This is a genomic window from Arthrobacter sp. UYEF21 (assembly GCF_040546085.1).
GTDB lineage: Bacteria > Actinomycetota > Actinomycetes > Actinomycetales > Micrococcaceae > Arthrobacter.
The window spans coordinates 1-225,103 of the sequence record NZ_JBEPNF010000004.1 but is presented as its reverse complement, the minus strand read 5'-3'; the positions used below and the strand labels follow the sequence as shown (position 1 = coordinate 225,103).

The window sequence follows — 225,103 nt, the reverse complement described above, 5'->3', positions numbered from 1 at the left end:
GGCGTATCACCGCTGTCACCGCGGCCTCGGCGGTCTACGCCAATGACACTAAAGTCCGTGGCGAGGAACGGCACATATTGCTGCACGGCCGCCCGGGTACTCAGCGCACCGCCGAGTACGATCAGCGGCTCGCCGTCCCCGAAGGATTCGACGGCGAGCAAGGTTCCATCGGCCGATTTCACGTGCTGGATCATGGCATCCTCTGTTCCGGGTTCGGGCGGTTGGCTTATGTCTACGCCAGCAGGCCGTTACCGGCAAGGGTGGCGGTCCAGGATCGTCTTCCCGGCTCAGGCGAGCGGCACGTCCAGTACGCCGAGCACGACGGCGAGCAACGGCGTCGTTCCTTGCAGAACCGCGCCCCCACTCCCCCCGCCCCCGGCCGCCCCCGGCCGCCCCCGGCCGCCCCCGGAGTTTTTGTCCAGATAACCGCCGTTTTCAGGCCTTGAAGTCGCTTTATCTGGACAAAAACTCTCAGCGGGTGAGCATCCCCAACGCTGCCCCGGCAAATTCCCTGGCCGAGGTGTTCCAGTGGCCCAGCAGCCCCTGGATGTTCTCGCCCTCAGCCCGGTGCTTCGGCAGCTGGTCCTGCAGTGTCGCCAGGACGCCGGTCCGGAGCTCGGTGTTGAAGTTGACCTTGCCCACGTTCATGGCGGCCACCTTCACCAATTCCTCGGCCGGGATGCCGGACGCACCATGCAGCACCAGGGGGATCCGCGTCCGCACCGCTATGTCCTGGAGGACGTCCCAGCGCAGCTGTGGCTCGCCCTTGTAGCGGCCGTGCACGTTGCCCACGGCCACGGCCAGGAGTTCCGCGCCGGTCCGCGACACGAAGTCCTCCACCTGGGCGGAGTCCGTCAGGCCGGCCACTGCCACGCCCGCCCGGTCCGCGCCGAAGGCCTTATCCTCGTCACCGGCCAGTCCGCCGAGTTCGGCTTCAAGCACGACGCCAGCACCCAGCACCGTGCGCGCCGCACGGACCAGCGCAATGTTGTCCTCATACGGCAGGGACGAGCCGTCGGCGAGGACCGAATCCGCCCCCGCGGCGACGGCGTCGGCCATCACTTTCAGGTCCGAGGCGTGGTCCAGCTGGACGGCCGCCGGAACGGATGCGGAGTCTGCCAGGCCGCGGAGCGCGGCGATCAGCCGCAGGCCGTTGGCCGTGGCGGCGGTCTTGGGGGCCACCAGCAGGATGACGCCCCGGCCCGCGTCCTCGGCAGCACCCACCACGGCCAGGGCGGTGGTGAAGTCGTAGCAGGTGAACGCCGGCACGGCCGAGCCCTGCTGCAGGGCTGTGGTGACCAGGTGGTCGAGTCGGGTGCGCATCAGATGCCCAGGCCTCCCACCAGGATCCAGGCCACGTAGGTCAGGAGGAAGCCCGCCAGGCCCAGGACGGTGGTGAGGACGGTCCAGGTCTTGAGGCCGTCCGAGACGGTGAGGCCGTAGTAGCGCACCACGGTCCAGAAACCGGCGTCGGTTACATGGGACAGGCCCAGGGCGCCGAAGCCGATGGCGATCACAATGATGGCGATCTGCGCCGGCGAGTAGCCGCCTTCCATGACGGCGGAGGTCAGCAGGCCGGTGGTGGTCACGATTGCCACGGTGGCGGAACCCTGGGCTGCACGCAGGGCCAGCGAAATCACGAAGCCGAGGACAATGACCGGCAGGCCCAGGTGGTCCAGGGTCTGGGACAGCGCGGCGCCGATGCCGGAGGTCCGCAGGACCTCACCGAACACACCGCCGGCCGCGACAACCATCAGGATGGAAGCGATCGGAGGCAATGCGCCTTCGAAGATTTCACCGGTTTCCTTGAGCGACCAGTTGCGGCGGACGGCCAGCAGGAAGAAGGACAGTGCCACAGCCACGAGAAGGGCGAAGAACGGGTTGCCGATGAAAGCCGCGAGGCCGTACCAGGAGTTGTCCTTGGGGATGGTGAGGGTGCCCAGGGTACCGATGAGGATCTGCACGATGGGCGCGGCGATCAGGAAAATGATCAGGGCGGGCCGCGGCGGTGCGAGGCCGGCGGCGCCGGGGCCTACGTGGCCAACCTTGACCAGGGAATCGGAACCGTACTCGTCCACCTGGGCCTTGACGCCGGGCAGGAGTTCGTACTCCGTGCGGTTCATGATGCTGGCAACCCAGTAGGACAGGAAACCGAGGGGGATGCAGATCAGCAGGGAGATCATGGTGATGAGGCCGATGTCGGCGCCGAACACGCCTGCGCCGGCAACAATGCCCGGGTGGGGCGGTACGGCGACGTGGATGGAGAGCATAATGCCGGCCATGGGCAGGCCGAACTTGACCGGGTGCACGTTGGCGATTTTCGCGAAGGCGTAGACGATCGGGACGAGCACAATAATGCCCACCTCGAAGAACACGGGAATGGCCACCAGGAAGCCAACGGCGGTGAGCGCCACCGCGACGCGCTTGGCGCCGAGTTTCTCGGTGAAGTGCGCCGCGAGTGACTGGACGCCGCCGGAGACCTCGATCATCCGGCCCAGGACGGCACCGAGCGCGATCAGCAGCGCCACCTTGCCCATGGTTCCGCCCACGCCGGTGGCCACCACGGTGAAGACGTCCTTCAGCGGGATCTGCGACGCCACGGCCACGGCGATGCTCACCGTCAGCAGGGCCACAAAGGCCTGGATCTTGAAGCGGATGATCATCACCAGCAGAACGGCGATGCCGAGGGCCGCAATGGTGAGAAGCAGCGGAGTACCCAACTCCACTGCGGGTTTGATCGTTGGGGCGTCAGCCGCCCGCGCGATCAGCGGGTTCATGAGGTGGTTCATGACGGGTGTCTCCTTTGACGAGCCAGTCTTCCAGAGACGGGCAATCAGGCGCTAATTATTTGTTTTGTAACGCTGGGAGGTACGACGACGGCGGACGGGGACCGCCGTCGTCGTCCGTTCCTGCCTCAGAGTTTTCGTCCACTTATCGCGAGTTATTGGGGTCAAAAGGGGCAATAAGTGGACAAAAACTCGGGATGGGAGGGAGATGGTGGGTGGCTAGGCGGTGCGCTTCGTGGGGGCAACCACCTTGATGACGGCGGAGTCGTCGGCTGCGGCGAGGCCCTGGGCCTGGCCGAGCAGGTAGAGCTGCTCGGCGGCGGCGGCAACGGGCGCTGCGAGACCGGCTGCGCGGGTGGCCTTGCCCACGATGCCCATGTCCTTGACGAAGATGTCCAGGCGGGACAGGACTTCGGCGCCTTCCTCGGTGTACGCCTCAAGGATGCGCGGGCCGCGGTTGGAGAGCATGAAGGAGCCTGCCGCGCCGGCTTCGAGGGCGGCGAGGGTCTTGGCCTGGTCCAGCCCGAGGGCGTCGGCCAGGGCCATGGCCTCGGCGGCGGCGGCGATGTGGACGCCGCAGAGGAGCTGGTTGACGGTCTTGAGGGCCTGGCCGTCGCCGGGCTTGTTGCCCACCACGGTGAGGGTGGAGGCCAGCAGTTCCAGTGCGGGGCGGGCCTTTTCCTGGGCTTCGGGGGAAGCGCCCACCACGATCAGCAAGTCGCCTTCGCCGGCGCGCTTGGGGCCGCCGGACAGCGGGGCGTCCACGAGCTCAACGCCGTATTCTGCGAGACGTTCCACCGTTGCGGGGATCGCTTCGGTGCCCACGGTGCTGCCGAGGATGACGACGGCACCCGGCTCAAGCACGGAGGCCACGCCGTTCTCGCCGAAGAGGACGTCATTGAGCTGTTCGCCGTTGCGGACCGCCAGAAGGAGGGCGTCGGCGCCCTTCGAGGCTTCACGGGCGGTGGCGAAGGTGCGAATGCCGGCCTCTTCGGCGAGCTTCAGGCGCGGCTCGGCGATGTCGAAGCCGTGGACGGTCAGCTCGCTGGCGAGGCGGGTGGCCATGGGCAGGCCCATGGCACCGAGGCCCAGGACCGTGACGGTGTAGTTGCTGGTCATGAGGTTCTCCTTTGGATTTTGGCTGGCAGGTGGAACTAGAAGGTGTTGCTGAGCTTTCGCGTGACGTCGGCGAGGGACTGGTCGCCGCCCACGTTGCCCGCGAAAACGATGTACGGGATGCCCTTGGCGGGGCCATCCACCGGTTCCCAGAGGCTGACGATGCCCGGCAGCATGGCGCCGCGGACAATGGCGTGGCGGATTTCGAGGCCGTGCGCGGCAACGTCGGAGGACGTGATGCCGCCCTTGGCGATGACGAACCGTGGCGGGAAGGTCTTGAGTGTCCGGTTCACTACGGCGACGACGGCGGCGGACACCGTGCGTGCGATCCGCAGGCTTTCGGCGGCGTCATCAGTCTTGATGAGCAGGCGGCTGGTGTGCATGATGACGTCGCCGCCGCCAAGGGCTTCCACCACCGCGTCCACCGTCTGGTTCAAGTAAGCGTCCGCGGCTGTTTCGGTTGCGGCGGCAAGTAGTTTATCGACGTCGATTTCCACGATGCGTGCCGCGCTGTGCTGCTCTGTGAGGGCCTTGAGCTGGCGGGTGGTGACGCCCACGTGGGAACCGACCACAATGAGGCCGCCTGCCTCGGAAGGCGTGTTGCCCGCATAGGCCTCGGCGCCGCTGAGCTCGGTGCGGATTTCCTGGCCGATCCGGGCACGTACAAACGGCGGTCCCACGCGGTAGAGGAGCTTCTTGCCGCGGCGTTCGGCTTCTTCCAGGCCCAGGGACAGGGCGCGGAGGTCGTTTTCGGTGACGATGTCGGCCACGATCGGGGTGGAGTCCGTGGCGGGCGTGATGGCATTGGCGATGGCGTTGGCGCTGATGGCCGCACCCACAGCGGGGTCGCCGTCGGGGTTCTGTGCCGTGCCTGCGCTGGCAGCCCCGGCGCGGATGATGTTCAGGTCCAGCACGATCACGGATTCCGCGGCGAAGCGGCCCTTGGACTTCTCTTCCACGTACTTGGCCAGCTCGGAGTTGACGTAACCGAAGCTTGCGTCTTTGGCGAACTCAGTCTCGGCCACGGGGGTGAGCTTGCCTGCGTCCTCGCCGGTGCCGCGGGTGTAGTGAACGCCGCCGATGGTCACGCGGCCGGCATCGGGGAACGCCGGAACCAGGACAACGCCGTCGGTTTTTTCTCCGCTGACGTCGGCCACCGTGGCGGCGATGACGTCAGGTTCCAGCGGGTAGTGGCCGCGGAGGGTGGAATCGCTGCGGCTCACAAAACCGAGGCGGAGGCTGGAGCCGGGCGTGGTGTCACCGTAGCCGGCGGCGGCCAAGGCGTTGCGGACTACCTCTTCGTTCCGGGCGGCAGCTTCTGCAGGGTCCAGGCTCCGGGTGTTGGTCAGTACATACACGGCCGGCTTCGACTGGCCAAAGGCCCAAACGAAATCCTCAACGTCCCAGCGGGTGAGCACTGGCAGATCAGCAACTGACTGCGTTCCGGTGGGGTCGTCGTCGAGCACTACCAGCATGCGGGGGCTCTCCGCGCTGGCAGCGGCGACTGCGTTGGCCACGAGCCCGGCGGGAATCCGGACTTCGGCCGGAAAGTTGGCCAGGAGATTTGCTTCAAGCGTCACTGTGCACTCCATTGTGAGGAAATCTGTTGTCTTGAGAGTGTCTGTAAGATGTCTGACATATTACAATTGAAACAGTGTGGCACAGGACATACAAACGCGCAAGTAGACTTGTCAGACATCTGGCGACGGCGGCAAGGGGGAAAGATGGCACGGAAATCACTGGTGGGCGTTGTGGCAGACGCACTCCTGGACCGGATCATTGCCGGCGACTTCCCGCCGGGCTCCAGCGTCCCGGGAGAGCTTGAGCTGAGCGCCAAGCACGAAGTGAGCCGGATGACCGTCCGTGAGGCCATGAAAACCTTGGAGGCGCAACGTATCCTCAGCGTCGAACGTGGACGCGGGACGTTCGTTAACCCACTCAACCGCTGGTCTTCATTGGAAGCTGTGCTCCGTGCCGCGTCGGAAGGCCAGAACGAAGCCGCAGCCTCCGTTCAGCTCATCGAACTCCGCAGGATGTTGGAGACCGGGGCATGTGAACTCGCCGCCACCCGGATCAGCGACACGGATATCCAAGCACTGTTCGCCCACGTCGCTGCGATGCGGAAGGCCCATGAAATCAACGATGTGGCAGCGTTCGTGGCGTCCGACCTCGCGTTCCACTACCTGATCCTGCGGGCTTCAGAAAACGTTTTTGTGGCCGTCCTCTTCGAACCGCTGCACCGCTTGCTGGAAAAACGCCGCGCGGAAACGTCGGCCGTGCCCACCATCCAGGAACACGCAATCGGCCACCACCAGAACATCGCCGAGGCGCTGGAATCACGCGACTCCGCACGGGCGCGGGGCGCCATGGACGCCCACATGCAGCAGACCCTGGACGACCTCAAGGCCCTGGTCCTCGACGCACCCTGATCCCTCGCGGCACGATGTCCCCTTCGCAGCTCCGTGCCATCCTCTGGCCACACTCCCCGAGATGCCACTAGTGTTCAAGGACGGCCCGCAACCGGGAATCGAAGGCGATCACTAGGAGCGAAGTTGTCCAATCACACCTACAGCATTACTGAAATTGTTGGCACGTCCGAAGAAGGCGTCGACGCGGCAGTCCGCAACGGCATCGCCGAAGCCAGCAAGACCCTACGCAACCTTGACTGGTTCGAGGTGAAGGAAATCCGCGGCCACCTCGAGGACGGCAAAGTCGCAGACTGGCAGGTCCGCGTCAAGCTGGGTTTCCGGCACGAAGGCTGAGCCTCACTGCATTAACTGACGGGCATCATTGATGGCCGCGCCCCCGGGCGCGGCCATCAGCGTTTGTTCAGCCACCGGCATGGTTGCTGACGGTGGACGCGAAAATGCATAGGCTCGTCCCAGCACCATTTCCGAAAACGGTTTCCGCGGCAAGCCGAGCGCGCCGGAAACCAACCTTTCAGCAACAAAGGAGTCTCCCTTATGACTGACATCTCGCTGAACAACGGCGTCACCGTCCCACAGCTTGGGTTCGGTGTCTTCCAGGTGCCGCCGGAAGACACACAGCGGATCGTTGAGGATGCCCTTGCAGCCGGCTACCGCCATATCGACACCGCGGCCGCGTACCGCAACGAGGCCGGCGTGGGTGCGGCGCTCGCAGCCTCGGGCATTCCGCGCGAAGACCTCTTCATCACCACCAAGCTCCGCAATGGTGACCAGGGCCGCGCCAAGGATGCCTACCGGGACAGCCTCCAGGCGCTGGGCCTTGATTTTGTGGACCTCTACCTCATCCACTGGCCCGTTCCGTCCCAGGAGCTCTACGTGCAGGCATGGAAGGAGATGGAGCGCCTCTACGCCGGCAAGGAGATCCGGGCTATCGGCGTCTCCAACTTCCTCGCTGACCACCTGGACACGCTGCTGGCATCCAGTGACGTTGTTCCCGCCGTGAACCAGATCGAGCTGCACCCCAGCTACCAGCAGGCCGAGCTGGCCTCGAAAGGCCGTGCCCTCGGCATCGCTGTGGAAGCCTACAGCCCGCTGGGCCAGGGTGGCGACCTGAAGGGAAACGCAGTCACCGCCGTCGCCCAGGCCCACGACGCCACCGCCGCCCAGGTGGTCCTCGCCTGGCACCTCGCCGCCGGGACCATCGCCATTCCCAAGTCAGCTGACTCGGCGCGCATGCGTGAGAACTTCGCCGCTTCGTCCCTGACGCTGACCGACAACGAATTCTCCTCGATCACCGCCCTCGAGCGAGGTGCGCGCATCGGTTCGGACCCCGCCGTCGCAGCTTTCTCGCAGCTGTAGATACCCCTGGTTGAGCCTGTCGGAGACCCACGGGCAGGCTCAACCCCTAGTTTGAGGATCCCCCGTGGAGTACACCCATCTTGGCCGTTCCGGATTGAAGGTGTCTCGACTGTGCCTGGGCACCATGAATTTCGGCCCACATACCGACGAAGCCGACGCGCACGCCATTATGGATTCCGCGCTGGACGCCGGCATCAACTTTGTCGACACCGCCAACGTCTATGGCGGATCTGGGCACCGCGGCTGGACTGAGGAGATCATCGGCCGCTGGTTCGCCCGGGGCGGCGAGCGCCGCGAACGGACTGTCCTGGCCACGAAGCTGTACGGCACCATGACGGACCGCCCCAACGAGTCCAGGCTCTCCGCCCTGAATATCCGCCGTGCCCTGGACGCCAGCCTGAAGCGCCTGCAGACGGACTACATCGATGTCTACCAGTTCCACCACATCGACAGGGACTCCCCCTGGGACGAGATCTGGCAGGCCATTCAAGTGGCCGTCCAGCAGGGCAAAATCCTCTATTCGGCCAGCAGCAACTTCGCGGGCTGGCACATCGCGCAGGCACAGGAGGCCGCCCTGCGCCGGAACTACACCGGGCTGGTCAGCGAGCAGTCCATCTACAACCTGTTCCGCCGCGAGGTGGAACGTGAGGTCATTCCCGCCGCACAGCAGTACGGCCTCGGGCTGATCCCGTGGTCGCCGCTGCAGGGCGGGCTTTTGGGCGGCGTGCTGAAGAAGGAACGCGCAGGCGTGCGTCGCGCCGAGGGCCGGGCAGCGGAGACGCTCAAGAACCACCGGGACCAGATCCAGCAATTCGAGGACTTTGCAGACGAACTCGGCCAGGAGCCAGGCGATATCGCCCTGGCCTGGCTGTTGCACCAGCCCGCCGTCACCGCACCGATCGTGGGGCCGCGCACGCAGGAACAGCTCGACGCCGCCGTCCGGGCTTTGGACGTCAGCCTCGACGGGGCAGCGCTGGAGAACCTTGATGGCATCTTCCCGGGGCACCGTCCGGCGCCGGAGGACTACGCGTGGTGAACGTGTTGGGTGCCGAAGCAGGCACCGTGCCACCACGGGACATCCTATTCCTCGGCGGCACCGGAGTGATCAGTGCCGCAACGGCGCAACACGCCGTCGCCCTCGGTCACCGTCCTTAACCGCGGGCAGTCGGGCAAGTCGGCGCCGGACGGTGCGCAGGTACTGACGGCGGACATCCGTGACGCGGTGGGTGTGCGGAGCATGCTGGCGGGACGGACGTTCGACGCCTACCGGCAGGACGATTTCCCGGTCACGGTGGTGCGCCCGTCGCACACTTATGACCGCACACGGGTGGGCTTGGTGGGTGGCTGGACAGACATACACCGCATGCGCACCGGGCAGCCGGTTATGGTGCACGGTGACGGCACGTCGCTTTGGACCGTGACGCACGCCCGGGACTTCGCCAAGGCGTTCGTGGGGCTGCTTGGCAGGCCGCAGGCAGTGGGCGAGAGCTACACCATCACCTCAGACGAGTACCTGCCCTGGGACCAGATCTACCGCCTGTTTGCGCGGGCGGCGGGGGTCTCAGAACCAGAGTTGGTCCACGTGGCCTCGGAAACCATCGCCGCACACAGCGTCCGGTATAGCCCCCACCTCGGGCCCAGCCTCCTCGGCGACCGGGCGCACTCCGTGGTGTTCGACAACTCCAAAATCAAGTCCCTGGTACCCGGTTACACAGCGTCCATCCCGTTCGCGGACGGCGCCCGGGAGATCGTTGACTGGTACGACAGCCATCCCGAACTCCAGGTGGTGGACCAGGAGTTCATGAACCTCAGCGACCGGCTGATCAGCTGGGCGCGCCGCGCGGGCTAGTCTTTATCAACCCACTGCGCCCGCCATTCGGGTGCGTCGAAGGCTTCGCTCCAGTAGGCCGTTTCCTTGGCAATCCTGCCGTCCCGGAATTCGAAGATGAACACTGTCTCGTACTGCGGCCCCTTGTAGTCCAGCAGGGCTTCGGCCACCACGAGGTTCCCGCCGCTTAGCATACGGCGCGGCGTGATGGTGGGAAGTTGCGGGAAGGCGTTGTAGACACCCCGCCGGTTTTCCGCGCCGCGCACCACTTCCCCGGATTGGGGCCAGTGCATCACCGCGTCGTCGTGGAACAGCTCGTCCATCACCTCAATGCGGCGGTCGTTGATGCACGCAATTAGCCGGTTGATCACGTTCTCATTCGCGTTGGACTCAACCACGATGTTGACCTGATTTCTTGACGATTTGACGGACCGCTGGTTCTCGAATTGTCCTCCTGAAGATGGTCCTGCACCACGGGAAACCAAGGCACTTAGAGCGCCGCCCCGCAAGCCTGTGCGGTGCAGCCCCGCTACTCCCGGCCTGGCTGTCCGCTCCCGCCCACGCCATCGGCATCGGCATCGGCATCGGCATCGGCATCGGCATGCAGTCGGCCGACGGTGACAAACTTTCCACCACGTCCCCGGGCACCAATATGATCATCAAGTGGGCCACCCACAGGCCTACTACTCGCCTCGGACATGGACTTCGTAGACGCTCCCCTGCGCGCAGCCTGGCTCCCGGGGAATGTGAAGACGCTCCACCAGGCCCTTGAGGATCTGGTCGAGTCCGGCGCCGTGGCGGGACGTGTAGCCAAGCAGTTGGCAGCTAGCGTGCAGCAGGGGGCCAAGGCAGTGGACGACGGCGATGCCTCCAAAGCGGGACAGGCCATAGCACTCTTCGCGGAGTTCCTCGCCCAGCGAAAGAAACCCGACCAGGTATCCGGCCTGGCCCGGACCGTGCTGGATCATCAGGCCGGAATTATTCTCCGGGCGTTCAAATGCCAGGGAGATGAAATCACGGCAGACTGGTGCCATGACACTCTCACCGCTCATCAAGCTCAATGACGGCAACAGCATCCCGCAGCTAGGGCTCGGCACCTGGCCGCTGGACGACGATCAGGTGGCCACCGCCGTCGTACATGCCGTGGAAGCCGGGTACCGCCACATCGACACCGCGGTGAAGTACGGCAACGAAGAAGGAGTGGGCAACGGCATCAAGGCGAGCGGCGTGGACCGTGGCGAACTGTTTGTCACCACCAAACTCGACGGCCAGTTCCAAGGCCAGGACCGCGCGGCGGCGGGGCTGGAGGGGTCGCTGACACGCATGGGACTGGACTATGTGGACCTCCTGCTGATCCACTGGCCGCTCCCCGCGCGTGATGAGTTCGTCTCGACGTGGAAGACGTTCGAGCGGCTGCAGGCCGAGGGAAAAGTCCGGTCCATCGGCGTCTCCAACTTCAAGCCGGCTCATCTTGAGCGGCTTCTGGCCGAAACTGACGTGGTGCCTGCGGTGAACCAGATCCAGCTGAGTCCGGCGATCAGCCGGGTGGCTGACCGTGAGTTCAATGCCGGACACGGAATCGTCACGGAGTCGTACAGCCCTCTGGGCGGCTCCGGTGCCAGCCTGCTGCGTGCCCCCCTCCTTGCCAAGCTTGGTCAAAAATACGATAAATCGCCGGCTCAGATGGCGTTGCGGTGGCATATTGAGCAGGAACTTGTGGTCATTCCAAAGTCGGGTGACCCAGAGCGGATGCGGGAGAACCTGGACATCTTTGATTTCTCTCTGGATCCGCAGGATCTGGCGGAACTTGCCACCCTGGACGAGGGTCCCACCTCAGGTAACGACTCGGACACGACGGGCCATTGACGGGCCCTGAACTCGCGTTTTACAAGGTTGCGGACTGGCTTAACGAAACTAAGCATGATTAGTATTGGGGCAGAAGGATGAAGCGTCCCGGGATCCGGGTACCTCCTTTATGTAGGAAGTAGGACGACAAAATGGGCTTCTTTGCTTTTCTGATTCTTGGCCTGATTGCCGGCGCGATCGCAAAGGCGATTCTTCCGGGTACGCAGGGTGGCGGATGGATCATCACCCTCATCCTGGGCGTTGTCGGGGCATTCCTCGGCGGCTGGCTCGGCGGACTGCTCTTCAACGCGCCGCTGCAGGATTTCTTTTCGCTGCAGACTTGGCTGCTCGCGATCGGTGGCTCGATTATCGTGCTGCTGGTTTACGGCATGGTCACGAAGCGCAGCGCCCGCGGCTAATGTCATCACCGGTATGAAAACCGGCCCTGGGACAACATCCCTGGGCCGGTTTTCTTTCCTCCGGCCAAGCGGCTGGGGACTGACACCCTTCTCAACGAGCAGGAGTTCATCATGAAATCTAAACTTCTTTTGGGTATCGGAATCGCGGCAGGCTACGTCCTGGGATCCCGGTCCGGCCGGGCAGCATACGACAAACTCAAGACCCGGGCGGCCGGCATCTGGGACAGCAAGCCTGTCCAGGACAAGGTCAACGCCGCCACCCAGGCCATCAAGGAAAAGGCTCCTGACGTGGCGGACCAGCTAGGTGAAACCGCCCGCCGGGCAAGCACCGTAATCGGGTCGGCCATGCACCGTGACAGCGCGGCCAATAACGGCAACGCAAAAACGTCCGACGTCGGCGCCTCCACTGGTGCGCCCGGAACCGCCGGCAACCACGCCCCGGCGCACAGCACCCACCCCGAAACGGTGAATCTGGGGACCTCGGATGTTGAATCCGACCCTGCGCTGAACGACGCTCATGGCCAGGACTGGTCCGATGAGGGGGGCGCCACTCCAGCCGGTGCAGCCACGAACGTCGACCCCCGGCGGGAATGACCGCTCGCGTTCCTGCCGGAACGTGACGGCTCGGCCGCGGTGTGACACCGGGCCCCGCGGGAACTGTGCTAAAACTGATTGACCTTGCTGGCCGTCGCGATCCTTGGGGGACGCGGCGGCCAGCGGCGTCTTAGGTGATGGCAACCAACCGTGGCTGGCGTGGCCAGCGGGCTATTCGGGAGTACAGATGAGCACTTCAGGCAGCATCCCCGCCGCACCTGCGGGCTGGTACCCCGATCCGGCCGGGACGGGCCGGCTCCGCTGGTGGGACGGCTATGCGTGGACGGATCAGTTCAGCACGCCTTACCAGCAGGGCGCGTATGCCGGGCAGTATACGGCGAGCCCGTATGCAGCAGGCCCGTATGCGAATGCCCCGGCAGCAGTTCAGCGTCCGTTCATCAGCCGGGACGCTCCGGTCTACAACGCACTGATCTGGGCCATCACGCTACTCCCGCTGATCTCCACGCTGCTTTTGCTGCTCTGGACCCCGGAGCTTCGGTTTATTACCTTCGGACGGCAGCAGACGCCCACCTTGGACCCTATGTCGATCTTCACTCCCGGCTATTTCATGCTCGTTTTCTCGGGCTTCGTGGCGTATGCGGCGTCCGTGTTGCTTGCCTACTTTGACTCCGAAGGGCTTAAACGCATTGGTGTCGTCAGGCCGTTCCATTGGGCCTGGAGCTTCCTCAGCAGCGCGGTGTACGTCATTGGCCGCTCAGTGATCACGTCCAAGGTCGCTCGGGGGCGCGGGCTGGTCCCCATCTGGGTACTGATCGGCGTCGTTGTCCTCAACATCGTGGTGACGAACATCAAAATGACGGCACTGATGTCGTCGCTGATGGGCACCATTCCGGCCTGACCAGCCCCGTCTCTTCAGCGTGCCCTGCGATTCACGCTGGTCACGGCGACCGACGGTCAGGAGATCTTGCCCCCGGAGACCAGCCGCTTGACCCCGGAGCCAATCAATGTTTTCTGAGCGCCCACCGCCTCAGGCGGCCTCGGAATGTTCGACGGCGGCCGTAATGTCGTACCCTCGCGGCAGAGTATTCCTCTGGAGGCTTTGACGGATCAGCTTGCTGGGCATGGCGGTATTTCCACCGTGCCCATGCCCGCCGGGCTCGTTGCCGTGATCGCTGCGGTCAATGCCGCGGCCGCCGCCGCTCCTGACCAGCTGGCCAAGGCCTGCTACGTCGAGGCCGCCGATTTCGCCGGGCTCGTCGAAGATCTCTCCCGGTCCGTGGACTATCTCCAGATCCTGTCCGCCGGGGCCGTGGACCGCACCCGGACCCAGGCCATCACCAACGCCGCAACCACACGGGCCACCAAATCGTGGACCACCGGCTGGGACAACGGCACCGAAACCCTCAACGAAACCGACACCGGCTGGCCGGCCGGCACCACCACCGACTCCGCCGGCGCCGAAGCCGGCGTCGAAGACGTGCGTTCCGCCGCATGCCCGCAGCACATGCCAGGCTCACCGGCAGATGACGGCTGCAAGACCACCGCCGAGTTCCTCCGCCTCAGGCTCCGGATCGGGCTCAGCGAAGCCCGCCGCCGACTCCACCTCGCAGAGGCCATCCTTCCCGACACCACCCTCACCGGAGACCCGGTCCCACCGGCCCGCGAACACCTCGCCGCAGCCTTCTCCCCTGCCACCACCACAGACCCCGGCGCCGACCCCAGTACCGACGCCAGCAACCCATACGAGTGCCCGGCAGGTTCCGGACCGGCGCTCGCGTCCCGGACCGGGACCATCATCAGCGCCACCCTGGACCGCCTCAAACACCACACCACCGCCGAAAACATGGACCGGATCGAACACGACCTCACCCGCACCGCCGCCACCGCGGACCCCGACTTCGTCGCCCGCGTCGGCCGCCGCTGGGCCGACACCATCAACGCCGACGGCACCGAACCCACCGAAGAAGCCCTCCGCCACACCCAAGGCGCGTTCATCCGCAAACCCCGCCACGGCCTGCACCACCTCGAAATCTTCGCCACCACCGACCAATACGAACACTTCGCCACCATCATGAACGCCGCCACCAACCCCCGCACACACCAACCCACAGGCGAACCCCGCAACCAGGCAGGGCACCACGACGTATGGCAGGAGAACAACCTCGACCTGGACCGGCGGACCCGTTCCCAAAAACAGCTCGACGGCATCATCACCGCCTTCAAAGCAGCCCTGTCCACCAACAAACTGCCCACCGCCGGCGCAAACCGCCCCCAAATCCTCGCCACCATCAACTACCAGGACCTCCTTCCCCACCTGCCAGCCCCGCGAACGAGCACAAGCACAGCCACCGGCCCAGAAAGGGACACGGGCACGGGCACGGGGAACTACATCTTCACCGGGCCCGTCGCCGCCGCCACCATCCGCAAACTCGCATGCGACGCCGACATCATCCCCGCCCTCCTGGGCACCCACGGCGAAATCCTCGACCTCGGCCGCAAAACCCGGCTCTTCACCCCCGCCCAACGCCTCGCCCTCACCGCCCGCGACCAAGGCTGCACGTTCCCCAACTGCACCATCCCCGCCCCCTGGTGCGAAGCCCACCACATCACTCACTGGTCACAAAACGGCCCCACCAACACCGACAACGGCGCCCTCCTCTGCTCCCACCACCACCACCTCATCCACAAAGAAAAATGGACCATCCACACCCGCAACAACACCCCCTGGTTCACACCCCCACGCCACATCGACCCCACCCAAAAACCCCAACAAAACCACTACTTCAAACCACCCCCACCACCCCAACGCGAATAAACTTCGGATGAACGCGGATGCTGATCGCAGGACAGTCCGCCCATTACACGACGGGACCGCCGGTCACATGGACAGCGCGGTCGGACCGGGAAAGCCCCTAATAGGCGAGGATTGCGTGCTCTAGTCTGCCCGGCCGACTACAACGGTGCCGTCGAGATAGTCCGACCGGACGGTGCGGACCACCAGCCCTGCCGATGCCATAAGCGATGCCGTGCGGCCGGCCTGGCGCTCGCTCGTTTCAATAATGAGATGCCCACCGGCCTGCAGCCAGGCCCCCGCCCCTGCGGCAATACGGCGATGGAGCTCGAGGCCGTCCGCGCCGCCGTCGAGCGACAACATTGGCTCATAGTCCCGTGCTTCCCGCGGCATGGTGGCAATCTCGGGTGTAGGAACATAGGGGGCGTTCGCGGTCAGTATTGAGATCTTCCCTCTGAGGACGGGCGGAAGCGCGTCGTAAAGATCGCCCAGGTAAACCTCCCCACCCACCTTGGCAACGTTCCGGCGTGCACACGCCACAGCGGCCGGATCAATATCCGCGGCATAGAGTTCAAGCCCGGGGATCCGGGATGCGATGACAGCACCTGCTGCACCGGATCCGCAACAAAGATCAACCACGACGGCGGGGCGGGCACCATCACGCCTCGCCCGCGGCAGGGGTGTCGACAGCAGTGAAACGGCCTCGTTGACGAGTAGTTCGGTCCGGCGGCGCGGAACAAAGACCCCGGCGTCGAGCTCAATCCTCAGACCACCGAACCCGGCCCAGCCGAGGATGTGCTCAAGCGGATAGCCGGCGATGCGACGCTCCACCGTGGCTGCGACTTCTGCCGGGGAGCACCCGTTAGCCGCGAGCAGCCGGGCCTCCTCCTCCGCAAAAACACACCCTGCGGAACGAAGGCGCGCTGCGATCCCGGCAATGGATTCAAAGCACGTGCCGGAGCCTGACAAAGGAGCCTCTTTTCATTGCACCGACCGAAGTAAAACGTAGGGCGCGGGAACATGGTGAACTGCCCAATAAAGCTCCCGCCACGAACCTCATAGTATGCGCACATTAGCTGCTTGAAATTGGTCTCAAAAGACTGGATTTACTCGGTGCATGCGCTTAGTTTGGGCGTGGTGCGCTCGGCGATCGCTGGGATCGCCGGGACCAACCGCAATTGCCGATCGGCAAGTCGTCCACCGAATCGCAGTCCCGCAACACCCTGTAAAGCATCGCCGCAACCAGGAAGGACTCCTGACGTAAATTCACGCATCCCAAGGGGCACCACCCCATACCTCGACAGTCCTTTAGATACCCGAACGACGCCGAATCCTCCCGCGCTGCTTCGCACCGCACTGTCCCGCGGCACACAGTCAGGCAGTGCCCCGCAAGCGAACCGCGCACGGTGACGGTGGGCCAGGCGCCACAGCCCGACTGTGTGACTGTGGCGGGGTCGTTCAACAGCGAACTGGGATGCCCGGCAGACTGGGACCCCGCCTGCCCAACCGCGTCACTCACACTCGACCCGGCCGATAACGTCTGGCGCCTCACCGCCGAAAATCTGCCTCCCGGGCAGTACGAATACAAGGTCGCCCTCAACGGCACCTGGGGTGTGAACTACGGCGCGGACGGGGCCCTCAACGGCAACAACATCGTCCTGGACCACCCGGGCGGGCCCGCGACCTTCCGCTACGACCACCGGACGCGTATGATCACTGCCGGCTAGGGCTCCTTCCTCCCCCAAACAACAACGCGGGGTCACTTTCCGCCCAATCCGGAGTCTCGGAAGGGCTAAAAGTGACCCCTCGTTGTTTGTGCTCAACCGCGCAGCGACTCCGAAACCGCGGCCAGGAGGGAGTTGAACCTGGCGTTGCGGGGAAGGTCGTCAAGGTATACCGGATTGCCGTCCGGGTCCCCCAGCGGGACCTGCCAGTTCGGATAGAGCGACTCCGTGGTGCCGGGCTGGTTCTGCACGCGCCGCTCCCCCACCGCGTCGACGAGTGCGACGCCGAGCAGCACCGACGGCGTCTGGGCCAGCAGGCGGTGCAGCGCCTCGATGGTGCGCTCCTCGCTGTCGTGGCGGCCAGTCCCACTCTCGGGCAGCAGCCCGCGTTCCCGCACCAGCCCCATCATCTTCTCCAGCGTGGCCACATGTTCGGCCCGCTCTTCAGCCTCGGTGCGTTCCAGCAGCCCCAGCCTGCTGCGGAGTGCCACGTGGTCGCCCGCAAGGTAACCGGCAGTGGGCGGCAGGTCGTGGGTGTTGACGCTGGCGAGCGCCTGCGTGCGGTAACGCTCGGGCGGCAGCGGGGAGTCGCCATCGTTCTCGAACCAAAGGATGGATGTGCCCAGGACGCCGCGGGCAGCAAGGTAGTCACGCACCCACGGCTCGAAGGTTCCCAGATCCTCGCCGATCACCACGGCGCCGGCACGCTGGGCCTCCAGCGCCAGGATGCCGATCAGTGCGTCGTGGTCGTACGTGACGTAGGCGCCGTCGCGCGGCGAGTTGCCCGCCGGCACCCACCAGAGGCGGAACAAGCCCAGCACGTGGTCCACGCGGATGCCGCCCGCGTGCCGGAGTACGGTGGCGAGCATGTTGCGGAATGGCGCGTACCCGGCCTCGGCCAGGCGGGAGGGGTGCCACGGCGGCTGGTTCCAGTCCTGGCCCAGCTGGTTGTACATGTCCGGCGGCGCCCCCACACTGATCCCGGGCGCCAGCACGTGGCGGAGGGTCCAGGCGTCGGCGCTGCTCAAGTCGACGCCGACAGCGAGGTCGTGCACCACGCCGAGCCGCATCCCGGCCCGTCGGGCGGCCAGCTGCGCGTTCTCGAGCTGCTCGTCGCAGATCCACTGCAGCCAGCGATGGAAATCGATCCGGTCCGCAAGCTTGCCGCGCAGGGCTTCCGCCTCATCGGACCCAAGCGCACAGTCCGGGTCCGTCCACAGCGGATCCTCCGGCGCGAGGTCCTCCCGGATGGCGGACCAGAGCGCAAAGTCGTCCAGCCCGCGGCCTGAGATCCGGCAGAATGCGTCGAAGGCCGCCTGCCGCGCCGGCGAGCGCCGTGCGTGATACAGCAGTTCCAGAGCCTGGAGTTTGGCCGCGAAAACGGCGTTCCGGTCCAACCGCGCACCGTCCGCATTCAGGCCCTGGACCTGTTCCTGGAGCCGGTCAATCGTGGCACGCTTCCGCGGCTTCAGGTACGGGAGTTCCGGGATGGCTTCCACCCGAATGTACAGCGGGTTGAAGAAGCGGCGCGTGGACGGCGAATACGGCGACGGCTGGACAGGAGGGACCGGCTCCGCGGCGTGCAGGGGGTTGACCAGGACATAGTCCGCACCCCGCTCACCACTAAGGGCCGCCAGGTCCGCGAGGTCGGCGAAGTCACCGATCCCCCACGAACGCTTCGACCGCACTGAGTACAGTTGCGTGGCCAGTCCCCACCCACGGCGATCCACGAGGGAATCGGCGGTAGTAAGCCGCGCCGGGACCACCACCAGCGCACATTCGGCTGTGACGCCGTCGGACTCGGCATGCAGGGTGTGCCAGCCCAGCGGCAGCCCCGCCGGCACCTCGAAGGTGGCCCGCCCGGTGGGCACGCCTTCCACATCCTGCGGCGGGACCCAGACGTCCTGCTGGACCGCGTCCACCGGCTCACCCGCCCCGGATTCCAGTTCAACGGTCAGGCGAGCGGTGGAACCGTCCCGGACATGGACCGAAACCAGTGTGGTTTCACCCTGTTGAATCACGACGGCGGGCGGCAGCATCCGCCGCCACGGCGCCAGCTCCGCCTCGGCCTGGGCAGCTTCGATCAGTTCGTTCGTGTGGGCCTGAACGCCCAGGGCCGCCAGGACCTTGACCAGGGTGTCGGGTGCGACGCTGTACTGCAGTCCGTCAAAGCCCCAGAACGTTGTGCCCACGCCGTGCGCGTCAGCCAGGCGGTGGAGGAGTTCCTGGTCCACATGCCCATGACGGGCTGCATCGCTGTCGCCTGGCGGAAACGGCGTTCCGGAGAATCGAGCGTGCTGCTGGTCTGGAGCCTTCATGGATGTCCGCCTCGTCTGGTGTGATGGGCCTGAACTTACATTGCGTCCTGTTCGACCGGGGGCTTCCTCGCTCCCGGACAACTGTCGGTTCCGATTATTGCAGGAGGACACTGTTTGCCCGGCCAGCGCCCATGCCGGGTCCGTAACCTGCCGGCAGGCAGCACCAGGCTGGGCAGGTGACCTAAACGCAGGCAGGAAGCCCCGGGCGGCGGCGATTCTGCCGGCCGCCCGGGAAAGCGTCAGCGCGCCGCGAGGGAATTCAGGGTGTCCCGGATGCCGTTCAGCGCAGGATCCCGGAGGGACATAAATACCGGTTTCAGCAATGGCTGGAGAATCTTCGCTGGTCCCTTGACGCTGAATTCAGCTGTGTACTTGATCAGCGAACCCTCAGGGGCCGGGCTGACATCGATGGAATCGAACGCGGTGACCGTTTTGTTCTCGCCGCGGAGCTTGATGTGGCGGTCGGTCAGCTCAATGACCTCGTATTCCAGGGACTGGCGCTTCCCCCGGAATTCGGATTCGGCGTGGTACCGGTGGCCCACGGCCACGGGTCCGGCTGTCAGCTTGTCCATTACGGGAGTGCTGGGATCCCACTCGCTTGCATTCTCGAACTCGGAGAGGAACGCAAATGCCTTGGCGGGAGAGAGTTTTGATTCCACGGTGCCGCTGACTGTGATCATCCATCCAGTGTAGGCACCGGTAGGATTCTTGCGGCGTGTCCCTCGGCCCGCCAACGAACCCGGCAACTGGTGGCAAGGACTGATAGTGAAGAAAAAAAGCACCCAGATCAAGCCCCACAGCACGCCTGCGAACAGCACAGCGCAGCAGGACCGGGGACCTTGGCGTGACCGACCGTGGACCAGTTCCTATGGACCGGGTGTCCCAGCGCAGCTGAAGCTCCCCAAGGGTTCGCTCGTGGACTTGATGGACAAGTCAGTGCGCCGCTATGGGTCGAAGACCGCGCTGGAGTTCTTCGGTGCGCGCACCAGCTACCGTGAGCTCGGCAGACAGATCAGCCATGCCGCCGCCGGTCTGAAAAAGCTAGGTGTCACGGCGGGCGACAGGGTTGCCCTGGTCATGCCGAATTGCCCCCAGCACATCGTCGCCTTCCACGCGGTGCTGCGCCTCGGCGCCGTTGTGGTCGAACATAACCCCCTCTATACGGACCGTGAACTGCGCCATCAGTTCGAGGACCACGGAGCGGCCGTCGCGATTGTCTGGGACAAATCAGTGGAGCGCGTCCGCCAACTACCGGCCGACGTCGGGCTGCGCAGCATTGTCTCAGTGGATCTGATCCCGGCGATGCCGTTGCTCCAGCGGCTGGCGCTCCGCCTGCCGGTGCCCGCTGCCCGCAAGGCCCGCGCTGCACTCACCGTCGGCAAGAACCAAGCCAAGGGACCGACTGCTCCCGCCGCACGGCCCGTGGTTCAGTGGCGGGAACTCCTTGAGGCCGGCGAGCTCGGGAAGAAACACCCTCGCCCGTCGGCCCAGGACATCGCCGTCCTGCAGTACACGTCCGGCACCACGGGCATGCCGAAGGGCGCCATGCTCAGCCACGCCAATCTGCAGGCGAACGCCGCGCAGGGCCGGGCCTGGGTACCGGGGCTGAAGGATGGCCGGGAAACTGTTTATGCAGTGCTGCCGATGTTCCACGCCTATGGCCTGACGCTCTGCATGACTTTCGCCTTCAGCATCGGCGCGAAGCTGGTCCTGTTCCCCAAGTTCGACGTCGACCTCGTACTCAAGGCGCATAAGGAGTCCCCCGCGACGTTCCTGCCCGCAGTACCTCCGATCTATGACCGGCTCGCCGCCGCGGCGGCGCAACGCGGCATCGGACTGGAAAGCATCCGCTTCTCCATTTCCGGCGCCATGAACCTGCCAACGTCCACAGTGGAGACCTGGGAGAAAGCGACCGGCGGTTACCTGATTGAGGGCTACGGCCTGACCGAAACCTCCCCGATCGCAATCGGCAACCCGTTCGGCCCGAGCCGGAAGCCCGGCACCGTCGGCGTGCCGTTCCCGCTGACCGACATCCGCGTGGTGGACCCCAAAAACGTGGCGCTGGACCGTGCCCCGGGTGAGGAAGGGGAGCTTCTGATCCGCGGCCCCCAGGTATTCCGCGGCTACTGGAACCGGCCGGAGGAGACCGAGGATGCCCTGCTCGACGGCGGCTGGTTCCGCACCGGCGACATCGTCTCAGTGGACGACGACTATTTCGTCACGATCCGGGACCGGATCAAGGAACTGATCATCACGGGTGGCTTCAACGTCTCACCCAGTGAGGTGGAGGACGTGATAGCCGCTTTCGACGGCGTTGCGGAAGTCTCTGTCGTCGGCTTGCCCCGCCCCGGCGGGGGCGAGGACGTGGTGGCCGCTGTGGTGCCGGTTCCGGGCACCACGATCGATCCTGCCGCCCTCCTGGCCTATGCCCGCGGCCACCTGACCGCATACAAGGTGCCACGCAGGGTGGTGGTGCTCGATTCTCTCCCCCGCTCCCTCATCGGCAAAGTCCTCCGGCGGAAAATCCGCGACAATCTGGTGGCCCGGCCGTGACCCGGCACGCTACTGGTAGCGGCCGTCCTCAGGGCGCCGCTTCGCGGATTTTCAAGACATAGCCCGCCTCCACGCGCTTTTACCCCGCGGAGAATCCGTTCGTGCATGGCACCCAGGGCAAGGGCGTCGTTCAGTCCGAACACGGCGTAGAACGGTACGCGGCGGTATCCCCTGCCGTTCTGCCGCAGACAGCAACCGGGCGGATGAACTCGCAGTCGTTCAGCACGTTCGAAGGCGCATTGAAGGACACCTCGCCACGCGGGCAACATCGTTCATGGTCACTGCCATCGGAGGTCAGCCCTGGGCAGCCTTGGCCGCCGCCTTTGCTGCCTGCTTGCTGGCCCGCACCTTGACGAGAGAGCCAGGATCGACGATATCGGCAACCGACAGGAAAGCGCCCTCCTCGCCGTAGTGGCCTGTGGCCTCGCGCCAGCCGGGCGCCTGCAGCCCGCACTGCTTGCCCAGGAGAGCGAGGAAAATCTTTGCCTTCTGCTCCCCGAAGCCGGGCAGCGCCTGCAGCCGCCGCAGCACCTCCTTGCCGTCGGGGCCGCCCTTGGTCCAGATCAGGGTGGTATCGCCGTCCCAGTCCTGCTCCACCGTCTCGGCAAGTGCCTGGACCCTTGCCGCCATGGAGCCAGGATAGCGGTGGACCGCGGGACGTTCCTTGAACACCTCGACGAATGCCTCCGGTTTGTACGCAGCCACAGCTGCCGGCTCGATCGAGCCGATCCGTGCCCGAATTTTCTCCGGCCCGGCAAAGGCGGATTCCATGGTTACCTGCTGATCCAGCAGCATGCCGGTCAGCAGCGCAAACGCGTCATCAGTGAGCAGTTGGTCGGCGGCCGGGTCACCGGTGATATGCAGTTCCATGGCCCTTATCTTTCCACCTCTGGGTGTTTGCGTCATGGGAGGCTCAGGACTCCGCCGACCGGATCATGAACCAGGGCACTGCTCAGGCCCTCGACCACGGCGTCCGGGGTCAGGGCATCCGCGGCCGAGCGGTTCACGGCGAAGATGATCGCCTCGCCCGTTCGGCGTCGAGCGTTGCCAGGTTTGGGGGTGGTTGTCCGCAAAACCAAGTACTACCTAATCTCAAATACGAGTACCGAATACGCGTTCGCCCGGGACCACGCCCCAACTACCTTCGACTTAGAGCCAAGACCCGCTATGGCACCGGGTCGGATGTCTCACTAGGGGGCGTGAGAAGGAATGAACACTGGACTTACCAGCCACGTTTTCCCGGGTCTTCGGATCCGGGAGTTGAGCGGGGCCGGCGACGAGGAGGTCTTCGAGACCAAGGCCTCTCCCCCAGCCGTCGCCGGCCCTCTGACCGATGGGTTTAGCCCGGCAGCATTCTGGTTCCAGGCAGCTCCTGCAATGCATCCGCGGGCCGCGCCGGCCTGCGAGATCCGGCCATGAAGTACTCCCCTTCGCAGGTTTCCCCGACGCACACGGCTGCGGGCCGGAGGACTATGCGGTCGCACCAAACCCAGCACACGGCCGGTCATCCAACCACGCTTGCAGACCAGGGTGCCGCCCAAATGCAGGCATCGGCCGGAACAGGGAACGGCATGACAGGCACCGCCGGGTTCATCCCCGATTTGGCCACCGGTGCGACAAGCGTTGCGGACTCCCTCGAGATCCTGACCCGGACGGCGGCGGCCACCCTGAACAGGCTTATGGACTCACCGGTCGAATGCTGCCTGTTGCTGAGAAGGGTCAAGAGCGTCCCAGCCACCGCCGGCACAAGCACGCAGGCTGCCGGGCTGGCCCGGTTGGAAGGGGAGGTAGGCGAAGGCCCCCTGACGGAAGCCATTGCCGGCAACGGCACCGTGGCCATGAACCACGTGTCTTCTGACTTCCGGTGGTCACGTTACCGGCCATACCTGCAGGACGCCGGGTTCGGAAGCGTCCTTGGCCTGCGGCTCCGCCTCGATGATGGCGCTGAGGCCGCCCTCGCCTTCTTCGCCCCGGGCGTCCAGGCGTTCCCGCTTCAGGTCATCGCCGAGGCCCGCAATTTCACGGACCTCGCAGCTCGCGGCCTCGGGCTTGTCCTCGAGTTGCAGGCCACCAGCACCCGGGCCTCGGACCTGCAGTCCGCACTTGAAAGCCGGACCTCCATCAACATTGCCTGTGGAGTGATCATGGCGCAGAACAGGTGCTCCTACAACGACGCTATCGCCATCATCGCCAAAGCCTCCAGCCACCGGAACCTCAAGCTGCGCAAGGTGGCCGAGGGCATCTTGGAGAAGCTGCCCGGCGGCGCACCCGGGACCCACTTCGATCACTAGGCCTGGCGGGCGTCGGGCGCGGCCAGCCGCGGGCGTCGTCGCTGGTCAGGGCCATTGCCTCGGCGTTAGTCCTGATACCAACCTGCGTTTACCTGCAGGCCGGAACCCCTGAGCTAAGTTAGCGGTATGTGCGTTCCGAACTGACGGAACGGTAAACGATCGGGTAAAAAATGGTTCAAGTTTATGCGCTAGTTGCCACCGCGGTCCTGGCCGGTTTGGCCGGTTTCCAAGCAGCGCTGATCGCGGGTGCTCCCTTTGGCCATCTGGCCTGGGGCGGCCAGCACAGGGTCTTGCCGCGTAAGCTGCGGATCGGCAGCGTGGTCTCCATAGCCCTGTACGCCGTTTTCGCATACATTGCGCTGGCGAGGGCGGAGGTGGCCGAGCCCCTGGTCGGCCAAACGTTCACGGAAGTGGCCGCCTGGGTGCTCACGGCCTACTTTGCCGTGGGCGTTGTTATGAACGGGATATCGCGCAGCCGGCAGGAGCGGCTGGTCATGACGCCCACGGTGCTGGCCTTGGCGCTGCTCTACCTGGGCCTGTCGCTGAGCTGAACCGGCCGCGCAGCTCTAGCTCCGCCGGTATGTACAGTCCCAGGGCGTCACGGTTCCTTGAAACAAAAAGCAGGCCAGGGGCAATATGCCTCTGGCCTGCTTCGTGGGTGGGCCCTGTGGGGATCGAACCCACGACCCACGGATTAAAAGTCCGATGCTCTACCAACTGAGCTAAAGGCCCCAACTGACGGTCAAAAGACCGATCAGCCCAGTCCATTTCTGGACGATAGATACTCTACCCCACGCATGGGACCGCTTTGGCACGCAGGCATGCGCCGCCGTCCTACGTTCCTGATTCCGCCAGGATCTATGGGCCCCGGCGCCGGCCGCCCTGCCTACGCGGAGTACTCGATTTCCCCCACGGCACAGGAGTAGCGTGGGGGCATGAGCCAGCAAGCAGGACACAGTCATTACGGCGGAGCCAACCGGCATCACAAGCCCAAGCCGTTCGCCCCTATCGACTTTGAGCCGTTCGCCGGCGGCCCGGACCCTGCGCGCGTCTCTGAGGCAGCACACCTTGCTGCCCAGGCTCTGGTTCGCCACGGCCGCGACAGCGACGATCCCGTCATCACCGAACGGCTGGTCAAGCTGACGGATGAACAGGGCCTGGACGCCATCGCGGAGATGTGGGCGGAAAGCCCTGCACGTTCCCTGCCCGGCGCACTCTGGCGGCTGTACGCGCTCCGCGCGGCCACTGTCCAGGATCCGGAGCGGATCTCGGTCTACTTCCGCGCAGGCAAGGACACCGCGCAGGTCTCCCATGTGGTGGCCGGCGCTGCCGAACCGCCGGGCGCCGAGGAAATGCGGACGCTGGCTGACGCCATTCTCTCGGGCGCGTTCGACGGCGAGTTCGACGTCGCGCTGGAACGTTCCGCTGCTTTCTGCCGCGTTGTGGCGCTCGGCCAGGCGACCCTCGCCGATGGTGCTGAGCACACCAATGAGGCCCACGCGAGCAAGCTCACACGCAACTCCCACCAGCTCGTAAAAACAGCTGAGGACCTCGAACACGCCGCGAATGCCTGGCGGCTGGGCGAGCTGGACTGACCCCACCGGCCCGATCTGTCAATGTTGACTTGGGCCAGCCAACGTAGAACACTGAAACTGGTGTCGAACCGCGAAACCCCCGGGCTTCAACATTTAGCCGCCTAGAGCGGCCTACCGCCGAGAGGCGTATCCGGTTCGGCACCATTTTTATGCCTGTTTGGCGGGCGTGGACAGGGGCCGGGTAGAATCAAAACCAGTTGCTGGCCTGCGTCAAGTCACAGTGGGCGGCCCCCGACCCAGTACATCACCCGGAGACCGGTAACCCAACGTGAAGCTGCGCCTTTTCCCCCAGGAACCTGCAGGGCTGACCCTGCTGTCCCAGATGGCCCAGCAAATTGTGCGCGCCAGCGGCACCATGGCCGAGATCCTCGGCGTTCCCGCCAGCGAGCACGCCAAGCTGGTGGACGACATGCATAGCCACGAAGCCAAATCCGCCGAGCTGCACTTCGCCCTGCTGACCCATATGCGCACGAGCTTCGTAAACCCCCTCCCCCGCGAAGACATGTACGCCCTTTCCCGCTACCTCAACGAGGCGCTCGAGAAGCTGGACGGCGCCGCGGAACTCGTTTTCCTGTACAGGCTGGACCGGTTGCCCCGGCGGGCCGCGGACCAGCTGGAGATCATCAGCCGGCAGGCCGAACTCACCGTGGACGCCATGAGGCGGCTCAACAACCTCGATGACCTCGAGGATTACTGGATCGAAATCCTCAGGCTGGCCAAGCGTGCAGAACGGACGCACCGGATCTGGGTGGCGGACATGATCCGGGACATGAAGTGGGCGCAGTACTCGCGTAACCGTGACGTCGCCAACCAGCTCGTAGAAGTCACCAAGGACATGCGCCGGATTGCCACCCAGGTAGGCAGCATCATCGTCAAGGAATCCTGAGGTGACAGCAGTCCTCTTCGGCGCCGTGGTCCTGCTGACCGGGGTGTTTGCTTTCCTCAATGGCTTCAGGGACGTCTCCACCTCCGTGGCACTTGCCGTCCGGACCCGGGCACTCACGCCCACGGTGGGTGTGCTGCTGGCCGCCTTCTTCAACCTTGTGGGCGCCTTGCTTAGCGCCTCCATAGTGGTGTCCGTCAGCCACACGTGGATCCACCTGCCGGAGGGGGTAAGCGGCCTGAGCATCCTGCTGGCCGGCGTGGGCAGCGCCTGCGCGTGGGGCCTGCTGATGTGGTGGCGGGGCATCCCCGCATCCTCCACGCACGCCTTGGTGGGCGGACTTGCCGGCGCCGGACTCGCCAGCCTCGCGGTGGGCGGGATGGGAGTGGGTGGCGTTGACCGGTCCCTAGTGGTCCAGGTGATCCTGCCGCTCCTACTCTCCCCCATCGTCGCCTACATCGGCGCGTACTTGGCGGTCTTCCCTGTCAGCTGGGCGGCCCGTTATGCCCAGCCCAATGTCATCAACCAGCGCTTCCGCCGTGCCCAGGCCATTGCGGCCGGTGCTGTGGCGTTCGGCCACGGCATGCAGGATGGCCAGCGAGTGGGTGCAGTCCTGCTGCTGGCTGTGGTGGGGGCCGGTTATACTGACGGCGACAGTATCCCTGTGTGGGTGGCGCTGGCGTCCGCCATCTTGCTCACTGCCGGAACGCTTTGCGGCGGCTGGCGGATCTCCCACACCATCGGCTACAAGATCACGCGGGTTGATCCGCTGCGCGGTTCCGTAGCCCAGACCTTCAGCGCGATGATGCTGTTCTTTGGTGCCATCGCGCTGCAGGCGCCGCTCTCGACCACCCACACCGTGACATCCGCCGTGCTGGGCGCGGGCGAGAACCAGCACTTCGCGGTGACCAACCGGAAACTTGTCCTGCAGATTCTGGGGCTGTGGGTGCTCACGCCCTTGACGGCCGCAGCCGTCGCCTTCGTGTTCGCGCTGGCGCTCTCACCCCTGGCGGGCGCCTAAGCCCAGCCCTGCAGGTAACCCCTTAAACACAGGATGTTGGTGGGCTATCCGAAGCGGCCGGAAACGTAGTCTTCGGTGGCCTTCTGGGTGGGGTTACTGAAGATGTTCTGGGTGTTCCCGTATTCGATCAGCTTGCCTGGCTTGCCGGTACCGGCGATGTTGAAGAACGCCGTCTTTTCCGAGACGCGGGCCGCCTGCTGCATGTTGTGGGTCACGATCACCACGGTGTACTGGTCCTTGAGCTCATTGATGAGGTCCTCGATGGCCAGAGTGGAGATCGGGTCCAGGGCCGAGCACGGCTCGTCCATGAGGATCACCTGCGGCTGCACGGCGATGGCGCGGGCGATGCAGAGGCGCTGCTGCTGGCCGCCTGACAGGCCCGAGCCCGGCTTCTCCAGCCGGTCCTTGACCTCGTTCCAGAGGTTGGCGCCCAGCAGGGAGCTTTCCACCAGCGCGTCAGCCTCGCCCTTGGAGATCTTTTTGTTGTTCAGCTTCACACCGGCCAGCACGTTGTCGCGGATGGACATGGTGGGGAACGGGTTGGGCCGCTGGAAAACCATGCCGATCTGGGATCGAACGGTCACGGGATCAACACCGGGTCCGTAGAGGTTGTCGCCGTCCAGCAGGACTTCGCCTTCAACGCGGGCGCCGGGCAGCACTTCGTGCATGCGGTTCAGCGTGCGCAGGAAAGTTGACTTGCCACAGCCTGAGGGACCAATGAAGGCCGTCACGGACTTTGCCTCGATGTTGATGCTGACATCCTCCACGGCCAGAAAATCGCCGTAGTACACGTTCAGGTCTTTGACGTCGATGCGCTTAGACATGATGTTCCTTCACTTACTGGGGGTACGGATTGAAGTCTAGGGTTTGGTCGCGAGGACCAAAATGGCCTGCCGAAACTTTTTCAGCGGCCCGTCTTGGGGGCAAAAATCCTGGCGATCAGGCGGGCCCCGAGGTTCAGGACCATCACCAGGATGATCAGCACCAAGGCTGCGCCCCAAGCACGCTGCGACGACGGATCAGGGTTGGCCGGCGAGGTGGGGTTCAGGATCTGGGTATAGATGAACGTTGGCAGGGAAGCCATCCAGCCGCCGAAAACGTTGTTGTTGATGCTGGTGGCGAACCCGGCGGTGACCAGAATGGGGGCGGTCTCACCGATTACGCGGGCGATCGCGAGGGTGACGCCGGACGCAATGCCGGAGATCGCCGTCGGGATAACCACTTTGATGATGGTGCGCCATTTCCGGACACCCAGCGCGTAAGCCGCTTCGCGCAGCTCGTTGGGAACGATCTTCAGCATTTCCTCGCTGGAGCGCACCACCACGGGGATCATCAGCACGGAAAGGGCGACGGCGGCGACGGCGCCGGTTTTGGTGCCGGGCCCCACTACCGCGAAGAAGAACGCGGCGGCGAACAGGCCGGCCACGATGGACGGGATGCCCGTCATTACATCCACGAAGAACGTGATGGCGCGTGCCAGCCTGCCGTCATTGCCGTACTCCACCAGGTAAATGGCGGTCAGCAGTCCGACCGGAACGGAGATGATGGTGGCTACCAACGTGATCTGGACGGTGCCGATCAATGCGTGGTAGATGCCGCCGATCACGGGGGCACCCGCTTCCACGGCCTTGTTGTCATAGGCGCCCGTGACGCCGTTCATGGAGCTGGTGAGGAAGCCCGGGGCGATGAGCCCGGGGATGCCGTTGACCAGCACGGTCCAGATCACCGAGATCAGCGGGAGCAGTGCGATCAGGAACGAACCCACCACCAGGCAGGTGGCCAGCTTGTCCTTGGCCTTGCGGCTGCCCTCCACAATGGCGCTCCAGCTCACCAGGCCGATGGCGAAGAGCAGGGCCGAGACGATCCCCCAGCCAAAGGCGTTGAAACCGATCAGTGCCAGGATCGCGGCGCCGACAATAAGCGCAGCCGCCAGGACCACGTACGGTGCATAGGACGGAAGCTGGCCCTTTGTGAGGGCTGAGCGCTTATTGCGCACCGGAGTAATAGTGGAGGACATTTAGTTGGCTCCCGAGAATTCTTTGTGCCGGCTGATGATCCAGCGGGCGATCATGTTCACGGCAAGCGTGATGAGGAACAGGACCAGGCCGGCGGCGATCAGTGTGCTGACCTTGAGGCCGCTGGCTTCGGGGAAGTTCAGGGCGATTTCCGCGGCAATAGTCTGGTTGCCGGACGTGATCAGGCTGGCGGTCAGGGCACCCGAGGAGAGCACCAGTGCCACGGCCATGGTTTCGCCGAGCGCGCGGCCCAGGCCAAGCATGACGGCGCTGATGATGCCCGGCCGGGCGAACGGCAGCACTGACATCTTGATCATTTCCCAGCGGGTGGCGCCGAGGGCCAGTGCGGCTTCCTCGTGCAGTTTGGGGGTCTGCAGGAAGATTTCGCGGGTCAGGGAGGTGATGATGGGCAGCACCATGACCGAAAGCACGATCCCGGCGGTAAGGATGGTCTTGCCGGTGGCGGAGGCCGGGCCCTGGAAAATGGGCAGCCAGCCCATGTTTTCGGCCAGCCAGTTGTAGGCCGGGGAGATTTCCTTGGCGAGGAACGCTGCACCCCAGGCGCCGTAGATCACCGAGGGGATCGCGGCCAGGAGGTCAACCACGTAGCCCAGGCCGGAGGCGAGCCCGCGCGGGGCATAGTGCGAAATGAACAGCGCCACCCCAATGGCGACCGGCGTGGCTATTACCAGGGCGATGACAGCGGCGATGAGCGTGCCAATGACGATCGGCCAGATGTAAACGAAGAAGCCTGCTCCGCCCTGGATTTCGGCGGCCGGGGCGGTCAGCGCCGGAATGGCCTGGACAACAAGGAACAAAGCAACGCCGAAGAGGATGGCGAGGATGAGGCACCCGGCGGCCAGTGCGGCGCCGGAAAAGATCTTATCCCCGGCGCGGCCTGCGCCCTGGGAACTGCTCAGGGAGGTGGCGGTCATTCCAGACCCTTCGGTTGTTTGGCGGTGCGCAAGAACTAGCTTACAAAGCCAAGTTCCCCACCCCGCCTTTCGGCGTGGCGGGGAACTTGGATCAGGGCTAAGTACTAGGACTTGACCTTGATGGATTCGATGGCCTTGGTGGCCTTCTCGGCGAGGGAGGCCGAGAGCGGTGCAGACTTCGCGGCGTCAGCTGCTGCCTTCTGGCCGGCGTCCGAAACTACGTAGCTTTCGAAAGCCTTGACCAGGTCAACGGTCTCCTGCTTGTCGTAGGTGGAGCAGACGACGTGGTAGGAAACCAGGACGATCGGGTAGGCGCCTGAAGCAGTGGTCTTGCGGTCCAGCTTGATGGCAACGTCGTTGGCGGAGCGGCCTTCGACCGGCTTGCCGGCTTCAACGGCCTTGGCAGCGGCGTCAGCGGAGATCTTGACGAACCCTTCGCCGACCTTGATGGAGGCGGTGCCCAGCTTGCCGCCCACGGCGGAATCATCAGCGTAGGTCACGGCGCCCGGGGTGTCGGTGACGGTCTTGACAACGCCGGAGGTGCCCTTGGCGTTTTCGCCCTGCAGGGTTGCGGGCCAGACGCCGGAAGCCTTGTCGGTCCAGACGTCGGCTGCAGCAGCGGAGAGGTAGTCGGTGAAGTTAGTGGTGGTGCCGGAGTCGTCAGAGCGGTTCACCGGGGTGACCTTCGTGTCCGGGAGGGTGACGCCCGCGTTCAGGGCGGCAATTGCCGGATCGTTCCAGGTGGCGATCTCGCCGCGGAAGATCTTGGCCACGGTGGTGGCGTCAAGCTTCAGCTCGGTGATGCCGGGCAGGTTGAAGGCCACGGCGATCGGGGAGATGTACACCGGGAGGTTGAGGGCGCCGTCGGGGCCGCACTTGGCCTTGGAGCTGGCCAGCTCTTCATCCTTGAGATACGCGTCGGAACCGGCAAACTGGGCCGAACCGTCGATGATGGCCTTGCGGCCTGCGCCCGAGCCGTCCGGGGAGTACTGCACAGTGGCACCGGAGTTGGCGGCTGCGAAGCCTGCCTTCCAGGCGTCCATGGCTGGGCCGGTGGAGGAGGCGCCGATTCCGGTCAGGGTGCCGGTCACTTTGGTGCCGGAAGTCTGGGTGCCGGCAGGCGTGTTGCCCGTGGCGTTGTCTGAACCGCAGGCGGTGAGCGCGAGTGCGCCGGCCGCGATTACAGCGATAGCCGCGTGGCGGCCGAAACGGAATGCCTTCACTAGATGTACCCCTTCCAGGGTTATTCAGTTGCGGGCAGGGCCGGAGGCGGCCTGCAGCGCGATGCGTACGTTTTGTACCTTCATCGAATTTAGGCGCCGCAGGTAACGGGATTGGCGGCCGAGAGTGAACGGAAGGTTAACGAACGTTGGCCATTAGCCAACAAGTGCGACGTCACCATTGCGAAGGTCACACTTTTGGCCGTAGGGGGCCGGGCGGCAAATAGACTGGAGGGCATGGCCGCAGCAGCAGGACTCTCAGCAAGCAGGCGCTTCCTGCGCGGACGGATCCGCACGGGCCTGATCCGGAGCCGGAACTCACTGCTCCCTGCCGTCCAGATGACTGGCTGCGCGGTGGGCGCGTACGCCTTCGCCGAGTACGTCCTGGGCCATTCCGGTCCGCTGTTCGCGGCCACGTCGTCACTGATAGCACTGGGCTTTTCGCGTGACCCACGCCTGCGGCGCGTCATGGAGGTGGGCCTGGGCTGCACCATCGGCATCGCCGTCGGTGATTTGCTCCTGCACTGGCTGGGCAGCGGCATCTGGCAGGCCGCCGTCGTACTTCTGTTCTCCATCCTGTTGGCCCGGTTCCTGGACAGCGGCACCATCTTCGCCACGCAGCTGGGGCTGCAATCGCTGCTGGTGGTCCTGCTGCCGGCGCCGGCCGGCGGGCCGTTCACGCGCAGCCTGGACGCCGTGGTGGGGGGCCTCTTCGCCCTGCTGGTTACGGTCCTGATCCCGAAAGATCCGCGCCGGGAGCCCCGCAGCGACGTTCGGAAAATCCTGCACGAACTCTCCGAGGTGCTGCGCGAATGTGCCGTGGCCCTGACGGAAAGTGATTCCACCCGCGCCTGGCATGCCCTAGTCCGCGGCCGCAATGGCCAGCCCCTGGTGGACCGCATGAGGCAGTCGCTGCGCTCATCGAACGAAGTGGCCACCCTGTCGCCCGCCCACCGACGGCACCGCGATGAGCTGGACCGGCTGGAACAGTCCCTGGACTTCATCGACCTGGCGCTCCGCAACAGCCGTGTCTTCGCACGGCGGCTGACCAGCGCCATCAACCACACGGCGCTGTCCGACGAAGCTACCGAGAACATCTCCGACGTCCTGATAGAAACCGCCGCAGCGATTGATGAGCTGTCGTTGGGCCTGGCAGAAACGCACGACGGCGTGCGCCGCGCCCATCTCCGCACCGCCAGGCACGAACTAAGCGAGATTGCGTTGCGGCTGCATCCCAAACTGCTGGAGGTCCAGCTTTTGGAGGGTGAGACAGTAGTGATGCTGTTCCGTCCGCTCATGGTGGACCTGCTGGAGGCCGCCGGCATGGATTCGCGCGAGGCCCGGGACGTGCTGCCCGGCCTGTAGCCTGCCCCGGTGGGGACTTGCGAGTATAGGGCGCCGACGGGGAATGTCCGCCCCCACGGTTAAGGTGGAACGCATGGCAACAAAGACTTCCCGCGCCGCCAAGGCGCCCGCATACAAGTGCGCCGAATGCGGCTGGACCACAGTTAAGTGGGTGGGGCGCTGCGGTGAGTGCCAGGCGTGGGGCACCGTTGAAGAAACGGGCGCCGCGGTTGCGCGTACGACGGCGGCCACAACGGTTGTGGAGCCGGCGCGCCGGATTGCCGAGGTGGACGCCACGACCGCGGCTTTCCTGCCCACCGGCGTGGACGAACTGGACCGCGTCCTGGGCGGCGGACTGGTCCCCGGCGCAGTCATCCTGCTGGCCGGCGAGCCGGGCGTGGGCAAGTCCACGCTGCTGCTGGATGTCGCCGCGAAGTTCGCCCGGACCGCGCAGGACGTCCTGTACGTGACCGGCGAGGAGTCCGCCGCGCAGGTGAAGCTGCGCGCCGAGCGGATCGACGCCGTCGCCGATTCCCTGTACCTGTCAGCGGAAACGGACCTGGGGCAGGCTCTGGGACAGGTCGAAAAGATCGAGCCGCGGCTGCTCATTGTGGATTCGGTCCAGACCCTCAGCAGCGCGGACGTGGACGGCAGTGCCGGCGGCGTGTCCCAGGTGCGTGAGGTGGCAGCGTCCATCATCGCGGCGGCCAAACGGCGCAACATGACCACGCTGCTGGTGGGGCATGTGACCAAAGATGGGTCCATTGCAGGGCCACGGCTGCTGGAACATCTCGTGGACGTGGTGTGCCAGTTCGAAGGTGAACGCCATTCCCGGCTCCGGATGCTGCGCGCGGTGAAGAACCGGTACGGGCCCACGGACGACGTCGGCTGTTTTGACCTGAACGAGAACGGAATTGAAGGGCTCACGGACCCCAGCGGGCTGTTCGTCAGCCGCACCAAGGAGCCTGTGTCCGGCACCTGCATCACCGTGACCATGGAAGGCCGGCGGCCCTTGCTGGCCGAAGTGCAGTCGCTGCTGGCCGAGAGCCCCAACTCGCAGCCCCGCCGCGCCACCAGCGGGCTGGACAGTTCCCGGGTGTCCATGCTGTTGGCCGTCCTGCAGCAGCGTGCCGGTTGCCTGCTGCACAAGGACGACTCCTACGTGGCCACGGTGGGCGGCGTGAAGCTCAGCGAACCCGCCACGGACCTCGCTATTGCATTGGCAGTGGCTTCGGCCAAGGCCCGCAAGCCCCTGCCCATCCGGCTGATCGCGTTCGGTGAAGTGGGCCTGGCCGGTGAGGTGCGTCCTGTGCCAGGCATCAACCAGCGCATCCAGGAGGCCCACCGCTTGGGCTTCACGCACGCCGTGGTGCCGGCCAGCCATAACGGGCCTGGCCCCGTCCCGGCGGGCTTCTCCGTGCGGGAAGTGGAGCACCTGACGGAGGCGCTGAGCCTGCTGATCGGCTAGGCCGTCGGACGGTCGGGCCTATGCGGCAGGCAGGCCGGCGACGAGGGCGCATTGTTCCTAGTACCACCCTGCCCATGGCGTGTGGACGAACTCTTCCGGCTGGTTGCGTTCGTGGGCAGGCGTGACGGCGTGGTTGTGGTTTTCGTGTTTGGCTGCCGTCATGGTGCCTCCTTGAATGGGCACAGGCCGATTACGGCGTCGTCCGCTCCCCCATCGACGGCGCCCGGGACAGGAGCTGTTGAATGGTGGTTCCGATTAAAACTTGTTGCGGGGCTTGAAGCTCTTGGCGCCGGCGAACCAGCCAGATTCGGGGGAATCGCCCGAGTTGTCCCAGGGCGCACCTTCACCGAGCGGCTGCGACGGTCAGCTCCCCGTAATCACCAGCGCAACGCTGTGTCCGCCGAAGCCGAAGGCGTTTACGAGTCCGGCGGGGGCTGAACCGGACGGCAGCGTGCGGGAGTTTTCGGTGACGACGTTCAGGTTCACTTCGGGATCCAGCGCCTCGATGTTCACCGTGCCCGGCAGCTGGGCGGCCTGCAGGGCCTGGACCACCACCACGGCGGCGAGTGCACCGGCACCGCCCAGCAGGTGGCCGGTGTGGCCCTTGGTAGAGGTCACCGGCACGTCAGCGCCGAAGATGGCGTTGATGGCCTGCGCTTCCAGCCGGTCCCCTACCGGCGTGGAGGTGGCGTGGGCGTGGATGAATCCGATGTCCGAAGCCTGCAATCCAGCCGAGGCCAGGGCCTTTTGCATGACGCGCTGCTGCATGGCCGGATCCGCCGCCACGATGTCGTTGGCATCGGAGGTGACCGCTCCGCCTGCTACTGCGCCGAGGACGGCGGCGCCGCGTGCCCGGGCATGCGCCTCACTCTCAAGCACCACAATCCCGGCGCCTTCAGCGAGGACAAAACCGTCGCGGCCGGCGTCGAACGGGCGGGATGCCCGCTGGGGCTCATCGTTGCGCGTGGACAAGGCGCGGATCTGGGAAAACCCGGTGATCACCAGGTCGTTCACGGAGGCGTCCACACCGCCGGCAATGACGACGTCGGCCGCTCCCGAACGGATCATTTCGGCGCCTTGGACAATGGCTTCGGCGCCGGACGCGCACGCGCTGACCGGTGTGCGGGCTCCGCCGCGGGCGCCAAGGTCAATGGACACCCAGGCTGCCGGGCCGTTGACCATCAGGCGGGTAAGGGTGTGCGGCGAAACGCGGCGGGGGCCGCCGCTCGCGAGTGCCCGGTCCTGCTCCAAAGTGGAGCCCAGGCCGCCGTAGGCAGAGCCGATCACCACGGCAAACCGCTCAGGGTCCACGTCCGGCGCGCCGGCCTGGTGCCAGGCTTCGCGGGCAGCCACCAGCGCCAGCTGGCCACACCGGTCCATCCGCTTGAGCTCGCGGGTGGTGAGGTGCTCGGACATGTCGGCAGCGACCTGCCCGGCCATCCGCACGGGCAGCTGCGCCGCCCAGTCAGCATCCAGCGCGGCGATCCCGGATTTCCCGGTCACGAGGCCGGACCAGGTCTCGGCCGCGGTGGAGCCGAGCGGATTGATGGTGCCGACGCCGGTGATCAGCGCGCGTGGGTGGACTGCAGTCATTGGACTCTACTTCGCGGGATTGTGGGTGCCGATGGGCATGAGGGTCAGATCGGGGTGGTTCTTCTCGATCCGGCGGAGGGCCCAGACGTCGTTGAACAAGGCGAGGTATTCGCCGTCGGACCTCAACAGCACCTCGGCGCCCGGCACGTTGGCGAGCGCGGGCATGGCTTCCGCCGTCGAAATCCTGGCGATGGAGTACGGCAGCCGTTCCAGCCGCATGGGCGCGCTGAAATCATGCGCCATCCTGTCCTCCACCACTTCGAACTGCATGGGTCCGACGGCGGCAAGCACCGGCGCCTGGTCGCCGCGGACGTCGGAGCGGAGCACCTGGATGACGCCCTCGTGCTCGAGCTGCTCGATGCCGCGGCGGAACTGCTTGAACTTGCTGGGGTCCTTGGACCGGGCCACCTGAAAGTGTTCCGGGGCGAACAGCGGGATGGCCGGGTACTCCACCGCGCCTTCGAGGAACAGGCTGTCGCCTACGCGCAGCGTGGAGGCGTTCACCAGGCCCACCACGTCGCCGGGGTAGGCCTCGTCAATGACCTCGCGTTCGCGGCCGAACACCTGCTGGGCGTATTTGGTGGCGAACGACTTCCCGGTGCGGGTCTGGGTGACCACCATGCCGCGTTCAAAGACACCCGAACAGACGCGGATGAAGGCCACATGGTCGCGGTGGGCCTTGTTCATGCCGGCCTGGACCTTGAAGACAAAGCCGGAGAAGGACGATTCAACCGGGCGCGGGCTGCCCTCGATGTCCGGGCGGGGTGCGGCGGGCGGTGCGAAATCCACCAGTGCGTCCAGCAGTTCCTTCACGCCGAAGTTCAGGGCGGCGGAACTGAACAGGATGGGGGTGGCGGTGCCTGCATGGAAGGCTTCGACGTCGAATTCAAGATTGGACTCGATGACCAGGCCGGCCTCGTCTACTGCGTCGGTCCAGTTGTTGCCCTGGCTCTCGGCGGCCTCTTCCGGCGTGAAGTACTCCGTCAGCGCGATGTTGGCGCCGGAATTGTTGCGCTGGAAGCGGGCGAAGCGGTCCTGGCGGAGGTCCCAGACGCCGCGGAAGTCACCGGAGATGCCCACGGCCCAGGTCAGCGGCATCGGCTGCAGGCCGGTCCGCTCGGTTAGCTCGTCCATGAGCGCCAGCGCGTCCAGGCCGGGCCGGTCCCACTTGTTGATCACGGTGATAATGGGCAGGTTCCGCGCCTTACAGACCTCAAACAGCTTCATTGTCTGGGTTTCCAGGCCTTTTGCCGCGTCAACCAGCATCACTGCGCAGTCGACGGCGGCGAGGACCCGGTAGGTGTCCTCGGAGAAGTCGGCGTGGCCGGGGGTGTCCAGCAGGTTGATGACGGTGTCCCGGTAGGAGAACTGCAGGGCGGCGGAGCTGATGGAGATGCCGCGGTCCTTCTCCATCTGCATCCAGTCCGAGACCGTTTCCTTGCGGTTGGCCTTGCCGCTTGAGGCACCGGCGGTACCTATCACTTTCGCGTGCAGCGCCAATGCTTCGGTAAGCGTGGACTTGCCGGCGTCAGGGTGCGAAATAACAGCAAAGGTCCGACGCCGGGCCGCCTGTTTGTGAATCTCGTGGACCCGGGCGGGGCTAAGGACATCTTGGGACACGGTGCTACTTTCGCTGCGATGGGGATACCCCAGGGCACTCGTCAGGCCTTAAGGTAAAGCGTGGCTCTCTGTCAGCCAAGTTCCAAGTTTATCGCAGCGCCGGTTGCTTCCTCACTTCAGCCGGCGGGCAGGAAATCTCCTCACTGCACGCTTCCTCGCCACTATGCACGCCGCCGAATGAATAGTCACAATGTTGTCCATTCGCTTTTCGGATGTCATACGCTCTGAGTCCCGCGTGCCCACCGAGGAGCGGCGGCGGCCAAGACGGACTGCTGGAGGTTGCGTTGGTTAACGAATCAGGATTGAGCTGGGCCGTCAAAGGCAGTGGCGCCCGCAGTCCGGACCGGGGCGGAATTTGCCTTTCCCTGGGACGGCGCCGCACCTGCTGCTTTGGCAAATCTATCCACGGGCACACTGCAGTTCCAGGGTGCGGTCCGGCTGACGGGCCACTGGGAATGCTCGACGTCTGACTCCGGGATCCGCGGATTGAACTCACCGAAGGGGGCTGCACGCTGCACCTCAGGCAGCGCGGCGGCCGGGACACTGACAAGTTCCTCCCGTTTGCCACGCTGAATGTGCGTGGCAAACGCGGGGTCCGACGGCGGCTCCCGGGATGGTTCCGCGTCCGGGGACAGCGCTGCGTCCGGGTCAGTCGTTTTCTTGGCGTCGCTGACCGGCCAGGGGCGCCTGCTGCTGGGCGGTCAATACAACGTCGGGGAGGCGCTGAGCCCAGTCCGCCTGACTTTCCCGCCCCACACCCGCTGACCTACAAAGTGCCCGCCCGGCCACCCGCTGTCGAACGTGTTCCGCGCCTTTGGACGGCACCCCCGCATGGGGCACTTTGGGGCTTGCCCGTGCGGTTGTTCGGATTTTTTACCCCTATCATTGACCTAGCAGAAAAATGAGTACTTTTGGTCCTGCCGGCTCAGCGTGACTTCCGGCATTCTGCGGGCGCTGGTCCGCACCTTTGAAGGGAACACCTATGGCGCGGAGCCCTGAAGAATCGCTCAAGGCGACTCTCGGCAGAGTGGCTCCGGGAACGCCGCTGCGGGACGGACTCGAGCGCATTCTCCGCGGACGGACCGGCGCACTGATCGTGCTGGGGATCGACCGGACCATCGAATCCATCTGTTCCGGCGGCTTCGACATCGGGATCGACTTTTCCCCCACACGGCTCCGCGAGCTGGCCAAAATGGACGGTGCCATCATCTGCGACAAGGACGCCGGCAACATCCTGCGCGCCGCCGTCCAGCTGGTCCCTGATTCAAGCATCGAGACCCAGGAATCCGGCACCCGGCACCGCACCGCCGAGCGAGTAGCCATCCAGACCGGCGTCCCGGTGATCTCCGTCAGCCAGTCCATGCAGATCATTGCGCTCTACGTCAACGGCCTCCGGCACGTTCTGGAGGGATCCGAAAAGGTCCTGGCCCGTGCCAACCAGGCCCTGGCCACGCTGGAGCGGTACCGCTCGCGCCTGGACCAGGTCACCAGTTCGCTGTCCGCCCTGGAGATCGAGGCCATGGTGACCGTCCGCGACGTCGCCGTCACCCTGCAGCGGCAGGAAATGGTCCGCCGCATCTCCGAGGAAATCTCGCAGTACGTCCTGGAACTCGGCGAGGACGGCCGGCTGCTGTCGCTCCAGCTGGATGAGTTGACCGTGGGCCGTGGCCCGGGCAGCGATGTCATTATCCGCGACTACGCCGGCCCGGACGCTTCCGCCGACGACATCGAAAAGGCTGTGAGCGCCTTGGTGCACTTGGGCCCCACAGAGCTGATCGACCTCGGCAAGATCTCCGGGATCATCGGTTTCGCCGGCGGTGTGGACACGCTCGACGCCGTGGTGCAGCCCCGCGGTTACCGGCTCCTCTCCGGCCTCAAGGCAGTTCCCAAAGCCGTGGCCGACCGCCTGGTGGACCACTTCGGCGGCCTGCAGTTCCTGATGGCTGCCTCCATTGATGACCTGATGACCGTTGACGGCATCGGCGACCAGCGCGCCCGCACCGTCCGCGAGGGCCTGAGCCGGATGGCCGAAGCAAGCCTGCTGGACCGCTTCCTCTGATCCCCACCGGCTAGTCCCCACCGGCACCCCCGGCCCCGCAAGTCCCTACCGGCTCCCTGCCGGCGTGGGCTCAGGGGAACGGCATGGTCAGTTGAGCTGGAACACTGCTTTGGGGCTGGCTTTCGAGCCAAGCTTGGCCGTGTAGATGTAGTAGGCCCCGCCGCCGCCGGGCTTCGCCTCGATGGGCTTGCATCCTTCGAGTGTACGGTTCATGGCCCACGGGAAGTTGGCCGTCTCGCTGGCGCCCGGCGCAATGGTCTTCACGAGGTCTTCGCTCTTTGCCTGGCAGTCCTTGGACGAGAAAATCCTGTCCGCTCCGCTGGTCACCAGGAACTCCATCTGGGACGTCCCCATGTTCACTTCGCAGGGCGTGGTGCCCCCGTTGGTCACCTTCAGGCTGAGCAGCGGCTTTTGATCCGGGCCGTACGCGGCCTTGTCAGTGGACGCCGAAACGGTGACGAGGTTCTGGTTGCAGGTGGGCGTCGGTGTGGGCGTGGGAGTCGGGGTGTTACTGGGCAAGGCCGACGGCGACCCGCTGGGAACGGGGGCCTCTCCGGTGGCGTCCGGGCTGGCGGCGGTGGACGACGCCTTCTCTGTGCCGTTGAAAGCGCCGGCCGCGGCAAAGACGCTAAACGCCAAGCCCACCACAATCAGGAGGGCTATGCCCACAAACAGTCGACGGCGGCGGTAGACGGCAGGGCTCGGCGTGCGCGGCGCACCGGAACCAGTCCGGGAACCGGAAGCGGATGCCGTGCTGCGCTGTGATGAATTGTCTTGCCTGCCCATCCTTCTAGGCTAAAGAACCGGCCGGATTCTGCCTGCCCACCACGCCGTCGCCCAGCCAACGCTAAGGTCACAGTTTGCCGGCGGCGGTCATGCGGGCGGTCATGCGGCCGCCTTGCCGGCACTTTGGCATCGCCCGCGAGGCATCAACTACAGTGTGGGGATCGACGCTACAACCCTTTCCCCAGCACTGCCCGCGGGCGCCGCTCCCTTTGATGCCCCTGACGCCGCGCACGTTCCGATCCAGCCCGCCATGGATGGGCCCGGTGCCGGCCAACTCAGCGGACTGCACCGCCGGATCACGGGCTGGTTCGCGGAGACGGCGCGGGAGCTTCCCTGGCGCGAACCGGACTGCTCACCGTGGGGCATCCTGGTCAGTGAGGTCATGCTGCAGCAGACCCCCGTGGTGCGGGTGCTGCCGGTTTGGCACGAATGGCTGGAGCGCTGGCCCACCCCCGCCGGCCTTGCGGGAGAACCCGCGGGCGAAGCAGTCCGATCTTGGGGCCGGCTCGGCTACCCCCGCCGCGCGCTCCGCCTGCACGCAGCCGCCGCAGCCATCGTCCGCGACCACGGCAGTGAAGTCCCCGGTAATTACGCTGAGCTCCTTGCGCTGCCCGGCGTGGGGAGCTACACGGCCGCGGCTGTGGCTGCCTTCGCCTTTGGACGCCGTGAGACTGTGGTGGACACCAACATCCGGCGGGTGCACGCCCGCCTCATTTCCGGCGTCGCGCTCCCTTCCCCGTCCCTGAGCGCCGCGGAGATGCGGCTCGCCGCGGAACTGCTGCCCGACGACGACGGCACTTCTGTGCGCTGGAACGCCGCGGTCATGGAGCTGGGGGCACTGGTGTGCACGGCGCGGGCGCCGAAGTGTGCGGCCTGCCCGGTGCGCGACTCCTGCGCCTGGCTGGCAGCCGGCGAGCCGCCGCCGTCGTACATCCCCAAAGGCCAGGCGTGGCACGGTACGGACCGTCAGGTCCGGGGCGCCGTGATGGCTGTGCTGCGGCTGGCGGACACCCCGGTTCCGGCGGAAATGTTCCAGCAGGAGCCCGCGGACCTGGGCTTCGCACCGGAGGGCATCGGCGTGCCGTTGGCCGCGCTGCACCGGCTGAAATCCGCCCCCGAACAGCTGGAGCGTGCGCTGGCCGGGCTGCTGGGCGACGGGCTGGTCGAGCTGCACCAGGGCGGTTACCGGCTGCCTGCCTAAGGCATTTTTAGGGCCGTCCGTGGCCCGGGTGGCATACTTTCTGGTGACTCGTATCGGGGGACATCTATGAGAATCGTGCTGTACATCATCTGGGCCCTGTTCGTGGCCGGCGTCATTTTCGCGCTGATCCATTCGCTGCGGAAAACCAGGCGCCAGGAAAAACTGATCGCCAGCTGGCCAAAAGTCCAGGCCACCGTCACCGGCAACGTGGGCGGCTGGAGCGGTGGCAGCGGCGGCTCATCACAGAGCCGGCGATATTACCCCACGTTCCGGTTCGCCGACCCGAACGGGACCCTGTATGCCGGCGAATCCGAGGTTTCGTACCGCAACCAGCAGGTACCGGGATCGCTGGTGGAGGTGGCGTATAACCCGGCCAATCCCAACCAGTCGTTCCAGGTAGCTTCTGAATCCAAAATGGTGCTCGGGTGCCTGGTGCCGTTCTTCGCGCTGTTTTGCCTGCTGCTGTTCTGGGTTGTCGGCGCCTTCCCGCTGGACTGAACCGTGGATTTCCTGAAACTGCTTTTTATGGTGCTGCCCGGACTTTTCCTCATTCTGGGCCTGATCCTGGCAGGGCTGCCCCTCGCCGCGTCATTCCGCCGGAAACGTTCCATGGCCGGGTGGTCGCACGCCTCCGCCACTGTCACCGGCAACCTGCACGGCAAGGACGGACCGGGGAGCAACGGCCGGGACCGTTTTGCGCCGTCTTACGAATTCGAGGACGCCAACGGCAAACGCCGGCTGGGCCAGTCCGACATCTACAGCCAGGACCAGGCGATCATCGGTGAGCGCATCGCCGTGGTGTACAACCCGGCCTGGCCGGCCGAATCCACGCTGCGGGGTTTCGTTATTGCTAAGGGCCGCCTGGCGACGGGTCTCATTCTGGTGCTCTTTGGCGCGGCGGCCATAACAATGTTTGGGTCACTTTCCCGGTAGCCGTGCCGCCCCGCGGGTGCCCGTCCTACGCTGAAGTATGCGCAAGTCCGGACTGCTTCTGGCACTGCTGACAACGACGGTTCTCGCCTCCAGCTGCTACTACTATCCGGGCCCGCGGCGCTGCCCGGCGATCGCCCAGGCGACAGTGGTCTCGGTGACCATTCCGGTTTCCTACGTGCCTGAGGTGGCCACCCTCCGCCTTAAGGCGTGCCAGGACGGCGTGTGCAAGGAAGACGCCGTGGAACTCCGCCCGGGATCTGTCTCCGTGGACCAGGGCTGCACCCCCGACGGCAGCTGCTCGGCCACCGCCTCGCCGGACGGGACGCTGACGGGCATGCTGTTCCTGGACTCCCTCACGGAGGCCACGATGGCGGTGACCGCCACCGGGAACGCCCCCGACGGGAGGGCCCTGCCGGTCCGTACGCTCGAATTCCGGCCGCACGGCAACTTCCCCTTTGGCGAAAACTGCGGAAGGTTCGTCAGCGCGTCTGTAGTGCTCGACGCCGAGGGGTTGCGGGCGAGCTCCTGACCTTCAGTTCCGTGCGGCCCCGGCCAGCGGGCCTGGCAGAAAAATACCCGCCAATCCGGGCCAGCGGCGCCCGCCCCCAGCGGGTATTGACTTCCGTCGACAACACTCTTAGCGTCAGGTTTACTAACACTGCGAATGTTAGATTTAGAGAGTTACTGGACGCCAGACGGGGGTTCCGATGCCGCTATCAGATCGGGAGCGCAAGCAGCTGGAAGAGCTGGAGGCGGATCTGGCGGCGGTCGATCCGCAGCTCGCGCAAAGACTTTCGTCAGGTTCCATCAGGTCCAGGCTCCGTGCCAGGACCTTTCTCGGGCTGGCCTTATGCCTGCTCGGGCTGGTTTTGCTGATCACCGGCGTCAGCACGCAAATCATCGTGGTCGGCGTCGGCGGCTTCCTTCTCATGGGGGCCGGCACATACTTGCTTCTGGGCTCGCACCCCCGGCGGCTTCGCAAGAGCCTCAAGCAACCCTGACCAGCCCAGAACTGCGGACGCTTACGGCTCGCCGAAGCCTGCCTGGACCAGGCCGCCCACGTAGTTCATGGCGCGTTCCGCGTCCGGTCCCCAGGCCTCAACGTGCAGCATGGACCCCTTACCCGCGGCCAGGGTCATGAGTGACGTCATGGAGGCGCCATCCACCCCGTTGACTGTAACTTCCGCGTTCAGGGCCGCCAGGCCGCCCGCGAGCTTGGCCGCCGGGCGGGCATGCATGCCGGCCTGGTTGATGAGCTCGAAGTCACCGGTGAATTCCGGTCCGGTACCTGTCACCGAACCTTCCGCGACGGAGCTGACGGGGGACGCCGGACCGCAGGCATACACGGCCTCGGCGGCCCGCTTGACGGCCTGCATGTCCGCGCCGCCCTGGGCGGCCACTGCGGCAGCTACCAAGCCTTCCACCAAGGGTGCGTCCGCGAGGAGCACCCCGGACGGGTCCCCCGCGAGTTCCTGCGCCGATTCCGCCGTCATCACGGCGGAGCCAAGGTCGGTCAAAACCACCACACCGTCGCCGCCTGCAGTCTGATCCAGCGCCGACATGACCTTCTCCAGGCTCGTCCCGATCCTGCCGTCCGCGGTGCCCCCGGCGGCTACCATCAGGACGTCGGGCGCCATCTGGGCGGCAAGCTCCACGGCACCGTCGGCGATTTTTTCGCTATGCGAGACCACCACCAGGCGTACTGTCATGCTGCGGCCCCGACGGCGGCCCGGAGAATCAACGCGCTGGAGGCGGCGCCGGGGTCGCGGTGGCCGGCGCTCCGCTCCCCCAGATAACTGGCCCTGCCCTTGCGGGCCACCAGCGGGTCCGTTGCCACCGCGCCCGCTTCGGCGGCCTCGGCGGCAGCCACCAGCACAGCCAGGGCATTGCCAGTGCCGTCGGCAGCGGCGGCCTGGGCAGCTTCGGCCGCGGGCGTCCACGCATCCACCATGGTCTTGTCGCCGGACTTCGCCTTGCCCCTGGCCACGATCCCGTCACGGGCAGCAACCAGTGCAGTGGCCAGGGCTGCCGGGTCAACCTCGAGTGCATCACCGAGGGCAGTGGAGGCACGCAGGAAGGCCGTGCCGTACAACGGTCCGGCGGCACCGCCCACCTTGGACATCAAGGTCATGGCCGTAAGTTTGAGTGCCGCGCCAGGCGTCTCCGGCGGGGCTTCAGCCAGCTTCGCCAGGACGGCCTGGAAGCCACGGTCCATGTTCTCGCCGTGGTCCGAGTCGCCGATGGCGCGGTCCAGCTCTATGAGCCACACCCGGTTCTCGGCCATCGCCTCGGCGCACATCGTCAGCCATTTCACGGCCCACTTGACGTCGAGCAGCATCGCTATACTCCCCAACGCAGCGCAGCCGTGTGCACCGGGGCGTCCCACAGTTGCGTCAGTTCATCGTCGAGCCGGAGCACCGAGATGGAACAACCCTGCATCTCCAGTGCGGTGATGTAGTTACCTACCAGTGAGCGCTCCACAGTGGCTCCCCGATCCGCGATCACCTGCACCGCACGGCGGTATACGATGTACAGCTCACTCAACGGAGTGCCGCCCATTCCATTGACAAACAGCAGGACCTTCTCGCCAGCGGCAATGCCCAGATCGCTGAGGACAGGCTCCAGCAGCCGGTCGGTGATGCCGTCCGCATTCTCCATCGGGATCTTGTGCCGGCCGGGTTCGCCGTGGATCCCGATGCCGATCTCGATCTCGTCGTCCGCCAGGTCGAAGCTCGGCACCCCGGCGTGCGGCACCGTGCACGCCGACAGCGCGACGCCCATGGTGCGGACGTTGCTGTTGACACGGTCGCCGATTGCGGCCACTGCATCGAGGTTGTCGCCCCGTTCAGCCGCGGCGCCGGCGATCTTCTCCACGAGGACCGTTCCGCCTACTCCGCGGCGTCCGGCCGTGTACAGCGAATCCTCCACCGCCACGTCGTCGTTGACGAGGACCGTGCGGACCTCCACGCCCTCGGCCTGAGCCAGTTCGCCGGCGGTCTCAAAGTTCAGGACGTCGCCGGTGTAGTTCTTCACTATGTGCACGACGCCGGCACCCGAGTTAACGGCAAGCGTCGCCGGAAGGATCTGGTCAGGCGTGGGTGAGGTGAACACCGCCCCCGGCACGGCGGCGTCGAGCATTCCCTTCCCGACGTAACCGGCATGCAGCGGCTCGTGGCCGCTTCCCCCGCCGGAAACGAGTCCGACCTTCCCGGCCACGGGAGCGTCTTTGCGCGTGACGTACTTGGGGTCCGCGCTGACGGTGACGAGGTGGGCATGGGCAAGGCCAAAGCCCTCCACCGACTCGTCAACTACGGAACGGGGGTCATTGATGAGCTTTTTCATGGCAGAACTCCTGGGTATGGGCTCGTCCTACACGATGCACTTTGACCCTACTACCGCAGCATGTACTCCGGTAGCCTCCCGTCTCCCGCCGCCAGGGCTGAGGTAAGGGACAGCCCCCAATGACCGTCCCTTACCGGCGGGCCCCAAACTGCAGCCCGCTCAGTTTATCCATCAATTCGACTAAAACAAACGGAAAGTGAAGTCCGTTTACGGCGGGCAGGGTTAGAGGGCCTTGATCATTCGGGTATTGCCCAGGGTGTTGGGCTTGACCCGGGCCAGGTCCAGGAATTCAGCCACGCCTTCGTCATGGGAGCGGAGCAGCTCCGAGTAGACCACCGGGTCCACCGCAGACTGGTCCGCCATCACCTCGAAGCCGTGGCGCTTGAAGAAATCCACCTCGAAGGTGAGACAGAAGACGCGGTCCACGCCGAGCGCCCGCGCCTCCTCGAGCAGGCTTTCCACGAGCACGTGGCCCACTCCCTTGCCGCGCCATGCATCCGAGGCGGCCAAGGTGCGTACTTCGGCAAGGTCCTCCCACATCACGTGCAGGGCGCCGCAGCCAATGACTACACCGTCGGCCGACTCGGCGATCCGGAATTCCTGCAGGCTCTCGTAGTAGGCCACCGTTTCCTTTGCCATCAGGATCCGTCGGTCGGCCAACGGCGCCACGAGGGCTTTGATGGCGTGTACGTCGCCGGTACGGGCAGGGCGGATACGGAAGGAGTCAGTCACACCCACAATCCTACGGCGGCCGTCTGCGGGGTCAGGGTCGGAATCGACCGCCGGGTCCGGCCCCGGCTCCCAGACATTTGTGTAGCTTGCGTCAGAGCGACAAAGGAGCAGCAAGCGGCAAATGGCGCCGGTACCTTCGCGGACGCCGCCCAACACACGGCACACGAAAGCCCCGCCTGCTCTTGTGGAACGGGCGGGGCTTCGGTTTGGTGCTTAGACGCTTGGGGCGATCTCCGGGATGCGCGGCTTGGCGTTGCCGGCGAAGGTGAACTTGGCGTCGTCTCCTTCGCCGTCCACACCCACTACCACGATGTCGCCGGCGTGGAGCTCGCCGAACAGGATCTTCTCGGAGAGCTGGTCCTCGATCTCGCGCTGGATGGTGCGGCGCAGCGGCCGGGCACCCATGGCAGGATCGTAGCCGCGGGTTGCCAGGAGCACCTTGGCCGCGGGTGTGAGCTCGATGCCCATGTCCTTGTCCTGGAGGCGCTTCTCCAGCCGGCCAACGAACATGTCCACGATCTCGATGATCTCGTCCTGGGTGAGCTGCGGGAACACCACAACGTCATCCACACGGTTCAGGAACTCCGGGCGGAAGTGCTGCTTGAGCTCCTCCGTCACGCGGGCACGCATCCGGTTGTACCCGGTCTGGGTGTCCGTGCCGGACTGGAAGCCGGTGGCAACGCTCTTGGAGATGTCCCGGGTGCCCAGGTTGGTGGTCATGATGATGACGGTGTTCTTGAAGTCCACCACGCGACCCTGGGAGTCGGTCAGGCGGCCGTCTTCGAGGATCTGCAGGAGTGAGTTGAAGAGGTCGGCGTGTGCCTTCTCCACTTCGTCGAACAGGACCACGGAGAACGGGCGACGGCGGACCTTCTCGGTGAGCTGGCCACCCTCTTCGTAGCCGACGTAGCCCGGAGGGGCACCGAAGAGCCGCGAAACCGTGTGCTTTTCGGAGTACTCGGACATGTCCAGCGTGATGAGGGCATCCTCTTCACCGAACAGGAACTCGGCCAGGGCCTTGGCCAGTTCGGTCTTGCCGACGCCGGTGGGGCCGGCGAAGATGAACGAACCACCGGGACGCTTGGGGTCCTTCAGGCCTGCACGGGTGCGACGGATCGCCTGGGACAGCGCCTTGATGGCCTCGTTCTGGCCCACCACTCGCTTGTGCAGTTCGTCTTCCATCTTCAGCAGGCGCGAGGACTCTTCCTCGGTCAGCTTGAACACCGGGATGCCTGTGGAGTTGGCCAAAACCTCGGCGATGAGATCCTCATCCACCTCGGAGATGTCGTCCATGCCGCCGGACTTCCACTGGCGTTCCTTCTCGGCGCGCTCGGTAATTAGCTTCTGCTCTTTGTCCCGGAGCGACGCAGCGCCTTCGAAGTCCTGCGCGTCGATGGCTGATTCCTTCTCCATCTTCAGCTGGGCGATCCGCTCGTCCATGGCCTTAAGCTCCGGCGGGGCCGTCATCCGGCGGATGCGCAACCGGGCGCCAGCCTCATCGATCAGGTCGATGGCCTTGTCCGGCAGGAAGCGGTCCGAGATGTAGCGTTCGGCGAGGCTGGCGGCCGAGGCGAGGGCGCCGTCGGTGATGGTCACGCGGTGGTGCGCCTCGTAGCGGTCACGCAGGCCCTTAAGGATCTCGATCGCGTGTGCGACAGAAGGCTCCTTGACCTGGATCGGCTGGAAGCGGCGCTCCAGCGCAGCGTCCTTCTCGATGTGCTTACGGTACTCATCCAGCGTGGTGGCGCCGATGGTCTGCAGTTCACCGCGGGCCAGCATGGGCTTGAGTATCGATGCAGCATCAATGGCACCTTCGGCGGCACCTGCACCAACAAGGGTGTGGATCTCGTCAATGAAGAGGATGATGTCGCCACGGGTGCGGATTTCTTTGAGGACCTTCTTCAGGCGCTCTTCGAAGTCACCGCGGTACCGGGAACCGGCCACCAGGGACCCAAGGTCCAAGGTGTAGAGCTGCTTGTCCTTGATGGTTTCCGGGACGTCGCCGCGGACGATCGCCTGCGCGAGGCCCTCAACGACGGCGGTCTTGCCAACGCCGGGCTCACCGATCAGGACGGGGTTGTTCTTGGTCCGGCGCGACAGGACCTGCATCACGCGTTCCATTTCGGACTCGCGGCCGATCACCGGGTCCAGCTTGTTCTCGCGCGCAGCCTGTGTCAGGTTGCGGCCGAACTGGTCCAGGACCACGGAACCGGCAGGGGTGCCTTCGGGCTGGCCCGGGCCGACGCCTGCGCCGGTGGTTTCCTTGCCCTGGTAGCCGGAGAGCAGCTGGATGACCTGCTGGCGGACCCGGTTCAGGTCAGCACCGAGCTTGACGAGCACCTGTGCAGCAACGCCCTCACCCTCGCGGATGAGTCCCAGCAGGATGTGCTCCGTGCCGATGTAGTTGTGGCCCAGCTGCAGCGCTTCGCGCAGGGAGAGTTCCAGCACCTTCTTGGCGCGGGGCGTGAAGGGGATGTGGCCGGACGGGGCCTGCTGGCCCTGGCCGATGATCTCCTGTACCTGCTCGCGGACGCCATCGAGCGAAATGCTCAAGGACTCAAGCGCCTTGGCGGCCACACCCTCACCCTCATGGATCAGCCCCAAGAGGATGTGTTCGGTACCAATGTAATTGTGGTTCAGCATGCGTGCCTCTTCTTGGGCAAGCACAACGACGCGACGGGCACGGTCCGTAAATCGCTCAAACATTTCGCCACACTCCTAGCTACAACGTACTTTGATGCTACGTGCCCGATCCCGAGTTGTGGAGCGTGTTCGCCACAGGGGAAACATGGCGCGTTCACTACTCCTGCGCCCGTTCAGTGATGCCGGGACTGCGCGCCACTGATGATGCAACTTTTGTCAGCGCCATGTCCCGGATTAACACTGCAATCCAGAACCCGGTGTTTGCGCCGAGCTTCGTGGGGACTTTAGTGGCCTTGGCGGGCACGGCAGCCTCGTCGTGGGCCAATGGGCTGACAGTGCGCTGCCTGCGTTGGTGTCCTTGGCCTGCTACACGGCCACACTGGGCATTACCAGCGGCGTGAACATCCCCCTCAATAACAAACTCCACGACAGGCCAGCGTCCGGAAATGCCGCCACCGGCAGGAAATCCTTCGAACGCCGGTGGACCCTCTGGAACATCCACCGCACCTGGCTGTCGCTGGCTGCCCTGGTGGCGCTCAGTATTGCGTGGGCTTCGCTGTAACGGCCCATTATTCATGGCATTGCCATATCCGCAGGTGAACAGCCCGGCCTTCCATTCAATTGGCATCAAAAAACCCTGTCCCGCCAAACGGCGGGACAGGGTCTTTAGAACTCAAAGAGACACTGCCCCTAGGAATTAGCCTTTTGGTAGGCTTCCTGGATTTCAGCCTGAATTCTGCCGCGGCTGTTAACCGTGTAGCCGTTATCCCGGGCCCATTGGCGAATCTGGGCCGAATCGTTGCCACGGGCCTGCACGGCCGGTTTGGTGCGGGTAGTGCGCCCCGCAGTCGTTTTACGTGCGGCCGCAACGAAACGTTCAAGGGTTGACCGCAGTTCCGCAGCATTTGCCGATGAGAGGTCGATTTCGTAACCGGCCCCGTCAAGGCCAAACCGGACATTCTCGTCAGCGGATCCCCCGTCCAGATCATCGACGAGGACGATGTTTACTTTCTGAGCCATTAAATAGTCTTCCTGTTGGAAAGGAGCGGGTTGTCAAAAAAGCAGGATGTCCCTACAAAAGTATGACCCTCTTAATGGCAACGCGTCAAAGTTCCATTTGGTTCCTGCGGAAATCCACAGTAAAAACTTTCGATCTATTTACTGGATTCCGGGTCTTGGCCGTTCAATGGCCTGGCGGCACTTGCTTCAGCGTCGGCCTGGGCGCGCGCCTCCGCCTGCCGCTCGGACTTATCGGCATTGAAGATTGATTTCATGGCAAACCAGAAAATCAGGCCCACCACCAATGACGGCAGCAGTACGGCTACATATTCCATAATTAGTTTCCTTCGGGCTTCAGGAGCGGGAAGAGGATAGTTTCGCGAATGCCTGCGCCCGTGAACAGCATCACCAGGCGGTCGATGCCCAGGCCGATTCCACCCATGGGCGGGGCGCCGTATTCGAGGGCGCGGAGGAAGTCTTCGTCCAGCTGCATGGCCTCGACATCACCGGCGGCCGCGTGCCGGGACTGTTCGGTGAGCCGCTCGCGCTGGATCACCGGGTCAATCAGTTCGGAGAAAGCCGTGCCGCGTTCCATGCCGCCGATGATGAGGTCCCAGGCTTCGATCAGCCGCCCGTCCTCGCGGTGCGGCCGGGCGAGCGGCTGGGCGGACGGCGGGTAATCGTAAACGAACGTGGGGTTCAGGAGCGTGGGTTCCACAATTTCGCCGAACAGTTCCACCGCCAGTTTCTCGGCATCCCATTTCGGGTCCGCCTTGACCTCATGCTTCGCGGCGATCTCGCGCAGCACCTCCAGCGAAGTGTCCGGCGTGACTTCCTGGCCAACGGCGTCGGACAGTCCCGGGTAAACCGAAACCCAGGCCCAGTCGCCGTCGAGGTTGATCTCCCCGGCTTCCGTCTGGAGGGTGCGGCCGGCACCCACCGCGTCCGCGGCGTCAAGGATGATCTCCTTGATGCGTTCGGCCATCACGAACTGGTCCGCCCAGGCCTCGTAGCACTCAAGGGTGGTGAATTCGGGGCTGTGGGTGGAGTCCACGCCCTCGTTGCGGAAAACCCGGCCCATGTCGTAGACCCGGTCGATCCCGCCCACCACGGCGCGCTTGAGGTAAAGCTCGGTGGCGATGCGCAGGGTCATCTTCTGGTCGAACGCGTTCATGTGCGTCTCGAACGGGCGCGCCAGGGCGCCGCCGTGAACCAGCTGCAGGATGGGGGTCTCCACCTCAACATAGTTGTGGCGGTACAGGCTCTCGCGGATGGAGCGCGTGATCGCGGCGCGAGTGTAGACCATTTCGCGGGCTTCGTCGCGCACCATCAGGTCCACGTAGCGCTGCCGGACCCGGGTTTCCTCGTTCAGTTCCGCGTGCAGCACAGGCAGCGGGCGCAGCGCCTTGGACGCCATGGACCATGACTCGGCCATCACGGACAGCTCGCCGCGGCGGGAGGAAATGACCTCGCCCTTGATGAAGACGTGGTCGCCCAGGTCCACCAGCGCCTTCCAGTCGGCCAGCGCTTCCTCACCTATATTGGCGAGACTCAGCATGGCCTGGAGCCGGGTGCCCTTGCCGTCTACGCCGCCTTCCTGCAGGGTGGCGAAGCATAGCTTGCCGGTATTGCGCACAAAAACGATGCGGCCGGTGACGCCCACAACGTCGCCGGTGGTCTCGTCGGCTTCGAGGTGCGCGTACTTTTCGCGGATCTCTGTCAGGGAGTGTGTGCGTTCCACACCCACCGGATACGCCTCGGTGCCGCGCTCGATCAGCCTGGCGCGCTTCTCCATGCGGATGCGCATCTGCTCGCTGGCGTCGAGGGGCTCTGGGGCATTTTGGGGGGCGGGGGTGTTTTGGGAAGTCACAATCCCTAAGTTTACCGGGAGTTCCGCTGACCGGCTTCCGGCGCCCAGTCCACCCTTCCACCCGAGTTTTTGTCCAGATAATGCCCCCAGATGGCCCCCGGACGTGGATTATCTGGACAAAAACTCCGAGGGGAGGTGGGCATAGACTCGGGCTGTGGAGTCCTGGAAACTTGAAACGTCGGACGGCGGCCACATCGAGGGGCACTCGTTCCTCACCCCTGCGGAACAGGAGCCGACGACGGCGGGTCATCCCGGCGTCGTACTTGTCCACGGCACTTTGGTCACCGACGCCCTCTACCGCCCTTTTGCGCGGAAGCTCAGCGTCCTGCTGGGGCGCCCGGTGCACTGCTACAACCGGCGTGGCCGGGCCGGGTCCTCGCCGCAGCCAGCCGGCTACTCGGCGGAAACTGAGGTCAGCGACCTCGGTGCGGTCATGCACGAAACGGGCTCTAGGGATGTTGTTGCGCACAGCTACGGCGGCTTCGTGGCGCTGCAGGCCGCCCGGACCCTGCCGATCGGCCGGCTGGTGACTTACGACGCCGCGGTGTCACTGTCCGGAAACCTCAGTCACCGCTGGCGGCCCGAGCTTGAGGACGCCGTCACGGCGGGCCAGCTCAATCATGCCTGGGCACACCTGGTCCAGGGCCTGGGCACAGCCGGCCCGCTGTCCTACCTGCCGTTGGGCGCGCTGCGCATGCTGAGCATCCTGTCCGCCAGGACCAATCTGGGGACAGAGATGCGGCAACTTTTGCCCACCGCCGTCAAGGAAATGCGCGCCGTGATCGACGCCGGTGCCGAACTAAGTGATTTCACCGCCCTCACCTCACCCATCCTGATGCTCAGCGGCGGCTGGAGCCCGGCGTACTTCGCCGAAACGGGCCGGCAACTCGCCGCTGCGGTCCCGTCCATCGACTTCCGGGTGGTCCCGGGACAGCTGCATGAGGGACCCATCCGGCCCGGCAAAGGGCTGGCTGTGCGGATTGCCCGGTTCATCAACGCCAGCGACGGCCAGGCCCGGTCGCTGGGGCGGCGGCGGTAACGCGCATCGCCGGCGGGGCGCAGCGGCACCCACCTAGGATGGGAACCGTGAAAGAACAGGAAGTCCCCACGCACGACGGCGGCAGGCTGGCCCTATACAGCTACGGCACCGAGGATGCCCCGGGAGAGCGCCGGGTGGTGGTGATTGGCGGAGCTTTCCTCACGGCGCTGATCTACCGGCCGTTCTCGATGGCATTGGCCAAGGGCCTGGGCGAGGGGTGGGCCGTGGACGTCTATGACCGGCGCGGACGCGGCAAGTCCACGGAACAGCCTGCCGGCTACTCGATGGCTACGGAGATCGCCGATGTCCGTACGATCATGGATGCCACTGGCGCGCGCAACCTCCTGGGCCACAGCCTCGGGGGTTCGGTGGCCCTGAATGCCGTCCAGGAATCCGTGGGAACGCCGCACGAGCCGGACAAACTGGCGGTTTACGACGCGGCTGTGAACATCGACGGCAGCATCGATACGTCGTGGTTGGAGGCCTTTGAGGCCGCGGTCAATGCCGGCAACTTGGGCCACGCCATGGCGCGGTTAAAGAAGGGCATGCAGCCGGCCACCGCGTTGTCGAAAGTCCCCGAACCGGTCCTCGCAGGGCTGATGGCGGTGGTCTCCCGGACCAAGGTTAACAGGCTGGCACGGGAGCTGATGCCCACGGGGGTGGGCGAGCTGAGAGCCGCCTACGACGAAGCCGAGCACGCTCGGGACTTCACCGTCCTGCCCGCCAACACGCACTTCATGGCGGGCGGTAAAAGCCCGCGCTACTACAGGGTCACTGCCCAGCGCCTGCATGCGGCCGTCCCCGGCAGCACGTTCGAGCTCTCGCCGAAGGGATTTCACGGCTCCGTTCCGGCCGCAGTGAAGGAACTGGTCACGGACATCGCCGAGTACTTCACCGGCTGAGACATTCCGCAGGTTGCTCGACTAGGCTCGGATGATGACGCGCGAGACAATCACGACCCCCGACGGCGGCACTCTGGAGCTCTTCACCACGGGTTCGGAACTGGCGTCTGCCGGCTCCGGCGTGGTGGTGGTGCCCGCCTCCATGGTGACGGCGGCCGATTACACCCGGTTTGCGCAGAAACTCAGCGCCGCTCTGGGCCGGCCGGTGCACACGTTCAACCGCCGCGGCCGGGGTACATCCTCGCCGCAGGCTGGGGATTACACCCTCGATGCGGACATCCGGGACTTGGACGCCGTCATGAAGCACACGTCCAGCACTGACGTGTTTGGCCACAGCTTCGGCGGCGCGGTGGCCCTGCACGCGGCGCGCACACTCCCCGTGGAGCGGTTGGCCGTTTACGACCCCGCCGTGTCCGTAAACCACAGCGTCAAGGCCGACTGGACTACGGAATATGAGCGCGCCACTGCCGCCGGAGACGATGACCGAGCTTTGGCCGTCCTGACCAAGGGCCTGGAAACGGGCGCCTTCTCCCGGATGCCGCTGTCCATGCTGACCATCGCCAACAAGCTCACCGCCGGCACCCACCTGGGCAAGCAGATGCGGGACATGATGCGCACCGGTGTCCGGGAGATCAAGGCGATCATCGCCGCGGACATGCCTGCCGAACCGTTCCTGGAGTTGCCGCTGGAAACCCTGATCGTGGTGGGTGAGAAGAGCCCGGCCTACTTTGGTGTGGCGTGCGGCCAGATCCACGACGTCCTCTCCGGCTCCAGCTACACCATCCTGCAGGGCTCCGGGCACGACGGCGTCCTCCGCGCCCCGGACAAGCTCATCACCGAGCTGAGCGAGTTCTTCGCCGGCTGACCTCCACCAAAGCAACGCGGGGTCACTAAACGCCCAATGCGGTGGTCCGGACGGGCTCTCAGTGACCCCGCGTTGCGTCGGAGCGAAATCCCGATACCGTGGCAATTGTGAACATCCGGATCCTCCTCGGCGCAGCAGCTGCTGCTGCGGCATCCCTGGCGGGCTGGGTGAGCCTTCACATAGCAAAGACTCTGGTCACCCCGCCGGGCCGGCATCGCGAACGAATCAGGATTGTGGATTCCGGCGACGGCACTGTCACGCTTCGTGCCGACCGCGACACCTTGGCTGCCGGCGTCTTCAGCCTCTTCTGGGGCCAACACTCTGGCCATGCCCGCATCGGCCAGGTGTTATTCAGCGACACGAAGACCGGCACAGTCACCCGCCGGGTGGAGGCGATCTTCGCAGGCCAGCTTGCGCCGGATACTTCGGGGTACGTGTCCGGATACGTCTACCCGGGCCCTGCAGCAGCTGGTCTGCCTTTCGACGACATCACCCTCCCAGGGCCTGCGCCGGCCTGGTTCGTTCCCGGCGCCGACCCCGGTTCCTGGGTTATCCACATCCATGGCCTCGGCGGACGCCGGGCCACCGGACTTCGCACGGCGCCGTTCTTCCACCGGCACGGGTTCACCCACCTGCAGACGCCCGCCTGCGAGAGCCACCAGAGTTGCTTCGCCGCCGGCATCCTTGACCGCCTGCCACGGGCTGGCGAGTTCAATCTGCTCCACGCCGTCCGTCAACAGGAAAGCGACCTTCTTGCCTGCGATGTTGTGTTCTGACATTCTAAGCAAGCAGACTAACTGGCAATGCCTCGAGACGGCACCGAGGGACGCATGAAGCGCGCCGCCGCTCAGCCGCTGTGGTGCTCGATCAGCCAGCCGGCCATCTGCTGGGCGCGTTTCGCCGCAAGCGTGTCACCTTCGGAGGCGGAGACGATGGACCCCTTCATGAGGATGTGCCAGGATCTGGCGAAATCCTCCGGGCGGTCCAGACCGGCCTGCTCGGCGAGGGCCTGCACGTGCCCCCGGATCCTTGACAGGTAATCAATGCTGGCGAGGCCCAGCGGGTGCGCCGGACCCATTTCAAGCAGGATGTTAATGAAGGAGCAGGCTTCAAAGTCGTCCTGGCGGAACCATTCACCAAAAACGTCGAAGATGGCCAGCAACTGATCCTTGGGCGTGGTGCCACGGAGCTTCGCCTGGGCAACAATGGCATTCACGGTCCACAGTTGGTCGCGCTGCTCGAGGAACGCCAGGACGAGCGAATCCTTGGACGGGAAGTGCCGGTAGAACGTTGCCTTGGCCACGCCCGAGCGTTCAATGAGTTCATTAACGCCAACGTCGCGGACCCCACGGCGAGAAAAAAGATCGTAGGCCACGGCCAGGATCCGCTCGTGGGAATCGGCACGACGGCCCGCCAGCGCTGCGTGGTCATCCGCAGGCGGCAGTGTGGTTTCTCCATCGCGATTCATCGTGATATTAGTTTACCTCGGGTACAGACAGACCGGTCTTACTCACTGTATTGTCTTTACAAACGAAAGTGCTTTTGACGCCGACAGGCCCCTTCCAGGACCTTTCGGTCTGGTGCAAGGAGGCCCCAATGTCAGCAGAGCGAACGTTCGAGTTTATCCCATGCAACGACCCCGACCCGTGGATTGAGACCACCGCGGCGTCAGCCGAGGTACGGCAGTTCGCCCGCGAGTCCCTTCGCTGGCAGGCACAGGAAATCATCGATGAAGTGCTCAACGGAACGGAACCCGGCGAAGAGCTGGCCAGGGCCAGGCTCCGCCGTTGCGTGGCCCAGAACCCCGGCCGTCCCGAACGTGCACTCCTCCAGCAGTTGATGCTCAACCGGGCACCAATGGGCGAATCAACGTTATAGGATGCCCGCACTGGCCACGATGACTCAGCGCCGCGCGCAATCAAGCCGGGGACCCGCCCAAATGTACCCGCATGGGAATCAGGCACTGAGCGGCGCATTGTCGATCAGGCGGACCGGTCCCACCCTGGCCGCGATGAGCGCCAGGCCCTCGCCTCGGAAGGGCACTTTCCGGCAGTTTTCGGCGAGCGGTTCGAGGGTCATTGGATCCACCACGTCGAAGTAATCCAGTTCCACCAGCGGCTGTGAGGCGACCAGGGCCTGGGCCGCGTCGAGGTCGAGGGGTTCATGGGCATTGGCATGCGCCTCAAGAAGCCGCAGCGCCCGCGACAGCACCAAGGCTGCTTCTCGCTCGCCGTCGGACAGAAAGCGGTTGCGGCTGGACAACGCGAGCCCTTCCGCGGACCGCTTCGTAGGCACGGCAACAATCTCGACCGGGAAGTTCAGGTCCGACACCATACGGCGAACCAGCGCCAACTGCTGGGCATCCTTTTGGCCAAAGTACGCACGGTAGGCGGGCAGTCCGGCGCCGCCGCCCGTGACGAACGCGCCGGCGGGCGGGAGGCCTGCACCGGGCAGCCCGTAATGCAGCAACTTGGCAACCACGGTGAGGGCGCCGTCGAAATGCCCGGGGCGGGACGCGCCTTCCCATTTCTCCCCCAAGGAGCCGGCGGTCACGCGCACCAAAGGCTCGCCGCCGGGGTAGACCTCGTCCACCGACGGCGCGAAAACCAGGTCCACACCTTGTTCTTCGAGCAGGCCGACATCGGCTTCGAGCGTCCGGGGATAGCGGTCCAGGTCCACCGCGTCGCCAAATTGCAACGGGTTCACAAAGATGGAGGCCACCACAACGTCGTTCTGTTCAACGGCGGTCCGCGCCAGCGCGGCATGCCCGTCATGGAGGGCTCCCATGGTGGGCACGAGGCCCTGGGACCTGCCCCCTCGTTCGGCCAGCAGCACGGCACTCGCCGCCCGCAGTTCCGCCGCTGTTCGCACCACTTGCGCAACCATGTCAGTCTCCTTCTTCCAAGGCCGCACGGATGGCGCCCAGTTTGTCGGTTTTAAGTAGCCCCCGGCTCTCCGCCCGCCGGGCAGTGGCACGGGCCATGGCCAGGTACGCCTCAAGCACATCCCCGTGCGCCCCGGCGTCGTACTCCCGCAACGCCTCGGCGTGGGCTGCCACGGTTCCCACGTCGCCGCGGGCCACCGGCCCGGTCAGCGCCGCTTCACCGGAGGCCAGTGCGTTCTCCAGCGTGGCCCGCAGCAGCGGCCCCAACATGCGGCCCGGCTCGTCCACGCCCACGTCCCGCAGCAGTTGCGAAGCCTGCGCCACGAGTGTGACCAGGTGGTTCGAGCCATGGGCCAGGGCCGTGTGGTACAGCGTCCGGTCCGCCTCGGCGATGGCCACGGGCTCGGCCCCCATCTCCACCACCAGGGCCTGGGCGATGGGGAGCATCGCGGCGTCCGCGGTCACCCCGAACGTGCAGTCAAGCAGTCTGGTCAGGTCCAGGCTCATGCCTGTGAAGGTCATGGCCGGATGCAGGGCCAGGGGGATCGCTCCGGCGGCCCGCACCGGGCGAAGCACACCCACCCCGAACCGGCCTGAAGTATGGGCCACCAGCTGTCCGGGCTGCCACGCTCCGAGCTTGGCCAGGCCGTCCACCAGGGTGGCCAGGGCGTCGTCCGGCACGGCCAGGAGCACCAATTCGGCGCGCTCCACAATGTCCTGGATCTCCAGCACGGGCACGCCGGGCAGCAGTGCTTCTGCGCGTTCGCGGCTGGTTTCGGACACTGCGGAAACCCCGACGACGGCGTGCTCGGCCGCGCGGAGAGCGGCACCGAGGACCGCGCCCACCTTTCCGGCACTGATGATTCCGACGCCGAGGCGTCCGGGCTTAGCCATGGTTCGGGCCTTCCTGTTGAAGAGCGGTTTCGACGGGCTCACCCGCCGGGGCTTGAGTGGGCTCGACCACCGGGGATGGAGCAGGTTCACCCACCGGGGATGGAGCAGGTTCACCCACCGGATCCTGGACGGGCTCACCCGACAGCGTGGGGGCCACCTGCACCAGCCACTGTTCGCTGGCCTGCCGCTTGCGGGCCAGCCGCGCCCGGGCGGACTGTTCGTCAAAGAGAGCCCGGGCCTGGTCCACCCCAGCCTGGGTCAGCCGCGGAGAAACCGGCCCCGCTGTGGTGTGGAGGACCAGGTCCGCCAAGCCGAACCGCCGGGCGAGCGGGCCCTGGTGCAGGGCCATGGACTGGGTGCGCTGATGCGGAACCATCACCAGCTGGCGCCACCACCGGCCCGAGCGGATCAGCAAGGCCGTATCAGTGCTGGCGAAACCGTTGCGCCGCCAGCCGAACGGCGCCAGGGGGCGGCCGCGGCGCGGCGTGGTGACAAAACCGCCGTCGGAATCCACCCCGCTGAGCCCCGCCGCGAAGGTGCGCCCGGACTCCGAGGTACCGGGTTCCGGGAGCACCAGCGCGATCATGCTCATCACGTCGGGGAGTTTGCCCACGGGCAGCAGCGTGGTCCGTGGCGCCGCCTCACCGTTACTGCCCACGGCACCGTACCCGGCCACGTTGACCTGGATCCGGTACCAGCCGAAGACCCGCCACAGCGGCGACTGGGTCACTTTCAGCGCCTGGATCCTGCCGGGCGGGAGCGTCTGCGCCTGGGTGTCCAGGAGCCCGTAGCGAAGCCGGATCCCTTCCGGCGAAATGGCCGCGGTGAAATTGTAGCCCTTGTTGAAGGATCCCCAGTAGCTCGCAGCCAGGCCCAGCGCCGCGGGAATCAGGTAGAAATAGAACCCGCGGTTCTCGGTTACCGCGGACAGGATCACGGAGACCACGCCGCCGAGCACCACAAAGAAGCTCTGCTCGCTGAGCAGCAGCGAACCGACCAGCCGCGACGGAGGCACGGACAGCACCAGATGTTGGGGCGCCTCGGGCGGGGCCTCCTGGGGCCGGGCCGGGTCCGGGACCACACCGGCAGCACGCGCCAGGATGGTGGCCCGGAGCTGCTTGGCATCGTCCATCCGCAGGAAGGCGAGCGTGACGGCCGACTCGCCGGCGTCGGCCACCTCAAACTTGAGTTCTGCCAGGCCGAAGATCCTGGCCAGCAGGGGCTGGACAATGTCGATGGCCTGCACGCGGTCCAGCCGGGCCTGCCGCTGCTGCCGGAAGATGAAGCCCGAGTTCACCCTGACGTACCCCCCGGACACCTGGTACTTGGTGAAATACCACGTCAGAATAAAGCCCAGCACAGTAATCACCAGCACTATGCCACCGCCGGCCACCAGCCACGGCGCCCGGCCCGCGAAATCCTCTTCGACCAGGGGCCTTCCCTGCAGCATCCGTTCGAAGATGTCCCGCCCGAAGAAGACGCCGATGGCGGCCAGCGCCACCCAGCCCCGCACAAAAGGCGACGCCGGGTGCACACGCAGCCACTGGCCGTCGGGCGCTGCGATTGGCGCACCGGGCGCACCTCGCTCCGGAACGTCAGCAGTCACAGCCCTGCCAGCCTGGCTTCGCCCCGGGCGGCGAGCTGTTCGCGCAGGCGCGCCCCCTCCTCTGCGGCCAGGCCGGGAATGGTGGCATTTGTCCCGGGTGCGGCGGTGTGGAGTTTGAGCGTGCACAGGCCCAGCCCGCGTTCCACCGGACCAACACCAATGTCAACGTACTGCATCCGGCCGTAAGGCACGGCCATGGTCCGCTGGAAGAAGATGCCGCCACGGATCAACAGGTCATCGTCCCGTTCCGCGTAGCCGATGGCACGGACCTGGCGCGGGATGAGCAGCAGCCGCCACACAGCAAGCACCAGCAGAGCGGCCGGCACCACGATGGCCAGCCACAGCGGCGGCCACTTCCACCAGCCCAGAAGGACAAAAACCAAGGGCAGGCACAGGACCAGCACGGCCAGGACATTTCCGATTGCCCACTCCACCAACCGCACCGTGACGTACTTCGGCGACACCCGCTGCCACGTGATACCCGCTGGATCAATCGCCCCGGTAGGCATACTCGCCTTCCCCTGCGACTTCCCCGTGTACCCCGTGGCCGGGTTTCCCGTCGCCGGGCGCCGCATCGCTGTCTTCGGGTGGGATCCTGCAGAACCTCTCCACCAGCAGGCCCACCACAATCATCACCAGCCCGCCGGCGGCTACCGCGATTGCCACCCACGTGAGGCCCTGGTCGCTGCGGAGGTTCCAGATCCGCAACTGGTCCAGGAAAATCCCAACGTGCCAGCCGAGCAGGACAGTGCCCGCGTACGCGCATGCCTGTGCGAGGACCAAGGTCCTGGCTGCCAGGATCGGGTCAAGCGCTTTCTTGCGCTTGGTGCTGTTGCGCCACTGCAGGACGCGGATGCCAAGAACCAGGGTGATCACAACGATGACAGCCATGGTGGCCAAAGCCGTAGCAGGCAGAACAGGCGTAGCCATACTGTAACGGGTTGTCACTACAGTGGCTGACCAGCCGGCCACTGTAGTGACCAGGCCGATCAGCAGGAGGCGGACAGGGTTGATGGGCTTCATTGCTATTCAACCGTCCCGGCGGTGGGGAGGCCGTCGTAGTCCCCGAAGCCGTCGAAGGGGACGATGTCCGCAAAGTCCGCGGCGCGGGCGGCCAGCTCAGCGATCCGTTCGCCGCCCAGCGTGGCCGCCGGCTCGATCAGGGACCACGGATACAGGACAAAGGCGCGCTCCGCGGCCAGCGGGTGCGGCAGGGTCAGGTCCGGATCCCCGCTTGTAACGTCGCCGTAGGTGATGATGTCGACGTCGAGCGTTCGCGGACCCCAGTGCACCTCCCGTACGCGGAGGTGCTTGTTCTCTACCGCCTGGCAGTGCTTCAGGAGCCCTGCCGGGGACAGGATGGTGTCCACTGTCAGGACCATATTCAGGAAGTCGGGCTGGCCGTCCGGGCCGCCGACGGCTTTGGTCTGCACCACTGGGGAGACTGCCAGCAGGCGAACCTCCGGCGGGTCCACGAGGTCTGCGACCGCCTCGGCCAGGGTGTCGTTCCGTTCGCCCAGGTTGCTGCCAAGTGCAAGGACCGCTTTAGTGTAGCCGGTCATGGCCGGCGCTCCTCTTGCCACGCCTCGTGTCGGGCGCTGTTTGCCCGGTCCCGGTGCACACTGACGGCCACATCCCCGAAGGGCACCTCGATGGGCGCCTTGGGTTTGTGGACAGTGATGTCCACGGCGTGGACAGCGAATTCGGCGAGGAGGCCATCGGCGATCCGGACGGCCAGGGCCTCGATCAGGTTCAGGGGCTCCCCCGTGATCCAGTCCTTGATCCGTTCAGCCACTTCACCGTAATGCGCCGTGTCCCGGACGTCGTCGGATTCCGCGGCTTTGGCAAAGTCCAGGTGCAGGACAGCATCCACCACGAATGGCTGGCCCTCACGGCGCTCAAATTCGAACACGCCGTGATGGCCGACGGCGGTGACGCCGCTCAGCGTAATCCTGTCCATGGGTCTCCCGGCCCTAGTGTTCGGTGCGGGTGGCCGCCACACGCGAGGCGACCTTAACAGCGTCAAGGCTCGGACCGACGTCGTGCACGCGGACAGCCCAGGCGCCGCGGAAGGCGCTGATGGCGGTGATGGCCGCGGTGGCGGCGTCCCTTTCCTCCGGGGCGGCGGACTTGCCGGCCACGGTCAGCAGGGTACCCAGAAAGCGCTTGCGTGATGCTGCCACCAGGACCCTGTGCCCTAGGCTGTCCAGCTGGCCCAGGTTCTGCAGGAGCTCCCAGTTCTGGGCGTCGTTCTTGGCGAAGCCCAGGCCCGGGTCAACGATGATCTGCTCCGGGCTCACACCGGCGGCGTAGAGTTTGTCCCGCACGCCCGCCAGCTCGGCAACCACTTCGCCGGCAACGTCCTGGTATTCGGCCAGGGCATTCATGGTACGGGCGTCGCCGCGGCGGTGGGTGAGAACGTAGGGCGCCTTGGATGTGGCCACCAGCTCTGCCATCTCGGGTTCCATGGTGAGTCCGGAGACGTCGTTGATGATGGCGGCGCCGGCCTTCAGCGCGGCCGCAGCCGTAGACGCGTGGGTGGTGTCGATGGAAACCAGGGCACCGGCCTTAACCAGGCCCTCGATGACGGGAACTACCCGGCGCTGTTCCTCCTCGGGGCTGACATCCTCAGCGCCGGGGCGCGTCGACTCGCCGCCGACGTCGATGATGTCCGCCCCCGCATAGAACATCCGCAAGCCGGCTGCAATGGCGGTGTCCGCCGTTGCGTGCTTGCCGCCGTCGCTGAAGGAGTCCGGGGTGACATTCAAGATGCCCATGACCAGGGTGCGGCCGGTGGGCAGGTCTGCGAACTTCGCGGCCGTGCGCGCTTTACGCAGGATGGGCAGCGGAGATGTTGCGGGCCCGGTTCCCGGGGCTGCAGCTAGTGAGTCCATGGTCTGATAATTACCTTCCGAGGATGAGGCTCATGGCCTCGGCGCGGGTGGCCGGGTCATGGAGCTGCCCGCGTACCGCACTGGTGACGGTCTTCGCTCCGGGCTTGCGGACACCGCGCATGGACATGCACATGTGTTCGCATTCAACAACAACGATCGCGCCACGCGGCTTAAGGTGGCTGACCATTGCTTCAACGATCTGGGTGGTGAGCCGCTCCTGCACCTGGGGGCGCCGGGCGTAGATGTCCACGAGCCGTGCCAGCTTGCTGAGGCCGGTCACTTTGCCTTCGTGCGAGGGTATGTAGCCCACGTGCGCCACTCCATGGAACGGCACCAGGTGGTGCTCGCATGTGGAGTAGAACGGGATGTCCTTGACCAGGACCAGTTCTTCGTGGTCCAGGTCGAAGGTGGTGGACAGGACGTCGGCGGGGTCGTGGTGCAGCCCGGCGAACACCTCGGCGTACGCCTTGGCCACCCGCCTGGGGGTGTCCACCAGCCCGCCGCGGTCCGGGTCTTCACCGATGGCCAGCAGGATCTCGCGGACGGCAGCTTCAATCCGCGGCCGGTCCACTTTCTCGTGCTTTTTGTGGTGGGATCCGTCCTCCGCCGGGTGAGCGGCGGAGGCGGGGGCGTCATCGTCGTCGAAGTGATTCACAGTAGAAAGCTTAGCCGCGCAGGGCGTCAGGCCCCGAGTCGGGAATGCCGCCCTGGAACGGAGCATCCTCCGGGACACCCTGCGGGTGCGGGGGCTGTGCGTCCAACGGCTCCTCCAGGCGGGCCCGCTTGGCTTCCTCCTGGGCTTCGCGCTCGGCCTTCTCCTGACGGGATTCCACCGGGCCGGCCTGCTGGACCGGGCGGGTCTCCTTGGACAGCCACACCTCGCGGAAGTCACGCTTGCGGATGTCGCTGAAAATCTCTGCGATCTCGGCCTGGTTCAGGGTTTCCCGTTCCAGGAGTTCTAGGGCCAGCTGGTCCAGGACGTCGCGGTTTTCGATGAGGATGGCGTACGCCTCGTCGTGCGCCTGGTCGATCAGACGGCGCACTTCCTCATCCACTACGAAGGCGATCTGGTCGGAGAAGTTGCGCTCGTGGCCGGCGTCGCGGCCCAGGAAGGGTTCGCCGCCGCCCTGGCCGAGCCGTACTGCACCGACACGCTCGCTCATGCCGTATTCGGTAACCATCTTGCGGGCCGTGGAGGTGGCCTTTTCGATGTCGTTGGAGGCACCGGTGGAGGGATCGTGGAAGACTATTTCCTCCGCCACGCGGCCGCCCATAGCGTAGGCCATCTGGTCCAGGAGCTCGTTGCGCGTCACGGAGTACTTGTCGTTCTCCGGCACCACCATGGTGTAACCCAGGGCTCGGCCGCGGGGCAGGATGGTGATCTTGGTGACCGGCGCAGAGTTCCGCAGCGCCGCGGCCACGAGGGCGTGGCCACCTTCGTGGTACGCAGTGATCTTGCGCTCGTGTTCCTTCATAACGCGGCTGCGCTTCTGCGGGCCCGCCATTACGCGGTCGATCGCCTCGTCCAGGGCGCGGTCATCAATGAGGTTGGCGTTGGAACGGGCCGTCAGCAGCGCGGCTTCGTTGAGGACGTTGGCGAGGTCGGCACCCGTGTAGCCGGGGGTCTTCTTGGCCACGCTCTTGAGGTCAACGCCGGGCGCCATAGGCTTGCCCTTGGCGTGGACCTGCAGGATCTGGTCGCGGCCGATCAGGTCCGGCGCGTCTACGGTAATCTGGCGGTCGAACCGGCCCGGGCGCAACAGCGCCGGGTCCAGGACGTCCGGACGGTTGGTGGCCGCGATCAGGATGACGTTGGTCTTGACGTCGAAGCCGTCCATTTCCACCAGCAGCTGGTTGAGGGTCTGCTCGCGTTCGTCGTTGCCGCCGCCGATGCCTGCGCCGCGGTGGCGGCCGACGGCATCGATCTCATCAACGAAGATGATGGCGGGCGAGTTGGCTTTCGCCTGCTCAAAGAGGTCGCGGACACGGGATGCGCCCACGCCCACAAACATCTCGACGAAGTCCGAGCCGGAGATGGAGAAGAACGGCACCCCGGCCTCGCCGGCGACTGCGCGGGCCAGGAGGGTCTTGCCGGTACCGGGAGGGCCGTACAGCAGCACACCCTTGGGGATCTTGGCGCCCACGGCCTGGAATTTGGCCGGTTCCTGCAGGAACTCCTTGATTTCCTGGAGTTCCTCCACGGCTTCATCCGCGCCGGCAACGTCAGCGAACGTCACCTGCGGCATGTCCTTGTTGACCATCTTGGCCTTGGACTTGCCGAACTGCATGATCTTCGAGCCGCCGCCCTGCATGCGGGTCATCAGGAACCAGAACAGTGCGCCGAGCAGGATGACGGGGATCAGCAGCGAGAGCAGCCCGGAGAACCAATTGCTTTCGATCGGCTGGTCCGTGTAGCCGTTGGCCGGCTTGGCATCGGTCACGGCCTTGACCACGTTCGCGGCGCGGGCGTCGACGTAGAAGAACTGGACGCTCTTTCCCTTGTCCTGTCCGTCGACGTTGAGGCTGTCCTTCAGGACCAGGTCAACACGGTTTTCGCCGTCGAAGATCTTTGCCTGTTCAACCTTGCCGCCGTCGGCGAGGAGCCCAAGGCCCTTGTCGGTGTCGATCCGTGCCGCACCACCGGGAGCCAATGTTGCAAAGGCCACGAGGAGCATGGCGATCACAACAACGATCCAGATGCCCGGGCCCTTGAAGAAACTCTTAGCTTTCATCTGTTCGGGGGCTGGCCCCGTCCCTCCTGGTAGTGCTGCACGGCGAGTAGTCCACGCGCGTGTGGTGCTGCATCAGCTACTAGCTATACACCGTCCGGAGTAATTCACGCACGGTGCCGCTCAAAAGTTCCCTCTGGGCGTAGCGGTTCCGCGGGGCGGTGCCACCGATCCGCGTTTCACCAGCAGGCATGCGGTGACTTCTTTCGCGTTGGCACGGCGGGCCGTGTCCGAGGTGTCCTCGATGGCGTCCATCAGGATTTCGGCGGCCCTGGCCGCCAGTTCGGCAAGGGGCAGCGCCACCGTGGTGAGTGCCGGGTACAGGCTCGCGCCGATCCCTTCACGGTCGGCGAGGGCCACCACGGAGAGGTTTGCGGGGATGGCGAGTCCCAGTTCGGCGGCGGCGCGGTAGGCGCCCATGGCCACCCGGTCATCGTGACACACCAGCCCGGTTGGCCTGTTCGCGCGCGCCAGCATCCGGCGGGCGGCCTCGTAGCCGCCCTGCTCCAGGGGTTGGGCGGACTCAGCGGGCGGGGCGGACACAACGGGCACAGAATCAACCGGCGCCGCACCGCCGTCGAGCCCTGCAGCGGACAAGGCGCCCCGGAAGCCGCTGAGGCGGTCCTGGGCGGCCGGCGTGCCGTCGGCGTTGTTGATGAATCCAATACGGGTGTGCCCTGCTGCAAGGAGGCATCCGACGGCGTCCCGGGCGCCGCCGTCGTGGTCCGGCACCACTGCGGCGATGCTGCCGTTGGTACTGACGGCGTTCACCAGCACCGCCGGTACGCTGCCGAGGTTGGCCGGTCCCGGAAGCTGCCGGAAGTGGAGCGGGGCGTACATGATGCCGTCCACCCGGCGCTTCAGGAGGGACTCGACGCCGGCCTCCCGCGACTCGTCGCTCGCGGACCCGTCTGTCGCGGAGGCAGGGACGTTGATGACCACGAGGTGGTAGCCGCGGGCGCGGGCAGCCTCATCGGCCCCGAGGATGATTTGCCCGGCGTGGGGACCGGCGCCGACGTCCTCGATGGCCAGCCCCAGCAGGGCTGTCCGGCTGGTCCGCAGGGCGCGTGCAACACTGTCCGGCCCGTAGCCCAACTGTCCTGCAGCGGACCTGACCCGTTCCCGGGTCTCCCGACTGATCCTGGCGGACGCCACGTTGTTCAGGACGTGAGACACCGTGGTGGCAGAGACGCCGGCGGCGGCCGCAACGTCCTTGATGCCGACGTTCTTGCCGCTCACATCTCTCCCCCGCTCATTTAAATGCCGCGAGATGGCATTTCACGGCAAGGCGCGGGCGCGCGAATGCCGTGGAACGCCATCTCGGCGGGAAGAAGGTTTACTCGTAGACGTGCGGGGCGAGGGTGCCCACGAAGTCCAGGTTGCGGTACCTCTCGGCGTAATCCAGGCCGTAGCCCACCACGAACTCGTTGGGGATGTCATAGCCGACGTACTTGACGTCGATTTTAACCTTGGCGGCCGTGGGCTTGCGGAAGGCGGTGCAGATCTCCACCGACGCGGTGCCGCGGGATTCGAGGTTGGTCTTGAGCCAGGACAGCGTCAGACCCGAGTCGATGATGTCTTCAACGATCAGGACGTCCTTGCCCATCAGGTCCGTGTCCAGGTCCTTGAGGATGCGGACCACGCCGGAGGACTGGGTGCCGGAGCCGTAGGAGGACACTGCCATCCAGTCCATCGACACGTGGCTGTGGAGTGCGCGGGCGAGGTCGGCCATGACCATCACAGCGCCCTTGAGTACGCCGACGACGAGGATTTCGCGGCCTTCGTAGTCCTTGTCAATCTCTGCAGCGAGCTCGGTGATCCGCTGTTGGATCTGTTCCTTGGTGTAGAGAACGTGCTTGAGATCTGCCTGGACGTCGTTTGAATCCACCAATGGCTCCTGTGTAGATGCGGGGGTGCGACTATTCTTGGGGCGGTTTTTGAGGCCGGAATACTAGCTTCCCACAGCGCGCCGCTTCGCGGGGAACGGAAGTGCCGCCGTCGGTCCCGTCCGTGGTCCTGCTCCGCTGGCCGGCGGCGTCCAGCTGCGCCAGTGACAGCCGGTAGACGCTCACGCCGCCGGGGAGCTCCACGGGACCGGCGGAGCCCTGCCGCCGCAGCAGCGCTTCCGCGGCCAGAAGGCGGTGGTAGCTGGGTTGTTGACCCCCGACGTCGGCCGCCGCCTTGGCGATCACCCGGAACCTGATGGCCGGGGAAAGTTCACCGAGGGCGTCTTCGGGCAGGCTGATTTCCGGGCCGGAACGCTGCGCCAAACCGGCGTATGTGCGTTCTGCCACGTCCTCCAGGTAGTCGGCGTCCAGCTGCAGGATGGCGGCCGTCCGGGCGAGCGATTCAGCCACGCCGGGCCCGAGTTTTTCCTCCAGCAGCGGCAGCACTTCCACCCGGGTCCGGGAGCGGGCGAAGGACGGATCCGAATTGCTCGGATCGTGCCAGGGCGCCAGTTCCTCCACATGGCAGATCTCCAGGGTGTCCTCGCGGCGCAGGCCCAGGAAGGGCCGGAGCAGCAGGCCGCGGGCAGGCCGCATTCCGGCCAGCGAGCGGGTGCCGGAGCCGCGGGCCAGGCCGAGGAGAACCTGTTCGGCCTGGTCGTCCAGCGTGTGGCCCAGCAGGACCGCGGCGGCGCCCTGCTCGCGGGCCGCGGCGTCAAGCGCTGCGTGGCGGGCATCGCGAGCGGCAGCCTCAGGGCCCATGCCTGTGGGCGCCACATCGACCGTCCGGACCTCCACCGGTGAGAGCCCCAGTTCCTTCAGTGCCTGGGCCGCGGCCGCAGCAACCTGGGCCGACCCCTCCTGCAGCTGGTGGTCCACCACCACGGCGCCCACCGTCAGCGGGTGCCTGTCAACGTGGCCGCGGCGGGCAAAGTAGGCGGCCACGGCGGCGAGCGCCAGGGAGTCCGGGCCGCCGCTGCACGCCACCAGCACGTGGGCCGGGTAGCCGGCCTCCGCCAGGGCGTTCTGGAGCATCTTGCGCGCTTTGCCAACGACGGGCGCCAGCCTGCCGGGCCGCCGTCGGCCGCTTGAAGCGTGAGGGAAACCGGGCACCTACAAACCCATCCGGTCAACCCACAGCTTGGGCTCGTGGATTTCAGGCTCGGTGGGAAGGTTGTCCGCGGATTCCCAGACCCTGTTAAAGCCCTCCATCCCGGCGGCGGCTACTACGGCGCGGACAAACTTGGCGCCGTCGGAGTACTGGCGCATCTTGGCATCGAGACCCAGCAGGCTGCGGATGAATTTCTCGATGACGCCGCGGTCCTTGCCGCGGTCGGTGAAGCGCTGCCGGATAGTCTTGACCGACGGGACGATGCTGGCGTCGACGGCGTCCATCACCACGTTCGCGTGGCCCTCCAGCAGGCTCATCACAGCCGTCAGGTGCGAGAGGGACGCCTTTTCCTCAGGGTTCTGCAGCAGGTCCAGGATGGCGCCGCGGCCGGGGGTGTGGCCGTCTGCGGTCCGGTCCTTCAGGGAGCGGGCGGCGGCGGAGGCCCGCTCCATCAGGGAATCGACGTTGCCCAGCAGGTGGACGCTGAGGTTATCGATCTCGGACAGCATGTGGTGGCGGAGCCAGGGCGCGGCCGCGAACTGAACGCGGTGCGTCTGCTCATGGAGGCAGACCCAGAGCCGGAAATCCTCTGGGGTGACGTTGAGTTCCCGCTCCACAGACACGATGTTGGGGGCCACCAGCAGCAGCCTTCCACCGGCGGGCGCTTTGGAACCTTCGGCGAGCGCGGCGAACGGATCGTATTGGCCCAGGACCTTGCTGGACAGGAACGCCAGGACAGCGCCGAGTTGGCTGCCCGTGATGGCGCCGCTGACGCTGGCCGCCGCCGGGCTGACCGTACCGCGGCGACTTTCGAGCATCTTTTCCATGGCGGGCTTGAGCATCACCGCGAAGCTCTGGGTGTTGGCCTTGGCCCAGTTTGCCCGGTCGACTACCAGGACAGAGGAGTCGCGGAGGTCCCTCGCGGCCTCGAGGCCAGTGATCTCGTGGACGTGGGGGACGGAGGCATCCGCGAGGCGGCGCAGGCTGTCCACGGCCTCGCCGATTTCCGCCGAGCCGAGCGTTGGACCCGCGGAAGCCAGCCGGGCGGCGGTGGATGCGGCCAGGTCCCAGTTAATCAGGGCCTGGGCCGGGCTGGATGATACCGGTGCGGACGAATCACGTGCAGTGGACTCCATAGCCCCATCACATCACAGCCTTCGGCGGATGGCCCTTAAGTTCGCTGACCGGCGAACGCCCTGGCCGTGGTGGGCGCCCCCGGCCGACCGGTTCACAGCCACCCACAGGTGAGGGAAAGCGGCGTGACAGCTCCCGCCGGCAAAGTGGTCATAACCGCCCCGAAAGGAGAACCCATGGTCCCCTACCGTCCTGTTCCTCCCCTTACCCTCGGACCCGGCGGGGGCTGGAAGTCGGTGGTCGCCGCCGTCGTGATGGCCGGTCTGCCGGGCACTACCGCGACCTCCGCAGTGGCCGCAGACCTGGACTTTTCGGTAATGGCGCCCGTGGACAGTTCCGGAAAGCCGTGAGCCGTTACCGGCAGCCGCAGGCAGCCAGTGCGGCGGCCGCGCGGTCCACGGCCTGCCGGTTGCCGGCGGCACCAGGCGCCAGTCCGTTGCCGATGAACGAGAACACCAGGAGCCTGCCGTCGGCGTCCACCACGTATCCGCTGAGTGCGATCACTGTGTTCAGCGTGCCCGTTTTGGCCCGGACCAGGCCCGCGCCCCGGGACGATGCCGCGTCCTCGTAGCGGTCGTGCAGGGTTCCGGTCAGTCCTGCCACCGGGAAGCCGTCCAGTGCGGCCCGGAGCCGGGGATCGGTTCCGCTGGTGATGGCACGCACCGCGCCGGCGAACTGGCGGGCAGACGCCTGGTTGCCGATGGCGAGACCGGACACGTCCGCGAACCGCATACTGCCGGTGTCAATGCCGATTTCGGCGAGCTGGGCGCGGACGGTGGCCGTGGCGCCGTCGTTACTCGCGGACTCCCCCGCAGCCGCCGCTGCCATCCGGCCCAGGACCTCCGCCAGGTAGTTGTCCGAGGTCTCCAGCATCAGGCCCACCTGTTCGCCGACCGTGGCGGACTGGACCTCCGCCAGCGCGGTGGGCGCGCTGCCAGTGGTTTCGGGAGCGGCGCCGGGCCCGGCTTCGGGCGCCGGGGAACGTCCGACGCGGGCCGCTACCGTAAGTCCCGCAGCTGTGCCGGCCGCCTTGAGCTGCGCGGCGAACGCCTCCCCGGCCGTGAGCGCCGAGTCCTGCGGGCGGGCGCCGGTGGTGACGGCGGGGTTGTATCGCGCGGCGTTCAGGGCGAGCGGGAACAGCGGCGCAACCTCACCGGCCGCAACGTCGCCGTCAGCCCAGGCTGGGTTCAACGCGGGTCCGCTGAATAGGGAATCGTCTACCAGGACCGTTAGCTCGCCGGTTGTTCCGCTGGCCTGGAGCGCTGCCACCGTGGAGGTGGCGAGCGTGGCGAGCCCGGCGTGTCCCATCACTCGGTCCGGCGCGGATTCGCCGGCACCGAGGAGGACATCTCCGCCTCCGGTGAGCACCACCTGGTTGGCGGCGGCACCGGCCAGTACCCTGGTGCTGAACCGGTGCTCAGGACCGAGCGACTGCAGGGCGGCCACTGCAGTGAATAGCTTCATGTTTGACGCGGGGATCCGGTTGTCCGACCCGCCTCTGTTAAAGAGGACATCGCCGGTGTGCGCATCCTGGACAAGCCCGGTGAAGGTGCCGTCGCCGTCGGGCCTTAACACAGCGTCCAGCTGCGCCGTGACGGCGGGCGGCAGCGGCAACGGCGCGCTGTCCGCGAGCGGGGGCAGGCCTTGCCGGGCAGCGAGCGTGGCCGGCGGCAGCTGCCAGCCGGGTGTTACGGGCGCCGCCACGGGAGGCGGTCCCACGAAAGCCGGGGCGATCAGCCAGCCGGCCGGGAGGCCCAAAATGACCATCAAAGCCAGGAGGAGCGCAGTAGGCCAGGCCCGTAGTCCGCGGTTGAACATCCGCCGCAAAGCGTCCATGAACCCGCCGGGGCGCGCTGTTTCCTTCATGCTGGTGCTGGTCCTCAAGTCCTGAAATTTCCCCACAAGTTCCTGAAACCTGGGCCTCTCGCTATATCCTCAATAGTAGTCGGCGGCACCGACACTCCTTTTGTGGTTCGTCTCCTGTGCCGCGAACCCCCTGCAATTGCCGAGGAGCATTCCATGAAGCATGACGTGACCATCGAGATTCCCAAGGGATCACGCGTCAAGTACGAAGTTGACCACGAGACCGGCCGCGTCCGCCTGGACCGCGTCCTCTTCACTTCCATGCAGTACCCCACGCACTACGGGTTCTTCGAGAACACCCTCGGCGAAGACGGCGATCCGCTGGATGCACTGGTGCTCCTGCAGGATTTCGACCTGCACCCGGGAGTCATTGTTGAGTCCCGCCCCATCGGCGTTTTCAACATGACCGACGACGGCGGCGGAGACGCCAAAGTCCTGTGCGTTCCGGTTGACGCCCGCTTCGACCACATCCAGGAAATCAGCGATGTCAGCGACTTCCTGATCAAGGAAATCGAGCACTTCTTTACCCGTTACAAGGACCTGGAGCCGGGCAAGTGGGTCAAGGCTGAGGGCTGGGGCGACCGCGCCGCCGCCGAGGCCGAGCTGGAAGCCTCCATCAAGCGTTACGTGCCGGCAGCTCACTAATCCCCACCGCTTAAAGCAACGCGGGGTCACTTCGCGCCCAATCCGCCGGCGGCATTGGGCCGAAAGCGACCCTCCCTTTCCGCGACCTACCCTCGCAAGCTCGGCCAGGGAACCCTGCGGATGTGGGCCCATGTTGTGGTTTAAGGTTGGTCGGTGAGTTCCGAGCCTTTATTTACTCCTCCGTGCGGTCCGATCAGCGGGTGGCGGGACGGCGAAGTGGTGCGTGCTACCGGCATCCCCTACGCCACCGCCGGCCGCTTCCAGCCTCCAATGGCCGCGCCTGACCGGACCCCGCCCTTTGCCGCGACCAGTCCCGCGCCGGCCTGCCCGCAGGGTCCCGTTCCGTTCCTCGACGACGTCCTGGGCACCCGCTACGGCGAGCTCCCCGGCAGCGAGGACTGCCAGCGCTTGTCCATCACCGTGCCGGCGGGCTTGGCCGACGGCGAGCAGGTACCGGTCATGGTGTGGCTGCACGGCGGTTCGTACACGTCGGGATCCGGTGATTTGGCCATCTTCGACGCCACGTCCCTGGTTGCCGAGAACCGCGTGATCGTGGTGTCCGTAACCTACCGGCTTGGCCTGTTCGGCTACCTGTCCACCAACACCGGCAGGCCTGCCAACCTCGGCCTGCTGGATCAGCTGGAAGCGTTCCGCTGGGTGCAGCGCAACATCGCCGCTTTCGGCGGTGATCCCGGACGCGTCACGGCGTTCGGCCAGTCAGCGGGCGGCGACTCCGTGGCCCACCTCATGGCAACGCCCGAGGCGCCGTCCCTGTTCCAGCGGGCCATCATCCAGAGCGCGCCGCTGGGGATCACCCGCGGCCGGCACAAGATGAGCCATGCCATGGGCATCGCCGCGGAAGCCGTCACCGAAGACACTCCGGCCATGGAGGTTGTCGCCATTGAGGACCACGTGTCGCAGGTGGCCCGGAAGTACGGGCTCATGGCGGCCATGCCATTCGGCACGCAGTACGGGCACGCCCCGCTGCCGCCCGAAGCCGAGATTGAGGCCGCCTGGAATGAGACAGCGCCTGGCATCGAGGTACTGATCGGGCACACCTCCGATGAAGCCCGCCTGTTCCTGCCGCGCAGCCCGTTCGTCAGCCGGCTGGGCCAGGTTCCCCTGCTCGGCACCGCGGTCGTCAGGGCCATCAACTGGGCTGTGACGGAGGCGGTGTACGGCCGTGCGGCCCGCAAGTTCGCCCGCCGCCATGCCCGGGCCGGCGGCAAGGCCTACAGCTACCTGCTGTCCTGGGGTGCGCCCGGGAACTTCTACCGCGCTGCCCACACCGTTGACCTGCCGCTGCTCTTTGGAAACCAGCAGACCTGGGCCGCTGCCGGGCTCCTTACCGGCGCAACGTGGGAAGAGATCGACGCCGTTGGCAGTGAGGTGCGCAGGTTGTGGGCGGCGTTCGCCCGGGGTGACGGACTGGGTGCGACGGGCGGAATTCCCGGCACCCTTCAGTACCGCGCGGCCTGACCCATTGTCAGCAACGCGGGGTCAGATTGTGCCCAACACGGTCAATGGCGTCGATGGCCCGCTGGTAGCGGTCCACGCCGTTGAGCATGGCCATGTCGAACGGCGTGGTGGCGGTCCCCTCGTCCTTGTAACCGCAGACGTGCAGGCCCTCCTGCTTGGTTCGGCGGTATGCCAGCCGGTGGATCAGCGACGGATAGCCGTGGTAGGCGAAAATGATCGGCTTGTCCGGCGTGAAGATCCCGGCCACGTAGCGCGACGTCAGGCCATGCGTGTGCCCACTCGCGTCCTGGAGCCGCATCAGCTCCACCACGTTGACCACCCGGACCTTCATCCCGGGGCCCCTTCTTTCCGGGGCTCGGCAGCCGCGACGGTTTCCCCGGTGGGCACATCCCCGGCGCACGCGAGCACCACGTCGGGGTCCGCCCCCGCTACCTCGGACCCCGCAAACTTCCAAATGCCCAGCCCGCGCCGGCAGTGGTTGGCGGCGTCGGCCGGCCCCAGCCAGGTGGGCTCCAGCCAGCCCTTGCACAGGTGCTCGCTCAGCACCTCCAGGACCCGGCCGGACCGCGCAGGGCAGCACGGCGCCATCGTGGGCCGGGTCCAGGACGTTGTGTGAGTGCCAGCTCGCCGCGAGCGGCCCCGTTTCCGCTTCGCCGTCGCCCATTACGACGGTGGTGATCAGCTTGGGATTGTCGGACACAGACCCGTAGGCGTGGGCCAGCGCGTACCCCAGTTCGCCTCCCTCGCTGATGGACCCGGGGGTCTCCGGCGCCGCATGGCTGGGAATGCCACCGGGATACGAAAACTGGCGGAACAGCTCTGCCATCCCCGCCTCGTCCGGGCCCGCGGCTCCATAGATTTCGGAGTAAGTCCCCTCCAGCCAGGCGTTCGCCACCACGGCCGGCCCACCATGGCCGGGGCCGGCAACGAAGGGCATCTCCTGGCAGTCCCGCCGGACCACGCGGTTCAAGTGGGCGTAGACAAAGTTCAGGCCCGGACTGGTCCCCCCAGTGGCCCAGAAGCCGGGACCTGGTGTGGTCCGCGGCGAGGGGTTCGCGCAGCAGCGGGTTGGAGCGGAGGTAGATTTGCCCCACCGACAGGTAGTTGGCTCCCCGCCACCACCGGTCCACGAGGTCCAGTTCGTCCTGCGTCATATGGTCCTGCTCCGGGCTGCCGGTCATAACCGTCCTCACGTCGCTGCGCGCCGCCCCTTGGCATCCGTGCCTCCATCGCAACATCTTCGGCGCGCTGGCACAATCCGGCAGACCCTCCCTGCGTGCGGCTCCCGTCCACTTGCCATCGGTCTGCTACCAGCGGGTAGTCTGTTTTTCACATGTTCACGTTGACCATCAACCAGACCGATAGCCGGCTAGACGGCGACCGCGTCCCTCAACTGTTGAAGGACCTGCGGCACATTCCTGCGTGCCTTGATTTTGACCGCTCGGTGGAGGATGAAGTCCAAGGAATTGTCGACTGCCCGCATCAGGCGGTGGAAGCGTCTCTGATTGCCCTGCGCTGTGGCTCCTGGTATGTAGGCCTGGGGATTGGGCCCGTCAACGAGCCGCTGCCCAACCAGATCAAGGACGCCTCCGGCCATAGTCTGGTTTACGCCCGGCGCGCGGTTGACCGGCTCCGCAACGGCAAAGAGCGAATTCCCGTTGCCGTGGAGGGTCCCCTCGCGGACCTCGCGCACGAAGCCGAAGCCGTCCTCCGGCTCCTGGGCCACATCGTGAGAGGCCGGTCCGATGCGGAGTGGCGGGTCCTTGACCTGATGACCCCGGGCGTCCGCGGACAGCAGAAAGCGGTGGCACACGAACTCGGGATCACCACGCAGGCTGTCAGCAAAGCGGTGGCCCGGGCGCAATGGACCGAGGAACACGCTGCTCGGCCGGCGGCCGCCCGGCTCCTGGCGCTCATCCTCGAGGTGCGCTGAACGGTCCCGCTACCGGTGTGCGTTCGCAGTAGGCCACGCCGGAAGCCGCATGGGCGGAAGCAGCCCTTACGGGAGGAGGCTGCGGAGCACGTGGGCGGCGCCGTCGTCGAACACTGACGCGGTAACCTCATCCGCCGCGGCGATGACTTCCTCCGGGGCCTGGCCCATGGCGACGCCCCGTCCGGCCCAGCCCAGCATTTCGATGTCGTTGCGGCCGTCTCCGATGGCAACGGTGCGGTGGGACTCTGTCCCCAACTGGCCGCGGAGCCGCTCCAGCGCACTGGCCTTGGTGACGCCCGCCGCGGCGATGTCCAACCATGCGGTCCAGCCGACGGAGTACGTGACGCCGGCCAGGCCGATCTGCTGGATGGTCTCGGAGAACTCCTCCGGCGTGTTCTCGGTGCTGAACACCACCAGGCGGACTGCTGTGGCTTCGAGCAGCGTCTGGAAGTCGACGCCGATCGCCTCAACGCCGAAGCTGGCGTCCTGGAAGCGTTCGGTGGCGAGGAAGTTGCCGTCCTCGTCCTCGAGTGCGTACTTGGCGGTGGGCAGGCGTTCGCGGAGGGCGCGGAGGGCCGGGGCGGGATCGAACGTGGATTTGTGGATGATCTCGTAACCGTCGGCCAGGTCCGGATCCAGCCGGAGGGTCACTCCGCCGTTGCAGCAGACGGCGTAGCCGGTGTGGATGCCAATCTGCTCGATGATGGGCAGCGTGGCGTTCAGGGAACGGCCGGTGGCGATCAGGACGTCGTGCCCCGCAGCCACCACGGCTTGGGCGGCCTCCCGGACCGGCGCGGACATGTGGCCGTCGTGGTCCACCAAGGTGCCGTCCACGTCCAGGGCCACCATGAACTTGGTGGTGGTGTTTTCGTTTGCGATCCGCTGGTCATCGATGCCAGCAACTGCGGTTTCAGTCAATGTAGTCATGCATCCAGTAGACCAGAGGTCCACTCACACCGGCTAGGACGCAGGCCACAGCACCCAATGAACACACGCTTAATACTCACAGGTTATCCCCGGTGTGAGTGTTAACCTGTGGCCGCTTGCACCTAGCCCCCTCGTGCAGAAATTCCCCGCCAACGGGTCAAATCCCCGCCGCGTTCCCCGGGGAAAGGTCCGTCTCGAGGGGAATGGCCGGGACTTATCCACATGAGGGCACACACGGCTGGCTGGGCACCGGCATTCAGCCAAGCATGGAGTCATGGAAACCGCTCCCCCGGCCCTTGTCCTCGCCCGCTACCGGCGCGCCCTCACCGGAAGCGACCGTAGCCTGAGCCGCGGCTATAACAAGGGCGAGTTGGTCCGCGTCAGGGCGGGCGTCCACTACAGCAGGGATTCATGGCTCGCACTCAAGCCTCGGGAACGCTATTCGATGACGGTGGCCGCTGTGGCGGCCAGTGACCCCTCGGCAAACTTCTGCTACCTGACCGCCCGGAGGATCTGGCGGTTGACGGGGAGGGATTCATTGCGCGGACGGACTTCTATTGGCCCGCATACGGCGTCATCGGGGAGTTCGACGGCGATGCCAAGTACCTCGACGACGAACTCCTGGCCGGCCGCAGCACGCGGGAAGCCATTCTGGCCGGAAAGAAGCATGAAGATCGGCTGCGTGCGCTCGGCTACACAGTTGTCGGTGGGGACTGGAAGTCCCTAACCAGCCCGGAGCTGCTGGGGCGGAAGCTCGCAGCGGCCGGCATCCGCAAAAAGAAATCCCCGCCGCATGGTCTGATCCCCTTGGCGTTAGCCGGGGAATGGACCATGCGGCGGGATTTCTTCGCGCAGCTGCAGAAAACTTAGAGGACGGGGAAGACTTCCATGCCGCCCAGGTAGTTCCGCAACGCGGCCGGGACGGTGACCGAGCCGTCGGCGTTCTGGTGGTGCTCCAGGATGGCCACGATCCAGCGGGTGGTGGCCAGGGTGCCGTTGAGGGTGGCCACGGCGCGGGTGCCCTTGGCCACGCCTTCGCTGGTGAGCACACGCTCACGGATGTTCAGGCGGCGGGCCTGGAACGTGGTGCAGTTCGAGGTGGAGGTCAGTTCACGGTAGGCGCCCTGCGTGGGGACCCACGCTTCGCAGTCGAACTTGCGGGCGGCGGACATGCCAAGATCTCCGGCGGCGGTGTCGATGACCCGGTACGGCAGCTCGCACTTGGCCAGCATCTCCTCTTCCCAGGCCAACAGCCTCTTGTGCTCCGCAGCTGCCTCTTCAACGGTGGTGTAGATGAACATCTCCACCTTATTGAACTGGTGAACGCGGATGATCCCGCGGGTGTCCTTGCCGTGGGAGCCGGCTTCACGGCGGTAGCAGGAGCTCTGGCCGGCAAACCGGATGGGCCCGGCCGTGAGGTCCAGGATCTCGTCCGCGTGGTAGCCGGCCAGGGCCACCTCGGAGGTTCCCACGAGGTAAAGGTCGTCTTCGGCGAGGCGGTAGATCTCGGCGTCGTGCTTTACATCAAATCCGGTGCCCTGCATGGTCTCCGGGCGCACCAGGGTGGGCGTGATCATGGGGACGAAGCCGGCTTCGATGGCCTGATCCATGGCCATCTGCAGCAGCGCCATCTCAAGGCGTGCACCCACGCCGCGCAGGAAGTAGAACCGCGAGCCTGACACCTTGGCGCCGCGCTCCATGTCGATCGCGCCGATCAGTTCGCCGATTTCCAAGTGGTCCTTGGGCTCGAAGTCCGGGAACTCGCGGGGCGTTCCGACGGTCTTGACCACAACGTAGTCGTCCTCGCCGCCCTCGGGGACGCCGTCCTCAATGAGGTTCGGGATGGCGCGCAGCAGTTCATCCTGCTTGGCCTGCACAGCGTCAGCTTCGGCGGAGGCGGCCTTGACCGTGTTGGCCAGTTCCTTGACTTCGACGAGAAGGGCTTTCTTCTCATCGCCCTTGGCCTGCGCCACCTTCTTGCCGAAAATGTTCTGTTCCGCGCGGAGGTTTTCATACCGGATCAGGGCAGCCCTGCGGGCGGAGTCTGCGGCGATGATCGCATCCACCACTGATTCGTCGGCGCCGCGGGCGCGCTGGCTGGCACGGAACTTGTCCGGGTTTTCGCTGAGGTCTTTTACGTCGATCACCAAACAAGAGTATCTAAATCCGGCGAACGCAGGGCTGCCGCCCGGACGCGGGTATGCCGGCGCCGCGGCCGGGATACTGTTGAAGCACCATGAACGACTGGCTTCTTTACCTCCTGAGCGCGGCGGCGCTGGCTTTCGCTGTCTCCAGTTGGTGGGGCGTGCGGAAGCTCAAGGCCCTGCACGTGCGGAGTGCTGTGCACGAGGATGCGCACGAAACGGGCCTAGGCCAGCAGCGCGTGGCGGTCATCCTCAATCCCGTCAAGGCGCGCGCCCCCGAGGCGAAAGAAGCCATCCAACGCGCATGCCTCACTGCCGGCTGGGAGGATCCAATCTTTTTAGAGACGACGGCGGAGGACCCGGGATACTCCCAGGCCAAGGCTGCGATGGACTACAAGGCCGACGTCGTCCTGGTGGGCGGCGGCGACGGTACCGTGCGGGTGGTGGCTGAGTCGCTCGCGCACACGAATGTGGCCATGGGCCTCATTCCGTTGGGAACCGGGAACCTGCTGGCACGCAACGTCGACCTGGACGTTTACGATCTCCGCGCGAGCGTCCAGACTGCGCTGTTCGGCCAGCAGCGCTACATCGACACAGCCCGAATGGGCATCGAAAACTCCCGCACTGGCCACTTCTCCGAACACGTGTTCCTGGTGATCGCCGGGATCGGCATGGACGCGGAAATCCTGGGGGACACCAATGCCGGCCTCAAGAAAGCGGTGGGGTGGCTGGCCTATACCGAGGCCGGCATGCGTCACCTGCCTGGCCGGCGGAGGAAGGTTTCCGTCGCCCTTGATGACAACGCGGAGCAGGTGCGGAACATCCGCAGCGTACTTTTCGCCAACTGCGGGTTGGTGCCGGGCGGCATCGATTTCATCCCCGAAGCCATGATCGACGACGGCATGCTCGACGTCGTGGTGATGAGCCCGAGGAGCGCCATCGGCTGGCTGGCCATGTACGCGAAAATCCTCTTCAAGCACAAAGGCAACCTGCCCATCATGACCATCTACCGGGCGGGGAAAATCGTCATCAAGTGCCCGGAGCCCATGCCTACACAGATCGACGGCGACACGTCGGGTTTGGCCACCAAACTCACCGTCACGGTGGCGCCCCGCTCGCTCCTGATCAGGGTAAAGGGTTAGCAGGGCTAAAGCGGGCTCAGACACCGGCGGCGGGCTCAGGCACTGGCCTTCTTGGCGGCTTCCTCTGCGGCGGCCTTTGCGGCACGCGCCTCGGATTGCTCGCGGATCATGGCCTGCTCTTCTTCGAAACGCAGGCGGTCCGCGCGATCTGCCTCATCGCCGTCCCAGTCCTGGTTGTCTGCGGCGGGCTTGGGGTTAACGATCATGCCCTGGCCGTCATTGTCCGCGCTGCTGGTATTCATGACCTGCTCCCTTCGTTAGGGGCCGTCCCCCAAGTTGATCAGGTAAGCATACGCACAGTAACAATCGCGCGGAAGTACCTTGATCTACGCTGTGGGCGAAGCCCCGGAAGCGGTTTCAGGCGGAATGGATTCCCCTCTGAGGATTCCGGCCACCCATTGATGAGCTGCCTGGAATGCAGGGTCGGACGTGTGTGGTGCCACGACGACACCTTGTTCGTCCGCCCGACGATAGGAGCCCAGGAAGCGGGTGGCCGGGCTGATGCGGTGAAGCCCGGTTAGCGCATCAGCCACGCGGGCATCCTGCACATGACCGTCGGCGTCGATGCTGAAGAAGTAATGTCCGAGGTACTGCCCGGTGGGCCTGGATTCGATTCGGCTGAGGTTGACGCCCCGGGTGGCGAACTGGTCCAAAATCTCCATCAGCGCACCAGGCCTGTCCTCGGGCAGGGGGACCACCACGGTGGTTTTGTCGGCGCCCGTACGCTCTGGAAGGACGCCGGGCCGGCTTACCAGGATGAACCGGGTCACTGCACCCGGATTGTCGCCGATGTTTTCCGCCAAAACGGCAAGACCGGGTTGCTGCCGGGCCGCCATCGGTGCGCAGATCGCCGCGTCGTAGTGGGCGCCTTCAATCAAAAGCCCCATGGCGGCCGCGGCCGTTGAGGATCCGGGAACGTATTCTGCACCAGGAATATTCGTGTCCACCCACAGTCGGCACTGTGCCCACGCGTGGCCATGGGTGGAGACGCGGCGGATGTCAGCGAGTTGGACTCCCGGGCGCGCAACCAGCACAAAGCTGATGGGGACCAGCACCTCGCGGATGATGCGGAGTTCCGGTCCGCCAGCAATGGCATCGAGCGTGGCCGTGACGCCGCCTTCGACGGAATTCTCAATGGGGACCATGGCCGCATCCGCTGAGCCGTCACGCACCATGTCCAGCGCCGCACTCACGTTGGACGCCGGGATACGGATAGCCGCTGCGGCCCCAGGCACCAGCAGCAGCGCCGCCTCGGTGAAGGTGCCCTCGGGCCCGAGGAACGTGTACGTGGCGGGGGACGGCATTAAATATTCCTCTAGGGTGATGGACGAAGCGTGGGGTGGCAGCTACAGAACGAGCGGCTTGAGCCCGTTGTCGGATACCAAGGGCTTCCCCGACTCCATCCACTGGTCCATCCCGCCGGCAACGTTGATCGCCGCAAAGCCCTGTCCGGTGAGCCACTGTGCGGCGCGGAAGGACCGTCCGCCGGTGCGGCAGATAATGTACAGGTCCTGATCGGGATCCAACTCGTCCAGCCGTGCGGGCAGTTGGTCCAGCGGAATATGGACCGCACCCTCTGCGTGTCCCGCCACCCATTCGTAGTCTTCCCTGACGTCCAGGATAGCGGCGTCGGCCGGAACGTCGTTGACTGGCACGGATTCGAAATCGCTCACGGGAGTCCTCTTTCGGATGATCATGGTCTCCTCCCAGCCTAGCCCCAGCCTCCGCCATGCCCGCCGAAACCGTGCGCAGGTTACGCTTCTCATTGATCCTGAGGAGGAGCCTTGCCCGCTGCGCAGACGACAGCTTCGATGCCCGAGATCCCACTGTCAGCCGTTCAACTGCGGGATTCCCTTCGCTCCGGAGAACTCTCCGCGCGCGAAGCCACCGCGCACTTCCTGGCCCGCATCGCTGAGCGGAACCCCCTGCTGGGTGCGTTCGTCACCGTCACGGCAGAACAGGCAATGGCCGACGCCGGTGCCGCCGATGTCCGGTATGCCCGGTTTCGCAGCGGCCCGGGAAAGGGGGCGACGGACCCCGCCGGAGGCGCTGCCGAAAGCCTGCCACTCCTTCACGGCATGCCTCTTGGCTTTAAGGACCTGACCGATGTGGCCGGCGTGGTAACCACCCACGGCAGCGCGGCGCTGGACCACAAGCCTGCTCCCGCCGACGGGGCGCTCACTGCGCTCCTGAAGGCCGCGGGCGTGATCTCGCTGGGCAAGACCCAGGTTCCGGAGTTCGGGCTGACGGCATACAGCGAAAACCGCATCGCCCCGCCGTCGCGCAATCCGCACGCCCCCAGCCGGAGTTCCGGCGGCTCCTCCGGCGGCAGCGCCGCCGCAGTGGCCGCCGGTCTGCTCCCTTTCGCGCCCGGGACCGACGGCGGCGGTTCGATCCGTATCCCCGCGGCGGCCTGCGGACTGGTGGGACTCAAACCAGGCCGCGGCCAGGTGCCAGCGGGCGAGAGTTCGAGTGATCCCGCCGGCCTGGTGGTGGCGGGCCCGCTTGCCCGGACCGCCGCCGATGCCGCCCTGCTCATGGATGCCCTGGTGCCTTCCCTCAAAACCAGCTACCTCGAAGCGGTCCGGATTGAACCGCGTCCGTTGTGCATCGGCCTCACCCTGGACAGCCCCTGGTCCGCCATGTTCCCGTTCACGCCCGAACCGGAAGCCCTGGAGGCGCTGCGGACGGGCCGCGACATGCTGGAACATGCCGGGCATGCCGTTACCGAAGCCGCCATCCGCTACGACAACCGCTACCCGGACGCCTTCACCACAGCCTGGACAGCCGCCGTCGGGACAGCCCGGATCAGTCCGCAGCGGGAGGCGCTGCTGGCCCCGCTGACCCGGACCTTCCGGCGCAGGGCCCAACAGCGCAGTGCGTCCAAGCTGAACGAATCACTGGCCTTCCTACGCCGATTCCAGCGCGACACCACCGTGCAGTACGGGGCCTGGGACCTGATGCTGATGCCTGCCCTGGCGCAGACGCCACGGCCGGTGGGCTGGTTTACCGGCGCCACACACGGCGACGAGCGGTGGCCCGCCGCGGCATGGGCGGGCGACGCCGACGACGACTACCGCAGGCAGTGCGAATTCGCGCCGTGGTCCTCCATGGTGAACGTCTGCGGGCTGCCGGCCATCACGATCCCGGTGTATTGGACCGGCGGCCAGCCGGCTCACGGCCTCCCCATGGGCATCCAACTGGTGGGGCCGGCGGGATCGGAATTGCTCCTGCTGCAGGTGGCGGCGCAGTTGGGGTTCTGAAGTTGGCACGAACCGGTTCCCGGGTGTCGACTCCTGGACCGATGAGGAGGACGATTGAAGGACAGTCACTATGAGGAGGTCTGTGATGTGCTATTCATCGAGCAAGGATTTCGGGCGGGGTATCAAGAAGGACGCCACCCGCGAACCCGAAGCGCGCCAGCAGACACCGCCGGACCGTTCGGAGCCCACATTCACGGCTCAGGACTTCACCTTCTGGGCCTTCCCGCGTCGCCGGAAGACCCACGAAGCACAGGAACCTGCGGCTGAGCGCACCAGCGAGCGGGTCTGACCCCTTGGCCAAACCTGCTTGCCGAAAGGCCCCCGACCCGGGGGCCTTTCTACTGCCCGGCAGGGCACGGCGCCCCCGCCCAAAGTTGCTCGCTGGAACGCCCGCGCACCAAGTTTCCGCAGCGAAAACTAGATTCCTGCGGCGAAGCGTAGGGTCCGGCTAGTATCCGTACGATGTGCGGTACGCCATCAGCCCGAGGATGAGGAACAGCCAGAAGGCGCCGTAGCCGAGGAGGCACAGGTAGCCCAGGACAAGCCCCGTGATGGACATTCCTTTGCCGGACGGTTCGCGGCTCAGTGCCAGGTGGCCCGTGATGATCGCTGCGAGCTGCGGGATCATGAACCATCCCAGGAGGACCGAGGAAATACCGCAGACCATGCTGGTGATGCTGAGGCCTTGGGTTCGGCCTGCATGCCGTAGTACCCGGGCTGGCTATACTGGTCTGCGCCGGCCCGGCTCCAGTCATGTAGGGGCGGGGCGGGGATGTCGGAACCTTGGGGCGGAACAAACTGTGGCGGCTGGTAGCCGGTGGGCGAATCGCCCGTTCCTTGGGCGCCGGCCCCCTGCGATCGCGGACGCGGGGGTGTTTCGTCACTCATGGTTCTCCCCCTTCAAAGTCTGCGCGTTCCAGCCTACCGTTGCTCCCTGGACAGTCCTAGCGTCCCCAGCCGCGTCACTAACCTCTCAGGTCAATACACCTAGCCACCCCAATACGGCAGCACGTAGACCGCCAAAATTACAAAGCCGGCGAGGCACAGCAGCCTGCCCATTCCTGCGGCCGCCTGTTGCTGGGCACTCGATTTCCGGCCACCGCCGGGGCCAACTAAGCCGGCACTGCCAATGCGCCCGCGGCTGCCGGGCGGGAGCTGCCGGGGCCCCGGCCGTGCCGCCGGACGCTGTGAAACGCCCGGCCCACCAACGGGCGGCGTCCCCCCGGCGCGATGGACGGTCAACGACTTCAGGGCGGGACTTTCCGCTGCCGGTTCCTCGGTCAGTTGCCGCCCGAGGTGTTCATAGAGGCCCACCACCGTCTGCTGGTCGAGTACCGGAGGCAGTGCCAGCACGGCGTCCACAACACGGTCGGCGCCCGCCACGGCAACGTCCGCATTGGTGATCGCGAAGAGCTCAGGCTGGCCGGCGAGGCAGATCAGTGGGCGGACAAACCGGCGGTGGGCGGGCACGAGCACCGAGGCGACGACCGCGCACTGGGCCAGCGCACCCTCCACGGACTGCGTCCTGGCAAACCGGCCCTGCCACAGGACCCCGGCGGAAACGCGCACTTCACCTGTCCAGTTCTTGGTGTCCACCACCACCACGCCGCCAGGCCCCACCAGAACATGTTCCAGGATGGCTTTCGGCCGGCCTGGCCAATGCACGTCGTGGAGCAGAAACCAGCCGTGCGGGATGAGCCGGCTCAGCTGGTCGGCAACATTGCGTTCACCAACAGCACCTTCGTCCCAGGACTTTGTGGCCCGCTCGGCCTGGTCGAGTTGGCGCTTGAACCGCTGCACGCGCTCTGCAGCAAGCCTTGACTGCTCGGCCGTTCCGTCCCCTGCCACCATGACCGGTCCCCCACTTTCCTGGCGGCAGCACCGCCGCAGTGCCCGACGGCGGTGCTGCCGCCGTCGCGCATTCCTCCCTGACTTTTCCGAACCTAACAGCGGCAGCCGGTGCCGGTATATAGGTACTTTTGCGCCAAGTACTCAGGAAACCACTTGTTCATGACATTCCGCGTCACAGGGTCCGGAATCTGGACAGCGGCGTATTGCCGCCCGCCCGGGTCTGGCATGCTGGTCCCATGGCTAGCCGCGCGGGCACAGTTGCCCAACCCCAGGACCTTGTTGACATCACTGCGCTCCTCGATGCGTACTACGACATTTCGCCGGATCTTGGTGATCCAGGCCAGCGTGTGGCGTTCGGTACCTCCGGGCACCGCGGCTCCAGCCTCAAGGCATCGTTCAACGAAAAACACATCGTTGCCATCACCCAGGCCATCGTGGAATACCGGGCCGGGCAGGGCATCACCGGCCCGTTGTTCCTGGCGAAGGACACCCACGCCCTGAGCGAACCGGCGCAGAACTCCGCACTGGAAGTGCTCGCCGCCAACGGCGTGAACGTGCTGATCGACGCCCGCCACGGTTATACGCCCACGCCGGCACTGAGCCACGCCATCCTCACGTATAACAACAACCGCCAGCCCGGCCATCCGGAGGCGGACGGCATTGTGGTCACGCCCAGCCACAACCCGCCGGCCGACGGCGGCTTCAAATACAACCCGCCCCACGGCGGCCCGGCCGATTCGGACGCCACTGGCTGGATCGCCAACCGTGCCAACGAACTGCTCGAAAACGACCTCCGCGGCGTCAGGCGCATTTCCGTCGCGGATGCCCTTGCCGCGGACAGCACCGGCAAGTTCGATTTCCTCAGCAGCTACGTTGACGATCTCCCGTCCGTGCTGAATCTGGATGCCATCCGCGAAGCCGGTGTCCGCATCGGCGCCGACCCCATGGGCGGTGCCGCAGTAGATTACTGGGGCGAGATCGCCGAACGCCACCACCTTGACCTGACCGTCGTGAACCCTACCGTCGATCCGCAGTGGGCCTTTATGACCCTGGACTGGGACGAAAAGATCCGGATGGACTGCTCCTCGCCGTTCGCGATGGCGTCCCTGATCAACAGGATGTCCGACGGCGGCAGTTCAGCCGCGTTCGACGTCGCCACCGGCAATGACGCCGACGCTGACCGGCACGGCATCGTTACCCCTCTTATTGATGGGGTGGGTGGGCTGATGAATCCGAACCACTACCTCGCCGTCGCCATCGATTACCTCTACCGCAACCGCAGCGGCTGGAACCCAAACTCTGTGGTGGGCAAGACCCTGGTATCGTCCTCGATCATCGACCGTGTGGCGGAGAGCCTGGGCCGCAAGCTGGTGGAGGTCCCCGTGGGCTTCAAATGGTTTGTGCCGGGCCTGCTGTCCGGCGAAGGGGCGTTCGGCGGCGAGGAATCGGCCGGTGCCGCGTTCAACAAGCTGGACGGCAGTGTCTGGACCACCGACAAGGACGGCATCCTGCTGGCCCTGCTCGCCTCGGAGATCACCGCGGTCACGGGCAAGTCCCCGTCGCAGCTGTACAAGGGCCTGACGGACCAGTTCGGCGCCCCGGTCTACGCCCGCATCGATGCAGCAGCCACACGGGAGCAGAAGGCGGCACTTGGCAAGCTGTCGCCGTCGGACGTCACTGCCACTGAACTGGCGGGCGAAACGATCACGGCCAAGCTCACCGAGGCGCCCGGCAACGGCGCATCCATCGGCGGCCTCAAGGTGGTGACGGAGAACGCCTGGTTCGCCGCGCGCCCGTCCGGGACCGAGGATGTCTACAAGATCTACGCCGAGTCCTTCAAGGGCGAGGAGCACCTCAAGCAGGTGCAGGCCGAAGCCAAGGCGCTGGTGGACGGCGTGATCGGCTAAACCCTCTCTCACTTAATACCCTTTGATCGCCAACGCTCTCTCACTTTCCCAAGGAAAGTGAGAGAGCGTTGGCGATCAAGCTGCAGTAAGTAAGGCAGGGTCAGACGGTCCGGACGACGTCCTCGTAGGCGAACTTGGGCTTTGCTGCACCCCACGCACCTTCACCGGCCTGGCCAATGTTGACCACCAGGAAGCTCTTCTGCTCGCCGGCCGGGAAGAGCTCGGCGTCGATGGCGCTGAAGTCGGCGCCGGTCATCGGGCCGGCGGCGAGGCCGAGGGAGCGGACAGCAATGATGAAGTAACCCGCCTGGAGGTGCGCGTTGTTGTTGCCGGTTGCTGCGGCCAGGTCCGGGGCGGCGTCGTACATGGCCTTCGGTGCATTGAACTCGGGCAGGAACTTGTCCCACTGTTCGGCCCAGGCGGTGTCGTAGCTGAGGACGGCGACGAGCGGCGCGGAGGCTGTCTTGGCCTTGTTCCCGTTGGCCATGGCGTCAACGAGCTTGGCGCGGGCCTCGTCCGAGCGGACGTAGGTGATGCGCAGGGGCTGGGCGTTGAATGCCGTGGGGCCGAACTTGGTGAGCTCGTAAATGGCGCGGGCCTGGTCCTCGGTCACCTCGCCGGTGAAAGTGTTCGCGGTGCGGGCTTCGGCAAAGATGGCGTCGACGGCGGCCGAATCGATGACAGCTTCTTCGTGGGCAATAGTCATGGGCGTCCCTTTCACTGGGCCCGCCCATCGAAATGATGGGCCGGCAGTCTGCTTTCCATAGTTGCAACTTCAAGTGAGCCTGATTTCTTCCACTGCCGGCATATGACCTCCCACACAGCCGGACGGCGGGCGCGGCTGGGCGGTAGTGTTGCACCGGAAGATCTCCCGGCCCCAGCGGCCACCCCCTGAAAGGCCTCCGCCATGAGCATGCTCGGAATGAAATGGAAGCTCCACGGCAACGGCAAGGCGATCAAGCCCGGCCACGTGGTCGGCCCGGACGAGCGGCTGGCGTGGCCGCTGACCATCGGCGTGGGCATGCAGCACGTGGTGGCCATGTTCGGTGCCACGTTCCTGGTCCCCATCATCACCGGGATGCCGCCGGCCACCACCCTGTTCTTCTCCGGCATCGGCACTCTGCTGTTCCTGGTCATCACCAAGGGCCGCATCCCCAGCTACCTCGGCTCCAGCTTCGCTTTCATTGCCCCCATCATGGCGTCCCAGCAGCAGTTCGGCGTGCCCGGCGCGCTGGGCGGGGTGGTGCTTGCCGGCGTCGTACTGGCCCTGATCGGTGCGATCGTCCAGAAGTTCGGTGCGGGCTGGATCAACCGGTTGATGCCGCCGATCGTCACCGGCGCCATTGTGGCGCTGATCGGCCTGAATCTCGCCCCTGCGGCGAAGTTGAATTTCGCCGCTGCCCCGGTCACGGCCGTGGTCACGCTCGCCACCATCATTCTGGTCAGCGTCCTCTTCCGCGGCATCCTCGGCCGCCTGAGCATCCTGGTGGGCGTGGTGATGGGCTACCTGGTGGCCATGCTGCGCGGCGAAGTGAGTTACGACAAGATGGATGCAGCCGCCTGGATCGGGCTGCCGCACTTCCAGACACCGGAGTTCCATGTGGGCGTGCTCGGTCTCTTTGTCCCCGTGGTGCTGGTCCTTGTGGCCGAGAACATCGGGCACGTGAAATCGGTGGCGGCCATGACCGGGCAGAACCTCGACGACGTCTCCGGCCGGGCGCTGATGGCCGACGGCGTGGCCACCGTCCTCGCCGGCGCCGGCGGCGGTTCCGGCACCACCACCTACGCGGAAAACATCGGCGTCATGGCGGCCACCAAGGTGTACTCGACGGCGGCGTACTGGGTTGCCGGCGTGTTCGCCATCGTGCTGAGCTTCTCGCCGAAGTTTGGCGAACTGATTGCCACGGTTCCCGCGGGTGTGCTGGGCGGCGCGGCCACCATGCTGTACGGCTTGATCGGCATCCTGGGCGTGAAGATCTGGGTCCAAAACAAGGTGAACTTTGCCAACCCGGTGAACCTGACCACCGCCGCCGTCGCGCTGATCGTTGGCATCGCGGACTACACCTGGACAATCGGGGAACTGACCTTCACCGGCATCGCGCTGGGCTCCGCGGCGGCCCTGGTGATCTACCACGGCATGAAAGCCATCGCGAAGGCCCGGGGCACCGTGGCCGAGCCGGAAACTGAGCTTGCGGGCCTGCCGCCCGCGGCAAAGGCCGCCCTCAACGCCGCAACTAAACGGGCACCCAAGAAGCGCTGATTCATCAGCGGCCTGCGCCCCGGCGGCGCAGGCGGCAGCTCCGAGCTGAGCCTGCGGGCTCAGGCTGCGTGGCCGCTCCCGAAGAATGGACCCGGCGGGCTGATACCAAAAACCGGTCCGGGCTCGGGCCGCTTGGCGGTCAGCGTCTCTTCTGCGGGGTGCCGCAGCTGCCGGACCACCCACGGAACCAGGTATTCCCGAGCCCAGATCAGGTCCTCAGACCTGGCCTCCTTCCAACTCCTGACCAGCGGCTTGGGTTCCAGCGGAACCAGCGTGTGCTGCACACCGAGGGCCCTCAGCACGGCCGCCGCGATGGTGTGGTGCCCCAGCGGCGAGAAGTGCAGCCGGTCCGGATCCCACATGCCGGGGCTTGAGAGTTCGCGCAGGAACCACAAATCAACCATTACCGCGTCATGGCGGGCGGCCACGGTGTGGAGGTTCTCGTTAAGGATGGCAACCTTGCCCCGGATCTGGTTGAAGACCGGAGTGGCACCCCAGTCCGGTCCGGCGAAGAGGACCACCGTGGCGCCGGACCGGGTCAGTTGGGCCACGCCGGCGTCGATGATTTCTGCGAGCCGGTCGGGATCGCTGCGCCGGAAAACAATATCGTTGCCGCCGGCGGAAAGCGTTACCAGGTCGGGCTTCAGAGCCAGCGCCGGTACAAGCTGCTGGTCGAGGATCTGCTGCACCATCAGGCCGCGGACGGCAAGGTTTGCGTAGGCGAAATCAGCATGGTTGGCACTCAACTCTTCAGCTACACGGTCTGCCCAGCCCCGCAATCCGCCGTCGCTGCGGGGTTCGGGGTCGCCGATCCCCTCGGTGAAGGAGTCGCCCAAAGCCACCAACCTGTGCCATGGGTGGGGTGCAGGCTCCGCTGCGGCGTTCCGGACGTCCTTGTCCTGGTTCCAGGCGTTCATGACTTACTCCCTGTTTTGTAGGGTCCCTCTTTCCGGCCGTTGTTCAGCCGGGATGAGTCCACCGAAACCGGTATCTTCCTGGCCCGGTTCCGCCGGGCCGGGACGCGAAGCGGCAACGATGTTCAGGGCTGTCTCGCGAAGCCCCTGGTTGGTATGCCGTGCGACGGTCCGGAGGTACTGACGTGCCGCTTGGTGGCCAAGCCCGTAATCAGACGTGAGGACGGTGACTGCCAGGTCCATCAGCATCATGGAACTTTGGGCCACCGCCAGTTGCGCGCCCGCCTCGGACCGTTCGGCCACGCGCACCACCATGCGGAGGGTTCTGCCCGCCTGCCGCGCATACCGGCGCGTCTTGAGGATGTCGTCACTGGTGAAGGCGTGGGGCGTGGACGCGTAGAGGCTCAGCGCGGCGCTCCAGGCGGTCCCTGCCGTAATCGGGATGGACAGCAGCGACCTGACGCCGTGGTCCGCGGCAACGCTGGCATACCCTGGCCACCGGCGGTCGCGGGCGACGTCGGCCAGATGTACAAAGTCGCCGGCGCGCAGGGATTCCAGCACGGGTCCATCCGCGAACGAGCACTGTTCTTCGTCTGCGGCCCGGGCTGCGGCGCTGCCTGCGGCGGCGGTGCGGGCCGCGGCGGCGGTGCGGGCCGCCCCCGGGCGGAAAAACGTGACCGCCCAACTGATACCGCGGAGGTCGCCGTGGATGTCGCGCATGAACTCGTGGGTGACTGCATCAAGGAAGTCCTCGACAGCCGTGCTGTCGAACACTACATCCTGGGGGTCGGGAAGCGATTCCCAGCCCGGCCCCCCGGGGGTTGCCGCGGCCATGATCCACGCCTAAATTCGGAACGCGTGGCCCACTGCAAAACCTCTTCTAGGATACGTCCGGAGGGGGCTTCACGGGTGGGATCTGGTGCACCAAATGGTCCCGGGCCCACAAAAGAGCCGACGACAGGAAAGTGCCGCCCGGCGCGCGGCCGGACGGCACTTTCCCTCCGTAAGTTCAGAGCGCGGTGACCAAATTTGCTCGGCCGGCACCGGGCAGGCAAGGCCCGCACCCGAGGTCAGCCGGCGTCGAAACTTTCCGCGTCGTCGTTCGGCGACTTCTCTTTGGGCAGGTCATTGCCGCTGCCGTCCGGCAGGCCGGACGCGTCCGGGCCCGACTCCGACGAGAACGGCTCCGAGCCTTGTGAATCCGCATTGGACCCGTCGATTTCAGCCTCTGCGGAGGGAACCTCCGCATCAGGCGGCACGGGCGGCTCGCCTGGTTCAAACCCGGGATCATTCGAGTCGGCTTCGGCATGGTGCTGGTCATCCGTACCGCCGAACCGGCCAGCCCCGGGCTCGCCGGCACTGTCCTTATCCTCCTCGTCGAAGTGGCTGAGCTTGGTAGTACCCGTGGCGAATGATTCGAGGTCGGGGCTGTCCTGGTTCAGGCCAGCGGCGTCAAAGTCTTCTTCGTCGCGGGGCTGCGCAAACTGCTTGTTGTCCGCACCGCCCATCTCCTGCTCCACCGTCGGCGTGCCGTAGCCGCCCACTTCCTCTGCCGGTTCCGTGCCCTGGTTCTCCTGACTCATGGTTCCTCCTGTTGTGGATGTGGGTGAATCTGACGTGCAAGTGTTTCAGAGACCTTTGCCACCGGTGACCGGCAGCACCGCTCCCGAAATATAGGACCCCTGGTTGGAAGCCAGCAGAACATAGGCGGCCGCAAGCTCAGCTGGCTGGCCGGCCCGCTGGAGCGGCGTGTCCTGGCCGAACGTGGGGAGTTTGTCCGGCCACTCGGTTGCGGGAATCAGCGGCGTCCAGATGGGGCCGGGAGCCACCGCGTTGACCCGGATTCCCTTGGGCCCCAACTCCTGGGCCAATGCCTTGGTGAACGCTACCTGCGCCGCCTTGGTCATGGCGTAGTCAATCAGCCCAGGGGACGGGTTGAACGCCTGGATGGAGGCCGTGGTGATGATCGATGCACCGGCCTTCAGATGGGGAACCGCTGCCCGCGCCGTCCAGAGCAGGGAGTAAAGGTTGGTTTTGAAGACCCTGTCGAACTCCTCGGTGGAAAGGGACTCGAGGCTGTCCCGGTTTTTCTGGTAGGCCGCGTTAAGTACCACCACGTCCAGGCCGCCTAACTCAGCCACGGCGTCCTCCACGATCCGCGCGCTGAATTCCTCTTCCCGTCCGTCGCCGGGCAGAAGCAGTGCCCGCTGGCCCGCTTTGCGGATCCACTCTGCGGTGTCCAGGGCGTCTTCCTGCTCTTCCGGAAGGTAGGAGATTGCGACGTCGGCCCCCTCGCGGGCGAAGGCAATTGCGGCAGCCTTTCCGATCCCCGAGTCTCCGCCCGTGATCAGCGCCGCCTTACCTTCCAGGGCGCCATGCCCTTCGTAGCTGAGTTCCCCATGGTCCGGCTTGGGATCCATGGGCGCCGTCAGGCCTGGCTGCTCCTGCTCCTGCTTCGGGAAGCCGCCTGAATGGTAGCTGACCCGGGGGTCTGCGGACAGCTCTGGCTGCTTCTGTTTATCGCTCAAAGTCCACCTCTTCATTCGGCTTCAAAGGGCTCACGCGTCACCGGCCCTTCGAAACTATCCCGCCCGGAGGAGCAAGTCCACCGTTCGGCACAAATAATCAGTAAACTTACCAATTGTTGAACTTGGCGCAACGTCGGCCCAGCTTTGGAGCACTCAGGATGGCCGCCGCGCCCCTGTGAACGAGGAGAAGCAATGTCGGAAGTGGAGGATTTCACCGGCAACACAGGCCGGAACGAAACCCGCGAAGAACAGCTGGACCGGAACTGGGCTGAGCTCCTGCAGGAACTCAGGGTCCTGCAGACGGGGGTCCAGATCCTGGCGGGCTTCCTCCTCACGCTCCCGTTCCAGCAGCGGTTCGAGGAACTGGACGATTTCCAGGTCACCCTCTACCTCGTCAACGTGGTCATCGCCACCCTCACCACCGCCTTCATCCTGCTTCCCGTGAGCGTCCACCGCCGGCTGTTCCGCCAACGCCTCAAGGAGACGCTGGTATCAAGCGCGGACTCCATCACAAAGATCGCGCTGGCCGGAGTGGGAATGCTCAGCGTGGGGACAGCGGCACTCGTCTTTGATGTGTCGGCGGGCCGGTCTGCAGGCCTGACGGCCGGCGGCATCCTGCTGGCCATCCTGCCGGTACTGATGATCTACGTCCCGTTGCGTCTGAACCGCCGCGCCCAGGAACGGTAACCGGAAGCCACCGCCCAAGACAAGAGCGGGGCACATCGAGCGAAGGAGGGGATACGCGCAAATAGCCCAGGGAACACGGCCGCTGCTGGCCAATGCCGGACCGTTCCTGGCGTTTTACGGTGGAATGATCCTCTCCGGCGCGGCGGCCTAAGGCTCTTCCGAGTCCAAACCCATGGGCAAGGCCGCCCCGCAGGACCAGGATCCACGCGATGCCACCATCAAGGACGCCGCACCGTGGCCGGTCAAGCGGGGCAGGCTGGTGCTCAAGCTCTACGAACACTCGCTGTCCATCCTCCTTGTGCTGCTGTTCGCGGCCTCCTTCAGCCTGCACGCAGCCGGCGGAGCCTCGGCGTACAACGACGAGCAGCAGAGCCATGGCCAGCCCACCGTCACGGTGCTGGGATATCTGGCCACCAGCCGTTTCTGGTTCGAATCCTTCCAGAACTGGCAAAGCGAATTCCTCGCGGTGGCCGTCCTGGTGGGCGCCTCCGTTTATCTCTGCGAAAAGGGGTCACCGGAGTCCGAACCGTTAGCCGACCCGCACTACGAGACCGGTGCCTGAGCGGCCTTCCGCAGTTGCGGAGGGCCGGCGTCAGGCGCCCTCCAGAACCTGGCTGGTGGCCCAGGTCAGGTATTTTGCGGCATTCGCGACGGCGTCTTCCGGGCTTGCCGCCACGTCGAGGAGTTGGGCAGCGGCTACTACACCGTGCCCGGCGAGGTCTTCAGGGGTGACCAGGATCCGGCCGGCCACCACGATCACCGGGATGCCCCGTTCCCGGGCAGCATCGGCGAGCGCGATGGGGGCTTTGCCGGTCAGCGACTGGGAGTCCATGGACCCTTCGCCGGTGATCACCAGGTCCGCATTGTCCAGTTGGCCGGCCAGGCCGGTGAGCGCCGCAACCAGCGCAAATCCGCCTTCCAGCCGCGCGTTCGTGAAGGCAAGGAACGACGCAGGGAATCCACCCGCCGCCCCGGCGCCCGGGATGTTAACGTCCCGGCCGGTGGCTTCACGCAGGAGGGACGCCCAGTTGCGGAGGCCGGCGTCGAGCAGTTCTACCGCTTCTTCGTCGGCTCCCTTCTGGGGGCCGAAAACATGGGCGGCACCGCTGGTGCCGACGAGCGGGTTCTGCACGTCCACCGCGATCCGGAACCTGACTGTGGACAGGCGGGGATTCAGGCCGGAGGCATCCAGGGCCACCACATCGGCCAGCGATCCGCCGCCCAACGGGACTACGTTCCCGGCCCGGTCCAGCGGTTTAAGTCCCAGTGCACGCAGGGCGCCACTGCCGCCGTCGGTCATGGCCGATCCGCCCAGGCCCAGCACAATCTCGGTGGCGCCGGCGTCGAGGGCCGCGGCAATCAGCTGTCCGCAGCCGTAGCTGTGGGCCCGCAGGGCATTGGCCGGCGTGGGCTCCATCTGCGCCAGGCCCGAGGCCTGGGCGGTTTCAATAATGGCGGTAGCGCCGCCGTCGGCATTTTTCCGGACGGCCCAGGCCGCACCAACGGGCTTAAGGATGGGCCCAACTACCGCGTTTAGCCGCTCCTCGTAGCCCGCAGACACGGCCGCCTCCAGCGTTCCCTCACCGCCGTCGGCGATCGGAAACTGGTTGGCGACGGCATCCGGGTAGACCCGCAGCGCCCCTTCTGCGATGGCGGCAGCGGCCTCGGCGGCGGTGAGGGAGCCTTTGAACTTGTCCGGAGCGATGAGAATACGCATGCCGCCCATCATGCCAGTCCGCCGCCGGAAAGCGCTTGCCTGATCCCGGCATGCGGACAGCGGCCTACCGGCTGGGGGCTTTGGCCTTGAGCACCGCGAAGTAGCCCGGGATCCTGCTGTCCCCGTCAGCGTCCATCAGTGGGTTGGTTTCGATGGTCGCAGGCCCATCTTCCACGAGCGTCCACTGGTCCGCCGGCATCACGCGGGCAAGTTCCTCCGGCCCGAAGTGTCCGGGCATGGGCAGTTTTCGGATGGCCAGCTCCAGCGGGGCCGGGATCTTCCGGAGCGAGGCGCCCAGGTGCGAGACGTATTCCACCGGGTTTCCGGGGTAGTTCGTCTCCGCCAGGAAGACCGTGCCGCGCTCACCCACCACCTGCCGGAGGTTGTCCATCAGCGCGGCCTGATCGGCGGCGTCCAGAACGTGGAGCACGCCGCGGACGAACACATTGGCGTCCGTCGATCCCGCCAGCCCTGCACCCGCGCCGGGCAGGGTCATGTCGCGCGCGATGTACTGGACGTTGCTGATCCCTGCGGATTCGTCCTGTGCGCGGGCCACTGCATGGTCAGAGACATCCACCCCGATGACCTGCGGTGAAAACGCGGCGAGGGCCCGGCTGAAGCCGCCGTGACCGCACCCCACATCCACCACTGGGAGCTGGGGATCGAAGTGCCGGGCCAGGATGTCGCGGTAGCCCTGCAGTTCGTGGTCCGAGCCGGAGTCCCACAGCACTTCGCTCCGGGCACCGGTGCTGGCGATGCCCGCCCAGTACCTGTCCCAGGCAAGCACCCGGTCTTTGGGTGCAGAACGGGACAGGCTGATGAGCTTGGGCAGGATCAGATACTTCCGCCAGGTGGAGCGCATCGGTTTCAATGGGGAGGACACCGTTCAAATATAGGTCCCCGGCCGCCTGGCGACGGTGTCGGAAGGGCAACGGGTGGGTCAGGCCCCGGCTGGCTGGTCCTTCAACAACCAGGCCATGGCCTCGTCCCGGGACGTAAAAAAACGGGTGGGGCAGGGCAGCCTGTTGATTCCCAGGATGAAATTGGCCAGGACTTTGTCAACGGGCGATGCCCCCAGCAGCGCGATTCGGGACGCCTGGCAGGGCCGGCCGAAAACAGCGCGGGCGCCGCGGCTGACCTGGGCCGTGGTGGCCATATCCACCAACATCGGATGCCGGCTGTCGCCGCACATTTCGTTGACGCCGCGCATGGCGGCTTCGGCGTCGGCCTCGGAGATGGACACCGCACGCGGCCACCTCAGCTGGATGACACCCTGCCCATCCAGCGTGAGATCCGCCATGGCACCCTCTGCAGGCTGACTCGTCACTATTACCCTCCGCGCATTTATAAACGGACCCGCTGTGCCCCGTCACCCTACAATGTACTCATTCAGGACCGAACGGGTGCTCATCAGCAGCGAGGGGGACAGGTTGCCAGCGGACACGCCACACGTCGCAACCGTGCCGTACCTGGCCGTCGTGGCGGATCCCGACGCGGGACGCCGGGAATTCACCACCGCAACCCTCGAAGCGGCGGGCTTTATGGTCCGGGCTGCCGGGAGCGCCCCGGGCCTCTCAGCCCTTCTTGAGGGCAGCGAGCCCTCCGTCCTTGTGCTGGACAGCTCACTTTCGGACATCGACGCGTCTGCTCCCGTGCTGGTACTCGTGGATCTGGACAGCCCGGCCGAGGTCAAAGCCGTGGAGCATGCCGGCGTGCGGGACTGCATCGCCAAGCCGCCGGCGGCCAAGGAAGTGGTCCACCGTGCCACCGCTCTGATCAACCTGGTTTCACGCCGGACAGAGGCACGCCAGGAGGCGGAGTCGCTGCGCGAAAGGCTGCGGCAGGTCTCGGCGGCCATTCGCGGAACAAACGATCCCCAGCTGATCTCCGACTTTGTGGTGAAGGGGTTTGGTGAGACCTTGGGCGCCGACCGTGTCTGGCTCACCACGTTTGACGATTACCGGGTGCCACCCATCACCGCGCAGTGGCACCGGTCCAAACTCGCTCCCCTGCCTGAGACCCTGTTCGCGTACCCGGACGAGGCCCGCGCGGCAGCGGATCTCCTCTGGGCGCGGGCAGAGTCCCTGACGGCGGACGGGGCCATCGTGCAGGGCGGAACGGGTGACGCCGAGCTGCCGGCCGAACTCGCCGCCCTCGGCGCGGCCGCGTCCGTGGCCGTCCCGATGGGCGAGGGAAGTTCGTCGCTGGGCATCATCTGGATTGCGCAGCTGGACTCCCCACGGGAATGGTCGCGGGCAGAGCTCGGCCTGATCCAGCACGTGGCCGGCAACGCCGCCCACGGCCTGATCCAGAGCCACCTGATCACCAGCCAGCAGCAGGTGGTCAAACAACTCCGGCAGCTGGACAAAGCCAAGACCGACTTCCTGGCCACCGTCAACCATGAGCTTCGTACTCCGCTGACCTCGATCATGGCGTATCTGGACATGATCCAGGAAAATACCTCCGATCCGGTGTCCATCGAGGTCCACCAGATGCTGGACATCGTGGTCCGGAATACCGAGCGGCTGCGCCTGCTGATCGAAGACATGCTGAGCGTTTCCCGCAACGGGCACGAGCTGACTCCCCAGCAGCTGACACCTGTCCGGCTGGCGCGGACGCTGCAGATTGTCATTGCCGCACTCACGCCGCTGGCAAAGCTGCAGAACGTCAGCATGGTGCTGGCCCCCGTTGCCGACGACCCCGAAATCATGGCGGACGAAGTCCAGCTGCAGCAGGTCTTTACCAACCTGGTCTCCAACGCCATCAAGTTCACTCCAGGCGGAGGAAGGATCGACGTGGCCAGCGTTTTGGATACCGAAACCGACGGCACAAACTGGGCCACCGTCAGCGTCTCGGACACCGGGATGGGGATCTCCGAGGACGAGATAGCCCACATCTTTACCCGGTTCTACCGTGCCTCCAACGCCATGTCCGGGGCGGTACCCGGCACCGGCCTGGGGCTGGCCATCACGCAGGACATTGTCGATCGCCACTGCGGCCGCATCGAGGTGGCGTCTGAGCTGGGCTTGGGCACCACGGTCACGGTAAAGCTCCCGCTCGACACCCATGCTCAGCAGAATCCCTAAACCCGGAGAGGAGGTCCCCTTGTTCGCCGACAATGACCCCAGGCTGTCCCAACTTTTGGAGGGCATCGTCCGGCTTGCCTCCGGCGACCTGCAGTCCCGGATTGAGGTCTCGCCCGCCCGCGACGAACTCGACGCCATCATCATGGGCACCAACCTCCTCGCCGAGGACCTGGAGATCATTTATGAGGAACTTGAACAGCGGGTTGAGGACCGCACCCAGCTCCTCCACGAAGCCCACCGCGAAATGCAGAAAATGGCCATGCAGGACCCCCTCACCGGCCTCGCCAACCGGTCGGCGCTCCTGGCCGCAATCAAATCTGCCCAGGACGACGCCGCCGGCCAGCCCGTCATCCTGCTCCTGGACCTTGACGCCTTCAAGTCCATCAACGACACTCTGGGCCATGCCGCCGGGGACAAGGTGCTGAGCACCGTCGCGAAGCGTATCCGCGGTGCGGTCCGCGGCACCGATGTTGTTGCCCGGCTGGGCGGGGACGAGTTCGCCGTCGTTATGCCTGCCACGGGCCCGGACCAGGCCGCCGTCGTAGGTCAACGCATCCTGGCCGCCCTGAAGGAAGCGATCGAGCTGCCCGACCGGACCATCCGCTGCGGGGCGAGCATAGGACTCAGCATTGGGGAGGCGGGGCGGTCGGCGGCGGACTTGCTGATGCAGGCCGACGTTGCCATGTACGCCTCCAAGGCCGAGGGCCAGAACCGGCTCCACGTGTTCGAGCCCGGTCTTCTGCTGGTTCGCAGGCTCCGCAGCCAGCTGCTCGATGACCTCCGGACCGCGGTCAAGGGCGAGGGGCTGTTGCTGCATTACCAGCCCGTGATTGAGCTGGATACCGGGCGGATTGAAGGCGTGGAGGCCCTGGTCCGTTGGCAGCACCCCACGCGCGGGCTCGTCATGCCGGACGAGTTCATTCCCCTGGCCGAGGACGCCGGGCTGATCTCCGAGCTTGGCCTGTGGGTGCTCACGACGGCGGTGGGCCAGCTCCGGCGCTGGATTGACGACGCGCTGGTTGACAGTACGTTCTCCGTCCGGATCAACATCTCCGCCTCTGACCTGCAGAGCCTGCAGTTCATTGAAGACGTACGGGGCGTGCTCAAGGAAACGGGCGTCCGGCCCGAGCAGGTTGTCCTGGAACTGACGGAAGTGGCCATCGTCAAGGGCAACGAACTGGACCGGTACTCGTTGGGCGGGCTCCGGGGGCTTGGGGTCGGCATCGAGATCGACGATTTCGGGACGGGCTACTCCTCCATCAGCTACCTTCGCCGGCTCCCCGTGGACCGGGTCAAGGTGGACCGCTCCCTGATCGAAGGCCTGGGCACCGACCCCAGCCAGTCACCCCTGGTGGCTGCGGTCCTGCAGCTCGTGCGGGCCTGCGGGCTGGAAGCTGTGTGGGAAGGTGTGGAAACCGCGGAGCAAGCCGAGCATCTGCGGAGCCTCGGCTGCCTGAGCGCGCAGGGGTACTACTTCAGCAAGCCGGTTCCGCCTGAACAAATTCCCGGTCTGCTGGCCAAAAGTTCGGCGCAAAGCAATAGTGGTTAATCGTTGAAGGGATGCGCTTTTGGGCGGTCCCGATATACGATCTAGTTGCGGTGACTCTTCTCCGCGGCCAGGGGACCGGCCTAAAGCAGAAGTAGCGAACTCCGAAGGCGTCTGGAAATTTGAAAATTGAACGGCCATCGGGCCATTACTTCGTCAATGGGGGGCGTGGATGATGACTGTTCGGGTGCAAGCATGGGGAGTTATCGCTGCGGTATTGGCGGATCCGGATCCTGCCGCGGCAGCCATTCGCCAGCGCCTTAGCGACCGCTTGGGCGAAAACCCCGGCGTCCCGGAGCGGGCCTTGCTGGAATACCTCCTGGAACGCCGGCAGCAGGACGCCGTTCAGGGGGGCGCCCTTGACACAGCCCGCTCCATTCAGCCGCTGAACGCCATGCCGCCGCAGGTGGCCGAGCGGTTGGATTCGCTGCGGAGCCTGTCACGGATCAGCGCGCTGCTGGAGAATCAGATGCTGATGACGGCTTTCCAGCCGATCTTTGCACTCGACTCCAAGACTGTGGTGGGCGTCGAGGCGCTGTCGCGTTTTGTGAGCGACGACGGCGCCGGCGCGGAACTCTGGTTCGCGGAAGCTGCTGCTGTTGGCCTCGGCGCCAACCTGGAATTCTCGGCACTCGGTTCCGCAGCATCGGCCGCCGCGAACCTTCCGGCACACCTTTATGTCGCCATGAACATCTCCCCCACCTCGTGCCTCGATCCGCGCCTGCCCGAATTGTTTGACCACATCGAGTTGCCCATAGACCGGATTGTGCTCGAATTGACGGATGGAATTCCTGACGAAGAATACTCGCATTTTATTTCCGCCGTTACTCCGCTGCGGGAACGCGGGTTGCGTATTGCAATCGATGATTCGCACTCCACCGCCGGCACGCTGAGCCGGATGCTGCACCTGCGCCCGGACTTCATTAAGCTCGGCAGAAGCGTGATCAGCGGAGTGGACAGTGATGGCTCCCAGCGGGCTGTTGCCGCATGCATGGTGGACTTCGCGACGCAGCTCGGCACCGTTCTGGTGGCGGAAGGCGTTGAAACCACCGAAGAGCTCAGGGTCCTGACGGAGTTGGGTTTCAGCGCCGGCCAGGGCTACCTGCTCGGCCGGCCGTCTGTGCGGCCGAAGGATTGGGAATCCTGGAACACCCCCCTCGACGCCACCGAACTCCGGCACCTCACCACTGACGCCGGTCACGCCTTCCCTGGGCCTGGCGGCGCTGAACGGCGCTGACAGGCTTCGCCACGCTTCTCCGGTCGGCACTCCACCGCCCCGCTCCAGGCCGGTAGTGTTCCCCTACGCGGGTCCGGTTGGCCAAGTCTGCGGAGTCCTTCGCCGCGGCGTCCTTCTCGGGCCGGTGCGATTCCGCAAGCCAGCGCCGGTCAGCTGCCGGGCCACTCGCCGCGTTCCTGGAGTACCTGCTTGAGCAGATCCGCCCGGTCCGTCACGATCCCGTCCACGCCGAGGTCCAGCAGCCGTTGCATCTCGGCGGGCTCGTTAATGGTCCACACATGGACCACCAGTCCCAGGGTGTGGGCGCGCCGGATGAAGCCCGGCGTCACCACCCGGAGCGCCCCCTGCCGGACAGGAACCTGCAGCGCCTGGACGTCGCGCAGCGGGATCCGGAGCACAAAGCGCAGCCAGGCAACAGGAAGCAGGGGGCCGAGCAGGACAACCAGCCCGTTCGTCACCACCCCCGCCGACGACGCGACCGGCCGGCTCAGCAGCTTCAGCACCGCCCGGCGTCGGCGGTCTGAAAAACTGGCCACCAGGACCCGGTCATGCGCCCCGTGCCGTTCGATGCCGGCGGCCAGGGGGCGCACGGAGTTCCAGTCTTTGACGTCCACGTTCACCCGCACATCGGGGAATGCCGTGAGCAGTTCGTCGAACAGCGGCACGGGTTCGCGCCCGCCGATGGGCGCGGCTGCCACCTCGGCGGCAGTCAGCTCGGAAATCCGGCCACGGCCGTCGGAAACCCGGTCCAGTGTGTCGTCGTGGAAAAGCAGCAGCACGCCGTCGGATGTGGTGTGGACATCCGTTTCGACGTATTGGAACCCGTAGTCGACGGCGGCGCGGAACGCGGCCATGGAGTTTTCCAGCCCATCCTGCGAGAATCCGCGGTGGGCCATGGCGATGGGGCGGGCGGGACGCGAAGCATCGCCGGAAGTGTCAAAGAACGGCCAGGTCACGCTGCGAGCGTACCGGAACCGGCCCGTTATGCCTCCTGCGGCACAATCTCCACATCATCGCTGCAATGCAGCAGCGTGCGGCCCAGCCCGTTGTCGAGATCCACCCACACGGCGGTGTGGTCCAAAGTGATGGCGTCCACCAGCCCGCCGGTTTCGTAACCGGGGGTGAGCGAGACGCGCACGCGGTCGCCCTTTTTCAGTGCACTCCAGTGCGCCGCCGGCTCCGCCGGGCGCAGCGGCTCATCGGCCGTACGTTGGTTGCCGTTCCTTGCCATGACTTCCCCTCAAGCTGCGAATGCGCCTATTCGCGACCCACACTAGGGGGCGAAAGTTAACGCCAGGTGAGCGGAAGCTGTGAATCCTGGCTGCGGGAGCCCGGTCAGGCCAGCTCGACCCCCAGCGCTGCGAGCCTTGCCTCGAGAACCTGGGCCACGCCGTCGTCGTCAAAATGGGGCGCCTGCTGCCCGGCTGCGCGGATGGCGTCCGGGTGGCCGCTGGCCATGGCGTAGCCGTTCCCTGCCCAGCGGAGCATCTCCACGTCGTTGGGCATGTCCCCGAATGCCACGACGTCGGCTGCCTCGATCGCCAGGGACTTGGCGTACTCAGCGAGGGTGACGGCCTTGTTGACACCCGGAAGGGACAGTTCCAGCATGGCCACGCTGGGCGCGGAGTGCGTTGCGTACGCGAGGTGCGCGACGGCGGGCCGGACGGCAGCGAGGAAGTCGTCCGGAGTGCCCTCCCGGACGATCGCGAGGAACTTCACGACGGCGTCGTCCGCGGTGAGCGTCTCAGTCAGCGGCGCGGGGGTGAATTCGGCCAGCAGCTCGCTGGAACCGTTCTCGATGAAGCCCGGCTCCAGGTGGAACCCCGTAAGGGTTTCCGCCGCGAAGAGCGCGGACGGGCGAAGGTCTTTGACGATCCGCCGGACTTCCCGCACGGCATCAATGCTCAACGTCCGGGCGGAGACCAGGCGGTCCGTTTCGAGGTCCCAGACCACGGCGCCGTTGGAGCAGATGACCGTGCCGGTGTGGCCCAGTTGCTCCTCCAGCGGGTGGAGCCAGCGCGGCGGACGGCCGGTGACAAAAACGAGCTCAATGCCGGCGTCCCGGCAGGCGTGGAACGCGCGGATGGTGCGGTCACTGATCTTTCCATCGTGCCCCAGGATCGTTCCGTCAATGTCACTTGCCACCAGCCGCATGCTGCCAGTCTACGTGGGGCAGCCGGCATCGCTCATCCGCGCTGCGCCTCGGCGAGCGGCTGCCTGGAGTCTCCCGGAGACGTTTTTTGACGTGGCTACCCACGGACCCGGCGTCGTGGGACCAACGCCCCCGCCTACTCCTCCGGCACGGCGTTCAGTTCCGCACGGGTGGGCGGGTTGGCGCCAGGCCGTGAAACGGTAATGGCGGCCGCACGGGAGGCGTGGGCCAGGAGTTCAGCAAGGCCTTCAGCCGGCAGCTCACGCAGTTCCCCGCGGTTCTGCGCACCGTCCAGGCCGCGGTCCACAATCCCGGAGAGCAGCGCCGCCATAAACGAATCCCCCGCGCCCACGGTGTCCGCCACCTCCACCTCGGGTGCCGGACATTCCACCTCGCCCGCGGCCGTAATCCCCCACGGACCGGCCGCACCGCGGGTGACCACCACCATCGCAGGCCCCACCGCACCGCCCAGGGACAGCCAGCGGCGGGCGGAGTCCAGTGGATCCACGCCGGGATACAGCCAGGCCAGGTCCTGATCCGAAGCCTTAACAACATCCGCCAGCGACGCGAACTTTTCCGCCTGCCGCCGCGCGTAGTCCGCATCGGTGATGATGCTGGGGCGGCAGTTGGGATCGAAACTGATCGTGGCGGACGGGTGGGCATATTCGACGGCGGCGAGCACCGCCGTCGCACCCGGCGCCAGCATCGTGGCAATCGATCCGGTGTGCAGCAGGGTGGTGCCCTGCAGCATAAAGGCGAGCCGGTCGGCCAGGTGGGGAAGCTCCCAGGTGAGGTCGAACGTATAGGTGGCTCCGCCGTCGTCGTCAATCAGGGCGGTGGCCACGCTGGTAGGCAACTCGTCCGGCCCCTGCGGCAGCATCACCGAACTGGCACGCAGGTGCGCTGCAACGGAGTCGCCGTAGGCATCGCGGCCGTAGCGCCCGATGAACTGCACCGGGTGGTCCAGGCGCGCCAGCCCCACCGCGACGTTGAGGGGGCTGCCTCCCACGTGGGCTTCGATTCCGGAGGCGCGCTGGACAACGTCAACAAGGCCCTCGCCAATAACAGTGAGCATGGTCATACTCTGCCAGAGAAGCGGCCCCGCCACGCAGATTTACTGCCCGTCGCCTACCATGGAGATATGACATCCCATGTCCTGCTGTTGATGGCTACCCCCGACGTCGAACACGTGCTTGCCCTCCGGGGAACCGGCGGTTACCGCCAATACAGGATTCCCGCACTCGCCGTCTCGCGGCAGGGCACCGTGCTGGCCGCCTACGACGGGCGCCCCAACCTCGATGACCTCCCCAACCCGATCGACCTGCTGCTCCGGCGCAGCACGGATAACGGTCGGACCTGGGGCGCGCAGCAGGTGGTGCGGAGCGACGGCGGCCTCAACGGTTACGGCGACCCGAGCCTGCTGGTGGACGTGGATACCGGCCGCATTTTCATGTTCCATGCCGCCGGAACGCGGGCGGGTTTTTTCGAGGCCGTGGCCCAGCTGGAGCCCGATGACCAAGTCCAGCACTGCGATCTCAGCTTCTCTGACGACGACGGCATGACCTGGCAGCACCGCCGGATCACCGCCCAGCTCAAGCTCCGGCCGCCCACACATGCCGGCGAACCGCCCATCACCGGGATCTTCGCCGCGGCAGGCCAGGGCATCCAGATCCACACCGGGCCTTTCCGCGGCCGCCTGGTGCAGCAGTACGTGGTCCTGGCCGGCGGCGAGATCATGGCCGCGTCCGCCTACAGCGATGACCACGGCGAGAGCTGGACTCTCGGCGAGCTGATCGGCGCAGCGACCCATGGCTTGAGCCCCAACGAAAACAAAGTGGCTGCGCTTCAGGACGGCCGGCTTCTCCTCCACAGCCGCGGCACTCCGCGCCGGCTCGCTGCAACGTCCGACGACGGCGGCGCCACCTGGAGCGCACTGCTCCCCGTCGAGGACCTCCCAGACCCGGGCGACAACGGCTCCCTGGTCCGCTTTGACGGCCTTCCGTCCGTCGATTCCCTCGCAGAGGAAGCCACCGGCTCATGGCTGCTGGCCACCAACAACCACGACACAGCCCTGCGGCGAAACATCGTCCTGAGCCTCTCTACTGACAACGGGCGCAGCTGGCCCGCGAAGCTGGTCCTGTGCCCGGGCAGCTCGGCCTATTCGACGGCCGCCCGGCTCCCCGACGGCAACGTCGGCGTCCTCTACGAGCGCCAGGGGTACCGGGAGATTGTGTTTATTTCTGTGCCCGCGGGGCAGCTCACCGCCTGTCTCGCCGGCGTCGAGAACGCCCCGCGCGGGCCCGGCGGCACGGGACTGACCTCCGACGGCGGTCCCGAGCTCGTGTTCGACATGGAACTGCGCTCCATCACCCCCGGCCGCCCGGCGGCCTGGCAGAACGCCGGCGAGTTCCACGTCATGCAGTCCGGCGGGGAGGACTGGGGGGTGCACACATGGAAGGAAATCGGCCAGGGCTACTCGGCCGAAGCGGCGCAGGTCATCGGCACACGGGAGGCACAGGACCTGAATTACGGCCCGATCATTCCCGGCTACAAGGCCGGCGACATCCTCGCCTTCACCGGCAGGGCGCGCAACGACGGATCCTTGCCGGTGACCGCGGTCCGGCTGTCCGGCCCCGGCTCAGACGCCTTCCCCGCCGGGGACCTTGGACCCGGCGAGGAAGTCCTCTACTTCACCCCCGGCTACACCGTCACCGAGGCGGACGTGGCCCAGGGCCACGCGGACGTGGCGTTCGACGTGACCGCCGAATGTGGCGGCACTGCCGTGCGCCGCCGTCGTGCTTTCAGGTTTGATACCCGCACCGGAGGCGTCAGCGCGCCTGAGTGAGAGAGCGTCCCGCAGAATCCTGCGAAGGTGAGACTGCGTCCGGGGAACCCCTGCCGGAAGTGAGAGAGCGTCGGACAACTGGAGCTTGACGTGAAGCTGTGATGACGCTTACAGTCGACATACGAGCTCGGACGTCCTACATCCGATAAACCTTCTGGAATGGCGAGGCCCTCATGAACAACATCACCAAGAACCTGCCGCTGGTCAATGACGCCAGCCGCCGGAACTTCCTCAAGCTGACCGGCGCCATGGGCGCTGCTGCAGCCTTCACCGCCTCTGTCGCCGCGTGCGGCAGCCCTGCAGCTACCACCACCGGCAGCTCAGCGAGCGCTGCGGCAGTCAACAAAGACCTCACCATCGAAGCGGGCATCTCCTACGCTCTCTCCACCGGCTTCGACCCTCTGAGCTCCTCCGGCGCCACCCCGATGGCCGCCAACCTGCACATCTTCGAAGGCCTCATCGAGCTGCACCCGGCCACCCGTGTGCCGTACAACGCGCTGGCGGCATCGGACCCCAAGAAGGTCAACGACACCACCTACCAGGTGACCATCCGCGAGGGTGCCAAGTTCCATGACGGTACCCCTGTCACCACCGAAGACGTCGCCTTCTCCTTCACCCGCGTGATGGATCCGGCGAACAAGTCCCTGTTCTCGCAGTTCATCCCGTTCATCCAGGACGTCAAGCCCGTTGATGCCAAGACGGTTGAGTTCACCCTCAAGTACGCCTTCCCCGGCTTCGGCCCCCGCATCTCTGTGGTCAAGGTCGTCCCCAAGGCCTTGGCCACGGACCTCAAAGCCTTCGACGCCAAGCCCGTCGGCACCGGCCCCTACAAACTCATCTCCGCCGCCAAGGACGACAAGATCGTGTTCGAGGCATTCGCCGACTACAACGGCCCCAAGCCGGCACTGGCCAAGGGCATGACCTGGCTCCTGCTCTCGGATGCCGCTGCCCGCGTCACGGCCGTCCAGTCCGGCCGTGTCCAGGCCATCGAGGACGTCCCCTACCTGGACATCGACGGCCTGAAGTCCAAGGTCAAAGTTGAGTCCGTCCAGTCCTTCGGCCTGATGTTCCTCATGTTCAACTGCAACAAGGCGCCGTTCAACAACAAGCTGGTCCGCCAGGCCCTGCACTATGGCCTGGACAAGGAAGCCATCATCAAGAAGGCCCTGTTCGGCAACGCCAAGGCCGCCAGCTCCTACTTCCAGGAAGGCCACCCGGACTACGTCAAGGCCAAGAACGTGTACGGCTACGACGCCAAGAAGGCTGAAGACCTGCTCAAGGAAGCCGGCGTCACCAGTCTCGAATTTGAACTGCTCACCACGGACACCGCCTGGGTCAAGGACGTTGCGCCGCTGATCCTCGAGTCCTGGAACAAGATCCCGGGCGTCAAGGTCTCCGTCAAGAGCATCCAGTCCGGCGCGCTGTACTCCGACCGTGTTGGCGCCGGCGACTACTCAGTGGTCGCGGCCCCGGGCGACCCCTCAGTCTTCGGCAACGACGCGGACCTGCTCCTGAGCTGGTTCTACTCGGGCGCCACCTGGATGGAAAAGCGCGCCTACTGGACCGCTCCGGAGCGTGCCAAGCTGCAGGAACTGATGAACAAGGGTTCGCAGGCTGCCACAGCAGACGCCAAGAAGATCACCGGCGAAATTGTGGACCTCGTCTCCGAGGAACTTCCCCTGTACCCGATCTTCCACCGCCAGCTGCCCTCCGCCTGGGACGACAAGAAGCTCAACGGCTTCAAGCCGCTGCCCACTACCGGCATGTCGTTCATCGACGTCGGCCGCACCGCCTAAGCTGCGCTGAGAACCAGCGCATCACCCGGGGCTTCCCGGGAACGGCATCACCAACTCGACGCAGCAGAGGGGCTGTGGCCTGCTGGCCATGGCCCCTCTGGGCTGAGAAGCACCACCCCGTGACGCGGCCCCCGCGGCACAACCAATCAAACCGGAGAACAAATTGGTCACGATATTGCGTCTGCTTGGCCGCAGACTCGCAGCACTGCCATTGATGATCCTGGGCATCACCCTGCTCGTCTTCCTTGTCCTGCAGGCCGCTCCCGGCGACCAGGCAAGCTCCGCCCTCGGCGACGGCGCCAGCGACGAAGCGAAGCAGCAGTACCGCCAGGAAAACGGCCTGAACGACCCGCTGGTCATCCAGTACTTCAGCTTCCTCGGCAAGCTGCTGCAGCTGGACCTCGGCGTCACCACGCCGCCGGCAAAGTCGGTGGCTTCCATGATCGGCTCCGCGTTCCCCCTGACGCTGCAGCTGACCTTCCTGGGCGTGCTGATCGCAATCGTCCTGTCCCTGACCTTCGGCATCCTCGGCGCCCTCTACCGCGACAAATGGCAGGACCAGCTGGTCCGCGTTTTCTCGATCGCCGCGATCGCCACGCCGTCGTTCTGGCTCGGCATCCTGCTGATCCAGTGGTTCGCCCTCGGCGCCAGCCCCCTGTTCCCCTCCGGGGGAATCGCGACGCCGGAATCCGGCTTCGGCGGCTGGCTCAACTCGATGGCCCTCCCGGCCCTGGCCTTGGGCATCCCGGTCTCCGCCTCGCTGATCCGCGTGGTCCGCACCTCGATGGTGGAGGAACTGGACCGCGACTACGTCCGCACCGCCATCGGCAACGGTGTCCCCTACCGCGAGGTGGTGTCCAAGAACGTCCTGCGGAACGCCCTGGTCACCCCGGTCACCGTGCTGGGACTTCGAGTGGGCTACCTCCTCGGCGGCGCCGTCGTCATCGAAATGATTTTCGCCCTGCCCGGCATGGGCCAGCTGATCCTCAACGGCATCACCAACCTGGACGTCAACCTGGTCCAGGGCGTGGTGCTCACCATCTCCGTCACCTTCGTTCTGGTCAACATTGTGGTGGACCTCCTGTACTTGCTCATCAACCCCCGAATCAGGACGGTATAGCTCATGCGTAGCAAGCTTGCTGAACGGCTGAGTGCCCCGGGCCTCCGTTTTAAGGCCCTGCCTTGGGGCTCCCGCATCGCCCTCCTCTTCCTCATCATGATCGTCCTCGCGGCCGTCTTCGCTCCGGTCATCGCCCCGCACGATCCGCTGGAGACCTTCATCCCGGCCACCCCGCCCGGCGCCGAGAACCTCTTCGGCACCGACCGCCTGGGCCGTGACATCTTCTCCCGCATTCTCTTCGGTGCGCAGTCCTCGCTGATGATCGGCCTCGGCGCCGTCATCCTGGCCATCCTGGCAGGCGCCCTGCTGGGCTCCTTCGCCGCCACGTCCAGCAAGGCAGTCAACGAACTGATCATGCGCCTGATGGACATCCTGATGGCGTTCCCGGGCATTGCCCTGGCCGCAGTGCTGCTGGCCGCGTTCGGCAACTCCGTTCCCACCATCATTATCGCGATCGCCATCATCTACACCCCGCAGCTGGCCCGCGTGGTCCGCGCCAACGTGCTCTCCCAATACGGCGAAGACTACGTCCGCGCCGAGCGTGTGATCGGCGCAGGCCGCTTCTACATCCTGCTCAAGCACATCGTCCGCAACACTGCAGCCCCCGTGCTGGTGTTCGCCACGGTCATGGTGGCCGACGCCATCATCCTCGAAGCCTCGCTGTCCTTCCTCGGCGCCGGCGTCCAGGACCCCGCACCGTCATGGGGCAACGTGATCTCCTACGGCCGCAACCTGGTCCTGTCCGGCGGCTGGTGGGCCACCACCTTCGCCGGTGTGACCATACTGCTCACCGTACTCTCCCTGAACATCCTCGCCGAGGGCCTCACCGACGCCATGGTGAACCCGAAACTGCGCAAGGCACCTGTAGTAAAGGACGACGACGGCGCGTCGGCTGTTGTTGCCGGCGCAGCGGTGGGGGCCGGCGTCGACACCCAGATCGGGACGTCCGTGGCCCAGCCGTCAGTGGTGGAAGAGCACGAGCTCGACGGCGTGCGCGCCGCCTACGGCGACGTCCTCACCGAGGAGCACTACAACGAGGCGGCCATCCTCTCCGACCCGAAGCTGGCAGCGGCGAACCCGCACCTGCTGCTGGACAGGGAACTGGAACTGCTCTCCGCGATCGAGGCCCGGCGCACCGACCGCCTCCCCCAGGTACCGGCCGGCGCGCGCAACGTCCTGGAGGTCAGGAACCTGTCCATCCGCTTCCCGGGCCGCTTCGGCGACACCGCCATTGTGGACAACGTCTCCTTCACGGTCCGCGAAGGCGAAACCATGGGCCTGGTGGGCGAATCCGGCTGCGGCAAGTCCATCACGTCCCTCGCGGTCATGGGCCTGCTGCCCAAAACGGCGCAGGTCACCGGGTCCATCAGGTTCGACGGCAAGGAACTGCTGGATCCGGCCACCAGCCACAGCAGCATCAAGGCCTACGAGGGCCTGCGCGGCCAGCAGATCGCCATGGTCTACCAGGACGCCCTGAGCTCCCTGAACCCGTCCATGAAGATCAAGGACCAGATGGAGCAGCTGACCAAGCGCGGCGGCCGCAAGACCCCCACCGAGCTGCTGGAACTGGTCAAGCTCGATCCCGTCCGGACGCTCGCCAGCTACCCGCACGAGCTCTCCGGCGGCCAGCGCCAGCGCGTCCTGATCGCCATGGCCCTGTCCCGTTCGCCGAAGATTGTGGTTGCCGACGAGCCCACCACCGCCCTGGACGTCACCGTCCAGAAGCAGGTGGTGGACCTGCTCAACGAACTGCGCGAACAGCTCGGCTTCGCCATGGTCTTCGTCAGCCATGACCTCGCCCTGGTGGCTTCCCTGGCCCACCGAATCACGGTCATGTACGCGGGCCAGGTGGTGGAATCCGCAGAGGCTTCGGAGCTGCTGCAGAACCCGAAGCACGAGTACACCCGCGGCCTGCTCGGCGCTGTCCTGTCCATCGAGGCCGACGCCGTCCGCCTGCACCAGATCCCCGGCACCGTCCCGTCCCCGCGCGACTTCGCCTCAGGCGACCGCTTCGCCCCGCGCTCACTGCGGCCCGACGCCGACCCCAACCAGGAACTGGTCCTGACCTCTGTTTCGTCCGCCAGCGGCGGGGACGCTGACCACTACTGGGCGAGCCACCTGAAGGAGGATGCAAAGTGAGTCACTCAATGCAACCAGACTCAAAGCCGGTCATCGAGCTCAAGGACGTCAAGGTCTACCACCACGCACGTGGCGGCGGGCTCTTCCGCCCGAACATCGTCAAAGCGGTGGACGGCGTCGACTTCACCATCAGCCGCGGCGAAACCGTGGGCATCGTGGGAGAGTCCGGCTGCGGCAAGTCCACGCTCGCCTCCGTGCTCGTTGGACTGCAGACGCCGACGTCGGGCGAGGTGCTCTTCCACGGCAAGCCCGCCATCAAGCGGAACGCACACATGCGCAAGGAGTTCGGCCGGTCCGTGTCGGTGGTCTTCCAGGACCCGGCCACGGCGTTGAACCCGCGCATGACCATCCAGGACATCCTCACCGACCCCCTGCAGATCCACGGCATCGGCACCGCGGCGACGCGTGCCGCGAAGGTCAAGGAACTGCTGGCCCTGGTAGGCCTGCCGCAGTCCGCAGCCGAGGTCACGCCGTCGCAGGTTTCCGGCGGCCAGCGCCAGCGTGTGGCGATCGCCCGCGCCCTGGCCCTGGACCCGGACCTCATCGTGGCGGACGAACCGACGTCGGCCCTTGACGTCTCCGTCCGCGCCCAGGTGCTGAACCTGCTCTCTGACCTGAAGACCCAGCTAAACCTCGGCATGGTTTTCATCTCGCATGACATCCAGACCGTCCGCTACGTCTCAGACCGCATCTGCGTCATGTACTTCGGCAAGATCGTCGAACAGGGCACCGCCGCGCAGGTCTTCGACAGCCCCACCAACGACTACACCAAGAAGCTGCTGGGCGCCGCCCCGAGCCTGCTCCACATCTAGTTTTCCCCCTCATCAGCACCAACCAACGGAGAATTCACGTGTCCACTCAGTTCCAGGGCGTCATCCCGCCCGTCGTCACCCCCCGCCACGCCGACGGCAGCATCGACACTGCCTCGCTGAAGAACGTCACCAAGCACCTGCTCGACGGCGGAGTGTCCGGACTTTTTGTCCTGGGCTCCTCGGCCGAGGTCCCCTACATGACCAACGCCGAACGTGAGCTGGTGGTCAGCACCATCGCAGAGGCCAACGCTGGCGCCGTGCCGCTGATCGTGGGCGCCAATGAACAGACCACCAACCGTGTGATCGAGGAAGCCAAGAAGGTCATCGACCTCGGCGCGGACGCCATCGTGGTCACCTCCATGTACTACGCCATCGGCAACGCAGCGGAAACCGAGACCCATTTCCGCAACGTCCACGCCGCCGTCGACAAGCCGATCTTCGCCTACGACGTCCCCGTCCGCACCCACTTCAAGCTCCCCACCGACCTCCTGGTCCGTCTCGGCAAGGAAGGCGTGATCGCCGGTGTCAAGGACTCCTCCGGCGACGACGTGTCCTTCCGCCAGCTGGTGTTGGCTGCCAGGGACATCCCCAACTTCGACATCTTCACCGGCCACGAAGTGGTAGTGGACGGCGCCCTCCTGGGCGGCGCCCAGGGCGTAGTCCCCGGCCTCGGCAACGTTGACCCGCGCGGCTACCGCAACCTCTTCGACGCCGCCCAGGCCGGCGACTGGGCCAAGGCCGCCGCCGAACAGGACCGTCTCGCGGACCTCTTCGAGATCGTCTACACCCCCAACGGCCGCGTCTCCGGCGGCGCAGCGGGCCTGGGCGCCTTCAAGACCGCCCTCCAGGTCATGGGCATCATCGAATCCAACACCATGAGCGTGCCGATGCCGGCACTGAACGACGACGAGACCAAGGCAATCAAGGTAATCCTCGAACGCAACGGGCTGGTCTGAGTTAGTCGTCATCCGGTCAGCCCTGGTTTGGTTAGCCGTGCTCGGTACGCACCTCGCCGCGCTCAATCCACAACGAAAATGGGACAAGTAATGCAGTACGCGATGGGCGTTGACCTTGGCGGCACTAAAACTGCTGCCGGGGTTGTTTCGGGGGACGGCGAGGTGCTGTTTTCGGAGACCATTCCTACACGGAACCGCGCCGGGGGCGAGGCGATCCTCGATGCCACGGCTGCGCTGGTTTCTGCACTTGTTGTTCGGGCTCAAGCAGAGGGCCTGGAGATAAGCGGCGTTGGCGTTGGTTCTGCCGGTGTTATTGATGCCGGGCGCGGGGTGGTGGTTTCGGCTACGGACGCGATCCTCGGCTGGGCCGGCACGGAACTGACGGCCGGGCTGGCTGCGCGGCTGGGGCTGGTCCCGGAGGCTGTTCAGGCCGTGAACGATGTCCATGCGCATGCCCTCGGTGAGGCGTGGGCGGGTGCCGCTGCCGGGACGGCAAGCTCACTGCTGGTGGCCTTTGGCACCGGCGTCGGGGGCAGTTTTGTGCTCGACGGGCACCCGGTCCTGGGGCACCGTTATGTGGGCGGCCACGTGGGCCACTTTGCCTCGCCGTACGCATTCCACGAGGGCGCGGCGGTGCCCTGCGTCTGCGGCGGTGCCGGGCACGTCGAGGCCATCGCTTCCGGGCCCGCCATCCGTGAGACGTACGTGCGACTGGGCGGCCAGGCACCAGCGCCCGACGCCCGCAGCGTGTTTGCCCTCGCTGGCGCGAGCGACGCCATCGCCATCAAGGCTGTGGGTATCGGCGCGGGCGCGGCCGGGCAGGCAGTGGGCGGCCTCGCCAACATCCTGGACCCGGAGGTGGTGGTTGTTTCCGGCGGGCTGTCCGACGCCGGCGCCCCCTGGTGGCGTCCCATGGAACGCGCCCTCCGCGCCGAACTCCTGCCTGCCTTGGCCGGACTTCCCGTGCTCCCGGCTAAACTCGGCAACACGGCGGCCATGGTGGGCGCCGCACGCCTGGTCCTCTCCACACAGCCCTAATCCACACTCTTAAGCCACAGTCTTAATCCACACCGCCATATATCCAGAGGAACCGACCGTGATCCTGACTCCCGAAGCCCTTGAGGCCCTGCGCGGCCAACTGATCGTCTCCTGCCAGGCGTACCCGGGTGAGCCCATGCGCGATCCCCGCACCATGGCGCAGATTGCCGCCGCCGCCGAGACCGGCGGTGCCGCGGCCATCCGCGTCCAGGGCCTGTCGGACGTGCAGTTCACGCGGGCGGCGGTGGAGGTTCCGGTGATCGGGCTCTGGAAGGACGGGCACGACGGCGTTTTCATCACCCCCACGCTCCGGCACGCCCTGGCCGTGGCCAACGCCGGCGCCCACGTCGTGGCGATCGACGGCACCCGCCGCCAGCGCCCCGACGGACTGACCTTTGCCCAGACAGTGGCCGGCATCCACGCCGAATCCCACGCGCTGGTCATGGCGGACTGCGGCTCGTTCGCGGACGCTGCCGCCGCCGTCGAGGCCGGAGCCGACCTGATCGGCACCACACTGTCGGGCTACTCCGGCGAGCGCCCCAAAACAGTCGGACCGGATTTGGATCTGATCGAACAGATCGCCGCGGCCGGCTTCGGGGTACCCCTGATCGCCGAAGGCCGCCTCCACACCCCCGCCCAGGCGCGGCAGGCGCTCGACGCCGGTGCGTTCGCCGTCGTGGTCGGCACCGCCATCACGCACCCCACCACCATCACCGGGTGGTTCGCCGAGGCCCTGAAGTGACTCCGCCGCCGGAACAAACACAGCCACATCCCGCTGGCTCCAGGACGTACCTGCTGGCCGGCACGGTCCTGACAGACGGAATGACTCTGGACAACGCGGCCGTGGTCGTGGCGGATGGCCGCATTGCGTATGTTGGCCCGCGCGCAGGCCTGGATGAATCGGCGCTCCCCGGGGCGGAAGAATTGGACCTGCCGGCAGGCAGCATGATCCTGCCCGGCCTGGTTGACCTCCACTGCCATGGTGCGGCCGGCGGCGAGTTCCCCAGCGGCGACAGCCAGGCCGCGCGGACCGCAGTGGACTTCCTGCACCGCAGCGGCACCACCACGCTGCTGGCCAGCCTGGTGACCGCTGAGCGCGCGGATCTGCTGCATGCGTTGGGAACACTCAGGCCGCTCGCCGACTCAGGCCTTATTGCGGGCATCCACTCCGAAGGGCCCTTCCTGTCCCACGCCCGCTGCGGCGCCCAGGATCCACGGTTCCTGCAGGAGCCCGACGTCGAACTGCTGGGCGAGCTGATCGAGGCTGGCGGCGGGCACCTGCGGACCATGACCTACGCTCCAGAACTGCCGGGCGCCGACGCCGTGGTGCGGCTTCTCGCTGCGCGGGGGGTGACGCCGTCGCTGGGTCACACCGATGCGGATGCCCGCACAACGGCGGCCTCCCTCACCCACGCGGCGGAACAGCTGGCTGCATCGGGGCAGGCGACCGTATCGCGACCCACCGTCACGCACCTGTTCAACGGAATGCCGCCGCTGCACCACCGCAGCCCCGGGCCCGTCGCCGCCTGCCTCCGGCTGGCCGAAGCGGGAACGGCCGCCGTCGAACTGATCGCCGACGGAGCACACCTTGATCCCGAGACCGTGCGCATGGTGTTCGCGCTCGTCGGGGCAGAAAATGTGGTCCTGGTGACCGATTCGATGGCCGCCACCGGCCTGCCCGACGGCGACTACGAGCTTGGCCCCCAATCCGTGTCCGTCAGCGGCGCGGTAGCGCGGCTGCAGAGCACCGGAGCACTTGCCGGCGGAACGGCCACGCTGCTCGATGTTGTGCGGCGGACCATCAAAGCCGGGGTGGACCCGGCTGCTGCCGTTCGGTCCGCCACCGCTGTTCCGGCGGCGATCATCGGCCGGCAGCAGGACATCGGGAGCCTCCGCGCTGGCCTGCGAGCGGACGTCGTGGTGGTGGACAGCGACTTCCGCCGGGTACTGGTCCTACGTGGGGGGCGCACGTTGGGGCGTCCCGCCGTCGGACTTTAGACGCCACCGGACGCTAGCAACACACCATAGGACGCTCACTTACTTCCTGCAGGTTTTTCCCAAACCCTCTCTCAATCGTCACCGCTTTACACGGTCGCACACGTTCGTGTCGCTAGGGCGGCTCAGCCGCCAAAGCGCAGGATGAGCACCAGACTGATCAGCCCGAGCAAGCCCACCCCCCGGTTACCCGGCAGCCTCGTTGTAAAACAAAGAGCCCAGGGGCAACGTCGAGTAAGAGAGCGTCTGCAAAAACGCGCAGAAGTGAGAGAGCGTTCCACGGCTTCTGCGACTGGCCGGCATAAAGCACCGGCCCCGCGCTCAGACGCCCGCGGTCGCACCCGCGACGCGCACGGCGACCTGGCTGCTTCCCGGCGCCAGCTTCGCAGCAGCGGCTTCGTCGGCCACCACGGTCACGTGCGGGTGCCGCTGGAGGATCGATGCCGGGACGTCGGTTGTGACGGGTCCGTTCAGGGCGGCGGCCAGGATGCCGGCCTTCTCTGCGCCGCTGACCACAAGCAGGAGGTGCCCGGCTTCCATGATGGTGCCCAGGCCCTGGGTGATGCACCGGGTTGGAACTTCCCCAGGAGTGCTGAAGTACCGGGCGTTGGCCTCGCGGGTGCGTTCCGTGAGCACCTCCACGCGGGTCCGGGATTCCAGGGTGGAGCCGGGCTCATTGAAGGCCAGGTGCCCGTTGTGGCCGATGCCAAGGATCTGTACGTCGATGCCGCCTGCGGCGGCGATGGCGGCGTCGTAGTCGGCGGCGGCACGCTCGGGGTCCGCGGCACTGCCGTCCGGAACGGCAACCTTGGCGGGGTCCAGCTGCAGCCGTTCCGTCACTTCACGCCGCACAACTTCGGCATAGCTTTCAGGGTGGCCGACGGGCAGCCCCACGTACTCGTCCAGGGCAAAGCCGGTGACGGCGGACATGTCCACCGTGTGGCCGGCCAGCGCCTTGTATATCGGCAGCGGCGAGCCTCCTGTGGCCAGGCCCAGGACGGCGTCGGGCTTGCTTCGGATGACGGCGGCAAGGATCCCGGCGGCAACGGAACCGGTGGCTGAGGCGGTAGGCACTACGAAAATTTCCACGTCAAAGGCACTCTCTACGAAAAAATCGGGCAGGACTGATTCCGCCCGGGTGTACGGACGGCGGCGGAAGAACGGAACCAACAGGCGGCGGCCGCACTATCGGGCCGCGACCTCCTTGAGTTTCAGGCGGATGCCGTCAAAGTGGCGCTGCAGACGTTCGGAGGCCAGGGCTTTGTCCTTGTTGGCCACGGCCTCGTAGATGTCCCAGTGGTCCTGGGCCTGCTGTTCGAGGTTGACCGGACCGGTGCCGAGAGCCAGGTGGATCTTGCGGTACACCTGCCAGAACACGTCCATCAGGTTGGTCAGCAGCTCATTGTTAAGGGGAGCGTACAGGCGGCGGTGGAACTCGGCGTCGTGCACGTAAAGGTGATCACCCTTCTTGGCTGCGGCCTCCATGGCTTCCATGGTGGCGCGCAAATCCGCCAGGTGCTGGTCGGTGAGGAGGTCGATGGCGGAACCGATCAGCCCGGATTCGAGAGCCTGGCGCACATCGATGAGTTCCAAGGCTTCTTCCCCCTTGTGGCGCAGGGACAGCCGGCAGCGGAAGGTCAGGCCGGAGACCAGGGCGCTGAAGTTGTTGGGCGCCACGAACATCCCAAACCCGTGCCGGATCTCGATGACGCCGAGGGCCTGGAGCACTTTCAAGGATTCGCGGACGGTGTTGCGCCCTACTCCCAGTTCGGCGGAGAGTTCGCTTTCGGTGGGCATTGCATCGCCGACGTCGAGGCCTCGCTCCAGGATGAGGTCCATAATCCGCGTCTGCAGGGCATGCGAACGGAGCTGCGCGCTGAAGCGGGCGGGCGATACTTCTTGCGATGCAGTGGCCACCGGGGTCTCCTCCTTGCCGCGCCGGGCGGCAACGCCTTGTATTACTCATCAAGGGTAACAGGAGATGGGACGTCCAATGTCTAAATATGACGCACCTAATTCGTGCAGCTCGTCCTCATGGTCCCGAATCTAACCCAGAAGGGTACGGACAAGCTCGCGGCTCGTCCGGTAGGCGGGCGTTTTGGGGTCAATAAGGGCGTAATGGTCGCCGGGAACTTTGACCAGCCGCGTGTCCATGTTTGCTGCTTTACCTGCTTTGACGTAAGACTCGGACTGGCTCGGCGGAACAGTGTCATCGTCGGTTCCGTGGACCGCAATTACGGGCACCGCCAGCGGCAGGGTGGTCATCGGGTCCGCGTATTTGTGGCGGAGGGGATATTTCGACGACGGCCCACCCAGCAGGTTACTCACCGCACCATTGCTGAGGTTGAGTTGCTCTGCCTCGGCGAGGTTGAGGAGCCCGGACTGGCTGACGACACCGGTCAGGTGCACCGAGGTCGCATCCTGCCGGCGCGGGACTTGGCGGTCCGCATCCGGCATTCCCAACTGCGCGAGCTTGCCCCGGCCCGCAGCCCAGGCAGCGAGATGCCCGCCGGCCGAGTGGCCCAGTGCCACCACCGGGCCCAGGTTCAAAGCGTGTGTGGCGGCGAGATCCTGCAGCTTGTCGATGCCTGCCAGGACGTCGATGAACGTGTTCGGCCACCCCCCGCCGCTCCCGGCCCGCCGGTATTCAAGGTTCCAGGCGGCCATGCCGTGCGCGGCCAGGTCCTTGGCGAGCGGTTCCCCCAGTTCGGCACCATACTGCGAGCGCCAGTAGCCACCGTGGATCACCACCACCACGCCGCGGTGCTCGCCGCCGTCGGGCAGTTCCGGCAGGAAAAGCTCGCCCCACTGGCTGGGATCCACGCCGTACCGGTACCTGTGCCGCTTCACGCCATCCCCCTTGATCCCCGATGAACACGCTGCAACTGAACTTCCAGCTGCCGCCGTTGCCGCGCCCGCCAGCGCCCGCAACACAAACGCGCGACGCCGCAGCTCAGCCATGTGGCTTCGTTGCATTAAGTGGGAGAGCGTCCTGGGGTGCTTAGCGGCTGGCACCGGGCGCACTCCCGCCCAACCGCGCGGTGACCTTGTCCGCCGCCGCCATGCAGGATTCGCCGAGGGTCTGCAGACGCTCTTTGGAGACCCGGAACCGTGGGGCCGGGATGAGCACGGCTGCCACTAAGTTGCCGCGGTGATCGTAGACGGGGGCGGCCAGGCCTACTTCGTCCAGCGAAGACTCCCCGTAGTTGACGGCCCAGCCTCGGCGGACGTCATCCTTGAGGCGGAGCAGGTATCCCTCGAGACTGGTCTCATCCAGCCCCGGATACCTGATGGCCCCGCTGAGCAGGAGGGAACGCACGCGCTCCTCCGGCTCGGTTGCCAGGAACACCTGGACCGAGGCACTCAACGCGTCGCTGTATCGCGCCCCCAACGGCGCGGTGTGTTTGATCTGGTGGCGGCTCGCGATCTGCTCCACGCAAATGGACTCGTTGCCCTCCCACATCATCAGGGCGCTGGTTTCCCCCGTCAGTTCGGTGAGTTCGCGCAGCACCGGATAGGCGACGCGGCGCTCCTCCAGTTCGGCAAGAAGGGGACCGGCGACGGCGATCAGGCCGAGTCCCAGGCGGAAACGGCGGGTGTCCTCATCCCGTTCCACCAGGTTTTCCTGTTCGAAGGTTGCCAGGATGCGTGACACAGTGCTTTTGTGCAGGCCTACCCTGTTGGCGATTTCTGTGACGCCCAGCAACGGCTCGTCGGCGGTGAATGACCGCAGGACGGCGATGGCGTTCTCAATGACTGAGGCACCCTTGGTATCGCCCTTGCCGTTGGTATCACTGCCACTGGTATTAGTGGATTTTGGTGTGGTCATGGTGCTCACTATCATTGCGCATAGCCAGCGGAAAGCGGCGCCACGTCAGGCGCGGCGCCGCTTCCCACCGGGTGGCTGCACTTTCCGAAACCGGGTTTTCGACAAGCTCAACCACCGGAGGCGTTAAGCTCCGATGATGTTGTATTCCGGGCCGAACGGGAACTTGGTGATGTTCTCGGCCCCGTCTTCGCCCACCACCAGGATGTCGTGCTCGCGGTAGCCGCCGGCGCCCGGCTGGCCGTCCAGGACGGTGATCATCGGTTCCATGGAGACCACCATGCCCGGCTCCAGCACGGTGTCGATATCCTCGCGGAGCTCCAGTCCGGCTTCCCGGCCGTAGTAGTGGCTGAGGACACCGAACGAGTGGCCGTAGCCGAACGTGCGGTTCGCCAGGAGGCCGTGGCCGACGTAAATCTCGTTGAGCTCGGCGGCGATGTCCTTGCAGACCGCGCCGGGCTTGATCAGCTCCAGGCCGCGCTTGTGGACCTCAACGTTGATGTTCCACAGTTCCAGCGAGCGGGCATCCGGTTCGCCGTAGAACAGGGTCCGCTCCAGGGCGGTGTAGTAGCCGGAGGTCATCGGGAAACAGTTCAGGGACAGGATGTCGTGTTCCTGGATCTTGCGGGTGGTGGCCCAGTTGTGGGCGCCGTCGGTGTTGATGCCGGACTGGAACCACACCCAGGTGTCGCGGATCTCGGAGTCCGGGAACGTCCGGGCAATCTCGTGGACCATGGCCTCGGTGCCGATCAGGGCGACCTCGTATTCGGTGATGCCGGCCGTGATGGCGTTGCGGATGGCTTCCCCGCCCAGGTCACCGATCCGGGCACCGTGCTTGATGACCTCGATCTCCTCGGCGGACTTGATCATGCGCTGACGCATGGCGGCCTGGGCCACGTCCACCAAGGTGGCGCCGGCGAAGGCGGCCTGGATCTTGTTGCGGTTGTCCAGCGGCAGCGAGTCATCCTCGACACCAAGGCGGCGCGGGTTGATGCCGCGGGTGCGCAGGACTTCCTGGATCGCGAAGATGTAGTTATCCCGGCGCCAGTCCGTGTAGATGATGTTATCGCCGAAGCTCCGGCGCCACGGCATCCCGGCGTCAATGTTGGCGGTGACGGTGACGTTGTCATCCTTGGTGACCACCATGGCGTAGGAGCGGCCGAAGGTGGTGAAGAGGAAGTCGGAGTAGTACTTGATGGAGTGGTAGCTGGTCAGGACGACGGCGTCCAGATCCTTCTCTGCCATGATGCGGCGCAGGCCGGCGAGCCGGCGCTCGAACTCGGTGTCTGAGAACGTCAGGCTGACCTTCTCGCCGTTCTTGAGGACCTTGAGGCGCTCCAGTTCGGCGACGGTGGTGGCGTTCTCGGTGGTGGCGTTCTCGGTGCTGATGGTCATCGTGACGATGCCTTTCTCTAATGCGTTGTTGAGCTGGAAGTGGTTGGAAAGATTGACTATTCGTGCCGCAACGGCTCTTTGCAGGTTTCCTTGGAGAGAGCCACGGCGATCAGGGAGACGACGGCGGCGCCAACCAAGTACCAGGCCGGAGCCAGGACGTTGGCTGTGGCCGCGATCAGCAGTGTGGCCATGAAGGGGGCTGTACCGCCGAAGAGTGCATTGGAGAGGTTGAAGCTGACGGCGAAGCCGCTGTAGCGGACCCGGGTGGGGAACATTTCGGCCAGGAAGCTGGGAAGCGTTCCGTCATTGAGGGTGAGCATCGCGCCCAGCAGGATCTGGACAAGCACGATGACCAGGAAATTGCCCGTTCCCAGCAGCGCGAAGGCGGGCACGGTCAGCAGGATGAAGGTGACGGATGCGCTGATCAGCACCTTCTTGCGTCCGTACCGGTCCGAGAGCATCCCCGTAAGGAAGATGAAGCCGATGTAAGTAACGAGTGCAATGGTGGTGGCGAGGAATGATTCGGTGGCGCCGAGGCCCAGCTCCGTGGACAAGTACGTGGGCATGTAGCTGAGGATGACGTAGAATCCGACGGCGTTGAGCAGCACGGCCCCGACGGCCTTGAGCAACAGCCGCCAGTGGTTCCGGAACAGGCCCGACACGGGCGCCTTGATGGTTTCGTCCTCCGCTGCGAGCTCGCGGAACACCGGGGTGTCTTCGAGCTTGGTGCGGATGTAACGCCCGATCAGTCCCATCGGAGCTGCGAGCAGGAACGGTAAGCGCCAGCCCCAGCTGTGCATTGCGTCGGTGCTAAGCAGGACTGTCAGGAGGCCTGCAAGCAGGGAGCCGAAGAGCAGGCCTGCGGCGGTGCTGGCGGGAACCACTGCGGCGTATAGGCCGCGTTTGTTGGCTGGAGCGTATTCGACCAGGAAGGCGGAGGCTCCGGCGTACTCGCCGGATGCGGAGAAGCCCTGCGCTACGCGGATGATTAGAAGCAGGATCGGTGCCCAGATGCCGATTGTGTCGTAGCCGGGGATCAGGGCGATGCAGAACGTGGCCCCGGACATGATCAGGATTGAGAGGGACAGTGCGGTGCGTCGGCCGACTTTGTCGCCGATGTGGCCCCAGACGAACCCACCGAGCGGGCGCACGAGGAACGAAATTGCAAATAGTGCGAAGGTCAGCAGAAGCCCGGTCTGGGGGTTGGATTCAGGGAAAAAGACTGTGGCGATAGTGACGGCGAGGTAGCCGTAAACGGCGTAGTCGAACCATTCAACGAAGTTGCCGATGAAGCTGGCCGCGATGACCCTGCGGCGCGTTTCCTTGCTGACGGCACTGTCAGCCGGTTCGAATTTCTTTCCGCTCAGTGCACTGCGGCTCTCATGTGGGCCGTCATGCTCCGGGTTTGCGCCTCCCGGGAGGAGGGGGGATGAAGTTTCGTTACTCATTTGTCCACCAAATTTGTTGGGGTTGCAATAAGCGCAACGCTGTTGCACCAGATTATGCGTGATGGACGCCACAGTCAATGGTTTCTTTTCGGATGTTACCGCGGGAAAGTCGCCGATTCTTTTCAGTTGCCTTGAATTGAGCAGGGCGCGCGCCGGGCGCGATCCCATTGAAATTGAGCGTCCTGGGGTTGCGTTTGGCGAAGCTTCGTTGCATTGTAAGCGCATTGTCTTGGTCGGGCTTGGAGCCGCGCCTGGAGCTCTGTTGCCGACGTGCCCCGACTGGTGGCGCCGAGCGGCCCAAGGATGCGAGCCGGCCAAGGTGGGTTGATTCCGCAACTTGTGGCGATTGAGGCTGTCGAAACCTGGTGCCCGGCGGAATCTGACCGCGGCAACTTCTCCCAGGGATAGCCCGGTGTGGACGAAGTCCGGGTCGGTAGCCTGGGGCCGGCAGGCGCTGGTATGCCTCATGCGGTGGTGTTTAGGGCAGGGCTGGCCCAAATTCGCGACGCCGGTGCTTCGGCCCTTGTGCCAGGCCGGGAGGGGGGTCCGCTTCGTTGTCCACAGACTGATTGGAACAGTCCGGGGAGGGGCACTTACCGTCCGGCAGGCGAGAGCCCGCCGGCAGGGGACTCCCCCAGCCGGCGGGCTGCGGATTTTAAAGCTTGCGTCCAAGCGAGGAACGAGCGAGCACGCGTGGAACCGGGCCTGTACCTCGCAAGCTCGGCCAGGGAACCCGGCGGTCGTGGCCCCTGGCTCACCTACCGGCCCAGGGCTGGTCAGCCGCGCAGCCGCTCCATGCCGGGATCGAACAGCGGTCAAATCGGCGGAGACCGCCGTCGACCAGGGCGCCCGCGTAGCCGCCCACACGACCAGGAAAGGTTCCCCGCTCGCGGCAGCCGCTGCCGCCGTCGTCCTTATCCCTGCTGCGCAGAAGACGGACCATGGCTCGGCGGTGTCGCGGCAGTATTCGGGGAGCCTCTTCGGACAGGTTCAAGGCGAGGATTCCTATGCTGCGCTCCTTCGCGCAACGGCAGCCGGATGCCGCCTCTACCTTTTACGTCGATCAGGCCTACCTCGAATCGATCTCATGGCTGCCAGACTAGCGAGGGGCGCGCGGCAGGTCGAGGGATAACGGAACCAAGGTTGCCCCCCGCCGCCGCGTCTACAGCACCTTGCGGATGGTTTCCTCGAAGCTCGTGACGTGATGCAGGGCAAGTTCCCCGGCCTTGTCCGCGTCGCCGGCCGCCACCGCCATGAGCAGGTCCACGTGCTCGGTGATGTGGCCGGTCACCGAGGGAACCTTGTCCAGCACCACGCACCAGATGCGGGTGGCCAGGTTGTCATAGCGAATCAGGGTGTCTTCCAGGTGCGGATTGGCTGCCGCCTTGTAAATGAGCCGGTGCACCATCAGGTCGTAGCGCATCAGATCACGCGACTCCCCTGTCCCGGGATCAATGCCGGCTATGGCGTCCGCCACCTGCAGCAGTTCGCGCCGCATGCCCTCGTTTGCCCTGTCCGCCGCGCGGCGGGCGGCCAGGGGCTCCAGCAACTCCCGGATCTCGGACACATCAGCCAGCTCGGTAAAGTCCACAGTCGTGGCAAAAGTCCCCCGGCGGGGATAGGAAACCACCAAGTGGTCCCCCTCAAGCCGCTTGATCGCCTCCCGCACGGGGGTGCGGCTGAAGCCGAGCTCGGCCGCCAACTGGCCGTCATTGATCGGCTCGCCCGGGCGGATTTCCAGCATGATCAGCTTGTCGCGCAGCTGCCGGTAGGCAGCCTCGGCCTGGGAGAGGACAACATCCTCCACCTGCGGCAGGACGGGAAGTGCGTTCAAGTGAGCTCTCCGTTCTCGGGTTCGAGCCGTGGCAGGAAGTAACTTTGCCTGGCCTATTGACTCTGCTGTGATTCCGATCATACCATTGACCTCACACTGATATATCAGTCAAAGCAACAGTGGTATTTCAAAGGAGCATCCGTGGTTGAGCAGTTGAACGAGCGACTTTCCGCAGTCGATCCCGAGGTCCAGCAGGCCATTAACAACGAGCTGGTCCGCCAGCAGTCCACGCTGGAAATGATCGCGTCGGAGAATTTCGCCCCCTCCGCCGTCATGGAGGCGCAGGGCTCGGTCCTGACCAACAAGTACGCCGAAGGCTACCCCGGCAAGCGCTACTACGGCGGCTGCGAGCACGTGGACGTCATCGAGCAGCTGGCCATCGACCGCGTCAAGGCCCTGTTCGGTGCCGAGTTCGCCAACGTCCAGCCCCACTCCGGCGCCCAGGCCAACGCCGCGGCCATGTTCGCCCTGCTTGAGCCGGGCGACACCATCATGGGCCTGAGCCTGGCCCACGGCGGCCACCTCACCCACGGCATGCGCATCAACTTCTCCGGCAAGCTCTACAACGTGGTCCCCTACCACGTGCGTGAATCCGACCTCCGGGTAGACATGGCCGAAGTCGAAGCGCTGGCCCTGGAACACCGACCCAAACTGATCGTGGCCGGCTGGTCCGCCTACTCCCGCCAGCTCGACTTCGCCGAGTTCCGCCGGATCGCCGATCTGGTGGGTGCGTACCTGATGGTGGACATGGCCCACTTCGCCGGCCTAGTGGCGGCTGGACTGCACCCGAACCCGGTGCCCTACGCCGACGTCGTCACAACCACCACCCACAAGACCCTCGGCGGCCCGCGCGGCGGCGTCATCCTGGCCAAGGAGGAGTACGCCCGCAAGATCAACAGCGCAGTGTTCCCCGGCCAGCAGGGCGGCCCGCTGGAGCACGTCATCGCTGCCAAGGCCGTGGCTTTCAAGCTCGCCGGGACCCCGGAATTCAAAGAACGCCAGGAACGCGTCCTGCAGGGATCCAAACTCCTGGCCGAACGTCTCCTCCGCGAAGACGTGGCAGCCGCCGGCATCTCCGTGGTCAACGGCGGCACGGACGTTCACCTGGTCCTGGTGGACCTCCGCCACTCTGAACTGGACGGCCAGCAGGCCGAAGACGCGCTGCACCGGATCGGCATCACCGTCAACCGTAACGCTGTCCCGTTCGACCCCCGCCCGCCGATGGTCTCCTCAGGGCTCCGGATCGGCACGCCCGCCCTCGCCACCCGCGGCTTCAGCGCCGCCGAATTCACCGAAGTCGCGGACATTATCGCGACGGCGCTCATCGCCGCCGCGGGCGCCGGCACCACCGGGACAACGTCCCTCAGCGAAGCCACCGCCGTCGAACTCCGCGCCCGGGTCACCGCACTTGCAGAACAGTTCCCCCTCTACCCGCATCTTTCAACGCCCGACGGCGGCGGGATCGCCCCGTTTGAAGCAGACCTGATTGGAGCAGCACAGTGAGCACCCAACAGCTCCCCGAGCACCCGGATTTCCTCTGGCGCAACCCGGACCCCAAGAAAAGCTACGACGCCGTGATTGTGGGCGGCGGCGGGCACGGCCTGGCCACCGCGTACTTCCTGGCCAAGAACCACGGCATGACCAACATCGCCGTCCTGGAAAAGGGCTGGCTGGCCGGCGGCAACATGGCCCGGAACACCACCATCATCCGTTCCAACTACCTCTGGGACGAGAGCGCGGCCATCTACGAGCACGCCCTCAAGCTCTGGGAAATCCTGCCCGAGGAACTCGAATACGACTTCCTGTTCAGCCAGCGCGGCGTGATGAACCTCGCCCACACGTTGGGCGACGTCCGTGAAAGCATGCGGCGCGTGGGGGCGAACCAGCTCAACGGCGTGGACGCGGAATGGCTGGACCCCAAGCAGGTCAAGGAACTCTGCCCCATCCTGAACATCTCCGACAACATCCGCTACCCCGTCATGGGAGCGACCTACCAGCCGCGGGCCGGGATCGCCAAGCACGACCACGTGGCCTGGGCCTTCGCCCGCAAATGCGACGAACTGGGCGTGGACATCATCCAGAACTGCGAAGTCACTGGATTCGTCAAGGACGGCAACCGCGTCACCGGCGTCAAGACCAACCGCGGCACCATCAACACCGAAAAGGTGGGCCTCGCCGCTGCCGGGCACAGCTCGGTCCTGGCCGAAATGGCCGGCTTCGAACTCCCCATCCAGTCCCACCCGCTCCAGGCACTGGTCTCCGAACTGCACGAGCCGGTCCACCCCACGGTGGTCATGTCCAACCACGTGCACGTCTACGTCTCCCAGGCCCACAAGGGCGAACTGGTGATGGGCGCGGGCGTGGACTCCTACAACGGCTACGGCCAGCGCGGATCTTTCCACGTGATCGAGGAGCAGATGGCGGCCGCCGTCGAGCTCTTCCCGATCTTCGCCCGGGCTCACGTGCTGCGGACCTGGGGCGGGATCGTGGACACCACCCTGGACGCCTCCCCCATCGTCGGCAACACCCCGGTGGAGAACATGTTCGTGAACTGCGGCTGGGGCACCGGCGGCTTCAAAGCCACCCCGGCCGCCGGCCTGACCTTCGCCCACAACATCGCCACGGGCACACCGCACAAGCTGAACCAGCCGTTTGCACTGGAACGCTTCGAAACCGGCGCCCTCATCGATGAACACGGCGCTGCCGCCGTAGCCCACTAGCCGCCGTCCCATAGAAAGAAGACGCACATGCTGCTTATCTCATGCCCCAACTGCGGCTCCCGCGACGAGACCGAGTTCCACTACGGCGGCCAGGCCCACGTGCCCTACCCGGAGAACCCGAACGAGCTGAACGACAAGGAATGGGCCCATTTCCTGTTCTACCGTGAAAACACCAAGGGGATTTTCGCCGAGCGCTGGCTGCACAGCACCGGCTGCCGCCAGTGGTTTAACATGCTCCGCGACACCGTGACCTATGACATCCAGGCGGTCTACCCGATGGGGACGCCCCGGCCTGATGCCGCCGGCCGGCCAACCGCCGAAACCGGCACTGCGAGCCTTGCCCCCGACAGCACCACCACCGGAAGGGCAGCTCCCAGCACTTCCACCACCAGTATCGCCCCGGCTTCATCGGCCAGCACCACCGCCCCGAAGGGAGCAACCAAGTGACTTCCCAGAACGCCCGCCTCGCTGCAGGCGGACGCATCGACCGCACCATCTCCTGGCGTTTCACCGTGGATGGCGAGGAATTCACAGGCCACCCCGGCGACACCCTCGCCTCGGCCCTGATTGCCAACGGCCGCATCGCTGCGGGCAACTCGCTCTACGAGGACCGCGCCCGCGGCATCATGTCCGCCGGCGTTGAGGAATCCAACGCGATGGTCAAGATCTCCCCGCGCTTCCCCGGCGACGTGGCAGAGTCCATGCTCCCTGCCACCACCGTCACCCTGGTGGACGGCCTGAAGGCAGAACTGCTCAACGGCCTGGGCAAGCTGGACCCGGACGAAGACCGTGCCGAATACGACAAGAAGTACGTCCACACCGACGTCCTGGTGATTGGCGGCGGCCCCGCAGGCCTCACCGCTGCCCGCGAGGCCGTGCGCACCGGCGCCCGCGTCATCCTCATGGACGACCAGCCCGAACTGGGCGGGTCCCTCCTGTCCGGCTCCACCGCACCTGAGCTGGCTGACACCATCGACGGCAAGCCGGCCCTGGAATGGGTGGCCGACGTGGAAGCCGAACTCGTTTCCGGAGCCGAATCCACCGTCCTGAACAGGACCTCCGCCTTCGGCGCCTACGACGCCAACTACGTCATCGCGGTCCAGAACCGTACCGACCACCTGTCCAGCCCGGCCGCCCCAGGCGTCTCACGACAGCGGATTTGGCACGTGCGTGCCAAGCAGGTGATCCTGGCCCCAGGCGCCCACGAGCGTCCCCTGGTCTTCGAGAACAACGACCGCCCCGGCATCCTGCTCGCCTCCGCCGCCCGCAGCTACCTCAACCGCTACGCCGTGGCCGCCGGGCAGCGCGTGGTCATCAGCACCACCAACGACAGCGCCTATGCCCTCGCCGCGGACCTCCGCGCCGCCGGCGTCAAGCTCGCAGCCGTCGTCGATGCCCGCCCGCAGCTCTCGAAGGTGGCTGCCGCCGCCGTCGAGGCCGGCACGCGTGTGCTGATCGGCAGCGCGGTGGCCAACACAGCCGCCGGCTCCGCCGACGGTCGGGTTGAGAGCGTCACCGTCCGCAGCATCAACGACGACGGCGAACTCACCTCCGGCGTCGAGGAAATCGCCTGCGACCTGCTGGCAGTTTCCGGTGGCTGGAGCCCGCTGGTGCACCTGCACTCCCAGCGGCAGGGCAAGCTGCGCTGGGACGAAGAGCTCGCCGCTTTCGTGCCGAGCACCGTGGTCCCGAACCAGCAGACCATCGGCTCCGGCCGCGGCAGCTTCGAACTTGAGGACTGCCTGGCCGAGGGCATCTCCGCCGGAGCAGCGGCAGCCATCGCTGCCGGCTTCACTTCCGCCGTAGAGCCCTCTCCTTTCGGCGAGCCGAAGGCCTCCGCCCCGACCCGCCAGCTGTGGCTGGTCCCGGGCCAGGAAGGCACTCCGGATGACTGGCACCACCACTTCGTGGACTTCCAGCGCGACCAGTCCGTGGCTGACGTCCTGCGCTCCACCGGCGCCGGGATGCGGTCGGTGGAGCACATCAAGCGCTACACCTCCATCAGCACCGCCAACGACCAGGGCAAGACCTCCGGCGTCAACGCGATCGGCGTCATTGCCGCAGCGCTCCGGACCGCCGGCGAAGCATCCCGCGGCATCGGCGACATTGGGACCACCACCTACCGGGCACCGTTCACGCCGGTGGCGTTCGCGGCACTCGCCGGACGCCAGCGCGGCGAACTGTTCGACCCCGCCCGCGTCACCTCGATCAACCCGTGGCACGTCGCCAAGGGAGCCCTGTTCGAAGACGTCGGGCAGTGGAAGCGGCCCTGGTACTACCCGCAGGCCGGGGAGGACATGGACGCTGCCGTGCTGCGCGAATGCGCCGCTGTCCGCGACTCGGTGGGCTTCATGGATGCAACCACCCTCGGCAAGATCGAAATCCGCGGCAAGGACGCCGGTGAGTTCCTCAACCGGATCTACACCAACGCGTTCAAGAAGCTCGCCCCGGGTTCCGCCCGCTACGGCGTGATGTGCATGGCTGACGGCATGATCTTCGACGACGGCGTCACCCTGCGCCTGGACGATGACCGCTACTTCATGACCACCACCACCGGCGGCGCCGCGAAGGTCCTGGACTGGCTGGAGGAATGGCTCCAGACCGAATGGCCGGAACTGGACGTGCACTGCACCTCGGTGACCGAACAGTGGAGCACGATTGCCGTCGTCGGACCTAAGTCCCGGGCCGTCCTGGCCAAACTGGCGCCGGAACTGGCTGCGGACGGCGGGCTGGAAGCAGAAGCCTTCCCGTTCATGACCTTCCGCGAAACCACCCTCGCATCAGGCGTCCAGGCCCGCGTCTGCCGGATCTCCTTCTCCGGTGAACTGGCCTACGAAATCAACGTGCCGTCCTGGTACGGGCTGAACACCTGGGAAGCCGTGGCCGCCGCCGGGGCCGAATACAACATCACCCCCTACGGCACCGAAACCATGCACGTGCTCCGCGCCGAAAAGGGCTACCCGATCGTCGGGCAGGACACCGACGGCACCGTCACTCCCCAGGATGCGGGCATGGAATGGGTGGTCTCCAAGGCCAAGGAATTCATCGGCAAGCGCTCCTACGCCCGGGCCGACGCCAGCCGCGAGGACCGCAAGCACCTGGTCAGCGTCCTGCCGGTGGATGGCTCCATCCGGCTGCCGGAAGGAACCCAGCTCGTGGAAAAGGGCATCAGCACCAGCCCCGCCTACGGCCCCGTCCCCATGCAGGGCTTCGTGACCTCGAGCTACCACAGCGCCGCCCTGGGCCGCTCTTTCGGACTGGCCCTGATCAAGAACGGCCGTAACCGCATCGGTGAATCCCTGGTGGCCGTCGCCGGCGACCAGCTGGTTGACGTTGTTGTCGCCGAAACCGTACTTTTTGACCCCGAAGGAGCCCGCAAAGATGGCTAACACCGCAGCACTCAATGGCGTCAATGGACTCCGGGACATCCGCCGCAGCCCCGCCTCCCACCTGGCCTCCGCCCTGGAAGCCGGTTCCGTCCAGGGCACGGTGGTCCTCGAGGAAGGCCCCTTCCAGACCATGGCCGGCGTCCGGGTAGACCCCCGCTCCGAGGAAGGGACGCGGATCGCCGCCGTCGCCGGCGGCCTGCCGGCACGCTGCGGCGACGTGACCGGCAAGGACGGCATCAGCGTCCTCTGGCTGGGACCGTCGGAGTTCCTGGTGGTTGCACCGGAAAAGGCCCACGACTCCCTGGGCGGTAACCTCATCGGCTCCCTCGTGGAAGCACTGGGCGACGCCCCGGGCCAGGTGGTGGACCTGTCTGCCAACCGCACCACGTTCGAGCTCTCCGGCCCCCGCGCCCGGGCCGTCCTGGAAAAGGGCTGCGCCCTTGACCTGCACCCGCGCAGCTTCACCCCGGGAACGGCCCTGAACACCGAGGTTGGCAACATCCCGGTGGTCCTGCAGAAGACCGGGGAGGAAAGCTTCCGGCTCTTCCCCCGGGCTTCGTTCGCAGACTTCCTGGGCCGCTGGCTCCTCGATGCAATGCGCGAGTACGCCTCGCCAGAGGTCCCCTAAATGGCCCTGAGCGTCCTGGACCTCTTCTCCGTTGGCATCGGGCCGTCGTCCTCACACACGGTCGGCCCGATGCGGGCGGCGAAGCTGTTCGCCGACGGGCTCAAGAGCGACGGCCACCTGAGTTCGACTGTCCGGGTCCAGTCCGAGCTGTTCGGTTCGCTCGGCGCCACCGGCCGGGGCCATGGCTCCGACAAGGCGGTGGTGCTGGGCCTGCAGGGCCAGGACCCGGAAACCGTGGACACCACCACCGCAGATGACCAGGTGGCCGCCGCAGCCCTTGACGCCGAACTCATGATCGGCGGGCACCACCGGGTGGACTTCAACTGGGACGAGGACGTGGTCCTGCACCGGCGCAAGTCCCTCCCGGCCCACCCCAACGGCATGACCTTCCGCGCCCTCGACCACGCCGGCGCCGTCCTCAGCGAACGGAGCTTTTACTCCATCGGCGGCGGCTTTGTGGTGGACGGCGACGCCGACGCCGGTGACCGGGTGGTGGCCGATGCCACCGTCCTCCCCTACCCGTTCACCACCGCCGACGAACTCCTGGCGATCTGCAAGCGCGAGGGCATGTCCATCTCCGACGTCATGCTCGCCAACGAGCTCACCTGGCGCAGCGAAGCGGAACTCCGCGAAAAGCTGCTGTCCTTGTGGGCGGTCATGCGCGAATGCGTGGACAACGGCTGCGCCGCGGAAGGGATCCTTCCCGGCGGGCTGAACGTAAAGCGCCGCGCGCCGTCGCTATTCCAGACCCTGACCGCAGACACGGGTGTCACCGACCCCCTGCGGGCGATGGAATGGGTGAACCTCTTCGCCCTCGCGGTCAACGAGGAAAACGCCGCGGGCGGGCGCATCGTCACCGCCCCCACCAACGGCGCGGCCGGCATCGTCCCCGCCGTCCTGCACTACTACGTCAAGTTTGTGCCCGGCGCCAACGACGACGGTGTGGTCCGCTTCCTGCTGGCCGCGGCCGCCGTCGGAATCCTGTTCAAGATCAACGCCTCCATCTCCGGCGCCGAAGTGGGCTGCCAGGGCGAGGTGGGCTCGGCCTGCTCCATGGCCGCCGCCGGGCTCTGCGAGGTCCTCGGCGGGACACCCGAACAGGTGGAAAACGCCGCCGAAGTAGGAATCGAACACAATCTCGGCCTGACCTGCGATCCCGTCGGCGGCCTCGTGCAGATCCCCTGCATCGAACGCAATGCCATCGCCAGCGTTAAAGCCATCAACGCCGCGCGACTGTCCCTCCACGGGGACGGCAGCCACAAAGTATCCCTCGACAAAGCCATCAAAACCATGCGCGAGACAGGAGCGGACATGAAAACCAAGTACAAGGAGACCTCCCGCGGAGGTCTCGCCGTCAACGTGATCGAGTGCTGAGCCATGACCGACATCCAGACTGAACCCTCTGCCCCTGCGTCAATCACCACGGTGGAACACGTTCTGACGCTCGACTGCGCGGAGACGCCCGGCATCGTCCACGCCGTCTCAGGTTTCCTGCTCGAACGCGGCTGCGACATCCTGGACAGCAAGCAGTTCGATTCCCAGACGGACGGTCATTTCTTCATGCGGATCCACTTTGCCGCGGCCAACGACCCGTCCGGAGAATCTGTCGACGGACCGGCCGAGATTGAGGCACTCCGGCAGGCTTTCGTACCCGTCGCGAATCAGTTCGGGATGCGCTGGCGCCTTGAGCACCAGGGTGCCAAGCGCCGCGTGCTGATCATGGTGTCCAAGTTCGGGCACTGCCTGAACGACCTGCTGTTCCGCGCCAGGACCGGTGAACTTGCCGTGGAGGTCGCTGCCGTGGTTTCCAACCACACGGACCACCAGGCATTGGTGGAATGGCACGGCATCCCGTACTTCCACGTGCCGGTCACCGCCGCCACCAAGCCCGAGGCTGAAGCCCGGCTGCTGCAACTCGTGGACGAGTACGACGTGGAACTGGTGGTCCTTGCCCGCTACATGCAGGTCCTCAGCGATGAACTCACCCGGCGGCTGGATGGCCGGGCCATCAACATCCACCACTCATTCCTGCCCAGTTTCAAGGGCGCCAAGCCCTACCACCAGGCCTACACACGCGGCGTCAAAACCGTGGGCGCCACCGCACACTACGTCAACGCCGAACTTGACGAGGGGCCCATCATCGCCCAGCAGACGGTGGAAGTGGACCACACCTACGGGCCGGAAGACCTGGTTGCGGCCGGACGGGACACCGAATGCAAAGCGCTGTCCAACGCGGTCCGCTGGCACTGCGAAGGCCGGGTGATCCTCCAGGGCAACAAGACAGTAGTGCTCCGCTGACCCATCCCCCACAGCCGCCTGCGGATGGTCAAGCCAGCCGCGGCGCAGCGCCCGTTTGATCTTCACGACGGCACGCTCGAACCCGTCCGCGAGGTCGCTCTTGTCGAAAATCAGGACCGTCCAGCCCGCCGAGTCGAACGCCTTATCCCGCGTCTCCTGTCGCTGAAGATCTGCGCGTCACCAAGGTGATGTCCGCCGTCGTGCTGGATTGCGAGCCGCCGATGACGGTAGCCGAGATCGGCCGACGGCCATCGCGCGTCTCCGGCGGGCAAAGGCACCTGGAGTCCAGATGGTGAGATCCGCGTTCAGGGAACCGACGACGACGATGCGGCCGCCAGCGCCTGCCTCGCGGGCGCTCATTCGGTCACCTCAGCCTCGACCGGCTTGGGGATCAGGAGCGAGGCGGCGAAGCCGGCCACCGTGATGACGAGGCCGACCAGCACCACAGTCAGGTAGGAGGCTTTGGTATCGCCCATCGCGGACGTCGCAACGAGTACGGCAGGCAGCACCAGGAAGCTCAGGCCGGCGCCGAGGTTGAAGGCGCCCGCGTTCATGCCGGGCAGGAATCCCGGGTTTCCGGCAGGTGAGAGGACAACTCCGAGTCCGTTCAGCATGATGTTGACCGTACCGGCGTACATGATGCACAGCAAGACCGTTCCGGCGATCATCATCGGCAGGCTGCTGAGGCCGAAGAACGCGATGATGGCAAGGGCAACGATGCTGCCGAGCATGCCGATCCGCAGGACCTTGGTGTAGCCGAGCACCGGGGCGAGCCGGCCGCTGATGGGACCCACCAGCCAGCCGAGCAGGGCGTAGGGGGCGCAGACGGACGGTTTCCACCATCGGCTGCTTGGCGCGCTTTTCCACGGTCCAGAAGGCGTAAAACGCGGCGGCGGCAACCACCACCAGGCCGATGGACAGCATAAGCGTGCCGGGCGAGAAGCCGCCCACCAGCTTGGCACCTTCGTTGAGCGCCGTGAGAAGGGCGCCCACCGCAACCACGATGAAGGACACTCCCAGCCAGTCCATGGCGGTCCCGGCGGCCGGCTTGCTCTTAGTGGCCAGGATTGCGACCAGGGCCGTGGCGACGATGGCCAGGACCACCATGAGCCAGAAGATGCTGCGGAAGCCGTAGTGCTCGGCGAAGTAGCCGCCCACGAAGGAGTCGACGCCGGCCACGCCGCCGTTGACGGCAGAGATCAGGCCGCGCGGCGCAAGATTTGCGGATGGACCACTTCGTGCAAAACGTTCGTTCTCAGTGACATCGAGACGGCGAACGACACCCTTTCCCGGGCCGGGGATACATAGACACTGAAGGTGGCGCTCAATGCTTGAGATGAAATCCTTACAGATCCACGGTCGTCGGGAACGACTTGACGGGCCCCACCCCATGTGATTCCGACCCTGTGGAGCAAAGGAAAAGGCAGCCACCCGGGTGCGCACACCCCAACGTCAAACATCCAGAGAAGTAGCTACGTGAAGAGGCTGCCGCCCCGTGACGGACTCGAGCCATCAGGATTGTCACCGGATCGGATGCGGGGACCGGGATGACGGGGGAAGGGCATGTGGTTGTGCGGCGCCCGGGTCACCGCACCGGCCCCGCCGTGCGCACCGGTTCCGTTCTTGTCCTGACTCTGATCGCATTGTGGGTGTTGGTCGTTCTTTCGCGGCCGCTGAACCGCTGGCGGGCACTAATCATCGGCGTCATGTATGCCGCCCTTGCGCTCGTCCTAACAGCGCCGCCGCTCCAGGATTTCTTTGAGTTCGCAGTGCTTGGCCAGGAACACCTGGCAATATCTGCGCTGATCGCACTCATCGGCTGCCTCGCCGTCGAACTCTTGCATTGGGCCCTCTTTCGGCGGATTAACGCTGACCCTGCCTTCACTCCGTAGGGACCAACCGACGCCCCGGAACTACATCCGGCGGGGCGCCACACCCGGTAAGGGCCCGGGAACCGCGAGTGGACAGCGGCTTACAACGTCACCCCCGCCCCGCCCGGCCGAGGTCTAGTCTGAGTCATGAGCGGTCAACAGAAGACTTGGCACGACAAACACAAAGCCTCCCTGACAAAAGGACAACGCGCCGCTGACATCATGCGGAACGGAATGGGAAGCTGGCCATTCGTCGGAAGTTTCATCTGCTTCATGCTCATCTGGGCCGCTATCAACACCTGGGCGCTGGCCACAAAAGCCTGGGACCCATACCCCTACATACTCTTGAACCTCCTGCTCTCTATGTTGGCAGGACTCCAAGGTGCGATTCTCCTCATAGCCGCCAAGCGACAGGACGCCATCGCCGCGGCCATGGCCCAGCACGACTTCGACACCAATACCAAGGCAAAGGAAGAGATCGAACTCCTGATAGCCATCAACCGCGAACAACTGGAAATTCTGCAGGAACTAAAGAAAGCGGCGGCACGTGAACGCCTGAACGTCCAGCCCCACGCGGATGCCTGAATCAGCCCAGACCGGGCACGCCCGTTTTTCCGCGGCTCAAAGCTCTGAGCTTGGAAAGCCGACCCTCCCAAACGGAGTGTCGGAGGAGGGCCACCTCAGATACTTGGTTGCGTTCGGCGATCAACTCACGCTCATATGCGGCGGAATTAGCGAGTATGTTCAGCACCAGCCGGTCGTTTGGTAGCGCCCTGTCGCGAGGACAGGTAAGAGAGCCGGCCGTCGTAGCGTCTGGGCCTGCGGTGGGTCCGCTGATCCTTCCGGAGTCATGGGTTGCCGGGAACAGATGGTTAGGACCCCGCCGTGGCGCCGCTGTTTTCGACGCACGATCTGAGAGAGAGCGTTGCCGTATTTGGTGTATTAAGTGAGAGAGCGCCCTGACGGGAGGGTGCCGCCCGTCGGCCGTAAGCTGGGTGCATGCCGAGTAACTGGGACAGCCTGGACGTCAGCCTCCGCGAATCCGTGCAGGAGAACGTGGAGCTCTACGAGCGCGTCCGCCCTGCCCTGAAGCTGGTCACCCGTGACGTGCTCCTCATCCTGCGCCGCATGCTGAAGGGCACCGAGGTGACGCCACTGTTTGTCACCGGGCGCACCAAAACGGTGGAATCGTTCCGGGAAAAGATCTCCCGCATTGAGGAACCGCTGGAGCCCGGCGGGCCGCCGGTGCTGAAGTTCCCGGACCCGTTCCGCACGCTCAATGACATGGTGGGCGTCCGCGTCATCACCAAGTTGCCCGCTGAAAACGCGCTGGCAGCCAACATCATCAAGCGCGAGCGCCAGGTGTTCGACTGCCGCGGCGACCGGGAGAAGGACATCGGCTCCATCGAGTCCGGCACGTACGGCTACTCCAGCCGCCACCTCATCCTCCGCACCATCCAGAACGACGCCGTCAAGGAGTACCAGCAGGTCTTTAACCCGGACGTCCCGGCCAACGGCAGCTACTTCTTCGAGTGCCAGATCCGCACTGTCTTCGCCCATGCCTGGAGCGAGATCGAGCACGACATCCGCTTCAAGGCCGAGGATCCGCGCGCCTGGACCCCGCACTTCGACCGCCAGTTCACCGCTACCGCCGCCATGCTGGAAACGGTGGAAAGCGCGTTCGCGGACCTGCACGAACGCTACGAGGAGGTGCGCAGCTACTGGGACATGGACGGCGAAGGCGCCGCGCAGCTTACCCCCAATCGGATCCGCGACGTCTGGCGCACCCTGCTCCCGCACGTGGACCGCAAAGTGGATGACGACTGGGGCTGGGCGGCTGAACTGATGGCGGCCCACGGCCTGAACCAGACCGTCCAGCTGGCTGGCCTGCTCAGCGCCCAGCGCATCACTGAGGTCCGCAAGGCCCTGGACCACCGCTACTCCCCCGGCCCGGACCGCCTGCTGGATGACCTCCTGCTCTGGCAATTCGGTACCAAACACATTGACCTCACCGCGGAAGCGCCCGACGCCGTCCCGCACCCGCGGCGCGACAGCCTCCTGCGGCGGCTTAAACAGATTGAACGTTACCGCCAGGCCAAGGCAAGTTAGCCGGAAACCGTGCGCACCTGACGGCCGCCCAGGGCCGCAGGATTACGGGCCATCACGGACAGTCAACTACCCTTGACTCATAGGGGCGGCTGTTGGTAGACGGGCCCCCGAATCTTCCGGCTCCCGCCCCGCGGCATGGCCCGGCAGCTGTTTTTGCCCCTCTCTGACAAGGATTCCGCCATTTCCACGGACGCATTCTTCGCCTCGCTCACCCGGATCCGCAACGTCATCCTGCCGATGGCGGCGCGGTCGTGGCTGAACACTTCCCGCGGACTGCTCGCCGGCTTTATCCTGGTGCACCTTGGCTTCTTGATCTTCGGTGCGCTGCTTTCCCTTCGCGGGGAAGCGTTCAGCGATACGTTCATCTACCGTGACTGGGCTGCGGCCGGCTTCAACGAGGCGAATCTCAGCGGCGGACCCAGCCCCTGGGTGTACCCCATCCTCGCGCTGATCCCCATGGCGCTGGCCGGCCTGGCCGGACCGGGACCGTTCTTTTTCCTCTGGGTGCTGATGACCACCCTCCTCAACGGCTGGGGCCTGGCCAAGCTCACAGACCGTGGCCGCAATCAGGAGGCGATCCCGGCAGGCTGGTGGTGGCTGGTCTTCACACTGCTGATGGGCTGGCTGGGCTTCGCCCGCGTGGACGGCCTCACCGCGCCGATCGTCCTGGTGGCGCTGGCCTATGGCGTGGGCCGGCCGTTCATCGCCTCCGTAATCCTCGCCGCCGCCACCTGGGTGAAGGTCTGGCCCGCCGCGGTGATGCTGGCCCTGTTCACCGTGGTCAAGAATCGCCTCCTGGTGGTCTTGGCAGGCGTGGCGACCTCAGCCGTGGTGGTGGCGCTGGCTGCCGTCGTGGGCAGTGTGCCCAAGCTGCTGAATTTCCTGACCCAGCAGGGCGACCGTGGCATGCAGCTTGAAGCAACCTTCACCACGCCCTGGCTCTGGCTGTCCGTGCTGAACGTGGGCGATTCCCGGATGTACATGAACACCGACATCAACTCGATGCAGGTGGACGGCCCCGGCACGGCCATAATGTCCGTGCTGATGCAGCCGCTGCTGATCGTGGCAGCGCTGCTCGTGGCCGGGCTGACGTTCTGGGCACTCCACAATGCCAAGACGAACGGCGGCGGCGTTGACCGCACCGAACTGCTGCTTGCCGGCGCCCTCACCCTGGCCACCGCTTTTGTGGTCTTCAACAAGGTGGGCTCGCCTCAGTTCATGGTGTGGCTGGCACCTGCCGTGGCAGTGGGCCTGGCGCACAGCTGGCGTGAATGGCGGGTCCCTGCGGCCATGCTCACCGCCATTGCCGTGGCCACGTTCTTTATCTACCCGCTGTTCTACGATGCCCTGAGCCACAACAACCCGCTGATGGCCGGCGTGCTGACCATCCGCAACGTCCTCCTGGTGGTGCTGTTCCTGTGGTCCGTCCGGCGCCTGTACCTGCTGGGCAAAAAGGCTCCCGCGCCCGTTCCCGCGCTCAAGGAGTCCTGAGATTTCAACGAAGTTCTTCGACCGGCTGGTCAGCGTCCGCAGCACCCTCTTGTCCGCGCGCGTGGTGGAATGGTTCGCCCGTCCGGCCAGCGTCTGGTGGGGCTTCGCGGTCACCCACCTGTACTTCCTGGGCTGGATGGCGTCATTCTTTCTCAACGGCGATACGTTCAGCGATACCGAGCAGTACCGTCAGTGGGCCGTGGACGGCTACAACCCGGACAGCCTGGACGGCAAGATCAGCCCCTGGGTGTACCCGGTACTGGCACAGATCCCGATCTTCCTCGCGAACATTGCCGGACCCAGCCTCTACCTGCTCTGCTGGTTCCTGATCATCTCAGCCCTCAACGCCGTCGGCCTCGTGTACCTGACCCGCGGACCGCGGAAGGTGCGGGGCATTGCCCCGGCCTGGTGGTGGCTCTTTTTCACCATTTTTATGGGCTATCTCAGCTTTGCCCGCGTGGAGGGCATCACCGCTCCCCTGGTCCTGATCGCGCTGCTGTACGCGGCCGAACGCCCCGTGGTGGCGGGTGTACTGCTAAGTGTGGCCACCTGGATCAAGGTGTGGCCGGCGGCCGTCCTCGTACCGATTGCGATCGCCAGCCGGAAGCGGATCCAAGTGCTGGCCGCCGGCGTCGCGGTCACCGCTGTGGTGGGCCTAGGCACGTATCTGTCCGGCGGCCTGCCGCACATCATGGATTTCCTCACCAACCAGGGTGAGCGGGGCATGCAGCTTGAAGCCACGTTCTCCACGCCGTGGGTGTGGCTGAGCGTGTTCAAAATCGCCGGCTCCAGAATGGCGGACAACACGGCCATCAACTCCACCGAGGTCTACGGGCCCGGCGCCTCGGTGGCCGCGTTCCTGATGCAGCCGCTGCTGATCGTTGCCGCGGTGGTGGCGGCCGTCCTGCTGGTCCGGGCGCTGAAGCGCGGCGCCGAACGGGAGGAATTGTTCCTCGAGGGTGCGCTGATGATGGTCACAGCCTTCATTGTGTTCAACAAGGTGGGGTCGCCGCAGTTCATCATCTGGCTGGCACCGGTGATTGTTGCTGGCCTGACCCACGACTGGGAGCGCTGGAAGGTCCCGGCCGCCCTGCTGATGGGCATCGCCATCACTACGTTCGTGATCTACCCGCTGTTCTACACGCCGCTGATCCACGCCCACCCGGTCATGGCTGCCATTCTCACCACCCGCAACGTGCTCCTGGTGGTACTCCTGTGGTGGTCGGTGAAGCGGACGGCTGAGCTGGGCCGGAAGTTGACGGCTGTGCCCGAGGCGCGGACCGCCTGAACCTTAATTAACGCAAGTTCTCCACAAACCATCCGCGGTGTCAGTTTCGTTCGACGAGCCCAATCTCGTGTCGACTGCCGGGCTGCTGCCGGTCATGACATTGGCCCGGGACGCCGGGCTGCACGAGCTGGCTGAGGACTGGCTGGCGGTACCGACGGACAAGGGCGCGAACGCCGGACTGAAAGTCGCGTCCCTGGTCGCCGGGATGGTCGCCGGCCACGGACAGTATTGATGACATGGCCCTGCTGCGGACTCCAGCAGCGGCGGAGGTCACTGGCTTATTCTGGGGCCATGAACCCTCTCGCGTTCACAATGACCCTGCCCGCCCGTCCGATCACGCCCGTGATGGGGTTTCTGCCGCCGTGGTTGGACCCTATTGAGTTTCTGCGCAACCCCGCCTTCGCGCATTGGGTGGTTGCCATCGTGTGTGCTTTCCTTTTCATTGAAACCGGTCTGCTCGCCGGCTTTTTCCTGCACGGAGATTCGCCGCTGGTCGCCGCCGGCTTCCTTGTAGCCACCCGCACCATCCAGGTCAACATCCTGCTCCTCGCTGCAGCTGTGTTCTTCGCCGGCGACCAGACAGGTTACCTGATCGGCCGCCAGGCAGGACCCTCCGTCTTCAACAACCCAATTGCCTCTAATGCGCAGTGAATACGTGGACAATGATTACGGCTTCTTCGAAAAGTACGGGCGGCGGTCCGTTGTCCTGGCCCGCTTCGGTCCCATAGTGAGGACGTTCCTTCCCGTCGGTGCCGGGGTCGCCAGGATGACCTGCCGGCCCTTCATCGCCATCAACGCCCTCGGTGCGCTTCAGTGGGGTGTTGGCGTCACGCTGTTGGGCTTCTGGCTAGGCCGGTACGAATGGATCGGGACGAACATCGACCTGATCCTTACCGCGATCGTACTGTTCTCATTCGCCCCAGCGGAGTTGAACTGTTGAAGAACCGCAGACGACGAGCATCGCCCGATGGCCCTACCAGCAAGGGAATATCTAATGGACAAAACTGAAAACTCCAAGGAATCTCAGCCTGAACGGCCGACGCCACCAACCGTTGCATCCAAAATGGCCTTGATGTGGGCGGACAGGCTGGGCCGGGCGAGCATTCGGGCCATCCAAACCCTGGCTCTGATCGCACTGCTCTGGGTATTGGTGGAGGCTGCGACTCGTGTCCCACTCGTGACAACACCAGTTCTCATCGCCTTGATCCTGGCCTCAGCGATGGCGCCGGTTGTGCGATTACTGGCAGCCCGCGGCTGGCCTCGTGCAGTGGCGGTTCTGTCGTCATTCCTGATGATCCTGGTTGTCGGAGCCGGCATCGTTGGCGGCATCGTCGCCCTCGTGCGTCAACAAGCCGGCGCCTTGGCGGCCGGGGCCGAAGCGGGCATCGGCCGGCTCCAGGAATTCATCACCACCGGACCCGTAGCGCTATCCAGCACTCAGATCGACGCGGCCCGAAATGAGTTCCAGAAATTTCTGACCGGGGGCACCCTCGGCGCCGACGCTTTGACAGGGCTGAGGACGGCCGGCGAAATCGTGGCAGGGACCATCCTTACCGCAGTGATTTTGTTCTTCTTCCTCAAGGACGGAGAAAAGATCCGGACCTTCCTCATCGGTTTTCTCCCGAAGCCTCATCGGGGCACCGCGCATCTGGCTGCGGACCGCAGCATCATCGTGCTCGGGGGTTATGTCCGCGGAACCCTCATTGTTGCCGCCATTGACGCCGCAATCGTGCTGGCGGGCCTGCTGATCCTGCGGGTCCCGCTGGCCTTCCCCCTGGCCGCGGTGGTCTTCCTCGGCGGCTTTATCCCCATCATCGGAGCGACGGCCGCCGGAAGCCTCGCTGTCCTGGTTGCCCTGGTCGAGAACGGCCCCTTACCGGCCCTCGTGGTGCTCATCATCCTTGTCGCGGCAAACCAGTTCGAACATCACCTCCTGCAGCCGCTCTTCATGGGCCGCGTCCTACGCATCCACGGACTGGTCATCATCCTGTCGCTGGCAGCAGGGGCAACTCTGGCGGGAGTCGTCGGCGCGTTGCTCGCAGTACCACTCACCGCAGTCGCCTGGACCATTTACAAAACCCTGTCGCGACCGGACACTCCGGCCCCGGAACCACTCCCCCAGATCCAACCCGACCAACAGGACTAGGCCTGGGGGAAGACCTGGCGCGTTTCGCGTAGGTGCCGGACAAGGCACCCAGAATCCCGAGCTTGGCGCGGAGGAAGCCGTCTTCGGCAACGCCGCCGCCGTAGATTTTGACGTTGGCGGCGACCAGATTTTCCGCATGTTCGCCTCCCCCGCAGTTCGACGCCCTGTGACCAGGACTGCAGGATGGCCATGACGATCAGGGCCCTTGGAGCCGTAGTGGCTGAACTTGTCCGGTAAGCCGGCCCGGCGGACGACGTTGGCCAGCTCGTTCAGGGCGATCAGTGCAGGTTTGGGCAGGCAATCGCCGCAGTCAGCGCTGTGGTGGGGCATCTGAGACGGCCCCTCATTGGAAAGGTTGTAGATCGTCTCCTGAGACGGAGCGAAGTTGTGTGGGTTGAACTGGCGGCGCGCGTCCGTGGCCACGGACGCGTCATGGGCCGGGGCGAGACGACGGCACCGGGTGCGTCCGGGATCGCGGGCATGACTCGTGAGGTGGACTTACCTGTCCGGGGTCCCCAGATGTCGATGCTGAGGTCTTCCCAGGACTGAACGAACTTCTGGCCGTGGAGACACCCTTGCCCACCACGATGCCCGGAGTGTCCTTCACGCCCAGCCGTGCGGCCGTCGCCTGTGCTCCCTTTTCCGAGAAAGCGGCCAAAGACTTCCCGCGCCCCAGGTACCGGGCGGCCTTATCGACCCGGGCGCGCTTGAACGCGCCCTTCCTCCAGGTCACCGGCACCACTGGCCGGGACCAGGACCAGGACCAGGCCAGTGGTGAGGGCCTCGGCGACAGTGCACAAATCCGCAGGCCTTCATCCGGTCCTCTTCAGCCGGCAGCGCTGGAAGGTCCCGGCCGTGCTGCTGATGGGCATCGCCATGAAGATGTTGGTGATCTACGTGCTGTTTTACACGCCGCTCATCCACGCCCACCCGGTCATGGCTGCGATCTCCACCACCCGCAACGTGCCCCTGTGGTGGTCGGTGAGGCGGACGGCTGAGCTCGGCCGGTAGTCGACGGCGGTGCCGCAGCCGGCCCAACGCAAAAGGTCCCCGATCTAACCCTCCGTGGAGCTTTGGGGCCGGTGTTCTGCAATGAGTCCGGCGGCCATCCGTCGGGCCCGGCGGGCGGCCATCTTGTCGCCTTCGGCAGCGGCGATGATTGAGCCCTTCATGAGGATGTGCCAGGAGAGGGCGAATGCCTCGGAGTCCTCCAGGCCGGCTTCATCGGCCAGGATTCGAACCTGCTGTCGGATCCTGCCCAGGTATTCGATGCTCGCCTTACCCAGGGGATGGGCTGCCCCCATTTCCAGCAGCACTTTCACGAAGGAACATGCTTCAAAATCATCGTCCTGGAACCATTGGTCGTAAACATCGAAGATGGCCAGCAGCTGCTCCGCGGGGTTCTCCGCCCTGCTTCTGGCCTCCGGGACGACGGATCCCATCATCCACAGTTCGTCGCGACGCTTCAGAAAAGCCAGCACCAGAGCGTCCTTCGACGGAAAATGCCGGTAGAACGTTGCCTTTGCGACGCCGGACGCGCGGATCAGCTCGTCGACCCCGACATCGCGGATCCCACGGCGCGAAAATAATCCGTAGGCGGCCACCACAATACGGGTATGGACATCATCAGGAGCTTCAAGGTCGTCGGCGATTGTCCTCATGCCAGCGAACTCTACCTTCCAAGGCCGTAGTCAGCGCCGCGCCGCCCGCTGCTTTTTGACCCAGCCCAACGCCCGCCGGGCCCAGTCCACGGGCTTGCCCTCCACGAGGAGCTTCCGGGTGTGGATGTCCAGGACCAGCAGGTAGAACGTGAACAGCAGCGCCGTCACGAACGCCAACGACGACGCGTCCACGGCCAGCTCCACAAAGGACCAGACCGAGAGCTGGTCCTGCGCGCCGAACACCACAAAGAAGGTCACACCCACGTAGAGGCTCCGGATCTGCCAGTCGTTCCGGATGCCGGTGACGGCCAAAAACGGCAGGAACCAGAGGATGTACCAGGGCTGGATGATGGGTGAAAGCATCACGACGGCGGTGAACGCCAGGGCCATTCGGCGCACCGCGCGCGAGTAGTCGCCGCGGAACATCAGCAGCAGGACCAGCCCGATGGCCGCCCACTTCGTCCCGGTCCGCAGCAGGTCCGCGAAGGTGCCGCCGGGCAGCCCGAGCACGTTGCCGAGGAACTCCACCTGCTGGCCCAGGAAACCTGACGGCGAATAGCCGGTGTACCCCGGCGTCGGATCCATGATCGCCCACACCCAGCCCAAGCCAAGGTTGTACGGTATGCCGCTGAGCGCCAGCACACCAAAGCTGATTCCCGCCGTCGCGCCCCACATGAGGAACTTGCGGGTCCACGAAGCGGCAGGCCCTGCCCACATGACCCCGATGAACGGGAGCAGCAGTACGGTGATCGGCTTGATGCCGATGGAGGCGGTGACAAGAAGTATGCCGGTGAGGTAATGCTTCGTCGCGGCCAAGTAGACACCGGCGACGGCGAGCCCCACCATGAGTGCGTCGTTGTGGGCGCTTGCCACGAAACTGATCAGGAACAGCGGATTGGCCACTGCGATCCAGAGCGCCCGGGCCCCGTTGATGCCGTGGAGTTCGGCGAGCTTGGGCACGTAGATGACACAGAGGACCACTCCGACGCCAGCCAGCAACCGGAACAACAGGACGGAAAAGTCGGGTTGGGCGCCGGTCAGCCCCACCACGCCGCGGGCGAGCCACAGGAAGTACGGCCCGTAAGGGGTCCTGTTCTCGGCCCAAGCCGGGTCCGCGCCGAGGGCAAACCAGTTGCTGAGGGTGGAAATGCCGACGTCGTAAGGGTTTTGGCCCTCCATCACCAGACGGCCCTGGCCCGTGTAGGCGTAGACGTCGCGGGAGAAGATAGGAACGGCCAGCAGGAGCGGCAGGGACCAGGCTGAGATGGCGATCACCACGGACCGCAGGGATTGTTCGCCCCAGTCCCCCAGCCGTTGGCCGACCCGCAGCCAGGAGCGCATCAGCAGCATGGCCCCGACAGTTAGCAGGACGGTGGACAGGGTGACTCCCCAACCCTCGGTCCGCAAGGCGATGACCACGGGCTGGCGGATCATGGGTGAACCGTTGGCAATCCAGCCCGTGCCGATGGACCCCACAAACATCATCAGGGCGCCGAGGAAACCCTGCCAGATGGCGATGTAGGCCCGGCGCTTCGCGGGTGCGGCAGCCGGTGCGGCGGCTACGGCAACGGCAGGCGCATATGACTTCGGGAGCTCCATGCCAGCGGACGTCTTTTTCGACGGTCCCGGGGAACTCTCCGAAGTGCTGAGGTGCGAACCGCCTGCCGTCATGTCTTGTGTGGTCCCCTACTTACGTTACGGCGCTGGCTGGACCAGCTAAAGGCCGGTCTAGGACCAAGCCATTTTAGCAGTTGGGATGCGGCGTGCCCCAGACTGGTAGGGCGGCCGCGCCCTCTCAATTGCCGACGAACCGGCGCGCCTCACCTCCTCCCCCGAAGGACGAAGCTGCCAAAAGCGCACTTCACCAGCACGATTGGACCCAGCAATGCCCGCACGAAGCGTCCCGGACGCCCGGCCCAGCACGCCTCAGCAGCTCCAGTCGGTCCGCGCAACATTACGTTCCCCGCGGCGACTTAAGACCGAGGCGCTGGCCGGACTGGTAGTGGCACTGGCCCTAATTCCGGAGGCCATTGCGTTCTCGGTGATCGCGGGCGTGGATCCGCGGATCGGTCTGTTCGCGTCCTTCATCATGGCGGTCACTATCTCGTTTGTGGGAGGCCGGCCGGCAATGATTTCCGCTGCCACCGGCGCCGTTGCCCTGGTCATTGCGCCGCTGATGCGCAGCCACGGCCTGGACCACCTCATTGCCGCCGTGATCCTGGCGGGCGTTTTCCAGATCCTGCTGGCGGTCCTAGGTGTGACCAGGCTGATGCGCTTCATCCCCCGGTCGGTGATGGTGGGCTTTGTGAACGCCCTGGCCATCCTAGTGTTTATGGCCCAGGTGCCCGAACTGGTCGGCGTTCCCTGGCTGGTTTATCCGCTGGTCGCCGTGGGCTTGGTGATCGTGGTGGGACTGCCAAGAATTACGACGGCGGTGCCCTCACCTTTGGTGGCCATCGTGGTGCTCACCTTGTTTGCCGTCCTCGCCGGGGTGGATGTCCCCACGGTCCAGGACAAAGGCCAACTGCCCGAGAGCCTGCCGTCCCTATTTATTCCCAACGTTCCCCTGACATGGGAGACGTTCCAGGTCCTGGCGCCGTTCTCGCTCTCGATGGCCCTGGTGGGGCTGCTGGAATCGCTGATGACCGCCAAGCTCGTGGACGACATCACCGACACCCGCTCCAACAAGACCCGCGAGTCCTGGGGCCAGGGCGTGGCGAACATCGTCACCGGCTTCTTCGGCGGCATGGGCGGCTGCGCCGTGATCGGCCAGACCATGATCAACGTCAAAGGCTCCGGCGCGCGGAGCCGGGTATCCACGTTCCTGGCCGGCGTCTTCCTGCTGGTCCTCGTGGTGACGCTCGGTGACGTTGTAGGCATGATCCCGATGGCCGCCCTGGTGGCCGTGATGATTTTCGTTTCGGCCATCACTTTCGAGTGGCACTCCATCGCCCCGCGTACCCTTCGCCGGATGCCCAAGTCCGAGACCGCCGTCATGCTGATCACCGTGGCAGTCGTGTCAGCTACGCACAACCTGGCCATCGGTGTGGGTGCGGGCGTGCTGGCGGCCACGGCGCTGTTCGCCCGGCGGGTGGCGCATTTCGCCACGGTGGAGCGGACCGTCGTCGAGCTTAACGGCGAAAACGTTGCCACCTACACGGTGGACGGGGAGCTGTTCTTCGCCTCCTCCAACGACCTTTACACCCAGTTCGAGTACGCGCTGGATGCCGAGCCGGGCATCGCCCGGGTGGTGGTGGACCTGCACGCCTCGCACCTGTGGGACGCATCCACCATCGCGGTGCTGGACGCCGTCACGGAAAAGTACCGCCGGCATGGCCGGGAAGTGGAGCTGATCGGGCTGAACTCGGCGAGCGCCCAGATGCGGGAACGGCTGGCCGGAAAGCTGAACCCCAGCTAGTCACGGCATGCAATCAATGGCTGTCATCCTTCGTCTGCTCCGCCGGCCGGCAAAAGGGTAGTTTGGCGTCGTAGCTTTCCAACAACGCGGCCTCCTGCGTTCCCGTTCCGAGGTCAACTCCGAGCTGGCCTACATCTTCTATAACGCCCGCTGGCCGGAACGCAACCGACGGGTGGCAGAAGAGGACCTGGCCCGGGTCTTCCGCGAACACCTTGCACCTTTCGGCGGACTGAACGGCTACGTGCGCGACAACTTCATCACCGATGCCCGCTCCTCCGAGATTGTGCTGCGGCCCGAGGACTTCCTGATCGCCCCCGCACCCTGGCACTCGGGCCGTATTGCGTCGCCGTCTTATAGAGGCGTTTCGCCCCCGCAACATTCTTGTTGTCGTGCACCTTTACGAATGTGGATTCCTTCGTGTCGCCCTGGAGCGTGACACCGTCGGTGCGGTGCGCCTCGTCGCAAATGATTAGGTCGAAGTCGGGAAGACCATCGCGCTGTGCCCCTGTGATCGCATCGATGAACTGGTAGCGGTCGAATTCCCCCCAGATGGCCTAGTGGCAGTGAAGCCGATCGGCGGTCCGCGTCCCGGAAACGAAACTGCCCCGGGTTACAAAATCCAGTGGACCCGGGAGCGGTTCGATGGATCGAGGTTTAGGGCTGTACGTACAGGACCTCTCCTGCTGACTTTCCGCTGTGCAGGTCCCAATATGCTTCGGCGATCAAATCCGGATCGAAGAACGTGCCGGTTTGGACGGCGCCCCCGATGGTCACGGTGCCCACATTAAGTCCTTGTGCGGCGAGTTCATCGGCCAGGGTGAAGGTCAGGTTGCGTAGCCCGGCCTTGCTGATGGAGGCCGATGCCCTGGACGCAACGGGATTCAAGCCCAGGAGTCCGCCGGTGAAAAGGATGGAACCCGAACCGCGCGTAGTCATGGCGGGAGCCACCAGCTGGGCGCAGCTCAGCGCCCCGACCACGTTGACCGCGAAATCCCGGGTCAGGTCCGCGGCGTCCAGGGCGGAGGGGTTGGCAATCGTGTTGGCACCGACGTTGTAGACCAGCACATCCAAGATTCCGTGTTCGGCCTGAATGCGGGCGAAAGCCGATTGCAGGCTCTGCGGGTCCGTCACATCGGCGACGATACCGTGGGCCTCGATGCCAGCATCTTGGAGCTCCGATACCCGAAGCTGAAGTGATTCAAGGGTCCTGGCCAGAAGGATCACCGTGAAGCCGTTGGCGCCAAACTTCCTGGCCACTCCGGCACTGACGCCCGGACCGGCGCCCACGATGGCCACGCACTTCTTGTTCATTTCCGCTGCTTTCGATTGACGTGATCGCGATGACAACCAGTCTGGTGGAAAGGAGCTGGAGACGTTCGAAGCGTGGGCAGGCATTCCATGTCATTCGCGTGGGAGGACTGGATTTTCAATGTATCACTCGAAAAAGTCCCTACGTTGGAGCCTTTGGATGCACAAGCGCAGATGTTTTCCCTGCCGCCGCGGACCTGCGCGGGGCGTCCATTTCATTCCCCTGTTCGGTGTGAGAATTTTCATTCGGATGCAGTTGGTACGGGGCCAGCCACGCGGAACGCCGAGGGCCTTTATTACCCGGCCAGCGCAATCAATTCGTGTGCCGGACCGGTCTGTGGCTTTCGCTGAGCGCCCTCAACTCTCGCAGTGGCGGATGAAGGTCTGCGGGCGGCTCGCTGCACTTGTTCCTGGGACATGAACTGCCGGTCTTTGCCGTCGGAAACCAACCAATCGAGCGCTTCTGGGTCTACGACAGAAGGGCAGTCGGCGGGTAGATACAATCCAACGCGGTCGGACACCAAGAGCCCTAGGCTGGAGCCATGGATGCACACGAAGTACAGCTGGCCAGTTACCCGGGTGGCGTCATGGAGGCGCGGAATTTCAGGGTCAATACGGTGCCTGTCCCGGAGCTCAGTGACGGCCAAGTGATGGTTCGCCTGCGCAGGCTGGGCCTAAACGCCGGGCTGGCCAACCGGATTGGGGGTCCGGACACCGCCTATGGACCGGGCATCAACCCGGGGGACGTGCCGGCGAGCGACGGCGTCGTGGAGATCGTTGAATCGCGCAGCGAAGCGTTCAAGCCAGGTGATCTGGCGGTGCGAAAATCACCGTGGCGCAGTATTGACATTGCCGCCGAGGGTGAACTGCGCCGCATTCCCGCACCGGAGGCTGGCGTTGCGTTGGAGGCGCATCTGACGGTGCTTGGACATACCGGCTTCACCGCGTACACCGGCATGATGCGCTTTGGCGGCGTGCGTGCTGAGGATACCGTCTATGTTTCCGGAGCGGCAGGTGGCGTGGGCAGCTGCGCCGTGCAGTTCGCCAAAGCCGTCGGCGCCACCGTCATCGGCAGTACGGGTTCAGCCCAGAAGGTCAGGCTTCTGAACGCATTGGGTACCGATGCTGCTTTCAATCACCACGACGGCGCGGCACTGGACCTGCTTCGTGAAGCAGCACCGGATGGGATCGACCTGTTTTATGACAACGTGGGCGGAGAACAGCTGGAAGCCGCACTGGAGGCCCTCCGATTCGGCGGGCGCGTTGTGGTCTGCGGTGCCGCGTCGCAGTACGGGAAGGGAAGCGAACGCAGGGGCCCCTCGAACTACCTGCGAATGATCTATCAGCAGCTGACCCTGCGGGGCTTCGACGTGACCTCAAACGAGGACCTGCGCCAGGAATTCGAGACCGACGTTGCCAGCTGGTTGCGCGCGGGAAAGATTCGCAGCGTCCACACCCTCGTTGGCGGCTTTGGCCAGATCCCTGAGGCGTTCGCGTCGCTCCTGGCCGGCGGCAATAGCGGCCGCATGATTGTCGATTGCGACAGCTGACCCGGGGAGAACGCCAAATCGATGGTTTGAATCAAACCATCCAGACCCGGGTGAGGATCGCGCCGACCGTGCGCCCGGCGATCCGCATCAGCTCCGTGATGGCGGTCTTGGACGTTTGCGTGGCCAGCCAGGCGGCCTGCGCGTCGAAAAGATGGGGCGGCCGGCCTGATGCCGGGCCCACGGCACGGCAGCCACGGTCACGCGGTGGACCCGGCAGGCCACCCTCGGGGCGTCGGCTTCCAACTCGATTCGGATGGCCCCGGCGTCCGGTGCCCGCCAGCGGCGTCGGCCCTTGCCCTGGTCGTATTTCGGGCAACGGCGGCGGCAGATCCCGCACCGGTTCCGCATCGAGCCTGTCGGCCTGACAGAGGCGACCAGAATCCCCGTTTTGTCGTCTATATCGATGGACTCCACGACCGTTTCTCGACACCGAGCAGAGTTCGCCATATAACTGATCGCGTCGCGGACCTCCCGAGATAGGGTCCGCGACGCCATCAGACTGTCAGCTACGCGTTGGGTGGCGTCGGTGATAACCGCGTACGCACCCGCCTCGACCGCGGTGTACACGGCCTGAACAAGGTCAGCGGGGGTCATCTTGGGCCCGCCGGCGTGCGCGGCCATTGCGGTGTCGACGTAGCCCATGTGTACGCCGGCCACGTGAACGCCCTGCGGTGCCAGCTCAAGCCGGAAGGAGTTCGTCGCCGACCACAGCGCCGCCTTGGACGCACTGTAGACCCCGCCGAACGCGTACCAGCTCGCCACGGAGTGTACGTCAACCAGGACCGGGTTCGGCGCCGCCGCGAGTATCGGGGCGAACGCGCGGGCGAGGAGCACGGGGCCGAAGAAGTTCGTCTCCATGTTCTGTTGGATCTCGGCCTCGGTGATGTCCAGCAGGCTCGAGCTAAGCGGGTTCGCACCGGCGTTGTTGATCAGCACCGTCACATCCGATGACAGGCAAACTGGAGCTGCATATCCACCCGAGTTACGTTACTTTCACCGTGACCCATGCGCAGGCCCCCGGAAACAGCGTTGACACTGGCGCGTCCACGCCCTGCTGCGAACTGCATTCCGCAGCCAGCTGGTACCTTCACTGTCTTCTGGGCTGGCCGGCTGGTGAGGGGCCACACCGCAGTTTCGCTTCCCTATCGCTACAATCGAGGCCATGGTACGTTCAGCGTGATCACGATGTCCTAACGCGGTCCCTCTCCAATCCGGCTCCTGACGCAACTTCAGAAAGCAGAGGCAACGATGCCAACAATAATGATCTTCCACGAGGTCGACGACGTTGAGCACTGGCTCAGCTCACCAAAACGGGAAGAAATCTTCGGGCCTCTGGGCATCACGGTTCGAACGTTCATCGACCCGGCGAACACCCACCGTGTAGGCCTAATCGTCCAAGTCCCCGACATGGATACGTTCCAGCGAATAATGGAGTCTGAAGCTGTAGCCGATGCGATGAAATTCGACGGCGTCCGCCCGGAAACAATTCTGACGCTCGTCGAGCCCTAGACACCACCGGGCCGTTGACCCTGACACCGAATCCTCCCACTGGTTCAGCCGCCTGACCGCTTCGGTGACTCGACGACACCCGATCCGGACGCGGCCAACGCGCCTTGCAATGTCCTTCGGCTGACCTGAGTCAACGCTGTTGGAGGGGGAGATCGTCCGTCTCAGCTCCACCTCCGGGATGCGGACTTTCACGCTGCGGCCCGCAGCCGCACGCCACGGAGTGGCTGCTAGAGTTCATCGACGACGGCAGCTGATGCAAGCCCGAAATGGGAAAGGAACACGCCCGATGAACTAACCCGCAACGCGTTCAGGCGGGCAACGACGTCGGACTGCAGACCCGCGCAGACGATCAGCCGGTCAAAGACGTGCTCGGACACCGCCGTCCGGACACTCACCTTTGCCCCGTCCACAGCTCTTGCTGGCACCTCCTGACCCAGCAGGATGGTGCAGCTGGCAGTCCGCACGTCCTGCGCCATCGCTTCGGTAATCGCCGCAAAATCTACGACGGCGGTATGCGGTGAATGCGCGGCCGCAACCCCTGCCGCGTGGGGCTCGATTTCCCGCAGGCGCGCAACGTCATCGATCCGGTCCAAGTCAGGGGCGCCGTTCGCCCGGGCCCGCTTTTCGATGTCGGCCAACGCAGGCAACTCCGAGTCATCCACAGCCACCACCAGCTTGCCGATTTCGCGGTAGGGCAGATTTTTTCTCCTGGCAGTATTCCCTTGGGTGCTGCGCGGCCGGAAACACACAGCTGGGCCTTCAGTGATCCCGCCGTGCAGTAGAGACTTGCGTGCACAACACCCGAATTGTGGCCGGTCTGGTATGCAGCAAGCCGATGCTCCTTCTCAAAGACTGTGACGTTCCGAGTCCGCGCTGCAGGAGCGACCGTGCCAGTGCCATCCCCACAATGCCCCCGCCGACGATTCCAATGCGTTCCACGGTAATGTACCCTTATCGCCGCGGTCTTACCCGGGTGCAGAAGCGCAGAGCCTCCGGGCCATGCTTATTGCCTGACTAGCCGCGGCGGTCGCTGTGGACGGTACGGTTCCGGCCCTGTGACTTGGCCGCGTAGAGAGCCTCGTCAGCGGCGGCGATCAGATCTTCCACATCGGACGTCCCCGCGTCGTAAAGCGCCACACCGTAACTGACCGTAGGCATGTGGAGTCCGTCTGCGGTGGGGGCCTGAGCGAGGCGCCGGCTGATCTCCTGCGCTATATGTTCGGCCCGCGCGGAGGAGGAGCCCGGAATCAGCAGAACGAACTCTTCCCCGCCGTACCGCCCCACGAGGTCAGTGCTGCGTACGGTCTCCTTGCACGCTTCGGCGAAGGCCTGCAGAGCGACGTCGCCGGCGGCATGGCCGTGGGTGTCGTTGACCACCTTGAAATGGTCCAGGTCCGCAAGGATCAGGGCGCCTGCTCCCTGCGTGACGGCGCGGTCTTTCAGCAGGCCGGCGGCTAGGTCAAAGAACGCTTTGCGGTTGAGCAGCCCGGTGAGGTCGTCGCGGGTGGCCACCATGCGCAGGGCGCGGGTCTGCTGTTCGGTGCTGAGCCCGGCCATACTGAAGGACACCACCACCAACAGGACCATGGTGACCATGGTGGTCACCTCTGACCCGAAGTACGTCACAAAAATGGGTCCGTCCTGGCCATCCAGCAGGAAGAACACGAGCCTGCCGAAATAGAACGCGGATATCGCCGCGGCCGCCGCGGCCATCGGCACCCGTACCCGCGAATAGCCTGGTTCCAGCCGCCAGAGTTCCTGCGATGCGAGTCCCAGCGTCAGGCACATCCCGGCGAGGAAAACCGGGCCGCCGGACCACGTGTTAGTGGCGGGGTTATCGAGTGCGGACGCCACGAGTGTTACCAGGGGCACCGCGGTGAATAGCCACCGCCGCGGCGGGATTTCCCGGAGGGATCTGGCGCCTGCCCAGACCGCCACACCGCCGTGGACCAGCAGGACGTTGCCCACCGGGTTAGCCCACCACTGCTGGCGTGTTCCGTCGAGGAGGAAGGCTGCGGATCCGGCCAGGAAGAACACCAGCGCGAGGCACCACCAGCCGCTGTACGGTGAGCGGGTGGTGCGGTAGGACGAAAAGTAGAACAGCAGCCCGAGCACCAGGGCCATGACGCCGAAGGCGACCCGCAGCGTCGCTGTATCCAAAACCATTTCCGACGTTCCCCCGTCCGCAGGCTGATGCAACCCCCAGTATCGCACCGCCGTCGGACAATTTACTGCCCGGCACAAAAACATCCCTACCCCCGGAGTTTTTGTCCACATAATCCGCTTTTAGGGCTATCCAGGGGCCGGTATCTGCCCAAAAACTCGGGGGCGGGGGTTAGGAACCCGGCGTGCGGATGATCCGTCGCTGGGCGGCGAGGGCGATCGCGGACGTCCGATTATCGACGCCGAGCTTGCCGTAAATATGCACCAGGTGGGTCTTGACCGTGGCCTCGGAAATGAAGAGCTGCCTTGCAATGGCGCGGTTGGTCAGGCCGGTGGCCAGCAGTTCCAGCAGTTCCACCTCGCGGGGAGTCAGTGCAGTTTCCGGGCTGCTGATCCGCCGCATCAGCAGCGCCGCCACCTTGGGGGCCAGCGCCGTCTGGCCGGCCGCCGCGGACAGCACGGCCTGGCGGATCTGCTCGGGCGGCGCGTCCTTTAGCATGTAGCCGCTGGCGCCGGCCTCCACCGCGGCCAGGATGTCCGCCTCGGTGTCATACGTGGTGAGGATCAGGACCGGCGGCGCGGCATCCAGTTTCCGGATGGCCGCCGTCGCAGTGACGCCGTCCATTCCCGCGCCCATCTGCAGGTCCATCAGCACCACATCCACGCGCTCCCCCAGGGCCCGAAGCCGGGTGAGCTCGCGCAGCGCGGCGTCCCCGTCGGCAGCCTCGGCGGCCACACTGAAGTCTTCGAATTCGGTGAGCATGGCGCGCAGTCCGGCACGGACCACGGGGTGGTCGTCCACGAGCAAAATTTGCAGCGTCCCCATCAGCGCCGCTCCCCGGCCGGACCGGTAAGCGGCAGCCGGACCGCGACGACGGTCCCCTCCCCCGGTGCCGATTCGACCTCCAGTGAACCGTTCAGTTCCGCCACCCGGGCAGCCAGCGAGCGCAGACCGAAGCCGCTGCCGTCCGCGCGAGCAGCCACGCCGGGCCCCGAGGCTTCGGGCGCAAAGCCCGTGCCGTCGTCGTACACGTCCAAAGTGACCTCGTCCCCGAGGAACGCGAGGGTGACGACGGCGGTGCGAGCCTTCGCGTGGAGCCGCACGTTGGCGAGGCTGGCCTGGGCGGCACGGAGCAGCGTGACGCTGTACTGCGGCGGGAGTTCCGCCGGATGGCCCACCAGCTCGAACCGGCAGCGGAGTCCCTCGCCGCGTGCGGCGGCCAGGGTTTCGGTTTCGCCGCAGAGCCGCTGCAGGCTTTCGGGCAGCGAGGATTCCTGAAGCCGGGGTGCTGTGAGCCCCCGGACGAAGCTGCGGGCCTCGGACAGGTTTTCCGAGGCCGTCTGCTGGACCAGTGCGAACCGTTCGGCCGCGGCGGCAAGATCGCCGCTGGCCAGGGACTTCTCGGCCGCGCGGGCCACGAGGACGATGCTCGAGAGGCCCTGCGCCAGGGTGTCATGGATTTCGCGGGCGAGGCGTTCACGCTCGGCCACCACGCCGGCTTCGTGCTGGGTCCGGGCCAGCTCGGCCCGGGTCCGCCGGAGCTCGTCCGCGGCCAGCCGCTGGGCCTCCCCCTCAAGGTAGAGGGCGCGGTAAGCCAGCCCGGTGACCACCGCGAACCCGGCACCCAGGGCCGGCCCCAGGACCATGGGCAAGGTGGGCGCAGACAGTCCGCTGGCCACCCACTGCGAGGCCACCACAGCCGTCGTCATTACGGCGATGGTAACTAGGGCAAAGCGGCGGGGCAACACGTGCAGGTGCAGGAAAAACAGCGGAAAGGCGACCCAGGAGAACTCGGCGCTGCCGGCGAGCAGGATGCCCCACAGTGCGGTGACCAGCCCGAGCCACAGGACTGCGTAAGGGTGCGGATTGAAAGATGAGCGGCCGGCGTCGTACCGCTTCTCCAGCAAGGTGCCGGCGAGGTACACCACGGCCAGGGCGACGGCGAGCGCGGACCAGGCGAAGCGCAGCGCACCCGCCGGGGTTCCGCCGTCAGGAGCGCCCGCCGCGAAGTGGAGCCGCAGAATGGCGACCAGCAGCAGGCCGGCGAAGCCGGTATGCAGCGTCACCCGCAGGAACCGCAGGATGGCAGCCCCGGACGGGGTGGTCTGTGGGTCCGCGGCTGGCATTTCACCAGCTTAGGCGCCGGGGCGCGCGTACGGATCAATCAAACGGTTGACCGGCCGCTCAACCGTTTGCCCCGCGGAACTCAACCACGTGCCCGATGTAGGCAGCGGCGGCACGCAGGAGAGTGGATTCAGAAGGAATTCCACCCCCACTGAAGGAAGTACAACGTGTTTCTCGCTATACGTGACATCCGGTTCGCTAAAGGCCGGTTCGCCCTGATGGGCGGTGTGGTGGCCCTGGTGACGCTGCTGCTGGTCCTGCTGTCCGGGCTGACCGCCGGCCTGGGCGACCAGTCCACCTCCGCGATCGGGAAGCTCGGCGCCGGGCAAGTGGGCGCCGGGTCCGGGAGCGGGTCCGGCGACGGCTTCAGGCCGGTGGACCGCGTCGTTTTTGGTGCACCCGGGACGAACCAGCCGACGGCGTCCTTCACCGAAAGTGAGGTGACCGCGGCCCAAGTGGACAGCTGGCAGCACGTCCCGGGGGTGGCCACGGCCGAGCCTTTGGGCATCAGCCAGTCGCGCCTCTTGGCGGGCGACGGCGGCACCACCAACGTGGCGGTGTTCGGCGTTGCCGAGGCAGGGCAGCTGGCACCCGCACCGGTCCGGGCGGGGACAGTGGTGATCGGCTCGACTGTCGCCACGGACCTGGCGCTCGACGTCGGCGCTACCGCCACGGTGGGTGGCACCGACCTGACCGTTGCCGCCGTCGTGGCCGACCAGTGGTATTCGCACACCGGCGTGGTGTGGACGGCACTGCCGTCCTGGGCTGAGGTGGCGCACCTGTCGCCGGCGGGCGGCAGCTCCCCGGGCAGCGCGCCGGGCAATCCCCCCGTGGCGACAGTAATCGCGGTCACTTATCAGGAGGGTGCGGTGGTGGACGAGGACGCCGCGAACGCGGCGGCGGGCACGGTCAGCGCCAGCCGCACAGGATCGTTCCAGGCGCTGGGTTCCTTCAAAAGTGAGAACGGGTCCCTCATGCTGATGCAGGCCTTCCTGTATGGGATTTCGGCGCTGGTGATCGTGGCGTTCCTGACGGTGTGGACCGTCCAGCGGACGCGGGACATCGCCGTCCTCAAGGCGATGGGCGCGTCCGGAGGCTACGTGCTGCGGGATGCGATGACCCAGGCGGCCATTGTGCTTGTGGCCGGTGCGGGACTGGGAGGGGCGATCGGCGTCCTGGGCGGTTTCGCGGCGGCGCAGGCCGCACCCTTCCTCGTCACGCCCGAAACCACACTGCTTCCCGTGCTGGGGATCGTTGCCCTCGGCCTGGCTGGCGCCGCACTGGCAGTCCGGCGGGTCACCACAGTGGATCCGCTGATCGCCCTCGGCGGCAACTGAACTCCCTCCCTACCCCCGAAAGGCCCCTCTATGTCTATCTCCCCTTTGACCGATACACCCCCCGCCCCTGCCGGCGCTGCTTTCCCGCTGACACTGGATGACGTCACCCTCGAGTACCCGGACGGAGGCGGAACCATCAAAGCCCTGAATAGCGTCAGCGTGTCCGTTTCGGCGGGCCGAATGGTCTCGCTGGTGGGGCCGTCCGGCTCAGGCAAGTCCAGCCTCCTCGCCGTAGCCGCGACTTTGGTCCGCCCGACGTCCGGGCAGGTGGTGATCGACGGGATCCCGACGGCGGATCTGAAGGACGCGGAACTAACCGCGCTGCGCCGGGAGAAGGTGGGCATCATCTTCCAGCAGCCCAACCTGTTGGCGTCGCTCACCGCCGTCGAGCAGTTGATGCTTGCCCACCACCTGCGCGGCATGCCGCTGAAAGCCGCACGCGCCAGGGCCCTCGAGCTGTTGGGCCTCGTGGGGCTGGGCCCCTCCGCGGACAGGCGGCCACACCAGCTGTCGGGCGGGCAGCGGCAGCGGGTGAACATCGCCCGCGCGCTGATGGGTGATCCCCGGGTGCTGCTGGTGGATGAGCCGACGGCGGCGCTGGACCATGAGCGCAGCGCCTCGATCGTGGGGCTGCTGCGGCGGGTCACCGACGAATTTCAGGTGGCCACCGTGATGGTCACGCACGACACCGAGTTTGTCCCGCTGACGGACGCGGTGGCGGTAATGCGCGACGGCGGCCTGACCGCCCCGGCGTTGCCGGGCACCATTTCCGGTGCCTTACTTGGGGCAGGTGCCACGGGGTAGGGTTCCGTCATGGACATCATCCTGGTACCCGGTTTCTGGCTGGACGCGTCATCGTGGGAGCAGGTCACGCCTGCGCTGGAGGCGGCGGGGCACACCATCCATCCCGTCACCCTGCCGGGTCTTGAATCCGTGGACGCGCCCCGGGCGGGCATCACGCTGCAGGAGCACATTGCCGCCGTCGTCAACGTTCTGGACGGCCTGGACGGGAAGGTTGTCCTGGTGGGGCACTCCGGCGGTGGCGCGATCATTCATGGCGTGGCGGATGAGCGGCCGGACCGCATTGCCCGGAATATTTACGTGGACAGCGGGCCCCTGGGCGAGGGTGACGTGATCAACAATGAACTGCCGGCCGACGGCGACGACGTGCCCCTGCCTCCGTGGGAGGGCTTCGAGGACGCCGACCTCGTGGACCTGACCGACGAGCTGCGCGCATCGTTCCGGGCCCGCGCCATCCCCGAACCCAAGGGTGTGGCTTACGGTAAACAGCGCCTGCACGACGTCCGCCGCTACGACGTCCCCGCCACCGTGATCGCGTGCGAATTCCCGTCGTCGCTTCTCAGGGAATGGATCGACGCCGGCCACCCCTTCACCGCGGAACTGGCCCGTATCGGCGACGTCGATTACGTGGACTTGCCCACCGGGCACTGGCCCCAGTTCACCAAACCGCATGAGTTGGGCCAGGCGATTCTGGCGGCGGTAGGCGGGCGTGTTGAGCCGGGGGATTGGGGGGCGCGTTAGCGTCGGACATTTTCTAACCTACTTGCCGCACATGCTCTTCGAGCAGCGTGGAGATCCCCGCACCGACGGAGGCATCGTCGCGGGCGTCCAGGACAAGACCCGCGCGCCCGCTGCGCGACGCAGCCACGGCAACGGCACCCTCCGCACGAAGTCGCTCCACCACTGCGCCGCCAATCACCCCGGTTCCTCCGACTACGAGCGCAACGCGTCCTGTCAACTGCAAATCCCTGCAGTCACCCTGACATGAAAATTGAATGACGTCGTGATGTTGACTGAAGTGGCGGGTCGGGGCATCGGCCCTTGGCGCAAGAATGACCAAAGAATTGCTAAAAAGGGCCCCACCAGCGCGTAGGCCTGGGATAGCGTAGCCAATGGGGTCCGGGAGTTCCCGGCGTCCCCGGATCCGGTGGCAACGTAGCCTTCGGGTTGTGTCTGATGTTTCGTTCGAGCAAAGGATGATCAATGGCTGTTTCAATCGAGCTGGGCAAAAAACTCGACAAGGACTACGAGAACAAGAGCCTTGCCGAAGTCCTGGATGCCCCGCCTTCCGCCCTGGCCGGACTCACGGCCAAGCATGACGAGATCCTTGCCGGCATGGGCATTAAAACCGTCCGCGACCTCGGCAGCAACAAGCACTTTGCCATCGCCGGCGTTCTGGTGGCACTCGCAAAGCACGTGGACTAGAGCCACACCACAGAACGAAGGAGGGTCCGGCCGGTTGGCGTCATCCGGCCGGACCCTCATGCCGGAGCCGCGCCAGGCCGGACTGCTAGCCGATCAATGCCAGCACTGCCCCGGCGCTCACCATCCCGCCTGCTTCCGCCCGGATACCCGTCACGGTTCCTCGGAAGACCCACGGCGAGGCGGCGGCCGTCAACCTCCACCGTGATGGTGCGCAGCTCCGGTCCGGACCGGATGTACCGAACTCCGAATCCGCCAGGATGCTGGCGGTCCGGTCAAGGTAGCCCCCCGCCGCCGAAGGCTGCCTTAAGGGCGATCGGCAGGCCATGTTCGTCCGGAAGGCGCGGGCCTCCGTGGCGGATTCCACAGTCCCGTCACTCCCGGCCACGAGTGGCGCCCCGGCGCGGACGGCGATTTCGCGGCCGGTGATCTTGTTGCCCAGCTGCCGGATGGCTTCGGGGGTGGGCCCGATCCAGTCGAGCCCGGATTCGAGCGCTGCCTGGGCGAAGTCGGCGTTCTCGGAGAGGAAGCCCTAGCCGGGGTGGATGGCGTCCGCGCCGGCGCGGGCAATCCGGACGGCGATTTCACCGCGGTTGGCGATCAGGACCTTGCGCATCAGTTACTCACTTTTTCTTGGGAAGTCTGCTCGTGGGCAGTCTGTTCAGGAACTCGGCGGAAGCGGATGCTGCCGCCGATCGGCACCTGGCCGGCAAGGTCCAGCTGGTGGTCCACCACAACCCCGATTACCGGGTAGCCGCCCGTGATTGGGTGGTCGGCGAGGAACAGGACCGGGAGGCCTTCGGGCGGGACCTGGATGGCGCCGGCCACCGTGCCCTCGCTGGGCAGTTCGCCGGGCCGGCTGCGTTGCAGGGGCGTGCCGTCCAGCCGCATGCCCACCCGGTTCGATTGGGGCTTCACCACCCAGTCCTGCCCGCACAGGGACTCCAAACCAGCCTCGTCGAACCAGTCAGCCCGCGGGCCCGGGACGATGTCCAGCACCGTGACACCCTCGCCGGGGAAGTCCGGCTGGAGTTCTGGGGTGCCCACCACGCCGGACTCGGTGACGTCGCCGGCGGCGATGAGTTGACCGGCGGCCAACGGCGCAGGGCCGATGCCGGACATCGTGTCCGTTGACCGGCTGCCCAGCACCGGCGCGGCATCCACCCCGCCGCGGATGGCAACGTAGCTGCGGAAGCCTGACGCCGGCGCACCCAGGGTCAGGATCTCGCCGTCGAGCAGGGCAAACGGGGTAGCCACGGGGACGGTGCGCGGGCGTGCCTGCGCTTCGGAGTCAGCACCGGATTCAGCGTCCGACGGCGGGTCAACAGTCAGTGCCGACGTCGCCCCGGCGACGGCCAGGACCTGGTCCCCAACGGCCTGGATCCTGAGTCCGCCGGCAACGGTTTCGATAGCTGCCGCCGAGGGGCCGTTGCCCACCAGCCGGTTGGCCCGGCGCAGCGAAGCCCGGTCCAACGCACCGGCGGCGGAGACGCCCAGCGACGAGTGGCCGTAGCGGCCGAGGTCCTGGATGAGGCTCTGCAGTCCGGGTGAAACGATCCGGAGGCCCGAGGCGACCTCCTGCGGGGAGGCAGGCACCGTTGCGGAAGCCCCGGGCTCTTCCGCCATGGTCACCACATCGCGGACGGCGCGGAACTGCACGCGGTGGCCCGGGCTGGCCAGGGCAGGTTCGGCCCGGTTGAGGTCCCACATGCGGGCCCCAGTGCGGCCGATCAGCTGCCAGCCGCCGGGCGATTTGCGCGGATACACCGCCGAATAATTGCCGGCCAGCGCCACCGACCCGGCCGGCACGGCGGTGCGCGGCGAGCTCCGGCGCGGCACCTCCAGGAGCTGGTTCTGCCCCAGCATGTAGCCGAATCCCGGCGCGAACCCGCTGAATGCCACCGTCCAGACCTGTCCGGTGTGGGTCTCGATGACGCGGTCGGTTCCGAGGCCGGTGAACCGCCCCACTTCGGCGAGGTCCTCGCCGTCGTACACGGTATCGATGAACACCAGGCCGCCCTCGTGTGCAGCCGCGGCGGTCAGGTCGAGGTCCGGCAGGAGCGCACCGATCCGGCGGGCAGCCGCGGGCGAGTCCGCGCGGACCATGACGGTCTGCGCGGCCGCCAGCACGTCCACCTGACCGGGGAGTGGCGATTCCAGAAGCCGGGCCTGCAGGGCCAGCACGTCCTGGGTTCCGGCGAGCTCCGCGAGCACCGTCCGCGTTCCCACAGGTAGCACCGAGAGGACCCTGTGCACGGTCTGGGTTTCCATGGCTGCCTCAATCACTGGTTTGGTCTGGTCGCCTGATGGCCGGAAGGAACGTCAGGCTGTGGCGGGGGTGTCGTGCAGGAGGCGGTCTTCCTCAGCCGTCTGCGGGTTCCGGCCCAGGGCCAGTCCTACGACGGTGACCGCAGAGGCCACCAGGAGGTAAACCGCGATGAGGACCCAGTCACCGGAGGCCGCATAGAGGGCGGTGAAAATCAGCGGTGCCACGGCACCGCCGATCACGCCGGCCAGGGTGTAGGCAAGCGAGCTGCCCGCGTAGCGCAGCCGGGCCGGGAACTGCTCGGTGATGTAGGCGGCCTGGGGACCGTACATGAAGGCGTGGAAGGCCAGGCCGATCACGACACCGATGGTCAGCATCAGCACAGACTTGCCCTCGACCATAAGGAAGAACAGCGGGATGTAAAGTGCGGTGCCTACAGCTGCGATGCCGTAAACGAGGCGGCGGTTGAACCGGTCCGTGACGGCACCGGCCAGGGGGATCAGGAACAGCTGGAAGGCCGAACCGATGAGGATGGCCGTGAGGACGTTGCCCGTGGTCATGCCCAGTTCCTTCGTGGCGTAGACCGCCACGAATACGGTGAACAGGGCGTAGAGGACGTCCGGGCAGACGCGGGCCAGGGCAGCGGCAATGAGGGCCCGCGGTTCCTTGGTGAAAACATCCTTGATGGGAGCCTTGGGCTGTTCGCCGTGGGCCTTGATGGCCTTGAACACCGGTGTTTCTTCCAGCTTCAGGCGGATGATGAGGCCGAAGACCACCAGCAGCGCCGAGGCCAGGAAGGCAACACGCCAGCCCCAGGAGAGGAAGGCGTCGGTGCTGAGAGTTGCTGCGAGCACGGCCAGGACGCCGTTGGCCATCAGGTTGCCGGCGGGCGGGCCGATCTGTGCTGCGGAGGACCAGAAACCGCGCTTGTGCGCGTCGCCGAATTCGCTGGACAGCAGGACCGCGCCGCCCCATTCGCCGCCGACGCCGATGCCTTGAGCCAGGCGCAAGAGCACCAGGAGCGTGGGGGCTGCGACGCCGATGACCGAGTAATCCGGCAGTGCACCGATGAGCACGGTGGCCACCCCGATCAGCACCAGGGTGACCACCAGGACCTGCTTGCGGCCGATCTTGTCGCCCAGGCGGCCGAAGATCACACCGCCGATGGGGCGCGCCAAGTAACCCACAGCAAAGGCGGAGAAGGAGAGCAGAAGGCCCACGAACTCGTCATTGCCCGGAAAGAAGATCTTGGGGAAGACCAGGGCCGACGCCACGGAGTAGATAGCGAAGTCGTAGTACTCCAGCGAGGTGCCGGTGAGGCTGGCAATGTAGGCCTTCAGTGCGCCGGGTGGGATTTTTCGGCCGGTGCGGGCGGCGGTGTGGTGTGTAGTCATGGTGTTCCTTCAGGTGTGCGGTGGTGCTGCCTGCATGCTGATTGGGGTGTGTGCCGCGAGCTGGAGCCGGTGACTCCGGGGCGCCGTGACCGGGTGTGGTGACGCGGTTAGGCGAACGCCCTGATGGCGATGCCGGCGTCGGAAAGCGCAGCCTTCACTCCGACAGCCATGGGAACGGCCCTGGGGAAATCGCCATGGACGCAGATGCTGTCTGCATCGATTTTCAGGATGGAGCCGTCCACGGTGCGGACGGCGGAGTCGGTGGCCATCCGCAGGACGTAGCACGTCCGAACCGGGCAGGCCGAGGATGGGCAGGTCCGGATCGACCGACTTGACGGCGTAGACGACGGCGCGTGCCTGGGCAGTGTGCGAGACGATCGCGTTGTACAGGCCGCCGTGCGGCTTCACGTAGCGGACCACAAAGCGGCGGCCGAATCCGGCGAGATCGCGGTACCCCACGTGGGCGCCGATGGTCACCCCGGCAGCCACGGCTTCGCGGCAGGTGCGCCTGATGACCGTGGGATCACCTGCATGGACCCCGCAGGCCACATTGGCGCTGGACACGGACCGGAAAATCGCTGTGTCGTCGCCCAAAGTCCAGTGACCGAAGGACTCGCCTACGTCGCTGTCCAGGTCCATGTACACCATTGTGATCCTCGTCTCATGCGTTTGCTCTTACTAGAATGCACCAATGTAACAATTGTTCAACAATCCTTCGATTCGGCGATGTGACGATCGTGTAAATTCTGGAGTATGGCCACTTCTGAAGCACCACGGAAAGAGACGTCCCGCGCAGCAGCGAGGCTCCGCGTCGCCATGCCATCGGTGGCCGACCGGGTGGCTGACGAGCTCCGTCTACAGCTGGCAGAAGGCATCCTGCTCCCCGGCGCGCGGCTGACCGAGTCAACGCTCGCCGAGGATTTGGGCGTCTCCCGCAACACGGTGCGTGAGGCCTTTGCCGAGCTCGCCAGTGAACGGCTGGTGGTCCGGCATCCCAACCGCGGCGTCTTTGTGGCCAGCCTGGAACCGGGCGATGTCCACGACGTCTACACGGTCCGGCGGTCGGTGGAGGTCAGCGCCATCCGCGGCGGGGGCAGCCCCGAGGCTGTAGCCGCCGTCCGGGCGGCGGTGGAGGAAGGGAAGCGGGCGGCCGCGGCGAATGACGACGAGGGGCTGGGTACTGCAAACCAGCACTTTCACGGCGCCATCGTGGCCCTGGCGGGGAGCCGCCGGCTGAACACCATCATGTCCCAGGTGCTGGCCGAGATGCGGCTGTTCTTCCACAAGGCCACCCTGGACGGGCACTTCTACAGCCGGTACCTCGAGGACAACGAGGAGATCTGTGTTGCCTTGGAGGCCAACGAGCTGGACCGGGCCGCCGAACTGCTGCTCGCCTACCTGGACCGCTCTGAGGAAAAGCAGACGGAAGTCCACGAAGAGTAGGGCGGGCCGGCAGGCATGGGTGCGGACGAACTCGAGGTGCCCGGGTGGGCAGACAGCGCCCTTGCCATAGACCTTGCCTCGGCGGTAAACAAGTGGCCGTGGACGCGCTACCTGCACAGCCGCAGCGCCTGTTCCCGGTCCAACCCAAACCAGTCCATGACGGTGTCGATGCCATGCGGGCTGAGCCGCCACGTTTTGTCAGCATCTTTCACAATTGCATCTTCGAGGGAGAGCGCTTCCCTGCGGGAGTCGTGACCGTCAATGATGTCCAGACTCGCCGGGACCTTCGTGGGGTCGTAGCCGGCCTCCGCCAGGATTCCGGCGGCAAGACGGGGCCCTTCCTTCTCATGCAGCAGCACCAGGTCCGGCCGGCCACCGCCGGGTGCGATCGCCTGCAGGACTTCCGACGCCCGCACTTGGGACCAGCCGATGTCGTGGAGCATGATGGCCGGAAGCACGACGGCGGCGTCCGCTTCCGGGTGCGTGTCCAGCAAAGCGACGGCAATACCGAAAGCGTAGAGCGTATGGGCGTCGTTATCCCTGACCTTCAACAGCGACGCTGCAAGCTCCCAGATCGCGGCCATACCGGGGTCCAGGGCAATAACACCGTCCGGCTCCGCTTCGATCGCAGCGGCAACTGTCGCCACATCGAGACCCGAGTGATTCGCTGCCGACTGTATTTTTGTCATCACCCAGCGTCACCCCAGCCAGGTCCGCTGGCAACAGCCTCCTTCTGTCCAGCTGAAGCCGGCTCGTGGGGTTCGTCTCCTTACCGATGTGGCGGGCTTTCGAAAGACGCGGAAGGTGCCGTGGGGCAGCCCGCTGACTGCTGCCGTTCAGCCGCGCTTGTTAGGGTGGCTGCATGAAAGTCCGCCTTGCCGCCCTGTTCGCTGCCGCCCTCATGATCGTCCTGACGGGCTGCGGCCAAGTTCAGGAAGTCGCCGAAAACGCTGCGAACGACGCCGCCTCGAAAGTGGCCACTGCAGCCGCCGACGAGGTGCGGAACCAGGTCTGCACCATGGTGGAGGACGGGCTGGTCAGCGTCCAGGACAAGGCACTGCTGGGCGGACTGGTATCCGCGGCTGACGCCGCGGGTGTTCCTGCTGAAATCACGACGCCGCTGGGGCAGATCGCCGAAGCCGGCGACCAGGTGCCGGCTGGCTCGGTCACGGCGCTCAAGGATGCCTGCACGGCCTAGGTTCCGGAGAACTACGCGTAGGTGCGGGGAGCTGGCGGCTGACCGCCAGTGGCCGGAGACCTAGCGCTTGCCCTTTTTGCGTGCGCCCTTGCCGCGGCCTTTGTCCGGGTTGGGCGCGTAGCGCTGCGCCACCTTGGGCTTCTTGACGGCCGGTCCGCGCCGGTCAGGCTTCGGTTCCTTTTTGGGTTTCTCCTGCTGCGCGGAGGGCTGCCGCGAGCTCTGTGCCGTGCGGCCGCGGACGATCCCGATGAACTCCTCGATGATCTCGTCCGTGGAATCGCTCGGCCAGGCCAGCGCAATCTCCGTGACGGGAGCCCCCGTGAGCCGCCGCGCCACAGTGTCCTTGACGTTGAAGTGCCGGGCCACCGACATTGGCAGGATCACCAGGCCTGCGCCGGAAGCAACCACCTGCATGGCCATCTCCGGTCCGCCCAGTTCCGCGACGTCCAGGAACGTCTCCTCGCCCAGGTCGGCCAGGGCCACTTCCTCGAACACGGAAATCTCGTGCCCCTTGGGCGCCACCACCACGGGCTGCTCTTCATACAGCGGAATCACGTTGAGGCCTTCGCGCTCCACCGGAAGCCGGACGAAGCTGAGGTCCGCCGAACCGTTCCGCAGCACATCCAGTTGGGCGCCGTCGTCGGACATAAACGACTGCAGCGGGATATCCAGCACCCGCTCTTCCCAGCGGCGGACCCACTTCCCCGGCGTCACGCCTGCCACATAGGCGAAGCGCAGCACGCGCGGCGCCTCCTGCTCCGCCGATTCAGCGAGGCTGTCGTTGGAGGGCACGGCGTTCTGGGGGGAATCATTGTCAGCGGGCACGTCTTCACAGTACCGCCAGCCCGGATACCCTTGAAGCATGACCTCTGCAAACTCCCAGTCCCTGAAGCCGGCCACCGTTGCCAAGAAACTCGGCATCTACCTGCCGGCAACACCGCAGGAGTTCCAGGATTCAACCATCTCGCGCGCCGATTTCGCCGAACTCCAGGCCAACCCGCCGGAGTGGCTCGCGGAGCTCCGCCGCAACGGGCCGCACCCCCGCCCGGTAGTTGCCCAGAAGCTTAACGTTTCCATCAGCGGCCTCGCCCGTGGCGGCGTTGAGGAAGCGCTGACGACGGCGGAAATCACCGCGCTGCTGCAGGCTCCCCCGGCCTGGCTGGTCACCGAACGCTCCACCCACGCCGCCGTCCGCGCAGAAGCCCAGCGCGTCAAGGACGACGCTGCGAAGAAAGACGCCAAGCAGGCGCGCGCCAAGGCTGAGTAGCAGGCTCGGGCCCGTTCGTTCCGGCGTGGAGCCAGTTCAGTCCTGGTGCAGCTGCACGAAGTTGCCGCAGCCATCCTCGAACACGGCGCTGATCCCGGACGGATCCTCAGACGGTTCGCCCTTGAACTTCACTCCGGCAGCCACCAGCCGCTCATACTCGGCCTGAACATCCGGAACGCCGAAAACGATGGCCGGCATCCCGGCGTCGTGCACCGCGTTCATGTAGCCCGCGCCGATCGGGTTGTCACTGGGCTCCAGCATCAGCCCCACCGAACCCGCATCGGCGCCCGGATCCTTGATGATGAACAGGTTGTGTTCGGGCATCGCCATCAGCGTCTCAAACCCGAGGGTCTCGGTGTAGAACGTGTGGGCCGCAGCCGGATCCTGGACGTGAAGGCTGCACATTTTCAGTCTCATAGTCCCAAGCTACCCGGCCTGTCGCAGGCCTGAGAACCTCCGGCGCCGAATCGCCACCATGGAGCCCGCCTGCGCCATTGACCCCGGCGGCCGCAGGGGATGCAATAGAAGGAGCAGTCCGGAATTCTGGGCCGGGCCTGATGCGGGGAGGTGCCGCGGTGCCGGCATTTGCAGAATCTGTCCCGGTGGGAGCGTTGCAGCTGCTCTTCTGGGCTGCGGTGCTGGTGTGCGCGGTGGTTGTCACCGTCCTGGCCGTCCGCCACCATTCGACGCAGGACCCTGGCATCAGGGCCCCGGACCCGGTGTTCTGGGACGTTTTTATGGGCTCCGTCGTGGCGCTTCCGGCCATTCTGATTCCCGCCCTGGCGTCGCCGTGGGCCAGTGCGGCCATCACCGTCCTGGGCGTTGGTGCGGGGGTGGCTGCCTACCGGGAAAGCCCGCGGATCCTGGCCTGGCAATCGCGTCGCCGCCAGCGGCGGCAAGACCGGCCTGTTCACTGCGCAGCGGAGGCCGAGCATGACACGCTGCTGGCCCGGTGGGGCCGCTACGAGCTGGATCCTGCCTGCTGCATCGACTATCCGGCCATGACGGATGTCCGGTTTCCCGAGACATCGGCCCTGATCAAAGCCATGCGGGAGGCCGAGCGGCTGCGGTCTGCGCGGCACCAGGGCTACGCTCCCGCCGTCGTACGCTTGGGCCTTGCCTTGAGCGCGGCTGAGCTGGCTGCGGGCGTCCCCGCCCGAGGTTAACCGCTGTGTAGCCGTGGCCGGAGTTCGGCGGCGGGAAGCCGCAGCATCCGAGGATGGAACCCACAGAAGCGGACATCCGTGACCGGCAGCGCCGAGGTGGCCGCTGGGCTGCTGAAACTCTCCACCCGCACCGAGCTGGTGACCGTTGCGCACGCCCCCGGCGAGTCCAGCAGCGCCGCCATCCCGGTAACGCCCGACGGCGGCGAAGTAGTCACCGTCCTCGGCTCCAGCGAGAACCCGGTGGACGAGGAACAGATCCAGGACTGGGCGGACGAAACCAACGAGTCGCTGGCGTTGCTGCTTGCGGATTCCTGGTACGTGGAAATCGTGGACCCGGTCTGGGGCCGGAATGACGTGCTGCTGATGGCCGTCTACGCAGCATTGACCGCCCGGGCCTAGATACACGGGCGGGCCGAGCGCTTGCGCGGCCGGCACGACCCCTGTAACTCGAAGCCCTACAGCTCTACCGTGCCGCTGTCGCCGACACGCATGCGGCTGTGGGTCACCTTGGACTTCACCCACTGCAGGACCGTGGCCGCGGTCCCGCCGGGGCTGGTCCAGTATTCGGCGGAGTCCGAGTCAACCCGAAGCAGGCATACTTCAGGAGTGTCCGGTCCGTCCGGATACCAGGCTTCAACGGTCTGGTTCCACATTTCGTGGATCTTGGCGCGGTCGGTAACCACCTCGGCAGTACCGGCCACTGACACCCACTCGGTGCGCTTGCCGAAGGAGACATTCACCCGCGGATCGGCCTGGACGTGAGCCACCTGCGAGGTGCCGCGGCCCGTGAAGAACCACAGATCACCGTCCTCCTCCACGTCCTGGACGGCGAGGGGGCGGCTGACCAGGGCGCCTTCTTCGTTGATGGTGGTGAACATCCCGATGTGGGAATCGTTGATGATGTCCGTAACTTTGCTGATGTTCTCAGTGTCCGTCATGCTCTCACCTCGTTTTGCTCCAATGGGGAAGTTCCCCCGGCCAGCCTATTGGTAAGCATGCTTCATATCTACCCGGCAGCAGCAAAATAAGTGAAGCGCCCCGCAGAAGGGGGAGTTGCCGGCCTTGACGGCGAGCACGGGCCGGTCGGCCTGCGTCAGGATCCTTTGGGCGTGGCTGCCGAGGATGTACTTGCCCACCTGCGAACGGTGGCGCAGCCCGATGACAATCAGGGACGCGTCCACCTGGCGTGCCACGTCCAGGAACTCGTCGGCCAGATCATTCATTTAAGGCGGCTGCATCACGGTTGCCTCGGCGTTGCCAGGGTGAACGTGGCCGCACCACCAACCAGCTGCGGGTGCTCTTCGCGGACGTTGTCCGCCAGGGCGACTTCCGCGGCGTCCGGATCGACCCCGCCCTGCCGGCGCGCACGCCCCTTCCGCGCGCCGACATCCGCCAGCGCCAGATCCCGCTCGGCCCCGTGGCCGTCTTCGGTGCCAGCAACTTTCCCGCTGGCCTGCTCCCTGGCGTCTTTTCCCTGATTTACGGCCACGGCGCCAGTATCGGGCCAGGCCCTCGTGGCCGATCCCGCCATCAAGGCCGTGGGCTTCACCGGCTCTCAGTCCGCCGGCATCGCCAACCGGCCCCAGCGAGATTTCCCCGTCTGATGGTCTTTTCCCCGCGGCGTTACCCGGGGATACGACCACTAGGCGGGGAAAAGCCGTCCCATGGCCAGAAGCAGCCGCCCCCAACCGGGCCCAAGTTAGCCTAGACGCGAAAGAGCCCCGGTCCGAAGACCGGGGCTCTTTGTATTTGACTGCGTGCGCGAGGGGGGATTTGAACCCCCACGCCCTTTCGGACACTGGCACCTGAAGCCAGCGCGTCTGCCGTTCCGCCACTCGCGCGCAACTTCTTTTCCTCGAATCACGGCCGGTTTCCCGGATCCGCAACCTTGTAAAAGCAGCGAGATCTAGCATAACGGACACCAGCGCCAAAACACCAATTGAGCTCCGGAGGGCCGCCAAAACCCTCCAGGGAAACGCCCGGCAGACCCGGGAAACCCGACTTTTCCGGGCGCCCGGCCGTTGGGGATTAAGGTCATTCACGGGCCTGCCCAGTAGTATCTGATGTAGTAGTGCCTGCCCCTGCATGGCGGAACACTGCGTACTTAACTGCGTTGCTGGTTGAGTTCCCGAACGATAACTGCCCCGCAGCCGGGGGGAAAGGAGACAGGCCATGGGATTGCTGGACAAGGTCGAGCGCCGCATCGAAAAGGCCGTCCGCGGTGTCTTCTCCACCGGCTCCCGGGCCCAGGTGGAACCGGTGGAAATCGCCAGCCGCCTCCGCCGCGAACTGGACCACAAGTCCCTCACAGTTTCGGCCGGCCGAACTTTGGCCCCCAACGTGTTCGACGTCCAACTCAGTGGGGACGACTTCACCAGGGCGCAGGAATGGGGCACCCCGCTGGCTGAGGAACTGTGCGACGTCGTCATCAACCACGTCCGCAGCCAGGGCTACACCCTGCAGGGCCCGGTCCGGATCTCGTTCCGCCGCGCCGAAAAACTGCGTGCCGGCGATTTCGAAATTGAATCATCCACCGAGAAGTCCACCGGCGCGCCGGCTGCACCGCCCCCCCGCCCGAACCTGCCTTCGGCGCCCACCCGCCAGCCCGTCCGACTGCAGCCCGTCCTGGACATTGACGGCCAGCGGTACTCCCTCAACGCGCCGTCCATCGTCCTCGGCCGCTCCTCAGAGGCCGACATCCTGGTTGACGACACCGGGGTTTCGCGGCGCCACCTGGAGATCCGCACCGCCAGCGGGGTGACCAGCGCCGTGGATCTGGGCTCCACCAACGGCAGCTACGTCAACGGCCACAAAGTGGCAGGCAGCACCGAACTGACCGACGGCTCCACCATCACGATGGGACGGACAAAGATCATCTTCCGCCTGCTTCGCGCCAGCCCTGGTGGCCGCCCGTGAGCGACATGAGCGAACTGACCATTACCGCCTTGCGGTTTGGCTTCCTGATCCTGCTCTGGGTCCTCGTCTTCAGCATTGTCTCGGCCATGCGCCGTGACCTCATGGTTGGCCGGAAAGCAGCCGCGGGGACTCCAACAGCGCGGCAGGTCCGCAAAAACCCTGATCTGGCCGAAGCTCCGCCGCAGCCGCTCAAACAGCATGCCCACCAGCTTGTGGTCACCGAAGGCCCGCTCAAGGGCACCACGGTCCCGCTTGCCGCCAGCCCCATCCTGCTGGGCCGCGCGCAGGAAGCAACCCTGGTGCTCGAGGACGACTACGCTTCGGGCCGTCACGCCCGGCTGTTCCCGCAAGGGAGCCGCTGGTTCATCGAGGACCTGGGTTCCACGAACGGCACCTATCTGGCCGACCAGCAACTAACCCGGGCCCTGCCCGTTGAACTTGGCGTACCCGTGAGAATCGGCAAGACGGTCATCGAATTGAGGCCATAGCCGTGGCGGCCGAAACCCCCGCAGACGAGACCCAGCCCGTGCAGCGGCCCCTGATCATGCGTTATGCAGCGCGCTCGGATGTGGGCCGTATTCGCGCCAAGAACGACGATTCCGCCTATGTGGGCCTTCACCTGGCAGTCGTGGCGGACGGTATGGGCGGCCACGCTGGCGGCGATGTCGCCTCGGCCGCAACGGTTCTGGACATGCTGCACCTGGACCACGGGGACTACAACGGGGATGCCATCACCGTCCTGGCCGACGAAATCCAGACCGCCAACTCGCTGCTGTCCGAGCTGGTGCACGTCAACCCCAAACTTGCCGGCATGGGCACCACTGTCACATCCCTGCTGCTTGCCGAGGGCAAGCTCCACTTCGCGCACATTGGCGATTCCCGGGCTTACCGTCTGCGGGACGGTGAGTTCGAACAGGTCAGCGTGGACCACACGTTCGTCCAGCGGCTCATCGACGAGGGCCGGCTGCGCCCCGAGGAAGCCGAGACCCACCCCCACAAGAACGTCCTGATGCGCGTCCTCGGCGACGTGGATGCCAGCCCCGAGCTGGACCTGGACACGTTGGACGTCAAACCCGGGGAACGCTGGCTGCTCTGCTCGGACGGACTGAACTACGTGGCCGGTCACGTGGTGGAACGCACCGTCCGTGAAACTAAAGACCTGCGCGAGTGCGCGGAAACCCTGGTTGACCTGACCCTTGAGGCCGGCGCACCGGACAACGTCACCGTGATCATGATGGAAATCGTGGAGGAAACGTCCGACGACGTCAGTACCGCCGCCGTCGACATCATCCCTTCCACAGTGGTCACCGAAGCCGTTGAAGCGGATACCGCTGACGCCGGCGTCCGTGATGAGTCGGCGCCGGCGCCGAAAGAAGACACCCCCAAAACGGCGGCCGCCGAACCGGCCGCGACCGCAGAACAGTCTGCCTCCACGGAACCGTCGCCCGCCACAGAACCTTCCACGTCCACGGACCCGCACCTGGGCGAGCACCTTTCAGCCCAAGTCCTGCGGCAGGAACTGGCGTCGCGTCCCCACGAACTGGTCGGAGCTGCGGCCACTGCGGCGGAAACCGGCTCCATTCCCACCCTTGCCGGGCGAACTGTTGCCCGGCGCGCTGCAACTGTGCTCACACACAAGGCCGAGACCCCCGCGCCAGAACCGGACGAGACCCAGGAACGGCCCAAGCCCCGCCGCTGGGTGACCTGGTCCATCGCCGCGTCCGTGCTGCTGGTCCTGACCGTCGGCCTCTGGCTTGGCTACGCATGGACCCAGACCAGGTACTACATCGGGGAGTTCGATTCGCGTGTTGCCATCTACAATGGCGTCTCACAGCGGCTCGGCCCCCTCCAGCTTTCGACCCTGGAAACGGTGACAGAGATCCGGATGGATTCCTTGCCCCAGTTCTCCCAACAGCGTGTTCGCCAGACGGTCCCTGCGCGAGACCTTTACGATGCACAGCGGATCGTTAAGAATCTCGAAGGCACCGGCACCATTGCCCCCGCTGACGAATGTCTCCCGGCCTCGCCCATCGCGCCGGTACCTTCCTCACCGGCAACCGCCACGCCGACGGCGCCCGCTCCGTCCCCGGACGCTGCCAACCCGGCAGCGGCGCCGGCCGCCACCGCCTCACCCAGCCCCACCGTTACTTGCGAGGGGGGCAAATGAGCCAGCTGAGCACGGTCCCCAAGCCGCGACGTAACGTTGAGCTGCTGCTGCTTCTCCTCGCACTGGCCGTTGGTATCGGCGCCAACATGCTGGTGGGCGTGGACCAGAAGAAGGCGTTCGACTCAGATTTCTGGTTCCAATCCAGCCTCCTGGCCGTGGCAGCCCTGGTCTTCCACGTGGTGCTCCGGTTCCGCGCAAAGTATGCCGATCCGGTAATACTTCCTATTGTGGTGACCCTGAACGGCCTCGGACTGGCCGTGATCCACCGACTTGACGCACCTGGGCAGGACACGGGCAACAACCAGCTGCGGTGGACCCTCATCGCCATGGCTGTGGCCATTTCGGTCATCTGGTTCCTCAAGGACCACAGGATCCTCCGCCGCTTCACATACATCTCGTTGGCCGTTAGTGCGCTCTTGCTGATCCTGCCCCTGCTCCCGGGCATCAGCGCCGGCGAAATCCTGGGGGCCCGGGTATGGATCCAGATCGGCCCCATGACCTTCCAGCCCGGCGAGGTGGCCAAGATTACGCTGGCCATATTCTTCGCCGGGTATCTTTCCTCCAACCGCGACCTCATCCTGCTGGCCGGCCGTAAAGTGGGCCCACTGCAGTTCCCCCGGTTCAAGGACATGGGCCCCATGATCACCGCCTGGCTGGTAAGCATCGGCGTGCTCGTCTTCCAGCGGGACCTCGGATCGTCCGTGCTCTTCTTCGGGCTGTTCATCGTCATGATTTATGTGGCAACCAGCCGCATCAGCTGGGTAGTCATCGGCCTGGTGCTGCTCCTGGGTGGCGGCATCATCGCCGCGCAGGTCTTCTCCCACGTGGAAGTGCGAATCTACGGCTGGCTGAACGCATTCAGCCCGGATGTTTACGAGAACGGCAGCCGGCAAGTCATCGAGGGCCTCTTCGGCATGGCCAACGGCGGACTGGTGGGTACAGGACTCGGCCAGGGCAGGCCGGACCTGGTTCCGTTCGCCAACAGTGACATGATCATCGCCTCCATTGGCGAAGAGCTTGGCCTGATCGGACTCTTCGCAGTGGTGCTGATGTACGTGCTGCTCTTCACCCGCGGATTCCGCGCCGCGCTGGGCACCCGGGACGCTTTCGGCAAACTTCTGGCGTGTGGCCTGTCGTTCGCCATCGCCCTGCAGTGCTTCGTGGTGATCGGCGGCGTAACCAGGCTGATTCCTCTCACGGGCCTGACCACCCCGTTCCTGGCGGCTGGCGGTTCATCGCTGCTGGCCAACTGGATCATCGTGGGCCTTCTCCTGCTGATCTCACACACCGCACGGGGCCCGGTGGACACCACTCCGCTGCCTCCCGGCGGCGCTGCCGAATCCTCCGGCATTGACATTCCCACCAAGGCAGTGAAGCAGGCATGAATCAGGCAATCCGCAACTCCTGGGTAGCAGCCATCGCCCTGTTTGCCCTGATCTTCGGCGCGATCAGCTTCGTCCAGGTAGTGGGCGCCGATGACCTCAAGGCCAACCCGTTGAACCGGCGCGCCATCCTGCAGAATTACTGCAACGACCGCGGCGCCATCATTGTGGGCGGGGACCCCGTGGCCGAATCCGTCGCGGGTTCGGAGCAGTGCGGGTTCCAGCGGACCTATCCGCAGCCCGAGCTCTATGCCGGCCTGACCGGCTTTTTCTCGCAGAACCACGGTGCCACGGGCCTGGAGCAGGCCATGCGTGAGCAGCTCGCGGGCAGCTCGGATCAGCAGTTCCTGGACCGGATCGGCCAGCTCTTTCTGGGCAGCCAGCCTAAGGGGGCGTCGGTGGAACTCACAGTGGATCCCACCCTCCAGAAGTTGGCGTACGACCTGATCCCGGATGGCCAGCGGGGATCCATTGTGGTCACCAATCCCAAGACCGGCGCCATCCTCGCCATGGCCTCCAAGCCGTCCTACGACCCCAATCTCATCGCCATCCAGAACCCCACGGCGGAAACCGCCAGCATCAAAGAGCTTCTCAAAGTTCCGGGGATCAACCTGTACCCGAACGTCAGCGGACCCACCGGAGAGATGCTTGCCCCGGGTTCCGTATTCAAGCTGGTGACCACGGCGGCCGCCCTGAACTCCGGAAAATACAACAAGGACAGCGACCTGCCCAATCCTGCGCAGATGCCGTTCCCGGGAATCGCTTATACGCTGCCCAACTACGCCGGCGGCACCTGCTACACCCGTGACACCGCCAGCTTCGCCTTTGCCCTGCAGCAATCCTGCAATACGCCCTTCGCCAGCATCGCCCTCGACCTCGGCCGGGATGCCATCGCAGCACAGGCGGCAAAGTTCGGTTTCGGCGAGGACATGGGCGGCCAGCTCAAACTCGCGTACGCCAAGGCCAACGGCTTCCCGGACGAACTGGACCAGCCGGGCCTGGCCCAGTCAGTGATCGGCCAGAAGGATGTCAGGGCCACACCCCTGCAGATAGCCCTGATGACTGCCGCGATCGCTAACAACGGCGTCCAGATGAGCCCCAGCCTGGTCAAGACGGTGCGGTCCCCGGACCTGCGCGTGATTGACGAGCCCAAGCCAGAAGTGCTCCGGACGTCCACCACGCCGGAAATTGCCAAGCAGATCACGGAATGGATGACCAGTGCCGTGAGCCAGGGCATAGCCGGCGCCGCGGGTGTCCCCGGCGTCCAGGTTGCCGGTAAGACCGGGACCGCAGAACTGGGCAACGGCCTGAACAACTCCTGGTTCACCGGGTTTGCCCCCGCGAACAACCCGCAGGTGGGTGTCACCATCGTCATGGAGGGCGTGGACATCTACACCGGCGCAAAGCTAACCAGTCCGAACGCGAAGAAGATTTTTGAGGCGGTGTTGAATAAGTGAGGCCAACAACGGGGATCACCCTCGGCGGCAGATTCCAGCTGACCACGCGGATCGCGATCGGCGGGATGGGCGAGGTCTGGAGGGCCAAAGACCTTGTTCTGGGCCGCATCGTCGCCATCAAGGTACTGAAAGAGGAGTACACGGGCGATCCCGGCTTCCTCCAACGGTTCCGCGCCGAGGCACGCCACACGGCCCTGCTGAACCACGTGGGCATCGCCAATGTCTTTGACTACGGCGAGGAAGAAGGTTCGGCGTACCTGGTCATGGAGTTGGTTCCGGGCCAGCCACTGAGCAGCATCATCGAACACGAGCAGGTGCTGTCCCCGGACCGAACGCTGTCCATGATCGCGCAGACCGCGCGTGCCCTTTCGGCGGCCCATTCGCAGGGCCTGGTGCACCGGGACGTCAAGCCGGGCAACCTGCTGATCACCCCGGACGGCCGGGTCAAGGTCACCGACTTCGGCATCGCCCGCCTTGCTGACCAGGTGCCGTTGACGCAGACCGGCCAGGTCATGGGCACCGCCCAGTATCTCGCCCCGGAACAGGCAACGGGCCAGACCGCCACAGGCGCCTCAGACATCTACGCACTGGGCGTGATCGGCTACGAGTGCCTCACGGGACACCGGCCGTTCTCCGGCGAATCCCAGATCGCGATCGCCCTGGCCCAGGTCAACGACGCCCCGCCGCCGCTGCCGGACACCCTGCCCAAACCGGTGCGGGCGCTCCTGATGTCCATGCTAGCCAAGGATCCCAAGAACCGGCCGGCCAACGCGATTAAGCTGTCCGAAGCCGCGGAGGCCATCCGCAACGGCGACATCAGCGCCGCGCATGCAGCCGTTCCGGGCATGCTTTTGTTCGAAGCCGCTACTGGCCCCATCACCGCACCGGTGGACGTTGCCACGGCGCCCACTGGCGTCATCAGCCAGAACGACAGCAATGCGACGACTTCCGCCCTGCCGGTGCTCGGCGCAGCGGCTGCGGGTGGCGCCGCGGATGCAGCCAGTCCGGATGCATCCGACGGCCCGGCTACCACCGCCATGTCCGGCGCGGGGAGCACACTCTCGCGCGCGGACGCCCTTGCCGCCGAACGCAGCTGGGTCCAGGAAGATACGTACGACGACGAACCCGCCGACGAACCCGACCGCCGCGGCCGGAGCCCCTGGACGTGGCCGCTGATCGCCCTGATCGTGCTGGTGCTGTTCGCGTTGGTGGGGTTCTTCCTGACCCAGCAGGGGATTTTCTCCCCCGCCCAGAACACCACCACCAACTCTGTGTCCAGCAGCGCTCCCCCCACGAGTGCCAGCCCCTCGAGGACGTCGCAGTCGGCAACCCCTACTCCCAGCCAGCCAAGTGCCACGCCCACTCCGACGCCGGAAATGGTGAACATCGTGGCCGCTGGCTACCTTGGTAAGGACTACCAGGCCGTCCGGTCGGCATTGGAAACGTTGGGGTTATCCGTGACAGGCCTCCCACAGCAGAGCACTGAAACGCCGGGCGAGGTCCTCGACCTCAACCCCACGGGGACAGTCCCCAAGGGAACATTGGTGACTGTCACTTATGCTGTGGCACCCCCTGCACCCCCTGCACCCCCGGCGCCCACACCGACGCAGACCAGTGCAGCACCTCGCCCAACAACTGCCCCATCAACGCCGGCAGCAGCCTCCACCCTGCCCAACTGCAACCCGGGCCAGGCGCCGGGACTGACTCCCACCTGCGCACCGTAGCCGCCAGGACCGCACGTGAATGATTCCCCCCGCACCCCGCTACACCGTGAGGACGCCCCCACGGTGACTAATCAGCGTGTCCTGAGTGAACGCTACGAACTCGGCGGGCTGATCGGACGTGGGGGCATGGCAGACGTCCACCGCGGACTGGACACCCGGCTGGGCCGTACGGTGGCCGTGAAGCTGCTCCGTCCGGACATGGCCCGGGATCCCCAGTTCCGGGCCCGTTTCAAGCGGGAAGCGCAGTCTGTGGCGGCGCTGAACCATTCTTCCATTGTGGCCATCTACGACACGGGCGAACACTTGGTGCAGGACGGCTCCGAGGACAGTGTCCGGGTGCCCTACATCGTGATGGAGTTTGTGGAGGGTAAGACGCTCCGCGATCTGATCCGGGCCAAGGAAGTCAGTATTGACCAGGCCATTGAGTTCTGTCTCGGTGTCCTCTCGGCCCTCGAGTACAGCCACAAGGCGGGCATTGTCCACCGGGACATCAAGCCAGCAAACGTGATGTACTGCGAGGGATCCAACTCCGTGAAGGTCATGGACTTCGGGATCGCCCGGGCCATGGCGGATTCCTCGGCCACCATGACCCAGACCCAGGCCGTGGTGGGAACTGCCCAGTACCTGTCGCCCGAACAGGCCCGGGGCGAAACCGTGGATGCACGCAGCGACCTCTACTCGGCGGCCTGCCTGCTGTACGAAATGCTCACGGGACGCCCGCCGTTCGTGGGCGACAGCCCAGTATCAGTGGCGTACCAGCACGTCCGAGAAATCCCCGGAGCGGCCAGCAGCCTGAATCCTGAGGTTTCGCCGGCGCTGGACAGTGTCCTTGCGAAGGCCCTGCAGAAGAACAGGGACGATCGATTCCAGGATGCGGCGGCCTTCCGTAGCGCCCTGCGCGCGGCCCGGGCGGGCGTCCCTGTTCCCGCGCTCCCGTCCACGGAGGCGCCCACCGACCCCAACGACCACGTCCCCACGCCGGCACCCACGCCGGCAACCGAGGCTTTTGCCGTCACCAGCGCCAGTTTCCTGGGCGATGCCCCCACCGGGCGCTATAACCTCACGGAAACGTACGACGACGGGGCAACAGTTCCCGTGCAGGCGTCCGCAACGATGGAACCGCAGGAAACGGACGATTTGCCCCTGGGCCTCCCGCCGGAACGGGAGCGGACCGCACGGCAGAAGTCCCGCCGTCGTACGTGGATTGCCACGCTGGTGATCTTCACCCTGCTGGTGCTCGCCGGCGGGGGCCTGTGGCTGTTCCAGCTCATGAACCAGCCGCCTCCGCCACCTCCCAAGGTGGTGGTGCCCGCAGTGGTCTCCCTGACTGAGTCTGCGGCACTCCAGGAACTCTGGGGCGCCAACCTGCGTCCGGAAATCAAACGCAGCACTCATAAGACCGTGCCCAAGGGGACGGCAATTGACACAGATCCGGCGGCTGGAACAGCGGTGGGTCCCAATGCCGCGGTGATCTTGAATATCTCCGAAGGTCCCAGCGTCCTGAAGATCCCGGAGAACCTTCCCGGCCAGACCGAAGCCGCAGCCCGCGACATTCTGCGGCAGACGGGGCTGGTCGGAGCACAATCCACCACCGAGGCCAACAGCGCGACGGTGCCCCGCGGCAGAGTGATCACCACCAGCCCTGCACCCGGCCAGATGGTGGCTCCGGGCAGCACAGTGGAGATTGTTGTTTCCACCGGCAAGGTGGCCATGCCGGAGTTGCGTGGCCGCACCCGCGCAGAGGCGGAAACGGCGCTCAAGGACCTGGGCCTGGTGCCCAACGTCCAGGAAGTGGAGAACTCCCAGGTGGAGGCCGGTAGGGTGACGGACCAGAGCGAGCCAGTGAACGTAGCGGTTGACCAGGGTAAGACCGTCAATGTGGTGGTCGCCAAGGAGCCGGCGCCGCCGCCTTCGCCAACAGCCACACCAACCGCCACACCCAGCGCCACACCCAGCGACAAACCCAGCAGGAGGGACTGACCCTCCACCCACAGCCAACAGCAACGCGGGGTCACTTCCTGCCCATCCCGCAGGGGAAAATGGGCGCGACGTGACCCCGCGCTGGTTTAAAGCCGGCCAGTCAGTGCTGGATGAGCGGGCTCAGCGTGGCCGCACGGGCGGCCGCACCGGTCATGCCCAGCGATTCGAGCCAGTTGCCCAGCATCTGGTAGCCGCCTTCGGTCAGGACGGACTCCGGGTGGAACTGCACGCCGCACAGCGGGGCCGTCCTGTGCTGAAGCCCCATGATTACGCCGGAGGCCGTTTCGGCGGTGATCTCCAGGACATCCGGAATGGTGTCCCGCACGGCCGCCAGCGAGTGGTACCGAGTAGCCGTCACGGGGGAGGGGAGCCCGGCGAACACACTGGTGCCGTTGTGCTCCACAAGGGACGTTTTGCCGTGCATCAGTTCAGGAGCGTGGGTGACCGTGCCACCGTAGGCTTCTGCCAGTGCCTGGTGGCCCAGGCAGACGCCGAACATCGGTTTGTTGTTCCCGCCGCACCATTTAATCAACTCGATGCACACACCTGCCTCGGCTGGGTTGCCGGGGCCCGGTGAGACGAGGACGCCATCGCGCGTTTCAGCCATTTCGATGGCCTCCGCGAGAGTCACATCGTCATTGCGCACCACCGTTGTTTCGGCGCCGAGTTCCTGGAGGTAGCCCACCAGGGTGTAAACAAAGCTGTCGTAGTTATCGACGACGAGGATTTTGGTTGTGGTCATGGCTGGCTTGCAGAACCAATCGTTGAGTCGGTGAATGCGGTGAATCCGGACATCCAGGGGAAGAGGAACTGGACCATCAGGACCAGAGCACCGGCGATGAGCGCCAGCGACGTGAGGAGCCGCAGCCAGAAGGGGCCCGGCAGGTGGCGGAAAATCCAGCCGTACATACTCAGCCTCCCCCTACTGCTGCCGCAACCTGGGCGGCGATCTCGGCCGGCGGCCCGGCCGATGCAGGGCGCCAGCTGTCCAGCACAGCGTAGGCGATGATGCGCTCCTCGGAGCCGAAACGCGGGTTGCAACTGGTCATGGTGAGGAAGCTTTCGGTGGGAGTGACGCCGGGGCGGGTGGGGACCGGTTCCAGGACATCGGTCCGGGACGGCATCACAATCTGGTTGTTACGGAAGACGTAGACGTAGTAGCCGTCCTTCGTCTGGACATATACCTTGTCGCCCGGAACAAGGGTATGGATGTTGTCCAGGACGGCGCCATGGGTCTGCCGGTGCCCGGCCACCGCGAAGTTCCCGACGGCGCCCGGCATGGCTGTGTTGGCGTAATGGCCCAGGCCCAGGGTGTCCAGGACGTCGCTGCTGGTCCCTTGCACGATGGGCCGGGTGTAGTAGTTGCCGAACCGGGGGATGTACATGATGCCGATGGTGCCGGCATGGCCAGGTGCCGTGGCGACCGCAGGAGTGCCGTGATCCACTGGCTCCGACGACGCTCCCAGGCCGGTGCCGGACGGCGCCGGCGGTGCTGCACTGCCGAGCTGCTGGGCGAAGTCCTTGATCACGGCGCTTTGCTTGGCGTCCGACTCCACGTTCGTCCACCACAATTGCCACCCCACAAACAACAAGAGAATGATGCCGGCCGTGATGAGCAGTTCGCCGAACACCTGCACCGTTCCTCGCAGGATAGAGGCGCGGGAGGGCTGGACACGCGCGGGCGGCCTGGCGGCACGCCTCGCCCTTTCCTGCACTACCACGCGTTCTCCTCCGGGGTGGCCGCGCCGGGCCATAGTGCACCCCGAACTGCGGCTAGAATTGGCTGCTAGTAAGAATCCAGATTTGACCAAGATCGCGCAGACCGCTGGCAACTTCCTTCTTGCAGGATATCAAGCCCGCGGCGCCGAGCTTGCTCCAGTCCGCCAAGGAGAGCACGTGCCCGAGTCAAAGCCACGCCGGAAGACTTCCAGCGCAGCGCAGCCCGCATCCGCGACGCAGGCGTACAAACCCAACGCCATCTGGTTTAAGCCCGTGATGTTCGGCCTGATGATCATCGGCCTCCTGTGGATCATCACCTTCTACATCAGCGAAGGCCGTTTCCCGGTCCAGGCCTGGGGGTCGTGGAACATTGTGGCCGGTTTCGGCATTGCCATTATCGGGTTCCTCATGACCACGCGCTGGCGCTCATAGCGCTGGCTGCAGTATCAGCATGACCCCCGCGGCCGGAGGCCTGGACGGCACGATCCTTGGCGATGACGGCCTTGCCCGTCCGCCGTGGGCTTCCGTCGATGCTCTCCTGCGTAAGTACTATGACACCGAGTGGGGCCTCCCGGTCCGGGACGAGCACGGTCTGTACGAACGCATCAGCCTGGAGGGATTTCAGGCCGGCCTGTCGTGGGCCACCATCCTCCGCAAGCGTCCGGCCTTCCGGAGCGCCTTCCACAATTTCCACCCGGACACCATTGCCGCATATACCGAGGCGGACGTTGAGCGGCTCCTGCAGAATCCCGGCATTGTCCGCAACCGGCTCAAGATCCGCGCCACCATCACCAACGCCCGCGCTACCGTCGCGCTCCGGGAGTGCGGAGGCCTCGCTGATTTTGTCTGGCAGTTCCAGCCCGCCGCCACGCCCCAGCCGGCCACACATGCAGACATCCCCAGTCAATCGCCCGAATCGGCAGCACTGTCCAAAGCATTGCGTAAGCACGGGTTTTCCTTTGTTGGCCCCACCACTATGTATGCGCTGATGGAGGCCATCGGCATGGTGGACACGCATTTGCTGGCGAGCCACCGGCGCGGGTCCTCGGGCGTCTGGCCCGCCTGACCAGCCCTGCCGTGGAGCGGGTTCTCCCCAGCTGTTGGAAAAGTTATCCACAATGTGCGTAACTTTTGTTTACGCCTGGCAGTAGGGCCCGGGCGCAGGCCCTGACGTGCAGGACACAAGCCACCATGACCGAACACACAGTTATTAACAGTGTGGATTAGCTGTGGATAACCTAACTCTCCGCGCGCGTGGCCCGCGGGGGAAACACAGCCAAGCCTCCCGTACTCAGCGCCCCCGGGCCACTGTTGCCGGGGCTTCGGGGTGCCGTGCTTAGCACCCCGGGCTACTTCTGCCGGACTGGTGTTGCCCGCCTACTAGTGCCGGGCTTAACGCTCTCGCTCACCGCTCCTGCCGGACCTGATGATGGCTGGTGATGGAGACGTGGTTGAAAGCGTTGATGTTGATCGCCAGCCCAGCTGATTATCGAAACTCCTCAACACTGAGATGTTCGCGCGCAGTGGCTTCCTCATGCTCACGGGTACGGGAATTCGGTAATCGACCCTGCCAAGGCCGGTGCCGCCCACTCCTTCTCCGTGAACAGCGCAGTGTCACGCAGGCCGGCAGCACAGCCAGCCGCTGCAGGGCCACTCCGGCCTTCACCGCGTCCCTCACGTGCAGGTCCAGGCAATACGGGCAGCCGTTGATCTGCGAGCTCCGCATGTAGATGTGCTGGGTTTGCGGTGGTGGCGCTCAGGGTGGTCCCACTTGCTGGGGCATTTGCGGGTCGAGGGCCAGGAAGCATTTTGCAACAAGCCACAGTTTTCCACTTACTAACAATCGACTACCCACAACTTATCCACAGCTGTGGACAACAATCCACAGGGTGGCGGGAGGGAAGCCCTCATGGGCCCCACGCGGGAGAAAAGGACACCTAACTACAAGTCCGTAAGTTATTAACATTGTGAATAACCCTGTTGATACCCGCCGGTTAAATGGCTTATAACCGGGCTGGGAAGCCAAAAATGGGCAAGTTGTCCACAGGACTAGCCGAAACGGGCCGGTTTCTCCACATAACCACAGGCTCGTCCCCAGAGGTTTTCCATACTTGTGGATAGTACAGGCGGAAAATCCTGGAAAATAGCTGGCTTCCGGGAGTTGAGACCTGACCGGCACCTGAACTACACGTGTGTAAGTTACCAACAGTGTGGATAACCCTTGTGTATAACTCTGGAGCTCAATACCAGTGGGAGGACCGTAAGAGTCCTTCACCCGCTGACTGCAATAGTGGCCAAGGCTCCGCAGAGGGCCGAGGCGCCGGGAGGGCCAGGGGCCTCAGGCACGGCATGGCGAGACGAGGCAGCAGTCATGGGCCCGGCTTGCAGTGCAGCTCGCAAGAGCGCAAAAGACCCCGGCGTCCGCTGGGGACGCCGGGGTCTGAAGTATGGAGGGTCGCGGCAGCAAGTGCACGCTAACGAGTGGGCGGTCTACCCAGAGGGGACCTAGCCTGGCGTGACCTAGCCTGAGGTGACCTTGACCCAGCTCACGGCAACGAGGAGGACCAACACGGCGGCGAGCCCGGCAGCCTGGATCAGTCCCTGGCGCGGACCGCGGGGCGTGTAGGCAATAACGGCAGCGCACAGGCCACCGGCGATCAGGCCCCCGAGGTGGGCCTGCCAAGCGATCTGGGGGACCACAAAACCAATCACGCCGTTGATGGCGATCAGGATCCACAGCTGGCGGGTATCTCCGCCGCGGTGCCGCTGCACCAGGAGCATAGCCCCGAAGAGACCGAAGATGGCACCGGAGGCACCCACAACACCGGTAAGGGGAACGCCCGGTTCGTAGCCGGGAGTGAGCGCCAGGTAACCGACTGAACCGCCGAATGCCGAGATCAGATACAAGGCGAGGAAGCGGATCCGTCCCATGAGCGGTTCGAGTGCCTGTCCGAAAATCCACAGCATGTACATGTTCAGCACAATGTGGAGGATGAACCCCTGGGAGTGCAGGAACGCGGCCGTCAGCATGCGCCAGGGTTCGAACTGGCCGAATTCGGGCGCAGCAAAGACGTTGGCGAACGCCAGGTTCTGGTAGATCCACTCGTTCGGAACCAGCCACTGCAGGACATACAGCACCACGCAAACCCCAATGATGCCGAACGTCACCAGTGGTTTGCCGGTAGCCACAGCGCCGCCGTAGGCGCTCTTGACGGCCGGCGTCGTCCGTTTTATTTCGTTGACGCAATCAACGCACTGGAATCCGACGGCGGCCGCCCGCTGGCAGTCCGGGCAGGCAGGGCGCCCGCAGCGCTGGCAGCGCACGTAAGAGGGCCTGTCCGGGTGCCTTGGGCACACCGGAACCTGCGCGGACGGCTCAGCCGCCGGAATTCCGTAGCTCATGCGATGGGGTTAGAGCTGCTCGATGTCGATGCTGTTGATGGTGACATCCTCCACCGGGCGGTCGCCCATGCCGGTACGAACGCCTTCGATGGCGTCGACGACCTTCTTGGATTCGTCGTCGGCCACCTCGCCGAAGATGCTGTGCTTGCCCTGCAGCCAGTCGGTGGGAATGGTGGTGATGAAGAACTGTGATCCGTTGGTGCCCTTGCCCATCTGGATGCCGGCATTGGCCATGGCCAGCTTGTAGGGGGCGTTGAAGCTGAGCTCAGGGTGGATCTCGTCGTCGAACTTGTAGCCCGGTCCGCCCACGCCGCGGCCCAGCGGATCGCCGGCCTGGACCATGAAGTCCTTGATGATGCGGTGGAAGATGGTGCCGTCGTACAGCGGCGTGCCCGTCTTGTCCTCGCCCGTCTCGGGGTGGGTCCAGGCCTGCTCGCCGGTGGCGAGGCCAACGAAGTTCTTGACCGTCTTGGGCGCGTGGTTGCCGAAGAGGTTGACGACGATGTCGCCGAGGCTGGTGTGGATGGTTGCTTTTGCAGTTGCGATGGCAGTCATACCGCCCATTCTTCCACGGCGGGTCAACGCGGAAAGCGGAAGGACCTGGAGTTCCGCGCTGGGTGAAATCAGCCGTAAATCCGCTGGAAGAATAGCCGGTGCAGGTCAATCCACGTAGGCTAACACCAGAACCGTCACATTAATCGGGAGGTAGTTGTGAAGAAATCGGATCGTATTGCCCGTGACCTTGAACAGTCAGTCAACAACGCAGTTGAGTATGCAAAGGACTGGGCATCCCCCCGCGTGGAAGCAGCAGTGGATTGGGCAGTTCCCCGCCTGCAGCACGGCCTGGACACGGCATCCCCCAGGATCCAGGAAGGGCTAAAGACTGCAGCCCACAACCTGGCCGGTGGCGTCGCAACAGTGACACCTCGCATCCAGGACGGCCTCGCGCAGCTTGCCCCGAAAATCCACGACGCCGTTGAAGTGACCACACCGCGGCTGCATGAGGCCGTGGACAGGGCCACCCCCGTCATCATGAACGCTCGTGACCGCGTGGTGGTGGAGTACCTGCCGCGCCTCTCGGACCAGATCGGCCACGCCTCGGAGGCTGTACACCGCACGCTGGAAAGTGCTCCCACGCATGTGGACGCCGTTGCCAAACGGCTCACCGATTCCGGTGTAGTGCATTCCCTTCAGGAGCAGGCTCAGTCGGCTGGCACCCAGCTCCGGGCCGCCGCGCATGGAGCGGGTAAGGCCGTAGGCATCCAGATCGCGGAGCCCCAGAAACCGAAGAAGCGTGGCTGGCTGGTGTTCGGCATCATCGCGGCCGCTGTGGCCGCAGGCGTTGCCGCTTGGAAGGCGTCCAAGCCCGTGGAAGATCCCTGGAAGACGCCGTCTCCGGTCACGCCCACTCCGGCTCCGGTGCCTGCCACGACGGTGAACGACGCCAAGGACACTGCAGAGGACGCCGCCAGCAAGGCTGCAGCCGCCACTGCCTCGGCCTCTGACATTGTTGCTGACAAGGCAGACGCTGTTGCTGACGAGGCAGAGGACGTTGCCGGGGATGCCAAGGGCAGCTCGGGTGATGCTGCCGATAAGGCCAAGCACCTGGCCGACGAGTCGGCGGTCGCGGAGGCCAAGGCTTCCACGGACGCCAAAACGGCCATGAAGAACATCGCGTCCAACATGAACGGTTCCGCGGACAAGAACACCAACTGATCATTCCGGCGCAGTCGCGCCGTCCACTGAAGGGGCTCCGCCTGGCGCGGGGCCCCTTCAGTGTTTTCCCAGTGTTTGTCCGGGCCCAAGCCCTGTCACCGCTGGGCAGGACCCCGATCGGTGCTAAATTTGGACTGATGTCAGCCGATAAATCCTCTGGGGATGCCTTGAACGACGCAGCGCAGCTGCCGCGCGTGTCCATTGTGATCCCGGCTTATAACGAGGAAAGTGTTATCCGGCAGTGTCTCATCGCTGCCGTCTACCAATCAGTGCCGGCCCACGAAATCATCGTGGTAGACAACCTCTCCACGGACCGAACCGCCGCCATCGTGGCGCAGATGCAACTTGAGTATCCGGAGAGCCCCGTCATTCTGCTCAGCCAGGACCAGGACCAAGGACTGATTCCTACCCGCAATTTCGGACTCAACCACGCCACCGGCGACGTTCTGGGCCGCATCGACGCCGACTCCGTGGTGGAGCCGGATTGGGTGGAGCAGGTCCAGCAGGCATTCCAGGACCCGTCAGTACAGGCGGCAACGGGTCCGGTGGTCTATTACGACATGCCCATGCGCCGCTTCGGCCTCAAGGCTGACGATAAAATGCGCCAACTGATGCTCAAGCTCGCCAAGCACCAGTACCATTTCCTCTTCGGTTCCAACATGGCACTGCGTGCCACCGCCTGGGAAACCATCCGGGATGAAACCTGCCGTGATGAGAAGGACGAGATGCACGAGGACATCGACCTCTCCCTGCACCTCGCCGACCACGAACTCAAGGTCCAGTACTGGCCTCAGATGGTCTCCGGCATGTCCGCCCGCCGGCTGGAAGACTCACCGCGGGACTACCGCTACTACGTGACCCGCTTCGACCGTACCTACAAAGCGCACAACGTCAAGAAGATGGCCCTCAAGGCACCGATGGTGGTCTTTTTCTCGGTGTACTTCCCGGCCAAACTCCTGCGTGCGATCCACACGGTCAATACCGCCCAGCCTGTCCGCCGCGGCGGACAATAGGCTGCGCCCTGCCGCCAGAGAGGGGGCGCCCTCAGTCCGTGCCCAGTTCGGCGAGATGGTCCGACGGCGGTTCCTCGGTTTGGTTGCCATCGACTGATCCGTTGCCCCGACGGCGGCCCGCGCGGAAGCGCTGTCCCATCACCACAACGGCAAGTCCGGCGAGGATGAGCCCCAGACCGGAGTAGGTGCCGGCTGGAAGCGTTTCGTTGAGGAATACCGCTGCCAGCAGAGCCGCGCCGGGGATTTCCAGCAGGATGATCATGGACACCAGCAGCGGGCTCATGGTGGCCAGCAGGTGATTAAAAGCGGTGTGGCCCACCAGTTGGGCACATACGGTGATGGCCACGATCCCCACCCAGCCAACGGCGTCGAACCCTGCCAGTGGCTGGCCGCTGAACAGCGCCAGCACCGCCACCAGCGCCGCGCACATCCCGTAGCAGAGTGTGGTGTAGGTTCCGGTGGTCATGGTCTGGCGGGCCTTGCCGCCAGCCAGGGTGTAGAGGCCGGCCAATGCACCTCCGGCCATAGCCAGGACATCGCCCAGAAAGGCCTCAGGCGAGGAGGCCATGTCGAACCCGGTGATGGTAACCACGCCGACAAAGGCGATGCCCAGTCCTGCCAGCACCTGCCACCGGTGCCTGGTCCCGCGGAAGAGCTGGAAGACCGCGATCCACGCCGACTGCAGGCACACCAACGCGGTGGCGGCGGCGACGGAGGTCAGTTGCAGGGAGGTGATGAAGCAGGCGAAGTGAAGGGCCAGCGCGACGGCGGCCAACAGGGACCAGCGGAATTCTGGTGCGGTGATGCGGCCGAACTGCCGCGGTTCGCGGACCAGGGTGGGGGTGGCCATCACCACGGCCGCGATGGCGTTGCGCCAGAAGGCAATGGCGAGGGCACTGACGGTGGTGGCTCCGAGGGTGGCTGCGATCAGTGGCCCGGATGAGGCCACGCCCAGCACTCCGAGTGCTGCGAGAAGGAGGTTCACTGTTTCACCCTATTGTTCGGCACAACGAAAAGTCCCGGACAGCGTTTCCGCTGTCCGGGACTTTCTTATGGTGGAGGCACGGGGACTCGAACCCCGAACCCCCTGCTTGCAAAGCAGGTGCGCTACCAATTGCGCCATGCCCCCATAAGAAGCAACCCGTCAATCATACCCTAGAACCGTGAAGCCTTTTGACAGCTTCCTGTCCGGGATCCGGCCTATTCGACCTGATCGGTCGACTGGCTCCAGACTGTTTTCCGGGCCTCGGATTCCTGTGCTTTCCTGTAGAGCAGGACGCCTGCGATCGCAGCTGCAAGTACCAGCAACTTCTTCACATGCACCCCGTTCCCGGCTCAGCCTGCCAAAGCAAACCGAACCATCCGTGAACCTGCACAGGTTCCGTGGGCGTACCAGGACTTGAACCTGGGACCTCTTCGTTATCAGCGAAGCGCTCTAACCGCCTGAGCTATACGCCCCGATGCCTCATCGGGCCGAGATATGACTGTACAGCACATCCCGGCCCGATCTCAAATCGAGGCATTTCACCGCGAAATTCCGGTGAAAAATCTGGGATTTAGTCGTCCGTCAGGGTCACACCAATGCCGCCCACGAGGGTAGCTGAGATGTTGTACAATACTGCCGAAAGCATGGAAAGGGCCGTCAGCAGGACCACGTTGACAACGGCGATGATGGTGGCGAACGAGGCCACCTGGCCCAGGGACGCGACCTTCTTGAGCTCGAAGCCGCCGCCCTCGGAACCTGCCAGGGTGCCCAGGAGACTGTCCACCTGGTCAAAGATTCCGGTGAGGTCCAGCACGGTCCAGAGCACGATGGAGGCCACCACCGTGACGATTCCCAGCGCCACGGACAGGAGGAATGCCATCTTCAGGACCGACCAGGCATCCACTTTGCTGACCAACAGCCGGGCACGCCTGACCTTGGCCTTGGGCGCGGGCTTGACGAGGTTGGGCTGGCCCTGAACGGGACGCTGGCCCGCAGCGGCTGGGCGCTGACCGGGGGCCGCAGGACGTTGGCCCTGTACGGGACGTTGCCCTGGCTGGCCTTGCACGGGCCGCTGGCCGGGTTGTCCCTGCGCTGCGCGCTGTCCCGGCGCTCCGGCCGGGGCTGCCGGCCGCTGCTGCGGACGGATGGGCGCGTTCACCCGGGGTGCGGCCGCGGGCTGCGGCGTTTCGCCGGGTACAGTGCTGCTCGGCTTGGGATATGAGTCGGGATTACTCACTCGTTACCTCCGGTGTAGTCTTCGTTCGGCTCAGCGTCGCCGGAGGCGTCCTCTGACTCAACAGCCGGCGATGTGTCTGGTTTTGTTGCTGACCCTGCGGATCCCTCCGGGGACCCGGCCTCTTCGGTCAACGTTACGTCATCATCCTCGGACTCTTCGCCCTCGAGACCGCGTTCGCTGTTCCGGGCCACTTCGATGATGCGGTCGTTTTTGTCCGGTTTTGCGAAGATGACACCCATGGTGTCCCGGCCCTTGGCAGGCACACCGGCCACGGATGAACGGACCACCTTGCCGCCCTCCATGACCACCAGGACCTCGTCCTCTTCCTGGACAATCAGGGCACCGACGAGATGGCCGCGTTCCTCCTGGTATTTGCCCACCTTGATGCCGAGGCCGCCGCGGCCCTGCAGGCGGTATTCCTCCACCGCAGTCCGTTTGGCGTAGCCACCCTCGGTGACGATGAAGACAAACGAGCCGTCCGTGACCACGTCGGCGGCCAACAGCTCATCATCCTCACGGAACTTCATTCCGGTGACACCGGAGGTGGCCCTGCCCATGGGGCGCAGTGCGTCGTCGGTGGCGGTAAAGCGGATGGACTGGCCCATGCGTGAGACGAGCATCAGATCATCTGATTCCGACACGAGCTGGGCCGAAACCAATTCGTCCTCGTCGCGCAGGTTGATCGCTATGACACCGGCGGAGCGGTTGGTGTCGTAGTCCTCCAGCCGGGTCTTTTTGACTAGGCCACGTTTGGTGGCCAGCACCAGATACGGCGACTGCTGGTAGTCCTTGAGGTCCAGCACCTGGGCGATGTGTTCGTCCGGCTGGAAGGCCAGCAGGTTGGCCACATGCTGGCCCTTGGCGTCACGCCCGGCCTCCACCAGCTCATAAGCCTTGGCACGGTAGACGCGGCCAAGGTTGGTGAAGAAGAGGAGCCAGTGGTGGGTGGTGGTGACAAAGAAGTGCTCCACCACGTCGTCGCCGCGAAGCTGGGCACCCTTGATGCCCTTGCCGCCGCGCTGCTGCGAACGGTAGTTGTCGCTGCGGGTGCGCTTGACGTAGCCGCCGCGGGTAATGGTGACAACCATTTCCTCCTCGGGGATCAGGTCCTCGATGGACATGTCGCCGTCGAAGCCCATGAGGATCTTCGTGCGGCGGTCATCACCATGCTTGGCCACGATTTCCGCCAGCTCTGTACTGATGATCTCGCGCTGGCGCGTCTCCGAGGCCAGGATCGAGTTGTACTCCGCGATCGCAGACTCCAGTTCGGCATGCCGGTCCTGGATCTTCTGACGTTCCAGGGCAGCCAGCCTGCGCAGCTGCATGTCCAGGATGGCCCGGGCCTGCAGCTCATCGATGTCGAGCAGCTGCATCAGGCCGTCGCGCGCAGCCTCGGTGGTGTTGGATGCCCGGATAAGGGCGATCACTTCGTCCAGCATGTCCAGTGCCTTGAGTAGTGCCCGCAGGATGTGGGCTTCCTCTTCGGCCTTGCGCAGGCGGTACCGCGTCCGGCGCGCAATGACATCCATCTGGTGGATGACCCAGTGACGGATGAACGCGTCCAGGCTCAGGGTCCGCGGAACGCCGTCCACAATGGCCAGCATGTTGGCGGAGAAGTTGCTCTGCAGCTCGGTGTGCTTGTAAAGGTTGTTCAGCACCACCTTGGCCACGGCGTCGCGCTTGAGGACGATCACCAGGCGCTGGCCGGTGCGGCCGGAGGTTTCGTCGCGGAGGTCCGCGATGCCGGAGATCTTGCCGTCCTTGACCAGTTCAGCGATCTTGATGGCCAGGTTGTCCGGGTTGGCCTGGTACGGCAGTTCGGTGACCACCAGGCAGGTGCGTCCCTGGAGTTCCTCCACATTGACTACCGCGCGCATCGTGACGGAACCACGGCCGGTCCGGTAGGCGTCCTCGATGCCCTTCCGACCAAGAATGGTTGCGCCGGTGGGGAAATCGGGTCCCTTGACGCGCACCATCAGCTCTTCGAGAAGTTCCTCGCGGGTGGCCGTCGGGTTGGCCAGGTACCACTGGACACCGTCGGCTACTTCGCGGAGGTTGTGTGGCGGGATGTTGGTTGCCATGCCCACTGCGATGCCGGAGGAACCGTTGACCAGCAGGTTGGGGAACCGCGCCGGCAGGATGGTGGGTTCCTGGTTCTTTCCGTCGTAGTTGTCCTGGAAGTCGACCGTTTCCTCGTCGATGTCCCGGACCATCTCCATGGCCAGCTGCGCCATTTTGGTTTCGGTGTACCGCGGGGCGGCTGCACCGTCATTGCCTGGCGAACCGAAGTTGCCCTGTCCCAGCGCCAGGGGGTAGCGCATGGTCCAGTCCTGGATCAGGCGCACCAAGGCGTCGTAAATCGCGGTGTCGCCATGGGGATGGTACTGGCCCATGACTTCGCCCACCACACGTGCGCATTTGTTGAACGAACGCTCCGGGCGGTAGCCGCCGTCGAACATCGCATAAATCACGCGGCGGTGCACGGGTTTGAGGCCGTCGCGCACGTCGGGAAGGGCGCGGCCCACAATTACGGCCATGGCGTAGTCGAGGTAGGAACGCTGCATTTCGGTCTGCAGGTCCACCTGCTCAACGCGGTCGATCAACACATCGCCTTCAAGTACGGTTTCCGGAAGATCGGCGGAATCCGCCGGGTTCTCGGGTGTCTCGTCACTCATCGTTTATATTTTCCGTTTCAGGTATATGTCGGTTATGGAATATCAGTCGGTGAGGCCGGCTAGATATCCAGGAACCTGACGTCCTTGGCGTTCTGCTGGATGAAGTTTCGGCGGGACTCCACGTCTTCACCCATCAGGGTGGCGAAGGTCTGGTCCGCTGCCAGGGCATCGTCCATGGTGACCTGCAGGAGGGTGCGGTGGTCCGGGTCCATGGTGGTGTCCCACAGTTCGGTGTAGTCCATCTCGCCCAGGCCCTTGTAGCGCTGGATACCGTTGTCCTTCGGGATGCGGCGGCCGGCAGCCTGGCCGGCAAGGAGCTTCGCATCCCGCTGCTTGTCACTGAAGACGTAGTCGTGCGGCGCATTGGACCACTTGATCCGGTACAGCGGCGGCTGTGCCAGGTAGACGTAGCCGTTTTCGATGAGCGGACGCATGTAGCGGAACAGGAGCGTCATCAGGAGGGTGGTGATGTGCTGGCCGTCAACGTCGGCATCGGCCATCAGCACGATCTTGTGGTACCGGAGCTTGCTCAGGTCGAAATCCTCGCCGATGCCGGTGCCGAACGCCGTGATCATGGACTGGACCTCGGCGTTGCCCAGTGCCTTGTCCAGCCGGGCCCGTTCCACGTTCAGGATCTTGCCGCGGAGGGGCAGGATGGCCTGGGTTTCGGGGTTGCGTCCGCGCTTGGCCGAACCACCGGCGGAGTCGCCCTCCACAATATAGACCTCGCAGCGCGCGGGGTCCTTCGAGGAGCAGTCGGAGAGCTTACCCGGCATGCCGAAGGACTCCAGCGGGCTCTTGCGGCGGGCGTTATCGCGGGCCTTGCGGGCGGCCATGCGGGCCTGGGCCGCCGAGATGGCCTTGCGGATAACGTCGCGGGCCGGGCCGGGGTTGCGTTCCAGCCAGTCGCCAAGACCGTCAGTCACAACGCGCTGGACAAAACCCTTGACCTCGGAGTTGCCAAGCTTGGTCTTGGTCTGGCCTTCGAACTGCGGCTCTGCGAGCTTGACCGAGATGACTGCCGTGAGGCCTTCACGGATGTCATCACCGGTGAGGTTGTCATCCTTTTCCTTGATGATGCTCTTCTCCCGCGCGTAGCGGTTGATGAGCGATGTCATCGCGGCCCGGAAGCCCTCTTCGTGGGTGCCGCCCTCATGGGTGTTGATGGTGTTGGCGTAGGTGTGGACGCTTTCGGAGTACGCGCTGGTCCACTGCATCGCCATTTCCAAGGCAATTTTGCGGTCCTTATCCTCGGTTTCAAAGGCAATGACGTCCTCGTGCACAACATCAACCTTTTTGCCCGAGTTCAGGTGCTTCACGTAGTCCAGGAGGCCGTCGTCGTATTGATACACCACGGTGCGGTGATCTGCGGCGACTTCGCCTTCGGTGACAACACCATCAAGGTCGAGGTCGTCGTCGGACTCCGACTTCACCGCAACGGGGCGCTCGTCCGTGAGGGTGATGCGGAGGCCCTTGTTCAGGAAGGCCATCTGCTGGAAGCGGGCCCGAAGCGTCTCAAAATCGAAATCGATGGAATCGAAGATGCTGGCGTCAGGGTAGAACGTCTGGGTGGTGCCGGTCTCGGTGGTTTCTTCACCCTTGACCAGGCCTCCCTGGGGCTTGCCGCCGTCGGCGAAGGACATCCGCCAGGCGTTACCCTGGCGCCGGACCGCGGTGTCCACCCGGCTGGAGAGGGCGTTAACCACGGAAATACCCACACCGTGGAGGCCGCCGGAAACGGCATAACCACCGCCGCCGAACTTGCCGCCGGCGTGCAGGATCGTCATCACCACCTCAACGGTGGGCTTGTGCTCGGTGGGGTGCATATCCACGGGGATTCCGCGGCCATCATCAACAACTTTCACGCCGCCGTCCGCCTGCAAGACAACTTCGATGTGCGTGCAGTAGCCTGCCAGGGCCTCGTCAACGGAGTTGTCCACCACTTCATAGACCAGGTGGTGCAGGCCGCGCGGTCCGGTGGAACCGATGTACATGCCCGGACGTTTCCGGACTGCCTCAAGGCCTTCAAGTACTGTAATATCGCTTGCGCCATACTCCCGCGGTGCCACGGCCTCCGCCGGCGTATCGGGCGTAGGCACGCCCTCCACTGCGCGTTCCACTGCCTGGGTATCTGTATTGTCGTTAGCCACAGGTGCTGTCGACTCCTCTTTTTCGATGATGGCCGGCGGTAACTTTCCCAAGGAAAAGCGGCCGCCAACAGGCACAAGGTGATGGCACTGACGAGTAGGTCGACCTGCAGAACGAGATCCGGCTGCGTTGAGCGCGCGGAAAACGGACTCAGTCAACGTTTCACCGGCGCCCAGTTATCTGTTGCAATTCTACCGTGAAATGGCTGCTATTCCCGCATTCCAGAGGGGACGCGGAGTCCCAAAATGCCTGCGTGAGGCCGTTGATCCCGCCTTGGCCGCCCTCGCGGTCCCACCTCCGGGTTCCTATACGCCCCAAGGGCGTTAGACCGCCCTACACGCCGTCCGGCCAATATTCAAGAGCCGACGACGGCGGCTAACCGTACGTATCGCGCGGCCCCCGGCCGTTGACGGTACGGCCGCCCTTGCGCCAACTCGGTGCCGATGGTCCGAGCACCTGGATGCTGGTGACCACTCCGTCGCCCAGTTCGGTGCGGAATTTCTCCAGGAGGCTGATGCTCAGCAGCCGCAGCTGCGTGGCCCAGGCGGTCGAATCACAGCGGACGTGCAGGGTGGTGTCGGTAAAACTCTCAGGTGTGCAATGCGCCGAGATTTCCGGACCCACCAGGGTGGCCCACTCCGCCATGACGGAACCCACCGCCACCGGCGAGGTCCACCCGCGTTCGGCCACGAGGCGTCCCACGACTTTGCCAAGTCCAAGGGGATCCCGGCCAGTCGAATGGAACTGACTGAAGCCCCGGGTGTCCCTGACGCCGCGTTTGGCTTTCGCGGCCCCGCCGGAAGGAAGTGCCTTACGGCGGATTTCGCCGCGGGACGCAGCGGCCTCGCGCATCCTGTTCAGTGCCGCCTGGGGCGCGTCGATGTTGTCAGGATCCCGGCCGGGCTGCAGCCCGCCCTTTTCATCCTTATTCATCGATACCTCCCGGGATAACCTTCACCCGCCGGCCGGAGAGCTCGTCCGGGATGTCGGCGTCGACGGCGGCTGTCACCAGGACCTGCTCCGCGCCGGAGACTATTGCCGCCAGTTTACGCCGTCGCTGGACATCGAGCTCGGCAAAAACGTCGTCGAGGATGAGGATCGGAGCAGACCCGCCGGTCCGGGCGTCGTCCAGCATGACGTAGTACGAGGCAAGCCGCAATGAGAGGCACATCGACCACGTTTCGCCGTGCGAGGCATACCCCTTTGCGGGCGCTTCGCCGAGGATCAGTGCCAGCTCGTCCCGGTGCGGTCCCACCAAAGAAATTCCCCGTTCCAGTTCCTTTCGGCGCGACGCTGCGAAGGCCTGGACATAGCGGTGGGTGAGTTCCTCGACGGTGAGGAAACGGAGATCGTCGGCTCCGGCGGACCCGGCCACCGCGGAACCGCCGCCGGCATCCGGGGCCGAGCCGTCGTCGTCCATTAGGTTCTGGAGTGTGGACCGGTACACGGCGCCGGCTTCCTTGGAACCGTCGGTGAGCTGGGCATACGCCTTGGCCAGGTGAGGGCGAAGCCGTTCCACGAGTTCCAGCCTGGCATACAGCAGCTCGGCGCCGGCCCGGGCCATGTGCATGTCCCAGACATCGAGCGTGGCTTCATGGCCGGCAGTGAATTTTCCGGTGCGGGCGGATTTGAGCAGCGCATTGCGCTGTTTGAGGACCCGGTCGTAATCGGTGCGGGTGGCCGAATGCCGCGGAATCAGGCTGACCAGCAGCTCGTCGAGGAACCGGCGGCGGCTTGACGGATCCCCCTTGACCAGCGCCAGGTCCTCGGGCGCGAACAGCACTGTCTGGCAGATTCCCAGCAGATCCCTGGCAGGGACCGGATTGCTGCGGTTAATCCGGCCGCGGTTGGCCCGGCCGGCGTTGATTTCGAGTTCCAGCACCGTGGTCTGCCCGCCGCGGACCACACGGGCCCGGACCAGCGAACGTTCCGTACCGAACCTCAGCAGCGGACCGTCGGAACTGACCCGGTGCGAACTGAGCGTAGCCAGGTAACCGATGGCCTCCATCAGGTTCGTCTTGCCGATTCCGTTGGATCCTACCAGAACCGTCACACCCGGCCCGAGGGCAAGGTCAACCTGGGCGTAGCTGCGGAAATCGGTCAGCGAAAGGTGTTCTAGGTACACTCGGTCTTCAGAATTCTCGGAACCCCGCGGGTTGAGGGGTGGATGCTACTTGGCGGGACGGGTGGCATGTCCGCCGAACTGGTGGCGCAGGGCGGAAACCATCTTCATGGCGGGCGAGTTATCTTCACGGGACGAAAAGCGGGCAAAGAGTGCGGCCGTGATGGCCGGTGCCGGCACGGCATTGGCGATCGCCTCTTCAACGGTCCAGCGGCCCTCACCTGAATCCTCCACATAATCATCGATGGAGGCCAGTCCCGGATCCTCTTCCAGTGCCTTGACCATCAGATCAAGCAGCCAGGACCGGACCACCGTGCCCTTTTGCCAGGCGCGGAACGTGCCGGGCAGGTCATCAACGATGTCTTTGGCCGCGAGGAGTTCGTAGCCTTCGGCATAGGCCTGCATCAGGCCGTATTCAATACCGTTGTGCACCATTTTGGCGTAGTGGCCTGCGCCGACGCCGCCCACGTGGACGAAGCTGTCCGCTCGTTCCCCCTCAGGACGGAGGGCATCGAAAACCGGCAGGGCACGCTCAATATCGGCGGTATCGCCTCCGGCCATGAGGCCGTACCCGTTCTGGAGTCCCCACACACCGCCGGACACACCGCAGTCGGCGAACTGGATACCCTTTTCCGCCAGCGCGGCACCATGTTTCTGGTCCTCAGTAAAGCGGGAGTTGCCGCCGTCGATCACGAGGTCACCGGCGTTGAGCTTGTTTCCGAGCTCGGTAATCACTGCATCGGTAATTGCGCCGGACGGGACCATCACCCAGATGAGCCGCGGAGCCGGAACTGCCGCGATGAGCTCGTCCACGGAGGCGACGTCGGTGACATCGGGGTTGCGGTCAAAACCAGTGACGTCGATGCCACGCTTGCGCAGCCGTTCGCGCATGTTGAAACCCATTTTGCCAAGGCCGATCAGTCCGATATGCACGTGAGTCTCTTTTCTGCGCGGGTTGGCTGGTTAACGGAAATCATCCCAACTAGGTAGCACTAAGCGTCGTTTTGAGCACTTACGACGTTATCTGCTACCTAGTTGGGGAGGCGGACGGGCATGACCAGGTAACGGTAGTCGTCCTGGTCCTCACCATCGGCGTCCACCTGGGCCGTGATCATGGCGGGCTTCGGTGCCGTGGTGAAGGAGAACCGGACGTACTTGGTCTCGATGACGGCGAGTCCCTCCACCAGGTAGTGCGGGTTGAACGCCACGGTGATGTCGTCACCGGACAGCTGGGCTTCGAGTTCTTCGGAGGCCTGGGCGTCCTCGCCGGTGCCGGCGTCCAGGTGCAGCAGGCCAGCGGTAAAGGCCAGCCGTACCGGGGTGTTCCGTTCGGCCACGAGGGATACACGGCGGACCGCCTCCACCAGCTCCTGGGTCTGCACCGTCGCATGGATGGGTGTGGAGTCCGGGAACAGCGACCGGATTTTGGGGTAGTCGCCGTCTACCAGCAGAGAGGTGGTGGTGCGGCCGCCGCTTTCAAAACCGATCAGGCGGCTGTCGTCATCAGCCAGGGCGAGGTTAATGTCGCCGCTGTTGCCGAGGGTCTTCGCGACTTCGTTGAGGGTCTTTGCCTTGACCAGCGCGCTGGTGGAAATTCCCGGGGTGGCCGGCTTCCACGGCACTTCCCGCATGGCCAGGCGGTAGCGGTCCGTTGCCAGGAGCGTGATGAGATCGTCCTCGATCTCCATACGAACCCCGGTGAGGATAGGAAGAGTGTCATCCTTACTGGCCGCAATGATCACCTGCGACACAGCCTGGGCGAACGCGTCTCCCGGGACAGTCCCGCTGATGGCGGGCAATGCTGGCAGCGGCGGGTACTCTGCCTCGGGCATGGTGGCCAAGTGGAAGCTGCTGCGGCGGCAGGTCAGGGTGACTTTATTGCCGTCTGTTTCCACTTCCACCGGCGCGGAGGGAAGGCTACGGCAAATGTCAGCGAGGAGCCGGCCGGAAACCAGGATGGTGCCTTCAGTGCTGATGTCCGCAGGGATTTCCAGCCGTGCGGACGTCTCGTAGTCAAAACTCGAGAGGCTCACCGTGCCGGCTTCAGCCTTTAGGAGCAGGCCGGACAGCACTGGAACCGGAGGCCGCGGAGACAGCGACCGGGCTGTCCAGGTGACGGCTTCTGCCAGGACATCCCGTTCGACTCTGAACTTCACGGAAGGGTGCCGCCTTTCATTGCTGCTGCCATGTCTGAACCGGGGACTCCCAGCGGGAGCCCAAAAGTAGTCGCGCCCCAACCACGGAACCTGCATGGTTCGTCGAGTACGGAACTACAAAGAAACCCAAGGATGGGAGCGCTGCTGACAGCTTAGCCGGAAGACCGGTGATTAACGCATCCCCGGCGATCCCGCCAAGGCCTGTGGGGCCCTTTGGTCCCGGCCCGGTCGGAGTGCGGATCGAGATTGTTATTTGAGGGAAATCAATTTCTTGGGATTAGTAGTGTTAATAACCCCTGTGGAAACTGTGGATAACTCGATCCGGCCGCAGGATCCAGCGGTTAAGCCCTGTTCATCGATTGTGGGCGACACAGGTTTTAAACAGGCTGTGGATGGGGATAACAACTTTTGGGATTTCGCTGATCCACAGGCGCCTTAAGGGTTTTAAGCCTATTAAGCGGAGTTGTCCCCTTAAGTATCCACAGGGTTATCCACATGCACCTGTTAATAAGGTACAGAGGCGAGGGGTCAAGAGTCGCGCTGTTGCTGCTTGATGCGGTTGGTGAGCTCGGTAACCTGGTTGTAAATCACACGCCGCTCAGCCATCAGCTCCCGGATTTTGCGGTCGGCGTGGATCACTGTGGTGTGGTCCCGTCCGCCGAGTTCCTGGCCAATCTTGGGCAGCGACATGTCCGTCAGTTCCCGGCAGAGATACATGGCGATCTGGCGGGCGGTGACCAGGGTCCGGGTCCGGGACTTGCTGCAGAGTTCCTCCATGGTGAGTTTGAAGTAATCAGCCGTCTGGATCAGGATCTGGCTCGACGTGATTTCCTGGGCGCCGTCATCGGTAATGAGGTCTTTCAGGACCATCTCGGCCAGGGCAACGTCCACTGGCTGTCGGTTCAGGCTGGCGAACGCCGTGACCCGGATCAGCGCACCCTCAAGTTCGCGGATGTTGCTGGAGATCTTGGAGGCGATGTATTCCAAAGCATCGTCCGGTGCGGAGAGGCCTTCGCTGAGCGCCTTTTTGCGCAGAATGGCAATGCGCGTCTCCAGTTCGGGCGGCTGGATGTCCGTGAGGAGGCCCCATTCAAAGCGGGACTTCATCCGGTCTTCAAAGCCCGCCAACTGTTTGGGCGGCAGGTCAGAGGTGATGACCACTTGCTTGTTGTTGTTGTGCAGTGAATTGAATGTGTGGAAGAACTCCTCCAGCGTTCGGTCCTTGCCGGCGAGGAACTGGATGTCATCGATCAGCAGCACATCCACATTGCGGTACGTGGTCTTGAAGCTGGCGCCTTCGTCGTCGCGGATGGAGTTGATGAAGTCGTTGGTGAACTCTTCAGAATTCACGTAGCGGACCCGGATCCCGCTGTACAGGCGGCGGGCATAGTGGCCGATAGCGTGCAGCAGGTGCGTCTTGCCAAGGCCTGAATCACCGTAAATGAACAGGGGGTTGTACGCCTTGGCTGGGGCTTCGGCCACGGCCACTGCGGCGGCGTGGGCAAAACGGTTGGACGAACCGATCACGAACGTATCGAAGACGTACTTGGGATTCAGCCGGCCGAACTCATGCGAGGTGCTCGGCAGCATGGGCTGGGGCTTCTGTTCGATCAGCTGGTCTGCCGAATAGGACGGTTCGACGACGGGTTCGGGCTCTTTGTGGATGGGGACCAGATCGGTGTCCACGTCGATGGCGCACCGGATGTCCTCCGAGAAGACGTTGTGCAGGGCATCGTCCAGGGCGTCCTTGACTTGGGTCTGCAGGACTTCGCGGGTCAGTTCGTTGGGAACGGCGACCAAGAGGGTGGATCCGATTAGGCCCTGGGCCTGGGCCAGGATGACAAACCCCCGTTGCCGCGGCGAGACGCGGTCGTCCTGCTCGAGGAGGGTCACCACGCGTCGCCAGGAACTTCCGACAGTATTGGCGTGGTTGGCTTCGTCTACTGTCATCAATCAGTTCCTCAAAACTTGCGTGTCTGCATTACGTGCAGCCACAAGTCCGGAACCAGGATGCTGGACCAGCTTCATCCACAGAGTTATACACAGTCCGTGGATAATCGGCTACTGAGCCACTCTAGGGGATCAAAAGGCCAGAAGATAGCTGGGAAGTAGCTTGTGGATAATTACATCGTTGTGGTTCAAAACGGACCCTGTGAGCCACTTCATCCACAGGCTGCGGAGGCAGGTTAAGCACAGCCGCTGGCAGGCAACGAGACGCCCTCCGGCTTGACTCGGGGGCGCAATTTGCCCTAATGTTGTGAAGTCCTTTGTGTGCGCTTTCTGCCCCCATCTGAATCTCTCCTACGCACTGCGTTTGAGCGGCTGGGGGAGGCGTGCATATACAAAACTTAGCGTCGGCCAGTTCTTCCCTTTACTGATCGGGTGGGCGCACCTTTGATCCACTGGAGTAACTAACGTGAGCAAGCGGACTTTTCAGCCGAATAACCGCCGTCGAGCCAAGAAGCACGGCTTCCGCCTTCGTATGCGTACCCGTGCCGGCCGTGCCATCCTGGCAGCCCGTCGTGGCAAGGGCCGCACCGAACTGTCGGCCTAGATAACTGACTCGTCGGTTTACATTTCTTTGCGAGTTTAAGGTGCTGGCCACCCGTAACCGCGTGAGAACTGCAACTGATTTTGCAACAACTGTACGTTCCGGTGTCCGCAATGGGCGCCGGAACGTAGTGTTATATGCGGCAGCTATTGCTGCCGACGAACCCAGCCGGATCGGGTTCATCGTTTCCAAAGGCGTCGGGAACGCTGTGGTCAGGAACCTCGTTAAGAGAAGACTGAGGGAAGCCGCTACTGCCTCGCTTCGCGAGTACGGTAGCGGGTTCGCCATAGTGGTCCGGGCCCTGCCTGCGTCGGCAACCGCCAGTTGGGATCAACTGCTGGCAGACTACAACGCCGCACTGGAAACGACCTTGAACCGGTTGGGCAGCCGCCTTCCGCGGGCTGCTGTAAACGGTTCAACCGGTACAACACAGGAAGGGACACAGCGTGCGTAACTCGCCTGCCGCCGTCGTCCACTACCTACAGTCCGGTGCTGCCGTCGTGGGCACCTTCCTCTGGAACCTGCCCAGAAACATTCTTATTCTGCTGCTCATGGCCTACCGCAAGGTGATTTCCCCCTTGTATGGCCAGGTTTGCCGCTTCTTTCCTTCCTGCTCGGCGTACGCCTTGGAAGCAATCACTGTCCATGGGGCAGTGAAGGGCAGCTGGCTTGCGGCCCGCCGCCTCGTACGCTGCCATCCGTGGAATGCCGGTGGTGTGGACCATGTCCCCGCCGGCCACCGCCACTGGCCCGAACACCGGACCCCCACAATTGTTGTGCTGAACAACCCGGACAAGTACCTGGCTGCTCAGACTGATGGAGAAGGCCGCCTTGCGGCCTGACGAATAGGGATATCGTATGGACTTCTTTGGAACAATCATGTTTCCGTTCAAGTGGCTGGTCTCAGTCATTATGGTCGGCTTCCATGACGGACTGAGCTTCATCGGCCTTCCGGCCGCGAACGGCTGGACCTGGACGTTGTCCATCATCGGATTGGTGTTGGTCATCCGTGCGGCCTTGATCCCCGTATTCGTCAAGCAGATCAAGGCCCAGCGCGGTATGCAGCTGCTGCAGCCTGACCTGAAGAAGATGCAGGACAAGTACAAGGGCAAGACTGATCAGCTCTCCCGCCAGGCCATGGCGCAGGAGCAGATGGCCCTGTACAAGAAGCACGGCACTAACCCCTTCTCGGCATGCCTCCCGATGCTGATCCAGATGCCGTTCTTCTTTGCGCTGTTCCAGGTTCTCTCCGGCATCAGCACGGCCAAACAGGGCGGCCAGGGCATCGGCGCAATGAGCCCTACCCAGGTTGAACAGTTCGACTCCTCCAGCATCTTCGGAGCTCCGCTGTCCGCAACCCTGCTTCACGGCACGCCCGCGGGTGGCAACGTGGTGGCGGTATGGATCCTCTCCATCGTGATGATCCTCGCGATGACGGCGTCCCAGTTCATCACCCAGAAGCAGATCATGGCCAAGAACATGTCCGAAGAGGCTATGGCCAGCCCGTTCATGCGCCAGCAGAAGATGATGCTCTACATCCTGCCGATCGTCTTCGGTGTGGGCGGCATCAACTTCCCCATCGGTGTGCTCATCTACTGGACCACCACCAACCTCTGGACCATGGGCCAGCAGTTCTTCGTCATCCGCCGCATGCCGACGCCGGGATCCCCCGCCGCCAAGGCCCTCGCCGAACGCCGAGCGGCCAAGGGCCTGCCGGCACTGCCCATTCTGGGCGGGAAAAAGGTCGACGCCGAAGCAGAGGCAGCAGCCGCCGCCGCGGTTATTGACCAAAAGGGACAGCGCGTCCAGCCCCAGCGTAAGAACAGGAAGAAGAAGTAATGTCAGCCGAAAGCACCGAAAACGCCCTTTCCGACGAGGTCATTGATGATCAGGACGCGGCCTCGACGGACACGGACGCAGGCTCCAAGGGAACCGCAGCAAGCCGCCTCGAAGAAGAAGGCGACGTTGCAGCCGATTATCTGGAGGAGCTCCTGGACATTGCAGACATCGATGGCGACATTGATATCGAGGTCCGCAACGGCCGCACCTACATTTCCATCGTTGCTGAGGATGAAACCGATGGTCTGGACAGCCTGGTAGGCGAAGACGGCGAGGTACTCGAGGCGCTGCAGGAGCTGACCCGGCTGTCGGTGCTTTCGGCAACGGAGAACCGTTCGCGTCTGGTGCTCGACATCAACGGCTACCGCCAGCAGCGCGCTGGTCATCTCCAGAAGATCGCCGAGGATGCCGCCGCTTCGGTTAAGGAATCCGGCAAGGCTGTGGCTTTGGAACCGATGAGTGCCTACGAACGCAAGATCGTGCATGACGCCGTTGCTGACCTAGGCCTGGTTAGTGAGTCCGAAGGCGAAGGCGCAGGCCGCCACATCGTTGTATCCGCTGACTAGAGAATTGCTGAACCGTTAATCATGGTTGAAATCACGGCAGCTGAACTGCTCGCGGCTGAGAAGATCTTCGGCGCCCGGCTGGATCTGGCCAAGCGCTACGTTGAGCACTTGGCTACGTCCGGGACGGAACGCGGGCTCATCGGACCGCGCGAGATTCCCCGGCTGTGGAGCCGGCATGTGCTCAACTGTGCGGTCATCGAAAGCGAGATCGCGCACGGGAGCCATGTTGCCGATGTTGGAAGCGGCGCCGGACTGCCAGGGCTCTGCCTCGCTATCGCGCGCCCTGATCTGGAGCTCACTTTGATCGAACCGCTGGAGCGCCGGGTGATCTGGCTCCAGGAAGTGGTTGATGATCTGGGCCTGACCAACGTCACGGTCATGCGGACCCGCGCGGAACTTGCAGTAGGCATGGTTGACGCTGACGTGGTGACTGCCCGTGCAGTCTCCGCGTTGAGTAACCTGGCTGGTCTGACTATCCCCCTGCTCGCAGGCAAGGGCGAGGTGGTGGCCATCAAGGGCCGCAGCGCCGGGGAAGAAATCGAAAAGGCCGCGAAAGTTATCCGGAAACTTGGCGGCGTCCAGACGTCCGTGGTGACTGTTGGTGAAAGCCTTTTGGAGGAACCCACCACGGTGGTGCGCATCGTCGTAAACAAGTCTCGAAAGATTGGCTAGTCCAGGCCCGGTAACCTTGGTCTGCAGGATGAAGCGGTTAGGCTAGACAACGGCAGCAAGAGCTGAACGAGAGTGAGTGTGTTCCAGTGACCAGTAGCGAAGCCTCCACACAACGGATTCCCCCGTTTGTGTCTTTGGGGTCAGCACGTTCAGTTGCTGGCATGGGTTCCGGACCGGTGCGAGGGGAAAGTCACCCCAGCCCGGTTGTAGACGTGGCAAATTTTGCCTCGGTTTCACGTGAAACAACATCAGGCGGCAAGACGAACGTCATTGACACCATGGATGATTCCAGCCCCATCGCCAGGGAACTGGCACACGAGACGAAGCGCAGGGAGCGCCTGGTTGGCCGGGAGCTGCCTAAGCCGGATAAGACGCGGGTCTTCACTGTGTCCAACCAAAAAGGCGGCGTGGGTAAGACCACTACCACCGTGAACATTGCCGCGGCCCTCGCTGCCGCCGGCTTGAACGTCCTGGTCATTGACATCGATCCGCAGGGCAACGCCTCTACAGCCTTGGGCGTCGAACACCACGCCGATGTGGACAGCATCTACGATGTCCTGATCAACGACTTCCCCTTAGCCGATGTTGTGGCTCCCTGCCCTGATATCAGCAACCTGATTTGTGCGCCCGCCACCATTCATCTCGCCGGAGCGGAAATTGAGCTTGTCTCGCTGGTGGCTCGCGAGCAGCGGTTGCGGAGGGCCATCGACGTCTACGCTAAGACCCGGGCCAAGAACGGCGAAGAGCGGCTGGACTACATCTTCATCGACTGCCCGCCGAGCCTTGGTCTGCTCACGGTGAACGCTTTCTGTGCTGCCGGCGAAGTCCTGATTCCAATCCAGTGTGAGTACTACGCACTGGAGGGCCTGAGCCAGCTCCTGAAGAACATCGAGATGATTCAGAAGCACCTCAATGCTGATCTGGTGGTCTCCACGATTCTTCTCACGATGTACGACGGCCGCACCAACCTTGCCGCCCAGGTTGCAGCCGAGGTGCGCCAGCACTTCCCGGACCAGGTCCTGGGTGCTGTGGTCCCCCGCTCGGTCAGGATCTCGGAAGCTCCGAGCTACCAGCAGACCGTGATGACGTATGATCCTTCCTCCAGTGGAGCCTTGTCTTACCTGGAAGCAGCAGCGGAAATCGCTGAGCGCTAAGATCTTCAAAAACTGCAACAACCGGAGTCCGGCCACGCCTGACTCTTCCATCGGAGGGATTTATCCATGAGCGAGAAGCGACGTGGCCTAGGCCGCGGTCTTGGCGCACTCATTCCAAGTTCCGCCTCTGGCAATGGCTCGGGTAATGGGACAGCTGTGTCCCGGCCTGTGGACCTCTTTTTTCCTGAGGGCCGCAAGAAGATCGATCACGCGGCCGATGCAGTAGAGAATGGCGATGCCGCGCGGCTGTTGTCCCCACACTCCATGGTGGCTTCAGAGAAGCAGGCACCGGTCGAGGATCTTCCGGTGCCGAAGGATGAGACTGCGCCGAAGGTCGCCTCCCCTACGAAGGCTGCGGCAACAGTATCTGAACAACCAGCCGGGACGAAGACCCCGGCCAAAGTTGACGCCAAGTCCCGTACGGCGGAGAAGTCCCCAGACAGTGCCTCGACGTCGTCTGAGCTGGCGGTAGAGCCCGTGTCTGTGACGCCTGCTCCTGAAGTCTTGAACACTGATGCGGATAACGGCGTCGACTTGGTGGAGGTACCCGGGGTACGCTTTGCGGAGATTCCGGTCTCCGACATCCATCCGAACCGCAAACAGCCCCGCACGGTCTTCGATGAGGAGGACATGGCGGAGCTGATTCACTCTGTGCGTGAAATTGGAGTCCTCCAGCCAATCGTGGTGCGGACTTCAACCGAAGATGGTGGAGAACCGTACGAACTGGTCATGGGTGAACGTCGCTGGCGGGCAGTCCAGGCCGCGGGCATGCAGACTATCCCTGCCATCGTACGGGACACCACGGACGATGACCTCCTTAGGGATGCTCTTCTGGAGAATCTGCACCGCAGCCAGCTAAACCCCCTGGAAGAGGCCGCGGCCTACCAGCAGTTGCTCGAAGATTTTGGGACCACCCACGAACAGCTTGCTGACAAGATTGGGCGCTCACGTCCCCAGGTCTCCAACACCCTGCGTTTGCTCAAACTTCCTCCCCTCGTGCAGCGGCGGGTGGCTGCCAGCGTTCTGTCCGCCGGGCATGCCCGTGCCCTACTCGCCCTCCCGGACGCGGCCGCCATGGAACGCCTCGCGCAGAAGATCGTGGCTGAAGGTATGTCTGTTCGGGCAACCGAAGAAGCGGTGACCCTGTACCAGGACCCGACGAAGCCCGCCAAAAACAACATTCCGCGCCCCGGCGCACGGCACGAGCGGCTGGACTATCTGGCGTCTTCGCTGTCAGACCGGTTGGATACCAACGTGAAGATCTCCCTCGGTGTCCGCAAGGGCCGCGTCAGCATTGAATTTGCGAGTGTGGAAGACCTGAACCGCATCATGGAAGTTCTCGCACCAGGATCTGAAAACTAGACGTCTCGGCTGTCGGAGGTCCTCTGATATGGATCTTCTAGCAACAATGGTAGGGGCTGTTTCACGTGAAACAGTCCCTATTGTTTTCTGCGGAGTGCGGCGAAACTGATACTCCTTCTGCCTTCTTGCAGAGAACGCCTCCGCCGTCATTCTTTCGATCGATGTTCGCCGCTTATCGCATGGCAATTCCGACCACCTCGCCTACCCAAATTCCTCTGTCGACACCAATTCTTGCCTCTGGCCGTCGATGGCTCACCAGTATGCACGGCGCACAGCACACTTGGGTTTGCCGCCACACCCGATCCTGACACGCAGGGACTCCCCGCTGACCTAGAGGATAGGACAAGCTGTTTCACGTGAAACACAGCCCCCACACACGTCTCCGGCTATTGAAAAAGGATTTGGACTGCCCTGAGCGCTGTGGCCAGAAGCCGACCCCAAAAGCCAGGGACCGCCTCAGTGTTGTCCCACCCTAGGCATCCCTTCATGTCCGAAGAGTCTTGTTCCACTCGCCATGCAGGCAACAATGGATCGAAACATAATCGGGTATGGCTGCGGCGATCTCAATCGTGGCCAGTCACTTTGACAAGGAGCAGGCGACCAATGCAGGCCAATGCCCTTGACCATCTCCCTTGACCATCTTCCTTCGAAAAATACAGGGGTGTCGCCGAGATGTGGTACTGCTCCGGGGAGCAGTCGAATATTGCCGACCCTCCGAAGATACGGAAGCGCCATAATCACGTGCCCGCGTTCGTTTCACGTGAAACATGGAAGCCCATGCATGCCTGGCTTCCCTCTGAAGACAGGCGCCCGCAGGCCAGTAGTCAGTGGTTTACAGAATTAAAACAGCCAGATTAGGGTGACATCATCGAAACAAACCCAGGCGCAACACCGTAAGTGTCTGCCAAGCTGTAGCTTTGGATGCAGGAGGCCTCCAAGGCGATGAAACTCATGCTCAGCGTCGTTATGGGGTCAGGTAGGACTCTCGCCACCCAACGCAAGGATGGCGGTATGAGCGCCCATTCCCCAGTCACCTTCCCATGATGCTAGGGCGCCACGGAATTGGCACCATGGGGATACAGGCCGGCTCGTGTAGTGCCCATGTGCTCACTTAGCAGGCCATGGTGGGCGAGGTGAGGAGTAGGAGCCTGGTTGGAAGGGGTGGATGAGCCGAGGTCTGTTGTGGTAATTTCCAACCTCGCTGGGTACGGACCCTTTGTGCTTTCGGGCCTTGCCCCTTCCGTCGCGAAGGGTCCGGTGTCCCAACAGTTCCAGCGAACTGAGAGTACTCCCCCGCGAAACTTTTACCACGATCTCGTCTGGTTTGGGATCGCCTGTCGAAGTGGCCTGCCGAGGACACGATCCGATCATAAAATATGAGGCGCGCTACGGATTGGCGGACGTAGACCGCAGGCTGTACATGACTTCCAACTAGCGAGCCAGCCTGCTAACGGCCTAGCGTTTAGCTACGGTGTCGGTGTCGGTGTGGCTGTCGGTGCCGAGGTGAACAGCCGTGCTTCTTCACTGTCCAGCTACTGTCTCGAAGGAACTCTGCTGAGGTGGCAGGAATGCGTCGAGGAGTTGATGGGGCTCGGGAATCGTAAGCCCCAGATGCGACACCAGCGCCCCGACCTTCTGTGCGTCGCTAACTGCGCCGCGGTCTTCCTGGGCGTCGCCAAGGCGGGGGCCCTCGTCGTCAACGATGGGAAGATGTGGGCGAGTCGGATTGTCGTGCTGCGGGGTGGACGGATTCCGTGGTTCGTGGTCACAGCGATCGTTGCTGCTGAGGTCCTTTCGAAAGTTTTTGGCTGGATCCGCCGCTGGGGCTAAACGGAAGCGTCGACGGACGGTCTGACACCAGGACCGTCGGATGGGGATCTGTTGGGGTGAGATTTGGGCCTTCTATGGTGCCGATTGAAATGTTTCGTGGGACTCTCTTTGTCCTATGCCGACGCCAGGTCCGTCTCAAGGGTCAACTCGCGTCCGCTCCTCTGCGCCCATGGGTGCAGAGTGCAGTGGATAGCTCTGTGGATAACTTTGTGGATAGACGGACTGGAAACACGCCTAGCGTCGTGACCACTCTGTCTCTACAAGGGAAGTGAATGGGGAGTCCGAGGCTGGGCTAGTCGTCCTCCTGCCACGTTTCACGTGAAACAAAGGCCAAATATCCCCTGCCGTTCCTCAGTCTGATCGTTTTCGTTCGTCCGACGACAGAAAATGGTGGATTTATAGATAGTTTGCTAGTCAAAAAAGCCGTTCTCGCCGACAGGCCGAGATGCACGATTCGTCGGGACCGTTTTTCTTGACGTCTGTGAGGTCTGACTCGCGTGCCGAGCCCACCCGAGAAGGCATGTGTGATTTCAGTAACCAGTGGATAAATCTGTGGATATCGATGTGGATATCGTTGTGGATAACATCTGGGGATAACTCCTAGAGCGAGTGTATTTTGTCCCCCAAGGGCAGGCAATATTGGAGTCCAATTGACACGCGACGGTGTACCTAATTCGTCCCTAGGAGCCGCCATCCAGGCCACCACCTTGTTGATTCCCTTTGCGTGGCCTTCGCTCCTAGGACGGTGACTGGTCTATTCGGTTCCGACACCTGACAACCTAGGGCCCTAGGGGTGGCGTCGGAGTGTGAGTGCGGTGCTCGGTAAGTGGGGTATCAACGGCCCCCCTCTCAGCGAGCTCCACAACCGGCCTTTGCCAGGTTCAACAATCAGGTTTCACCATCAGGCTTCGCCAACCGACTTAGGCGGTAGGCGAGCATGTGGCGTGACCGTATTTCGGGCGGCCAGTTCCGAGGGGGTAAGCGGCCGCCTGGCGGTCTCCTCCTAACTCAGCATGGTTAGAACGCCGTCTCCACGCCGTGTTTCGGCTGGGCTACTTGATACTGGGTTCCTGCTTATGCTTCATCCGTGGTCATAAGTCTAAGGTTCAACCGGATGCCCACGCCCGGTGACTGCATGTTTCACGTGAAACAGAGACCACGGGAGTATGAAAAGACCACGACTCCGTGAGACAGCTTCCTCCTTCCGATGAAGATGGATTGTTTCACGTGAAACACCGGGCGCAAATGTCGATAGCTTGTGTCCTCTGGCATTGAACCGATCTTCCCCAGCACCGCCTATTGGCCGCTAGCGACAGAACCAGACGGCCCCCCTGGACCCCTGGGCGCGCAGGCAGGAGGAAACGGTGAATCCTAAGTTTTACGCGTTTGGCGACATCGCCTTGGCGTCACCTCTGAAGCGGTGCTGCGCCGGCCGTTGAGACGGCCCTGAGAGTAAGACTGTTCGACTGTCCCTGTTCAGCGGCCTGACTTGCCCATCCAGGAGCCTGATCCTATCGCTCAACAGTTCGAGGCTCGCTGCTAAGTTTCCGTTCGAGATGAGTGATCACCCACTTGAACTGTTGTGAACAGCCACTCGCCCGCATGAAGGGGGCTGCGGAACTCCCACGTATGCGGAGGCACCCTTCCGATTTCGCATATACGTCAGCGGCCACTGTTGCTACTTGGCGTTGATGGAGTGACTGGACAACTGCTTGGAGTATAGCTGTGCTCATCGGACGATTGTAGGCGACTGAATCGGATCAGGCGTCGTTTCCATAATAATCTCGTTTTCGTTCTGTTTTCCATCGAACTGTATTGATCCGAAATTGGGGTGACCTGACTGTGGCCAGCGCGCTATGGTGTGTCCGTCGTGGTGTGGCGGTTGAAGTGGTCGGCGCCGAGGTCGTGGAAGCGGGCGTCCGGGTCATGCAGGAGGTGCCAGATGATGACAAGGATGGAGCGCCCGATAGCGACGATGGCGCGTTTCTTGCCCGCCGTGTGGCCAGGCGCCGGTGGCGTTCGCCGAGGAAGGTATCCGTTTTGCCGGCACCGACGGCGGCCTCGCCCAGGACCCGGGCGAGATAGCGGTTGCCGTGCCCGGTCGAGCCGTTGCCCTTCGTCTTCCCGACGGAGGAGTTGATGCCCGGGGAGAACTTTGCCCAGGAACACAGGTGCCCCGCGGTCGGGAACTGGGACATGTCGACCCCGATCTCGGCCAGAATGATGGTTGCGGCGATGCGGCGATGCGGCCTATGCCCGGGATCTCATCCAGGCGTGCCGCCGCCACCGCGAAAGGGGCCAGTTGCGCCCCGATCTGTTCATCGACCGCGGCGGTATCGGCATTGATTCCGTCGATCCGGCCCAGCATCCGGCGTTCGGCGACCTTGCACAGCCACACGGAATCGAGCACGTCGGTTTTTGGACGTCCGGGCAGGTGCTTCACGTCGCGGGCGTTGACCAGCCACGGTTCGAGTCCGTGCGCCTCGAGGAGGTAGAACACCGGCTTCAAGTAATCGCTGGTCGCTTCCATCACTACCCGCTCGATGCGCAGGTCCACGAGATGGTTGGCCAGTTCAGCCAAGGACCGGCTCATCGTCGAATGCGTGGACACCTCCTGCAACCGCTTCTTCGGGTTCCCCTCCGCAGGAACCCGGACACAACAGACGAGTTCGGCCTTGCCAATGTCGATCGCGGCGACCCTGGCAATGATCTGCTCCTCATCCTGGGAATCGGCCAGCATGATCCTATTCAACTCCTCACAGCGCGGACATGTTGATGTATCGAAGCGGCCCTGTGGGGATCAACGGGAAAACAGTAATCTGACATGAAAATGGAGGTGACGTTGTCCTCGCGACTGGTTGATCTCGCGGGTCTACGTCATGAGGCTGGTTTTATACGGTCTGGTGGAGGGGTTCGAGGGTGACTTGGTAGCCGAGGGATTCGAGCTGTCTGATGGCGCGGGTCTTGGTTGTGGCCGGTGTCTGGCGGGTGGAGTAGTCGGCGCCGGGGTCTTTGTAGAGTTCGCCGGTAGTGAGCACGTGCCAGGCTGCGGTGAGCATGGCGTGTTCGATCGCGAAGAGTGCTTTGGACGGCCCGCGCCGGGCGGTGAGGCGGTGGGGAACTCGGTCATGTCGGCGCCGGTTTCGGCGATGACGATCTCTGCGACGGTGGTGCTGAATCCCGGGATGCTGATCAGGAGCTCCCGGGCGAGACGAAAGGGCTCCATCGCCGCCTCGATCCTGGCGCTCAGGTCCTCGATATCGGCGGTGTGGGCGTCGATCCGGTGCAGGTAGAGTTCCGCCATGTAGCGGTGATGGCTGCTGAACCGGCCAGTGAGCGCGTCGGTGAGCTCAGGGATCTTTGACCGCATCCTGCGCTGGGCGAGGTTTGCCAGGACCGCCGGGTCCTGGTGCCCCTCGATCAGTGCCTTCAGCATCAGCCGTCCCGAGACCCCGGTGATGTCCGAGGCCACCGAGGAGAGCTTGATGCAGGCATCCTCGAGGAGTTTCTCGAGCCGCTGGATCTCCCGGGTTCGTTCCCGGGTGATGATGGTCCTGGCCCGGGTCAGGTCCCGCAGTTCACGGATCGGGGGCGGGGGCACGAACGAGGCTCGGACCAGCCCGTGAGCACCGAGGCTCGGCCAGCCAGGCAGCGTCGGAGACATCGGTTTTACGGCCCGGGACGTTTCTGGCATCACAGGCGTTGACCAGGATGACGTTCAATCCCTCGTCCTCGAGCAAGTAGTAGAAGGGACGCCAGTAGTCACTGGTCGCTTCCATCACCACCAGACTCACCCGCTCCGTCAGCAGGTGTTCCTTCAGGTCCAGGATCTGTCCGGTCATCGCACCCCACGTGGTGACCGTCGACGCGGTTGCCCCGGCCCCCGCCCCTGCACACGGATACAGACCTTCGCGTCCTTCTTCGAAATAGCAATACCCGCGCACCGCTGGTGGATCACTTCCATCTCGGATCACACTTCCCAGTCGTCCTGCAGGAATCAAAGTGCATGCGTTCCGGGGAAGGCGGACAAAACAACAAATCCGACATTCGTGCTCAAAGGCAACAATCCACGGTCGGTTACGTCCATTAGCGTGGTGTAACCGGACCTGATGGGCGTGTTTGCCAGATGCGAAGGCGGTCACCGCGTGATCCCTTGGAAATGACAGTCCAATGTCTTTCCTGAAGGAGAACTCCGCGATGACCGCACCCTATTCTATCGATCCGACCCGTTTCCTGTCGGAGCAGCTCGAGCAGGCGTGCCCTGACCTGCTGCGCCAGATGCTCCAGACCTTTATCACAGCCCTGATGGGAGCCGAGGCCGACGCCGTCTGCGGCGCCGAATACGGCCAGGCGTCCACCGAGCGGGTGAACTCCCGCAACGGCTACCGCCACCGGGACTTCGACACCCGCGCCGGGAGCCTGGATGTCGCCATTCCCAAGCTGCGCCAGGGCACGTATTTCCCGGACTGGCTGCTGGAGGGCCGCCGCCGGGCCGAGACCGCACTGACCTCGGTGGTGGCGACCTGCTACCTGCTCGGGGTCTCCACCCGGCGGATGGAGGAACTCGTCGAATCCCTGGGCATAACCCGGCTGTCCAAGTCCCAGGTCTCGGTCATGGCCCGGGACCTCGATGAGCAGGTCGAGGCGTTCCGCACCCGGCTTCTGGATGCCGGCCCGTACACGTTCGTCGCCGCCGATGCGCTGGTGTTGAAGGTCCGCGAGGGCGGGCGGGTCGCCAACGTCCGTGCCCTGGTCGCGACCGGTGTGAACGCCGACGGGCACCGGGAGGTCCTGGGGATCCAGGCCACTCGTCCGAGGACGGGGCCGGCTGGCTCGGCTTCTTCCGCGACCTCACCGCCCGCGGGCTGACCGGGGTGAAACTGGTGACCTCCGATGCGCACGCCGGCCTCGTCGCTGCGATCGGGGCAACCCTGCCCGGCGCGTCCTGGCAGCGCTGCCGAACCCCATTACGCGGCGAATCTGATGTCCCTCACACCCAAGACCTCCTGGCCCTGGGTGAAAACCCTGCTGCACAGTGTTTACGACCAGCCCGACGCGGACGCCGTGCACGCCCAGTTCGACCGCGTCCTGCGCGCCCCGGAAGAGAAACTGCCCAACGTCGCGGACCACCTCGAAACCGCCCGCGCCGACGTGCTCGCGTTCACGCCGTTCCCGAAGGGCCTCTGGCGGCAGGTATGGTCCAACAACCCGCAGGAACACCTGAACCGGGAGATCCGCCGCCGCACCGACGTGGTCGGGATCTTCCCCGACCGGAACTCGTTGATCCGACTCGTCGGCGCCGTTCTGGCCGAGCAACACGATGACTGGATCGAAGCCCGCCGCTACCTCGGCCTCGAGCTCATCCAACAGGCCCAAACCGTCGGCACCCCGACAACCAAGGAGCCAACGACAACTACAGAACTGGCGCTCAGCGCCTAAACAAACCAAGGATCACGCGGCAACCGCAATACACCACGCATTTGGACTTGACCCCGCGGTCCCGCGGACAACAAAGCTGTGCCCTCCACCGCCAAACTAATCCACAGGCTCACCGGCAACATCCACGGATCGGGGTCGACCAAAACATACACCAAGTCGGGCAGAGCCTCAGAAAGCACCAGACATACACAAAGGCGGAGGCGACGCGCTCAAATTTCCATCCCCAGGGCGGAGCGAAGCGCCCTCAGAAACTAATCCGCGTTCTCGACAAAGAAACAAGGGGGGCCCACAGCGTGACCCCCAACGCCCGGCTAGCTGGCGGCTCCAAGGAAACAATAGGGGGAACGGCGTCAGCGGGCGTCCACGGCATCATTTTCAGCCCGGAACGGGCGTCCGACAAGGCCACTTTGGCTAGATGCACTATGTACGTCCCAATAGACGTCCCCCTGCTTTGGTCGTCGAGGCAAATTCTTGTTACGTTGAATGTTCGTTAGATCGGCAGCGGATAGCGTCGATGTTTCACGTGAAACGGAGCGGTGGAACCAGGAGTCATCAGTGAATCGAGTGCCCTCAACAGGCGATCGCGTCGGCCTCTTGAGATCGCCCGAACTTGTTGGGCCGCAGTCTGCGAATGAGATGCGCCCGTAACAGACGCTCAGGATCACCCAAGGGCGCGATGACCTCCGGATGGAAGCGAACGTGCGTCGATGGGTACGTCACGCCAATCATTGCCCACTGTTGTGTATGCAGACCAGGCCGGAAGGAGCGGTTATCACCCATTGTTCAGGTACAAGGTACGCCGGACGAAGGGAGGAAGGACCGGCGCCACAGCCAGTTCTTCCCCTATCCATTTCTTGGGTGCTACTGCCTGGACAATTATTGGTTGAATCAGACGGCAGATCTTCCTTCACTCACAGTTCCCGGTCGGGTCAAGTTCGCCAGGTAAGTCGCGCTGTGGTCGGAGAGCCCTCGAATTCGATCATCCCCCATCCACCCGGAATTCTGGTCAATGGTCTTTTTGCAAGGGGGTTTGGTTTTATGTCCCTGACCGCGCCAACGGCTGGAGGGCCAGAGATACAGGAAGGCCGGATGAGGCAAGTCGCTGCCCAGGTTGTTTCACGTGAAACATGGCATAGCGGCCAAGGCCCTCACGGCTCGCGGTTCAATATCGGACGCCACCTAGGGGGCACCACCGGTTCCGCGGACTTAGTGGCGGCCTGACTGCGTGTTTTGCTGCAAGCAAGACACCGCCACCGTGGTGGGCCCGGCTTCTGCCAGGCCAGAGATGACCGGGAGCATTGGATGACGGTCTGAAACGTTGATAGTTTGTTTCGAACCAATCGTCCCGAAGGGCAAAATGGCTGTGGCCACCGCTTCACAGAAGCAGTGGCCACAAACCCACAGCGCTAGCCTCGAAGGCATCCGCCCCAGGGGCAAGACATAGAGGACTGGACTTCATTGCGTTCCTAGCGCATTTGGGTGCAGTTCAGCGCAGCCTAGCGCAGTTCGAACGGACCGTGCCGTTACGAAAGGACGTCAGCGAATTCCTTCTCGAAGAATTGCTTCGGCCGGGCTCCAATGACGGTGCCCTTGACTTCGCCACCTTGGAAGAGGTAAACGGCCGGAATGGAGGTGATGCCGTACTCGGCAGCAATCCCCGGGTTGTCATCGACATTGACCTTTACGACGTTGACCTTCTCGCTGTACTCGACGGAGATCTCATCGAGGATGGGTCCCAGCTTGCGGCAGGGACCGCACCATTCAGCCCAGAAATCCACAATCACCGGTTTGTCGGCTGACAGTACGTCCGTGCCGAAGCTTGCATCCGTTACGTCTTTAGCGTTGCTCATAGCTTTGTCTCTCTCTTCGAATAGCGGTGACGCGGATTAGGCGTGCAGGTCTGCGAGGTAGTGTTCCACATCGATTGCGGCGACACAGCCGGAACCTGATGCGGTGATCGCTTGGCGGTAGGTGGGGTCCACGACGTCACCGGCAGCAAAGACGCCCGGGACGCTGGTCCTGGAGCTTCGGCCGTCCACGGCGATGGTGCCCTCAGCCGTGATCTTCAGCGCGTCTTTTACCAGGTCGGTGCGGGGGTCGTTTCCGATGGCTACGAAAACGCCGGTGACGGCGAGGTCGGATACGGTCCCGTCCTGCAGGTTCTTGATCTTCAGGCCGGTAACTTTGTCCCCGCCGATGATGTCGTCCACGGCGCTGTTCCAAAGGAACGAGATTTTCTCGTGGGCCAGGGCCCGGTCGGCCATGATCTTTGAGGCCTTGAGCGAGTCGCGGCGGTGGACCACGGTGACAGACTTAGCGAACTTGGTGAGGAAGAGGGCTTCCTCCATGGCCGAGTCTCCCCCGCCGATGACCGCAATGTCCTGGTCCTTGAAAAAGAAACCGTCGCAGGTTGCACACCAGCTGACTCCGTGACCGGAGAGGCGCTTTTCATTGGGGAGGCCAAGCTCGCGATAGGCGGATCCGGTGGACAGGATGACCGCCCGAGCCTGGAAGGTCTCGCCGGTACCAATCGTGACTGTCTTGATGTCGCCTTCGAGGTCAAGCGCTGTGACGTCTTCAAACTGGATGTCGGTGCCAAAACGGGCCGCTTGCTTCTCGAAGTTCTCCATGAGGTCCGGTCCCATGATGCCCTCAGGGAAACCTGGGTAGTTTTCGACGTCGGTGGTGTTCATCAGTTCGCCGCCGGCGGTGACTGAACCTGCCAGAAGCAGGGGCTTGAGGTTGGCTCGGGCCGTGTAGACCGCGGCCGTGTACCCAGCCGGGCCTGAGCCGACGATAATGACATCACGTACTTCGGACGCGGTGTTTTCTGCGTTGCTCACTGAACGGTGAACCTCTTCCTTAGTCGATGCGCCGGCTTTATGGACCGGCCACATGGCACAACTGAATCTTGGTGATGAATATTCCGGGCACCGCACGAACGAAGGAACCATGAATGGTCATGACAGAGTCGCCTCAACAGCGTGCCTTTCCAGATTACCGCCTGGAAACAGCTGAGCCGCGTCTGTTACTCGGACCATCTCCGGGCAGGACAGACGCGGCTCAGCGGCAGCGATGCAGGCTTTCCGCTATTGGACCTTGATTTCGGCCAAGCGGATTCCGTAGCCGTAACGGGTCTTCGGGGCGGCCAGCTTGGGCAGCGCCTTGATGGCCACAATCACGTACTGGGCTTCAACCGGTTCGGCCAGGGGCAGGGTGAGGTCGGTGGAAGTGAAGCTGTTGGTCCCCACCAGCTTGGCACCGTCCAGTGACGGACGGTCGTTGGTGTAGACACTGAGGTTTCCGCCCGAGGCTCCGAGCTGGGTCAGCGTAATGGAAGAGACCTTGGCGGGGCTCTTCAACTTCACAAACAGCGGTACACCGTCCGCGGCCAGGCCGCCCCAACCTTCAGTGGCAAACTCCATGTCGGACCAGTAGCTGGCAGCGTTGCCGTCAAACGCCTTCACAAGGTCCACATCGTAGGTGGCTGCGAAGTCAAAATTTCCCTGGCGGGTGATGTTTTCAATGGCTGGCGGCACGGCTGGCGGCACGGCTGGGGGTGCCGAACTCGGTTGCGCGGTAGCCGTTCCCGTGCCTTTACCGGTAGTGCCGGCTGAACTGGGAGCGGGGTTGGCCTGGGGGGCGGACTGGAACTGGCTGCCCAGATTGGTGAGGGCGAACACCAGCCCTGCAATCAGCACTACGGCAAGCAGTCCGCCCACGAGCCACCGCATGGAACGGGGCTCGCGCTCCGGCTCGTCGTCGTCGTCATCGTCATCGTAGTACGCGCCTGAACCGTCGGCTGGCGGCGACGCCGCAGGGGACGTCTTCCGGGCCAGGGAGGGGAAGGCAGCCGCTGCACGATTGGACTGGTTTGCTGGCGGGGAGTCAACGGATTCGTCGTAGTCAGTGTCCTGGTCACCGTGGGAGTAGTCGTCCTCGGACCATAGTGAAACCCTCGGTGTATCCGGGCCCGAGGGGTTGTCCGGCTGGCTGGCCGCCGCGGCACCGGAGCCGGATACCGGCTCACGCTCGGGCGGCAGCACCTGCTGCGGTGCGGTGACCTGCTGACGCGGGGCAGCAGCGGCACCAGCGGCGGGGCGCGTCGCCGGACGAATCGGTGGCCGCGACGGAACCACTGGCTGTGCCACAGGCGGACCAGAGGGAGCTGACCGGTATGGGTCAACCTGGCTGGGGTGATTGTCCGCGTAGTTGATGTAGCCGGCGTCGACGTTCTCTTCGTCGTCGTACGGTTCAGGCTCGTGTGAACGTGCCTGGCCGAAAATTTCGCTGCCGAGGGTATCCGTGAAGAACGGCTCAACGTAGGGCGCATCGGCCCCGACCACCAGATCGAGCAGATCTGCCGCAGAAGTGTGGTTGGTAATAAGGTACGTGGCAGCATCGGTGACGCCGAGGTCAAGGACCTGGACGCTGCCGGGACGCTCACCGGTAGCAACCTCGCGTGCGCTCTGGGCCACCTGCTCGGTGTTGTCCGGGCCTGCGACCAGAATGCTGACCGGACGGTTGAGTACTTGGTCCACCCCGTCCAGCACCAGATCCTGGTCGTGCGAGGTCAATACCGTGGCTGTGACCTTGTAGCGGCCGCCGAGTACTGATCCAACGTCGATCGGGTGGGACACGTGTTCCTCCTAGACTGTCCGGGAATTGCCGGCGTAGACGATGCCGCCGCCGGTCAAAAACCGGCAGGCGGCCGTTTTACGCTTGCCTGCAACTACCCCTGTTCACTGTCGATCCTAGCGGACTGGCCATAGGCGCCGCGGGCGACAGGCAACCGGAAAGTCAGGGAGGCTCACTTTTTCCGGGGCCGCCGGGGAAGGAAATGCGGGTTCTGGCCGGGTTGGCCCTGGAACGTGCGCCGGCCTGGCAACGGGATCTCGTCGCGCAGCAGGCCACCGCGTGCAGTGCCAGGCACGTCTTCAGCCGGCAGATATTCCCCTTCGGGTTGCGAACCGTGCTCCAAGGGAGCGGCGGGAGGTGCCGGAGCCGCATGACGTTCGGGCGCCGGTCCGGCACGGAACGACGTCGCGTCGAATTCGCCTGAAATCCGCGGAATCAGGCCGGTGTCCACCGAGACGGTGGCGCGTTCCGACGTCGGACGTTCCGCTGCGGAACGGGAACCCGTGCTGGAAGCTGACGACGACGGCGTCCCCCCGGTTCCGCCCGACGGTCCCCCGCCGCCGCGTCTCAGCCGTCCAAGCAGGGGGCGCAGCAGATCGCGGAGCTCCGCGACGTGGAATATCTTGAGCAGGAAGAGGTAAACCACCAGCATGATGGGGCCGACCACCACCAGAGTGAGCAGAGCGGCAAGCCGGTCGCTCCAGGCGAAGCCGTCCGCACTGTAGCTGCCCATCAGCCACAGGGCGCCGGCACCGGCAACAGCCGAGCCCAGCGCCGCATAACCCATCCGGATGTAGGAGTTGGCAATACGTGGACCGTCGAGGTGGCCGAGCATGCGGCGCAGGAAATAGGCGCTGATGACCACCGACAGGATGTTGCCCGCCATGTACAGAATGGCGATGGCGTAGATGATCTGGCCCACCGGCATGAACTGGATGGCAAACGCCCCGGCCACGTAGACCAGCGCCAGCAGGAGCTGGATGTAGAACGGCGTGCGGGCGTCCTCGTTGGCGTAAAAGACGCGGGACATCATGAAGTTGGCGCTCATAAACGGTGTGCTGAGCGCCAGGATGGTCAGCGTCTGTGCCAGCATCACGCCGTCCTGGCGCAGCCCGCCGGAGAAGAACATGCCCAGCGGCCCGGCCAGGGCGAAGAGTGCCAGCGCACCGAAGACGGTGGCGACGGCCATGGTGCGGAGCCCGTGCGAGAGGGCATCGCGCAGCTCGGCCCGGTTGCCGTCCTGCGATGCGCGCGTCATCCGATTGAAGAGGACGGTGGCGAGGGACAGTGCGATGATCGAGTGCGGCAGCAGGTACAGCTGGCTGGCCACCTCCAGGACAGCGTTGCCGGGCAGCATGTCCGCCGCGGGATCCCCCGCCTCCTTCAACCGGAGGCGCTCTGCACCGGGAATAGTGGCGATGCGCATGACATACAGGAAAGACAACTGCCCGACGGCGGCCGTCAGGAGCGTCCAGACGCTCAGCTTCGCTGCCTGGCCCAGTCCCACGCCCCGCCACCCGAACTTTGGCCGGAGGCCCAGTTTCAGCCGGAAGACCGGGATCAGCAGGATGGCTGTTTGGGCCACCACACCGATGGTGGAGAAGCCGGCCACGAGCAGGGTCTGGTTGGGACCCCAGTTATCCAGCGTGTGCGGGTTGATGGCGTTTTGGCCGAAGATCCAGATGAACATGCCCAGGCCGGCGATGCCCACCACGTTGTTCAGGATGGGGGCCCACATGGCCGGGCCGAACGCTCCATTGGCGTTGAGGACCTGTGTGAGGAGGGCGTACAGGCCGTAGAAGAAGATCTGCGGCAGGCACCAGAATGCAAAGGACACAGCGACGGCCTGTTGCTGGGGCGAGTAGCCCTGGGTGGTCAGCTCAATCACCCAGGGCGCGGCTAGCGTGACCAGCGCAGTGAGGCCGAGCAGCAGCAGCACCGCCAGGGTCAGCAGCCGGCTGATGTAGTCCGCTCCCCTGTCCGGGGCCTTGCTCGCCTTGATGATCTGCGGAACCAGCACGGCGTTAAACACGCCGCCGGCCACCAACAGGAAGATCAGGTTGGGCAGGTTGTTGGCGTTGATGAACGTGTCATTGACGGTGGAGCCGAGGCCCAGGGCGGCACCCAGCATCCAGGTCTTGCCGAAGCCGAGAAAACGCGAGACCAGGGTACCGGCGGCCATGATGGCGCTGGACCGGGTTTCGCTCGCGCCGGTGGGAACGTCCGGTTCGGGGGGAACCGGATCGCTGGCCGGATCTTCGGCGGGAAGCGCATTGTGGCCTGGAGCCGTCGGCTCGGCCGCCGGACCGGTGTGTCCGGCGCGGCGTGCTCTCTCGGAGGGGAAATTGGAAGCTGACATCGAGTTCATCGTCTCACCCGGACCCTATTTGTTCCGCACCGGCCCGGCCTGCTCTGTCGTCCTTGGCAGGACACCGGCCGCGGGCGGCACGCTCAGAGGCGTTCGGGCAGAACGTCCCGGGCCAGGTCTGCGATCCGGCGTTCATTGGGAAAAGAGAGCTTCCGTGCGAGTTCCTTGAGGGGCACCCATGCAACGTCCACGGCTTCGTGGTCAGGATCGTTTTCGATGGTAAGTTCACCGCCGGTAGCGCGCAGCAAATAGTGGTGAACCGTCTTGTGGACGCGGTGTCCGCTGACGGTGAACCAGTAGTCGATGCTGCCCAGCGGCGCCAGGATGTCGCCTTCGATGCCGGTTTCCTCGGCAATCTCGCGGATAGCCGCCTGCTCGTTGTTTTCCTTGCCTTCCGGATGGCCCTTCGGCAGGCACCACTCCAGCCGTCCGCCCCTGTTAAGGCGGGCAATGATCGCAACCCTAAGTTCGGCATCGGACGTGTCCACCACAACGCCGCCCGCAGAGATTTCCTCCACCGTAGGGAGCGAGGCCGGAGCCGAATGCAGGGCAGGCGCGACGTGGGCACCAATTGCCGACGGCAAAGGTGGATTTGTCCTCCTGCCGGGAGCGCTCGGTACGGGATGGGCCATGCAGTCCACTCTAACTACTCTTGCCCAATCTTGATGACCGGAACATGACATCAAGATGGACTGCGTGTGACGCACTTTGCGGGCCCGTGAGGGAATCCGCACGAACTTGACCGGAATTTGGCCTGCCAAGCCGCTGGTTTCTGCCAAGCTTAAGTAACTATGGCGCACGCACATCACAAGACTGATTCCCACACCGTCGATTTCCAGGTGGACCCGGTGGTCCTGGAGCTCGGCCAGCGCTTTGTCGACGCCGGACATGAACTGTCGCTGGTGGGAGGCCCGGTGCGGGACCTTTTCCTCGGCCGCACTTCGCTGGACCTGGACTTCACCACGGACGCCACCCCGGACCAGACCGTAGCCCTGATCAAGAAATGGGCGGACAACTACTGGGAAATCGGCCGGGCCTTCGGGACAATCGGCATGCGCAAGGCCGGTTTCCAGATCGAGATCACCACTTACCGGGCGGAGGCGTACGATCCCGAGTCACGCAAGCCGGTAGTAGCTTTTGGAAGGTCGCTGACTGACGACCTGCTGCGCCGGGACTTCACCATCAACGCCATGGCCCTGCGGCTCCCGTCCCTTGAACTCGTTGACCCGTTCGGCGGCGTCCGGGACCTCCACGCCTCCGTCCTGACTACACCCGGCTCCCCCGAGGACTCCTTCTCCGACGATCCCCTCCGCATGATGCGCGCCGCCCGGTTCGCCTCCCAGCTGGGCGTGTCAGTGCACCCCGACGTCCGTCGGGCCATGAGCCAGATGGCCGAACGCATCACCATCATCTCCGCCGAACGCGTCCGCGACGAACTGGTTAAACTCATCTGCGGCGCGCGCCCCCGGATTGGTGTGGACCTGCTGGTGGACACCGGACTGGCCGAGTTCGTGCTGCCCGAAGTGTCCGCCCTGCGGCTGGAATCTGACGAGCACCACCGACACAAGGACGTCTACCAGCACTCCCTGCAGGTGCTGGAGCAGGCCGCGGCCCTGGAAACCGAGGCCGACGGCGCTGTGCCGGCCCCCGACTTTGTGCTGCGGTTCGCAGCGTTAATGCACGACGTCGGCAAACCGGCTACGCGGCGTTTCGAACCGGGCGGCGCGGTCAGCTTCCGCCACCACGACATGGTGGGATCCAAACTCACGTCAAAGCGGATGAAAACCCTGCGTTTCGACAATGACAGCATCAAGGCCGTTGCCCGGCTGGTGGAACTGCACATGCGCTTTTATGGCTACGGCGACGCCGGCTGGAGTGACTCCGCTGTCCGCCGCTACGTCACGGACGCCGGGCCCCTGCTGGAACGGCTGCACCGGCTGACCCGCTCCGACGTCACCACCCGCAACCAGCGGAAGGCTGAACGGCTCGCCTTCGCCTACGACGACCTGGAAGACCGGATCGCCACCCTGCGCGAGCAGGAGTCCCTGGAGGCCGTCCGCCCCGACCTGGACGGGGCCCAGATCATGGGCCTCCTGAACCTCAGACCCGGTCCGGTGGTGGGCCGTGCCTACAAGTTCCTGCTGGAGGAACGGATGGAGCACGGCCCGCTGCAGCCGGAGGACGCCCAAACCAGGCTGCTCGCCTGGTGGGCACAGCAGCCCGAGGCGGCACCTCCGGTTCCGGAAGCACCAGAGCCAGCCGCCGCCGTCGAACCTTCCCCGAACGAGGAGTCCAAATGACTGTCCCGAACACTGCGCCCCGCCCCCAGCTCTGGATCCTGCGCCACGGTGAGACCGAATGGTCCAAGAGCGGGCAATACACCGGCCTCACGGACCTGCCCCTGACTGTCGAAGGTGAGCAGCAGGCAGTTGAATCCCGGAAGGTGCTGGACCAGGTGGATTTTGACCTGGTCCTGACGTCACCGCTGCGCCGCGCCCGGCGGACAGCCGAACTGGCCGGGTTCCCCGGCGCGCAGCACGAGCCCCTGGCAGTGGAATGGAACTACGGAGACTATGAGGGCATCAGCTCGGACCTGATCCGCAAGGACAACCCGGACTACCTGATCTGGTCGCACGGGGTGCCCAACGGCGAAAGCCTGGACGAGGTGGCAGCCCGCGCGGACAAGGTTGTGGCCCGCGTGCTGGAATCAGGACTCGACAACGTCCTGATCGTGGCCCACGGACATTTCTCCCGGATCCTTACCGCGCGCTGGCTTGAATTGGCCCCCACCGAAGGACGCCACTTCGTGCTGGGGACCGCGAAAGTCTGCACCTTGGGCTGGGACAAAAAGACGCCGGCCATTGTCCGGTGGGGACTATAAACCTCCATTCATAAACTACCTTGAAAAAATCTTTGCGAATTAAGTGGCGAACGGCCGCATTCGTAAGACAATTTTAATCCTGGCCCCAGAGCGTCTTTGCCGAGGGCACGGCGCACGTTGCCGGGCCAGTCTGCTGGTGCAACGGCTGGACAGAAAAGGAGGTGGGGAGAAATGATTACTTTGACTAGGTGCGTGGGTCGGTAATTGTTTGAGGGTTCCTCAGGTTTGAGCCGTAACGGCCCGAGGCCGGTTTCCTTGTCTTGGAAAGGGGCCGGCC

Annotated in this window: 210 protein-coding genes, 4 tRNA genes and 16 pseudogenes (1 of these 230 cut by a window edge); 109 read left to right on the top strand and 121 right to left on the bottom strand. The window is 65.0% G+C overall.

Going from position 1 to position 225,103, the window contains the following annotated elements; genetic code table 11:
* The 5 genes from ABIB27_RS07125 to ABIB27_RS07105 form a co-directional block, all read right to left on the bottom strand.
* Positions 1 to 194, bottom strand: partial view of an alpha/beta fold hydrolase gene (locus ABIB27_RS07125; RefSeq protein WP_354215824.1) — the 5' end (the start) only. 586 nt of this gene lie to the left of the window's left edge; 194 of the gene's 780 nt are visible here — the first part of the coding sequence; its start codon is at positions 192 to 194; its stop codon lies off the left edge, out of view.
* Between the two features lie 277 nt (positions 195 to 471).
* Entirely contained in the window at positions 472 to 1,323 is an 852-nt protein-coding gene (locus tag ABIB27_RS07120) for a class II fructose-bisphosphate aldolase (RefSeq protein WP_354215825.1), read from the bottom strand.
* Complete coding sequence (locus ABIB27_RS07115) at positions 1,323 to 2,789, bottom strand: GntP family transporter (RefSeq protein WP_354215826.1); 1,467 nt, start codon at positions 2,787 to 2,789, stop codon at positions 1,323 to 1,325. Before ABIB27_RS07115 ends, ABIB27_RS07120 begins: the two co-directional genes overlap by 1 nt.
* 216 nt (positions 2,790 to 3,005) lie before the next feature.
* A complete protein-coding gene (locus ABIB27_RS07110) occupies positions 3,006 to 3,905 on the bottom strand; it encodes an NAD(P)-dependent oxidoreductase (protein WP_354215827.1) in 900 nt (299 codons plus the stop codon).
* A gap of 35 nt (positions 3,906 to 3,940) precedes the next feature.
* Complete coding sequence (locus ABIB27_RS07105; RefSeq protein WP_354215828.1) at positions 3,941 to 5,482, bottom strand: four-carbon acid sugar kinase family protein; 1,542 nt, start codon at positions 5,480 to 5,482, stop codon at positions 3,941 to 3,943.
* Positions 5,483 to 5,626: 144 nt separating this feature from the next.
* Between ABIB27_RS07105 and ABIB27_RS07100 the strand changes: the two genes are divergently transcribed.
* The 5 genes and pseudogenes from ABIB27_RS07100 to ABIB27_RS07080 all read left to right on the top strand — a co-directional run bounded on the left by ABIB27_RS07100 (position 5,627) and on the right by ABIB27_RS07080 (position 9,536).
* Positions 5,627 to 6,331: a FadR/GntR family transcriptional regulator gene (locus ABIB27_RS07100; protein WP_354215829.1), complete on the top strand. Its 705-nt coding sequence runs from the start codon at positions 5,627 to 5,629 to the stop codon at positions 6,329 to 6,331.
* Between the two features lie 123 nt (positions 6,332 to 6,454).
* The gene (locus tag ABIB27_RS07095; protein WP_185262315.1) at positions 6,455 to 6,664 is read left to right on the top strand and encodes a dodecin; all 210 of its coding nucleotides are present in this window, start codon (positions 6,455 to 6,457) and stop codon (positions 6,662 to 6,664) included.
* A gap of 201 nt (positions 6,665 to 6,865) precedes the next feature.
* Entirely contained in the window at positions 6,866 to 7,687 is an 822-nt protein-coding gene (locus ABIB27_RS07090; RefSeq protein ID WP_354253733.1) for an aldo/keto reductase, read from the top strand.
* A 64-nt stretch (positions 7,688 to 7,751) separates the two neighbouring features.
* Positions 7,752 to 8,723, top strand: coding sequence for an aldo/keto reductase (locus ABIB27_RS07085; protein ID WP_354215831.1), 972 nt, complete (start codon positions 7,752 to 7,754; stop codon positions 8,721 to 8,723).
* A 5-nt stretch (positions 8,724 to 8,728) separates the two neighbouring features.
* Positions 8,729 to 9,536, top strand: a pseudogene (locus ABIB27_RS07080) (NAD-dependent epimerase/dehydratase family protein).
* Here the strand turns inward: ABIB27_RS07080 and ABIB27_RS07075 are convergent.
* Positions 9,533 to 9,913: a nuclear transport factor 2 family protein gene (locus ABIB27_RS07075; RefSeq protein WP_354215832.1), complete on the bottom strand. Its 381-nt coding sequence runs from the start codon at positions 9,911 to 9,913 to the stop codon at positions 9,533 to 9,535. The pseudogene ABIB27_RS07080 and the gene ABIB27_RS07075 overlap by 4 nt on opposite strands.
* A gap of 300 nt (positions 9,914 to 10,213) precedes the next feature.
* On the opposite strand from ABIB27_RS07075, the gene ABIB27_RS19415 reads away from it, so the two are divergent.
* The 6 genes from ABIB27_RS19415 to ABIB27_RS07045 all read left to right on the top strand — a co-directional run bounded on the left by ABIB27_RS19415 (position 10,214) and on the right by ABIB27_RS07045 (position 15,149).
* Positions 10,214 to 10,579, top strand: coding sequence for an FIMAH domain-containing protein (locus ABIB27_RS19415; protein ID WP_502909137.1), 366 nt, complete (start codon positions 10,214 to 10,216; stop codon positions 10,577 to 10,579).
* On the top strand, positions 10,548 to 11,381 hold the full coding sequence (locus tag ABIB27_RS07065) for an aldo/keto reductase (RefSeq protein WP_354215834.1): 834 nt from the start codon (positions 10,548 to 10,550) through the stop codon (positions 11,379 to 11,381). The genes ABIB27_RS19415 and ABIB27_RS07065 overlap by 32 nt, the downstream gene beginning before the upstream one ends.
* A gap of 131 nt (positions 11,382 to 11,512) precedes the next feature.
* Positions 11,513 to 11,779 carry a GlsB/YeaQ/YmgE family stress response membrane protein gene (locus ABIB27_RS07060; RefSeq protein ID WP_354215835.1) on the top strand — a complete coding sequence of 89 codons (267 nt, stop codon included), beginning with the start codon at positions 11,513 to 11,515 and terminating at the stop codon, positions 11,777 to 11,779.
* 111 nt (positions 11,780 to 11,890) lie between these two features.
* Positions 11,891 to 12,373, top strand: a complete 483-nt coding sequence (locus tag ABIB27_RS07055) for a YtxH domain-containing protein (protein ID WP_354215836.1) — start codon at positions 11,891 to 11,893, stop codon at positions 12,371 to 12,373.
* A 187-nt stretch (positions 12,374 to 12,560) separates the two neighbouring features.
* The gene (locus ABIB27_RS07050) at positions 12,561 to 13,232 is read left to right on the top strand and encodes a DUF2510 domain-containing protein (protein ID WP_354215837.1); all 672 of its coding nucleotides are present in this window, start codon (positions 12,561 to 12,563) and stop codon (positions 13,230 to 13,232) included.
* Between the two features lie 201 nt (positions 13,233 to 13,433).
* A complete protein-coding gene (locus tag ABIB27_RS07045; RefSeq protein WP_354253732.1) occupies positions 13,434 to 15,149 on the top strand; it encodes an HNH endonuclease signature motif containing protein in 1,716 nt (571 codons plus the stop codon).
* Positions 15,150 to 15,269: 120 nt separating this feature from the next.
* On the opposite strand, the gene ABIB27_RS07040 is transcribed toward ABIB27_RS07045, so the two are convergent.
* Positions 15,270 to 16,094 carry a putative protein N(5)-glutamine methyltransferase gene (locus ABIB27_RS07040; protein WP_354215839.1) on the bottom strand — a complete coding sequence of 275 codons (825 nt, stop codon included), beginning with the start codon at positions 16,092 to 16,094 and terminating at the stop codon, positions 15,270 to 15,272.
* Between the two features lie 476 nt (positions 16,095 to 16,570).
* Between ABIB27_RS07040 and ABIB27_RS07035 the strand changes: the two genes are divergently transcribed.
* On the top strand, positions 16,571 to 16,852 hold the full coding sequence (locus tag ABIB27_RS07035) for a pullulanase X25 domain-containing protein (protein WP_354253731.1): 282 nt from the start codon (positions 16,571 to 16,573) through the stop codon (positions 16,850 to 16,852).
* Between the two features lie 92 nt (positions 16,853 to 16,944).
* Here ABIB27_RS07035 and malQ read toward each other — a convergent pair whose 3' ends face one another.
* Positions 16,945 to 19,167, bottom strand: a complete 2,223-nt coding sequence (gene malQ / locus ABIB27_RS07030; protein WP_354215841.1) for a 4-alpha-glucanotransferase — start codon at positions 19,165 to 19,167, stop codon at positions 16,945 to 16,947.
* A gap of 239 nt (positions 19,168 to 19,406) precedes the next feature.
* On the bottom strand, positions 19,407 to 19,847 hold the full coding sequence (locus ABIB27_RS07025) for an SRPBCC family protein (protein WP_354215842.1): 441 nt from the start codon (positions 19,845 to 19,847) through the stop codon (positions 19,407 to 19,409).
* A 106-nt stretch (positions 19,848 to 19,953) separates the two neighbouring features.
* Between ABIB27_RS07025 and ABIB27_RS07020 the strand changes: the two genes are divergently transcribed.
* Entirely contained in the window at positions 19,954 to 21,720 is a 1,767-nt protein-coding gene (locus ABIB27_RS07020; RefSeq protein ID WP_354215953.1) for a long-chain-fatty-acid--CoA ligase, read from the top strand.
* Positions 21,721 to 22,014: 294 nt separating this feature from the next.
* On the opposite strand, the gene ABIB27_RS07015 is transcribed toward ABIB27_RS07020, so the two are convergent.
* Positions 22,015 to 22,590, bottom strand: coding sequence for an HhH-GPD-type base excision DNA repair protein (locus ABIB27_RS07015; RefSeq protein WP_354215843.1), 576 nt, complete (start codon positions 22,588 to 22,590; stop codon positions 22,015 to 22,017).
* Between the two features lie 32 nt (positions 22,591 to 22,622).
* Positions 22,623 to 22,793 carry a hypothetical protein gene (locus tag ABIB27_RS07010; protein ID WP_354215844.1) on the bottom strand — a complete coding sequence of 57 codons (171 nt, stop codon included), beginning with the start codon at positions 22,791 to 22,793 and terminating at the stop codon, positions 22,623 to 22,625.
* Between the two features lie 498 nt (positions 22,794 to 23,291).
* Here ABIB27_RS07010 and ABIB27_RS07005 point away from each other — a divergent pair, with 498 nt between their 5' ends.
* Both ABIB27_RS07005 and ABIB27_RS07000 read left to right on the top strand, forming a co-directional pair.
* Positions 23,292 to 24,011 (top strand): GAF and ANTAR domain-containing protein, encoded by a 720-nt coding sequence (locus ABIB27_RS07005; protein ID WP_354215845.1) that lies wholly within the window; start codon positions 23,292 to 23,294, stop codon positions 24,009 to 24,011.
* Positions 24,012 to 24,181: 170 nt separating this feature from the next.
* Entirely contained in the window at positions 24,182 to 24,562 is a 381-nt protein-coding gene (locus ABIB27_RS07000; RefSeq protein ID WP_354215846.1) for a hypothetical protein, read from the top strand.
* Between the two features lie 108 nt (positions 24,563 to 24,670).
* Here the strand turns inward: ABIB27_RS07000 and ABIB27_RS06995 are convergent.
* Positions 24,671 to 24,743: transfer RNA gene (locus ABIB27_RS06995), tRNA-Lys, on the bottom strand.
* 203 nt (positions 24,744 to 24,946) lie between these two features.
* On the opposite strand from ABIB27_RS06995, the gene ABIB27_RS06990 reads away from it, so the two are divergent.
* The 3 genes from ABIB27_RS06990 to ABIB27_RS06980 all read left to right on the top strand — a co-directional run bounded on the left by ABIB27_RS06990 (position 24,947) and on the right by ABIB27_RS06980 (position 27,510).
* The gene (locus ABIB27_RS06990; protein ID WP_354215847.1) at positions 24,947 to 25,606 is read left to right on the top strand and encodes a hypothetical protein; all 660 of its coding nucleotides are present in this window, start codon (positions 24,947 to 24,949) and stop codon (positions 25,604 to 25,606) included.
* Positions 25,607 to 25,874: 268 nt separating this feature from the next.
* Entirely contained in the window at positions 25,875 to 26,492 is a 618-nt protein-coding gene (locus ABIB27_RS06985; protein WP_354215848.1) for a nuclease PIN, read from the top strand.
* A 1-nt stretch (position 26,493) separates the two neighbouring features.
* A complete protein-coding gene (locus ABIB27_RS06980; RefSeq protein WP_354215849.1) occupies positions 26,494 to 27,510 on the top strand; it encodes an inorganic phosphate transporter in 1,017 nt (338 codons plus the stop codon).
* 44 nt (positions 27,511 to 27,554) lie between these two features.
* Here ABIB27_RS06980 and pstB read toward each other — a convergent pair whose 3' ends face one another.
* The 4 genes from pstB to pstS form a co-directional block, all read right to left on the bottom strand.
* Entirely contained in the window at positions 27,555 to 28,334 is a 780-nt protein-coding gene (gene pstB / locus ABIB27_RS06975; RefSeq protein ID WP_354215850.1) for a phosphate ABC transporter ATP-binding protein PstB, read from the bottom strand.
* Between the two features lie 80 nt (positions 28,335 to 28,414).
* Positions 28,415 to 29,527 (bottom strand): phosphate ABC transporter permease PstA, encoded by a 1,113-nt coding sequence (gene pstA / locus ABIB27_RS06970; protein ID WP_354215851.1) that lies wholly within the window; start codon positions 29,525 to 29,527, stop codon positions 28,415 to 28,417.
* Positions 29,528 to 30,460: a phosphate ABC transporter permease subunit PstC gene (gene pstC / locus ABIB27_RS06965; RefSeq protein ID WP_354215852.1), complete on the bottom strand. Its 933-nt coding sequence runs from the start codon at positions 30,458 to 30,460 to the stop codon at positions 29,528 to 29,530.
* Positions 30,461 to 30,564: 104 nt separating this feature from the next.
* A complete protein-coding gene (gene pstS / locus ABIB27_RS06960) occupies positions 30,565 to 31,683 on the bottom strand; it encodes a phosphate ABC transporter substrate-binding protein PstS (protein WP_354215853.1) in 1,119 nt (372 codons plus the stop codon).
* Between the two features lie 234 nt (positions 31,684 to 31,917).
* On the opposite strand from pstS, the gene ABIB27_RS06955 reads away from it, so the two are divergent.
* Both ABIB27_RS06955 and radA read left to right on the top strand, forming a co-directional pair.
* On the top strand, positions 31,918 to 33,045 hold the full coding sequence (locus ABIB27_RS06955) for an FUSC family protein (protein ID WP_354215854.1): 1,128 nt from the start codon (positions 31,918 to 31,920) through the stop codon (positions 33,043 to 33,045).
* Positions 33,046 to 33,118: 73 nt separating this feature from the next.
* On the top strand, positions 33,119 to 34,492 hold the full coding sequence (gene radA, locus ABIB27_RS06950; RefSeq protein ID WP_354215855.1) for a DNA repair protein RadA: 1,374 nt from the start codon (positions 33,119 to 33,121) through the stop codon (positions 34,490 to 34,492).
* Between the two features lie 363 nt (positions 34,493 to 34,855).
* Here radA and ABIB27_RS06945 read toward each other — a convergent pair whose 3' ends face one another.
* Entirely contained in the window at positions 34,856 to 36,085 is a 1,230-nt protein-coding gene (locus ABIB27_RS06945; RefSeq protein ID WP_354215856.1) for a beta-ketoacyl-[acyl-carrier-protein] synthase family protein, read from the bottom strand.
* A 6-nt stretch (positions 36,086 to 36,091) separates the two neighbouring features.
* On the bottom strand, positions 36,092 to 37,705 hold the full coding sequence (locus ABIB27_RS06940; RefSeq protein ID WP_354215857.1) for a peptide chain release factor 3: 1,614 nt from the start codon (positions 37,703 to 37,705) through the stop codon (positions 36,092 to 36,094).
* Between the two features lie 579 nt (positions 37,706 to 38,284).
* Here ABIB27_RS06940 and ABIB27_RS06935 point away from each other — a divergent pair.
* Positions 38,285 to 38,470, top strand: coding sequence for a hypothetical protein (locus ABIB27_RS06935; protein WP_354253730.1), 186 nt, complete (start codon positions 38,285 to 38,287; stop codon positions 38,468 to 38,470).
* A 217-nt stretch (positions 38,471 to 38,687) separates the two neighbouring features.
* Entirely contained in the window at positions 38,688 to 39,764 is a 1,077-nt protein-coding gene (disA, locus tag ABIB27_RS06930) for a DNA integrity scanning diadenylate cyclase DisA (RefSeq protein ID WP_354215858.1), read from the top strand.
* Positions 39,765 to 39,851: 87 nt separating this feature from the next.
* Here disA and ABIB27_RS06925 read toward each other — a convergent pair whose 3' ends face one another.
* A complete protein-coding gene (locus ABIB27_RS06925) occupies positions 39,852 to 40,550 on the bottom strand; it encodes a hypothetical protein (RefSeq protein WP_354253729.1) in 699 nt (232 codons plus the stop codon).
* 250 nt (positions 40,551 to 40,800) lie between these two features.
* On the opposite strand from ABIB27_RS06925, the gene ABIB27_RS06920 reads away from it, so the two are divergent.
* From ABIB27_RS06920 to ABIB27_RS06900, 5 genes are all read left to right on the top strand, one after another.
* The gene (locus ABIB27_RS06920) at positions 40,801 to 41,751 is read left to right on the top strand and encodes an iron-sulfur binding domain-containing protein (protein ID WP_354215954.1); all 951 of its coding nucleotides are present in this window, start codon (positions 40,801 to 40,803) and stop codon (positions 41,749 to 41,751) included.
* Positions 41,752 to 41,817: 66 nt separating this feature from the next.
* Positions 41,818 to 42,249, top strand: a complete 432-nt coding sequence (locus tag ABIB27_RS06915; protein WP_354215860.1) for a DUF3592 domain-containing protein — start codon at positions 41,818 to 41,820, stop codon at positions 42,247 to 42,249.
* A gap of 3 nt (positions 42,250 to 42,252) precedes the next feature.
* The gene (locus ABIB27_RS06910; protein ID WP_354215861.1) at positions 42,253 to 42,684 is read left to right on the top strand and encodes a DUF3592 domain-containing protein; all 432 of its coding nucleotides are present in this window, start codon (positions 42,253 to 42,255) and stop codon (positions 42,682 to 42,684) included.
* A 37-nt stretch (positions 42,685 to 42,721) separates the two neighbouring features.
* Positions 42,722 to 43,213, top strand: a complete 492-nt coding sequence (locus ABIB27_RS06905; RefSeq protein WP_354215862.1) for a hypothetical protein — start codon at positions 42,722 to 42,724, stop codon at positions 43,211 to 43,213.
* A gap of 178 nt (positions 43,214 to 43,391) precedes the next feature.
* Entirely contained in the window at positions 43,392 to 43,685 is a 294-nt protein-coding gene (locus tag ABIB27_RS06900) for a DUF3040 domain-containing protein (RefSeq protein ID WP_354215863.1), read from the top strand.
* 21 nt (positions 43,686 to 43,706) lie between these two features.
* Here ABIB27_RS06900 and dhaM read toward each other — a convergent pair whose 3' ends face one another.
* From dhaM to ABIB27_RS06875, 5 genes are all read right to left on the bottom strand, one after another.
* Positions 43,707 to 44,393, bottom strand: coding sequence for a dihydroxyacetone kinase phosphoryl donor subunit DhaM (gene dhaM, locus ABIB27_RS06895; RefSeq protein WP_354215864.1), 687 nt, complete (start codon positions 44,391 to 44,393; stop codon positions 43,707 to 43,709).
* Positions 44,390 to 45,022, bottom strand: coding sequence for a dihydroxyacetone kinase subunit DhaL (gene dhaL / locus ABIB27_RS06890; RefSeq protein WP_354215865.1), 633 nt, complete (start codon positions 45,020 to 45,022; stop codon positions 44,390 to 44,392). The genes dhaM and dhaL overlap by 4 nt, the downstream gene beginning before the upstream one ends.
* Positions 45,023 to 45,024: 2 nt before the next feature.
* Positions 45,025 to 46,026 (bottom strand): dihydroxyacetone kinase subunit DhaK, encoded by a 1,002-nt coding sequence (gene dhaK, locus ABIB27_RS06885; RefSeq protein ID WP_354215866.1) that lies wholly within the window; start codon positions 46,024 to 46,026, stop codon positions 45,025 to 45,027.
* A 222-nt stretch (positions 46,027 to 46,248) separates the two neighbouring features.
* A complete protein-coding gene (locus tag ABIB27_RS06880; protein ID WP_354215867.1) occupies positions 46,249 to 46,758 on the bottom strand; it encodes an amino-acid N-acetyltransferase in 510 nt (169 codons plus the stop codon).
* A 213-nt stretch (positions 46,759 to 46,971) separates the two neighbouring features.
* Positions 46,972 to 49,464: an ATP-dependent Clp protease ATP-binding subunit gene (locus ABIB27_RS06875; RefSeq protein ID WP_354215868.1), complete on the bottom strand. Its 2,493-nt coding sequence runs from the start codon at positions 49,462 to 49,464 to the stop codon at positions 46,972 to 46,974.
* Positions 49,465 to 49,717: 253 nt separating this feature from the next.
* Here ABIB27_RS06875 and ABIB27_RS06870 point away from each other — a divergent pair, with 253 nt between their 5' ends.
* Positions 49,718 to 49,963 (top strand): anthrone oxygenase family protein, encoded by a 246-nt coding sequence (locus ABIB27_RS06870; protein ID WP_354253728.1) that lies wholly within the window; start codon positions 49,718 to 49,720, stop codon positions 49,961 to 49,963.
* A gap of 128 nt (positions 49,964 to 50,091) precedes the next feature.
* Here ABIB27_RS06870 and ABIB27_RS06865 read toward each other — a convergent pair whose 3' ends face one another.
* The 3 genes from ABIB27_RS06865 to lysS form a co-directional block, all read right to left on the bottom strand.
* A complete protein-coding gene (locus ABIB27_RS06865; protein ID WP_354215870.1) occupies positions 50,092 to 50,421 on the bottom strand; it encodes a histone-like nucleoid-structuring protein Lsr2 in 330 nt (109 codons plus the stop codon).
* A 134-nt stretch (positions 50,422 to 50,555) separates the two neighbouring features.
* Entirely contained in the window at positions 50,556 to 50,735 is a 180-nt protein-coding gene (locus ABIB27_RS06860; RefSeq protein ID WP_354215871.1) for a hypothetical protein, read from the bottom strand.
* Positions 50,736 to 50,737: 2 nt separating this feature from the next.
* Complete coding sequence (gene lysS, locus ABIB27_RS06855; RefSeq protein WP_354215872.1) at positions 50,738 to 52,270, bottom strand: lysine--tRNA ligase; 1,533 nt, start codon at positions 52,268 to 52,270, stop codon at positions 50,738 to 50,740.
* A gap of 154 nt (positions 52,271 to 52,424) precedes the next feature.
* Here lysS and ABIB27_RS06850 point away from each other — a divergent pair, with 154 nt between their 5' ends.
* The 4 genes and pseudogenes from ABIB27_RS06850 to ABIB27_RS19410 form a co-directional block, all read left to right on the top strand.
* Positions 52,425 to 53,309 (top strand): alpha/beta fold hydrolase, encoded by an 885-nt coding sequence (locus tag ABIB27_RS06850; RefSeq protein ID WP_354253727.1) that lies wholly within the window; start codon positions 52,425 to 52,427, stop codon positions 53,307 to 53,309.
* A 38-nt stretch (positions 53,310 to 53,347) separates the two neighbouring features.
* Positions 53,348 to 54,211 carry an alpha/beta fold hydrolase gene (locus ABIB27_RS06845; protein WP_502909135.1) on the top strand — a complete coding sequence of 288 codons (864 nt, stop codon included), beginning with the start codon at positions 53,348 to 53,350 and terminating at the stop codon, positions 54,209 to 54,211.
* A gap of 34 nt (positions 54,212 to 54,245) precedes the next feature.
* Positions 54,246 to 55,076, top strand: a complete 831-nt coding sequence (locus ABIB27_RS06840; RefSeq protein ID WP_354215875.1) for an alpha/beta fold hydrolase — start codon at positions 54,246 to 54,248, stop codon at positions 55,074 to 55,076.
* 98 nt (positions 55,077 to 55,174) lie between these two features.
* A pseudogene (locus ABIB27_RS19410) lies at positions 55,175 to 55,501 on the top strand (DUF8805 domain-containing protein); the annotation flags it as partial.
* Between the two features lie 207 nt (positions 55,502 to 55,708).
* On the opposite strand, the pseudogene ABIB27_RS06835 reads toward ABIB27_RS19410, so the two are convergent.
* Together ABIB27_RS06835 and ABIB27_RS06830 are read right to left on the bottom strand one after the other, a co-directional pair.
* Positions 55,709 to 55,855, bottom strand: a pseudogene (locus ABIB27_RS06835) (peptidase C56); the annotation flags it as partial.
* A gap of 68 nt (positions 55,856 to 55,923) precedes the next feature.
* The gene (locus ABIB27_RS06830) at positions 55,924 to 56,544 is read right to left on the bottom strand and encodes a TetR/AcrR family transcriptional regulator (protein ID WP_354253725.1); all 621 of its coding nucleotides are present in this window, start codon (positions 56,542 to 56,544) and stop codon (positions 55,924 to 55,926) included.
* A 128-nt stretch (positions 56,545 to 56,672) separates the two neighbouring features.
* Between ABIB27_RS06830 and ABIB27_RS06825 the strand changes: the two genes are divergently transcribed.
* A complete protein-coding gene (locus ABIB27_RS06825) occupies positions 56,673 to 56,954 on the top strand; it encodes a hypothetical protein (protein WP_354215877.1) in 282 nt (93 codons plus the stop codon).
* A 78-nt stretch (positions 56,955 to 57,032) separates the two neighbouring features.
* Here ABIB27_RS06825 and ABIB27_RS06820 read toward each other — a convergent pair whose 3' ends face one another.
* From ABIB27_RS06820 to ABIB27_RS06755, 14 genes are all read right to left on the bottom strand, one after another.
* On the bottom strand, positions 57,033 to 57,962 hold the full coding sequence (locus tag ABIB27_RS06820) for a 4-phosphopantoate--beta-alanine ligase (RefSeq protein ID WP_354215878.1): 930 nt from the start codon (positions 57,960 to 57,962) through the stop codon (positions 57,033 to 57,035).
* A gap of 1 nt (position 57,963) precedes the next feature.
* Positions 57,964 to 58,854: a Rossmann-like and DUF2520 domain-containing protein gene (locus tag ABIB27_RS06815; protein WP_354215879.1), complete on the bottom strand. Its 891-nt coding sequence runs from the start codon at positions 58,852 to 58,854 to the stop codon at positions 57,964 to 57,966.
* Entirely contained in the window at positions 58,847 to 60,460 is a 1,614-nt protein-coding gene (locus ABIB27_RS06810; RefSeq protein ID WP_354253724.1) for a PH domain-containing protein, read from the bottom strand. Before ABIB27_RS06810 ends, ABIB27_RS06815 begins: the two co-directional genes overlap by 8 nt.
* Positions 60,457 to 60,969, bottom strand: coding sequence for a PH domain-containing protein (locus ABIB27_RS06805; RefSeq protein ID WP_354215881.1), 513 nt, complete (start codon positions 60,967 to 60,969; stop codon positions 60,457 to 60,459). The genes ABIB27_RS06810 and ABIB27_RS06805 overlap by 4 nt, the downstream gene beginning before the upstream one ends.
* Entirely contained in the window at positions 60,950 to 61,483 is a 534-nt protein-coding gene (locus tag ABIB27_RS06800) for a DUF3180 domain-containing protein (RefSeq protein WP_354253723.1), read from the bottom strand. Before ABIB27_RS06800 ends, ABIB27_RS06805 begins: the two co-directional genes overlap by 20 nt.
* Before the next feature lie 2 nt (positions 61,484 to 61,485).
* Positions 61,486 to 62,022, bottom strand: a complete 537-nt coding sequence (gene folK, locus ABIB27_RS06795) for a 2-amino-4-hydroxy-6-hydroxymethyldihydropteridine diphosphokinase (RefSeq protein WP_354253722.1) — start codon at positions 62,020 to 62,022, stop codon at positions 61,486 to 61,488.
* Positions 62,019 to 62,420, bottom strand: coding sequence for a dihydroneopterin aldolase (folB, locus tag ABIB27_RS06790; protein ID WP_354215884.1), 402 nt, complete (start codon positions 62,418 to 62,420; stop codon positions 62,019 to 62,021). The genes folK and folB overlap by 4 nt, the downstream gene beginning before the upstream one ends.
* Positions 62,421 to 62,433: 13 nt before the next feature.
* Positions 62,434 to 63,354: a dihydropteroate synthase gene (gene folP, locus ABIB27_RS06785; RefSeq protein WP_354215885.1), complete on the bottom strand. Its 921-nt coding sequence runs from the start codon at positions 63,352 to 63,354 to the stop codon at positions 62,434 to 62,436.
* Positions 63,355 to 63,364: 10 nt separating this feature from the next.
* Entirely contained in the window at positions 63,365 to 64,009 is a 645-nt protein-coding gene (gene folE / locus ABIB27_RS06780; protein WP_354253721.1) for a GTP cyclohydrolase I FolE, read from the bottom strand.
* Positions 64,010 to 64,019: 10 nt separating this feature from the next.
* Complete coding sequence (gene ftsH / locus ABIB27_RS06775; protein ID WP_354215887.1) at positions 64,020 to 66,086, bottom strand: ATP-dependent zinc metalloprotease FtsH; 2,067 nt, start codon at positions 66,084 to 66,086, stop codon at positions 64,020 to 64,022.
* 120 nt (positions 66,087 to 66,206) lie between these two features.
* Positions 66,207 to 67,322 carry a LacI family DNA-binding transcriptional regulator gene (locus ABIB27_RS06770; RefSeq protein ID WP_354253720.1) on the bottom strand — a complete coding sequence of 372 codons (1,116 nt, stop codon included), beginning with the start codon at positions 67,320 to 67,322 and terminating at the stop codon, positions 66,207 to 66,209.
* A gap of 97 nt (positions 67,323 to 67,419) precedes the next feature.
* Positions 67,420 to 67,971: a hypoxanthine phosphoribosyltransferase gene (gene hpt, locus ABIB27_RS06765; protein ID WP_354215889.1), complete on the bottom strand. Its 552-nt coding sequence runs from the start codon at positions 67,969 to 67,971 to the stop codon at positions 67,420 to 67,422.
* 31 nt (positions 67,972 to 68,002) lie between these two features.
* Positions 68,003 to 69,064 (bottom strand): tRNA lysidine(34) synthetase TilS, encoded by a 1,062-nt coding sequence (gene tilS, locus ABIB27_RS06760; RefSeq protein WP_354253719.1) that lies wholly within the window; start codon positions 69,062 to 69,064, stop codon positions 68,003 to 68,005.
* Between the two features lie 78 nt (positions 69,065 to 69,142).
* Positions 69,143 to 70,276 carry an Rv3626c family coenzyme F420 biosynthesis-associated protein gene (locus ABIB27_RS06755; RefSeq protein WP_354253718.1) on the bottom strand — a complete coding sequence of 378 codons (1,134 nt, stop codon included), beginning with the start codon at positions 70,274 to 70,276 and terminating at the stop codon, positions 69,143 to 69,145.
* A gap of 174 nt (positions 70,277 to 70,450) precedes the next feature.
* Here ABIB27_RS06755 and ABIB27_RS06750 point away from each other — a divergent pair, with 174 nt between their 5' ends.
* Positions 70,451 to 70,624: a hypothetical protein gene (locus ABIB27_RS06750; protein ID WP_354215892.1), complete on the top strand. Its 174-nt coding sequence runs from the start codon at positions 70,451 to 70,453 to the stop codon at positions 70,622 to 70,624.
* Positions 70,625 to 70,628: 4 nt separating this feature from the next.
* Here ABIB27_RS06750 and dacB read toward each other — a convergent pair whose 3' ends face one another.
* Entirely contained in the window at positions 70,629 to 72,140 is a 1,512-nt protein-coding gene (dacB, locus tag ABIB27_RS06745) for a D-alanyl-D-alanine carboxypeptidase/D-alanyl-D-alanine endopeptidase (RefSeq protein ID WP_502909134.1), read from the bottom strand.
* 153 nt (positions 72,141 to 72,293) lie between these two features.
* Between dacB and ABIB27_RS06740 the strand changes: the two genes are divergently transcribed.
* Both ABIB27_RS06740 and ABIB27_RS06735 read left to right on the top strand, forming a co-directional pair.
* Positions 72,294 to 72,782, top strand: coding sequence for an inorganic diphosphatase (locus ABIB27_RS06740; RefSeq protein WP_248763190.1), 489 nt, complete (start codon positions 72,294 to 72,296; stop codon positions 72,780 to 72,782).
* A gap of 153 nt (positions 72,783 to 72,935) precedes the next feature.
* Positions 72,936 to 74,261, top strand: a complete 1,326-nt coding sequence (locus tag ABIB27_RS06735; RefSeq protein WP_354253717.1) for a carboxylesterase family protein — start codon at positions 72,936 to 72,938, stop codon at positions 74,259 to 74,261.
* A gap of 7 nt (positions 74,262 to 74,268) precedes the next feature.
* Here ABIB27_RS06735 and ABIB27_RS19405 read toward each other — a convergent pair whose 3' ends face one another.
* The 3 genes and pseudogenes from ABIB27_RS19405 to ABIB27_RS19395 all read right to left on the bottom strand — a co-directional run.
* Positions 74,269 to 74,559, bottom strand: a complete 291-nt coding sequence (locus ABIB27_RS19405; RefSeq protein WP_502909141.1) for a phosphoketolase family protein — start codon at positions 74,557 to 74,559, stop codon at positions 74,269 to 74,271.
* A 29-nt stretch (positions 74,560 to 74,588) separates the two neighbouring features.
* A complete protein-coding gene (locus ABIB27_RS19400; protein ID WP_502909140.1) occupies positions 74,589 to 74,807 on the bottom strand; it encodes a phosphoketolase family protein in 219 nt (72 codons plus the stop codon).
* 25 nt (positions 74,808 to 74,832) lie between these two features.
* Positions 74,833 to 75,442 (bottom strand): annotated as a pseudogene (locus ABIB27_RS19395) (phosphoketolase family protein); the annotation flags it as partial.
* Positions 75,443 to 75,594: 152 nt separating this feature from the next.
* Between ABIB27_RS19395 and ABIB27_RS06725 the strand changes: the two are divergent.
* Positions 75,595 to 76,194, top strand: coding sequence for a hypothetical protein (locus tag ABIB27_RS06725; protein ID WP_354253716.1), 600 nt, complete (start codon positions 75,595 to 75,597; stop codon positions 76,192 to 76,194).
* A 66-nt stretch (positions 76,195 to 76,260) separates the two neighbouring features.
* Here the strand turns inward: ABIB27_RS06725 and ABIB27_RS06720 are convergent, their stop codons facing one another.
* The 3 genes from ABIB27_RS06720 to serS all read right to left on the bottom strand — a co-directional run bounded on the left by ABIB27_RS06720 (position 76,261) and on the right by serS (position 79,268).
* Positions 76,261 to 77,121, bottom strand: coding sequence for an HAD family hydrolase (locus ABIB27_RS06720; RefSeq protein WP_354215895.1), 861 nt, complete (start codon positions 77,119 to 77,121; stop codon positions 76,261 to 76,263).
* 492 nt (positions 77,122 to 77,613) lie between these two features.
* Complete coding sequence (locus tag ABIB27_RS06715) at positions 77,614 to 77,790, bottom strand: hypothetical protein (RefSeq protein WP_354215896.1); 177 nt, start codon at positions 77,788 to 77,790, stop codon at positions 77,614 to 77,616.
* Positions 77,791 to 77,987: 197 nt separating this feature from the next.
* The gene (gene serS, locus ABIB27_RS06710) at positions 77,988 to 79,268 is read right to left on the bottom strand and encodes a serine--tRNA ligase (RefSeq protein ID WP_354215956.1); all 1,281 of its coding nucleotides are present in this window, start codon (positions 79,266 to 79,268) and stop codon (positions 77,988 to 77,990) included.
* 89 nt (positions 79,269 to 79,357) lie between these two features.
* On the opposite strand from serS, the gene ABIB27_RS06705 reads away from it, so the two are divergent.
* Positions 79,358 to 80,407 carry a diacylglycerol/lipid kinase family protein gene (locus ABIB27_RS06705; RefSeq protein ID WP_354215898.1) on the top strand — a complete coding sequence of 350 codons (1,050 nt, stop codon included), beginning with the start codon at positions 79,358 to 79,360 and terminating at the stop codon, positions 80,405 to 80,407.
* Positions 80,408 to 80,442: 35 nt separating this feature from the next.
* Here ABIB27_RS06705 and ABIB27_RS06700 read toward each other — a convergent pair whose 3' ends face one another.
* The 3 genes from ABIB27_RS06700 to ABIB27_RS06690 form a co-directional block, all read right to left on the bottom strand.
* Positions 80,443 to 80,649 (bottom strand): hypothetical protein, encoded by a 207-nt coding sequence (locus ABIB27_RS06700; RefSeq protein WP_354215899.1) that lies wholly within the window; start codon positions 80,647 to 80,649, stop codon positions 80,443 to 80,445.
* Between the two features lie 84 nt (positions 80,650 to 80,733).
* Entirely contained in the window at positions 80,734 to 81,711 is a 978-nt protein-coding gene (pheA, locus tag ABIB27_RS06695; RefSeq protein WP_354253715.1) for a prephenate dehydratase, read from the bottom strand.
* Positions 81,712 to 81,753: 42 nt separating this feature from the next.
* The gene (locus tag ABIB27_RS06690; RefSeq protein WP_354215901.1) at positions 81,754 to 82,080 is read right to left on the bottom strand and encodes a rhodanese-like domain-containing protein; all 327 of its coding nucleotides are present in this window, start codon (positions 82,078 to 82,080) and stop codon (positions 81,754 to 81,756) included.
* Positions 82,081 to 82,218: 138 nt separating this feature from the next.
* Here ABIB27_RS06690 and ABIB27_RS06685 point away from each other — a divergent pair, with 138 nt between their 5' ends.
* Positions 82,219 to 83,670: an amidase gene (locus ABIB27_RS06685; RefSeq protein WP_354253714.1), complete on the top strand. Its 1,452-nt coding sequence runs from the start codon at positions 82,219 to 82,221 to the stop codon at positions 83,668 to 83,670.
* Between the two features lie 85 nt (positions 83,671 to 83,755).
* Positions 83,756 to 83,959 (top strand): hypothetical protein, encoded by a 204-nt coding sequence (locus ABIB27_RS06680; protein WP_354215903.1) that lies wholly within the window; start codon positions 83,756 to 83,758, stop codon positions 83,957 to 83,959.
* A 159-nt stretch (positions 83,960 to 84,118) separates the two neighbouring features.
* On the opposite strand, the gene ABIB27_RS06675 is transcribed toward ABIB27_RS06680, so the two are convergent.
* Together ABIB27_RS06675 and ABIB27_RS06670 are read right to left on the bottom strand one after the other, a co-directional pair.
* Positions 84,119 to 84,337 carry a DUF4190 domain-containing protein gene (locus tag ABIB27_RS06675; protein WP_354215904.1) on the bottom strand — a complete coding sequence of 73 codons (219 nt, stop codon included), beginning with the start codon at positions 84,335 to 84,337 and terminating at the stop codon, positions 84,119 to 84,121.
* A 320-nt stretch (positions 84,338 to 84,657) separates the two neighbouring features.
* Entirely contained in the window at positions 84,658 to 85,521 is an 864-nt protein-coding gene (locus ABIB27_RS06670; protein WP_354215905.1) for a nuclease-related domain-containing protein, read from the bottom strand.
* Between the two features lie 236 nt (positions 85,522 to 85,757).
* Here ABIB27_RS06670 and pgm point away from each other — a divergent pair, with 236 nt between their 5' ends.
* Positions 85,758 to 87,428 (top strand): phosphoglucomutase (alpha-D-glucose-1,6-bisphosphate-dependent), encoded by a 1,671-nt coding sequence (pgm, locus tag ABIB27_RS06665; protein ID WP_354215906.1) that lies wholly within the window; start codon positions 85,758 to 85,760, stop codon positions 87,426 to 87,428.
* Positions 87,429 to 87,528: 100 nt separating this feature from the next.
* Here pgm and ABIB27_RS06660 read toward each other — a convergent pair whose 3' ends face one another.
* Positions 87,529 to 88,134 (bottom strand): malonic semialdehyde reductase, encoded by a 606-nt coding sequence (locus ABIB27_RS06660; protein WP_354215907.1) that lies wholly within the window; start codon positions 88,132 to 88,134, stop codon positions 87,529 to 87,531.
* A gap of 201 nt (positions 88,135 to 88,335) precedes the next feature.
* Here ABIB27_RS06660 and ABIB27_RS06655 point away from each other — a divergent pair, with 201 nt between their 5' ends.
* On the top strand, positions 88,336 to 89,688 hold the full coding sequence (locus tag ABIB27_RS06655) for a uracil-xanthine permease family protein (RefSeq protein WP_354253713.1): 1,353 nt from the start codon (positions 88,336 to 88,338) through the stop codon (positions 89,686 to 89,688).
* 59 nt (positions 89,689 to 89,747) lie between these two features.
* Here the strand turns inward: ABIB27_RS06655 and ABIB27_RS06650 are convergent, their stop codons facing one another.
* From ABIB27_RS06650 to ABIB27_RS06635, 4 genes are all read right to left on the bottom strand, one after another.
* Positions 89,748 to 90,605, bottom strand: a complete 858-nt coding sequence (locus tag ABIB27_RS06650; protein WP_354215909.1) for an SGNH/GDSL hydrolase family protein — start codon at positions 90,603 to 90,605, stop codon at positions 89,748 to 89,750.
* Positions 90,606 to 90,608: 3 nt separating this feature from the next.
* Positions 90,609 to 91,436: a GAF domain-containing protein gene (locus tag ABIB27_RS06645; RefSeq protein WP_354215910.1), complete on the bottom strand. Its 828-nt coding sequence runs from the start codon at positions 91,434 to 91,436 to the stop codon at positions 90,609 to 90,611.
* A gap of 236 nt (positions 91,437 to 91,672) precedes the next feature.
* A complete protein-coding gene (locus tag ABIB27_RS06640) occupies positions 91,673 to 92,185 on the bottom strand; it encodes a hypothetical protein (protein ID WP_354253712.1) in 513 nt (170 codons plus the stop codon).
* A gap of 45 nt (positions 92,186 to 92,230) precedes the next feature.
* Positions 92,231 to 93,130, bottom strand: a complete 900-nt coding sequence (locus ABIB27_RS06635) for an SDR family oxidoreductase (RefSeq protein ID WP_502909133.1) — start codon at positions 93,128 to 93,130, stop codon at positions 92,231 to 92,233.
* A 192-nt stretch (positions 93,131 to 93,322) separates the two neighbouring features.
* Here ABIB27_RS06635 and ABIB27_RS06630 point away from each other — a divergent pair, with 192 nt between their 5' ends.
* Both ABIB27_RS06630 and ABIB27_RS06625 read left to right on the top strand, forming a co-directional pair.
* The gene (locus ABIB27_RS06630; RefSeq protein ID WP_354215913.1) at positions 93,323 to 93,817 is read left to right on the top strand and encodes a DUF6328 family protein; all 495 of its coding nucleotides are present in this window, start codon (positions 93,323 to 93,325) and stop codon (positions 93,815 to 93,817) included.
* Positions 93,818 to 93,989: 172 nt separating this feature from the next.
* Positions 93,990 to 94,379, top strand: coding sequence for a DUF6766 family protein (locus ABIB27_RS06625; RefSeq protein ID WP_354253710.1), 390 nt, complete (start codon positions 93,990 to 93,992; stop codon positions 94,377 to 94,379).
* Positions 94,380 to 94,409: 30 nt separating this feature from the next.
* On the opposite strand, the gene ABIB27_RS06620 is transcribed toward ABIB27_RS06625, so the two are convergent.
* The 3 genes from ABIB27_RS06620 to ABIB27_RS06610 form a co-directional block, all read right to left on the bottom strand.
* Positions 94,410 to 95,534 (bottom strand): glycerate kinase, encoded by a 1,125-nt coding sequence (locus tag ABIB27_RS06620; RefSeq protein WP_354253709.1) that lies wholly within the window; start codon positions 95,532 to 95,534, stop codon positions 94,410 to 94,412.
* Between the two features lie 64 nt (positions 95,535 to 95,598).
* Positions 95,599 to 96,396 (bottom strand): class I SAM-dependent methyltransferase, encoded by a 798-nt coding sequence (locus tag ABIB27_RS06615; protein WP_354215916.1) that lies wholly within the window; start codon positions 96,394 to 96,396, stop codon positions 95,599 to 95,601.
* A gap of 78 nt (positions 96,397 to 96,474) precedes the next feature.
* Complete coding sequence (locus ABIB27_RS06610; protein WP_502909132.1) at positions 96,475 to 96,861, bottom strand: DUF7793 family protein; 387 nt, start codon at positions 96,859 to 96,861, stop codon at positions 96,475 to 96,477.
* A gap of 76 nt (positions 96,862 to 96,937) precedes the next feature.
* Between ABIB27_RS06610 and ABIB27_RS06605 the strand changes: the two genes are divergently transcribed.
* The 3 genes from ABIB27_RS06605 (at position 96,938) to ABIB27_RS06595 (ending at position 101,403) form a co-directional block, all read left to right on the top strand.
* Positions 96,938 to 98,620, top strand: coding sequence for an ATP-binding protein (locus ABIB27_RS06605; protein WP_354253708.1), 1,683 nt, complete (start codon positions 96,938 to 96,940; stop codon positions 98,618 to 98,620).
* A gap of 19 nt (positions 98,621 to 98,639) precedes the next feature.
* Positions 98,640 to 100,169, top strand: a complete 1,530-nt coding sequence (locus ABIB27_RS06600; protein ID WP_354253707.1) for a putative bifunctional diguanylate cyclase/phosphodiesterase — start codon at positions 98,640 to 98,642, stop codon at positions 100,167 to 100,169.
* A gap of 184 nt (positions 100,170 to 100,353) precedes the next feature.
* A complete protein-coding gene (locus ABIB27_RS06595) occupies positions 100,354 to 101,403 on the top strand; it encodes an EAL domain-containing protein (protein ID WP_354215920.1) in 1,050 nt (349 codons plus the stop codon).
* 149 nt (positions 101,404 to 101,552) lie between these two features.
* Here the strand turns inward: ABIB27_RS06595 and ABIB27_RS06590 are convergent, their stop codons facing one another.
* The 4 genes from ABIB27_RS06590 to ABIB27_RS06575 all read right to left on the bottom strand — a co-directional run bounded on the left by ABIB27_RS06590 (position 101,553) and on the right by ABIB27_RS06575 (position 104,630).
* Positions 101,553 to 102,359 (bottom strand): glycerophosphodiester phosphodiesterase family protein, encoded by an 807-nt coding sequence (locus tag ABIB27_RS06590; RefSeq protein ID WP_502909131.1) that lies wholly within the window; start codon positions 102,357 to 102,359, stop codon positions 101,553 to 101,555.
* Between the two features lie 26 nt (positions 102,360 to 102,385).
* The gene (locus tag ABIB27_RS06585) at positions 102,386 to 102,634 is read right to left on the bottom strand and encodes a hypothetical protein (RefSeq protein ID WP_354215921.1); all 249 of its coding nucleotides are present in this window, start codon (positions 102,632 to 102,634) and stop codon (positions 102,386 to 102,388) included.
* A gap of 104 nt (positions 102,635 to 102,738) precedes the next feature.
* Positions 102,739 to 103,557: an HAD family hydrolase gene (locus ABIB27_RS06580; RefSeq protein ID WP_354215922.1), complete on the bottom strand. Its 819-nt coding sequence runs from the start codon at positions 103,555 to 103,557 to the stop codon at positions 102,739 to 102,741.
* Positions 103,558 to 103,691: 134 nt separating this feature from the next.
* Complete coding sequence (locus ABIB27_RS06575) at positions 103,692 to 104,630, bottom strand: carbohydrate kinase family protein (protein WP_354253706.1); 939 nt, start codon at positions 104,628 to 104,630, stop codon at positions 103,692 to 103,694.
* Between the two features lie 66 nt (positions 104,631 to 104,696).
* On the opposite strand from ABIB27_RS06575, the gene ABIB27_RS06570 reads away from it, so the two are divergent.
* From ABIB27_RS06570 to nagA, 9 genes are all read left to right on the top strand, one after another.
* A complete protein-coding gene (locus tag ABIB27_RS06570; RefSeq protein WP_354253705.1) occupies positions 104,697 to 106,400 on the top strand; it encodes a sialidase family protein in 1,704 nt (567 codons plus the stop codon).
* A gap of 173 nt (positions 106,401 to 106,573) precedes the next feature.
* Positions 106,574 to 108,196 carry an ABC transporter substrate-binding protein gene (locus ABIB27_RS06565; RefSeq protein WP_354215925.1) on the top strand — a complete coding sequence of 541 codons (1,623 nt, stop codon included), beginning with the start codon at positions 106,574 to 106,576 and terminating at the stop codon, positions 108,194 to 108,196.
* Positions 108,197 to 108,359: 163 nt separating this feature from the next.
* Positions 108,360 to 109,316, top strand: coding sequence for an ABC transporter permease (locus ABIB27_RS06560; RefSeq protein WP_354215926.1), 957 nt, complete (start codon positions 108,360 to 108,362; stop codon positions 109,314 to 109,316).
* Positions 109,317 to 109,319: 3 nt separating this feature from the next.
* Positions 109,320 to 111,455 (top strand): dipeptide/oligopeptide/nickel ABC transporter permease/ATP-binding protein, encoded by a 2,136-nt coding sequence (locus ABIB27_RS06555; RefSeq protein WP_354215927.1) that lies wholly within the window; start codon positions 109,320 to 109,322, stop codon positions 111,453 to 111,455.
* A gap of 8 nt (positions 111,456 to 111,463) precedes the next feature.
* The gene (locus ABIB27_RS06550) at positions 111,464 to 112,267 is read left to right on the top strand and encodes an ATP-binding cassette domain-containing protein (RefSeq protein WP_354215958.1); all 804 of its coding nucleotides are present in this window, start codon (positions 111,464 to 111,466) and stop codon (positions 112,265 to 112,267) included.
* Between the two features lie 38 nt (positions 112,268 to 112,305).
* Positions 112,306 to 113,223 (top strand): dihydrodipicolinate synthase family protein, encoded by a 918-nt coding sequence (locus ABIB27_RS06545; protein WP_354215928.1) that lies wholly within the window; start codon positions 112,306 to 112,308, stop codon positions 113,221 to 113,223.
* Positions 113,224 to 113,313: 90 nt separating this feature from the next.
* On the top strand, positions 113,314 to 114,261 hold the full coding sequence (locus tag ABIB27_RS06540) for an ROK family protein (protein ID WP_354215929.1): 948 nt from the start codon (positions 113,314 to 113,316) through the stop codon (positions 114,259 to 114,261).
* Positions 114,262 to 114,319: 58 nt separating this feature from the next.
* A complete protein-coding gene (locus ABIB27_RS06535; protein ID WP_354215930.1) occupies positions 114,320 to 115,003 on the top strand; it encodes an N-acetylmannosamine-6-phosphate 2-epimerase in 684 nt (227 codons plus the stop codon).
* The gene (gene nagA, locus ABIB27_RS06530; RefSeq protein WP_354215931.1) at positions 115,000 to 116,259 is read left to right on the top strand and encodes an N-acetylglucosamine-6-phosphate deacetylase; all 1,260 of its coding nucleotides are present in this window, start codon (positions 115,000 to 115,002) and stop codon (positions 116,257 to 116,259) included. Before ABIB27_RS06535 ends, nagA begins: the two co-directional genes overlap by 4 nt.
* 318 nt (positions 116,260 to 116,577) lie before the next feature.
* On the opposite strand, the gene ABIB27_RS06525 is transcribed toward nagA, so the two are convergent.
* The 7 genes from ABIB27_RS06525 to ABIB27_RS06495 form a co-directional block, all read right to left on the bottom strand.
* The gene (locus ABIB27_RS06525; protein ID WP_354253704.1) at positions 116,578 to 117,345 is read right to left on the bottom strand and encodes a glucosamine-6-phosphate deaminase; all 768 of its coding nucleotides are present in this window, start codon (positions 117,343 to 117,345) and stop codon (positions 116,578 to 116,580) included.
* 96 nt (positions 117,346 to 117,441) lie between these two features.
* Positions 117,442 to 118,173 carry a FadR/GntR family transcriptional regulator gene (locus tag ABIB27_RS06520; protein ID WP_354215933.1) on the bottom strand — a complete coding sequence of 244 codons (732 nt, stop codon included), beginning with the start codon at positions 118,171 to 118,173 and terminating at the stop codon, positions 117,442 to 117,444.
* Positions 118,174 to 118,302: 129 nt separating this feature from the next.
* Entirely contained in the window at positions 118,303 to 119,106 is an 804-nt protein-coding gene (locus ABIB27_RS06515; RefSeq protein ID WP_354253703.1) for an alpha/beta hydrolase, read from the bottom strand.
* A gap of 151 nt (positions 119,107 to 119,257) precedes the next feature.
* Complete coding sequence (locus tag ABIB27_RS06510; protein WP_354215935.1) at positions 119,258 to 120,085, bottom strand: IclR family transcriptional regulator; 828 nt, start codon at positions 120,083 to 120,085, stop codon at positions 119,258 to 119,260.
* 123 nt (positions 120,086 to 120,208) lie between these two features.
* The gene (locus tag ABIB27_RS06505) at positions 120,209 to 121,477 is read right to left on the bottom strand and encodes an aminopeptidase P family protein (protein ID WP_354215936.1); all 1,269 of its coding nucleotides are present in this window, start codon (positions 121,475 to 121,477) and stop codon (positions 120,209 to 120,211) included.
* A gap of 56 nt (positions 121,478 to 121,533) precedes the next feature.
* Positions 121,534 to 122,925: an MFS transporter gene (locus tag ABIB27_RS06500; protein ID WP_354215937.1), complete on the bottom strand. Its 1,392-nt coding sequence runs from the start codon at positions 122,923 to 122,925 to the stop codon at positions 121,534 to 121,536.
* A gap of 1,162 nt (positions 122,926 to 124,087) precedes the next feature.
* Entirely contained in the window at positions 124,088 to 124,759 is a 672-nt protein-coding gene (locus ABIB27_RS06495) for a GntR family transcriptional regulator (protein WP_354215938.1), read from the bottom strand.
* Between the two features lie 141 nt (positions 124,760 to 124,900).
* On the opposite strand from ABIB27_RS06495, the gene glyA reads away from it, so the two are divergent.
* The 7 genes from glyA to purU are packed head-to-tail and all read left to right on the top strand — an operon-like array spanning position 124,901 to position 133,794.
* Positions 124,901 to 126,262: a serine hydroxymethyltransferase gene (gene glyA, locus ABIB27_RS06490; protein WP_354215939.1), complete on the top strand. Its 1,362-nt coding sequence runs from the start codon at positions 124,901 to 124,903 to the stop codon at positions 126,260 to 126,262.
* Positions 126,259 to 127,479, top strand: coding sequence for a sarcosine oxidase subunit beta family protein (locus tag ABIB27_RS06485; protein ID WP_354215940.1), 1,221 nt, complete (start codon positions 126,259 to 126,261; stop codon positions 127,477 to 127,479). The genes glyA and ABIB27_RS06485 overlap by 4 nt, the downstream gene beginning before the upstream one ends.
* 27 nt (positions 127,480 to 127,506) lie before the next feature.
* Positions 127,507 to 127,926, top strand: a complete 420-nt coding sequence (locus tag ABIB27_RS06480; RefSeq protein WP_354215941.1) for a sarcosine oxidase subunit delta — start codon at positions 127,507 to 127,509, stop codon at positions 127,924 to 127,926.
* On the top strand, positions 127,923 to 130,868 hold the full coding sequence (locus ABIB27_RS06475; protein ID WP_354215942.1) for a sarcosine oxidase subunit alpha family protein: 2,946 nt from the start codon (positions 127,923 to 127,925) through the stop codon (positions 130,866 to 130,868). Before ABIB27_RS06480 ends, ABIB27_RS06475 begins: the two co-directional genes overlap by 4 nt.
* Positions 130,861 to 131,496 carry a sarcosine oxidase subunit gamma gene (locus ABIB27_RS06470; RefSeq protein WP_354215943.1) on the top strand — a complete coding sequence of 212 codons (636 nt, stop codon included), beginning with the start codon at positions 130,861 to 130,863 and terminating at the stop codon, positions 131,494 to 131,496. The genes ABIB27_RS06475 and ABIB27_RS06470 overlap by 8 nt, the downstream gene beginning before the upstream one ends.
* Positions 131,497 to 132,870 carry an L-serine ammonia-lyase gene (locus tag ABIB27_RS06465; RefSeq protein WP_354215944.1) on the top strand — a complete coding sequence of 458 codons (1,374 nt, stop codon included), beginning with the start codon at positions 131,497 to 131,499 and terminating at the stop codon, positions 132,868 to 132,870. It begins immediately after the preceding gene.
* A 3-nt stretch (positions 132,871 to 132,873) separates the two neighbouring features.
* Complete coding sequence (gene purU / locus ABIB27_RS06460) at positions 132,874 to 133,794, top strand: formyltetrahydrofolate deformylase (RefSeq protein WP_354215945.1); 921 nt, start codon at positions 132,874 to 132,876, stop codon at positions 133,792 to 133,794.
* 356 nt (positions 133,795 to 134,150) lie between these two features.
* On the opposite strand, the pseudogene ABIB27_RS06450 reads toward purU, so the two are convergent.
* Positions 134,151 to 135,042 (bottom strand): annotated as a pseudogene (locus tag ABIB27_RS06450) (MFS transporter); the annotation flags it as partial.
* A 299-nt stretch (positions 135,043 to 135,341) separates the two neighbouring features.
* On the opposite strand from ABIB27_RS06450, the gene ABIB27_RS06445 reads away from it, so the two are divergent.
* The 10 genes and pseudogenes from ABIB27_RS06445 to ABIB27_RS06400 all read left to right on the top strand — a co-directional run bounded on the left by ABIB27_RS06445 (position 135,342) and on the right by ABIB27_RS06400 (position 143,710).
* Positions 135,342 to 135,686 carry a hypothetical protein gene (locus tag ABIB27_RS06445; protein ID WP_354215946.1) on the top strand — a complete coding sequence of 115 codons (345 nt, stop codon included), beginning with the start codon at positions 135,342 to 135,344 and terminating at the stop codon, positions 135,684 to 135,686.
* A 126-nt stretch (positions 135,687 to 135,812) separates the two neighbouring features.
* Positions 135,813 to 136,250, top strand: coding sequence for a DUF1003 domain-containing protein (locus tag ABIB27_RS06440; RefSeq protein ID WP_354215947.1), 438 nt, complete (start codon positions 135,813 to 135,815; stop codon positions 136,248 to 136,250).
* Positions 136,251 to 136,664: 414 nt separating this feature from the next.
* Positions 136,665 to 137,774, top strand: a complete 1,110-nt coding sequence (locus tag ABIB27_RS06435) for a GTP pyrophosphokinase (protein ID WP_354253702.1) — start codon at positions 136,665 to 136,667, stop codon at positions 137,772 to 137,774.
* A gap of 135 nt (positions 137,775 to 137,909) precedes the next feature.
* Positions 137,910 to 139,265, top strand: coding sequence for a glycosyltransferase 87 family protein (locus tag ABIB27_RS06430; protein WP_354253701.1), 1,356 nt, complete (start codon positions 137,910 to 137,912; stop codon positions 139,263 to 139,265).
* Between the two features lie 61 nt (positions 139,266 to 139,326).
* Positions 139,327 to 140,553, top strand: coding sequence for a glycosyltransferase 87 family protein (locus ABIB27_RS06425; RefSeq protein WP_354253700.1), 1,227 nt, complete (start codon positions 139,327 to 139,329; stop codon positions 140,551 to 140,553).
* Positions 140,554 to 140,590: 37 nt separating this feature from the next.
* Positions 140,591 to 140,804: pseudogene (locus tag ABIB27_RS06420) on the top strand (IS1380 family transposase); the annotation flags it as partial.
* Positions 140,805 to 140,865: 61 nt separating this feature from the next.
* The gene (locus tag ABIB27_RS06415; RefSeq protein ID WP_354217324.1) at positions 140,866 to 141,204 is read left to right on the top strand and encodes an SNARE-associated domain-containing protein; all 339 of its coding nucleotides are present in this window, start codon (positions 140,866 to 140,868) and stop codon (positions 141,202 to 141,204) included.
* Positions 141,194 to 141,493 carry a VTT domain-containing protein gene (locus ABIB27_RS06410; protein ID WP_354217323.1) on the top strand — a complete coding sequence of 100 codons (300 nt, stop codon included), beginning with the start codon at positions 141,194 to 141,196 and terminating at the stop codon, positions 141,491 to 141,493. The genes ABIB27_RS06415 and ABIB27_RS06410 overlap by 11 nt, the downstream gene beginning before the upstream one ends.
* A 54-nt stretch (positions 141,494 to 141,547) precedes the next feature.
* Positions 141,548 to 142,699, top strand: coding sequence for an AI-2E family transporter (locus tag ABIB27_RS06405; protein WP_354253699.1), 1,152 nt, complete (start codon positions 141,548 to 141,550; stop codon positions 142,697 to 142,699).
* Positions 142,700 to 143,491: 792 nt separating this feature from the next.
* On the top strand, positions 143,492 to 143,710 hold the full coding sequence (locus ABIB27_RS06400) for a hypothetical protein (protein ID WP_354253742.1): 219 nt from the start codon (positions 143,492 to 143,494) through the stop codon (positions 143,708 to 143,710).
* Positions 143,711 to 143,754: 44 nt separating this feature from the next.
* Here ABIB27_RS06400 and ABIB27_RS06395 read toward each other — a convergent pair whose 3' ends face one another.
* Complete coding sequence (locus ABIB27_RS06395) at positions 143,755 to 144,360, bottom strand: TetR/AcrR family transcriptional regulator (RefSeq protein WP_354253698.1); 606 nt, start codon at positions 144,358 to 144,360, stop codon at positions 143,755 to 143,757.
* A 30-nt stretch (positions 144,361 to 144,390) separates the two neighbouring features.
* Complete coding sequence (gene mptB, locus ABIB27_RS06390; protein ID WP_502909129.1) at positions 144,391 to 145,959, bottom strand: polyprenol phosphomannose-dependent alpha 1,6 mannosyltransferase MptB; 1,569 nt, start codon at positions 145,957 to 145,959, stop codon at positions 144,391 to 144,393.
* Positions 145,960 to 146,245: 286 nt separating this feature from the next.
* On the opposite strand from mptB, the gene ABIB27_RS06385 reads away from it, so the two are divergent.
* On the top strand, positions 146,246 to 147,778 hold the full coding sequence (locus ABIB27_RS06385) for a SulP family inorganic anion transporter (RefSeq protein ID WP_354217319.1): 1,533 nt from the start codon (positions 146,246 to 146,248) through the stop codon (positions 147,776 to 147,778).
* Between the two features lie 654 nt (positions 147,779 to 148,432).
* On the opposite strand, the gene ABIB27_RS06380 is transcribed toward ABIB27_RS06385, so the two are convergent.
* Positions 148,433 to 149,089: an SDR family NAD(P)-dependent oxidoreductase gene (locus ABIB27_RS06380; RefSeq protein ID WP_354253696.1), complete on the bottom strand. Its 657-nt coding sequence runs from the start codon at positions 149,087 to 149,089 to the stop codon at positions 148,433 to 148,435.
* Between the two features lie 539 nt (positions 149,090 to 149,628).
* Here ABIB27_RS06380 and ABIB27_RS06375 point away from each other — a divergent pair.
* Positions 149,629 to 150,636 carry an MDR family NADP-dependent oxidoreductase gene (locus ABIB27_RS06375; RefSeq protein WP_354253695.1) on the top strand — a complete coding sequence of 336 codons (1,008 nt, stop codon included), beginning with the start codon at positions 149,629 to 149,631 and terminating at the stop codon, positions 150,634 to 150,636.
* A 40-nt stretch (positions 150,637 to 150,676) separates the two neighbouring features.
* Here ABIB27_RS06375 and ABIB27_RS06370 read toward each other — a convergent pair.
* Both ABIB27_RS06370 and ABIB27_RS06365 read right to left on the bottom strand, forming a co-directional pair.
* Positions 150,677 to 151,085, bottom strand: a pseudogene (locus ABIB27_RS06370) (helix-turn-helix domain-containing protein); the annotation flags it as partial.
* 160 nt (positions 151,086 to 151,245) lie between these two features.
* Positions 151,246 to 151,572 (bottom strand): annotated as a pseudogene (locus tag ABIB27_RS06365) (SDR family NAD(P)-dependent oxidoreductase); the annotation flags it as partial.
* Positions 151,573 to 151,896: 324 nt separating this feature from the next.
* On the opposite strand from ABIB27_RS06365, the gene ABIB27_RS06360 reads away from it, so the two are divergent.
* Entirely contained in the window at positions 151,897 to 152,145 is a 249-nt protein-coding gene (locus tag ABIB27_RS06360; RefSeq protein ID WP_354253694.1) for a hypothetical protein, read from the top strand.
* 227 nt (positions 152,146 to 152,372) lie between these two features.
* Here the strand turns inward: ABIB27_RS06360 and ABIB27_RS06355 are convergent, their stop codons facing one another.
* The 4 genes from ABIB27_RS06355 to ABIB27_RS06340 form a co-directional block, all read right to left on the bottom strand.
* Positions 152,373 to 152,894 (bottom strand): FAD-dependent oxidoreductase, encoded by a 522-nt coding sequence (locus ABIB27_RS06355; protein WP_354217315.1) that lies wholly within the window; start codon positions 152,892 to 152,894, stop codon positions 152,373 to 152,375.
* A gap of 265 nt (positions 152,895 to 153,159) precedes the next feature.
* The gene (locus ABIB27_RS06350) at positions 153,160 to 154,311 is read right to left on the bottom strand and encodes a GGDEF domain-containing protein (RefSeq protein ID WP_354217314.1); all 1,152 of its coding nucleotides are present in this window, start codon (positions 154,309 to 154,311) and stop codon (positions 153,160 to 153,162) included.
* A gap of 169 nt (positions 154,312 to 154,480) precedes the next feature.
* Positions 154,481 to 155,134 carry a response regulator gene (locus ABIB27_RS06345; protein WP_354217313.1) on the bottom strand — a complete coding sequence of 218 codons (654 nt, stop codon included), beginning with the start codon at positions 155,132 to 155,134 and terminating at the stop codon, positions 154,481 to 154,483.
* Positions 155,134 to 156,435 (bottom strand): sensor histidine kinase, encoded by a 1,302-nt coding sequence (locus tag ABIB27_RS06340; RefSeq protein ID WP_354253693.1) that lies wholly within the window; start codon positions 156,433 to 156,435, stop codon positions 155,134 to 155,136. The genes ABIB27_RS06345 and ABIB27_RS06340 overlap by 1 nt, the downstream gene beginning before the upstream one ends.
* 165 nt (positions 156,436 to 156,600) lie before the next feature.
* On the opposite strand from ABIB27_RS06340, the gene ABIB27_RS06335 reads away from it, so the two are divergent.
* Genes ABIB27_RS06335 through ABIB27_RS06325 form a run of 3 tightly spaced genes read left to right on the top strand, consistent with a single transcriptional unit; the run spans position 156,601 to position 159,312 of the window.
* Positions 156,601 to 157,770, top strand: a complete 1,170-nt coding sequence (locus ABIB27_RS06335) for an ABC transporter permease (RefSeq protein WP_354253692.1) — start codon at positions 156,601 to 156,603, stop codon at positions 157,768 to 157,770.
* A 30-nt stretch (positions 157,771 to 157,800) separates the two neighbouring features.
* On the top strand, positions 157,801 to 158,574 hold the full coding sequence (locus ABIB27_RS06330) for an ABC transporter ATP-binding protein (protein ID WP_354253691.1): 774 nt from the start codon (positions 157,801 to 157,803) through the stop codon (positions 158,572 to 158,574).
* Between the two features lie 9 nt (positions 158,575 to 158,583).
* Complete coding sequence (locus ABIB27_RS06325; RefSeq protein WP_354253690.1) at positions 158,584 to 159,312, top strand: alpha/beta fold hydrolase; 729 nt, start codon at positions 158,584 to 158,586, stop codon at positions 159,310 to 159,312.
* 13 nt (positions 159,313 to 159,325) lie between these two features.
* Here ABIB27_RS06325 and ABIB27_RS06320 read toward each other — a convergent pair whose 3' ends face one another.
* Positions 159,326 to 159,529 carry a hypothetical protein gene (locus ABIB27_RS06320; RefSeq protein WP_354253689.1) on the bottom strand — a complete coding sequence of 68 codons (204 nt, stop codon included), beginning with the start codon at positions 159,527 to 159,529 and terminating at the stop codon, positions 159,326 to 159,328.
* A gap of 245 nt (positions 159,530 to 159,774) precedes the next feature.
* On the opposite strand from ABIB27_RS06320, the gene ABIB27_RS06315 reads away from it, so the two are divergent.
* Complete coding sequence (locus tag ABIB27_RS06315; RefSeq protein WP_354217307.1) at positions 159,775 to 159,996, top strand: hypothetical protein; 222 nt, start codon at positions 159,775 to 159,777, stop codon at positions 159,994 to 159,996.
* 281 nt (positions 159,997 to 160,277) lie between these two features.
* On the opposite strand, the pseudogene ABIB27_RS06310 reads toward ABIB27_RS06315, so the two are convergent.
* From ABIB27_RS06310 to ABIB27_RS06295, 4 genes and pseudogenes are all read right to left on the bottom strand, one after another.
* Positions 160,278 to 160,609, bottom strand: a pseudogene (locus ABIB27_RS06310) (biotin carboxylase N-terminal domain-containing protein); the annotation flags it as partial.
* Positions 160,609 to 162,264, bottom strand: a complete 1,656-nt coding sequence (locus tag ABIB27_RS06305) for a 5-oxoprolinase subunit B/C family protein (protein WP_354217306.1) — start codon at positions 162,262 to 162,264, stop codon at positions 160,609 to 160,611. The gene ABIB27_RS06305 and the pseudogene ABIB27_RS06310, both read right to left, overlap by 1 nt.
* A gap of 51 nt (positions 162,265 to 162,315) precedes the next feature.
* Positions 162,316 to 163,653, bottom strand: coding sequence for an MFS transporter (locus ABIB27_RS06300; protein ID WP_354217305.1), 1,338 nt, complete (start codon positions 163,651 to 163,653; stop codon positions 162,316 to 162,318).
* A 107-nt stretch (positions 163,654 to 163,760) separates the two neighbouring features.
* Positions 163,761 to 164,301: pseudogene (locus ABIB27_RS06295) on the bottom strand (LamB/YcsF family protein).
* Positions 164,302 to 164,406: 105 nt separating this feature from the next.
* On the opposite strand from ABIB27_RS06295, the gene ABIB27_RS06290 reads away from it, so the two are divergent.
* Complete coding sequence (locus ABIB27_RS06290) at positions 164,407 to 165,096, top strand: GntR family transcriptional regulator (RefSeq protein ID WP_354217304.1); 690 nt, start codon at positions 164,407 to 164,409, stop codon at positions 165,094 to 165,096.
* Between the two features lie 107 nt (positions 165,097 to 165,203).
* On the opposite strand, the gene ABIB27_RS06285 is transcribed toward ABIB27_RS06290, so the two are convergent.
* The gene (locus tag ABIB27_RS06285) at positions 165,204 to 165,785 is read right to left on the bottom strand and encodes an HD domain-containing protein (RefSeq protein WP_354253688.1); all 582 of its coding nucleotides are present in this window, start codon (positions 165,783 to 165,785) and stop codon (positions 165,204 to 165,206) included.
* A gap of 173 nt (positions 165,786 to 165,958) precedes the next feature.
* On the opposite strand from ABIB27_RS06285, the gene ABIB27_RS06280 reads away from it, so the two are divergent.
* A complete protein-coding gene (locus ABIB27_RS06280; RefSeq protein WP_354217302.1) occupies positions 165,959 to 166,294 on the top strand; it encodes a hypothetical protein in 336 nt (111 codons plus the stop codon).
* A 60-nt stretch (positions 166,295 to 166,354) separates the two neighbouring features.
* On the opposite strand, the gene ABIB27_RS06275 is transcribed toward ABIB27_RS06280, so the two are convergent.
* A complete protein-coding gene (locus ABIB27_RS06275; protein WP_502909128.1) occupies positions 166,355 to 167,158 on the bottom strand; it encodes a LysR family substrate-binding domain-containing protein in 804 nt (267 codons plus the stop codon).
* On the opposite strand from ABIB27_RS06275, the gene ABIB27_RS06270 reads away from it, so the two are divergent.
* Entirely contained in the window at positions 167,157 to 167,561 is a 405-nt protein-coding gene (locus tag ABIB27_RS06270) for a DUF5997 family protein (protein WP_354217300.1), read from the top strand. The two genes, ABIB27_RS06275 and ABIB27_RS06270, sit on opposite strands and share 2 nt — an antisense overlap.
* A gap of 36 nt (positions 167,562 to 167,597) precedes the next feature.
* Here the strand turns inward: ABIB27_RS06270 and ABIB27_RS06265 are convergent, their stop codons facing one another.
* Positions 167,598 to 167,978 carry a VOC family protein gene (locus tag ABIB27_RS06265; RefSeq protein WP_354253686.1) on the bottom strand — a complete coding sequence of 127 codons (381 nt, stop codon included), beginning with the start codon at positions 167,976 to 167,978 and terminating at the stop codon, positions 167,598 to 167,600.
* A gap of 158 nt (positions 167,979 to 168,136) precedes the next feature.
* On the opposite strand from ABIB27_RS06265, the gene ABIB27_RS06260 reads away from it, so the two are divergent.
* Positions 168,137 to 168,727, top strand: a complete 591-nt coding sequence (locus ABIB27_RS06260; RefSeq protein ID WP_354217298.1) for a hypothetical protein — start codon at positions 168,137 to 168,139, stop codon at positions 168,725 to 168,727.
* Positions 168,728 to 168,796: 69 nt separating this feature from the next.
* Positions 168,797 to 169,126, top strand: a pseudogene (locus tag ABIB27_RS06255) (DUF6919 domain-containing protein); the annotation flags it as partial.
* Between the two features lie 56 nt (positions 169,127 to 169,182).
* Here ABIB27_RS06255 and ABIB27_RS06250 read toward each other — a convergent pair.
* Both ABIB27_RS06250 and ABIB27_RS06245 read right to left on the bottom strand, forming a co-directional pair.
* Entirely contained in the window at positions 169,183 to 169,665 is a 483-nt protein-coding gene (locus ABIB27_RS06250) for a pyridoxamine 5'-phosphate oxidase family protein (RefSeq protein ID WP_354217297.1), read from the bottom strand.
* A 45-nt stretch (positions 169,666 to 169,710) separates the two neighbouring features.
* Positions 169,711 to 169,974 (bottom strand): annotated as a pseudogene (locus ABIB27_RS06245) (universal stress protein); the annotation flags it as partial.
* A gap of 5 nt (positions 169,975 to 169,979) precedes the next feature.
* On the opposite strand from ABIB27_RS06245, the pseudogene ABIB27_RS06240 reads away from it, so the two are divergent.
* A pseudogene (locus tag ABIB27_RS06240) lies at positions 169,980 to 170,301 on the top strand (aldehyde dehydrogenase family protein); the annotation flags it as partial.
* A gap of 184 nt (positions 170,302 to 170,485) precedes the next feature.
* Here ABIB27_RS06240 and ABIB27_RS06235 read toward each other — a convergent pair.
* Positions 170,486 to 170,568, bottom strand: a tRNA-Leu gene (locus ABIB27_RS06235).
* Positions 170,569 to 170,899: 331 nt separating this feature from the next.
* On the opposite strand from ABIB27_RS06235, the gene ABIB27_RS06230 reads away from it, so the two are divergent.
* The 7 genes from ABIB27_RS06230 to pknB are packed head-to-tail and all read left to right on the top strand — an operon-like array spanning position 170,900 to position 180,353.
* Positions 170,900 to 171,643, top strand: a complete 744-nt coding sequence (locus tag ABIB27_RS06230) for an FHA domain-containing protein (protein ID WP_354217296.1) — start codon at positions 170,900 to 170,902, stop codon at positions 171,641 to 171,643.
* Positions 171,644 to 171,648: 5 nt separating this feature from the next.
* Positions 171,649 to 172,131, top strand: coding sequence for an FHA domain-containing protein FhaB/FipA (locus tag ABIB27_RS06225; RefSeq protein ID WP_354217330.1), 483 nt, complete (start codon positions 171,649 to 171,651; stop codon positions 172,129 to 172,131).
* 56 nt (positions 172,132 to 172,187) lie between these two features.
* Positions 172,188 to 173,810, top strand: a complete 1,623-nt coding sequence (locus ABIB27_RS06220; RefSeq protein ID WP_354217329.1) for a PP2C family protein-serine/threonine phosphatase — start codon at positions 172,188 to 172,190, stop codon at positions 173,808 to 173,810.
* On the top strand, positions 173,807 to 175,195 hold the full coding sequence (locus ABIB27_RS06215) for an FtsW/RodA/SpoVE family cell cycle protein (RefSeq protein WP_354217295.1): 1,389 nt from the start codon (positions 173,807 to 173,809) through the stop codon (positions 175,193 to 175,195). The genes ABIB27_RS06220 and ABIB27_RS06215 overlap by 4 nt, the downstream gene beginning before the upstream one ends.
* Entirely contained in the window at positions 175,192 to 176,649 is a 1,458-nt protein-coding gene (locus tag ABIB27_RS06210; RefSeq protein WP_354217294.1) for a penicillin-binding transpeptidase domain-containing protein, read from the top strand. The genes ABIB27_RS06215 and ABIB27_RS06210 overlap by 4 nt, the downstream gene beginning before the upstream one ends.
* Complete coding sequence (locus ABIB27_RS06205) at positions 176,646 to 178,373, top strand: protein kinase domain-containing protein (RefSeq protein WP_354217293.1); 1,728 nt, start codon at positions 176,646 to 176,648, stop codon at positions 178,371 to 178,373. Before ABIB27_RS06210 ends, ABIB27_RS06205 begins: the two co-directional genes overlap by 4 nt.
* A 15-nt stretch (positions 178,374 to 178,388) precedes the next feature.
* Complete coding sequence (gene pknB, locus ABIB27_RS06200; protein WP_354217292.1) at positions 178,389 to 180,353, top strand: Stk1 family PASTA domain-containing Ser/Thr kinase; 1,965 nt, start codon at positions 178,389 to 178,391, stop codon at positions 180,351 to 180,353.
* Positions 180,354 to 180,453: 100 nt separating this feature from the next.
* On the opposite strand, the gene ABIB27_RS06195 is transcribed toward pknB, so the two are convergent.
* The 3 genes from ABIB27_RS06195 to ABIB27_RS06185 are packed head-to-tail and all read right to left on the bottom strand — an operon-like array spanning position 180,454 to position 182,074.
* Positions 180,454 to 181,095, bottom strand: coding sequence for an aminodeoxychorismate/anthranilate synthase component II (locus ABIB27_RS06195; RefSeq protein ID WP_354217291.1), 642 nt, complete (start codon positions 181,093 to 181,095; stop codon positions 180,454 to 180,456).
* A complete protein-coding gene (locus ABIB27_RS06190) occupies positions 181,092 to 181,262 on the bottom strand; it encodes a hypothetical protein (RefSeq protein ID WP_354217290.1) in 171 nt (56 codons plus the stop codon). Before ABIB27_RS06190 ends, ABIB27_RS06195 begins: the two co-directional genes overlap by 4 nt.
* A 2-nt stretch (positions 181,263 to 181,264) precedes the next feature.
* Entirely contained in the window at positions 181,265 to 182,074 is an 810-nt protein-coding gene (locus tag ABIB27_RS06185) for a class E sortase (protein WP_502909127.1), read from the bottom strand.
* A 175-nt stretch (positions 182,075 to 182,249) separates the two neighbouring features.
* Between ABIB27_RS06185 and ABIB27_RS06180 the strand changes: the two genes are divergently transcribed.
* Both ABIB27_RS06180 and ABIB27_RS06175 read left to right on the top strand, forming a co-directional pair.
* On the top strand, positions 182,250 to 182,504 hold the full coding sequence (locus ABIB27_RS06180) for a cell division protein CrgA (RefSeq protein WP_354217327.1): 255 nt from the start codon (positions 182,250 to 182,252) through the stop codon (positions 182,502 to 182,504).
* Between the two features lie 19 nt (positions 182,505 to 182,523).
* Complete coding sequence (locus ABIB27_RS06175; RefSeq protein WP_354217289.1) at positions 182,524 to 183,138, top strand: DNA-3-methyladenine glycosylase I; 615 nt, start codon at positions 182,524 to 182,526, stop codon at positions 183,136 to 183,138.
* Positions 183,139 to 183,558: 420 nt separating this feature from the next.
* Here ABIB27_RS06175 and ABIB27_RS06170 read toward each other — a convergent pair whose 3' ends face one another.
* The 3 genes from ABIB27_RS06170 to ABIB27_RS06160 form a co-directional block, all read right to left on the bottom strand.
* The gene (locus ABIB27_RS06170; protein ID WP_354217326.1) at positions 183,559 to 183,804 is read right to left on the bottom strand and encodes a carboxymuconolactone decarboxylase family protein; all 246 of its coding nucleotides are present in this window, start codon (positions 183,802 to 183,804) and stop codon (positions 183,559 to 183,561) included.
* Positions 183,805 to 184,592: 788 nt separating this feature from the next.
* Positions 184,593 to 185,474 carry a rhomboid family intramembrane serine protease gene (locus tag ABIB27_RS06165; RefSeq protein ID WP_354217288.1) on the bottom strand — a complete coding sequence of 294 codons (882 nt, stop codon included), beginning with the start codon at positions 185,472 to 185,474 and terminating at the stop codon, positions 184,593 to 184,595.
* A 9-nt stretch (positions 185,475 to 185,483) separates the two neighbouring features.
* Positions 185,484 to 186,029 (bottom strand): peptidylprolyl isomerase, encoded by a 546-nt coding sequence (locus ABIB27_RS06160; RefSeq protein ID WP_354217287.1) that lies wholly within the window; start codon positions 186,027 to 186,029, stop codon positions 185,484 to 185,486.
* A 156-nt stretch (positions 186,030 to 186,185) separates the two neighbouring features.
* On the opposite strand from ABIB27_RS06160, the gene ABIB27_RS06155 reads away from it, so the two are divergent.
* Both ABIB27_RS06155 and ABIB27_RS06150 read left to right on the top strand, forming a co-directional pair.
* On the top strand, positions 186,186 to 187,190 hold the full coding sequence (locus tag ABIB27_RS06155) for a hypothetical protein (RefSeq protein WP_354217286.1): 1,005 nt from the start codon (positions 186,186 to 186,188) through the stop codon (positions 187,188 to 187,190).
* A 137-nt stretch (positions 187,191 to 187,327) separates the two neighbouring features.
* Positions 187,328 to 188,203: a glycosyltransferase family 2 protein gene (locus ABIB27_RS06150; protein ID WP_354217285.1), complete on the top strand. Its 876-nt coding sequence runs from the start codon at positions 187,328 to 187,330 to the stop codon at positions 188,201 to 188,203.
* Positions 188,204 to 188,234: 31 nt separating this feature from the next.
* Here ABIB27_RS06150 and ABIB27_RS06145 read toward each other — a convergent pair whose 3' ends face one another.
* From ABIB27_RS06145 to dnaA, 12 genes are all read right to left on the bottom strand, one after another.
* The gene (locus ABIB27_RS06145) at positions 188,235 to 189,188 is read right to left on the bottom strand and encodes a DMT family transporter (protein WP_354217284.1); all 954 of its coding nucleotides are present in this window, start codon (positions 189,186 to 189,188) and stop codon (positions 188,235 to 188,237) included.
* Positions 189,189 to 189,256: 68 nt separating this feature from the next.
* Positions 189,257 to 189,332 (bottom strand) — tRNA-Ala (locus ABIB27_RS06140).
* Between the two features lie 71 nt (positions 189,333 to 189,403).
* Entirely contained in the window at positions 189,404 to 189,520 is a 117-nt protein-coding gene (locus ABIB27_RS06135) for a DLW-39 family protein (protein WP_354217282.1), read from the bottom strand.
* Positions 189,521 to 189,587: 67 nt separating this feature from the next.
* Positions 189,588 to 189,661 (bottom strand) — tRNA-Ile (locus ABIB27_RS06130).
* A gap of 98 nt (positions 189,662 to 189,759) precedes the next feature.
* On the bottom strand, positions 189,760 to 190,425 hold the full coding sequence (locus ABIB27_RS06125; protein ID WP_354217281.1) for a DUF3566 domain-containing protein: 666 nt from the start codon (positions 190,423 to 190,425) through the stop codon (positions 189,760 to 189,762).
* Positions 190,422 to 193,100, bottom strand: coding sequence for a DNA gyrase subunit A (gene gyrA, locus ABIB27_RS06120; RefSeq protein WP_354217280.1), 2,679 nt, complete (start codon positions 193,098 to 193,100; stop codon positions 190,422 to 190,424). Before gyrA ends, ABIB27_RS06125 begins: the two co-directional genes overlap by 4 nt.
* A gap of 59 nt (positions 193,101 to 193,159) precedes the next feature.
* Complete coding sequence (gyrB, locus tag ABIB27_RS06115) at positions 193,160 to 195,250, bottom strand: DNA topoisomerase (ATP-hydrolyzing) subunit B (protein ID WP_354217278.1); 2,091 nt, start codon at positions 195,248 to 195,250, stop codon at positions 193,160 to 193,162.
* Between the two features lie 373 nt (positions 195,251 to 195,623).
* Positions 195,624 to 196,181 (bottom strand): DciA family protein, encoded by a 558-nt coding sequence (locus tag ABIB27_RS06110; RefSeq protein WP_354217277.1) that lies wholly within the window; start codon positions 196,179 to 196,181, stop codon positions 195,624 to 195,626.
* A complete protein-coding gene (recF, locus tag ABIB27_RS06105; protein ID WP_354217276.1) occupies positions 196,174 to 197,373 on the bottom strand; it encodes a DNA replication/repair protein RecF in 1,200 nt (399 codons plus the stop codon). The genes ABIB27_RS06110 and recF overlap by 8 nt, the downstream gene beginning before the upstream one ends.
* Positions 197,374 to 197,418: 45 nt before the next feature.
* A complete protein-coding gene (gene gnd, locus ABIB27_RS06100) occupies positions 197,419 to 198,303 on the bottom strand; it encodes a phosphogluconate dehydrogenase (NAD(+)-dependent, decarboxylating) (RefSeq protein WP_354217275.1) in 885 nt (294 codons plus the stop codon).
* Positions 198,304 to 198,401: 98 nt separating this feature from the next.
* Positions 198,402 to 199,526, bottom strand: a complete 1,125-nt coding sequence (dnaN, locus tag ABIB27_RS06095) for a DNA polymerase III subunit beta (protein ID WP_354217274.1) — start codon at positions 199,524 to 199,526, stop codon at positions 198,402 to 198,404.
* A gap of 528 nt (positions 199,527 to 200,054) precedes the next feature.
* Entirely contained in the window at positions 200,055 to 201,476 is a 1,422-nt protein-coding gene (dnaA, locus tag ABIB27_RS06090) for a chromosomal replication initiator protein DnaA (protein WP_354217273.1), read from the bottom strand.
* A gap of 466 nt (positions 201,477 to 201,942) precedes the next feature.
* Between dnaA and rpmH the strand changes: the two genes are divergently transcribed.
* From rpmH to ABIB27_RS06045, 9 genes are all read left to right on the top strand, one after another.
* Entirely contained in the window at positions 201,943 to 202,080 is a 138-nt protein-coding gene (gene rpmH / locus ABIB27_RS06085; RefSeq protein ID WP_003800212.1) for a 50S ribosomal protein L34, read from the top strand.
* Positions 202,081 to 202,120: 40 nt separating this feature from the next.
* Positions 202,121 to 202,531 carry a ribonuclease P protein component gene (gene rnpA, locus ABIB27_RS06080; RefSeq protein ID WP_354217272.1) on the top strand — a complete coding sequence of 137 codons (411 nt, stop codon included), beginning with the start codon at positions 202,121 to 202,123 and terminating at the stop codon, positions 202,529 to 202,531.
* Positions 202,524 to 202,919, top strand: coding sequence for a membrane protein insertion efficiency factor YidD (yidD, locus tag ABIB27_RS06075; protein WP_354217271.1), 396 nt, complete (start codon positions 202,524 to 202,526; stop codon positions 202,917 to 202,919). The genes rnpA and yidD overlap by 8 nt, the downstream gene beginning before the upstream one ends.
* 16 nt (positions 202,920 to 202,935) lie before the next feature.
* Complete coding sequence (yidC, locus tag ABIB27_RS06070; RefSeq protein WP_354217270.1) at positions 202,936 to 203,916, top strand: membrane protein insertase YidC; 981 nt, start codon at positions 202,936 to 202,938, stop codon at positions 203,914 to 203,916.
* A complete protein-coding gene (locus ABIB27_RS06065; RefSeq protein ID WP_354217269.1) occupies positions 203,916 to 204,482 on the top strand; it encodes a Jag family protein in 567 nt (188 codons plus the stop codon). The genes yidC and ABIB27_RS06065 overlap by 1 nt, the downstream gene beginning before the upstream one ends.
* Positions 204,483 to 204,503: 21 nt before the next feature.
* A complete protein-coding gene (gene rsmG, locus ABIB27_RS06060) occupies positions 204,504 to 205,154 on the top strand; it encodes a 16S rRNA (guanine(527)-N(7))-methyltransferase RsmG (protein ID WP_354217268.1) in 651 nt (216 codons plus the stop codon).
* Positions 205,155 to 205,240: 86 nt separating this feature from the next.
* Positions 205,241 to 206,308 carry a ParA family protein gene (locus ABIB27_RS06055; protein ID WP_354217267.1) on the top strand — a complete coding sequence of 356 codons (1,068 nt, stop codon included), beginning with the start codon at positions 205,241 to 205,243 and terminating at the stop codon, positions 206,306 to 206,308.
* Positions 206,309 to 206,374: 66 nt separating this feature from the next.
* Positions 206,375 to 207,670, top strand: coding sequence for a ParB/RepB/Spo0J family partition protein (locus ABIB27_RS06050; protein WP_354217266.1), 1,296 nt, complete (start codon positions 206,375 to 206,377; stop codon positions 207,668 to 207,670).
* A gap of 1,611 nt (positions 207,671 to 209,281) precedes the next feature.
* The gene (locus tag ABIB27_RS06045; RefSeq protein ID WP_354217265.1) at positions 209,282 to 209,500 is read left to right on the top strand and encodes a hypothetical protein; all 219 of its coding nucleotides are present in this window, start codon (positions 209,282 to 209,284) and stop codon (positions 209,498 to 209,500) included.
* A gap of 1,760 nt (positions 209,501 to 211,260) precedes the next feature.
* Here ABIB27_RS06045 and ABIB27_RS06040 read toward each other — a convergent pair.
* The 3 genes and pseudogenes from ABIB27_RS06040 to ABIB27_RS06030 all read right to left on the bottom strand — a co-directional run bounded on the left by ABIB27_RS06040 (position 211,261) and on the right by ABIB27_RS06030 (position 213,464).
* Positions 211,261 to 211,698, bottom strand: coding sequence for a transposase (locus tag ABIB27_RS06040; protein ID WP_354217325.1), 438 nt, complete (start codon positions 211,696 to 211,698; stop codon positions 211,261 to 211,263).
* 197 nt (positions 211,699 to 211,895) lie between these two features.
* A pseudogene (locus tag ABIB27_RS06035) lies at positions 211,896 to 212,240 on the bottom strand (IS110 family transposase); the annotation flags it as partial.
* Between the two features lie 151 nt (positions 212,241 to 212,391).
* Positions 212,392 to 213,464, bottom strand: a pseudogene (locus ABIB27_RS06030) (IS110 family RNA-guided transposase).
* A gap of 233 nt (positions 213,465 to 213,697) precedes the next feature.
* On the opposite strand from ABIB27_RS06030, the pseudogene ABIB27_RS06025 reads away from it, so the two are divergent.
* A pseudogene (locus tag ABIB27_RS06025) lies at positions 213,698 to 214,939 on the top strand (IS256 family transposase).
* Between the two features lie 1,523 nt (positions 214,940 to 216,462).
* On the opposite strand, the gene trxA reads toward ABIB27_RS06025, so the two are convergent.
* The 5 genes from trxA to ABIB27_RS06000 all read right to left on the bottom strand — a co-directional run bounded on the left by trxA (position 216,463) and on the right by ABIB27_RS06000 (position 222,529).
* Positions 216,463 to 216,789: a thioredoxin gene (trxA, locus tag ABIB27_RS06020; protein WP_354217264.1), complete on the bottom strand. Its 327-nt coding sequence runs from the start codon at positions 216,787 to 216,789 to the stop codon at positions 216,463 to 216,465.
* A gap of 36 nt (positions 216,790 to 216,825) precedes the next feature.
* Positions 216,826 to 217,782 carry a thioredoxin-disulfide reductase gene (gene trxB, locus ABIB27_RS06015; RefSeq protein WP_354217263.1) on the bottom strand — a complete coding sequence of 319 codons (957 nt, stop codon included), beginning with the start codon at positions 217,780 to 217,782 and terminating at the stop codon, positions 216,826 to 216,828.
* A 246-nt stretch (positions 217,783 to 218,028) separates the two neighbouring features.
* Entirely contained in the window at positions 218,029 to 219,579 is a 1,551-nt protein-coding gene (locus ABIB27_RS06010; protein WP_354253684.1) for a protein kinase family protein, read from the bottom strand.
* A 170-nt stretch (positions 219,580 to 219,749) separates the two neighbouring features.
* Complete coding sequence (gene murJ, locus ABIB27_RS06005; RefSeq protein WP_354217260.1) at positions 219,750 to 221,936, bottom strand: murein biosynthesis integral membrane protein MurJ; 2,187 nt, start codon at positions 221,934 to 221,936, stop codon at positions 219,750 to 219,752.
* A 92-nt stretch (positions 221,937 to 222,028) separates the two neighbouring features.
* On the bottom strand, positions 222,029 to 222,529 hold the full coding sequence (locus tag ABIB27_RS06000) for an NUDIX hydrolase (protein ID WP_354253683.1): 501 nt from the start codon (positions 222,527 to 222,529) through the stop codon (positions 222,029 to 222,031).
* A 207-nt stretch (positions 222,530 to 222,736) separates the two neighbouring features.
* On the opposite strand from ABIB27_RS06000, the gene ABIB27_RS05995 reads away from it, so the two are divergent.
* Positions 222,737 to 224,245, top strand: coding sequence for a CCA tRNA nucleotidyltransferase (locus tag ABIB27_RS05995; protein WP_354217258.1), 1,509 nt, complete (start codon positions 222,737 to 222,739; stop codon positions 224,243 to 224,245).
* Positions 224,242 to 224,826, top strand: a complete 585-nt coding sequence (locus ABIB27_RS05990; RefSeq protein WP_354217257.1) for a histidine phosphatase family protein — start codon at positions 224,242 to 224,244, stop codon at positions 224,824 to 224,826. Before ABIB27_RS05995 ends, ABIB27_RS05990 begins: the two co-directional genes overlap by 4 nt.
* Positions 224,827 to 225,103: the final 277 nt, after the last annotated feature.

What these genes read in the sequence shown, in the direction of transcription:
- ABIB27_RS07120 (WP_354215825.1), bottom strand. Translation starts at nt 1,323, where the DNA reads ATGCGCACCCGACTCGACCACCTGGTCACCACAGCCCTGCAGCAGGGC.
- ABIB27_RS07115 (WP_354215826.1), bottom strand. Translation starts at nt 2,789, where the DNA reads ATGAACCACCTCATGAACCCGCTGATCGCGCGGGCGGCTGACGCCCCA.
- ABIB27_RS07110 (WP_354215827.1), bottom strand. Translation starts at nt 3,905, where the DNA reads ATGACCAGCAACTACACCGTCACGGTCCTGGGCCTCGGTGCCATGGGC.
- ABIB27_RS07100 (WP_354215829.1), top strand. Translation starts at nt 5,627, where the DNA reads ATGGCACGGAAATCACTGGTGGGCGTTGTGGCAGACGCACTCCTGGAC.
- ABIB27_RS07090 (WP_354253733.1), top strand. Translation starts at nt 6,866, where the DNA reads ATGACTGACATCTCGCTGAACAACGGCGTCACCGTCCCACAGCTTGGG.
- ABIB27_RS19415 (WP_502909137.1), top strand. Translation starts at nt 10,214, where the DNA reads ATGGACTTCGTAGACGCTCCCCTGCGCGCAGCCTGGCTCCCGGGGAAT.
- ABIB27_RS07065 (WP_354215834.1), top strand. Translation starts at nt 10,548, where the DNA reads ATGACACTCTCACCGCTCATCAAGCTCAATGACGGCAACAGCATCCCG.
- ABIB27_RS07060 (WP_354215835.1), top strand. Translation starts at nt 11,513, where the DNA reads ATGGGCTTCTTTGCTTTTCTGATTCTTGGCCTGATTGCCGGCGCGATC.
- ABIB27_RS07055 (WP_354215836.1), top strand. Translation starts at nt 11,891, where the DNA reads ATGAAATCTAAACTTCTTTTGGGTATCGGAATCGCGGCAGGCTACGTC.
- ABIB27_RS07050 (WP_354215837.1), top strand. Translation starts at nt 12,561, where the DNA reads ATGAGCACTTCAGGCAGCATCCCCGCCGCACCTGCGGGCTGGTACCCC.
- malQ (WP_354215841.1), bottom strand. Translation starts at nt 19,167, where the DNA reads ATGAAGGCTCCAGACCAGCAGCACGCTCGATTCTCCGGAACGCCGTTT.
- ABIB27_RS07025 (WP_354215842.1), bottom strand. Translation starts at nt 19,847, where the DNA reads ATGATCACAGTCAGCGGCACCGTGGAATCAAAACTCTCTCCCGCCAAG.
- ABIB27_RS07015 (WP_354215843.1), bottom strand. Translation starts at nt 22,590, where the DNA reads ATGGAACTGCATATCACCGGTGACCCGGCCGCCGACCAACTGCTCACT.
- ABIB27_RS07005 (WP_354215845.1), top strand. Translation starts at nt 23,292, where the DNA reads ATGACAGGCACCGCCGGGTTCATCCCCGATTTGGCCACCGGTGCGACA.
- ABIB27_RS07000 (WP_354215846.1), top strand. Translation starts at nt 24,182, where the DNA reads ATGGTTCAAGTTTATGCGCTAGTTGCCACCGCGGTCCTGGCCGGTTTG.
- ABIB27_RS06990 (WP_354215847.1), top strand. Translation starts at nt 24,947, where the DNA reads ATGAGCCAGCAAGCAGGACACAGTCATTACGGCGGAGCCAACCGGCAT.
- pstB (WP_354215850.1), bottom strand. Translation starts at nt 28,334, where the DNA reads ATGTCTAAGCGCATCGACGTCAAAGACCTGAACGTGTACTACGGCGAT.
- pstA (WP_354215851.1), bottom strand. Translation starts at nt 29,527, where the DNA reads ATGTCCTCCACTATTACTCCGGTGCGCAATAAGCGCTCAGCCCTCACA.
- pstC (WP_354215852.1), bottom strand. Translation starts at nt 30,460, where the DNA reads ATGACCGCCACCTCCCTGAGCAGTTCCCAGGGCGCAGGCCGCGCCGGG.
- ABIB27_RS06955 (WP_354215854.1), top strand. Translation starts at nt 31,918, where the DNA reads ATGGCCGCAGCAGCAGGACTCTCAGCAAGCAGGCGCTTCCTGCGCGGA.
- radA (WP_354215855.1), top strand. Translation starts at nt 33,119, where the DNA reads ATGGCAACAAAGACTTCCCGCGCCGCCAAGGCGCCCGCATACAAGTGC.
- ABIB27_RS06945 (WP_354215856.1), bottom strand. Translation starts at nt 36,085, where the DNA reads ATGACTGCAGTCCACCCACGCGCGCTGATCACCGGCGTCGGCACCATC.
- disA (WP_354215858.1), top strand. Translation starts at nt 38,688, where the DNA reads ATGGCGCGGAGCCCTGAAGAATCGCTCAAGGCGACTCTCGGCAGAGTG.
- ABIB27_RS06925 (WP_354253729.1), bottom strand. Translation starts at nt 40,550, where the DNA reads ATGGGCAGGCAAGACAATTCATCACAGCGCAGCACGGCATCCGCTTCC.
- ABIB27_RS06920 (WP_354215954.1), top strand. Translation starts at nt 40,801, where the DNA reads ATGGATGGGCCCGGTGCCGGCCAACTCAGCGGACTGCACCGCCGGATC.
- ABIB27_RS06915 (WP_354215860.1), top strand. Translation starts at nt 41,818, where the DNA reads ATGAGAATCGTGCTGTACATCATCTGGGCCCTGTTCGTGGCCGGCGTC.
- ABIB27_RS06905 (WP_354215862.1), top strand. Translation starts at nt 42,722, where the DNA reads ATGCGCAAGTCCGGACTGCTTCTGGCACTGCTGACAACGACGGTTCTC.
- ABIB27_RS06900 (WP_354215863.1), top strand. Translation starts at nt 43,392, where the DNA reads ATGCCGCTATCAGATCGGGAGCGCAAGCAGCTGGAAGAGCTGGAGGCG.
- dhaM (WP_354215864.1), bottom strand. Translation starts at nt 44,393, where the DNA reads ATGACAGTACGCCTGGTGGTGGTCTCGCATAGCGAAAAAATCGCCGAC.
- dhaL (WP_354215865.1), bottom strand. Translation starts at nt 45,022, where the DNA reads ATGCTGCTCGACGTCAAGTGGGCCGTGAAATGGCTGACGATGTGCGCC.
- dhaK (WP_354215866.1), bottom strand. Translation starts at nt 46,026, where the DNA reads ATGAAAAAGCTCATCAATGACCCCCGTTCCGTAGTTGACGAGTCGGTG.
- ABIB27_RS06875 (WP_354215868.1), bottom strand. Translation starts at nt 49,464, where the DNA reads ATGTTTGAGCGATTTACGGACCGTGCCCGTCGCGTCGTTGTGCTTGCC.
- ABIB27_RS06865 (WP_354215870.1), bottom strand. Translation starts at nt 50,421, where the DNA reads ATGGCTCAGAAAGTAAACATCGTCCTCGTCGATGATCTGGACGGGGGA.
- ABIB27_RS06860 (WP_354215871.1), bottom strand. Translation starts at nt 50,735, where the DNA reads ATGGAATATGTAGCCGTACTGCTGCCGTCATTGGTGGTGGGCCTGATT.
- ABIB27_RS06845 (WP_502909135.1), top strand. Translation starts at nt 53,348, where the DNA reads ATGGGAACCGTGAAAGAACAGGAAGTCCCCACGCACGACGGCGGCAGG.
- ABIB27_RS06840 (WP_354215875.1), top strand. Translation starts at nt 54,246, where the DNA reads ATGACGCGCGAGACAATCACGACCCCCGACGGCGGCACTCTGGAGCTC.
- ABIB27_RS06830 (WP_354253725.1), bottom strand. Translation starts at nt 56,544, where the DNA reads ATGAATCGCGATGGAGAAACCACACTGCCGCCTGCGGATGACCACGCA.
- ABIB27_RS06825 (WP_354215877.1), top strand. Translation starts at nt 56,673, where the DNA reads ATGTCAGCAGAGCGAACGTTCGAGTTTATCCCATGCAACGACCCCGAC.
- ABIB27_RS06820 (WP_354215878.1), bottom strand. Translation starts at nt 57,962, where the DNA reads ATGGTTGCGCAAGTGGTGCGAACAGCGGCGGAACTGCGGGCGGCGAGT.
- ABIB27_RS06815 (WP_354215879.1), bottom strand. Translation starts at nt 58,854, where the DNA reads ATGGCTAAGCCCGGACGCCTCGGCGTCGGAATCATCAGTGCCGGAAAG.
- ABIB27_RS06805 (WP_354215881.1), bottom strand. Translation starts at nt 60,969, where the DNA reads ATGCCTACCGGGGCGATTGATCCAGCGGGTATCACGTGGCAGCGGGTG.
- ABIB27_RS06800 (WP_354253723.1), bottom strand. Translation starts at nt 61,483, where the DNA reads ATGAAGCCCATCAACCCTGTCCGCCTCCTGCTGATCGGCCTGGTCACT.
- folK (WP_354253722.1), bottom strand. Translation starts at nt 62,022, where the DNA reads ATGACCGGCTACACTAAAGCGGTCCTTGCACTTGGCAGCAACCTGGGC.
- folB (WP_354215884.1), bottom strand. Translation starts at nt 62,420, where the DNA reads ATGGACAGGATTACGCTGAGCGGCGTCACCGCCGTCGGCCATCACGGC.
- folP (WP_354215885.1), bottom strand. Translation starts at nt 63,354, where the DNA reads ATGGACTCACTAGCTGCAGCCCCGGGAACCGGGCCCGCAACATCTCCG.
- ftsH (WP_354215887.1), bottom strand. Translation starts at nt 66,086, where the DNA reads ATGAAAGCTAAGAGTTTCTTCAAGGGCCCGGGCATCTGGATCGTTGTT.
- tilS (WP_354253719.1), bottom strand. Translation starts at nt 69,064, where the DNA reads ATGCTCCAGAACGCCCTGGCGGAGGCCGGCTACCCGGCCCACGTGCTG.
- ABIB27_RS06755 (WP_354253718.1), bottom strand. Translation starts at nt 70,276, where the DNA reads ATGGAGTCCACTGCACGTGATTCGTCCGCACCGGTATCATCCAGCCCG.
- ABIB27_RS06750 (WP_354215892.1), top strand. Translation starts at nt 70,451, where the DNA reads ATGGTCCCCTACCGTCCTGTTCCTCCCCTTACCCTCGGACCCGGCGGG.
- dacB (WP_502909134.1), bottom strand. Translation starts at nt 72,140, where the DNA reads ATGAAGGAAACAGCGCGCCCCGGCGGGTTCATGGACGCTTTGCGGCGG.
- ABIB27_RS06740 (WP_248763190.1), top strand. Translation starts at nt 72,294, where the DNA reads ATGAAGCATGACGTGACCATCGAGATTCCCAAGGGATCACGCGTCAAG.
- ABIB27_RS19405 (WP_502909141.1), bottom strand. Translation starts at nt 74,559, where the DNA reads ATGCGGCTCCAGGACGCGAGTGGGCACACGCATGGCCTGACGTCGCGC.
- ABIB27_RS06725 (WP_354253716.1), top strand. Translation starts at nt 75,595, where the DNA reads ATGTTCACGTTGACCATCAACCAGACCGATAGCCGGCTAGACGGCGAC.
- ABIB27_RS06720 (WP_354215895.1), bottom strand. Translation starts at nt 77,121, where the DNA reads ATGACTACATTGACTGAAACCGCAGTTGCTGGCATCGATGACCAGCGG.
- ABIB27_RS06715 (WP_354215896.1), bottom strand. Translation starts at nt 77,790, where the DNA reads ATGCTTCTTTCCGGCCAGAATGGCTTCCCGCGTGCTGCGGCCGGCCAG.
- ABIB27_RS06705 (WP_354215898.1), top strand. Translation starts at nt 79,358, where the DNA reads ATGAACGACTGGCTTCTTTACCTCCTGAGCGCGGCGGCGCTGGCTTTC.
- ABIB27_RS06700 (WP_354215899.1), bottom strand. Translation starts at nt 80,649, where the DNA reads ATGAATACCAGCAGCGCGGACAATGACGGCCAGGGCATGATCGTTAAC.
- pheA (WP_354253715.1), bottom strand. Translation starts at nt 81,711, where the DNA reads ATGCCGTCCCCCGCCACGTACACGTTCCTCGGGCCCGAGGGCACCTTC.
- ABIB27_RS06685 (WP_354253714.1), top strand. Translation starts at nt 82,219, where the DNA reads ATGCCCGAGATCCCACTGTCAGCCGTTCAACTGCGGGATTCCCTTCGC.
- ABIB27_RS06680 (WP_354215903.1), top strand. Translation starts at nt 83,756, where the DNA reads ATGTGCTATTCATCGAGCAAGGATTTCGGGCGGGGTATCAAGAAGGAC.
- ABIB27_RS06675 (WP_354215904.1), bottom strand. Translation starts at nt 84,337, where the DNA reads ATGGTCTGCGGTATTTCCTCGGTCCTCCTGGGATGGTTCATGATCCCG.
- ABIB27_RS06670 (WP_354215905.1), bottom strand. Translation starts at nt 85,521, where the DNA reads ATGGTGGCAGGGGACGGAACGGCCGAGCAGTCAAGGCTTGCTGCAGAG.
- pgm (WP_354215906.1), top strand. Translation starts at nt 85,758, where the DNA reads ATGGCTAGCCGCGCGGGCACAGTTGCCCAACCCCAGGACCTTGTTGAC.
- ABIB27_RS06660 (WP_354215907.1), bottom strand. Translation starts at nt 88,134, where the DNA reads ATGACTATTGCCCACGAAGAAGCTGTCATCGATTCGGCCGCCGTCGAC.
- ABIB27_RS06655 (WP_354253713.1), top strand. Translation starts at nt 88,336, where the DNA reads ATGAGCATGCTCGGAATGAAATGGAAGCTCCACGGCAACGGCAAGGCG.
- ABIB27_RS06650 (WP_354215909.1), bottom strand. Translation starts at nt 90,605, where the DNA reads ATGAACGCCTGGAACCAGGACAAGGACGTCCGGAACGCCGCAGCGGAG.
- ABIB27_RS06645 (WP_354215910.1), bottom strand. Translation starts at nt 91,436, where the DNA reads ATGGCCGCGGCAACCCCCGGGGGGCCGGGCTGGGAATCGCTTCCCGAC.
- ABIB27_RS06640 (WP_354253712.1), bottom strand. Translation starts at nt 92,185, where the DNA reads ATGAGTCAGGAGAACCAGGGCACGGAACCGGCAGAGGAAGTGGGCGGC.
- ABIB27_RS06630 (WP_354215913.1), top strand. Translation starts at nt 93,323, where the DNA reads ATGTCGGAAGTGGAGGATTTCACCGGCAACACAGGCCGGAACGAAACC.
- ABIB27_RS06625 (WP_354253710.1), top strand. Translation starts at nt 93,990, where the DNA reads ATGGGCAAGGCCGCCCCGCAGGACCAGGATCCACGCGATGCCACCATC.
- ABIB27_RS06620 (WP_354253709.1), bottom strand. Translation starts at nt 95,534, where the DNA reads ATGCGTATTCTCATCGCTCCGGACAAGTTCAAAGGCTCCCTCACCGCC.
- ABIB27_RS06615 (WP_354215916.1), bottom strand. Translation starts at nt 96,396, where the DNA reads ATGCGCTCCACCTGGCGGAAGTATCTGATCCTGCCCAAGCTCATCAGC.
- ABIB27_RS06585 (WP_354215921.1), bottom strand. Translation starts at nt 102,634, where the DNA reads ATGGCAAGGAACGGCAACCAACGTACGGCCGATGAGCCGCTGCGCCCG.
- ABIB27_RS06580 (WP_354215922.1), bottom strand. Translation starts at nt 103,557, where the DNA reads ATGCGGCTGGTGGCAAGTGACATTGACGGAACGATCCTGGGGCACGAT.
- ABIB27_RS06575 (WP_354253706.1), bottom strand. Translation starts at nt 104,630, where the DNA reads ATGCTCACTGTTATTGGCGAGGGCCTTGTTGACGTTGTCCAGCGCGCC.
- ABIB27_RS06570 (WP_354253705.1), top strand. Translation starts at nt 104,697, where the DNA reads ATGACATCCCATGTCCTGCTGTTGATGGCTACCCCCGACGTCGAACAC.
- ABIB27_RS06565 (WP_354215925.1), top strand. Translation starts at nt 106,574, where the DNA reads ATGAACAACATCACCAAGAACCTGCCGCTGGTCAATGACGCCAGCCGC.
- ABIB27_RS06555 (WP_354215927.1), top strand. Translation starts at nt 109,320, where the DNA reads ATGCGTAGCAAGCTTGCTGAACGGCTGAGTGCCCCGGGCCTCCGTTTT.
- ABIB27_RS06550 (WP_354215958.1), top strand. Translation starts at nt 111,464, where the DNA reads ATGCAACCAGACTCAAAGCCGGTCATCGAGCTCAAGGACGTCAAGGTC.
- ABIB27_RS06540 (WP_354215929.1), top strand. Translation starts at nt 113,314, where the DNA reads ATGCAGTACGCGATGGGCGTTGACCTTGGCGGCACTAAAACTGCTGCC.
- ABIB27_RS06510 (WP_354215935.1), bottom strand. Translation starts at nt 120,085, where the DNA reads ATGACCACACCAAAATCCACTAATACCAGTGGCAGTGATACCAACGGC.
- ABIB27_RS06505 (WP_354215936.1), bottom strand. Translation starts at nt 121,477, where the DNA reads ATGACCATCAGCACCGAGAACGCCACCACCGAGAACGCCACCACCGTC.
- ABIB27_RS06500 (WP_354215937.1), bottom strand. Translation starts at nt 122,925, where the DNA reads ATGAGTAACGAAACTTCATCCCCCCTCCTCCCGGGAGGCGCAAACCCG.
- ABIB27_RS06480 (WP_354215941.1), top strand. Translation starts at nt 127,507, where the DNA reads ATGCTGCTTATCTCATGCCCCAACTGCGGCTCCCGCGACGAGACCGAG.
- ABIB27_RS06470 (WP_354215943.1), top strand. Translation starts at nt 130,861, where the DNA reads ATGGCTAACACCGCAGCACTCAATGGCGTCAATGGACTCCGGGACATC.
- ABIB27_RS06465 (WP_354215944.1), top strand. Translation starts at nt 131,497, where the DNA reads ATGGCCCTGAGCGTCCTGGACCTCTTCTCCGTTGGCATCGGGCCGTCG.
- purU (WP_354215945.1), top strand. Translation starts at nt 132,874, where the DNA reads ATGACCGACATCCAGACTGAACCCTCTGCCCCTGCGTCAATCACCACG.
- ABIB27_RS06445 (WP_354215946.1), top strand. Translation starts at nt 135,342, where the DNA reads ATGACGGGGGAAGGGCATGTGGTTGTGCGGCGCCCGGGTCACCGCACC.
- ABIB27_RS06440 (WP_354215947.1), top strand. Translation starts at nt 135,813, where the DNA reads ATGAGCGGTCAACAGAAGACTTGGCACGACAAACACAAAGCCTCCCTG.
- ABIB27_RS06435 (WP_354253702.1), top strand. Translation starts at nt 136,665, where the DNA reads ATGCCGAGTAACTGGGACAGCCTGGACGTCAGCCTCCGCGAATCCGTG.
- ABIB27_RS06430 (WP_354253701.1), top strand. Translation starts at nt 137,910, where the DNA reads ATGGCCCGGCAGCTGTTTTTGCCCCTCTCTGACAAGGATTCCGCCATT.
- ABIB27_RS06415 (WP_354217324.1), top strand. Translation starts at nt 140,866, where the DNA reads ATGACCCTGCCCGCCCGTCCGATCACGCCCGTGATGGGGTTTCTGCCG.
- ABIB27_RS06410 (WP_354217323.1), top strand. Translation starts at nt 141,194, where the DNA reads ATGCGCAGTGAATACGTGGACAATGATTACGGCTTCTTCGAAAAGTAC.
- ABIB27_RS06405 (WP_354253699.1), top strand. Translation starts at nt 141,548, where the DNA reads ATGGACAAAACTGAAAACTCCAAGGAATCTCAGCCTGAACGGCCGACG.
- ABIB27_RS06395 (WP_354253698.1), bottom strand. Translation starts at nt 144,360, where the DNA reads ATGAGGACAATCGCCGACGACCTTGAAGCTCCTGATGATGTCCATACC.
- mptB (WP_502909129.1), bottom strand. Translation starts at nt 145,959, where the DNA reads ATGGAGCTCCCGAAGTCATATGCGCCTGCCGTTGCCGTAGCCGCCGCA.
- ABIB27_RS06385 (WP_354217319.1), top strand. Translation starts at nt 146,246, where the DNA reads ATGCCCGCACGAAGCGTCCCGGACGCCCGGCCCAGCACGCCTCAGCAG.
- ABIB27_RS06380 (WP_354253696.1), bottom strand. Translation starts at nt 149,089, where the DNA reads ATGAACAAGAAGTGCGTGGCCATCGTGGGCGCCGGTCCGGGCGTCAGT.
- ABIB27_RS06375 (WP_354253695.1), top strand. Translation starts at nt 149,629, where the DNA reads ATGGATGCACACGAAGTACAGCTGGCCAGTTACCCGGGTGGCGTCATG.
- ABIB27_RS06360 (WP_354253694.1), top strand. Translation starts at nt 151,897, where the DNA reads ATGATCTTCCACGAGGTCGACGACGTTGAGCACTGGCTCAGCTCACCA.
- ABIB27_RS06350 (WP_354217314.1), bottom strand. Translation starts at nt 154,311, where the DNA reads ATGGTTTTGGATACAGCGACGCTGCGGGTCGCCTTCGGCGTCATGGCC.
- ABIB27_RS06345 (WP_354217313.1), bottom strand. Translation starts at nt 155,134, where the DNA reads ATGGGGACGCTGCAAATTTTGCTCGTGGACGACCACCCCGTGGTCCGT.
- ABIB27_RS06340 (WP_354253693.1), bottom strand. Translation starts at nt 156,435, where the DNA reads ATGCCAGCCGCGGACCCACAGACCACCCCGTCCGGGGCTGCCATCCTG.
- ABIB27_RS06330 (WP_354253691.1), top strand. Translation starts at nt 157,801, where the DNA reads ATGTCTATCTCCCCTTTGACCGATACACCCCCCGCCCCTGCCGGCGCT.
- ABIB27_RS06325 (WP_354253690.1), top strand. Translation starts at nt 158,584, where the DNA reads ATGGACATCATCCTGGTACCCGGTTTCTGGCTGGACGCGTCATCGTGG.
- ABIB27_RS06315 (WP_354217307.1), top strand. Translation starts at nt 159,775, where the DNA reads ATGGCTGTTTCAATCGAGCTGGGCAAAAAACTCGACAAGGACTACGAG.
- ABIB27_RS06305 (WP_354217306.1), bottom strand. Translation starts at nt 162,264, where the DNA reads ATGGAAACCCAGACCGTGCACAGGGTCCTCTCGGTGCTACCTGTGGGA.
- ABIB27_RS06300 (WP_354217305.1), bottom strand. Translation starts at nt 163,653, where the DNA reads ATGACTACACACCACACCGCCGCCCGCACCGGCCGAAAAATCCCACCC.
- ABIB27_RS06290 (WP_354217304.1), top strand. Translation starts at nt 164,407, where the DNA reads ATGGCCACTTCTGAAGCACCACGGAAAGAGACGTCCCGCGCAGCAGCG.
- ABIB27_RS06285 (WP_354253688.1), bottom strand. Translation starts at nt 165,785, where the DNA reads ATGACAAAAATACAGTCGGCAGCGAATCACTCGGGTCTCGATGTGGCG.
- ABIB27_RS06280 (WP_354217302.1), top strand. Translation starts at nt 165,959, where the DNA reads ATGAAAGTCCGCCTTGCCGCCCTGTTCGCTGCCGCCCTCATGATCGTC.
- ABIB27_RS06270 (WP_354217300.1), top strand. Translation starts at nt 167,157, where the DNA reads ATGACCTCTGCAAACTCCCAGTCCCTGAAGCCGGCCACCGTTGCCAAG.
- ABIB27_RS06275 (WP_502909128.1), bottom strand. Translation starts at nt 167,158, where the DNA reads ATGCTTCAAGGGTATCCGGGCTGGCGGTACTGTGAAGACGTGCCCGCT.
- ABIB27_RS06265 (WP_354253686.1), bottom strand. Translation starts at nt 167,978, where the DNA reads ATGAGACTGAAAATGTGCAGCCTTCACGTCCAGGATCCGGCTGCGGCC.
- ABIB27_RS06250 (WP_354217297.1), bottom strand. Translation starts at nt 169,665, where the DNA reads ATGACGGACACTGAGAACATCAGCAAAGTTACGGACATCATCAACGAT.
- ABIB27_RS06230 (WP_354217296.1), top strand. Translation starts at nt 170,900, where the DNA reads ATGGGATTGCTGGACAAGGTCGAGCGCCGCATCGAAAAGGCCGTCCGC.
- ABIB27_RS06225 (WP_354217330.1), top strand. Translation starts at nt 171,649, where the DNA reads ATGAGCGAACTGACCATTACCGCCTTGCGGTTTGGCTTCCTGATCCTG.
- ABIB27_RS06220 (WP_354217329.1), top strand. Translation starts at nt 172,188, where the DNA reads ATGCGTTATGCAGCGCGCTCGGATGTGGGCCGTATTCGCGCCAAGAAC.
- ABIB27_RS06215 (WP_354217295.1), top strand. Translation starts at nt 173,807, where the DNA reads ATGAGCCAGCTGAGCACGGTCCCCAAGCCGCGACGTAACGTTGAGCTG.
- ABIB27_RS06210 (WP_354217294.1), top strand. Translation starts at nt 175,192, where the DNA reads ATGAATCAGGCAATCCGCAACTCCTGGGTAGCAGCCATCGCCCTGTTT.
- ABIB27_RS06195 (WP_354217291.1), bottom strand. Translation starts at nt 181,095, where the DNA reads ATGACCACAACCAAAATCCTCGTCGTCGATAACTACGACAGCTTTGTT.
- ABIB27_RS06190 (WP_354217290.1), bottom strand. Translation starts at nt 181,262, where the DNA reads ATGTACGGCTGGATTTTCCGCCACCTGCCGGGCCCCTTCTGGCTGCGG.
- ABIB27_RS06175 (WP_354217289.1), top strand. Translation starts at nt 182,524, where the DNA reads ATGACCCCCGCGGCCGGAGGCCTGGACGGCACGATCCTTGGCGATGAC.
- ABIB27_RS06165 (WP_354217288.1), bottom strand. Translation starts at nt 185,474, where the DNA reads ATGAGCTACGGAATTCCGGCGGCTGAGCCGTCCGCGCAGGTTCCGGTG.
- ABIB27_RS06160 (WP_354217287.1), bottom strand. Translation starts at nt 186,029, where the DNA reads ATGACTGCCATCGCAACTGCAAAAGCAACCATCCACACCAGCCTCGGC.
- ABIB27_RS06150 (WP_354217285.1), top strand. Translation starts at nt 187,328, where the DNA reads ATGTCAGCCGATAAATCCTCTGGGGATGCCTTGAACGACGCAGCGCAG.
- gyrA (WP_354217280.1), bottom strand. Translation starts at nt 193,100, where the DNA reads ATGAGTGACGAGACACCCGAGAACCCGGCGGATTCCGCCGATCTTCCG.
- ABIB27_RS06110 (WP_354217277.1), bottom strand. Translation starts at nt 196,181, where the DNA reads ATGAATAAGGATGAAAAGGGCGGGCTGCAGCCCGGCCGGGATCCTGAC.
- dnaA (WP_354217273.1), bottom strand. Translation starts at nt 201,476, where the DNA reads ATGACAGTAGACGAAGCCAACCACGCCAATACTGTCGGAAGTTCCTGG.
- yidC (WP_354217270.1), top strand. Translation starts at nt 202,936, where the DNA reads ATGGACTTCTTTGGAACAATCATGTTTCCGTTCAAGTGGCTGGTCTCA.
- ABIB27_RS06065 (WP_354217269.1), top strand. Translation starts at nt 203,916, where the DNA reads ATGTCAGCCGAAAGCACCGAAAACGCCCTTTCCGACGAGGTCATTGAT.
- rsmG (WP_354217268.1), top strand. Translation starts at nt 204,504, where the DNA reads ATGGTTGAAATCACGGCAGCTGAACTGCTCGCGGCTGAGAAGATCTTC.
- ABIB27_RS06050 (WP_354217266.1), top strand. Translation starts at nt 206,375, where the DNA reads ATGAGCGAGAAGCGACGTGGCCTAGGCCGCGGTCTTGGCGCACTCATT.
- ABIB27_RS06045 (WP_354217265.1), top strand. Translation starts at nt 209,282, where the DNA reads ATGCGACACCAGCGCCCCGACCTTCTGTGCGTCGCTAACTGCGCCGCG.
- ABIB27_RS06040 (WP_354217325.1), bottom strand. Translation starts at nt 211,698, where the DNA reads ATGTCCCAGTTCCCGACCGCGGGGCACCTGTGTTCCTGGGCAAAGTTC.
- trxA (WP_354217264.1), bottom strand. Translation starts at nt 216,789, where the DNA reads ATGAGCAACGCTAAAGACGTAACGGATGCAAGCTTCGGCACGGACGTA.
- murJ (WP_354217260.1), bottom strand. Translation starts at nt 221,936, where the DNA reads ATGTCAGCTTCCAATTTCCCCTCCGAGAGAGCACGCCGCGCCGGACAC.
- ABIB27_RS05995 (WP_354217258.1), top strand. Translation starts at nt 222,737, where the DNA reads ATGGCGCACGCACATCACAAGACTGATTCCCACACCGTCGATTTCCAG.
- ABIB27_RS05990 (WP_354217257.1), top strand. Translation starts at nt 224,242, where the DNA reads ATGACTGTCCCGAACACTGCGCCCCGCCCCCAGCTCTGGATCCTGCGC.